188 protein-coding genes, 1 tRNA gene and 1 riboswitch (1 of these 190 cut by a window edge) are annotated in these 230,686 nt (G+C 43.0%); of the genes, 75 read left to right on the plus strand and 114 right to left on the minus strand.

Annotation, left to right across the window (positions count from 1 at the left end):
• Window positions 1-111: 111 nt before the first annotated feature.
• Window positions 112-183, minus strand: a tRNA-Glu gene (locus AC1XUD_RS12090).
• Window positions 184-439: 256 nt separating this feature from the next.
• On the opposite strand from AC1XUD_RS12090, the gene AC1XUD_RS12095 reads away from it, so the two are divergent.
• On the plus strand, window positions 440-2,920 hold the full coding sequence (locus tag AC1XUD_RS12095) for a M14 family zinc carboxypeptidase (RefSeq protein WP_483361263.1): 2,481 nt from the start codon (window positions 440-442) through the stop codon (window positions 2,918-2,920).
• 153 nt (window positions 2,921-3,073) lie between these two features.
• Here AC1XUD_RS12095 and aroQ read toward each other — a convergent pair whose 3' ends face one another.
• Complete coding sequence (gene aroQ / locus AC1XUD_RS12100) at window positions 3,074-3,499, minus strand: type II 3-dehydroquinate dehydratase (protein WP_483361264.1); 426 nt, start codon at window positions 3,497-3,499, stop codon at window positions 3,074-3,076.
• A gap of 98 nt (window positions 3,500-3,597) precedes the next feature.
• Here aroQ and xerD point away from each other — a divergent pair, with 98 nt between their 5' ends.
• Entirely contained in the window at window positions 3,598-4,512 is a 915-nt protein-coding gene (gene xerD, locus AC1XUD_RS12105) for a site-specific tyrosine recombinase XerD (protein WP_483361524.1), read from the plus strand.
• A gap of 279 nt (window positions 4,513-4,791) precedes the next feature.
• Here the strand turns inward: xerD and AC1XUD_RS12110 are convergent, their stop codons facing one another.
• Window positions 4,792-5,298: a SixA phosphatase family protein gene (locus tag AC1XUD_RS12110; RefSeq protein WP_483361265.1), complete on the minus strand. Its 507-nt coding sequence runs from the start codon at window positions 5,296-5,298 to the stop codon at window positions 4,792-4,794.
• Between the two features lie 253 nt (window positions 5,299-5,551).
• On the opposite strand from AC1XUD_RS12110, the gene sppA reads away from it, so the two are divergent.
• Together sppA and AC1XUD_RS12120 are read left to right on the plus strand one after the other, a co-directional pair.
• Window positions 5,552-7,315 carry a signal peptide peptidase SppA gene (gene sppA, locus AC1XUD_RS12115; protein WP_483361266.1) on the plus strand — a complete coding sequence of 588 codons (1,764 nt, stop codon included), beginning with the start codon at window positions 5,552-5,554 and terminating at the stop codon, window positions 7,313-7,315.
• Between the two features lie 453 nt (window positions 7,316-7,768).
• Window positions 7,769-8,128 (plus strand): hypothetical protein, encoded by a 360-nt coding sequence (locus tag AC1XUD_RS12120; RefSeq protein WP_483361267.1) that lies wholly within the window; start codon window positions 7,769-7,771, stop codon window positions 8,126-8,128.
• A gap of 72 nt (window positions 8,129-8,200) precedes the next feature.
• On the opposite strand, the gene AC1XUD_RS12125 is transcribed toward AC1XUD_RS12120, so the two are convergent.
• From AC1XUD_RS12125 to metH, 4 genes are all read right to left on the minus strand, one after another.
• Window positions 8,201-9,118: a YihY/virulence factor BrkB family protein gene (locus AC1XUD_RS12125; protein ID WP_483361268.1), complete on the minus strand. Its 918-nt coding sequence runs from the start codon at window positions 9,116-9,118 to the stop codon at window positions 8,201-8,203.
• Window positions 9,119-9,234: 116 nt separating this feature from the next.
• The gene (locus AC1XUD_RS12130; protein WP_483361269.1) at window positions 9,235-10,473 is read right to left on the minus strand and encodes a NupC/NupG family nucleoside CNT transporter; all 1,239 of its coding nucleotides are present in this window, start codon (window positions 10,471-10,473) and stop codon (window positions 9,235-9,237) included.
• A 277-nt stretch (window positions 10,474-10,750) separates the two neighbouring features.
• Window positions 10,751-11,227: a hypothetical protein gene (locus AC1XUD_RS12135; RefSeq protein WP_483361270.1), complete on the minus strand. Its 477-nt coding sequence runs from the start codon at window positions 11,225-11,227 to the stop codon at window positions 10,751-10,753.
• A gap of 191 nt (window positions 11,228-11,418) precedes the next feature.
• On the minus strand, window positions 11,419-15,240 hold the full coding sequence (gene metH, locus AC1XUD_RS12140; RefSeq protein WP_483361271.1) for a methionine synthase: 3,822 nt from the start codon (window positions 15,238-15,240) through the stop codon (window positions 11,419-11,421).
• Between the two features lie 199 nt (window positions 15,241-15,439).
• On the opposite strand from metH, the gene AC1XUD_RS12145 reads away from it, so the two are divergent.
• From AC1XUD_RS12145 to AC1XUD_RS12160, 4 genes are all read left to right on the plus strand, one after another.
• On the plus strand, window positions 15,440-15,919 hold the full coding sequence (locus tag AC1XUD_RS12145) for an Lrp/AsnC family transcriptional regulator (RefSeq protein ID WP_483361272.1): 480 nt from the start codon (window positions 15,440-15,442) through the stop codon (window positions 15,917-15,919).
• 330 nt (window positions 15,920-16,249) lie between these two features.
• Entirely contained in the window at window positions 16,250-16,864 is a 615-nt protein-coding gene (locus AC1XUD_RS12150) for an RNA polymerase sigma factor (protein ID WP_483361273.1), read from the plus strand.
• Entirely contained in the window at window positions 16,854-18,371 is a 1,518-nt protein-coding gene (locus tag AC1XUD_RS12155) for a hypothetical protein (RefSeq protein WP_483361274.1), read from the plus strand. Before AC1XUD_RS12150 ends, AC1XUD_RS12155 begins: the two co-directional genes overlap by 11 nt.
• Window positions 18,372-18,469: 98 nt before the next feature.
• The gene (locus AC1XUD_RS12160; RefSeq protein WP_483361275.1) at window positions 18,470-19,360 is read left to right on the plus strand and encodes a Ppx/GppA phosphatase family protein; all 891 of its coding nucleotides are present in this window, start codon (window positions 18,470-18,472) and stop codon (window positions 19,358-19,360) included.
• A gap of 29 nt (window positions 19,361-19,389) precedes the next feature.
• Here AC1XUD_RS12160 and AC1XUD_RS12165 read toward each other — a convergent pair whose 3' ends face one another.
• The 6 genes from AC1XUD_RS12165 to metE all read right to left on the minus strand — a co-directional run bounded on the left by AC1XUD_RS12165 (window position 19,390) and on the right by metE (window position 26,625).
• Window positions 19,390-19,752: an SxtJ family membrane protein gene (locus AC1XUD_RS12165; RefSeq protein ID WP_483361276.1), complete on the minus strand. Its 363-nt coding sequence runs from the start codon at window positions 19,750-19,752 to the stop codon at window positions 19,390-19,392.
• A gap of 63 nt (window positions 19,753-19,815) precedes the next feature.
• Window positions 19,816-19,965 (minus strand): DUF5989 family protein, encoded by a 150-nt coding sequence (locus AC1XUD_RS12170; RefSeq protein ID WP_483361277.1) that lies wholly within the window; start codon window positions 19,963-19,965, stop codon window positions 19,816-19,818.
• 72 nt (window positions 19,966-20,037) lie between these two features.
• The gene (locus tag AC1XUD_RS12175) at window positions 20,038-21,159 is read right to left on the minus strand and encodes an SGNH/GDSL hydrolase family protein (RefSeq protein WP_483361278.1); all 1,122 of its coding nucleotides are present in this window, start codon (window positions 21,157-21,159) and stop codon (window positions 20,038-20,040) included.
• Between the two features lie 30 nt (window positions 21,160-21,189).
• Window positions 21,190-23,052 (minus strand): carbamoyltransferase family protein, encoded by a 1,863-nt coding sequence (locus tag AC1XUD_RS12180; protein WP_483361279.1) that lies wholly within the window; start codon window positions 23,050-23,052, stop codon window positions 21,190-21,192.
• A gap of 373 nt (window positions 23,053-23,425) precedes the next feature.
• Window positions 23,426-23,812, minus strand: a complete 387-nt coding sequence (locus AC1XUD_RS12185; protein WP_483361280.1) for an acyl-CoA thioesterase — start codon at window positions 23,810-23,812, stop codon at window positions 23,426-23,428.
• Between the two features lie 491 nt (window positions 23,813-24,303).
• Entirely contained in the window at window positions 24,304-26,625 is a 2,322-nt protein-coding gene (gene metE / locus AC1XUD_RS12190; RefSeq protein ID WP_483361281.1) for a 5-methyltetrahydropteroyltriglutamate--homocysteine S-methyltransferase, read from the minus strand.
• 250 nt (window positions 26,626-26,875) lie between these two features.
• Window positions 26,876-27,088: riboswitch (cobalamin riboswitch) on the minus strand.
• Between the two features lie 298 nt (window positions 27,089-27,386).
• On the opposite strand from metE, the gene AC1XUD_RS12195 reads away from it, so the two are divergent.
• The 5 genes from AC1XUD_RS12195 (at window position 27,387) to AC1XUD_RS12215 (ending at window position 34,750) form a co-directional block, all read left to right on the plus strand.
• On the plus strand, window positions 27,387-28,613 hold the full coding sequence (locus AC1XUD_RS12195; RefSeq protein ID WP_483361282.1) for an acyltransferase family protein: 1,227 nt from the start codon (window positions 27,387-27,389) through the stop codon (window positions 28,611-28,613).
• Window positions 28,614-28,897: 284 nt separating this feature from the next.
• The gene (fumC, locus tag AC1XUD_RS12200) at window positions 28,898-30,298 is read left to right on the plus strand and encodes a class II fumarate hydratase (RefSeq protein WP_483361283.1); all 1,401 of its coding nucleotides are present in this window, start codon (window positions 28,898-28,900) and stop codon (window positions 30,296-30,298) included.
• Between the two features lie 149 nt (window positions 30,299-30,447).
• Window positions 30,448-32,805, plus strand: a complete 2,358-nt coding sequence (locus AC1XUD_RS12205; protein WP_483361284.1) for a glycoside hydrolase family 95 protein — start codon at window positions 30,448-30,450, stop codon at window positions 32,803-32,805.
• A gap of 152 nt (window positions 32,806-32,957) precedes the next feature.
• Window positions 32,958-33,473, plus strand: coding sequence for a hypothetical protein (locus AC1XUD_RS12210; protein ID WP_483361285.1), 516 nt, complete (start codon window positions 32,958-32,960; stop codon window positions 33,471-33,473).
• A gap of 188 nt (window positions 33,474-33,661) precedes the next feature.
• Window positions 33,662-34,750 carry an SGNH/GDSL hydrolase family protein gene (locus tag AC1XUD_RS12215; RefSeq protein WP_483361286.1) on the plus strand — a complete coding sequence of 363 codons (1,089 nt, stop codon included), beginning with the start codon at window positions 33,662-33,664 and terminating at the stop codon, window positions 34,748-34,750.
• 255 nt (window positions 34,751-35,005) lie between these two features.
• Here AC1XUD_RS12215 and AC1XUD_RS12220 read toward each other — a convergent pair whose 3' ends face one another.
• Entirely contained in the window at window positions 35,006-35,515 is a 510-nt protein-coding gene (locus AC1XUD_RS12220) for a hypothetical protein (RefSeq protein ID WP_483361287.1), read from the minus strand.
• A 12-nt stretch (window positions 35,516-35,527) separates the two neighbouring features.
• Entirely contained in the window at window positions 35,528-38,482 is a 2,955-nt protein-coding gene (locus tag AC1XUD_RS12225) for a TonB-dependent receptor (protein ID WP_483361288.1), read from the minus strand.
• Between the two features lie 708 nt (window positions 38,483-39,190).
• Here AC1XUD_RS12225 and AC1XUD_RS12230 point away from each other — a divergent pair.
• From AC1XUD_RS12230 to AC1XUD_RS12260, 7 genes are all read left to right on the plus strand, one after another.
• Window positions 39,191-40,126, plus strand: coding sequence for a D-2-hydroxyacid dehydrogenase (locus tag AC1XUD_RS12230; protein ID WP_483361289.1), 936 nt, complete (start codon window positions 39,191-39,193; stop codon window positions 40,124-40,126).
• Window positions 40,098-41,372 carry a galactokinase gene (galK, locus tag AC1XUD_RS12235; RefSeq protein WP_483361290.1) on the plus strand — a complete coding sequence of 425 codons (1,275 nt, stop codon included), beginning with the start codon at window positions 40,098-40,100 and terminating at the stop codon, window positions 41,370-41,372. The genes AC1XUD_RS12230 and galK overlap by 29 nt, the downstream gene beginning before the upstream one ends.
• A 135-nt stretch (window positions 41,373-41,507) precedes the next feature.
• On the plus strand, window positions 41,508-42,659 hold the full coding sequence (locus tag AC1XUD_RS12240; protein WP_483361291.1) for an aldose epimerase family protein: 1,152 nt from the start codon (window positions 41,508-41,510) through the stop codon (window positions 42,657-42,659).
• A gap of 117 nt (window positions 42,660-42,776) precedes the next feature.
• A complete protein-coding gene (locus AC1XUD_RS12245; RefSeq protein ID WP_483361292.1) occupies window positions 42,777-43,400 on the plus strand; it encodes a hypothetical protein in 624 nt (207 codons plus the stop codon).
• A gap of 138 nt (window positions 43,401-43,538) precedes the next feature.
• Window positions 43,539-44,159 carry a PspC domain-containing protein gene (locus tag AC1XUD_RS12250; RefSeq protein WP_483361293.1) on the plus strand — a complete coding sequence of 207 codons (621 nt, stop codon included), beginning with the start codon at window positions 43,539-43,541 and terminating at the stop codon, window positions 44,157-44,159.
• Window positions 44,160-44,235: 76 nt separating this feature from the next.
• A complete protein-coding gene (locus tag AC1XUD_RS12255; protein ID WP_483361294.1) occupies window positions 44,236-44,421 on the plus strand; it encodes a LiaI-LiaF-like domain-containing protein in 186 nt (61 codons plus the stop codon).
• Between the two features lie 27 nt (window positions 44,422-44,448).
• Window positions 44,449-45,489 carry a LiaF transmembrane domain-containing protein gene (locus tag AC1XUD_RS12260; RefSeq protein WP_483361295.1) on the plus strand — a complete coding sequence of 347 codons (1,041 nt, stop codon included), beginning with the start codon at window positions 44,449-44,451 and terminating at the stop codon, window positions 45,487-45,489.
• A gap of 299 nt (window positions 45,490-45,788) precedes the next feature.
• Here the strand turns inward: AC1XUD_RS12260 and AC1XUD_RS12265 are convergent, their stop codons facing one another.
• Together AC1XUD_RS12265 and AC1XUD_RS12270 are read right to left on the minus strand one after the other, a co-directional pair.
• A complete protein-coding gene (locus AC1XUD_RS12265; RefSeq protein ID WP_483361296.1) occupies window positions 45,789-48,200 on the minus strand; it encodes an FtsX-like permease family protein in 2,412 nt (803 codons plus the stop codon).
• Window positions 48,201-48,543: 343 nt separating this feature from the next.
• A complete protein-coding gene (locus AC1XUD_RS12270; RefSeq protein ID WP_483361297.1) occupies window positions 48,544-49,590 on the minus strand; it encodes a DUF4097 family beta strand repeat-containing protein in 1,047 nt (348 codons plus the stop codon).
• Between the two features lie 679 nt (window positions 49,591-50,269).
• On the opposite strand from AC1XUD_RS12270, the gene AC1XUD_RS12275 reads away from it, so the two are divergent.
• The 5 genes from AC1XUD_RS12275 to AC1XUD_RS12295 all read left to right on the plus strand — a co-directional run bounded on the left by AC1XUD_RS12275 (window position 50,270) and on the right by AC1XUD_RS12295 (window position 53,912).
• Entirely contained in the window at window positions 50,270-51,772 is a 1,503-nt protein-coding gene (locus tag AC1XUD_RS12275; protein WP_483361298.1) for an HsdM family class I SAM-dependent methyltransferase, read from the plus strand.
• Between the two features lie 87 nt (window positions 51,773-51,859).
• Complete coding sequence (locus AC1XUD_RS12280; protein ID WP_483361299.1) at window positions 51,860-52,168, plus strand: hypothetical protein; 309 nt, start codon at window positions 51,860-51,862, stop codon at window positions 52,166-52,168.
• Window positions 52,169-52,240: 72 nt separating this feature from the next.
• Window positions 52,241-52,579, plus strand: a complete 339-nt coding sequence (locus AC1XUD_RS12285; RefSeq protein ID WP_483361300.1) for a DHCW motif cupin fold protein — start codon at window positions 52,241-52,243, stop codon at window positions 52,577-52,579.
• Window positions 52,580-52,758: 179 nt separating this feature from the next.
• Complete coding sequence (locus AC1XUD_RS12290) at window positions 52,759-53,172, plus strand: SRPBCC family protein (RefSeq protein ID WP_483361301.1); 414 nt, start codon at window positions 52,759-52,761, stop codon at window positions 53,170-53,172.
• A gap of 113 nt (window positions 53,173-53,285) precedes the next feature.
• Window positions 53,286-53,912: an L-2-amino-thiazoline-4-carboxylic acid hydrolase gene (locus AC1XUD_RS12295; RefSeq protein WP_483361302.1), complete on the plus strand. Its 627-nt coding sequence runs from the start codon at window positions 53,286-53,288 to the stop codon at window positions 53,910-53,912.
• A 13-nt stretch (window positions 53,913-53,925) separates the two neighbouring features.
• Here AC1XUD_RS12295 and AC1XUD_RS12300 read toward each other — a convergent pair whose 3' ends face one another.
• Window positions 53,926-54,264: a winged helix-turn-helix transcriptional regulator gene (locus AC1XUD_RS12300; protein WP_483361303.1), complete on the minus strand. Its 339-nt coding sequence runs from the start codon at window positions 54,262-54,264 to the stop codon at window positions 53,926-53,928.
• Between the two features lie 121 nt (window positions 54,265-54,385).
• On the opposite strand from AC1XUD_RS12300, the gene AC1XUD_RS12305 reads away from it, so the two are divergent.
• Window positions 54,386-54,784 carry a DoxX family protein gene (locus AC1XUD_RS12305; protein WP_483361304.1) on the plus strand — a complete coding sequence of 133 codons (399 nt, stop codon included), beginning with the start codon at window positions 54,386-54,388 and terminating at the stop codon, window positions 54,782-54,784.
• Window positions 54,785-54,860: 76 nt separating this feature from the next.
• Here AC1XUD_RS12305 and AC1XUD_RS12310 read toward each other — a convergent pair whose 3' ends face one another.
• From AC1XUD_RS12310 to AC1XUD_RS12320, 3 genes are all read right to left on the minus strand, one after another.
• Window positions 54,861-55,592 carry a DUF2490 domain-containing protein gene (locus tag AC1XUD_RS12310; protein WP_483361305.1) on the minus strand — a complete coding sequence of 244 codons (732 nt, stop codon included), beginning with the start codon at window positions 55,590-55,592 and terminating at the stop codon, window positions 54,861-54,863.
• A 14-nt stretch (window positions 55,593-55,606) separates the two neighbouring features.
• Window positions 55,607-56,782, minus strand: a complete 1,176-nt coding sequence (locus AC1XUD_RS12315; protein ID WP_483361306.1) for a chromate transporter — start codon at window positions 56,780-56,782, stop codon at window positions 55,607-55,609.
• A 224-nt stretch (window positions 56,783-57,006) separates the two neighbouring features.
• Window positions 57,007-57,852 carry a chromate resistance protein ChrB domain-containing protein gene (locus AC1XUD_RS12320; RefSeq protein WP_483361307.1) on the minus strand — a complete coding sequence of 282 codons (846 nt, stop codon included), beginning with the start codon at window positions 57,850-57,852 and terminating at the stop codon, window positions 57,007-57,009.
• A gap of 185 nt (window positions 57,853-58,037) precedes the next feature.
• Between AC1XUD_RS12320 and AC1XUD_RS12325 the strand changes: the two genes are divergently transcribed.
• Together AC1XUD_RS12325 and AC1XUD_RS12330 are read left to right on the plus strand one after the other, a co-directional pair.
• Entirely contained in the window at window positions 58,038-58,823 is a 786-nt protein-coding gene (locus AC1XUD_RS12325) for a phytanoyl-CoA dioxygenase family protein (RefSeq protein ID WP_483361308.1), read from the plus strand.
• A gap of 195 nt (window positions 58,824-59,018) precedes the next feature.
• A complete protein-coding gene (locus AC1XUD_RS12330; RefSeq protein WP_483361309.1) occupies window positions 59,019-59,231 on the plus strand; it encodes a hypothetical protein in 213 nt (70 codons plus the stop codon).
• A 9-nt stretch (window positions 59,232-59,240) separates the two neighbouring features.
• Here AC1XUD_RS12330 and AC1XUD_RS12335 read toward each other — a convergent pair whose 3' ends face one another.
• Together AC1XUD_RS12335 and AC1XUD_RS12340 are read right to left on the minus strand one after the other, a co-directional pair.
• Window positions 59,241-59,600 carry a hypothetical protein gene (locus tag AC1XUD_RS12335; RefSeq protein WP_483361310.1) on the minus strand — a complete coding sequence of 120 codons (360 nt, stop codon included), beginning with the start codon at window positions 59,598-59,600 and terminating at the stop codon, window positions 59,241-59,243.
• A gap of 148 nt (window positions 59,601-59,748) precedes the next feature.
• A complete protein-coding gene (locus AC1XUD_RS12340; protein WP_483361311.1) occupies window positions 59,749-61,167 on the minus strand; it encodes a GH1 family beta-glucosidase in 1,419 nt (472 codons plus the stop codon).
• A 119-nt stretch (window positions 61,168-61,286) separates the two neighbouring features.
• Here AC1XUD_RS12340 and AC1XUD_RS12345 point away from each other — a divergent pair, with 119 nt between their 5' ends.
• From AC1XUD_RS12345 to AC1XUD_RS12360, 4 genes are all read left to right on the plus strand, one after another.
• On the plus strand, window positions 61,287-62,594 hold the full coding sequence (locus AC1XUD_RS12345; protein ID WP_483361312.1) for a hypothetical protein: 1,308 nt from the start codon (window positions 61,287-61,289) through the stop codon (window positions 62,592-62,594).
• Complete coding sequence (locus tag AC1XUD_RS12350; protein WP_483361313.1) at window positions 62,594-63,088, plus strand: GNAT family N-acetyltransferase; 495 nt, start codon at window positions 62,594-62,596, stop codon at window positions 63,086-63,088. The genes AC1XUD_RS12345 and AC1XUD_RS12350 overlap by 1 nt, the downstream gene beginning before the upstream one ends.
• A gap of 80 nt (window positions 63,089-63,168) precedes the next feature.
• Window positions 63,169-64,311 (plus strand): carbohydrate-binding family 9-like protein, encoded by a 1,143-nt coding sequence (locus tag AC1XUD_RS12355; protein WP_483361314.1) that lies wholly within the window; start codon window positions 63,169-63,171, stop codon window positions 64,309-64,311.
• Window positions 64,308-65,237: a serine hydrolase gene (locus AC1XUD_RS12360; protein ID WP_483361315.1), complete on the plus strand. Its 930-nt coding sequence runs from the start codon at window positions 64,308-64,310 to the stop codon at window positions 65,235-65,237. The genes AC1XUD_RS12355 and AC1XUD_RS12360 overlap by 4 nt, the downstream gene beginning before the upstream one ends.
• Window positions 65,238-65,428: 191 nt before the next feature.
• Here the strand turns inward: AC1XUD_RS12360 and AC1XUD_RS12365 are convergent, their stop codons facing one another.
• The 4 genes from AC1XUD_RS12365 to AC1XUD_RS12380 form a co-directional block, all read right to left on the minus strand.
• The gene (locus AC1XUD_RS12365) at window positions 65,429-65,716 is read right to left on the minus strand and encodes a hypothetical protein (protein ID WP_483361316.1); all 288 of its coding nucleotides are present in this window, start codon (window positions 65,714-65,716) and stop codon (window positions 65,429-65,431) included.
• 121 nt (window positions 65,717-65,837) lie between these two features.
• The gene (locus AC1XUD_RS12370; protein ID WP_483361317.1) at window positions 65,838-68,216 is read right to left on the minus strand and encodes an ABC transporter permease; all 2,379 of its coding nucleotides are present in this window, start codon (window positions 68,214-68,216) and stop codon (window positions 65,838-65,840) included.
• Window positions 68,217-68,493: 277 nt separating this feature from the next.
• Window positions 68,494-70,896 (minus strand): ABC transporter permease, encoded by a 2,403-nt coding sequence (locus AC1XUD_RS12375; RefSeq protein ID WP_483361318.1) that lies wholly within the window; start codon window positions 70,894-70,896, stop codon window positions 68,494-68,496.
• Window positions 70,897-71,069: 173 nt separating this feature from the next.
• Entirely contained in the window at window positions 71,070-73,487 is a 2,418-nt protein-coding gene (locus AC1XUD_RS12380) for an ABC transporter permease (protein WP_483361319.1), read from the minus strand.
• Window positions 73,488-73,900: 413 nt separating this feature from the next.
• Between AC1XUD_RS12380 and AC1XUD_RS12385 the strand changes: the two genes are divergently transcribed.
• The 3 genes from AC1XUD_RS12385 (at window position 73,901) to AC1XUD_RS12395 (ending at window position 76,328) form a co-directional block, all read left to right on the plus strand.
• On the plus strand, window positions 73,901-74,824 hold the full coding sequence (locus AC1XUD_RS12385; protein ID WP_483361320.1) for a UbiA family prenyltransferase: 924 nt from the start codon (window positions 73,901-73,903) through the stop codon (window positions 74,822-74,824).
• Window positions 74,821-75,471 carry a class I SAM-dependent methyltransferase gene (locus AC1XUD_RS12390; RefSeq protein WP_483361321.1) on the plus strand — a complete coding sequence of 217 codons (651 nt, stop codon included), beginning with the start codon at window positions 74,821-74,823 and terminating at the stop codon, window positions 75,469-75,471. The genes AC1XUD_RS12385 and AC1XUD_RS12390 overlap by 4 nt, the downstream gene beginning before the upstream one ends.
• A 143-nt stretch (window positions 75,472-75,614) precedes the next feature.
• On the plus strand, window positions 75,615-76,328 hold the full coding sequence (locus AC1XUD_RS12395; RefSeq protein WP_483361322.1) for a hypothetical protein: 714 nt from the start codon (window positions 75,615-75,617) through the stop codon (window positions 76,326-76,328).
• Window positions 76,329-76,435: 107 nt separating this feature from the next.
• Here the strand turns inward: AC1XUD_RS12395 and AC1XUD_RS12400 are convergent, their stop codons facing one another.
• Window positions 76,436-76,861, minus strand: coding sequence for a hypothetical protein (locus AC1XUD_RS12400; RefSeq protein ID WP_483361323.1), 426 nt, complete (start codon window positions 76,859-76,861; stop codon window positions 76,436-76,438).
• A gap of 83 nt (window positions 76,862-76,944) precedes the next feature.
• The gene (locus AC1XUD_RS12405; RefSeq protein ID WP_483361324.1) at window positions 76,945-77,376 is read right to left on the minus strand and encodes a hypothetical protein; all 432 of its coding nucleotides are present in this window, start codon (window positions 77,374-77,376) and stop codon (window positions 76,945-76,947) included.
• Between the two features lie 179 nt (window positions 77,377-77,555).
• Here AC1XUD_RS12405 and AC1XUD_RS12410 point away from each other — a divergent pair, with 179 nt between their 5' ends.
• Complete coding sequence (locus AC1XUD_RS12410; protein ID WP_483361325.1) at window positions 77,556-79,667, plus strand: HRDC domain-containing protein; 2,112 nt, start codon at window positions 77,556-77,558, stop codon at window positions 79,665-79,667.
• Window positions 79,668-79,708: 41 nt separating this feature from the next.
• Here the strand turns inward: AC1XUD_RS12410 and AC1XUD_RS12415 are convergent, their stop codons facing one another.
• The 13 genes from AC1XUD_RS12415 to AC1XUD_RS12475 all read right to left on the minus strand — a co-directional run bounded on the left by AC1XUD_RS12415 (window position 79,709) and on the right by AC1XUD_RS12475 (window position 91,900).
• The gene (locus AC1XUD_RS12415; protein ID WP_483361326.1) at window positions 79,709-80,374 is read right to left on the minus strand and encodes a hypothetical protein; all 666 of its coding nucleotides are present in this window, start codon (window positions 80,372-80,374) and stop codon (window positions 79,709-79,711) included.
• A gap of 2 nt (window positions 80,375-80,376) precedes the next feature.
• A complete protein-coding gene (locus AC1XUD_RS12420; RefSeq protein WP_483361327.1) occupies window positions 80,377-81,138 on the minus strand; it encodes a hypothetical protein in 762 nt (253 codons plus the stop codon).
• A gap of 126 nt (window positions 81,139-81,264) precedes the next feature.
• Window positions 81,265-83,352, minus strand: coding sequence for a T9SS type B sorting domain-containing protein (locus AC1XUD_RS12425; RefSeq protein WP_483361328.1), 2,088 nt, complete (start codon window positions 83,350-83,352; stop codon window positions 81,265-81,267).
• Window positions 83,353-83,543: 191 nt separating this feature from the next.
• A complete protein-coding gene (locus tag AC1XUD_RS12430) occupies window positions 83,544-84,002 on the minus strand; it encodes a hypothetical protein (RefSeq protein WP_483361329.1) in 459 nt (152 codons plus the stop codon).
• A gap of 25 nt (window positions 84,003-84,027) precedes the next feature.
• Window positions 84,028-84,477, minus strand: a complete 450-nt coding sequence (locus AC1XUD_RS12435; protein WP_483361330.1) for a hypothetical protein — start codon at window positions 84,475-84,477, stop codon at window positions 84,028-84,030.
• Window positions 84,478-84,533: 56 nt separating this feature from the next.
• Window positions 84,534-85,076: an RNA polymerase sigma factor gene (locus AC1XUD_RS12440; protein WP_483361331.1), complete on the minus strand. Its 543-nt coding sequence runs from the start codon at window positions 85,074-85,076 to the stop codon at window positions 84,534-84,536.
• Between the two features lie 210 nt (window positions 85,077-85,286).
• Window positions 85,287-86,240, minus strand: a complete 954-nt coding sequence (locus AC1XUD_RS12445) for a transketolase family protein (RefSeq protein WP_483361332.1) — start codon at window positions 86,238-86,240, stop codon at window positions 85,287-85,289.
• 20 nt (window positions 86,241-86,260) lie between these two features.
• Window positions 86,261-86,833, minus strand: a complete 573-nt coding sequence (locus tag AC1XUD_RS12450; protein WP_483361333.1) for a hypothetical protein — start codon at window positions 86,831-86,833, stop codon at window positions 86,261-86,263.
• Window positions 86,827-87,807: an AAA family ATPase gene (locus AC1XUD_RS12455; protein WP_483361334.1), complete on the minus strand. Its 981-nt coding sequence runs from the start codon at window positions 87,805-87,807 to the stop codon at window positions 86,827-86,829. The genes AC1XUD_RS12450 and AC1XUD_RS12455 overlap by 7 nt, the downstream gene beginning before the upstream one ends.
• Before the next feature lie 81 nt (window positions 87,808-87,888).
• Window positions 87,889-88,746, minus strand: a complete 858-nt coding sequence (locus tag AC1XUD_RS12460; RefSeq protein ID WP_483361335.1) for a transketolase — start codon at window positions 88,744-88,746, stop codon at window positions 87,889-87,891.
• 96 nt (window positions 88,747-88,842) lie between these two features.
• The gene (bcp, locus tag AC1XUD_RS12465; protein ID WP_483361336.1) at window positions 88,843-89,301 is read right to left on the minus strand and encodes a thioredoxin-dependent thiol peroxidase; all 459 of its coding nucleotides are present in this window, start codon (window positions 89,299-89,301) and stop codon (window positions 88,843-88,845) included.
• Window position 89,302: 1 nt separating this feature from the next.
• On the minus strand, window positions 89,303-91,249 hold the full coding sequence (locus tag AC1XUD_RS12470; RefSeq protein ID WP_483361337.1) for a M23 family metallopeptidase: 1,947 nt from the start codon (window positions 91,247-91,249) through the stop codon (window positions 89,303-89,305).
• 39 nt (window positions 91,250-91,288) lie between these two features.
• A complete protein-coding gene (locus tag AC1XUD_RS12475) occupies window positions 91,289-91,900 on the minus strand; it encodes a fumarylacetoacetate hydrolase family protein (RefSeq protein WP_483361338.1) in 612 nt (203 codons plus the stop codon).
• Between the two features lie 272 nt (window positions 91,901-92,172).
• Here AC1XUD_RS12475 and AC1XUD_RS12480 point away from each other — a divergent pair, with 272 nt between their 5' ends.
• The 3 genes from AC1XUD_RS12480 to AC1XUD_RS12490 all read left to right on the plus strand — a co-directional run bounded on the left by AC1XUD_RS12480 (window position 92,173) and on the right by AC1XUD_RS12490 (window position 95,764).
• Window positions 92,173-92,811 carry a C40 family peptidase gene (locus tag AC1XUD_RS12480; protein WP_483361339.1) on the plus strand — a complete coding sequence of 213 codons (639 nt, stop codon included), beginning with the start codon at window positions 92,173-92,175 and terminating at the stop codon, window positions 92,809-92,811.
• A gap of 128 nt (window positions 92,812-92,939) precedes the next feature.
• Window positions 92,940-94,115: a hypothetical protein gene (locus AC1XUD_RS12485; protein WP_483361340.1), complete on the plus strand. Its 1,176-nt coding sequence runs from the start codon at window positions 92,940-92,942 to the stop codon at window positions 94,113-94,115.
• Entirely contained in the window at window positions 94,112-95,764 is a 1,653-nt protein-coding gene (locus AC1XUD_RS12490) for a hypothetical protein (RefSeq protein WP_483361525.1), read from the plus strand. Before AC1XUD_RS12485 ends, AC1XUD_RS12490 begins: the two co-directional genes overlap by 4 nt.
• A 180-nt stretch (window positions 95,765-95,944) precedes the next feature.
• Here AC1XUD_RS12490 and AC1XUD_RS12495 read toward each other — a convergent pair whose 3' ends face one another.
• Window positions 95,945-96,604, minus strand: a complete 660-nt coding sequence (locus AC1XUD_RS12495) for an HAD family hydrolase (protein ID WP_483361341.1) — start codon at window positions 96,602-96,604, stop codon at window positions 95,945-95,947.
• Between the two features lie 218 nt (window positions 96,605-96,822).
• On the opposite strand from AC1XUD_RS12495, the gene AC1XUD_RS12500 reads away from it, so the two are divergent.
• Both AC1XUD_RS12500 and AC1XUD_RS12505 read left to right on the plus strand, forming a co-directional pair.
• Window positions 96,823-97,278, plus strand: a complete 456-nt coding sequence (locus AC1XUD_RS12500; RefSeq protein WP_483361342.1) for a hypothetical protein — start codon at window positions 96,823-96,825, stop codon at window positions 97,276-97,278.
• A gap of 11 nt (window positions 97,279-97,289) precedes the next feature.
• On the plus strand, window positions 97,290-97,760 hold the full coding sequence (locus tag AC1XUD_RS12505; RefSeq protein ID WP_483361343.1) for a hypothetical protein: 471 nt from the start codon (window positions 97,290-97,292) through the stop codon (window positions 97,758-97,760).
• Window positions 97,761-97,783: 23 nt separating this feature from the next.
• Here the strand turns inward: AC1XUD_RS12505 and AC1XUD_RS12510 are convergent, their stop codons facing one another.
• The 3 genes from AC1XUD_RS12510 to AC1XUD_RS12520 form a co-directional block, all read right to left on the minus strand.
• Window positions 97,784-98,920: an MBL fold metallo-hydrolase gene (locus AC1XUD_RS12510; protein WP_483361344.1), complete on the minus strand. Its 1,137-nt coding sequence runs from the start codon at window positions 98,918-98,920 to the stop codon at window positions 97,784-97,786.
• A gap of 200 nt (window positions 98,921-99,120) precedes the next feature.
• Window positions 99,121-99,591 carry a Dps family protein gene (locus AC1XUD_RS12515; protein WP_483361345.1) on the minus strand — a complete coding sequence of 157 codons (471 nt, stop codon included), beginning with the start codon at window positions 99,589-99,591 and terminating at the stop codon, window positions 99,121-99,123.
• Between the two features lie 138 nt (window positions 99,592-99,729).
• Window positions 99,730-100,278, minus strand: a complete 549-nt coding sequence (locus AC1XUD_RS12520; RefSeq protein ID WP_483361346.1) for a YbhB/YbcL family Raf kinase inhibitor-like protein — start codon at window positions 100,276-100,278, stop codon at window positions 99,730-99,732.
• 196 nt (window positions 100,279-100,474) lie between these two features.
• On the opposite strand from AC1XUD_RS12520, the gene ispF reads away from it, so the two are divergent.
• Window positions 100,475-100,957, plus strand: a complete 483-nt coding sequence (ispF, locus tag AC1XUD_RS12525; protein ID WP_483361347.1) for a 2-C-methyl-D-erythritol 2,4-cyclodiphosphate synthase — start codon at window positions 100,475-100,477, stop codon at window positions 100,955-100,957.
• 230 nt (window positions 100,958-101,187) lie between these two features.
• Window positions 101,188-102,315 carry an amidohydrolase family protein gene (locus AC1XUD_RS12530; RefSeq protein ID WP_483361348.1) on the plus strand — a complete coding sequence of 376 codons (1,128 nt, stop codon included), beginning with the start codon at window positions 101,188-101,190 and terminating at the stop codon, window positions 102,313-102,315.
• Between the two features lie 218 nt (window positions 102,316-102,533).
• On the opposite strand, the gene AC1XUD_RS12535 is transcribed toward AC1XUD_RS12530, so the two are convergent.
• Entirely contained in the window at window positions 102,534-103,655 is a 1,122-nt protein-coding gene (locus AC1XUD_RS12535; protein WP_483361349.1) for a tetratricopeptide repeat protein, read from the minus strand.
• Between the two features lie 143 nt (window positions 103,656-103,798).
• On the opposite strand from AC1XUD_RS12535, the gene AC1XUD_RS12540 reads away from it, so the two are divergent.
• A complete protein-coding gene (locus tag AC1XUD_RS12540) occupies window positions 103,799-105,040 on the plus strand; it encodes a M16 family metallopeptidase (RefSeq protein WP_483361350.1) in 1,242 nt (413 codons plus the stop codon).
• Between the two features lie 5 nt (window positions 105,041-105,045).
• Here AC1XUD_RS12540 and AC1XUD_RS12545 read toward each other — a convergent pair whose 3' ends face one another.
• From AC1XUD_RS12545 to AC1XUD_RS12555, 3 genes are all read right to left on the minus strand, one after another.
• Window positions 105,046-105,963 (minus strand): glycoside hydrolase family protein, encoded by a 918-nt coding sequence (locus AC1XUD_RS12545; protein WP_483361351.1) that lies wholly within the window; start codon window positions 105,961-105,963, stop codon window positions 105,046-105,048.
• 114 nt (window positions 105,964-106,077) lie between these two features.
• On the minus strand, window positions 106,078-107,415 hold the full coding sequence (locus AC1XUD_RS12550) for a purple acid phosphatase family protein (RefSeq protein WP_483361352.1): 1,338 nt from the start codon (window positions 107,413-107,415) through the stop codon (window positions 106,078-106,080).
• 253 nt (window positions 107,416-107,668) lie between these two features.
• Window positions 107,669-108,961, minus strand: a complete 1,293-nt coding sequence (locus AC1XUD_RS12555; protein WP_483361353.1) for a M16 family metallopeptidase — start codon at window positions 108,959-108,961, stop codon at window positions 107,669-107,671.
• An 84-nt stretch (window positions 108,962-109,045) separates the two neighbouring features.
• On the opposite strand from AC1XUD_RS12555, the gene AC1XUD_RS12560 reads away from it, so the two are divergent.
• Window positions 109,046-110,041 carry a glycosyltransferase family 9 protein gene (locus tag AC1XUD_RS12560; RefSeq protein WP_483361354.1) on the plus strand — a complete coding sequence of 332 codons (996 nt, stop codon included), beginning with the start codon at window positions 109,046-109,048 and terminating at the stop codon, window positions 110,039-110,041.
• A gap of 125 nt (window positions 110,042-110,166) precedes the next feature.
• On the opposite strand, the gene AC1XUD_RS12565 is transcribed toward AC1XUD_RS12560, so the two are convergent.
• From AC1XUD_RS12565 to AC1XUD_RS12575, 3 genes are all read right to left on the minus strand, one after another.
• Complete coding sequence (locus AC1XUD_RS12565; RefSeq protein ID WP_483361355.1) at window positions 110,167-112,200, minus strand: T9SS type A sorting domain-containing protein; 2,034 nt, start codon at window positions 112,198-112,200, stop codon at window positions 110,167-110,169.
• 895 nt (window positions 112,201-113,095) lie between these two features.
• A complete protein-coding gene (locus AC1XUD_RS12570; protein ID WP_483361356.1) occupies window positions 113,096-114,499 on the minus strand; it encodes a tetratricopeptide repeat protein in 1,404 nt (467 codons plus the stop codon).
• Between the two features lie 149 nt (window positions 114,500-114,648).
• A complete protein-coding gene (locus tag AC1XUD_RS12575) occupies window positions 114,649-115,647 on the minus strand; it encodes an SDR family NAD(P)-dependent oxidoreductase (protein WP_483361357.1) in 999 nt (332 codons plus the stop codon).
• Window positions 115,648-116,073: 426 nt separating this feature from the next.
• Between AC1XUD_RS12575 and metG the strand changes: the two genes are divergently transcribed.
• On the plus strand, window positions 116,074-118,140 hold the full coding sequence (gene metG / locus AC1XUD_RS12580) for a methionine--tRNA ligase (RefSeq protein WP_483361358.1): 2,067 nt from the start codon (window positions 116,074-116,076) through the stop codon (window positions 118,138-118,140).
• 23 nt (window positions 118,141-118,163) lie between these two features.
• On the opposite strand, the gene AC1XUD_RS12585 is transcribed toward metG, so the two are convergent.
• The 4 genes from AC1XUD_RS12585 to AC1XUD_RS12600 all read right to left on the minus strand — a co-directional run bounded on the left by AC1XUD_RS12585 (window position 118,164) and on the right by AC1XUD_RS12600 (window position 120,643).
• Entirely contained in the window at window positions 118,164-118,877 is a 714-nt protein-coding gene (locus AC1XUD_RS12585; RefSeq protein ID WP_483361359.1) for an NAD(P)-dependent oxidoreductase, read from the minus strand.
• Between the two features lie 201 nt (window positions 118,878-119,078).
• Entirely contained in the window at window positions 119,079-119,414 is a 336-nt protein-coding gene (locus tag AC1XUD_RS12590; RefSeq protein ID WP_483361360.1) for a hypothetical protein, read from the minus strand.
• A gap of 270 nt (window positions 119,415-119,684) precedes the next feature.
• Window positions 119,685-120,107, minus strand: a complete 423-nt coding sequence (locus tag AC1XUD_RS12595; RefSeq protein WP_483361361.1) for an Hsp20/alpha crystallin family protein — start codon at window positions 120,105-120,107, stop codon at window positions 119,685-119,687.
• A gap of 260 nt (window positions 120,108-120,367) precedes the next feature.
• Complete coding sequence (locus AC1XUD_RS12600) at window positions 120,368-120,643, minus strand: Rdx family protein (RefSeq protein WP_483361362.1); 276 nt, start codon at window positions 120,641-120,643, stop codon at window positions 120,368-120,370.
• A 635-nt stretch (window positions 120,644-121,278) separates the two neighbouring features.
• Here AC1XUD_RS12600 and AC1XUD_RS12605 point away from each other — a divergent pair.
• The 4 genes from AC1XUD_RS12605 (at window position 121,279) to AC1XUD_RS12620 (ending at window position 124,839) form a co-directional block, all read left to right on the plus strand.
• Entirely contained in the window at window positions 121,279-121,665 is a 387-nt protein-coding gene (locus tag AC1XUD_RS12605) for a hypothetical protein (RefSeq protein WP_483361363.1), read from the plus strand.
• Between the two features lie 704 nt (window positions 121,666-122,369).
• Entirely contained in the window at window positions 122,370-123,227 is an 858-nt protein-coding gene (locus tag AC1XUD_RS12610) for a sensor histidine kinase (protein WP_483361364.1), read from the plus strand.
• A 184-nt stretch (window positions 123,228-123,411) separates the two neighbouring features.
• On the plus strand, window positions 123,412-124,068 hold the full coding sequence (locus AC1XUD_RS12615; protein WP_483361365.1) for a response regulator transcription factor: 657 nt from the start codon (window positions 123,412-123,414) through the stop codon (window positions 124,066-124,068).
• 90 nt (window positions 124,069-124,158) lie between these two features.
• Window positions 124,159-124,839, plus strand: a complete 681-nt coding sequence (locus tag AC1XUD_RS12620) for a type 1 glutamine amidotransferase domain-containing protein (RefSeq protein WP_483361366.1) — start codon at window positions 124,159-124,161, stop codon at window positions 124,837-124,839.
• 107 nt (window positions 124,840-124,946) lie between these two features.
• Here the strand turns inward: AC1XUD_RS12620 and rfbC are convergent, their stop codons facing one another.
• The gene (gene rfbC, locus AC1XUD_RS12625) at window positions 124,947-125,492 is read right to left on the minus strand and encodes a dTDP-4-dehydrorhamnose 3,5-epimerase (protein WP_483361367.1); all 546 of its coding nucleotides are present in this window, start codon (window positions 125,490-125,492) and stop codon (window positions 124,947-124,949) included.
• Between the two features lie 106 nt (window positions 125,493-125,598).
• On the opposite strand from rfbC, the gene pyrF reads away from it, so the two are divergent.
• From pyrF to AC1XUD_RS12645, 4 genes are all read left to right on the plus strand, one after another.
• Entirely contained in the window at window positions 125,599-126,423 is an 825-nt protein-coding gene (gene pyrF / locus AC1XUD_RS12630; RefSeq protein ID WP_483361368.1) for an orotidine-5'-phosphate decarboxylase, read from the plus strand.
• A 206-nt stretch (window positions 126,424-126,629) separates the two neighbouring features.
• The gene (lysA, locus tag AC1XUD_RS12635; protein ID WP_483361369.1) at window positions 126,630-127,859 is read left to right on the plus strand and encodes a diaminopimelate decarboxylase; all 1,230 of its coding nucleotides are present in this window, start codon (window positions 126,630-126,632) and stop codon (window positions 127,857-127,859) included.
• 245 nt (window positions 127,860-128,104) lie between these two features.
• A complete protein-coding gene (locus AC1XUD_RS12640; protein ID WP_483361370.1) occupies window positions 128,105-131,119 on the plus strand; it encodes a PSD1 and planctomycete cytochrome C domain-containing protein in 3,015 nt (1,004 codons plus the stop codon).
• 21 nt (window positions 131,120-131,140) lie between these two features.
• Entirely contained in the window at window positions 131,141-132,583 is a 1,443-nt protein-coding gene (locus AC1XUD_RS12645; protein ID WP_483361371.1) for a DUF1501 domain-containing protein, read from the plus strand.
• Between the two features lie 96 nt (window positions 132,584-132,679).
• On the opposite strand, the gene AC1XUD_RS12650 is transcribed toward AC1XUD_RS12645, so the two are convergent.
• The gene (locus AC1XUD_RS12650) at window positions 132,680-134,209 is read right to left on the minus strand and encodes a sulfatase family protein (RefSeq protein WP_483361372.1); all 1,530 of its coding nucleotides are present in this window, start codon (window positions 134,207-134,209) and stop codon (window positions 132,680-132,682) included.
• A 217-nt stretch (window positions 134,210-134,426) separates the two neighbouring features.
• On the opposite strand from AC1XUD_RS12650, the gene AC1XUD_RS12655 reads away from it, so the two are divergent.
• Both AC1XUD_RS12655 and AC1XUD_RS12660 read left to right on the plus strand, forming a co-directional pair.
• Window positions 134,427-135,455, plus strand: coding sequence for an endonuclease/exonuclease/phosphatase family protein (locus AC1XUD_RS12655; RefSeq protein WP_483361373.1), 1,029 nt, complete (start codon window positions 134,427-134,429; stop codon window positions 135,453-135,455).
• A 238-nt stretch (window positions 135,456-135,693) separates the two neighbouring features.
• On the plus strand, window positions 135,694-136,875 hold the full coding sequence (locus tag AC1XUD_RS12660) for an FG-GAP repeat domain-containing protein (RefSeq protein WP_483361374.1): 1,182 nt from the start codon (window positions 135,694-135,696) through the stop codon (window positions 136,873-136,875).
• Window positions 136,876-137,059: 184 nt separating this feature from the next.
• On the opposite strand, the gene AC1XUD_RS12665 is transcribed toward AC1XUD_RS12660, so the two are convergent.
• The 18 genes from AC1XUD_RS12665 to AC1XUD_RS12750 form a co-directional block, all read right to left on the minus strand.
• Window positions 137,060-138,658 carry an OmpA family protein gene (locus tag AC1XUD_RS12665; RefSeq protein ID WP_483361375.1) on the minus strand — a complete coding sequence of 533 codons (1,599 nt, stop codon included), beginning with the start codon at window positions 138,656-138,658 and terminating at the stop codon, window positions 137,060-137,062.
• 102 nt (window positions 138,659-138,760) lie between these two features.
• Window positions 138,761-140,482, minus strand: a complete 1,722-nt coding sequence (locus AC1XUD_RS12670; protein WP_483361526.1) for a GH39 family glycosyl hydrolase — start codon at window positions 140,480-140,482, stop codon at window positions 138,761-138,763.
• A gap of 27 nt (window positions 140,483-140,509) precedes the next feature.
• The gene (locus AC1XUD_RS12675) at window positions 140,510-140,713 is read right to left on the minus strand and encodes a hypothetical protein (protein WP_483361376.1); all 204 of its coding nucleotides are present in this window, start codon (window positions 140,711-140,713) and stop codon (window positions 140,510-140,512) included.
• Between the two features lie 582 nt (window positions 140,714-141,295).
• Window positions 141,296-142,447: a cellulase family glycosylhydrolase gene (locus tag AC1XUD_RS12680; protein WP_483361377.1), complete on the minus strand. Its 1,152-nt coding sequence runs from the start codon at window positions 142,445-142,447 to the stop codon at window positions 141,296-141,298.
• A gap of 46 nt (window positions 142,448-142,493) precedes the next feature.
• Window positions 142,494-143,549 (minus strand): family 43 glycosylhydrolase, encoded by a 1,056-nt coding sequence (locus AC1XUD_RS12685; protein WP_483361378.1) that lies wholly within the window; start codon window positions 143,547-143,549, stop codon window positions 142,494-142,496.
• Between the two features lie 58 nt (window positions 143,550-143,607).
• Entirely contained in the window at window positions 143,608-145,683 is a 2,076-nt protein-coding gene (locus AC1XUD_RS12690) for a CehA/McbA family metallohydrolase domain-containing protein (RefSeq protein WP_483361379.1), read from the minus strand.
• Window positions 145,684-145,787: 104 nt separating this feature from the next.
• Window positions 145,788-146,636 (minus strand): sugar phosphate isomerase/epimerase family protein, encoded by an 849-nt coding sequence (locus AC1XUD_RS12695; protein WP_483361380.1) that lies wholly within the window; start codon window positions 146,634-146,636, stop codon window positions 145,788-145,790.
• Window positions 146,637-146,773: 137 nt separating this feature from the next.
• A complete protein-coding gene (locus AC1XUD_RS12700; RefSeq protein ID WP_483361381.1) occupies window positions 146,774-147,892 on the minus strand; it encodes a Gfo/Idh/MocA family protein in 1,119 nt (372 codons plus the stop codon).
• Between the two features lie 197 nt (window positions 147,893-148,089).
• Window positions 148,090-148,812, minus strand: a complete 723-nt coding sequence (locus AC1XUD_RS12705; protein ID WP_483361382.1) for a ThuA domain-containing protein — start codon at window positions 148,810-148,812, stop codon at window positions 148,090-148,092.
• A gap of 165 nt (window positions 148,813-148,977) precedes the next feature.
• Window positions 148,978-152,496 carry a PVC-type heme-binding CxxCH protein gene (locus AC1XUD_RS12710; RefSeq protein ID WP_483361383.1) on the minus strand — a complete coding sequence of 1,173 codons (3,519 nt, stop codon included), beginning with the start codon at window positions 152,494-152,496 and terminating at the stop codon, window positions 148,978-148,980.
• A gap of 97 nt (window positions 152,497-152,593) precedes the next feature.
• Window positions 152,594-153,295: a DUF3823 domain-containing protein gene (locus AC1XUD_RS12715; RefSeq protein ID WP_483361384.1), complete on the minus strand. Its 702-nt coding sequence runs from the start codon at window positions 153,293-153,295 to the stop codon at window positions 152,594-152,596.
• A 24-nt stretch (window positions 153,296-153,319) separates the two neighbouring features.
• On the minus strand, window positions 153,320-155,242 hold the full coding sequence (locus tag AC1XUD_RS12720) for a RagB/SusD family nutrient uptake outer membrane protein (RefSeq protein WP_483361385.1): 1,923 nt from the start codon (window positions 155,240-155,242) through the stop codon (window positions 153,320-153,322).
• Between the two features lie 18 nt (window positions 155,243-155,260).
• Window positions 155,261-158,740 (minus strand): TonB-dependent receptor, encoded by a 3,480-nt coding sequence (locus AC1XUD_RS12725; protein WP_483361386.1) that lies wholly within the window; start codon window positions 158,738-158,740, stop codon window positions 155,261-155,263.
• A gap of 303 nt (window positions 158,741-159,043) precedes the next feature.
• Window positions 159,044-160,162, minus strand: coding sequence for a FecR family protein (locus AC1XUD_RS12730; protein WP_483361387.1), 1,119 nt, complete (start codon window positions 160,160-160,162; stop codon window positions 159,044-159,046).
• Between the two features lie 101 nt (window positions 160,163-160,263).
• The gene (locus AC1XUD_RS12735) at window positions 160,264-160,881 is read right to left on the minus strand and encodes an RNA polymerase sigma factor (RefSeq protein ID WP_483361388.1); all 618 of its coding nucleotides are present in this window, start codon (window positions 160,879-160,881) and stop codon (window positions 160,264-160,266) included.
• Between the two features lie 533 nt (window positions 160,882-161,414).
• The gene (locus AC1XUD_RS12740; protein WP_483361389.1) at window positions 161,415-162,488 is read right to left on the minus strand and encodes an aminotransferase class V-fold PLP-dependent enzyme; all 1,074 of its coding nucleotides are present in this window, start codon (window positions 162,486-162,488) and stop codon (window positions 161,415-161,417) included.
• Window positions 162,489-162,596: 108 nt separating this feature from the next.
• The gene (gene serA, locus AC1XUD_RS12745; RefSeq protein WP_483361390.1) at window positions 162,597-164,501 is read right to left on the minus strand and encodes a phosphoglycerate dehydrogenase; all 1,905 of its coding nucleotides are present in this window, start codon (window positions 164,499-164,501) and stop codon (window positions 162,597-162,599) included.
• Between the two features lie 169 nt (window positions 164,502-164,670).
• Window positions 164,671-165,651: a YheT family hydrolase gene (locus tag AC1XUD_RS12750; RefSeq protein ID WP_483361391.1), complete on the minus strand. Its 981-nt coding sequence runs from the start codon at window positions 165,649-165,651 to the stop codon at window positions 164,671-164,673.
• 244 nt (window positions 165,652-165,895) lie between these two features.
• Between AC1XUD_RS12750 and AC1XUD_RS12755 the strand changes: the two genes are divergently transcribed.
• The 3 genes from AC1XUD_RS12755 to AC1XUD_RS12765 all read left to right on the plus strand — a co-directional run bounded on the left by AC1XUD_RS12755 (window position 165,896) and on the right by AC1XUD_RS12765 (window position 167,319).
• Entirely contained in the window at window positions 165,896-166,087 is a 192-nt protein-coding gene (locus tag AC1XUD_RS12755; RefSeq protein ID WP_215237375.1) for a cold-shock protein, read from the plus strand.
• 421 nt (window positions 166,088-166,508) lie between these two features.
• Window positions 166,509-166,967, plus strand: coding sequence for an RDD family protein (locus tag AC1XUD_RS12760; protein ID WP_483361392.1), 459 nt, complete (start codon window positions 166,509-166,511; stop codon window positions 166,965-166,967).
• A complete protein-coding gene (locus AC1XUD_RS12765) occupies window positions 166,951-167,319 on the plus strand; it encodes a DUF2752 domain-containing protein (protein ID WP_483361393.1) in 369 nt (122 codons plus the stop codon). Before AC1XUD_RS12760 ends, AC1XUD_RS12765 begins: the two co-directional genes overlap by 17 nt.
• A 5-nt stretch (window positions 167,320-167,324) precedes the next feature.
• On the opposite strand, the gene AC1XUD_RS12770 is transcribed toward AC1XUD_RS12765, so the two are convergent.
• The 11 genes from AC1XUD_RS12770 to AC1XUD_RS12820 form a co-directional block, all read right to left on the minus strand.
• The gene (locus AC1XUD_RS12770) at window positions 167,325-167,927 is read right to left on the minus strand and encodes a hypothetical protein (RefSeq protein WP_483361394.1); all 603 of its coding nucleotides are present in this window, start codon (window positions 167,925-167,927) and stop codon (window positions 167,325-167,327) included.
• A gap of 296 nt (window positions 167,928-168,223) precedes the next feature.
• Entirely contained in the window at window positions 168,224-169,546 is a 1,323-nt protein-coding gene (locus AC1XUD_RS12775; RefSeq protein ID WP_483361395.1) for a DEAD/DEAH box helicase, read from the minus strand.
• A gap of 100 nt (window positions 169,547-169,646) precedes the next feature.
• Complete coding sequence (locus AC1XUD_RS12780; protein WP_483361396.1) at window positions 169,647-170,669, minus strand: aldo/keto reductase; 1,023 nt, start codon at window positions 170,667-170,669, stop codon at window positions 169,647-169,649.
• 158 nt (window positions 170,670-170,827) lie between these two features.
• On the minus strand, window positions 170,828-171,208 hold the full coding sequence (locus AC1XUD_RS12785; RefSeq protein ID WP_483361397.1) for a co-chaperone GroES: 381 nt from the start codon (window positions 171,206-171,208) through the stop codon (window positions 170,828-170,830).
• A gap of 155 nt (window positions 171,209-171,363) precedes the next feature.
• Window positions 171,364-172,833, minus strand: coding sequence for an MBOAT family O-acyltransferase (locus AC1XUD_RS12790; RefSeq protein ID WP_483361398.1), 1,470 nt, complete (start codon window positions 172,831-172,833; stop codon window positions 171,364-171,366).
• 89 nt (window positions 172,834-172,922) lie between these two features.
• Complete coding sequence (locus AC1XUD_RS12795) at window positions 172,923-174,617, minus strand: hypothetical protein (protein WP_483361399.1); 1,695 nt, start codon at window positions 174,615-174,617, stop codon at window positions 172,923-172,925.
• Complete coding sequence (locus AC1XUD_RS12800; protein WP_483361400.1) at window positions 174,607-175,974, minus strand: DUF6056 family protein; 1,368 nt, start codon at window positions 175,972-175,974, stop codon at window positions 174,607-174,609. Before AC1XUD_RS12800 ends, AC1XUD_RS12795 begins: the two co-directional genes overlap by 11 nt.
• 183 nt (window positions 175,975-176,157) lie before the next feature.
• Window positions 176,158-177,108, minus strand: a complete 951-nt coding sequence (locus tag AC1XUD_RS12805) for a glycosyltransferase family 2 protein (RefSeq protein ID WP_483361401.1) — start codon at window positions 177,106-177,108, stop codon at window positions 176,158-176,160.
• Between the two features lie 141 nt (window positions 177,109-177,249).
• Window positions 177,250-178,161 carry a DMT family transporter gene (locus tag AC1XUD_RS12810; protein ID WP_483361402.1) on the minus strand — a complete coding sequence of 304 codons (912 nt, stop codon included), beginning with the start codon at window positions 178,159-178,161 and terminating at the stop codon, window positions 177,250-177,252.
• Between the two features lie 4 nt (window positions 178,162-178,165).
• Complete coding sequence (locus AC1XUD_RS12815) at window positions 178,166-179,242, minus strand: LptF/LptG family permease (RefSeq protein ID WP_483361403.1); 1,077 nt, start codon at window positions 179,240-179,242, stop codon at window positions 178,166-178,168.
• Window positions 179,243-179,255: 13 nt separating this feature from the next.
• The gene (locus tag AC1XUD_RS12820; RefSeq protein WP_483361404.1) at window positions 179,256-179,918 is read right to left on the minus strand and encodes a metal-dependent transcriptional regulator; all 663 of its coding nucleotides are present in this window, start codon (window positions 179,916-179,918) and stop codon (window positions 179,256-179,258) included.
• A gap of 148 nt (window positions 179,919-180,066) precedes the next feature.
• Here AC1XUD_RS12820 and AC1XUD_RS12825 point away from each other — a divergent pair, with 148 nt between their 5' ends.
• Both AC1XUD_RS12825 and AC1XUD_RS12830 read left to right on the plus strand, forming a co-directional pair.
• Window positions 180,067-181,419 (plus strand): Nramp family divalent metal transporter, encoded by a 1,353-nt coding sequence (locus AC1XUD_RS12825; RefSeq protein ID WP_483361405.1) that lies wholly within the window; start codon window positions 180,067-180,069, stop codon window positions 181,417-181,419.
• An 88-nt stretch (window positions 181,420-181,507) separates the two neighbouring features.
• Window positions 181,508-183,454, plus strand: coding sequence for a KUP/HAK/KT family potassium transporter (locus AC1XUD_RS12830; RefSeq protein ID WP_483361406.1), 1,947 nt, complete (start codon window positions 181,508-181,510; stop codon window positions 183,452-183,454).
• A gap of 138 nt (window positions 183,455-183,592) precedes the next feature.
• On the opposite strand, the gene AC1XUD_RS12835 is transcribed toward AC1XUD_RS12830, so the two are convergent.
• From AC1XUD_RS12835 to AC1XUD_RS12865, 7 genes are all read right to left on the minus strand, one after another.
• The gene (locus AC1XUD_RS12835) at window positions 183,593-184,114 is read right to left on the minus strand and encodes a phosphoribosyltransferase family protein (protein ID WP_483361407.1); all 522 of its coding nucleotides are present in this window, start codon (window positions 184,112-184,114) and stop codon (window positions 183,593-183,595) included.
• 82 nt (window positions 184,115-184,196) lie between these two features.
• The gene (locus AC1XUD_RS12840) at window positions 184,197-184,916 is read right to left on the minus strand and encodes a glutamine amidotransferase-related protein (RefSeq protein ID WP_483361408.1); all 720 of its coding nucleotides are present in this window, start codon (window positions 184,914-184,916) and stop codon (window positions 184,197-184,199) included.
• Between the two features lie 127 nt (window positions 184,917-185,043).
• Window positions 185,044-186,432, minus strand: coding sequence for an aldehyde dehydrogenase family protein (locus AC1XUD_RS12845; protein ID WP_483361409.1), 1,389 nt, complete (start codon window positions 186,430-186,432; stop codon window positions 185,044-185,046).
• A 209-nt stretch (window positions 186,433-186,641) separates the two neighbouring features.
• Window positions 186,642-187,415, minus strand: coding sequence for a glucose 1-dehydrogenase (locus tag AC1XUD_RS12850; protein ID WP_483361410.1), 774 nt, complete (start codon window positions 187,413-187,415; stop codon window positions 186,642-186,644).
• Window positions 187,416-187,457: 42 nt separating this feature from the next.
• On the minus strand, window positions 187,458-188,819 hold the full coding sequence (locus tag AC1XUD_RS12855) for a glutamine synthetase family protein (RefSeq protein WP_483361411.1): 1,362 nt from the start codon (window positions 188,817-188,819) through the stop codon (window positions 187,458-187,460).
• Between the two features lie 26 nt (window positions 188,820-188,845).
• On the minus strand, window positions 188,846-189,469 hold the full coding sequence (locus AC1XUD_RS12860) for a DUF4230 domain-containing protein (RefSeq protein ID WP_483361412.1): 624 nt from the start codon (window positions 189,467-189,469) through the stop codon (window positions 188,846-188,848).
• A gap of 194 nt (window positions 189,470-189,663) precedes the next feature.
• Window positions 189,664-190,668, minus strand: a complete 1,005-nt coding sequence (locus tag AC1XUD_RS12865) for a bile acid:sodium symporter family protein (RefSeq protein ID WP_483361413.1) — start codon at window positions 190,666-190,668, stop codon at window positions 189,664-189,666.
• A gap of 226 nt (window positions 190,669-190,894) precedes the next feature.
• On the opposite strand from AC1XUD_RS12865, the gene AC1XUD_RS12870 reads away from it, so the two are divergent.
• On the plus strand, window positions 190,895-191,731 hold the full coding sequence (locus AC1XUD_RS12870) for a glycoside hydrolase family 16 protein (protein WP_483361414.1): 837 nt from the start codon (window positions 190,895-190,897) through the stop codon (window positions 191,729-191,731).
• 7 nt (window positions 191,732-191,738) lie between these two features.
• Here the strand turns inward: AC1XUD_RS12870 and galU are convergent, their stop codons facing one another.
• From galU to AC1XUD_RS12900, 6 genes are all read right to left on the minus strand, one after another.
• Window positions 191,739-192,605 (minus strand): UTP--glucose-1-phosphate uridylyltransferase GalU, encoded by an 867-nt coding sequence (galU, locus tag AC1XUD_RS12875; protein WP_483361415.1) that lies wholly within the window; start codon window positions 192,603-192,605, stop codon window positions 191,739-191,741.
• A gap of 208 nt (window positions 192,606-192,813) precedes the next feature.
• Window positions 192,814-193,809, minus strand: a complete 996-nt coding sequence (locus tag AC1XUD_RS12880) for a mevalonate kinase family protein (RefSeq protein WP_483361416.1) — start codon at window positions 193,807-193,809, stop codon at window positions 192,814-192,816.
• Between the two features lie 221 nt (window positions 193,810-194,030).
• Window positions 194,031-194,561 carry a YceI family protein gene (locus AC1XUD_RS12885; RefSeq protein WP_483361417.1) on the minus strand — a complete coding sequence of 177 codons (531 nt, stop codon included), beginning with the start codon at window positions 194,559-194,561 and terminating at the stop codon, window positions 194,031-194,033.
• A gap of 281 nt (window positions 194,562-194,842) precedes the next feature.
• Window positions 194,843-196,171, minus strand: coding sequence for a xylose isomerase (xylA, locus tag AC1XUD_RS12890; RefSeq protein WP_483361418.1), 1,329 nt, complete (start codon window positions 196,169-196,171; stop codon window positions 194,843-194,845).
• 222 nt (window positions 196,172-196,393) lie between these two features.
• Window positions 196,394-198,511 carry a peptidylprolyl isomerase gene (locus tag AC1XUD_RS12895; protein ID WP_483361419.1) on the minus strand — a complete coding sequence of 706 codons (2,118 nt, stop codon included), beginning with the start codon at window positions 198,509-198,511 and terminating at the stop codon, window positions 196,394-196,396.
• Between the two features lie 232 nt (window positions 198,512-198,743).
• A complete protein-coding gene (locus AC1XUD_RS12900) occupies window positions 198,744-199,172 on the minus strand; it encodes a hypothetical protein (RefSeq protein WP_483361420.1) in 429 nt (142 codons plus the stop codon).
• Window positions 199,173-199,384: 212 nt separating this feature from the next.
• On the opposite strand from AC1XUD_RS12900, the gene AC1XUD_RS12905 reads away from it, so the two are divergent.
• Window positions 199,385-199,687 carry an SCP2 sterol-binding domain-containing protein gene (locus AC1XUD_RS12905; RefSeq protein ID WP_483361421.1) on the plus strand — a complete coding sequence of 101 codons (303 nt, stop codon included), beginning with the start codon at window positions 199,385-199,387 and terminating at the stop codon, window positions 199,685-199,687.
• 115 nt (window positions 199,688-199,802) lie between these two features.
• Here AC1XUD_RS12905 and AC1XUD_RS12910 read toward each other — a convergent pair whose 3' ends face one another.
• Window positions 199,803-200,522: a pyridoxine 5'-phosphate synthase gene (locus tag AC1XUD_RS12910; protein ID WP_483361422.1), complete on the minus strand. Its 720-nt coding sequence runs from the start codon at window positions 200,520-200,522 to the stop codon at window positions 199,803-199,805.
• A 197-nt stretch (window positions 200,523-200,719) separates the two neighbouring features.
• Between AC1XUD_RS12910 and AC1XUD_RS12915 the strand changes: the two genes are divergently transcribed.
• A complete protein-coding gene (locus tag AC1XUD_RS12915; protein WP_483361423.1) occupies window positions 200,720-201,169 on the plus strand; it encodes a GatB/YqeY domain-containing protein in 450 nt (149 codons plus the stop codon).
• Window positions 201,166-201,774, plus strand: coding sequence for a CvpA family protein (locus tag AC1XUD_RS12920; RefSeq protein WP_483361424.1), 609 nt, complete (start codon window positions 201,166-201,168; stop codon window positions 201,772-201,774). Before AC1XUD_RS12915 ends, AC1XUD_RS12920 begins: the two co-directional genes overlap by 4 nt.
• A 179-nt stretch (window positions 201,775-201,953) precedes the next feature.
• Here the strand turns inward: AC1XUD_RS12920 and AC1XUD_RS12925 are convergent, their stop codons facing one another.
• The 11 genes from AC1XUD_RS12925 to AC1XUD_RS12975 all read right to left on the minus strand — a co-directional run bounded on the left by AC1XUD_RS12925 (window position 201,954) and on the right by AC1XUD_RS12975 (window position 217,064).
• The gene (locus AC1XUD_RS12925; protein WP_483361425.1) at window positions 201,954-202,472 is read right to left on the minus strand and encodes an RNA recognition motif domain-containing protein; all 519 of its coding nucleotides are present in this window, start codon (window positions 202,470-202,472) and stop codon (window positions 201,954-201,956) included.
• Between the two features lie 265 nt (window positions 202,473-202,737).
• Window positions 202,738-206,181 (minus strand): 3-keto-alpha-glucoside-1,2-lyase-like domain-containing protein, encoded by a 3,444-nt coding sequence (locus AC1XUD_RS12930; protein WP_483361426.1) that lies wholly within the window; start codon window positions 206,179-206,181, stop codon window positions 202,738-202,740.
• Window positions 206,182-206,260: 79 nt separating this feature from the next.
• Window positions 206,261-207,535, minus strand: a complete 1,275-nt coding sequence (locus AC1XUD_RS12935) for a Gfo/Idh/MocA family oxidoreductase (RefSeq protein WP_483361427.1) — start codon at window positions 207,533-207,535, stop codon at window positions 206,261-206,263.
• Between the two features lie 226 nt (window positions 207,536-207,761).
• Entirely contained in the window at window positions 207,762-209,321 is a 1,560-nt protein-coding gene (locus AC1XUD_RS12940) for an acyl-CoA carboxylase subunit beta (protein WP_483361428.1), read from the minus strand.
• A 221-nt stretch (window positions 209,322-209,542) separates the two neighbouring features.
• Window positions 209,543-210,073: a dihydrofolate reductase family protein gene (locus AC1XUD_RS12945; protein ID WP_483361429.1), complete on the minus strand. Its 531-nt coding sequence runs from the start codon at window positions 210,071-210,073 to the stop codon at window positions 209,543-209,545.
• Window positions 210,070-210,420, minus strand: a complete 351-nt coding sequence (locus tag AC1XUD_RS12950; RefSeq protein ID WP_483361430.1) for an MmcQ/YjbR family DNA-binding protein — start codon at window positions 210,418-210,420, stop codon at window positions 210,070-210,072. The genes AC1XUD_RS12945 and AC1XUD_RS12950 overlap by 4 nt, the downstream gene beginning before the upstream one ends.
• Window positions 210,421-210,518: 98 nt before the next feature.
• Complete coding sequence (locus AC1XUD_RS12955; RefSeq protein ID WP_483361431.1) at window positions 210,519-211,274, minus strand: HEAT repeat domain-containing protein; 756 nt, start codon at window positions 211,272-211,274, stop codon at window positions 210,519-210,521.
• Between the two features lie 102 nt (window positions 211,275-211,376).
• Complete coding sequence (locus tag AC1XUD_RS12960; RefSeq protein WP_483361432.1) at window positions 211,377-212,879, minus strand: ATP-binding cassette domain-containing protein; 1,503 nt, start codon at window positions 212,877-212,879, stop codon at window positions 211,377-211,379.
• Window positions 212,880-213,028: 149 nt separating this feature from the next.
• On the minus strand, window positions 213,029-213,580 hold the full coding sequence (locus tag AC1XUD_RS12965; protein WP_483361433.1) for a DJ-1/PfpI/YhbO family deglycase/protease: 552 nt from the start codon (window positions 213,578-213,580) through the stop codon (window positions 213,029-213,031).
• 202 nt (window positions 213,581-213,782) lie between these two features.
• Window positions 213,783-216,386, minus strand: a complete 2,604-nt coding sequence (clpB, locus tag AC1XUD_RS12970; RefSeq protein WP_483361434.1) for an ATP-dependent chaperone ClpB — start codon at window positions 216,384-216,386, stop codon at window positions 213,783-213,785.
• A 216-nt stretch (window positions 216,387-216,602) separates the two neighbouring features.
• The gene (locus tag AC1XUD_RS12975) at window positions 216,603-217,064 is read right to left on the minus strand and encodes a YciI family protein (RefSeq protein WP_483361435.1); all 462 of its coding nucleotides are present in this window, start codon (window positions 217,062-217,064) and stop codon (window positions 216,603-216,605) included.
• Window positions 217,065-217,205: 141 nt separating this feature from the next.
• Between AC1XUD_RS12975 and AC1XUD_RS12980 the strand changes: the two genes are divergently transcribed.
• The 3 genes from AC1XUD_RS12980 (at window position 217,206) to AC1XUD_RS12990 (ending at window position 220,457) form a co-directional block, all read left to right on the plus strand.
• A complete protein-coding gene (locus AC1XUD_RS12980) occupies window positions 217,206-218,468 on the plus strand; it encodes a T9SS type A sorting domain-containing protein (RefSeq protein ID WP_483361436.1) in 1,263 nt (420 codons plus the stop codon).
• 170 nt (window positions 218,469-218,638) lie between these two features.
• On the plus strand, window positions 218,639-219,235 hold the full coding sequence (locus AC1XUD_RS12985) for an RNA polymerase sigma factor (protein ID WP_483361437.1): 597 nt from the start codon (window positions 218,639-218,641) through the stop codon (window positions 219,233-219,235).
• Between the two features lie 106 nt (window positions 219,236-219,341).
• A complete protein-coding gene (locus AC1XUD_RS12990) occupies window positions 219,342-220,457 on the plus strand; it encodes a FecR family protein (protein ID WP_483361438.1) in 1,116 nt (371 codons plus the stop codon).
• 83 nt (window positions 220,458-220,540) lie between these two features.
• Here the strand turns inward: AC1XUD_RS12990 and AC1XUD_RS12995 are convergent, their stop codons facing one another.
• Entirely contained in the window at window positions 220,541-220,681 is a 141-nt protein-coding gene (locus AC1XUD_RS12995; protein ID WP_483361439.1) for a hypothetical protein, read from the minus strand.
• Window positions 220,682-220,708: 27 nt separating this feature from the next.
• Here AC1XUD_RS12995 and AC1XUD_RS13000 point away from each other — a divergent pair, with 27 nt between their 5' ends.
• From AC1XUD_RS13000 to AC1XUD_RS13030, 7 genes are all read left to right on the plus strand, one after another.
• Window positions 220,709-224,113 (plus strand): TonB-dependent receptor, encoded by a 3,405-nt coding sequence (locus tag AC1XUD_RS13000; RefSeq protein ID WP_483361440.1) that lies wholly within the window; start codon window positions 220,709-220,711, stop codon window positions 224,111-224,113.
• An 85-nt stretch (window positions 224,114-224,198) separates the two neighbouring features.
• Window positions 224,199-225,629: a RagB/SusD family nutrient uptake outer membrane protein gene (locus AC1XUD_RS13005; RefSeq protein ID WP_483361441.1), complete on the plus strand. Its 1,431-nt coding sequence runs from the start codon at window positions 224,199-224,201 to the stop codon at window positions 225,627-225,629.
• Window positions 225,630-225,656: 27 nt separating this feature from the next.
• Complete coding sequence (locus AC1XUD_RS13010; protein WP_483361442.1) at window positions 225,657-226,382, plus strand: SGNH/GDSL hydrolase family protein; 726 nt, start codon at window positions 225,657-225,659, stop codon at window positions 226,380-226,382.
• A 77-nt stretch (window positions 226,383-226,459) separates the two neighbouring features.
• Window positions 226,460-228,091, plus strand: a complete 1,632-nt coding sequence (locus tag AC1XUD_RS13015; protein WP_483361527.1) for an FAD-dependent oxidoreductase — start codon at window positions 226,460-226,462, stop codon at window positions 228,089-228,091.
• Between the two features lie 112 nt (window positions 228,092-228,203).
• Window positions 228,204-228,671, plus strand: coding sequence for a hypothetical protein (locus tag AC1XUD_RS13020; RefSeq protein ID WP_483361443.1), 468 nt, complete (start codon window positions 228,204-228,206; stop codon window positions 228,669-228,671).
• Between the two features lie 201 nt (window positions 228,672-228,872).
• Window positions 228,873-229,352, plus strand: coding sequence for a lipocalin-like domain-containing protein (locus AC1XUD_RS13025; RefSeq protein ID WP_483361444.1), 480 nt, complete (start codon window positions 228,873-228,875; stop codon window positions 229,350-229,352).
• 146 nt (window positions 229,353-229,498) lie between these two features.
• Window positions 229,499-230,686, plus strand: the 5' portion of a protein-coding gene (locus AC1XUD_RS13030) for an MFS transporter (protein WP_483361445.1). The gene runs 54 nt beyond the window's last position; only the first 1,188 of its 1,242 coding nucleotides appear in the window; it begins with the start codon at window positions 229,499-229,501; its stop codon lies off the right edge, out of view.

Genomic DNA, 230,686 nt, shown 5'->3' on the forward strand with positions numbered 1-230,686 from the left:
AAATCGCGATACTGGGCGATTCTTGGCGATAGGCAAGTAACAAAAAAACCGCCTCAATTAAAAATCGAGGCGGTTTTAACTAGTTTTTGAAAGTGCTCACGCACGGTTTTGTGACCCATAGGGGAATCGAACCCCTGTTTCAACCGTGAAAGGGTCGTGTCCTAACCGCTAGACGAATGGGCCGACTGGTCTCCTACTTCGTGCGCTTTTTCAACACTTTCTTTCACTTTTCGTTTCCATTCCCTGAAAACGTGGTGCAAATATGCAGGGTTGAATTTTTAAAAGCAAGTGCTGGTCAAAAATAAATTTAAATTATTTTTTAACATATCTGACAATAAACCACTTAGCTTCAAATATTTTTTGTGACATATTCTGATGTTCTTAAATTTTCTATCTTTTGTAGTTCAAAACTCCTTTCCATGTTAATTTTTTGTTCCTGATGTTGAGACACTACATTGCATTGTTTTTACTATTGATTATATCGCCCGTAATCGCACAAACCCAACAGCATGGTTCGGTGGCTGCTGATGGCAGTCGATTTTTCTTTCATCATGAGATTGTGGAATTTTTCCGATCCACTGCAAGCCAGAATCCTGATCGGATGAGACTCATTAACTATGGTACTACTAACGAGGGCCGCCCACTCATTGTGGCATTTATCTCGTCACCGGAAAACATTGCAAATCTTGAAAATATCAGGCTAAACCATTTAAAGAATATTGGCCTATCGAAAGGGACTGCCGGCAACGAGAATGTTCCACTTGCCTGGCTTAGCTATAACGTTCATGGAAACGAGGCGTCTTCGGCAAACACGAGCACGAAAGTCCTTTACGAACTCCTGAATCCCAACAATGCCTTTACGCAGGATCTCCTCAAAAATATGGTCATTATTATAGACCCGTGCAGCAATCCTGATGGCTACGACAGATATACAAACTGGTACACCCGGTTTCAAAATGCTGTGCCCGACGTCACGCCCTTCGCGATGGAACACGACGAGCCCTGGCCAGGAGGACGATTTAATCATTACCTTTTCGACCTGAACCGTGACTGGGCATGGCAAACGCAAAAGGAAACAAGAGCGAGAATTGAGCTTTATAATCAATGGATGCCTCATCTGCATGCGGATTTTCATGAAATGGGCTCGGGACGCAGCTATTATTTCCCGCCTGCTGCCAAGCCTTTCCATAAGGATGTCACGAGCTGGCAACGTCAGGTAAATGACCTGATAGGCGAATATTGTAGCAAGTATTTTGATAAGAATTACTGGACCTACTTCACCCGCACAGATTATGATCTTTTCTACCCAAGTTACGGAGACACCTGGCCAACATTCAACGGCGCGGTCGGGCTTACGTTCGAGCAGGCAGGCGGCGGTCGCGGGGGTTTGGGTATTATGCGTGAAAGCGAACATGACACATTGACGCTCAAAGCCCGGATGGCACATCACTTTACGACAAGTATGGCAACGCTGGAAGTAGTTCTTTCGCAAAAAGAAAGGCTCATTTCGGAGTTCACCAAGTTTTTCAAAGAGTCATCGGTAAACCCTCCAGGCCCTTTTAAAAGTTATGTTGTAAAAGTGGATGGCAATGAATCCAGAATCAAAACCTTTACAGAATATCTGACAAGACAGCAGATCCAGTTCGGCATAGCCGGGAAAAATTCCAGCTCAAAGGGCACAAATCTGATCACTCAGCTTGACGAAAACCTTAAAATAGACAGCAGCGACCTTGTTATCAGCGCGCACCAGCCCAAATCCAGTTTACTCCGCGTGCTATTCGAGCCACAACCCGTTTTAGAAGATTCTATTACATACGATGTAACAAGCTGGGGGCTTGGTTATGTGTTTGGAGTCAACGCTTTCGGAATAAAAGAAAAATTGTCGCCTCTAGCTTATAAGACCAATGCCCCGATCAATATTCCGCCGTCTGATAAACCATACGCCTATGTGTCCGGCTGGTCGTCCGTTCAGGACGCGGCATTCCTGGCTTCTCTTCAAAAAAAGAAGATTTTAGCGAGAACCTCAGCGGCTCCGTTCGTGATCAACAACATCCATTTTCCGGCAGGAAATCTGATTGTTACCAGAAAAGGGAACAGCATGGCTGATTTCGATAAATCTGTCGTTGATTTGGCAAATCAATATCAGGTTAAATTGACGCCGATATACTCGGGCAGGGCCAGTCAGGGAGCTGATTTGGGGGACGACAATATTACCACGCTGAACGCGAAAAAATATGCTGTTTTGGCTGGCGAAGGAATTTCGCCTACCGCGTTAGGCGAAATCTGGAATTTCTTCGAACAGGAGATCCATTATCCGCTTACGCTGGTTAATACTAATAAATTAGACAATATCCCCTTCAACAAAATAGATGTTTTAATACTTCCGGACGGCGATTACTCAAAAATCATAACCGAAAAAACGCTCGATTTGCTCCAGGAGTGGCTTCAATCCGGAGGGAAAATTATTTCGCTGGAAAACAGTACAGACATTTTCCTGAGCAAAGCAGGGTTCGGATTGACAAAAAAAATGTCCGACAAGAAAAAGGAGGAACCATTGAAAAAATATGGTGATCAGCTACGGTCAGAAGCCAGCAACTCGTCGCCGGGAAGTATGTTTCAGATTACTTTTGATGCCACCCATCCTCTCTCTTTCGGATGCAGCCAAAACTACTTTACCTTCGTGAGAGATTCTTATGAAAGGGAATATTTGAAGGACGGCTGGAATGTCGGGTATTTGCTCAAAAACAATTATAAAGCTGGTTTTGTTGGAGCAAATTTATCTCCGAAATTGAAAGATACATTGATAATGGGCGTACAACCAGTTGGGAAAGGCGAAATTGTATACCTGATGGACGACCCGCTATTTAGAGGTATGTTTTACAATGGTAAGATCCTGTTCAGCAATGCCATATTTCGTTAGCTTTTGATTTTGCCACAAGACTCGAAGGCACGAGGGTTTATAAATCTTAACCAGGCTTGACATACCTGAAATTTTAGGTCGAAAATTGATTAGCAACATATACATATGGCGAGGTTCAGGTGAGAACTTCGCCATATGCATTTTTTTAATCAATTACTTAATATCGAGAATATATCGAACTGCCAAATCATATCCTTTCAATCCCAATCCGCATATCATCCCTTTGCAACGACTTGTTAAAAAGCTATGATGTCTAAAAGATTCCCGGGCATGAATATTTGAGATATGCACCTCAACCGCAGGTGTTGTCACAGACGAAAGTGCATCTGCCAATGCTACGGAAGTATGTGTATATCCCCCGGCATTGATGATAATTCCATCGAAAGAAAAGCCCACCTCATGAATCTTGTCGATTAGTGCGCCTTCGTGATTGGATTGAAAATAATGTAGCGATACCTCGGGGAATCCACTTTTTAATATTTCAAAATAATCCTCAAAAGACTGGTTTCCATATACTCCGGGTTCGCGCTTTCCCAATAAATTAAGATTAGGGCCATTCAAAACAAGTATTTGTTTCATTCCGATATGTGTTCAAACAGGCTGAATTTTCTATAAAACTTAAAGATAAGGCAAATTACACATATCTTTCGACCACCAATGTGATATTCAAAGTGAGTATGTGGCAGAGCTTCATCAAGCATTTCAAAACCTATCTGTTGCTGGAAAGGTCATTTTCAGACAACTCTGTTCAGGCTTATGTGCGTGATATCGAAAAGCTTGCTGAATATATTGAATTACGCCACGACAACATCAGCCCTGTAAAAATCACAGAAGACCACCTCACAGAATTTCTACAATTTATTGCAGAATTAGGCTTGGCTGCACATTCCCAGGCACGCATACTCTCTGGAATCAAAGGCTTTTACAAATACCTGCTCATCGAAAATGAGATATCAGACGATCCCACCGAATTAATTGAAGCCCCTAAACTAAGCCGTAAACTCCCGGATGTATTGGCTTATCACGAGATTGAGATGATGCTGGAAACAATTGATCATTCTACGCCCGAGGGGACAAGAAACCGGGCAATTCTCGAAATCATGTACAGTTCAGGCTTGCGCGTATCAGAGCTTACAAACTTATTGATCACCAATTGCCATTTTGATACCGGTTTTCTTCAAATTTTAGGAAAGGGAAACAAGGTGAGACTGGTTCCGATTGGCTCAGAGGCGATTAAATATACTCGTATATATATGGATGAGATCCGCCGACACCAGGATGTAAAAAAAGACAATGAGGATATTGTTTTCCTGAATCGGCGTGGCAGCCAACTTTCCAGGGTGATGATATTTCTCATTATTAAAGATATAGCAGAAAAAGCGGGCATCCATAAAACAGTTAGCCCACACACTTTTCGCCATTCCTTTGCAACGCATCTAATAGAAGGCGGTGCCAGCCTAAGAGCCGTGCAAGAGATGTTAGGTCACGAATCCATCACCACAACTGAAATCTATACCCACCTGGATCGCAATTACTTACGACAAGTAATCACAGAATTTCACCCCCGATCACAAAAAAAGAGCTTCTCTTAAGAAAATAACGAGTTCCAAGCAATAACAAATGACCATTACGTGGCAATACCTGACAGCCATATTCACTTCTCACTTTTTTCCACCTCCTTCAAAAGCGAATCCAACTCAAGGGTGTCGCTATCTGCAGTTGCCCCTGGCAGCGCTCTTTTTAATTGCTTTGGTTTATTCCATGGTGCAGTCGTACGGCTCGACATGTCATATGATATATATGCGAAAAGCCCAACGAAGGCGATAAAAACTACTATAAATATTCTACGATTTCGACTTCTATTTTCCATCCTAATGCTCTCCTCTCACATCCCGAGGGGTAGTATAAGAAACAAACTTTCCCGTCTTTCCCGATACCTCGGACCATTTAAAACCCTCAAACTCAATAACCACTATCCCTGCCTTTTTAATTGAACCTATATTGGCTCCGGAAAGATACTCCGCAAAGTAAGAAATATCCGGATTATGGCCGAAAAGGATCACAGACTCCGCATATGCTGGAGCTTTATTTACAGCATCGAGATATCCCCTAAGCCCTGTATCGTACAAGTCCCGCAGTGGAACTATTTTGTCCTTGTCGAATTTTAGTTGTTCGGCCACGAGTTCAGCCGTCTTCCAAGCCCTGGCCGCCTGACTTGTAATATAGCTTTCAGGGCTGAATCCTTTCGAAAACAACCATCTGCCCATCACAGCAGACTCCATGAGCCCCTTTCCCACCAACTCCCGATCAAAATCTTTGACACCAAATCCGGCGTCTTCGGCTGTAGCATGTCGTACCAATATGAGTGATTTAATCATCTTTCGGGGCAGAGAATGGTCATGAATAAATTTAAATATGATTTGGCACTAAACCTAAACGTCAGTTATACAAAGTTATAATTTTACAACTCACGCCGTATCCATTTTTTGAATGTCGTTTCCAAAGTTAAAATTGACCGCTCAAAACCCCAAACTGACCCTTTGACAATAATTACGGCATTGACTGGGATAATTAATACTTAATTTTGTTTCTTGTTAGCACAACGCAATTACAATATATACCAATTAACCTATGTTACAGTTTCTCAAATATGTCCTTGCAACTTTTGTAGGGATTATCGTTTTCTTCTTCCTGTCCATCATCATACTGATAGGAATCGGAAGCGCTTTTTCATCAAGTGAAAAAGTCACCGTTAAAGAAAATTCGATACTAAAACTTGACCTCAACCAACCTATTCAAGAAGTTGGAGTCGAAAATCCATTTTCTGATTTGGGAGGACCTTTCAGTGGTAATGAAAATGTGGTAGGCCTGAAGGATATCAAAGATGCCCTCAAGGAAGCCAAAAATGACGACAATATTAAAGGAGTATATATAGAATCAGGAAACCCCCAAGCTGGCTGGGCAACGCTTGAAGAGATTCGTAATCAAATTCTTGACTTCAAAAAATCAGGAAAGTTTGTAGCAACTTACAGCGAAAGCTTTTCTGAGAAAGGATATTATCTGGCCTCTGCCGCCGACAAGATATATTTGAACCCTGCTGGCGGAATGGAGTGGAATGGGCTCTCAACCGAATACAGCTTTTTGAAGGGTACTTTTGACAAACTTGAAATTAAGCCTCTGGTATTTCGGGTGGGAGAATTTAAAAGTGCGATCGAAATGTTCTCGAGACAGGATATGAGCGAAGCGAGCAAAAAACAATCGATTGAGTTATTGAATGCGATCAACGGCAACTTTTTGAAAAATATATCGGCCTCACGCAAAATCCCTGTTGAAAAATTAAAAAGTCTGGCAGATTCCCTTGCTGTGGAAGATCCGAAAGCTGCGTTAAGCAACAATTTCGTAACGAACCTTGGTTATTGGGATGAGTTTGAAACAGCACTGAAAAAGCAGTTGAAACTGGATGAGAAAAAAGATATATCGTTTGTAGGCGTTGACAAATATCTGGAGGGCAATCTGAATACCGAGGGAGATGCCAACAAGCGCATTGCAGTTTTGGTTGCTCAAGGCGAAATCACATCGGGAGAAGGTTCTGACGAGACAATTGGATCTGAGAAATTCGTGAGCGAATTGAAGAAAGCGCGTGACAACGACAAAATTAAAGCGATCGTAATTCGTATCAACTCACCAGGTGGAAGTGCATTGGCTTCCGACGTAATGTGGAGAGAAATTCAGATAACTACTAAGAAAAAGCCGGTGATTGCATCTATGTCAGATGTGGCTGCTTCTGGCGGCTATTATATGGCAATGGGCTGCGACAAGATTGTGGCTCAGCCGAATACCATCACTGGTTCAATCGGAATTTTCGGCCTGATCTTTAATGTGAAAGACTTTATGAATAACAAACTGGGTGTCACTTTTGACGGTGTGGGCACAAACGCGCACGCCGACTGGCCGACCGCTACCCGTGAGATGACACAGTTTGAAAAGGATATGATTCAGAAAAGTGTGAATCAGGGATATGATACGTTTACTAAGAAGGCTGCCGCTGGCAGAAAAATGCCGGTTGAGAAGTTGCGTAGTCTTGCTCAGGGTCGTGTCTGGTCAGGAATTGAAGCGAAGGAACTTGGGCTTGTAGATGCGCTCGGGGGTGTAGATGATGCGATTAAACTAGCTGCAAGCGCAGCCAAATTGAAAGAAGGTGACTATCGCGTTCGCTATTTTCCTGAAAAGAAGAAGCCATTTGACGAGCTATTATCCAAATTGATGGACGATTCCAAAGAAGAAGCTATGACGGAAAACCTGGGTGCACTTGCACCATATGTGAAAACATATCAGAAAGTCATGAATATGGGCGGAGTTCAGGCAAGAATTCCTTTTGAGATGGATATTCGTTAAACCCTATTCGTATTCTTCCCCCAACGGGTTCGGATCTTGCATCCGAACCCGTTTTTTTATTCAAAATCTTAGATTCCGCTTACAAGATAGCACAACAATAGATGTTTTAATCTATAATATTGTACTTTTTATAGTTTACAGGAAAACCATCTAACAGGATCCAATCAAAGAATAATACAATAATATTCAATATCGGACACAAACTGGGTTTTGTTATATTTTCACCCAATGTTTGTACTTTTATCATAATGATATAACTATTCCAATATGGCGATACTATAAAAAAAAGAACTTTCTGATATTCAATCCTTTCCTATTGACAGTAATTCAACTATTTGCGACCTTTGAATTGTCAAAGCAACATTTATAACAACAAGTAGCATTGCAGTTAGTAGCTTTGTACGAAAATTAGAAAAATACAACATTACATATTAATTAACAGAACTTACAATCATGAAAAAAATCATTTTAGGCCTTGCACTTTTGATGGGAGTATCAATTGCAAACGTATCATTCGCTTCTGAAAAACTTGGAACTGATGCAAACATTGAAATCGCAACAGTAGGCGAATTGAAATTCAAATTGTCACTGGAAGATGTTAAAGAAAACTCTTCAGTGCTAATTAAGGATCTTGACGGAGAAATCCTTTACAGCGCAAACTTGCCAAAATCGGCTAACTACGCGAAGATTTTTGACTTCTCAACTTTGAAAGACGGTGGATATGTTTTCATTATCAATAATGGAAAAGAGAGAATTGAAAAACCATTCAATATCCAAACTCAAACTACCCGTGTAGTGTCTTCTACAAAGTAATCTGGGTTACTTCCAAAAACGGCTGGATCTTATTCAGCCGTTTTTTTTGTGCCTAATTTTTACAAAAACCCATCAAGCTTTTGAACCTTCCTCTTTCACCAACTCCCTGCGTTCGATGAGCACCGCATGTTTGCTGGGTGCAATAGCAACTCCATCGAGTTTCGCATATACTTTGGTAAACTCCGCTCCGAAATACAGAATAATAGAGGAATAGTATATCCAGGTCAACAGAATTACAATGGACGCCGAGGCCCCATATGTTGCTCCAAGATTCAGACTTCCCAAATAATATCCGATAATAAATTTCCCGATCAGAAAGAGGCAAGCCGTAAAGATCGCGCCAACTATGCATTCCTTCCATTTCAAATCTCCATCCGGAAGAACCTTAAATATTACAATGAAAAGTGCAGTGATTACCGCCAGGACCACCATCATATTCACTAAATAAAAAACTGCGACAGCCGCTTCGGAAAAGTATTCTTCAAGTTGGGAGCTCAAAAGTTGAACAATCGCGTTTACACCAAGCGAGACAACCAACAAAAATCCCAGGGCCAGAATCAGCGAAAAAGACAGCAGTCTGTTTTTAAGATATCTTAACCAACCCTTCTTAGGCTTTGCTTTGATCGACCATATATAATTGATAGAATCCTGCATTTCAGCGAAAACCCCAGTCGCACCAATTAGCAAAGTAACTATACCAATTACTGCCGCCACGCCGGTTTTATTGGATACTTGCGCATTTTGAATGATCTCCTTCAAAGATTCAGTCGCACTAGCTCCGACCAATGCCTGGATTTGCGAAAACAACTCCCCCTGAATCGTACTTTTTTCAACAAATAAGCTTAAAACGGAGATAATCACCAGCAACATAGGGGCTAACGAAAAGATCGTATAGTAGGACAGGGCTGCGCTTAACTTCATCCCATTGTCATTGAGAAATTCCGAAAAGCTTTCTGAAAGGAGTGAGAATATGGTCTTTATCAGTTTCATGACTTAGCGGTGTAGTTGCAAAATTTATAGAGGCGACGTTTGCCATTAGTAATGCCTTAGCACTTACTCACGGCAAATAGAAATTAAGAAATTAAATTGGTAGTGATTAGCTCTGGTCAGAGTAGCAGTCCAGCAAGGGTGGCCGACATATAAGACGCTAATGTACCCGCAATCAGGGCTTTGAATCCTATTCGAGCCAAATCAGCGCGTCGCGAAGGCGCTAACTCTCCAATCCCACCCACTTGGATCGCAATCGAGCTGAAATTCGCGAATCCACAAAGTGCAAAGCTGGTGATAACTATTGTTTTGTGATCCAAAGTATCTTTTAATTTAACAAGATCAAGATAGGCAACGAATTCATTGATCACCATTTTAGTACCCATAAGAGAGCCAGCTGCTTGTATATCCTTTGAAGGCACACCCATCGCCCATGCAAATACAGAGAATAATTTTCCAAGAATTAAATTAAAACTTAACTCAGGGAATGAAAAAATACCGCCAATTAGCCCCAGAAGATAGTCAAGTAAGGCAACAAGTGCGATAAAACCGATCAACATCGCCACTACATTAAAACCTACTTTTAGTCCCTCGCCCGCCCCGGCTGCTACTGCATCCAATAAATTGGCATGCGTTTTCTGAACTTCGAGCTTAACGGCTCCCTTAGTATTGGATTGTTCCGTTTCGGGAAACATGATTTTGGATATCACCAACGCGCCCGGTGCAGCCATCAAACTTGCCGCAATCAAATAGGGCGCTGGAACACCTAAAGAAATATATACAGCCATGACGCCTCCGGCAATACAAGCAAAACTTCCCGTCATAGAAGCCATCAGCTCCGATTTTGTCATATTTTTCAGATATGGCTTAATCATGATCTGGGCTTCCACTTGCCCAACAAAAGTACTTGCCACGTTGGAAACCGCTTCTGCGCCACTCACTCCCATCAACCAATATACCCCTTTCGCGATAATGGAGACTACGCGCTGCATGATGCCTAGATGATATAACATATTGACAATCACCGCAACAAAGATGATGGTTGGGATTACCTTGAAGAAAAACACAAAGTCATTCCCCGGACCGAACGCCCGTTCCATTGCGTCGTGACGAACAAGCGTGCCAAAAACAAAGTCAGCGCCCTTGTCAGAAAAGGAAAGTAATTTTTGAACTTTGGCTCCCAGCCACTGAAAAATAGCTTGCCCGGTTTCGGTCCGAAGGATAAAAACAGCTAATCCAAATTGCAAGGCCAGCCCAACACCAACAGTGCGCAAATTGATTGCTTTACGATTGTTAGACATCGCAACCGCGATACCTAAAATAAGTACTATTCCTATCAGTCCGGTAAACCTCTCCATAATAATCTGGTTGATGCGCATTTAACTTCGCTGCAAAATAACAAACAAATTATTTGCAATAGGTAAAATGCGCAAAATATAGGAATACTACCGGATACTTATAGAAATCATTATACGAAGGCCTCGATATGCTAATGATCAGAAAATGAGAAATCTATATTTGGACCAAGTGTCGAATATCAATGGCAGGTTGACGGATAAATTTCACCCCCATAAAAAAACAAAAGGTAAACCCTTTTATGGGAATACCTTTTTTGATCATAGCTAATAAACAATATTATAATACAGCCACAGTCGCCGTGTGCATTTGGTCTCTGTCCGCTTTTATCCAATTATTACCATTCTTCACAAAAACATCAATTTTTCGAACCTGCTTATGAGATTCACCCTGCTGCGTTTGATAAGTTATGTCTATCAAAGAATTTTTAACGGCCGTCTGACCGCCATCATATTTCCTTATGGTTACACTGTTAGGAACGTAATTGGCACTTTTAAATGAGCCTAGCCGCTTGTCAACATACTTACTTATTTCGTCGTAAGAAATAGTGCCATTTGCCTCATCAATGCTTTGAATGCTTTCTCCTCCCTCTAAGGCCGAAGAAGTCGTTGCGGTCGCTGCGCCTGACTTATCCTTTGAATTGGATATCTGTTGTCTGGTGCCCTGGTTCACGCCGTTCGCATTCGTCATAACTCTGATCTTAAACGCACATGCCAACAATATGAACAAAATAAAAACGGAGATTTTCCTTTCCATTATAACGATATTTTAGTCTAGTGATAATTGAACGTGACAAATTTGAAATTAAAAAAACACAAAAAATAGAGTACAAATACCCGATTTACATTGATACGTATATTTACGCATAAGTCACAGGAGAGCCAGAAATCAATAAAAAAGGAGGGTAGCCGAAACTACCCTCCTTTTTAACACACCATCACTCCTTGCTAATATCCAATTATTGGCGCTAACCAACGTTCCATTTCCTCAAGGCCCATACCCTTTCGGGCCGCATAATCAACAACCTGATCCTTATGAATTTTCCCAACAGGAAAATACCGGCTTTCAGGGTGCGAGAAGTACCATCCACTCACACTACTCGCCGGGTACATAGCATAGCTTTCAGTTAATGTGATACCAATATTCTCCGCGCCAAGGAGTTCAAATAACTTGCTTTTTTCAGTATGATCCGGACAAGCAGGATACCCCGGAGCAGGCCGGATTCCCATGTATGACTCCTTAATCAAATCCTCATTAGCCAATGATTCACCCGCTGCATATCCCCAGAACTCCTTTCTTACCCTCTCATGCATCAATTCCGCAAGCGCTTCAACCAAACGATCCGCCAGAGCTTTTACCATGATGCTGTTATAGTCGTCATTATCTTTTTCGAATTTGTCTAAAAGAGGTTCGATTCCGACACCAGCGGTTACTGCGAAACCTCCAATATAGTCGGTATGACCACTTTCAAGCGGCGCGATAAAGTCGGACAAACAATAATTAGGCAAATTTTTGGCTTTTACGGTTTGTTGTCTCAGGTGATGCAACACAGCCATATTATCGGCGATCAACTCACCTGCATCTGACTTTTCACTAAGACCTTTACTGATCTTATATTCAATATGTTGGTGTGAGCCGTGCCGTTCACATGAAACTTCTGTAACATTCTCCTCAAAATGATGCAATATCACATCGTCCTGAATCGAGTTGGCCGGCCAGAATCCGATTACTGCTTTCGCTTTCAACTCTTTGTCCCTGATGATTTCACCCAACAAGATCGCCGCGTCCTCATATAACTTCATTGCCTCGGCGCCGACCACCTTATCATCAAAAATTTGTGGGTATTTTCCGTGTAACTGCCAGGTTTGGAAGAACGGAGTCCAGTCGATATACTTCGCAATATCAGCCAAGTCATAGTCGTCGAAAACCCGCGTTCCCAAGAATTGTGGTTTAGTCGCTTTGAAATTTGTCCAGTCGATTGGCGCTTTATTTGCTCTAGCTTTTTCGATCGGCAAATGTTCTTTCGCACCACCTCTTTTCGAGTGGTCGTCTCTCAACTTGGCATATTCAGCCTTGATATCCACCAAAACCTGCTGCTGACTCTTATCACTTTGGATTAATTTCCCGGCAACGGGCACCGATCTTGACGCATCCAGAACGTGAATTACCGGACCGGAATAGCTCGGATCAATTTTTACAGCCGTATGGATTCGAGAAGTTGTGGCTCCGCCAATCAGTAACGGCGTAGTCATTTTCCTTCTTTCCATTTCCTTGGCAACACTTACCATTTCGTCGAGGGAAGGAGTTATCAATCCAGATAATCCGATGATATCTACATTGTGCTCCACGGCAGCGGCCAAAATCTTATCTAAAGGCACCATTACACCGAGGTCAATGATCTCGTAATTGTTACACCCCAAGACAACGCCAACAATATTTTTACCAATATCATGCACATCTCCTTTCACTGTTGCCAGTAATATCTTTCCGGCAGAGCTTGATTCAGACTTTTCAGCCTCAATATAAGGTTGTAGATATGCAACGGCCTTCTTCATCACCCTTGCTGATTTCACAACTTGAGGAAGAAACATTTTGCCTTCCCCAAATAAATCACCAACAATACTCATCCCATCCATCAATGGCCCTTCAATTACCTCAAGCGGTCTTTCGAACAGATGACGGCACTCTTCTACGTCCTCATCTATAAAGTCAGAAAGACCTTTTACCAATGCATGGGATATTCTTTCTTTTACAGGAAGCTCTCTCCATGACAAGTCCGGGCCTGACTGCGTTTTACCTTTGTCTTTTACAGTTTCAGCATATGCCACCAATCGTTCAGTCGAATCGGCCCTGCGATTAAGCAACACATCCTCAACCAGTTCCAATACATCTTTTGGTATCTCATCGTAAATACCAATTTGTCCGGCATTCACAATACCCATATCCAATCCAGCCTTGATGGCATGATAAAGAAAGGCTGTGTGAATGGCTTCGCGAACAGGCTCATTTCCCCGGAAACTGAATGATACGTTTGAAACACCACCGGAAACCTTTGCATATGGGAGGTTTTCTTTAATCCAACGAACCGCATTGATGAAATCGACAGCATAATTATTGTGCTCTTCCATCCCTGTCGCAACCGTCAGGATATTCGGATCGAATATGATATCTTCCGCCGGGAAGCCAACTTCATCCACCAGTATCCGGTATGCACGTTCACAAATTTCTTTACGACGCTCGAAATTGTCAGCCTGGCCTTTTTCATCAAATGCCATTACAACAGTTGCAGCACCGTATCGAAGAACCGTTTTGGCCGATTCTATAAATTTCTCTTTTCCTTCTTTTAATGAAATCGAGTTTACAATTGATTTTCCCTGAACACATTTCAAACCCGATTCAATCACTTCCCATTTCGAGGAGTCGATCATCAACGGAACTTTTGAAATATCCGGTTCAGCGGCAATCAGGTTCAAAAACGTTTTCATTGCCTCCACCCCATCGATCATCCCCTCATCAAGGTTGACGTCAATTACCTGGGCCCCACTTTCAACCTGCTCGCGGGCGATACTCAGGGCTTCATCATATTTACCTTCACGGATCAATCTTGCAAATTTCTTTGAGCCAGTCACATTACATCTCTCACCAATGTTGACAAAATTGGTAAGCTTTGTCACTTTCACTGGCTCAAGTCCTGAGAGTTTCATTACCGTTTCTCTTTCGGGAAGCAATCTCGGCTGGTGTTTCGCAGCTAAATCAGCGATCACCTTGATATGCGCGGGTGTGGTTCCGCAGCATCCACCGATGATATTAACAAGACTATCTTTTAAAAATCCATCAATTACCTCACCCATCTGTTCGGGCGACTCGTCATACTCACCCATTTCGTTGGGCAAACCTGCATTCGGGTGAGCAGACGTGAAGAATGGCGATTCGTTGGCGAGAATTTGAACATATGGCCTCATCAAATCTGCACCGAGGGCACAGTTTATACCAACTGAAAGCAAAGGCAAATGTGAAACGGAAGTCAAAAACGCTTCAGTAGTTTGGCCAGAAAGCGTGCGACCCGATGCATCAGTAATTGTACCAGATACCATAATCGGGAGCGATTCACCCTCTACATTCCTCCACGTCGCCAGTCTTTCAACTTTTCCGTTCCTGGCGTCCACAAAGAATTTATCAATTGCAAAAAGTGCGGCTTTTGCATTCAATGTATCAAATACAGTTTCAACCAGTAAAATATCGCTACCGCCGTCGGTAAGACCTTTAATCTGCTCGTAGTAAGCTTCAACCAACTGATCAAAACTTATCGCACGATAACCTGGATTGTTAACATCCGGAGACAAGGATGCTGTTCTGTTGGTTGGCCCCATTGATCCGGCTACGAATCTCGGTTTGTCAGGATTTTTGGCGGTATATTCATCGGCTACTTCTCTGGCAATACGAGCTGACTCATAGTTTAGCTCATATACCAATTCTTCCATTCCATAATCGGCCATCGCGATTGTAGTCCCCGAAAAGGTATTCGTCTCTGCTATATCCGCACCTGCTTCAAAATATGCTGCATGAATTTCCCGGATCACATCGGGACGGGTCAGCGACAATAAGTCATTATTGCCTTTAACGTCATGACCCCAGTCCTTAAATCTTTCTCCGTGATAATCGTAATCCTCCAGCTTATAACGCTGTATCATCGTCCCCATCGCACCATCAAGTACCAGAATGCGATTCTTAAGAACTTCCCGGATATTAACTTTTTGTGTAACTGTCATTATTTTCTACTGTATGTGCCATTTCAAAAACATACCTACACTTGATCGCGCAGGTATTCTCAATTTACAAATTTACCTTCAATAGATGATTTGTTCCAAAAAATTAAAAAAAACAGACAATAAATCTGGTCTTTTTTCCTGTTATAAACTAAACATCTATATACTTGTATGTTTTATAGTGAATAAAGATATTCTATCTATGTATAACCTTGACGAAACAGACGTAAAAATCCTGCATCTCCTACAACAGGATTCAACGTTAAAAACGCGGGAATTGTCCGAAAAACTCAATTTATCGTATACTCCTGTATATGAGCGCGTACGGAGATTGGAAAAAGAGGGAATTATAAAAAGTTATGTGGCGCTGGTAGACCGCGAAAAAGTAGGCAAAAAGCTGATGGCCTTTTGTAATATCGCGTTAAAGGAACACTCAAAAGTGATGGGAGAAAAGTTTGTGAAGGCTGTTTCGGCAATGTCGGAGGTGATGGAATGTTTTAATATTTCCGGCGATTACGATTTTTTACTTAAGGTAGTTGTAGAGGATATGTCTCAGTATCAGCAATTTCTGATGCAAAAACTTGGATCACTGGACAATATTGGGAGTACACACAGTTTATTTGTGATGGGTGAGATCAAGAACTCGACTCAGCTTGAAATGAGGTCGATCAAAAATAAATAAAGGGTCGAAAAATCCGACCCTGTATTCCAACTCACCCCTAACAAAATTTTCCTTCTATTATCTTGACCCGTCTTAATCACAGTTAGTGGTCGGGCAGTCAAGTATATGATTATGTCAACTGTTATATAGCGGTAACCATCCTTACTACACCCAATCTGTGCCTGCCGGTAACCTCTTATAATCCACAATACGCCTGCCTCGCAGCGTGTGTTGCAGGCAATGAAATTTTTTCAAAACAAAATTTTTCGAATCCATTGCAACACTTTCAATATTAAGCACGTATGATAAGCAGAAGGTAAACGTATCCCTGACAAACCTGAGACCCTAACTTTGTTATTTGGCAAAAAAATATCCTTTGATGAAAGCGACTTCAACTCGGTCGTTTCTGCATGCATGGCGGGCAATAACCAGGCACAGAGGTTTTTATATAAGCAGTATTTTGGCTATTCAAAAAGTATCTGTCTTCGGTATACCTCCACGACTGAGGAAGCCGAGGAAGTATTAAACGAAGGTTTTTTAAAAGTGTTTAACAATCTCAACAGATATGACGCTTCGCACCCGTTCAAGGCATGGCTAAGAACGATTATGGTCAACACTGCGATCAGCTATTATCGTAAGCACAAAAAACATAGCGAAGACGTATTTTCACTCGAAGATGCACCACAAGTAAGTTTTGACGACGATATTGTCGGTCAAATTACTGCTGATGAGATTCTTGGGTTAATCCAGGAGATAAAACCTGTTTACAAAAACGTTTTTTTAATGTATGTTGTAGATGGATATAATCATAGAGAAATTGCTGACATGCTGCAAATAAATGAGGCAACTGTAAGATCTCATTATGTAAGAGCCCGCGCTCGACTTCAGCATTTAATCAAACAAAATTACCCGAATCTCTTCCCGAGTGACTGGACTGTAAAGACATTTAAAGGCAATGAAAACTGATAAGTTTGGAGATACTATACGCCGAAAATTAGAGGGCATTTCCCCCGAGTTCCAAGAGAGCGACTGGGTTGGCATGCAGAATTACATGCGCGCTAATGTACCGTCCACTTTTTGGCAGCGATATGGTAATTGGATCGGATATGCGGCGGCAGCGACAGTAACCTCACTGATGGCTTTTGGCTATATCCACCAGCTTAATAAAAACACCGAGCTGGTGAGCGATGTGAAAGTATTAAAAACTCAGATTGAAGATGTTAGACGCATTGCGAACGCCGCTCCAACCAGAGACACAGTATATATTGTTCAAAAAGAGTTCGTCAACCAACCTACTTTTTCGCAGTTACCAGAACAAAGGTTAGAATTGGCTAAAACAATTGAGCAGCCCGAGGAGATCAGTGATTTGTCCGAAAAAAATATGGATGAGAATACTGGCACTTCCAACAATGAAATCGCTCGAAAATCGGGAAGCGGGACTTCCCACGATTTCGAACCCAATACGGTCAAGGGCCGAATTCAGAAAGAATCGATATCTGATAATGCTACTCGACAAGATATAACCCGACTCGCTGATTCAGGAGAGAAAGCACCTGATATAAGTTCGTCTTCAACAGAAAGTAGCAATACGCTTATTGCTCAGAATTCTTCACAAAGTTCCGCTGTAAAAATGGATTTCGAACAGTTGAACATGAGCGTTCCTGAGCCAGCCAATACTGCCTATAAAATGAATTATGCACTGCATAATCGCATAGCACCAAGGCAGGTGAAAAGAGCGCTACACATTCCGGAAACACGAGTTTCTTCCGAAGCCGTTCTTGCAAAGAATACGACAAAAACAGAATCTGGTCAAAAAGAGACTAGCGTAAAACAAACAGAAACAGTCATTCCGAAATTGCCGATCAAAACCCCTTACCGCTTTGGTGCAGGGATGCAATTTGAAAAAGGAAGTCGCGGTACAACCGTTCTTGGCGAAGTATTAGTTGGTAAAAAATTCTCCATCACTACAGGACTTACCTGGTTGAAAGTAAAATCGATGGAGTTTTATAACGAAAGGGTTTTCCGGGAAAAGAATAAGCAGGATTTCAAGAGAACCCACCCTGAGCAGGTTCCGCAACTGGTGCAGGTTTACAATATCAATGTCGAGCCTACAAGTGTACAAATACCTCTTACTGTTGCATTTAGAAATACCATCGCTCATAAAGTGGACTATTATGTGAGCGCAGGAACCAACATTACAATTAAATCCAACGAAAAATATTCATTCGACTGTGTTCCGATGGGCCCAGGTCCGGCAATAGGTTTTTTCAATAAGTCATTTGAAAACAGAAAGGAAATTTCACCCATCAATTCGGTTAACGTCGCTTTGGGAATTGAGAAATCATGGCATCCGATCGTGCTGCAGGCCGAAGGATATCTATACACATATTTTACTCCGTTGAGCCCGATGAACAACAAAACCGGACCCGGATTCAGATTAAAATTGCTCTATCAGATCGGCAAGAAATATTGAGCCAAAAGCGATAGAAATACGAATCACCTCAGGAATTAGAGTTTTTCATAAAGAAAAGCTCTAATTTTGTTTTTTTCCCATAGAGACTAGTCCACAATTTGAAATTTGCAGCAATAGATATCGGATCCAACGGAGCACGTATGCAGATCTCGTCCGTTTTAAACGACGAGGGTGTTGTCCGCTTCAAGAAAGTTGAATACGTACGTTTCCCACTCCGTCTCGGCCACGATGTCTTCACCCAAGGCAAAATATCCGCAGTTAGTGAAGACCGTATGATTAAGTTGATGTTGGCATATCAGCTATTAATGGAACTTCACGAGATCGATGATTACATGGCTTGCTCCACCTCCGCGATGCGTGAATCCGAAAATGGGACGCTGGTCCGTGATAATATAGAACAACGAACAGGGATTCATATCCAGATTATCGACGGTCAAAGGGAAGCTGAACTGGTTAACAACGTGGTTGTTCAGTCACTGGGAGAAGGGCAGTATATACACATCGACGTGGGTGGTGGTAGTACAGAACTCAACGTTTATAAAGATCGCAAAAAGATCATAGCGAAGTCCTTTAAACTAGGGTCCGTTCGTCTTTTGGAAGGAAAAGAATCCAAAAATTCATGGCAAAAAATTAAAGAATGGATCGAAGACAATGTCGACTATTCTATGCCGATCCAAGCCGTCGGAACGGGAGGAAACATTAATAAGCTATTTGATTTGTCTTCCAAACTGACAGAAAGCTCGAGTAGTCTGGAGGAAATCCAGAAGATGAGAGACTACATTGCTCAATTCACATTAGAGGAACGAATTAATAAACTACAGCTCAATCCCGACCGTGCTGATGTAATTGTCCCTGCTGGGGACATTTATACTTCGGCAATGCGCTGGGCTGGTGCAGAGATCATCCATGTGCCCGACGTGGGTTTAAAAGATGGCATGCTGCAGCTGCTATATGAGCGGGCTTGCCGCAAAAAAAAGGGCTTAAAATAAGCCCTTTTGATATATTCCTTAATGAAAACCTACCAAACCTGCTCCAAATCCTTTGAAGTGTATTTGTGATTACGTGTATGAAAAACGCTGTCTCCCGATTCCTTTTTCAATCCTAATGGATTCTTCTTTCCTATTTTTGCAATAATTGCCACTGGAAACAGCACGACAAAGAATACTGCAGAAAGAAGTATCTTCCCATTGATGGCGCCTAATACTTCGGCGATTTTATACCAGCCTTTTACGATAAGGTCACCGGCAACAGGAATAGCCAGACTAACGACACCTACCAGAGCCGCTGCAATCAGGAAATAATGGGATTTAAAAATAAAGTATAACACTACCAGACCGGTAACGATCACCAACTGGGCTTTAATTTTTTCGGATTCAGTCATCTTTTAAATCAATATAAAGCGAGCCTGGAATTAGCTTCCAGACTCGTTTCGCTTGTAAATTTTTTAAAACAAGGTGTAAATAAACGGAGCCACTGCCGAGCCACCACCTATGACGATCAAAACGCCTATCAAAAGTAAAACCAAAATAACAGGAGCCAGCCACCACTTCTTACGCTCCTTCATGAATGCCAGCAAGTCAGTCAAAAAATCCATAACTTTTATTATCTAAATGAATGTCAAAGATACTATATTAATTATCAACGGATTAAACGCAATCCGATTGTATTACTTTTTCTCCATAGCCTGATAAAGCCGGTCAGCGATCAGGTGATTGAGTGTCGCGCTGCCATGACCATCATTTTTGCCAACTACGCGCTCCTTTTCTGGAATTTTAGCGATGCCGTCGTTGAGCGTAATAACGCTTACTCCGTTGCTTTTCAGATAGTTTTCCACAGGTTTAGTATACCCCGCACTTTTGTCCAATTGGAATAAAAATGGAATAAACACGGTATACATTTTCGCCTTAGTACTGTCTTTGTAAGCAACAATTTCGGACATATCCCGAAGGTGTGCGTTTAACACCGTTGTGTCGGTGTATGCAGTTTGAACAAACTTTTCAAATGTACTGAAACCTGTGTGAGGTAATTGCCAGTAGATGAAGTTTGGTAGATAAAAATGCCTTACGATCGTCGCCGATATGCCTTTCAAATCTGCATATGGCTCCGCACCGGAAAGAGATAATCCCTTTTCACGCCCCACTCTTTCCACGTCATTTGGGAAATATTGCAGTACAATGATATCCGGCTTTACAGGAAACTCTTTTAAACGTTTAGCCTCGTCGCGTGTATCAGCCCCGGAAACTCCAAGATTATATACTTCAAATTTATCCTTCCCCAGCTTTTCTTCCAGTATATTAGAAAATCTATCGTTTACGTCTTCCAGTCCATGACCAGCAGCGAAAGAATCTCCTACGACCAAAACTTTGGTTTTCCCGGATTGCTTTTCAACTTCCTTATCATGATATCCCAGAGCATTTACAGGATTCCAGTATTTTTCCCACCAAATCTGCGACGCCTTTGAAAGAACACCTTCGTGGCTTTGCGGGACATACATAAATATGATTTCCAGGAAAATAAGCGTAACGATCAATGGAACTGTGATAGTGACAATGTTCGCCACCAATCCTTTTGCCTTTGATTTGACAACGCCATAATAGAATATCCGCAGGATTTCGATCACCAGCAGCAGCCAGAAGGCTACCTTGGTCAACCTTATATACCAACTATCGCTCTGTGGAAAACCGGGATAATCGAACTTAACATGATATCGTTCGGGATAAAAAAGGAAAACGAAGATGAGCGCCAGAAACACTAATCTTACAATACTGGAAACAATTTTTGACGCCATACTTAATTCGATTTTTAATTCACACAGATTTTAGTCCAAGACAAACTCTTCCTTCCAGTTGTCTTTTTCCATCCATTCCGGTTGTTTTTTCTTATCGAAAATGTAGTTACCTACCACCAGATAATCCATTTCAGTGCGCATAAAACAACGATAAGCATCATTTGGAGTGCAAACGATAGGCTCCCCACGAACATTGAAGCTGGTGTTTACTACAACCGCATATCCTGTCAGCTCCTTGAAAGCATTAATTAGCTCCCAATACTTCGGATTTGTCTCTTTGTGAACCGTTTGTATCCTCGCAGAATAATCAATATGCGTAATCGAAGGCAGATCGGACCTTTGGAAATACAGTTTTTCTCTTAAATCCAATGAACTATAATTTTCCGGTACCGGTAACCTTCTGCTCTCCGCAACCGGATGAACCAGCAACATATAAGGCGAAATGCCGTCGTAATCAAAATATTCAGCACTGTGTTCTGCCATAACAGACGGAGCAAAAGGTCTGAATGACTCTCTGTATTTAATTTTAAGATTCAGTTTTTTCTGCATTTCAGCGTTCCTTGGATCGCCCAAAATGCTTCTTCCTCCTAATGCACGAGGACCAAATTCCATTCGTCCCTGAATCCAGCCGACTACATTACCCTCAGCCAATAATTTCGCCGCGTCTTTCGACAAATCTTTGAAATTATCGTATTGAGTATAAACGGCTTTGTATTTTTTTGCAGTCAATTCAACTTCCAGATCAGAGAAAGTCGGGCCTAAATAAGACCCACGCATTGCATCGGCTGTCCAGGTTACTTTACGCTCCTGACCGAAGAATATATGATATGCTGCCTGAGCCGCACCCAAAGCGCCCCCGGCATCACCTGCAGCCGGTTGAATAAAGATATCTTTGAAAATACCCGCCTTCTGAAGTTTACCGTTTGACACGCAATTAAGCGCAACGCCACCGGCCATACACAGGTAGTCAGCACCCGTAATTTTTTTCGCCTCGCGAGCCATTCGAAGAACAGCCTCTTCTGTAATATTTTGGATAGCGAGCCCAAGATTACAGTGAATCGCCTCAAGCGCATCTTCAGGTTTTCTGGTTTTGAAACCAAATAATGCCTCCCATTTGTGCTCATTCACCATCTTTAGCCCTGTAGCATAATCAAAATATTCCTGATCGAGCCAAACAGAACCATCTTCCTTAAGTTCTACGAGTTCACTTAAAATAATATCCTCGTATTTTCTAATATCAGGTGAGGTAGGATCTCCATATGGAGCCAGCCCCATCAGCTTGTATTCCCCCGAATTCACGCGGAATCCAAGAAAATAGGTGAATGCAGAATATAGAAGTCCTAATGAGTGAGGAAAACGAAGTTCTTTCAGAATACTGATATCCTTTCCTTCCCCAAGGCATATTGAGGCTGTCGCCCACTCACCTACTCCGTCGATGGTCAATATCGCTGACTTTTCAAACGGAGACGGATAATACGCACTGGCAGCATGTGAAAGGTGATGTTCCGGAAAAAGCATTTTTACTTTTTTCTTCTTATCGTATCCCAGCTTCTCCAATTCCTCGTTGATCAGCCTTTTCAGAAACATTTTTTCCTTGATCCAAACAGGCATCGCCGTCAGGAACGACCGGATGCCTTTGGGTGCAAAAGCATAGTATGTTTCCAGTAGTCTTTCGAATTTGAGTAATGGTTTGTCATAAAAAACAATCGCATCTAACTCATTGATTGTCAGACCACCATATTCCAGGCAAAATTTTACAGCATTGGATGGAAAGCCAGGATCGTGTTTTTTCCTGGTAAATCGCTCTTCCTGAGCAGCGGCCACAATTTCACCATTATCAATTAATGCTGCGGCAGAATCGTGGTAAAAGGCAGATATACCTAAAATCTTCATTAATGGAAATTTATTTTTCAACGTGCCAAACTACTGCTTCGACACTTATCCAATTTTATTTTACAAGAAGCTGCGGTCCTAATCGTAGCTTCCCGATTTCTCATTTTTTGGAATGGCTTGCAAATATCCTAAACTAATTGTCAAATCACCTAACCAATTGGCAAATCGAGCAAATATTTTACTTATCGTACTGTCTGTCAGGCTCCGTCTCAATGTCAGTCGAAGCCGGTAATCAAAACAAGTTTTAGCAATTTTTAATGATACTGCGGGTGATTTTCTTCCGAGAGACGAGTTGATACGTAGATTTAGGGGTTTCGTTTCCTAGTTGGGGAGGATTTAATTATAGATTGCAGATTTCAATCTGGCGAAATCATCAGTAAATGATCTTGGTGGGCTTATGATCCTCGTCCAGCGCCACAAACGTAAACATTCCTGAAACTGCCTTTTCGCGTCCTTCATGGTACATCTGCTCAACAAATATGTCCACACGGACCTTCATGCTTGTATTGCCGACGTGTTCTACTTTTCCTACCAGTTCGATAATCGTCCCTGCAGGAATAGCGTGCGTGAAATCGATCCGATCGGAAGAAACAGTTACACATCTTAACCGGGAAAATCTGGTCGCGGCAATAAATGCAACCTCGTCCATCATAGACAATGCAGTTCCGCCGAAAAGTGTATCGTAATGATTGGTATTGTTGGGAAAAACGGTCTTAAATACCCTTGTTATGGATTCTTGTATTCTTTCTTCCAATGTCATAGTTAGAGTGATTAAAGCTTCGGTTAAAGTTATGATTTGTTTTAACACAAAATACCCAACTGAAACCAAATGGAATTTGATATTATCCCGCCGAATATAAGTTCGTCAGTTCGGGATTAAAACGCAATATCGCCCTTTTTTGCTTCAGGAAGGCTCTTTAAACAGGATTTCAGGAGCGCAACCCAATTTTCCGAATTTCTATTTTGATCCAAAATGAACACTTGCACATTTTTTCAGAGCTGGTAGTCAGATTCTCATATATTTTTTGGGCGAGAAACCTGATCATATGCCTAACGAAAATTCGAGTATACTATGTTGATGGATTGCTAAATGTGAACGAAGAAAGCAGTTCAATGAAAATATCCATTGGTCACCCGGTTCAGTTAATCCAGCTGCACGCGGCCTGATTCTTCTGGCCAAAGTTCAGTTCTTCCGATAAAAAAACTCCGGCAAAAATCGGTTTTGCCGGAGTGCAAACATCTATTTCTAATTTATATTTCGACTGTTATCGATTCTCTTAATTGATTCGCCGCTGAAATCATATTCCTTAACGCAGCTTCAGTTTCCGGCCATTTTCTGGTCTTCAGACCACAATCTGGATTTACCCAAAGGTTACGTGCAGGAATCACTTTTAAAGCACTTTCCAACAATGCCCTTATTTCCTCGACCGTTGGAACGCGTGGAGAGTGAATATCATATACCCCCGGCCCTATTTCGTTCGGGTAGTTGTAGTTGGCGAAAGCACCCAGCAACTCCATTTGCGATCTCGAGGTTTCAATCGTGATCACATCTGCATCCATCGCCGCGATGGAATCGATGATATCATTGAATTCGGAATAGCACATATGGGTATGAATCTGTGTCCGGTCGGCTACTCCGGCAGCGCTTAAGCGAAACGCGTCAACCGCCCACTTCAGATATGCCTTCCATTCCGATTTCCGTAATGGTAATCCCTCGCGGATCGCTGGCTCATCAATTTGAATCACTTTGATTCCCGCTTTTTCCAGATCAACGACTTCATCACGAATCGCAACAGCAATCTGGAATGTGGTATCTTTTCTTGGCTGATCGTCACGCACAAAAGACCATTGCAATATTGTGACCGGCCCGGTGAGCATTCCTTTTACCAATTTATCAGTGTTTGCCTGCGCAAAAGCAGACCAGCGAACGGTCATAGGTTTTAATCGCTCCACATCACCAAATATAATCGGCGGCTTCACGCAACGGCTACCATAACTTTGCACCCATCCATTTTGAGTAAATACAAAACCAGATAAGTTTTCGCCAAAATATTCAACCATATCATTGCGCTCAAACTCTCCGTGAACCAACACATCAATATCCAGATCTTCCTGCCAGCGAAGCGATTTCACAATCTCCTCCTCAATTCTGCTTTCATACTCACTTTGACCTAAAACCCCTTTTTTCAAACTGGCACGTAGCTGCCGCACTTCATCTGTCTGAGGAAAAGATCCGATGGTTGTTGAAGGAAAAAGCGGCAACTGAAGCTTTTCAAGCTGAATTTGCTGACGAACCGGAAACTCATGCTCTCTTTCAAAATCGCTCGGTTGAACTGACGCAACACGCGATTTTACAGCAGGTTTATGAATTAAAATGGAAGACTTCCGACTTTCGATTGCGTCCTGATTTGATATAAATAAATCATTGTTCAGATGACCTTTACCTGCCAATTTTGAAAGTGCTACCACCTCAGTCAGCTTCTGTTTCGCAAACGCCATCCAGTTTTTGATCTCCGGAGTAAGAACCGAAGAATCTTTTTCCAGATCAAGGTCATGAGGTGAATGCAGAAGAGATGATGATGGTGCTACTATTACTCGCTTTTCTCCCAAAACTCCAGCCGCAAGTTCGATATGCTGCAAAGATTTACGGAAGTTATTTTTCCAGATATTCCGGCCATCTACAACACCTACCGACAGCAGTTTGCCAGAATTGACAAAATCAGCATTTCTCAGAATGGCAGGTAACGTTTCCGGCCCACGAGTTACATCAATATGCAACGCCGCGACTGGCAAACCTACCGCCGTGGAAAGGTTATCGGCCAGCTCCCCAAAATAACTGGCTACCAATATCTTCAACTGGGGAACTGCCTCCTGAATTTGGGCATAACTGCTTTCCAAAGCCAGCTTTTCTCTGTCCGTCAAATCCAAAACCAGACATGGCTCATCCAACTGCACCCAAAGCGCGCCACGTTGCGAAAGCTCTTTCAGAATATCAATGTATACGGGAAGCAGGCTGTCCAACAGATCAATTCTGTCAAAACCTTCCTCTTTTTCTTTACCTAAAAGCAGATAAGTAACTGGTCCGATCAAAACCGGCTTGGTCAATACCCCTTTTTGCCGAGCGTCTTCAAATTCAAGGATAACCTTATCTGAATATCTCTTAAACGCTTGTCCCTGAACAAATTCAGGAACGATATAGTGGTAATTGGTATCAAACCATTTAGTCATTTCCATAGCCTTGATATCCAGCCCCTCCCGCTGAACACCGCGCGCCATTGCAAAGTAAAGATCCAGTTCGCGATTAGACTTACCATCAATCAACTGATGATATCTCTCTGGAATCGCACCCACCATCAGCGACATATCCAGCACCTGATCATATAACGAAAAATCGTTTGAAGGGATCAGATCAATTCCTTCCTGCTGCTGAAGCTCCCAATTGCGGTGACGAATCACACGCGCTGTTTCATATAACGCTTCTTTACTGATTTTGCCAGCCCAAAACTGTTCACTGGCTTTTTTCAACTCTCTCTGGCTCCCCACCCGTGGGTAACCCAAAATTTGTGATAACATAAGATTGTGTTTTAACTGATAAAAAATACAACCCTTGGAAACACCCAACCCGTCCTTTCTGAATTTTGAATTGGTGAATGCGTGCATGCACGCAAGACCACATCTTGTTCAAATAAGTACTATTAATGGACTGTCTTGCTCCCGAACTGAAGCGAGCCAGATAGCATGAATATATGCAAATAATATCCATGCGTTTTGACCAATAAAATTTGTAAAATCAATACTTGACATTACCCCGCTCGTGAGGGTGAGGCCATTGAGGATAGAGGCAAGTCTCCTGACTTGTACCATTTTTACCGCCCTTCTCGCTAAAAGCAATGGGACACGAGGGTAAAAACTTTGCCGGTATATGACGGCTAGGCACTTACAGTAGCACGACTGTCCGTGAGTTTCACACGGTTCCTTTTTAATTTCTGCTTTGGATGAGGGCTCCAAGCCAAAAACCACTACCCCGATTGACGGGTGTTCTCAAAGAACAGTACAAAGGTAACAGTCTACAAAGAGACTTGACTAACTAGATCTGATTTAAGTGGAGACGGGCAGAAAACTATTCCCAAAGAGATAGAATATCTTTTTTGAGGTAAAATATTCACCGAAAAAAATTGACCTGCTAATGACGAACACGCCAACTCGTCAGTCTCAACCCCGATATAGTTTTTTTTGAATCTACACCACCCTTGTAGTTCAGAGAATGGCTACGACAAAGAATTCAATTCATCAAACACACTACTTAAGGCCTCGTCTTCAACCTCAACCTGTCGATGAGCCGACCCCTATCCATGACACTGAATATCCTCTTTATTCTTTTACTCGTCACCTCCACTACAATCTGCATCTTACTGGTAAAGCTATTCAATTTGGATATCGCCTTACCGACAGGCAACCGCGTGGGATGCATTGATGGTTTGCGTGGCTACCTTGCCCTAATGGTTGCCGGGACACATTACTTCAATTTCTATTTCTGGACTTCCACCGGGGAATGGACGCGAAGATCAATATTCATTGATAATTTCGGAACAGTGGCGGTGGAAGTTTTTTTCATGATCACAGGATATCTGTTTGTAACAAAAATTTTGCAGCACGCAGAACGAAACAGGAGAATAAATTGGCGAGACTTCTACCTATCAAGATTTTTCAGAATATCACCTTTGTATTTTTTTGTACTTTCTGCTACGGTTATATTTACCATGCTCAAAAGCGACTGGCGTTTGCTGGTTTCAAAAAGAACCTTCTTGAAAGAACTTTCTGACTGTGTAGTATCTATTGGACCAACCATAAACGGGGATCCCCATGCAACTTTGATCACAGCCGGGGTTACATGGACATTAAGATATGAATGGGCTTTCTACCTGTCTCTACCGATTGTTTCACTCTTCATCAAATCAAGGACTGCGATCGTGTTAGTTATTTTAGGGATAATAAGTTATGCCTTAAAAATGGAGGTCCAGGGTTTCGGTGCAATATTTCTGATTCTTTTTATTCTCGGTGGAGTTATTGCTTCTTTAACCAAAAGATATCATCACATTCTCAAGCCTGTTATGGTCTCAAATCAAATGAGTATAGTGTCCACACTTTCATTTTTTATTGCATTACTATCTTTGAATCAAACCTTCAGACCGATCGGTGAGCTCTCGGTGATATTGTTTTTTCTTCCCATTGTGTTTGGCAATTCTCTTTTTGGATTATTGAGGCTGAGGTCTTCGCTCATACTCGGAGAAATAAGCTACAGCATATACCTCATCCACGGGATTATCTTTTACATTTTTTTCACCTATTTCTTTAATCCGGATACCATGAATGGCTATATGAACGGATTTGTTTATATGCCCCCATTAATGCTATTAGCTGTATTTATCGCCTTGTTTACATATAAGTTTATTGAACAGCCATTCATACGTATGGGTGCCCAGTTAAAAAGTCAGATTCCAAGGAACAGCAACAGTTTTACCACCGACAAATCAGCGAATGACCTTGTTCGGAAAGCCTAGAAAAGAACAAATTATTTTCCAGTTGCAAATCATTCGCTGGTTCCGAACGGATCCAGTTGTATGCAATTCATATCATATTTCCGGCAATCAATTTGGCGGATTAAACGCAATACTTCTGACACTTCATATGGAAGCCAAAGAAAAAATCAACCAATTTCCCTTAATTACTGCGTAATACATCTAAACATTTATCCAAAAAAATCACCAAAAACTCCCTGCCCAACCCTAACTTTACCGGTCAATCGGAATCATACCTTTTTACCTAATACAATACGTTCGTACAAATGGAATACCGTATAGAAAAAGACACAATGGGTGAAGTGCAGGTGCCTGCACATGTATATTGGGGTGCTCAAACACAACGCTCTATCCAGAATTTCCCTATCGCTCAGGACATCAACAAAATGCCGAAAGAGATTATCAAAGCTTTCGCATATCTGAAAAAAGCTGCAGCTATCACTAACTTCGAAGCCGGTATCTTGCCGCAGGAAAAAAGTGATTTGATCGGACGAGTTTGCGATGAGATATTAACAGATCAATTAGATGATCAATTTCCGCTCGTGGTTTGGCAAACCGGTTCTGGGACGCAGTCGAATATGAACTGTAACGAGGTGATCGCCTATCGTGGACATGTTTTGCAAGGTGGAGACCTGGCTGATAAGACCAAGTTTTTGCATCCAAACGATGACGTAAACAAGTCGCAATCTTCAAATGATACTTACCCGACTGCGATGCATATCGCGGCATATAAGATTTTGGTTGACGTAACCATTCCTGGTATCACCAGACTACGCGACACCCTTAAAGCAAAAGCCGAAGCATTCCGCAGTGTTGTAAAAATCGGACGTACGCACTTTATGGATGCTACCCCGTTAACTTTGGGACAGGAGTTTTCGGGATATGCATCTCAGCTTGACCATGGTTTGCGTGCCATTCATAATACATTAGCCCACCTTTCCGAACTTGCTTTGGGTGGAACTGCCGTTGGAACGGGTATCAATACGCCAACAGGGTATTCCGAAAATGTGGCAAAACACATTGCATTGCTAACAGGTTTGCCTTTCATTACTGCTGAAAATAAATTCGAAGCCTTGGCCGCCCACGACGCTATCGTAGAGGCGCATGGTGCTTTAAAAACGGTTGCGGTAAGTTTGATGAAAATCGGAAATGATATACGTATGCTGTCATCTGGTCCGCGCTCGGGAATTGGCGAAATTCATATCCCCGACAATGAACCAGGTAGCTCCATTATGCCCGGAAAAGTAAACCCAACGCAATGTGAAGCGATGACCATGGTTGCAGCTCAGGTGATGGGAAATGATGTTGCGATCGGTATTGGTGGCTCAAATGGTCACTTCGAATTGAACGTTTTCAAACCTTTAATGGCATACAACTTCCTGCATTCTGCACGTTTGATCGGCGATGTTTGCGTTTCTTTTAATGATAACTGCGCCATCGGCATCGAGCCTTTGCATGAAAATATCAAAAAACACGTGAACAATTCACTGATGCTGGTGACTGCTTTGAATACCAAAATCGGTTATTACAAAGCAGCTGAGATCGCTCAAACCGCTCATAAAAACGGGTCAACTTTAAAGGAAACTGCGGTAGGCCTGGGATATGTAACTCCTGAGGAATTCGACGAGTGGGTAAAACCAGAAGATATGGTTGGAGACAACAAATAGCATTAGGGCAGTCGGTTTTCGGCGATCGGCTTCGGTGTAAAAGCTTGAAGTCGATAGCTGAATGCCGACAGCCGAAGTCTTAAAGCCTCCCGTTTCGGCGTGGGGCTTTTTTGTTTTATTTTGCAACAGATATTCCAAAACCTTTAATTATGAAAAAACCTTTCAATACACTTTATCTGTTTTTCAGTGTTCTGCTAATCTTGCAAGCACCGCTGTTTGCTCAAAAATCAAATTTAAAATTATGGTATGACGCGCCCGCAACCGACTGGATGACTCAGGCTTTGCCCATCGGCAACGGATATATCGGTGTGATGTTTTTTGGAGATCCTGCTGAGGAACGATTGCAGTTTTCAGAAGGGACCTTATGGGCTGGTGGAAAAAATGCCAATCCTGACTACAACTTTGGTTTGAGGAAAGATGCCTATAAAAGTCTTCCGAAGGTACGGGAACTGCTGGCCCAGGGAAAGCTTGATGAAGCACACAAACTAGCCAATGCTGAGTTGACCGGAGCAATTCACGAAAAAAAGGGAAATACTCCCAGCAGTGATTTTGGCGCTCAGCAAACGATGGGAGATCTATATGTAAAAGTTTCTCATACAGGAGATATCGCCAATTACAAACGTGAACTGGATATCAGCAAAGCAGTTGGAACGGTCACGTATTCAGCGGGAAAAGATAAGTTTGAAAGAACATTTTTCGGCAATTATCCTTCTCGTGTGATGATCTATAAATTCACGTCGACGTCGGCCGAAACTTATACCATTCGTTTCGAAACCCCGCATAAAAAGGAGTACGAAAGCTTTGAAAAAAATCAATATACCTTCGGAGGGAGTTTGAAGGACAATCATCAGGAATTCGAAACAGCATATGGAATCAAAACAGACGGCAAAACAAGTTTTGAGAATGGCATTCTGACCGTCAAAAATGCTCATACCGTAACGTTGACCCATACCGCTGCAACTGATTATCTTCTAAAGTTCCCGACTTACAAAGGGAACGACTACAGGAAACTAAACGGCCAGGTATTGACTGCTGCTTCTGGAAAGGCATATGAGGCATTGCTCAGTGAGCATCAAAAGGATTATAAAAACCTTTTCGACCGTGTTTCTCTGAAACTGGGAGATGACGCCCCGTCTGATTTGCCAACCAATCAGCGTCAAATTCAATATTATAAAGGAGCACCGGATCCCGGTTTTGAAGAATTGTATTTTCAATATGGTCGTTACCTGATGATATCGGCTTCCCGTCCGGGCACGATGCTAATGAGCCTTCAGGGAAAATGGAATGATAGTACCAATCCACCCTGGGCGAACGATTATCATACCAACATCAACATCCAGATGATATACTGGCCAGCGGAAGTAGCCAATCTTTCGGAATGCTATATGCCCCTTTCTGACTTCACTCAATCGATTGTGGAACCTGGAAAATTGGCCGCAAAAGAGTTCTTCAATACAAAAGGCTGGACGGTCAACACGATGCTGAATGCATATGGATATACTTCTCCGGGTTGGGATTTCCCATGGGGATTCTTCCCTGGCGGTGCGGCTTGGTTTGCGCAGCATATGTGGGAGCACTTTGCTTTTACTCAAGACAAGATTTATTTGAAAAACACTGCATATCCGGTAATGAAAGAAGCTGCCATATTCTGGATGGATTATTTGTCTGACGATGGCAAAGGACATTTGGTATCATCGCCTTCGTATTCTCCCGAACAAGGCGGGATATCAACCGGTGCGACGATGGATCATGAAATTGCATGGGATATACTCACCAATACAATCGAAGCCGCCAAAGTTTTGAATATAGATGCTGACTTCGCTGCTCAGGCGCAAAAAATCAAAGACAAAATATTGCCTTTACAAATTGGAAAATGGGGACAATTGCAAGAGTGGAGAGAGGACGTGGACGATTCCACCAATCACCATCGCCACGTGTCACATTTATTTGCCCTGCACCCTGGAAAACAAATTTCTATAGCCAAAACGCCATCTGAAGCAGACGCCGCGAGAATCAGTTTGAATGCTCGTGGAGATGATGGAACAGGCTGGTCTTTGGCATGGAAAGTTAATTTCTGGGCGCGCTTGCATGACGGCAATCGGGCACATAAGTTATTCAAAACGGTAATGAGGCCTGTTGGAGATAAGGGTGAAAATATGATGGATGGCGGGGGATCGTATTCGAACCTTCTTTGTGCACACCCTCCTTTTCAGCTGGACGGTAATATGGGATCGACCGCCGGAGTTGTTGAAATGCTGTTACAGTCGCAAGCCGGAATGATCGAGTTGCTGCCTGCACTACCTGACACATGGAAATCCGGGGAAGTTAAAGGGTTGAAAGCCCGGGGAAATGTGACGGTCGATATGAAATGGAACGATGGAAAACTGGCTTCCGTAACTTTAACATCAGGAAGTACTCAAAAACAGGCTGTTAAATATGGCTCGATTTCAAAGGAGTTGAGTTTGATTAAGGGAAAACCAATGACCATTACGGAAGATCGGTTTTAGAGTTTAAACGCGGAGTTAAATGAGTTAAACGCGGAGTTTCGCGGAGTTTTTGTGCACTTTTTATGTCGTACTTCCGGAGCTCTTTACTATAAATCCAAGACTCTGAGAAACTCCGCGTCAAACTCTCCCAACTCTGCGTTTAGACAGAAAATATGAATATCAGAGAAGAACTTTTAGCGGATCAAAACCAATCCAAAGAGCGAGCTCTAAGGATAGCAGAGTATGCAATAGCATCCCCAAAAAACTTCTCGGAATTAATGGCTTGTTTCGTATCAGACGACGCCAGACTGACACAACGTGCTGCCTGGAGCGTGAGCTGGGCAGCCCGGAAAAGGCCTGATATCATAGAGCCACATATCGGAACGCTTGTTTCACAATTAAAAAGATCGGATGTGCACGCCGCAGTGATTCGCAACACGGTTCGAATTTTACAGGATATCAAGATTCCGGAAAAATATCACGGACAAGTAATGGAGGCCTGTTTTGATTATATTCAAGACCGAAAAACCCCAATCGCGATCAAGGCATTTTCGTTGACTATTCTTTTCAATTTGACCAAGACATATCCTGAAATCAAAAATGAACTTCGGATTATTATTGAAGAAAATATGGATTATGAAACAGCTGCTTTCCGATCCAGAGGCAAGAAAATACTCTCTAAAATTTAATCTGTAACGATCGTTCCGTAAAATTTTTATTTACGTTTTCTATTCTTAAGTAAATCCTGAATAGCGTTTGCGGCGTCAACAAAGTTATCCATTTTCATCATGCAGGCATTATATCTGCCTCAAAAATGACTTTCAACTTTCGAGTCGGCAATTGCAACTTAAACCTATAAATGATAACTCTGCGCCATATGAAGCAAATACTCTTTCTTCTATTTGCATTTACCTCGGCCACTGCGCAGCAAAAAGACCTGATCGATACGGTGATGATCCCTTTTTGGAATGGTAAAATAATGTATAATGAATCAGTCATGATGATCTCAAGAGGCGGCAAGCCTGCCGACGCGACTCTTCTATTTAAACCTAAGAAGATACTTTCTGTGAGAAACGCGGGGCTAAATATCGAATACCAGGAAGGAGTTGATTGGCAATATAAGGATGGAAGATTAACATTACTGCCAGACTCAAAGGCAATATATATGACGGATTCCATCTTAACTACCGCTAAAGGGAAGCACTCATTTCCTCGTAAAGGTGGTGGTGGAGTCCTTTTTTACGAAGGGTCATTCTTTCATGAAAGACAACTGTCCGTCACCTACCGGCATGCCAAAAACGTATGGAAAGGCGTTATTCCTGAATTTCAGGCTGAAATCTTACCTCATGCCGTCGAACTGTTAAGGAAAAAAAACTCCATCCATATTTTATTGTATGGCGATAGTATTGCAGCAGGGGCAAATGCCAGTGCAAAGTCGAAAGCCGAACCCAACTTACCCGATTGGGGAACATTGATTGCTGAGAAACTCAGGCGCTTCTATAATACGCCAATAAAATTTACAAATACTGCTGTGGGGGGAATGGATTCCAATTGGGGCGTCAAAAACGTTCAGGAAGAAGTGGTAGCCCACCAGCCCGACCTTGTCATTATAGCCTTCGGGATGAACGATGGAACCGGGAAAATGTCAGGCGAAAAGTTCAAGGAAAATATAGCCGGGATTATTAAAAAAGTGCGTGAGGAAAATAAAAAAGCTGAATTTATCCTTGTGTCCACCATGTTGCCCAACCCGGAATCTTTTTTTACCGGGACCCAGCCTGATTTCAACAAAGCACTTGCAGAATTAACCGGACCTGGCATAGCACTGGTAGATATGACAGAGGTTCACCGGGAGCTTTTGAAATATAAGTCTTACCAGGATATGACAGGAAATAATATCAACCACCCCAATGACTTCCTGATCAGGTGGTACGCACAGGAAATTGCCGGAATTTTACTGCCCGAATAAGGATTTGCCAATGCCGTGAAAACTAATCATTTTTCAAAAGTGGAAAAGTATACCACTAAGAAACCAGTGGCGCGGCAATCAGTTGATCGCTGACTTTAACAAGCTCATCTTGAATTACTTTTTGGTTTTACGTAATGATTTGTCCAAAGTAATTTACCTCAAAGCCGACAATCCTTTTCATTCTAGCCCTTTTAAAAAAATATGGTGCAGAAAAGCTTCCGCACCATATATCTTACATTCAAATACCAAAGAAAATTATTCTGCCTGAACAACCGGCACGGCATTAGCGCCTATATTGCCACTTGCGACAATTGCTGTTCCAGCCATCACTGCCACGCTTGCGTTATAGGTGTCTAGCTTATCATAAAAACCTGCTTCGTTAATTACAAAATATTTGCTGGTTGCGAACTCGCCTGTCGCCCCACTTACTATATCCAGCTTCTTCAATGGTGTCGCTGTAGCTCCGTCAACTTTCCCCGGGAATATGGAAGACTCATAGGTACTTCCATCGACTCCATTATACAGGCCCATTTGCACCATCGTCACAGAAGAGCTGTATTTATAGAACACCACCCGACCATATATATTTTTCGTGTCCACCGAAGACAAAGTATATGCCTTGTAAGTCGTTACAGTTCCACCGCCGGGAGCAGCCGACATATTGGGCTGATAGTTAGTCTGTTCACACGATACAAGTGCAGCACAGAAAATAAATAAAAGGCCAAATAAGGCTCCCGAGCTGATTTTTTTAAAATATCTTTTCATGTCCGGAGAAGATTAAAAGTTGAATGATACACGGCCATAGTAATAAGCACCGTTCGATCCCTGCTGATTGTTGTCGTACAGGTAAAAACCTTGATTTTCGGGACGAAGAATGTCAGGGTATTTATTGAATACGTTGCTTCCCCCAACTGACAATCTCAGGTTCTTGGTCAGGTCATATCCAACGCTCAGGTCAAAAATGCTTTGCGCTGAAAACGTTTGATCATAGAAGTTCCCATCGGCATCCGACGATACGGATCTGGAAGTAACTTTTCCGAAGTATGTTCCTCTGGCCATCGCGTGGAATTTGTTCACTTTGTAAGTTACCGAACCGATCAATTTCTGGCGAGGTGTTCCTGTTTCAAACTGGCCGATCACGTCACGGCTCAAGTATTTCGCAACAATCTGTTCTTCAGTCAGGTTTTCAACATTCAGGTCAAGTACCTTTCTGTTCACCACTGTGTTTTTACTGAAAATAGCGGCAAGACTGAAAATAAAGCTTTTGCCGAGGTCCATACTCAGGGTATAGTTACCCACAACTTCAAGGCCTTTTGAACTAACGTCAGCACCGTTTACGAAGAATTGAGCTTCTCCACCACCGATTACCTCATCATAGTTGTTACCAACCTCGGAAGCGTTGAAATAGCTGGTTCTGAAAATCCGGTCTTTTACGTCGATTTTATACGCATCCACTGTAAACTCAAGTCCATGAACAGGTTGGAAGGTCAATCCCAAACCAAAAGTGTTCGAACGTTCTTGTTTCAAACCTTGAATACCCAAAACTCTCGCAGCAGTACTGTTGGTCGGATAAGTTGTAACATCCAAAGGCTGTGGAATACCGTTTGCATCAGGTACGAATGCTGTTGCAGTATGCGTGTAATTCAACTCCTGAAGCGAAGGCGCACGGAACCCGGACGAGATCGATCCGCGTAGCGACAAAGTTTTAGTGATCGAATATCTCGCTGCCAATTTACCAATCGTTACGCCACCAAAATCTGAATAGTTTTCAACACGGAAAGCACCGGCAACCAAAAATCCTTTTGTCACTTCCAGCTCGGCATCCACATATCCAGCCATTGTAGTTCTGTATTCATTTCTCTCGTTTTTAGGCCCGAATCCGGCAAAACACTGGCAGCTGGAAGACAAATTTTTCACCACCACTTTTTGACCTGAATAAACTGAAACAGGATTTCCGTTTGCATCCACAATCGGTGTGCTATTGGCGTCTTCCAAAGGCTTGCCATCAGGGCCGACCAATAGTCCGTTTTGTCCAACTGTCAATATACCTGCGTCACCATAGCTATATGATTCTTCCTGCCCTTTCATAATCTGATAATTTTCGATACGCATTTCCGCACCGAACGCGATATTCAATCCGCCAAGCACATCTTTGAAATATCTTGAGAAATCAAGGTTCGTTGAGTTTTGGGTAAACTGGTGCGTTCCCAAATTCATATTCACAGGAGAATTGGATCCTAAGGAAGCGTTCATCGTGTTCACCATCCCGATTCGCATTCTGTTTCTTCCGAAAGTATTACTGAAATCAACATTAAACTCACCCAACTTACTCTTGATACCGGTTGTGTTAGAGATATCTGAAGTATTGGACGTCATCTGCGGGCGGAAACCGTTTGGATATAGCAAATAGTTGAAACGGTCTGTCTGTGAACCACGACGATAGTAGCACGAAAACCCTTTCAGCGATTTGTAAGAAGCACCTCCAAAACTGTACAAAGTTGTATTCGGGTTCAGGTTGAAACCCGCATTATAAAAAGTACTTCCGAGAGTGATAGCCGGCATACCAGCATATACTGCGAAATCAGCCTTCGTCAATCCACGAGATTGCATCAAACCAGTTTCTGTTGTCAAAGCAGCAATTTCCGTAGCATTCCCTGCTGCCTGAGCAGCGACCAGTTCCGGGTTTGTCACAACCGGATTACCGTTTTTATCAGTTCTTAAATTATTCAGATAGGTATTGTCAAAAAATCCCCAGTCGTTCACAAACGGACGTAAAGTTGGTTTTTTCTGAGTAACCTGTCCTGACACATTGAAATATCCTTTGTCACCTATCTTGAAACCATAATTGGCGTCAAACTGATAGTTGAACCCGTCCGGCTTACCTTTGTTCGTCAACTCACCCGCCTTTCCACCAGTATTGGTATATCCTCCGGCCGTGAAGCTACCAGTTAGCTTATCCGTTCCTTTTTTCAGGATAATGTTCACAACCCCGGCCACCGCATCGGAACCATATTGTGCCGCAGCACCATCTCGCAAAATTTCCACGCGGTCAATCGCAGCCGCAGGAATCGACATCATATCCACCGAGGTTGAGGGACTACCCACCGCAGTACCGGTAATCAAAAGCGCAGATGTATGTCTCCGTTTTCCATTTACCAAAACCAATATCTGGTTGGGAGCCATATTCCGAAGCTGAACCGGATCGACGTGTGAATCAAGGTCACCACCTTGAGACCTTACCGCATTGAAACTCGGAGCCACGTACGCAAGCATCTGCGCCAAATCCATCTGAGGCAAATCGCCCATCATATCTTTAATTGATATAACATCCACAGGAACAGGCGTTTCCAGACTCGTACGGCCAGTATTACGGCTACCGGTCACGATCAATTCCGTTAATTCTGTACCCGAATCTTCCAGCGGGATACTCAAAGAGGTTTCAGACCCAACCGAAACCTCTTTTGTCTTAAATCCAATAAAACTAAAAACCAGAACGTCGCTTGGAAGCACTTCTATGGCAAAAAGGCCATTGTTGTCGGTGATAGTACCTCTGTTGTTGCCACCTTTCACGATAATGTTGACCCCGGGAAATACCTCATTGGTCGACGCGGAATAAACCTTTCCTGTGACTTTTTTGCTTTGAGCTAAAACGGATAGCGGCAACATCAAAATCAACAGAAAAGCTGGAACAAGCCTGACGGCCAGGTTCCCCTTTGGTAATGTTCTTTGCATAGTACACGAATGTTTTAAGGAGTGAATTGGTAATCGGAAATTGCATTCAGCGGAAATGAAGATGGCGCGGCATGATACGGCATGGGCCATATGAAAGTTCTGAAGTTTTACGGCATAGGCAAATTATATTGGTTAAACATCGAGTAGTAAAACCAAATCTATTGAGATTTTTAAATAATGCAATACAATAAATTGCATATATCTAATATTGCAGAATAATTGATAAATTTTCTTGGAAATGTGTTGAATTTTGAAAAAAGCAGGTGGTTTTAAAAATTCTGAAGTAACTTTTTAATTTACTTTTTGTATACTTATTTATAGATTTTTTGATCGAAAAGGCTATTTCAGTTGTAATTTTCTCAGAATCCGCTTTCTGCAAAAAAGGGGGGGGGGGAAGTTGGACAGTCGATAATATCGAACTGACAACTGTGGGCCAGTGCACTTCACTTTTCGGCACGGACGTTTGAATGGGTGCAACTAAAAAATGAAGTTTCCCAAGACTGGCATTTGACTGTCTTGCTGAAAATATCTTTTTCAGCACGCACGACTCCATACTAAAGGCACAATATTTACTGTAAATCAACTAGAAGGTAGCCTTTCACAACAATTCCTTTTTAAATTCGTGATATAGCTTACTTGCGGACGGTGCCAATGGATGTTCATTCGTACATTTGATATATTAATCCTATAATCCTTATCAAACCAACAATGCTAGTATACTGCCATGCTACCCTTGATGACGCACTTCATCAAAGACTATCAGAGGAACTCCCAGCAACCTACACGGTTGTTTTTAAGGGCGACGATGATCAAACGAATAAACGGAATTTCAGGAACGCCGATCTTATACTGGGCAATCCACCTGTTTCCTGGTTTTCGGAACCGGTTCCCTCGCTCAAATTCTGGCAACTGGATTCTGCAGGATTCGATCAATATTCGGATATCAAGCTTGGAGAGGATGTGAAAGTGGCCAATATGGGTGACTGGTTTGCAAGGCCTTGTGCAGAGACGATTGTTGGCGGAGTACTTGCTTTATATAGAGGTATTGATCAGCTGACTTTGCTTAAGCAGAAACCTCAATGGGTAGGCTCAATTTTGCGTACGGATTTGAAAATTGTCTTTGGTCAGAATGTTGTCATTCTCGGTGCTGGCACAATCGGGCAAGCTGTAAATGATATCCTTAAAGGCTTAGGTTGCAAAATCAACATCTTGGCCAGAACATCGCCAATTGCCACATTGACCTCTCGTGAACAACTACTGGAAGAACTTCAATATACCGACCTGGTAATCAATACATTACCAGGCACCGCATATCATTTTGCCGACGAAGGATTTTTCAAAGCAATGAAACCGGGAAGTACTTATTCAAGTGTAGGTCGTGGCAGTACAACTGACGAAAGTGCTTTGATCGCAGCATTGCAGTCCGGACATTTGGATGGAGCAGTACTGGATGTTACGGAAGTAGAACCACTGCCTGATGACAGTCCGTTATGGTCGATGGAAAATGTGATATTGACTCAACACACCGGTGGCGGACATAAAAATGAGCATCTAGGTAAAGTAGATTTATTCCTAAATAACATTTTGGCTTTGGAGTCCGGCACCAAAATCGCTGATGAGGTTATTTTATCAAAAGGATATTAATAAACCTGATATTCTGGCAATTCCTGGAAATATAGCTTTAAAACAAAAATTGGACATTCTTAGTAGAGAAATGCATAGTTCAGAAATAAGTACCTTAAAAAGAATTCAGGATAAATATACCGAACAATTCGGAAGTGACTCAGCGGCAAGAACTTTCAGATCTCCTGGCCGGATCAATCTGATCGGCGAGCATACCGATTACAACAATGGCTTTGTACTTCCCGCAGCTGTTGACAAGGCTGTATATTTTGTGATCGCCCCAAGAAATGACAATAAAGTGATTCTCTATGCAGTGGATCTGGATGACACCTATGAGTTTCAAATCGATGATTTGACTAAACCCGAGGCAGACTGGACTCATTATCAACTGAGTATTCTAGATCAACTACAGAAACATAATCTGACAGCAGGAGGCTTTCAGGCGGTTTTTGGAGGCGATATTCCTGTGGGTGCAGGCCTTTCTTCTTCGGCAGCTTTGGAATGCTGCTTACTTTTTGCGCTGAACGAAATGAACGACCTGAAACTAGATCGTTTTGAAATTGTAAAAATGGCGCAGAAAGCTGAGAATGAATATGTTGGCGTTCAGTGTGGTATTATGGATCAATTTGCATCCGCTTTTGGAAAAGAAGAGTCCGTCATTCGCCTTGATTGTCGAAGCCTCGAATATGAGTACTTCCCATTCCCGATGAACGACTATTTGCTGGTGCTCTGCGATACAAAAGTGAAGCATTCTTTGGCAAATTCTGAATACAATACCCGCCGGTTAGAATGCGAAGAAGGAATTGGTATCCTGCAACAATTTTACGAAGGTGTTCAAAGTTTGCGGGATGTGAATCCACATATTATATATAAGCATAAAAGTAAATTTTCGGACGCGGTTTATCGTCGCTGCAAATTCATCACCGAGGAAATTGAGCGTGTACAAATAGCCTGCGATCATTTGACGGAAGGTGATATGGAGAGTTTTGGCAGAAAAATGTACGAAACACATGCAGGCCTTCAGCACGAATATGAGGTGAGCTGCCCGGAACTTGACTTTTTGGTAGAACAAACCAAGTGCAATGATTATGTACTCGGCGCACGCATGATGGGTGGTGGCTTTGGCGGTTGTACGATTAATCTGATTAAAGCGGAATCAGTTGACGAATTTGAATCAGGGATGCGGGCCGGGTACCTTGCCGAATATGGTATCGAATTGCCTTGCTATCGCGTAAGAATTACCAACGGAACGAGCGAAATATTCTGAAATTGGCGGCTGGCTTTCGGCAATAGGCTTTCGGTTTTGCAGAATACCCTCTCTGTCAGACAAGTGTTCACTTTATATGGAATTCTAAAAATAATCTATAACTGTGCAGGTGACCTTAACAAATACCCATACCAAATGAAAAAAACGACACTACTATTTTCAGTTTTAGCGGGGCTCTGGCTAACCAGCTGCTCAAAAAATCAAAACAAAGAGGGAGAAAAAATGATAAGTACAATTTCGAAAGAAACTTTTGGTCAATTGCCTGACGGACAGACAGCTGATTTGTATACTCTTACAAACGGCAATGGGATGACTGTCAATATTACCAACTATGGGGGGATCATCACAAAGCTGACCGCACCGGATAAAAACGGAAACTGGGAAGATGTTGTCCTGGGCTTTGATTCGCTTCAACCCTATCTGGCCGGACATCCGTTTTTCGGTGCTTTGGTTGGTCGTTATGGTAACCGTATCGCCAAAGGAAAGTTTAAACTCAACGGCCAGGAATATACTTTGCCTATCAATAACGGACCTAATGCACTTCATGGTGGCCTGAAAGGTTTTGATAAAGTATTGTGGAACGCAACTGAAATCAAGAAGGATTCTCTGGTTGGACTTGAGCTTACCTATACCAGTAAGGATGGTGAGGAGGGATATCCGGGAAATCTTGACGTAAAAGTCACTTACACGCTCAACAATGACAACGCATTGCTGATCAACTATGTAGCAACTACCGACAAGCCAACTGTTGTCAACCTTACCAACCACTCTTACTTCAACCTGACAGGTTTGAAAAAGGATATACTTGGACTCGAGGTAACGATTGCGTCAGATAGTCTGGTTCCGGTTGATGCAACATTGATACCGACCGGTAAATTGAGAGCCGTTGAAGGAACTCCGTTTGACTTCCGTAAACCGACCCTGATCAGTACTGGTATAAACAAAACAGAAGACGAGCAAATCAAAAATGGTGGCGGATATGACCATTGCTGGGTATTGGCAAGAGGAACGGACAAAGGAATGTTCCATTTCGCTACCGTTCGTGATCCCGAATCGGGCCGTGTGATGGAAGTTTCAACGACCGAACCTGCTGTTCAATTCTATACTGGTAACTTCCTGGATGGCAGCCTGAAAGGCAAAAATACGACATACGTGAAACGTTTTGGAATGTGTCTGGAAACAGAACATTACCCGGATTCTCCAAACCAGCCCCAGTTCCCAAGCACTGAACTTAAACCAGGAGAAACTTACAACACTTCGACGATGTATAAGTTTTCGGCGAAGTAAATACATTGAAAAATCAATACTGCCCCGGCTCGGTTATTCAATAATCGGTGTCGGGGTTTCTTTTTTAAGCAACATAAAAAGTACCTTTGTCTTCGAATTTGACCATCGAAGATAACAATGCTTACCAGAACCGTAAAAATCAGCAACGTAACTAATTTATCCGATGCCCGCTATTGTGCCGGAATGGGAGTTGAATTGCTGGGTTTTTCCATCGATATGGGTTCTCCGCACAATATTTCCCCTAAGAAATTTGCGGATATATGCTCCTGGCTGGCCGGAGTCAAATTGGTCGCAGAAACTTCTCTGACTGATGTGGCGGAAATCGTTGCCAGCCTTGCTGAATATCCAGTTCATGCCATTCAGGTTGAAGATCCTAATTTGTTGGCCCCATTGAAAGCTGAACTGGGACTGCCGACAATTTTGCGGATCAATACAGATCAATACGACGCCGGAGATACACAATCAATTCTGAACCGGTATGGTGCAGAGGCCGAATATTTCTTATTGGATAGCGATACCGAAAAAGATCTCTCCGAAGACTGGATTCAAACGTTGGGCCGGCTTTCTGAGGAGTATTCAATTCTGATCGGGTTCGGGCTGGATAATGAATATACTGTCAGTGCCATCACCGAGCTATTCCCGAAAATCGGTATCGCTCTAAGGGGTAGCGAAGAAATCAGACCAGGATATAAGGATTTCGGCAGTATGATGGATATACTTGAAACGCTGGAGGAGCTCTGAAAAGCTGCTTGATTTTGCCCCAAATTTAGTCTGACCTCATAAATAACCACTCAACCAGCCCAAAAACCACTAATAAATTTGCCGCTTGCAGTATCTTGCATTACCAACTACCTTTGATTACAAATAAACGCTAATCACATGGAAAAGAAATTGCACCGCATACCCGATCAAGCCGTTTTTGGTGGAGTAGCATCTGGACTTGCCCAATACTTTCAAATAGACGTGGTGATCGTCAGGGTTCTGATGGTGGTCATGTTATTACTTCCAATCCCTCCAAGTTTCGGCTGGACGGGGCTAATATACATTATCCTTTGGGCCGTTTTACCAATAGGGCCCGCGGTAAATATTCCTAATTCACATATTCCGGCAAACGACCCAAAGCCATTTGACCCGTTTGCCGACAAAAAGCGATCCGACCAGACCGTCATGATTCTGGGTGGAGCACTGGTAGTTTTCGGTGGTATCATGCTGATAGACGACTTGCCAGTTTGGTATCAGATCAAACATTATTTCTGGCCAATTGCATTGATTGCCGTGGGAGCATTTTTGATCCTGCGTCAGCGGGATAAGCAACATGAGAATCCGACTTCGGACACGCATACAACACCGCCCGTGGAGCCGATCACACCGATAAACCCTGATCCACAGCCATATACCCCTTTCAATACAGAAAATCCATCCACCACGCACTGGCCGGAAGATCCTGAAAACAAAAAAGGAGACGAGCCAGAAGATGACGGAGTAATCAAGGTTAATTGACTTAAAGTCACCGGATCTCGCCATCCGATCGACAAAAACTAATCCCTAACCGCTAAAAGCTAACTGCAAACCTGCCATGAACTTACGAAGAATCATCTGGGGTATTATCCTCATCTTAACAGGCTCTTTATTTTTGGTGGAAGAGCTCACCGGGTACGACTTTGGCCCTTACTTTCTGCCTATCATACTCATTACAACAGGATTACTATTGCTGCTGCGATCCGCACTACCAGCAAACACAACCGATCACTTGAATCAATAATCTTCCAAACATTAACTTTTTAACGCCATGAAAACATCAAGAGGTATTGTATGGGGTGGGCTGCTCGTGATATTCGGCTTATTATGGCTGCTCCGAAACCTGGACCTCGTTCATATTGACTGGGATCATCTTTTGCCTTACTGGCCGGTTCTGCTCATCATCGCCGGGCTCATCGTAGTTTTCACTGCGCGTGACAGAGGTGCTTCGGGCGGAGCGGTCGGATTACTGATAACGCTTGCAGTATTTGGTGCAATTGCGAATAAAACTGATCGGGCATTTGACCGCCACGGCGACGACTGGAATTGGAGTTGGAACGATCATAATGATCAAGATAACGAAGAAAACGACCAGGAATATCATAACGATGACAACAACGATCAGGATGAACACGATGAAGATTATGATTCGGACCGCGACGATGAATATGATAAGAAGCCTGTAAATGGCAACTACCATTATGATATGGAGCCGTTTATCAAAAAAGCGAAGTTGAATCTGGAAGGCGGAGCGGGAAGCTTCAAGTTGGAAGGAAGTACTGACAAACTTTTTGAAGCAAATACGCACTCCAATTTGGTGGGATTCATTGCCAACAAAACAATCAACAAGCTGGAGAACTCCGCGACTGTTACGTTGAAAATGGAAGACGGAAACGTCTCGATCAAGAACGGAAAGATATCCAACGAGGCTTCTATTCAGCTGAATGAAAGTCCGGTCTGGAGTGTGGACCTCGGAATCGGCGCTGGAAAGGGAGATTTCAATTTCAGCAACTATAAAGTTGAAAACCTGAAAGTAAGCACAGGAGTTGCCGATCTGGAAATTATGCTAGGAGACAAACTACCTCTGACAACCGTCAATATGGAAGCCGGAGTTGCATCCATCACACTTTCCATCCCAAAATCAGTCGGTTGTGAAGTAAAACTGGACGGTGCCATGAACGTTAAATCTTTTGATGATATTGAACGCGTAAGCAGCGGACTATATCGTTCACCGGGCTACGAAAACGCAGCGAAAAAAATCCAGATAAAGTTCGAAGGAGGACTTTCGAAGGTGAAGATTAAAAGGTATTAGAGGAGGAAGGAGCCGGGGTCGCGACCGACAAGGGACGAAGAGAGTGGCGGTGAGATTTTGGGTTAAAAGGTCAAAGGGGTTAAAAGTTACCGGAAGCGGCGTTTCCGGTAACTTTTAACCCCTTTTTTAACTTTTGAAATCTATTGATTCGAAAGGAGCAAAAAAGTAAACTGACTGGGCAGCTAACCCGTAGCCAAAGCCAGCAAACTACCACTCAATTAACCCCTAACCCTTTCACAATTAACCAAAAAGCTCATCGGCATTCCCTTCCTCCTTCCTCCATTCCTCCCTCTGCTCCCCTACTCCGACCTCAAAGCCTTCACCGGATCGTTCATTGCTGCTTTCAGAGACTCATATGCAGCGGTTACAATGGCGACTATGAGTGTGCTGAGAATGGCTATGATCATAATTCCAGCGCCGATCGGGATTTTATATTCGTAATCCTGAAGCCAGGTTTTCATCAAATACCAACCCAATGGTGCAGCAATAACGAATGCAATGACGATCAGTAACACGATCTCTTTTCCAAATATTCCGAGAATATTTCCCAAGCTTGCTCCCAACACTTTTCTGACTCCAATTTCCTTGGTTTTTTGAGATGCCATAAATCTGACCAAACCATATAGCCCCAGACAGCCAATGAAAATTGCCATCAAGGAAAAGACACGAATCAGCTTTAGCATGACATTCTCCATTTGGTAACTCTCGCCAATTTTATCATCCAAAAAAGCCTGCTCGTAGATATAATCCGGAAAATACTCATTCCAAAGCTTCTCAACCGATCTCATAGTCTGATGCAAATTATTGGAACTGAGTTTAATACCGCACTTGTAGTGAATGTCTTTAAAAGTAAATATCGCAACAGGCTCAATCGCTTCCTTAAACGACTTGTTATTCCAGTTTTTCAATACTCCATAAATCGGAGCAGATATATCCCACACTTTCAAATTCTTACCAACTGCATCTTGTGGCCTTTTGAGCCCCAACTTTTCCACTACTTTTTCATTGATAAGGTATCCCCTAATCGTGTCACTTTCAGGGATATTTTCTCCCGCAACGAGCGTCAATCCGAAGGTTTCGATATAATGGTTATCGCCATTTTTAGTATTCATCTGCCAGGTTTCATCTTTTTGTCTGGTGTCGAAGGCGAAGTTGGTTGTGTTGTTCGAAGAAGTCGTTGGCAAAAACAGACAGAAAGAAGCATCGCTCACTCCCGGAATTTCCATTAACCGTTGCCGAAATGTTTTCTGATTGATCTTCTCCGGTGTAGGTATCGGGATGCTTACCAAGCCCTTCGTTTCATACCCTACAGAGCTGGAAAGCATGTAGTCCACCTGATTATTCACCACCAGCGTGCAAATAACCAGAAGTTGGATCAGCATGAATTGGAACGCAATCAACCCTCTACGCAACGATATTCCACCTATATGCTGCGCATTGATTCCGCCTTTGAGGGCAATAACGGGTCTGAATCCTGCCAGGATAGTCCCTGGATAAGAACCTGCCAGAACTACTACCAATACAAATGTAAAAATCAGGAAACTCCATAGTATCGGATCCATCCAGTTGATAGCCTTTGGCCAAACGCCCGGTTGAGTGAGCCAATCGCCTATATGCGGCATCACGAGCGTCGCCATAGTCAATCCGATTGTCATCGCACCGGCGGTAATAAGAGCCGTTTCCAATATAAACTGCACAAAAACCTGGCTCTTTGTTCCGCCCACTGCCTTCCGCACGCCCACTTCTTTCGAACGCCTAAGTGCCTGTGCAGTAGCCATATTGATAAAATTAAAACAAGCTGTCACGATCAAAAACAAACCAATCGCCGACATGATCCATATCCACTTCATAGGCATTTGCCCATAATAACGCTCTGAATGGTGCATATCCTTGAACGGAACCAGCGAATGACGATAACTTTTGTAATCGCCGTCGCCATGGTATTTTTTGTTGAGCGCGTCCATTTGCTTTTGAGCCCCGTTCATGTTGAAATTCTGGGGTAAGCGCGTAAAACAGTAGGTACTCGAATTGACGCCACCCCAATGGTCCAGCCCACTACCACCATATTGGTAATCCTTATTGGCTGGTAAGGTTTCGAAAGAGGTATAAAACTCGAAAGGCAAATCGGTATTATCAGGAGGATCAGCAACTATTCCGACCACTTCCAGATTCAGCTTGTTTTCCAGCCGAATTATCCGGCCCATCGGGTTTCCGGAACCAAAGTATTTTTGGGCCATTTTCCGGCTGACCGCGATTTTATTAGGCTTGCTAAGGGCGGTTTTGGGATTCCCTACTTCCCACTTGACGTCGAAAATCGAAAAATACTCAGGCTGAACGAAGGCAAACATCGGACCTTCTTCAATAAACTTCTTTTGAACTTTGCCCGTGTTGTCGAGCGCAGACAAAAATGCATCATATTTTTCAATACACATACTGGATATTGCACTCGGAAATTCCGTCCGCATCGCCTTCCACATCGGCGCCGGAATACCTCGGGAATAATCTACGCCATCAAAATGAAACTCGGTCGTAACCTGAAAAATATGGTCTATGTTTTTATGAAAACGATCATGTGAAGTTTGGAACCTTACAAACCAGAATACAATAAGGGTGCAAGCGAGCCCAAGTCCGAGACCACATATATTTAGTAGTGCGTAAAGACGGTTGCGCTGAAGGTTACGCCAGGCTATTTTCAGGTAGTTCTTTATCATATTTACTCAGCAAATCTTGGTGACATAGTTGTTCCGAAACATGCCTTCTGCAAAAACTTTGCCTTATAATAAAACTCTGATTTCCAGTAATTTAATTAATCAAGCTGTTCACATTCGGACACGCTTGTTCAGCTTTGAACGGAATAATTTAAACGCAGAGTTATGGGAGTAGCTACGCAGAGTTCGCAGAAAATTCGTGTTATTTTTACCAAAAACCCTTGCTAATAAGTACAAAAAAGGGATACCCAAACCGGATATCCCAAAATATTAGGGGTAATTTTTAAATGCTGGGTATTGGCCACTACTGACAGCTAAAAGCTAACACCTAATGGCTAATAGCTCTTCACTGATTCACGTAAACGTTTCCGCTGCTGGCAGTCAACACCACCGGAATACCGCCACCATTGATTTTGCCTCTTACCCGGTCATTTTCAGCCTCGCCGTCAAAGTTCTTCAATTGAATTGAAACTTTGTTGCCTTTCAGGTTCAGGTCTGCACCTTTGTCAAGTGGCATATTAACGCGAACGCTTCCTGCAGAGGTTGACAAACGAAGGTAATCACCCAATTTAGTAACTGAAACATCAATACTACCGGCGCTTGTGCTGGCTTCCAGACTTCCTGAGATATTTGCCAAACGTACCGATCCGCCGGAAGTTCCGGTTGTGAATTTACCGGTGATATTCTCACCTTTTACGCTGCCGCCGCTAGTGTGCGCATCAACTACCCCATCCAGATTTTCGAGCGTCAGGCTTCCGCCAGAGGTATTCAAACGGATATTTCCTTTCAATGCGTTCGCTTTGATACTGCCTCCGCTTGTCGAAAGATTAATTTGTTCACTGCTATTAGCGACGGCGATGCTTCCGCCCGAAGTAACGCCGTTCACGTTTCCTTTCAAGTCATCTATCTTCAAACTTCCGCCGCTTGTTTTAAAATCCTGATCACCAGTAAGTGAAGCAATTTTAATACTACCACCGCTGGTCCTCAATTTAGTATTGATTTTTCGGGGAGAATATACCTTAAAGCCGATGGAAACGCTGCGTTTATTATCCCAATCAATACCTGGTTTTCTTTTGGCAGATGCAATCACCTTGCTTCCTTCTGTTTTGATCACGATATCGTAATCATCCAAACGGCTTTCAGTTTCTTCTTTGGAAAGTTCTTTTCCATTCCAGTTGTTAGGGCGAACGTACATCTCCACTTTTACCTCCGACGACTGACCGCCAGTAACTGCTATTGAGCCTCCCGAAGTTTCAACGTTTACCTCACTTAGGTTCGCAGCCGTAAAAGTTCTGGTAACGTAAGGCTTGAGCTCGTTGTCTTTGTCCTGCGCATATGCCGTCACAGACAGCAAAGCCACAAAAGTGTACAGAAGTAAATTTCTATTTCCCATGATATGTTGGTTGGTTTTGGTAATGATGTTAAAAGAAAAGTAAAAGTTGCATCCCGTCTAAAAAAATACTTCAGACACATTGTGTTTAAAGCCAAAATGATGCCAGAATACATATCTTGCTTATTTTCAGATATTTACATAATTTTATATTTGGCAATTCGTTCGGATTCGGACGGACGGGGGTTAAAATCGGACAGCAAAATTTGGCCTTGAGCAAGCGCATTTGAGTTATATAATTCAGACTCAAAAAAACAAATGCCCCGGATTCAAAGTAAACCTTGAAATCGAAGTTCGAATTAGTTATTTTCAAACATCAAAAGCACGCAATGACCGTCTACTTCGATTGATGATGCAATCAGTCCGAAATGAATCTTAGCCCAATTCATATATACAAAGAGTTACACTAATTGATAGAAAGGAGAATGTCTTAAATCGGATGGTGACAATTTTGCCATTTACACGTACAATGTCCTAACCAGTGAACGGAGGCGCATTTCTGAAGTGGGCAACTGCCAAATCCACAATCCAATGTTCTACTTAATCAAATGGTGGTTTATGCGATATTTCAAACGCTTCGATAAACATGCAGTCAATCCACTTTAGATACTTGGATAACGCTATGCAAATAAAATCTTAATGATATCAAAATTCGGACAGTTGCCCCAAAATATATTTTAAAATGGCAAAACATAAAACCCTGGGTCAAGTATTTACGCCGCATTGGATAATTATCCAAATACTCGACTTGGTTGGTTATAATGATGAAGCAATTTTAGACAAATATATTTTAGAACCCTCTTGTGGAAACGGTGCATTCCTTATCGAAATCGTTAACAGATATATTACTATTTGCCAGAACAATAATATCAGCACCAATGAAATAAAACGTCGTTTAGGAATATATATATATGCCGTTGAACTGGATAATGATGAATATGAAAAATCAATCCAAAATTTAACCTGTCTAGTAAATGAGAGGTTAGGAATATCAGAGCATGTTGACTGGAAAATATATAATCAGGACACGATAACATTCTACAAAGACCATCTGGAGCATTTCGATTTTATTGTAGGAAATCCCCCATATATAAGGACTCATAATCTGACCCAGAAAAAAAGGAACGTATTGAAGGAAGAGTTTCTATTCTCGAAAGGAACGATCGACATATATCTTTGTTTCTTCGAAATGGGTATTAAAATGCTAAAAATGAATGGAGTTCTTGGGTATATTACACCGAATAGTTATCTGCATAACTCATCCTATAAGTTATTCAGGGAATACTTAAAAATTGAGCGAATTGTAAAAACATTAGTCGATTTTAAGGCAAACAAAGTATTCAAGGGATATGCTACATATACGGCCATCACAATAATACAACTGGGCTTCGAAGAAAACTATTTTGAATATAAAGAGTTGACAAACGGCAGTATTGAGTCTGTTAATGATATTCATTTTGATTCCCTAAGCAATAATGACTGGTCATTTACAAATCATGATAACGAAAATTTCTTGACACAAATAAAAAGTGGAACAAACTTTGCTATAAGAGATTTCTTTGATGTTCAATATGGTTTTGCCACATTGCGGGATCGAATATTTATTTCCGAAACAATCAACTTTAACGATGAATTGGTGTATTTCAATGGCATTCCCGTCGAAAGGAAAATATTAAGAAAGATCGTCAAGGGATCTCGGTTCAAAAGATCAGTAAATAAAAACGAACAAATAATATTCCCATATGAACTGGACAACAAAAGATACATTGTTATCCCGGAGCAGAAATTAGCAAGCGAATATCCCCATGCGTATAATTACCTTTTGAGAAATAAAGCAGAACTTCAAAACAGGGACATTGAAAAGACCGCTAAATGGTATGAATTCGGAAGAAGCCAGGGGGTGCAAAATATTCACAACGAAAAAATTGTTCTGAGTACTTTGGTAAAAGACCGAATTGAGTTTCACAAGATACCTAGTGATGTACTAGTATATTCAGGTTTATATATTATTAAAAATAAAACAAATGTTGACTGGTCCATCATAGAAAATGTATTAGAATCACCTGACTTTAAAAAATACATTCAAATAACTGGCAAGGATTTCTCAGGCGGATACAAGTCGGTAACCTCTAAACAAATTAAAGAATATAAAATAACTATCGACAATCCCAACGGTCCAGTTTAACATCTAAAACAAGAAAAAGTTCGCTGCTAAAAACTGGGTTTGGAAATAAAAAGCAACACACTTAAAGACCTGTAAAACAATAAATTAATGACACCAGAAGAAATGCTCTATACTTCGATCGGACAAAATCTAAAAGACGCGGAGCAAAGCCAGATGTTCGGTAAGCCTTGTTTTAAAATCGGGAGAAAAGCGTTTATGTCCTTCTATCACAACGATATCGTATTCAAATTGACTGGCGATATGCATGAAGAAGCCTTGAGTTTGGATGGAACCAAAGCGTTCGATCCTTCCGGAAAAAATCGACCTATGAAAGAATGGGTTCAGGTGCCCTATCATTACAACGACTTATGGCCGAAGTATGCGGAAGCGGCGATAAAATATGTCAGGCAGATATGAGCCCTAATAATCTCATAACCAATTATATGACACATTGAGTGTCATTCTCAACTTTGATCGTCCATAAAATCCATGGCAAACATTCCCTTTCAAACAATCGACTGGACAGCTATTGAACCTGTCAGGAATGAAGGAGAAAGCGGAACCGCAACTTCGCAAACTATAGAATATGAAGGGCTTAGACTGCGTTCGGTAGAATTTTCAGGAGGATACCGGGCCGATCATTGGTGTCGAAAGGGCCATATTGTTTATTGTCTGGAAGGAGATTTTGACACAGAATTTGCAGATGGAGAAATAGTAAAGCTTACAAAGGGAATGGCGTTCATTGTTTCTGACAATCTGAGCTCCCATCGCTCTTTCACTGAAGCTGGAGTAAAACTTCTGATCATAGACGGGGATTTTTTAAAATAAGGAAATTCCACCAATACTATCCTTTGATATGCATGCTTTATAAAAAAACTATCGGAAGAATTGCAATATCAAAAAATTGCAGATATATTCGCAACCGATTGGTTTCACAAAATCGCATCAGCATAGTCATTCGATATCTAAATCTGTTAACTTAAATTCTTGAATAACTTAAAATTATCATGAGCCAGAAAATCACAGTATCAGCATCCATCAATTCAGCAAGAGACAAGGTTTGGGAATATTATACTGTACCTGAACACATTACAAAATGGAACTTTGCCTCCGATGACTGGCAATGCCCCAGCGCAGAAAATGATATGCAGGTGGGAGGAAAATACAGCGCGAGAATGGAGGCCAAGGACGGAAGTTTCGGTTTTGATTTCGAAGCGATTTACGACGAAATTATTGAGGGAAAATCATTCACCTACACGATGCCAGATGGCAGAAAAGTTGTGGTTGATTTTGAGAGCATCGGGGAGCAGACATTGGTAAATGTGGAGTTCGATGCCGAAACACAAAACTCTATTGAGATGCAACAAGGAGGATGGCAGACTATACTGAACAATTTTAAAAAATATGCCGAGTCGAAGTAGTGGCTTTATCCATTACGATAAATAGAAGAAGAAAAAAAAGACTTTCACCCTATTTCCGTTAATGAAGTTGGGAGCGCCGGTGTTGCCCATCGTAGAAGATTTGATTTTGTAAAATGAAAAACTATAAGAAATACTTTTCAAGCGCTATTAGGGAACATTATCCTGAAACCGCCGACGAAATAATTTCTCAAGTAAACTCGCATTATCAGCATATTTCAAAGGGTACCAAATTTGCCACCTCCTCCAAAAATCCCATTGATAGACGACTCGATTTTTGCTCGTACTTCCTGGCTTTAATTAAAACGCTTGACGAAAAAGGCGAATCGTTTGAGCTTATCAGGAATATTTGTCTGGAAGTGGTGAACGCATACGTACGGCCAAAAAATCAGTTGCAGGCCGCGTTGAAACGTATATTTCCTAATATGACCAACACCTGGCTTGGGCAAACTTTGATCCGATCTTTACAAAAAAGGGTACGAACCAATTCAAATCCCGAAGGTTTTATTGCTCATATCATAACTGCCAAGGATGTAACTTACGGACTTGGCTACGGCATCGACATTCTCGAATGCGGCATTTGTAAATTGTTTAAAAAGCATAATTATGAGAAGTATGCCTCCATTCTTTGCGAGGTAGACGAGATCACATCGGCACTGGCCGGGCTGAAACTGATCAGAACAGGAACAATAGCCAACGGTGCCGCAAAGTGTGACTTTAGATTTAAGAGACAAGAAAGATGAGCCGCAGAATACATTACCCTTCCATAATCTTTTTGCGATGCGCCAGTACCCAATAATGTAACTCTTCCATTACTTTTTCGAGCGATATACCGTGTTCGGTTATCGTATATTCAACTGTAGGCGGGAAAGTATCATATACGTCGCGCTTTACCAACTGGTTGGCTTCCAGGCTTTTCAATTCTTTCGAGAGCATTTTGTCGGTGATCCCCGGCACTTCTTTGGATATCTGTTTGAAACGCTTTTTACCAGAAGACAAGGAAAATAAAATTAGCAGTTTCCATCTGCCTTCGAGCGCTTCAAGCGCATCTTTAATCGACAATATGCTTTTGGGACAGCCACCAGTTGTCAACATTTCCGGTCTTTTTTAATGGTTTTCACGATACTATCCGATTGGAAAGCGCTATCCAGCAAGGAAGCGCTTTCGATTGGATAGCAAATGTAGATACTTTCGTGCTATTCAAAAAAACAGCAATATGTCGAACCCACAAAAGACCTCGAAAGCACTCAATATCTCTCTTTGGATCGCGCAGGGAGTGTTAGCGGCAACGCTTTTATTCGGAGGAACTATGAAATTATTTCAACCGATCGAAAAAGTATCGGCAATGTGGCCGTGGACTGGCCAAATCCCAATCGAATTGGTCAGATTCACAGGCATAATAGACTTCATCGGAGCAATCGGACTGATACTACCTGCTCTTCTTCGGATCAAACCAATCTTGACTTCAATAGCCGCATCAGGTGTAATTGTGCTCATGATATGCGCCAGTATTTTCCACATATCAAGAGGCGAAGCATCTCAAATCATGCCAAACATAATCTTCGCTATCATAGCGACTTTCATCGCCTTGGGAAGAAGAAAAAATACCAATTAGCTCAAATTGAAAAGCAAGGCACCTTCGTCCCTTTCTCCCTTCGTCCCTTTCCTCCCTTTTCCCTTTCCCCCCCGCCTCACTCCTTTCTAAGATCCAAATTATGAAACACAAAAACCCTTAACACATTGTTGCTATTGAAATGGTTTCCGGAAGGTAGCTGCTGAAACTGGTTCATATATCCTACCTGTAAATTCAACCCCTTAGTAAACTGGTATCCCAACCCTAAAAACAATCGATTTTGGTCAAACATATTGTAGGTGATCTGCTTTCCGGCATTGATATGAATTTCATCATTGAATGCAAAAAACAAGGTATTCGGTTCGATAAAATCCTTGTTCAAAGGCACCATCAGATTCAGAAGATACCGAAAACGGAAGTTGAAATTATATCCGTTCTGCAGTTCATCGTTGGCTATTTTATGGTTAAATCGCTCTTCGACACGAATCCATTGCTGAGTTTGAAGACGTTTTTGTCGGGTTGTCCATAGCGCCTGCTGCCAAAGTCGGTGCTCAGGCCGGATTGTTTCGAGTCCTTCAGGCGGAAAACTGCGCGCATATGCATACCCGGCCGTAAAACGGAAATGATCATTCAGGTAATAGGTAATTCCGGGACGAAAAATCTGTGTGGACCAACGCGCCATGAAATCTGTGCGCCGCGCATGTAAATCCAGCCATATACCCCACTTATTAGATAGCCTGGTTTGGTTGAAATATCCCAGCCAGAAGCCACTTTGTTTGTTGGTTTGTTTTTGAGAAAAGGCCGATTGGACACAAATAACAAAGAGGATCAGAAGTCCATATTTTTTCATAGAACAGCGGGAATTTAGAAATAAGTTTTGAGAAAAAATCCGGCAACAGCTGCTATCAGGATGATATAAGGTTCCTGAATTTTACGGATATAAATCAGTGCCAGAATAGTAAAAAGCGCAATAAGCGCTGACGGCCCATCAACGATCGACCTCTTCGCAATAACAAATACCGAACCCACCAAAGCCCCGACCACAGCAGCTGTTATACCATCCACAAAAGCCTTGATGCTGGTGTTTTTGGATATCTTTTTAAAATACGGGGCCGGCAAAACAGTGAAAACGTAACATGGCAAAAAGACGCCCAAAGCAGCCACCGCTGCACCTGAAAATCCCGACACCAGATATCCTATAAAGCCTACCGTTATCACGACAGGACCGGGCGTAATCATCGCCACAGCGACAGAATCAAGGAATTGCTGCTCATTAAGCCAGCCCATTTCGTTTACAACTCCGGCCTGCAAAAAAGGAATAATAGCCAGTCCGCTTCCGAAAACAAACGCTCCGGCCTTTGTAAAAAACCAAGCCAGTTGTATAAGCTTGTCGGGCTCATATTTCCAGAAACCAATTCCGGCGAGGAGAATTACTGACAACGAATCTGATCGTTTTTTGAACCATGCAGGCGGGGCTTTGACAGCCATGTATACCAAACCCAAGCAGATAAATAGCGAGACCTCTTCCTTTTCTGTCAGCGCGGTTACGACTGCCATCAGAAGAAAGAAAAGCCATAACAGCCACCTATCCGTTACCGCATTTATCTCCAATTTGCTGACTGACTTAATTGTCAGTTTGTAGCAACTCAATGTAATAATACCAATTACTGACGCGCCGACACCATAAAAAGCTGATTGCATCCACGACAACCCGCCGTAAACCTGATAGGCCATTCCGAGCAAAACGACCATCACAAACGACGGAAGTACAAAGGCTAAACCTGTTAACGTGGCCCCCCATACGCCATAATGCACATAGCCAAGGTATATACCAAGCTGGGCCGCCAGCGGCCCGGGTGCAAGCTGCGCCAGCGCAAGTCCTTCGCGGTATTCGTCCTCGCTGATCCATTGGCGTTCCTCTACCAGGTCGCGATGCATATATCCGATCAACGCTACTGGCCCGCCAAACCCCAGTGTTCCCAACTTAAAGAAATACCGAACAAGCGCACTCAGACTATATCCAGGACCCAAATTTTCCATAAGAAATTTATCATCAATTGACCTCCAAAATCAAGTCATCCTTTTGAAATTCCACGCGAAGCAATTAAGGAAAAGTCCATGATCGCAACGCACTGAAAGTCAATTACTTTGCGTACTTTACTTTAAATCTTCCCTGCTTAGCGTGTCACCTTTTTAAGAAGCGATTCAAAATTATCCATCGCTTAGCCCAAAAAATAGAACAGAAATGACGATTTGAACGGGAGTTACTTTTTGAGTAAATTTTTTCTGTAATCAGAAGGGTTTTGTCCGATATGGGCCTTAAAAATGCGGCTGAAGTGGCTTTGATCCGAAAAGCCGGTCAGGTATGCGATTTCGGAAAGGGTATGTTTTGAGTTGGCCAATAGATCAATGGCTTTTTCAATACGTAGTTTGCGGATATATTCGCCGAAGGAAAGGTTGCTGAAATATTTGGAAAATTCCCGGGACACATAGCTGGGATGAATCCGCAAGCCTTCTGATATCTCCTTTAAACTTAAACTCAAATTTGTATCGATCTGATCCTGAATAATCGACTTCAGTTCCTTTGCCCATTTCGGAGTTTTCAGCTTTTCAGAAGCCTTTTTATCCAGATATGTGCTAAAAACCTGAAGCAAGAGCTTTTCCGACGGACTTTGCGTATGTTTTTGTTTTTGCAAATGTTTGGCCCAACTATATAGAGCGTCATATATCACCATCGCTTTTTCGAGCAATTTCTGATCATCGGTGATATTATATGCCAATCCCGCAGATATGGCCCAAAGCCCCGACGCCTGAGCAGCGAGCGAATGATCGTCGGTATCTGCACCGCGAACAATGACCGCCATATCATGCAGAGCGTTATCTTTTAACTCATATTTTTCAAGAAAATAATCAAAAGTACACCGATCTTCATAATGCGTAAATTCCGTATCCTGAACATCGAAAGGAGTGGCATCTAATTCCAACGCTTTGCTTTTCACCTGATCAGCCGGCACAAAGAAAATCACCGCGGCCGGATCTATGAAGCGTTTTATCAGCCATGGACATGCTATCCGGTCAATTTTCGGTCTTTCACGGGTGATCCAGTTCATGGGTTATTGGTTCCTGTTTTCTGGTAGCTGGAAGGGTACCAAGTTTACGATTTTAGGTGATATCTAAAAGTATATATCAATTAAAATATATTTTAAAAGTTCGAAGTTTTGTTGAAATTCATAGAATTGAAATTAGAAATCGAACAGAGATTGTTTAAAATAATAAGGTATAAGCACGATCATTTATGCCGACATTATCAAAAGATCAAATACAAAATTTCATTACCGACGGATTTGTAAAAATTGAGCAAGCATTTCCTGTGGAAGTTGCCGATGAATGCCGCTCTATTTTATGGAAAGCCACGCAGTGCGATCCGCAAAACCCGAAATCCTGGACGCAGCCCGTTATTCGTATTGGTGATATAGGGCTTGACCCGTTTCGAGAAGCCGCTAATACTGAGACCTTACATACTGCTTTTGACCAATTGGTCGGAAAAAATAACTGGATACCCCGAATGACTTTGGGTTCATTTCCAATACGCTTCCCGAGCGATAAACCAGCAGCGGATACCGGCTGGCATGTCGATGCGAGCTTTCCGGGAGAAGATTTTGAAGATTATCTTAACTGGCGTATTAACATTCATTCAAAAGGCCGGGCTTTGTTGATGCTGTTCTTGTTTTCAGATGTTTTACAGCAAGACGCCCCAACTTTAATCAGAGCCGGATCTCATCGAGACGTTGCCAGAATTCTGGCTCCATATGGTGATACTGGATTATCTTTTTTTGAATTGGCAGAACATCTTGATAAAACATCTCATCGAAAAGAGGTGTCCGCTACGGGCAAGGCAGGCACCGTATATCTATGCCATCCCTTCCTGGCTCACGCTGCCCAGAATCACCACGGTTTCGCACCTAAATTTATGGCTCAACCACCATTATTTCTAATAAAGGATTTCAATATTCATCGTCCGGAAAGTGAGCTTTGTGTGGTGGAGAAGGCGGTTTTGGAGGGATTGAAGAACGGGCTTTAAAAGGTTATCATTTCTGTTTTGGCATCTAAGTCTATGGCATTTGACGAAATGAAAAAGAAGAAAAGATCTTGCTTGAAATAACCGCTGAATAGAATTTCCAGATCAACCCTGTTTCAATTCGAAAAAAATCTCCCCGACCCACCGTAGGAATGATTTTTATCTTTAAATTTCTGCCGATTAAACTTTATTTATCTGATGAAAACTTACCTTATTAACATTGCTGACACCAATTCGACCCAAGCTCTTGATGTGTTGAAAACCCTGGTTGACCAAAATTTGATTGAAATGAAAGAGTATAACGCGCCGGCGGTGGATGCCTCGGACGATCAGATAGATGAAATGATTGATGAGTCGGAGCTGGGTCCTTATTATACAGAGGAAGAAGCCAGAAGAATTTTAAAGATATAGCAGACGAATTTATTTCCGTTTGATATCAATAATCTCGATTTCGTCCATTTTTTGTGTGGTTGCCCAGCCACACTTGACTGCTGTTTTCTGTCCGGTTAGGTTGTATTTAATATCCACCTTGATGAAATCGTAGACGGTTTCAATCTTGCCCAACTCCTTTTCGATAAGCGAAAAAGAGTTTTCCGAAGGAGCAAAGGTTATCGTGGAATCGCCGCTGGCAACATTGAAGTGCCATGAACAGCCGTCTACCGCAAGCATATTCGTGTAAACGGCTTCGGCTTGTAGTGTTTTTCTCTGAATATCATCCCCTTCATCACTGCATGATGAAACAACGGCAAGCAGGGCGTATATGGCGAATAGAATTTTCATGGCTGGTAGAAGTTAGATTTTAGGGGTTAGATTTTAGCGATTAGCAAATGATTGATGTTTTCCGAACGCGTCTATGATTATAGCGTTATTTGATTTAAAGTTGTCTTAGACCTTCTTCATTCGATAACTGCCTGCCGAAAGCCGACCTCTAAAAGACTCCCTTTTGACCCTTTTGGTTGGAATGCACTTGATTTTTTCTTTTCAAAAATTTCTTAAACCACTTTCCCGATTGTTTAATAGTCCGGACCTGCGTTTGAAAATCGACATATACGATTCCAAATCTCGCGGCATATCCTTCCGACCATTCGAAATTATCCATAAAAGTCCAGACGAAATAGCCTTTAACGCGAACACCGTCCATTTTGGCCTGCAGAACCGCCGAGAGGTATTTCTTAAAAAACGCAGTTCGTTTTTTGTCTTTCACTTTCCCGTTTACCAACTGGTCGTCAAATGCCGCTCCGTTTTCTGTCACGATAATATCCCTTACCCCGTTGTAGTTATTGAATTGATGCAAAATATCATATAGTCCTCTTGGAGATATCTCCCAGCCCATGCCCGTCGACGGCTTTTTCCGCTCTTTTGCTGAAAGTTCTTTGAGCCATAACACAGGCACCAGATAGGAATGCTGAACCACCAGATTGAAATAATTCTGGATGCCAATAAAGTCAAAATCAAATTTGAGTTTCTCGTCGTCGCCTTCCCAGATATACTTCTGAATATTTAACAAAAAAGGAAAGGCATCATAAGGATAGCCCAAACCAAGGGCCGGTTCTATGAAAAGTCGGTTTACAACTGCGTCCGCACGTTTTGCCGCCCGGATATCCTTTGGTGTGTAAGAAGCTGGTTCAACAGCTGAGCAGGATAAAGCAGTACCGATATATGCACCAGGAACCCGCTCTCTGATGATCCTTCCCGCCTCAGCCTGGCACATCGCCAAATGATGAACCACCGGAAAAAAATTGTTTACGCCTCTCTTTCCAGGCGCGTGGATACCTCGGGTATACCCTAATCCGGCAGTAGCCAGCGGCTCGTTCATGACGATCCAGTTTGTGACACGATCCCCAAAAGCGGCAACGCACACCTCCGTATATCTCGCAAACCAATTTAGAATATCCCGGCTTTTCCAGCCCCCTTTTTCTTCCAGCGCCAGTGGTAAATCCCAATGATACAATGTAATCCATGGCTCTATTCCGAGCAATATACACTTGTCAATCAATCGGTTGTAAAAATCAACTCCTGCTTCATTAACGTCTCCTTCACCCGATGGCAAAATCCGGGACCAGGATATCGAAAACCTGAAATGCCTGAAGCCAAGCTTAATAACTGTCTGTAAATCTTCTTCGTATTTATGGTAAAAGTCACAGGCAATTTTCGCGTTATCACCGTTTTTTATCTTCCCTTTTTGAGCAGTAAACTTGTCCCATATACTTGGTCCGCGACCACCTTCTTTAACTGCCCCCTCGATCTGATAAGCGGCCGTGGCGGTTCCCCAAATGAAATCGTCCCCAAATTCACCTGTACCGGTAGACTTATTCAACTTTATATCAGGATTATACGAATGTGACACGGCAGGTCGGAAGTAAATGATACCCTAAAATAACGCGGTCTCGAGAATAATAACAAGAGTTCAGTTTCGGGCATATCAATAATTGCCGTATTTTCAAGCTGCCAATCTTGTTTTTGAATATGAGACTACTATCCTTCATCGCTTCCATATTGCTGTTAACTGCCTGTTCCCAACACGAAAAAACCAACGCTGTGGGCACCCGTCTGAAAGATATATCGATACAATATGTCAAACTCGGTCTTCGGATCGGACAGTATGATCATGATTTTGTGGATGCATATTACGGCCCGGACTCTTTAAAGCCGACCTCCGCCGTTCTGACAACTTTTCCAAAAGACAGCCTGATTAATGAAATCAGGACAATGCAGTCGCAACTGGACTCGATCACAACGGATACCAAGGACGAAAGCATCAAACGCCGTGCCGATTGGATTAAAAGCCAACTAACTGCATATGAGGAACGTGTTCGTATATTTTCAGGCGAGACCAGAGCGTTTGACGAAGAATCAAAAAGGTTATTTGACGCCGTAGCACCGAGCTACGATCAAGCTCATTTTGAGGAGATTATTAAAACTTTGGATAAAGTTTTACCAGGAGCGGGAAGCATCGAAAGTAGGTTTGAAAAGCTTTCAAAGCGGTTCCTGATTCCGGCCGATAAAATTGATACGGTTTTCCAGACGGCCATTGCTGAAGCCCGTAAAAGAACTTTGGCCCATTATGATCTACCAAAAAGCGAATCTTTTGAACTGGAATATGTAAAAGACAAACCCTGGTCGGGTTACAACTGGTATCAGGGTAAGTACAAAAGCAAAATTCAGATCAATATTAGCCAGCCGATCTTCATCGAACGAGCGATCGACCTTGCCTGTCATGAAGGATATCCGGGACACCATGTGTATAACACGTTGCTGGAGAAGAATTTATATAATGATAAGGGATATACCGAGATATCGCTTTACCCGCTTTTTAGTCCGCAGTCGCTGATTGCGGAAGGAAGTGCAAATTATGGTATATCCATGGCTTTTCCGGAAGACGAACAGGAGAATTATTGCAAAAGAATATTGATGCCGCTTGCAGGAATTGATACTACGGCTGCCGATCAATATTTCAGAGCTTTGGAATTAAAAACACGTCTTAATTATGCGAGAAATGAGGTGGCACGAAACGTGCTTAATGGCAAAATGGACGACAAGGAAGCGATAAAGTGGCTGATTAAATACACAATGCTCACGGAAACTGCGGCAGTCAATTCTTTAAACTTCATCAAGAAGTACCGTAGCTACGTGATCAATTACAACTTCGGGCAAGATTTAATCAAAAAACATATTCAGTCAAAATTGAATAGTAATTCAAAAGACGCCGATCGTTGGAGGGCATTTGAAGAATTACTCAGCAACGAATACAAAGCAAGCGATTTAAAAAACTAATGGAATTCGAAATCATTACTGCACAAACAGCCGAAGAATATAGAGCTGGTGAAATGTTGTTCAAAGAATACGTTGCATCCCTCGACTTTGATTTGACTTTTCAGAATATTGACGAAGAATGGAAAATATTGGACAAAATGTATGGCCCGCCAAAAGGTGCGCTTTTGTTGGTAAAATCTGAGGAAGAATATATCGGCGCAGTTGGATTAAGACAAATAGAAAATGAACATACTTGTGAAATCAAACGAATGTATATTCAACCGGATTACCAAGGAAAGGGTATTGGAAAAATGCTAATAACCAAGGTTCTTGACACTGCCCTTGTTTTGGGATATACCATCGCAAAATTGGACACATTGGCCGACAGGATGCCAAATGCCGTTAAACTGTATACTTCCTTCGGGTTCAAAAAAACGAACTCCTATAATTTTAATCCATTTGAAAGCGTGGCATATTTCGAGAAGAATCTGACCGAAAATTTTGGTATTAATTGAACAAAAAATGGGTTTTGATACAATTCTTATTGACTTTTATTAATTAACTTCAAGACCTGCTCAATAAAATGTCCTAAATCTTGAAAATATTAAATTTACTCAATCATAAGCCTAACTTTAAATGTGCCGGAAGAATACTCGTTGCTTTGCCCCTGACGATTTTTGCCGGACAACCCGCTTGTAATGCTCAAGCTCCCGCCGTTCCTAAACATTATATCTGCTACACTACGCCCCCTCTTAACATTGACGGAAAGCTAAACGAGAAATCCTGGAAGAAAGCCGAATGGACAGATCTGTTTCTGGATATCGAGGGTTTAAGAATGCCACTTCCATATCAGAAGACAAAGGCAAAAATGTTGTGGAATGAAAAATATCTTTATATCGGCACTGAAATTGAAGAGGAGCATATATGGGCTTATCAAGATAAAAAGGATCAGATTGTATTTCTCGAGAATGATTTTGAAGTGTTCATCGACCCGGATGGAGACACCCATAATTATTACGAACTAGAAATCAACGCCATTAATAATTCATTCGATTTGTTCTTGCCAAAGCCCTACCGAAATGGTGGAAAACCAAAACTGGATTGGGATATTGACGGCCTTAAATCGGCTATTAAGATTAACGGAACATTGAATAAAAACACAGATAAAGACAAAAAATGGACACTGGAAATAGCGATACCGTTCGCCTCACTTTCACTACAGGACGTTCCACCAAATATGCCTCAGGATGGTTCGATATGGCGTATCAACTTCTCAAGGGTAAACTGGCAGACTGAATTTGTGGATGGCAAATATGTTCGAAAAAAGAATCCGGAAACTGGTAAGAATATCCCTGAATATAATTGGGTCTGGTCGCCGCAGGGAGTAATCAATATGCACGTCCCTGAAAAATGGGGTTTTCTGCAATTTAGTAGCCTTCCCGTTGGAAAACGGGTAGTTGATTTTATCCTTCCCCAATCCGAAAAAATGAAAATTCTCGCTCGTGAGATATACGAAATGCAGCTCCAGCATCGACGTAAATACAAACGCTTTGCAGCAGACACGACACAGCTTTTCGCGGATGGGAAACCAGTTAGCATCGACGACCGCCATATGAGTGTGCAGATCAGCGATGAAAAACAACTGGTAACGGTTTGCAACGATAAGGAAAACTTAAAGGTGATCGTCGATCAGGAAGGAAAAACAACCGTAACCAGCATCTCAACTCCTTTTAAATGAAAACGAAATCAATCGCTATCCTTCTGATTTTCATAACACTGACAAGCTTCGCCCAGCCATATGCGCCCCGAAAAACGAAAGTCGACCAAGGCCTTACTGCCAAGCTAGAAAAGGCGATGGAAGGATTTCATGGAAAGGCCGGGGTATATGTCCGGAATTTGAAAACCAACAAAATTGCCCAGGTCAACGCCGACTCAATATACCCAACCGCCAGTATGGTGAAGGTGCCGATTATGTGTGGAATATTTGAGAAGATCAATAAGGGAGAAGTCAATTACCAGCAGGTTTTAACATATCGTGATTCGCTCAAATATGACAATGGAATTGTTGGTTCGTTCCGCGATAGCACTCAAATTCCTATCACAAAAATTATCCATTTAATGATCGCGCAGAGCGATAACACTGGAAGCTTGTGGCTGCAGGCAATGGCCGGAGGTGGCGCGACAATCAATCAATGGCTTGATAACAATGGTTTCCGCATAACGCGTGTGAATTCCCGGACGCCAGGCAGAAAGGAAAACCAGGCCAAATATGGCTGGGGACAGACTTCGCCCAAAGAAATGGCTGAACTTTTAGCAATGATCCATGACGGCAAAGCGATAAATCCGGATATCAGCGAACGTATGTATCGTTTTTTAGGAATGCAATATTGGGACAATGAAGCCATTTCACAGATTCCGCCTGATATCAAAATTGCGGCCAAAAGCGGAGCGGTGAACCAGGCGAAGTCGGAAGCCGTTGTGGTTCATGCTCCTCACGGAGACTATGTGTTTTGTATTACCACCAAAGAACAGGATGACCAGCGCTGGGAGAGAGATAATGAAGGATATCGCCTGATCCGCAATATCTCCCAAATCATCTGGGAACATTTCGAGCCAAAAAGCAAATGGCATCCGCTGGTTGGGAGTGAAAAGTGGTGGTATTGAGTAGTTTAAACGCAAGCGACGCAATGTACGCAGAAGTTACGATTCGAAACATTAAGCTATAAAAGGACCATAGGATATGCTCCTGGAAACCCCTGCCCTACACCCCCTAGGCTTTCCCCAAAACCCCAAAACAATAAGGCCTGACCAGCATATAAAACACTGATCAGGCCTTATCATTTGACAAGATTATTTCAAGCCAATTCCTTATACATCAAATCGCGGCTCTCCTTTTTCACGAAAGTGATCGGCACAAAATCGTCGGTGGGAGAACCGATGTAATATACCGTCCAGTCCGGGTCGTGGTGAGCCAGCATTTCGCTGATACAGTCTGCGCGATGCCCTTTCGGGTTCGTACAGTTTTCCCAATAAAAGAGCTCGACACGGTAATGCAGCTCCTGTTGTAAACCATTGATTGTTACTTGCACTTCTATGTCCTGCTTACCTGGTAAGTTTGGGATGGGGATAGCAATGTGGCTCATCTTAAGTTTAGGTTTATTGTTGAAAAGGAAGGATGGAGGAAAGGGAAGAAGGGACGATGGGAAAAGGGGCGATGAACTGATGGGTGACTTCGTCCTTTCTCCTTTCCTCCCTTCCTTATTCTCACTCCGATCGCAATGACTTTACCGGGTTTGTCAGCGCGGCCTTGATGGCTTGGAAGCTGACTGTGCACACCGTTATAGTGATCGCCAATATCGCTGAAAGTACAAAGACAATCCAGCTCAGTTCGATATGGTATTCATATTTTGTCAACCAATCGCTGAGGAAATATAGTGCGATTGGCGTGGCGATGATACAGGATATCGTCACCAGATATACAAATTCTTTGGAAAGCATTGCCCATATCTGAGACACACTTGCGCCAAGGGCTTTCCGGATACCTATTTCTTTGGTGCGTTGTTCAGCAGTATATGCGGCTAAGCCAAATAGGCCAAGGCAGGAAATGAAGATAGCCAGTACGGCAAAAATCCTGGCCAATTTTCCAATTCGCTCATCAGCACGGAACTTGGCGTCATACTCTTGATCTGCAAACTTGAAGTCAAAAGGAGTATCCTGATCGTATTTTCTAAAAACTGTTTCCACCTTTTTCAACGCCTGGTCAACCGGCATGCCTGGTTTCAGTTTGATATTAATCAGGTTCGCCCAATCGTAATCCAGTAAAAAAACTGTTGGATATGGCGGTGCATATGGAGACTCCATCACCATGTTTTTCGTCACTCCCACGACAATCCTGTCTTTTCCGTTGAACTTGATGATTTTGCCTATAATATCCTTGATACCCGTCAATTTTACACCGGCCTCATTTAATATAATAGCCGACGAATCGGTAGCAAAATCGCGGGAAAAGTCGCGGCCCTGAATGATTTTCCAACCAATCGTTTTTCCAAAATCATGGGTACAACCAATTGTTCCAAAAAGTGGAAGGGTAGTTGGATCCTTGCCTTCCCATTCGAAACCAATCTGATTTGACCATATACCCGTAGTCGGGCTGGATGATTCGCTCATTTCTGCAACAGCACCAGATTTGAGGAGGTCATCACGCAGTGGGAAATACTTCCCGTAATGGTTAGGAACCATATTGACCTGTAGCAGACCAGAGCGATCATATCCTACGGGACGATTTTTTGCATGCTGAATTTGTTGAAAGACGATGATCGTTCCGATGATCAAAGTAATCGAAACCGTAAACTGCGTAACCACCATCACTTTTCGTGGCACTGCTGCCCATTTGCCCGCTTTGAATGTACCTTTCAATACTTTGAGCGGATTGAAAGAAGATAGATAAAATGCAGGATAACTACCTGATATAAATCCGGTTAGCAAGGAGAACACTATAAGAATTGCCCAAAAACTGACATATTGATATGGGAACTTGACGTGTTTTCCAGCCAGATCGTTGAACGAGGGCAATGCCAGCAAAACGAAAAGAATAGCCAGCAATAAGGAGAAACAAACTACTAAAATAGACTCGCTCAAAAATTGTCCGATCAGCTGGCTGCGTAGCGAACCGACCGACTTTCTAACTCCTACTTCTTTGGCTCTCTTCTCAGAACGCGCTGTGCTCAGGTTCATAAAATTGATACAAGCCAGCATCAGAACAAAAATCCCGATGATACTGAAAAGCCACACAAACTGGATGGCTCCACCGACATTTATACCGTTTTTAAAATCGCTGTATAAATGCCATTTGCTCATAGGATGCAGGAAAACCTGGGGATTATCCGTTTTGCTGAAAGCATGAGGCTTTTCAACATCTCTGATTTTCCGTGAAACTTTGTTCATATCAGCTTTATCGGCGATTTGCGCGAAAAACTGAAAAGAGTGGTTTCCCCATTGATCCTGACTGTTACGAACCCACTCCTGGTCAGCCAGATAGTCCGACCATGGAATCATGATCATCACATCACTAAAATCGGATGACAGCGGAATATCTTCATATACACCCGTCACCTTCATATCATGTTTCGTATCAATTTTCACCGATTTATTGATCGGATCCTGATCACCAAACAGCGTTTTTGCAACGGATTCTGCCAGAATAATAGATCCTGGTTGCGTAAGCGCACTCGCATAGTTGCCCTTCAACATATTAAGCGAGAGCATTTCCGGCAGGTCAGGCTGTGTATAAAGTCCAGCCTTATTGATTTTCTTTTCCCCGTTTACGATCAAATGGGTATTCGTCCAGGAAGTCTGGGCAGTGAATTTAAAATCGGCTTTGTATTTGGTAGCAATTTCTCTGGATGTCGGCTGGGACATTGCGTTGCCTGAACCCGTTTCCCCGTTAAAGGTCTGGTTCATCATTGTTTTCGCTAGCCGATCGTAGTTTTTGTGGTATTTATTGAACGATAACTCATCCCAAACCCAGAGGCCTATGAGCATTGCCACGGCAATCCCCACTGCTAACCCTATGATGTTGATAAAGGAGTAAACCTTGCTTTTCCCGAGATTACGAAGAGCGATTTTAAGGTAATTTTTCAGCATGATTAGTGATAGAATTTACGTCGGCCTTACCAGCGCGATACCAATCCTATGCCAAAATCATAATTTATTCATTATCAGTAGAGTAATAGAACAAATACCTGCTAATATGTTCATTAGCGGACACCGCTGTTCCTTTTTGGACAGAGAGAATTTAGCTGAGGTGTTTGTTGGAGAATTCCTTATTTCTATCCAGACTTACCAAGTTTTGAAAACTTGGTAAGTCCCTAGCGTCGCCCCATTAACTGTCGGCGACTTCCTCCCTTTCGTCCATCCTCCCCTATTCCGTCCTAATAGCCTTAACAGGATTCATCAAAGCTGACTTGATACTTTGGAAACTTACCGTAAAAATGGCAATCCCCAGAGACGCCACACCGGCCAAGAGGAACACATACCATTTAATACTCGTATGATATGCGAAGTCTCGTAGCCACAGATCCATGGCATACCATGCAATCGGCGAGGCGATGACGATCGCGATGATAACCGGTTTGATGAAATCGATAGAAAGTAACGACACAATTCCCGCCACCGATGAGCCCAGCACTTTCCGGATACCAATTTCTTTGGTCCTCAATTCTGACATAAAAATTGACATACCAAGCAGTCCCAGGCAGGATATAAAAATAGCTATACCTGCAAAAATCCCGAACAAAGTCTGCTGCGTTTGCTCACGAGCATATAGCTGCCCGAATCGCTGATCCAGAAACTCATATTCGAAAATTGTCTCCGGGAAATTGGTTTTCCAAACCTGCTCGATATGCGCGACCGCCTGTTTGATATTTCCGCCTGAAATATGGGCAGAAGCCCAGCCGAGTCTGCCAGGTTGATAAAACATGGCAATTGGCGCGACTTTTTGATGCAATGACTCGAAATGATAATCCTTCGTAACTCCAATAATCTGCCCTCTGACATCACCATATCCAAACCTACTCCCAACCGCATCCTGAGGATTCTTCCATCCTAAACCTCTAACAGCAGTTTCATTGAGAATAAACGCCTCCGTTTTGTCAGTCGGAAAATCCTTTGAGAAGTTTCGGCCAGCCGCCATTTCGATTTCGTAAGCCGGAATAAAATCTTCATCCACAGATAACGACTTGATATTGATTTGTGCGGGCGCCATTGAGTCACCTTTCATAACATATGCCTCCCATGAGTCCAGTAAACGTCCAGGAGGGCGACGCGACGAGCGACCTACTTCGATTATATTACTGGACGACTTCAATTGCTGTTTAATACTTTCTGAATGACTGGCAGAATCATCCGGCATGAAGAACGTCACAACCTGGTCTTTCGAATATCCCAGCTTATAGTTTTGGATATAACGCATCTGACTGTAAACTCCTGCCGTACAGATGATAAGCACGACAGCAATGGTAAACTGCGCGATCACCAAAGTCTGGCGTAGCTTTCCATTTTTCATCGCGGACGAAATTTTCCCTTTCAAGATGCCGAGTGGGTGAAACGATGTCATGAAAAACGCCGGATAACTTCCCGCTAAAACACCCGTGACAATTGTTATTAAAATAATGATAAGTACAAAAACAGGGTCAGCTAATGCACTAAATGTGAGTTGTTTCTGAGTGAAATTATTTAAGTACGGAAGGCATATCATCACAATACCCAGCGCAAATAAGACTGATATCACAATTAGCAAAATAGATTCGCTTAGAAACTGACGGATCAACTGGGAACGCATCGCCCCGATCACCTTCCGCATTCCGACTTCCTTTGCCCGATTGGCAGACTTTGCAGTCGCCAGATTCATATAATTAATACAGGCGATCAGCAAAATAAAAATTGCGATTGCCGAAAACAGATATACATATTGGATATCACCGTTCGCTTCAATTTCTGAGTCCAGATGAGATTTCAGGTGGATATCCGTCAGCTTCATCAATTCCAGAATCGAATATGTAGATGCCTTCGGGTCTATATGCCGATTTTGAAATTCAGGAAAAGCCTTCGACAATTTCTGCGTATCGTAGTTTTTGGGTAACAACAAAAAAGTGGAAAATGAATTGTTTCCCCAGTTGGTTTTCAATCCTTCTGCACCATATATCCGTGGGTCGTTTAATGACGAGAAGGAAACCAGAAATTCCGGATGAAAATGAGATTGGGCTGGAAGCGGCTCAAAAACGCCCGTGACAGTATAGTCGAATTGATTATCCAGACGAACGATTTTACCCATCGGATTTTCTTTTCCAAAATATTTCTCAGCCATCGGCCGCGAAAACATGATCGAAAACGGATTTTCCAACGCCTTATCTGGATTTCCACTCAACACATTGAAAGTAAAAACTTTAAACAGATTTGCCTCCGCACAAAAAATATCCTCCTCATTGAAAACATGATCTCCATAACGAACCATCGCTCCATTATTAATCATGCGGACTACTTCTTCCACTTCCGGAAAATCCTGTTTGATCAATGGCCCAAACGGAGGAGCAAGGTGCCCCAAGCGCAAAGAAGTCGTTCCGTCTTTGGAAACAAAAGTTCTGGATACACGGTATATCCGATCCGCTTTTTCGTTGTAGCGGTCATATGCCAACTCATCCTTGACATATAGCGCCAATAACAAAAAGCACGCAAGACCCAGTGCGACTCCGACAATATTAATCATACTAAACACCTTGTGTTTAAGCAGATTGCGCAATGCGATTTTGATGTAGTTTTTTAACATGGGAAATAAGATTCGGGAGAAAGGATGAAGGGGGTGACGGTTTTCAAGATTTGCGTGTATTTTGATTTGGGGTTAAAGGTGAGGCGATTAACGGTTAACAAAGGGTTGGTTGGCGGATTCTTTTCTCTCGCCGTTAACCATTGACCTTTTCGCCCTTTAACCCCTTTCCACTATTACTCCATTCTAAGCGATTTCACCGGATTCATCAATGCAGCTTTTATTGACCTGAATGAAATTGTTAAAATGGCGATTACGAAGGATAGTAGTCCCGGCAGGATAAATAGCCAGGCTGTTACGTCAACTCTGTATTCAAAACTCTGGAGCCATTTGTCCATTCCGTAATAAGCAACCGGAATAGACAAAACGAATGCGATGGCCAGTAACTTGGCAAAGTCTTTGAACAAGAGTACGACAACACCAGCAACTGAGGCACCCAGAACTTTTCGTACGCCAATTTCTTTGGTACGTTGCTCTGCTGTAAAAGTGATCAGCCCGAATAGTCCAAGGCAGGCAACTAATATGGTCAGACCAGCAAAAACGCCTAAAATCTCTCCGGTTTTTTGCTCGGCTTTATAGGTGTCATTATATCGGTCGTTCAGAAATGAATATGAAAATGGAACTTCCGGTTTAAACTGATCATAGTTTGTTTTCATTTTGGCCACTAACTTGCTGATATCCTTTGTATTAGCCTTTACAATCATCGTACCCGCGTCATCTCCTAATATCATAACCAGTGGTGCAATTTTCTCATGAAGCGAACGGAAATGAAAATCCTTAACAATACCGATGATACGGTACGTCGACTTTACCCCGTCATTATCGCTCCGACTGATCGTATGTCCAACTGCCTTATCCTTCCAGCCCAGCATCTTGGCCGCGGTTTCGTTAATGATTGCGCCTGTTGAGTCGGTACCATAATCCGTTGAAAAATTCCGTCCCAAGGCCATCTTCATTCCCAAAGCTGGTATATATTCAGTATCGACATCATAGCGTAGCGTCTTGACAAGCTCCGTTGTTCTGTCGTCCGGATATACCGCATAATTATTGTTATAAGACGGCCCGGCGGGGAGATAACCTGATATACTTACACGTTCGACCCCTTCTGTGCGGATAAGTTCTTCCTTGAATGCATCTTTATTTTTACCTAGAGCCCATGCATCCGGCAAAACCAAAACCTGCTCTTTTTCGTAACCTAATTTCTTATTTTGAATATATCGAAGTTGGTTATATACCACCATCGTCCCGACCATCAGTGTGATAGATATGAAAAACTGTACGATCACCAATCCATTGCGAAGACCGATACTATTCCGATCTGAGGTAATCCTGCCTTTTAAAACAGCAACGGGCTTAAAAGAGGAAAGGAAAAACGCCGGATAACTTCCTGCAAGCACGCCTACAATTAAACCAAACGCCAATATAGTTGGGATTAGAGACGGCAAACTATCCAATTGCAAAGACAAATCTTTTCCGGAAAGCTCGTTGAAAAGTGGCAATGAAAACACACCAAACAACGTGGCCAAGATCAAAGCAATTGAAGTAATGAGTATTGATTCGATCAGAAATTGCCATACCAATTCACTTTTCTGTGAACCCATTACCTTACGCACTCCCACCTCACGAGCTCGCTTGGAGGCACCGGCAGTCGACAAATTCATGAAATTGATGCAGGCGATGATTAGCATTATTATTGCTACCGCCCCAAAAATATATACGTATTTGATGTCTCCATGCTGTCCGAGATCATATGCAAAATCGGACCTAAGATGGATATCCGTTAAAGGTTGCAGATACAATCCCAGGTTATTTCCCTGTTTCCTGAATTCGGCCATGGTGACGCCCATCGCCTTTTTCAATTGCGGGCTTAAATATTTGTCGATTGCCTGCGGGAGTTTTGCCTCAAGGGTCTTATAATCTGTTCCTTTCCGAAGCAGGAGATATGTAAAATATTCGGAGGTCATCCATGAGTCTGATTTTGCATCGTTGACGCCAGCCATGGAGCCGAAAATATTAAACCGGAATTGAGAATTGACAGGAATATTTTGAATCACGCCGACCACTTTATATGGCTTGTCGTCCCCCTTCAAATTCAGAACTTTACCAACCGCTTCCTGCTTTCCGAAGTATGTTTGGGCTAGTTTTTCGGTAATCACCACTGTATAAGGATCAGCCAATGCTGCGGTTGTTCCTGCTGAAAGCGGTAAAGTGAATACATTAAAAAAACTGGGATCGACAAAAGCAACGTCTTCTCCATCAAACCGAATTTGATTGATATCTACTGACGAAAACCACACCTGACGGAGACGAGCTGCATCTTCCACCTCAGGAAAATCAGATTTCAGCGCAGCAGCCACGGGCGGCATAACATGCGACTCGTTGATCTGTCCTCCCTGCATGGTTCCTTTGAAGAAGACCCTAACGATCCGATCTGCATTTTTGTTGAAAAGATCGAAACTCAGTTCGTCCAATACATATAAACTGATCAACATGCATGATGCCAGCCCTAGTGCCAGGCCAACAATATTGATAGCAGAAAAAGCGCGGTTACGCAGGAGATTCCGCCATGCAATTTTGAAATAATTTTTGATCATATCCTTCCGATTTTCGGTGAGAAAAATGGAAAGGACGCGGCTGGATTATTTCCCACCGCAACCTTTCCCATTCTATTTTATTTATGGCTAACAGATTGTCACAACAATGCATAAACCAGTACATTGCATAACATAGTTCCTTGCTTACAATATTAATACCAGGATTTCAAAAAACATATTATCAAACTACCAACCTATGTATAACAAACTCATAGTAAGCATGTTAAATAGAGAAATTCTTTTTAATCAGGTCATAAAAATTAAAAGCTAATTTCTAACAACTAAAAGCCCATGTCCGTTTTCGAACATTTTTGTACGGTTTCGGGCAATTCGTAATATCGGTAGTGCAGATTGACTGCCTTTTGTTTCGGGGAAATGGAAAACGCTAACTTTACAGATATTTCTTAACCCGGATGAATTCCAAAATCATTCATTTCATATTTTTTGCCAACTATTTTGTGGGCTTTCTGGCGCTGGCATTATCCTTTGAAACAGCCTTTCAAATGGGCATTCCATTTTGTTCAGGAACATATTACGGGCTTTTGTTTTGCGTTACGGTGTGGTATTACACCTATGCATACAGGGGTGCGTCCAATAACCCCGGGAGTACCAATCCAAGAACCCACTGGTATTACACGCATCGTTCGTTTATTGGCAAAAGTCAGGCTATAGTATTGTTCGTCAGTATATTATTGGGACTGTTACTGGTTCTGGAAAATTGGAGGGGTATAATAAGCCTGCCAATTTACTTCTGGCTGTTGTTTTTGATTCTCATTCTGTCTGCAGCATTTTACTATGGGCTGGTCCCCAGGTCGCTTTATAGTTTTAACTTGCGTAACACTGGCTGGCTTAAAGCTTTCGTAATCGGTTTTGTGTGGGCAGGATGCGTGAATATCCTGCCCGTCGCCATGGCCCATATTGAGCATGGCACGGATATAACACAGCCGGGCCTGATGCTTTGGCTCTTTGTAAAAAACTGGATGTTCTGTACAGTAAATGCAATCATGTTCGATATAAAAGACTATGAAGACGACAGCAATATCCAGCTCAAAACCTTTGTGGTGAGGTTTGGTCTATACAATACCATATACTTCGTTCTAACACCCCTATTGATGGTAGGGCTTACAGCACTTCTGATTTTCACTGACTATCGTCACTACCCCACCGTTTCTATTTTCTTAAATGCAATACCGTTCTTCTGCTTGCTCTTGGTGGCGTTTTCACTGAACACGCCTAAAAGAATTCTTTATTATCTGATCGTTATCGACGGTCTGCTGCTTGTAAAAGCAGTATGTGGCATTTCAGGAGCACTTTACATGCAGCACTTCCAGATATGACGACGCAAAACAATTATGATAACATTGCCTGGATATATGATGCGTTGAGTCGGCTTGTGTACGGAAACTCTATTCGACAGATTCAAATAGACCTACTGGACAGTATTCCTGCGAGGGCCAGAATTCTAGTTGTTGGTGGAGGAACCGGCTGGATATTGGAAGAAATTAGCAAGATTCATCCGTCGGGTTTAGAAGTTACCTATGTGGAGATTTCAAAAAATATGATCCAACTGGCCCGAAACCGGCACATTGCTGATAATGTCGTCGAATTTGTCCATCTCCCTATCGAAGATTTCCATCCTGATTCGAAGTTTGACGTCATATTTACCGCTTTTCTTTTTGACAATTTTGCTTTAACACGAATTCATACAATTCTCAGCCAACTAGACCTTCTGTTAAAACCAAAAGGTATCTGGCTCTTTGCCGATTTCAATACAAGCAAACCTACTTCGGATTTCTGGCAAAAATTCTTATTGAAATCGATGCTGCTATTTTTTCGGGCCATAAGCCATATAGAAGCACGAACTCTTGAACATACGGCTCCCCTCTTCCTTGCTCAAGGTTACATTGAGCTCCAGACATTTCACAGGTACCGACTATTTATTAAATCCATCGTATATCAGAAAAATAATCCGGCGAGTAGCTAAGGTTATTAAAATCCGGACCATTTCATATTTATTCAAATAAGCAGAAGTAAAATTATTGTGATTTATGGACTTTGTTGTATTTTTAAACGAGCACGTTTTGATCTCAAAATGTGGAGCATTGTTTTCGCGTGTTCGTATATTATATGAAAGTTTTCAACACAGCCCTAACACTTTTAACATTTATTGCTCTAGCAGGTTACTGCCAGGTTTCTAACCAGGGATTGTCGGTAAGAGTGAAATCTGGAACTCCGATTTCGAAGGCAGTTCCGGTCGAAAACAGATTCTTATATCCTCAATTCTTGCAATCCACGATTACTTTTAAAAACGGTGCGACGAATAATGCAAGGATGAATTACAATCTGGTTTTCGGAGAAATCCAATTTATTGCCGCGAATGGAGATACGATGTTATTAGCCGACCCTGAAATCGTCAGCGAAGTTTTGATTGGATATGACCTATATTATTTCCTCAAAGGAGAAGGCCACGTGAAGCAGGTGTTGTCAGACAACAACCTCATCCTCACAAAAAGAGAAATGCTGAGCTATTCAGGAACGGAAAAATATGCGTCTTACGGGCAATACTCCGCCACTGGGGCTATCACCACCTATTCTTCGTACAGCCCCGAAGTTGGTAATGCACAGCAATTGGCGAAAAACACGATGACCGTTCTTGTGAGAAGAGCAAAATTTTATTTCATAGATAAAAATCAAAAGTTTTATCCCGCGACCCGGTCCAGCCTTTTTCGCATATTTCCAAAAAACAAAAAGGCACTTAATAAGTACTTCGATCAAAACCCCATCAATTTTGACAATGAAACTCAATTGAAAGACCTTGTCAGCTTTTGTTCAAATTTTTGAGTTAAATATTTCATCTTGAGTAATATTTCCGTCGTTCCGTAACCTACCCGCTTTCTCAGCAGTTTGGCGATATTTTGGTATTCGGGTAATAAATCGGCGCGAGCTGACTAGTCAGTGATAACAACCTCCGTCTCGCCTTTTTTCAATTCTATATGGCAGCAGTTATGGCCTATTAAAAAGGATTTACTGATAACGACCTTTCCATTCTTTCTTCCGGTAAATCCGAATGCCTGACCATCCTTATTGGTGTCCTTCATATTACCATCGCCCAGCAACGGATAGGTACCATACTTTTGCTGGAGTGTTAGATCCTCGATAAACTTTGTCTCAATCTTTTTCCCCGTCGCCAGTTTGGTGATGTAATAGTCGTCCAGTTTATATGGATTTCCTGATTTATCCTTGATTTTGAGTGATATAGTTCTCAATTCAAATGTACAGCCTACAGGTTGAGAACAGTCATCGACTACCACCGCGTCGGTGTTATCGGAGCATGAAAAGGCAAACGAGATCAATATGGCTAATAGCTTTTTCATATGCTGAATTATAGTTTCAATTCTCGGTATTGGGTAAATTTGCTAACACAATACCATTGAATATCAATCAGTTTCGCGAGTTTTCACTTGGCAACAATTACCTTCGTTTCTCCCTTTTTCAATACAATATGGCAGCAATCGTGGCCGATCGTCAGTATTTTGGTCACTACTACTTTACCATTCTTTTTACCGGTAAACTCAAAATCCTGACCTGCTTTCGTAGTATTATCTATTTGGCCATCATCCAGAACAGGATACATCCCATACTTTTGCTGATACTCCAACTCAGCAACGCTATTCAGGACAATCTTTTGCCCGGTCGCTACCTTGGTGGTATAGTATTCATCCAAGCTATACGGATTCCCTTCCTGATCCTTAATTTCCAGAGCAATAGACATATATACTTCTGTGCAAATCTGGTTTTCAGCACAATCACCGGCGACAGGCTCGTCATTGCCGATTGTGCATGAAAATATGAGCGGAATAAGAATTAAAATGGCTAATAGCTGCTTCATAACGTGCTTATCGTTTTCGTTTTTTATAAGAGTCGCAAAACGTAAAATTGGTTGGAAAAAGAAGTGAGGTGAAATTTTTCCATTTCAACCTTAAAATATACCCTCTAACAAGATAACAAAGTGCTGACACTTAGCTTTTTTTGTAGCCTGATATTTCAGCCGCATTTGCCCGCTTCATCATGACGACTAATACACCTCTTCAAATTGCATCAGAATTTGTTCATCATACGAACAAAAACGTCTTCCTGACTGGTAAGGCCGGAACAGGAAAAACGACGTTCCTGCATAACCTAAAAAAGACGTTGCACAAACGGATGGCCATTGTAGCGCCGACCGGAGTAGCGGCCATTAATGCAGGTGGCGTCACTATCCATTCATTTTTTCAATTACCTTTTGGTCCGCATATACCCGGAAGTATCGCTGCGCCGGGAAGTGTGCATAAATATTCCAAAGAGAAAATCAACCTGGTCAAGGGCCTTGATTTACTGGTAATTGACGAAATCAGTATGGTGCGGGCTGATATGCTCGACGCTATTGATGAAGTTCTTAGAAAATACAAAGATCGGAGTCGATCCTTTGGAGGGGTTCAGTTATTAATGATCGGTGATTTGCATCAGCTGTCGCCGGTAATAAAGGAAGAAGAATGGAAGGCGCTTCGAAATCATTACGATACCGTGTATTTTTTTGGAAGCCAGGCACTACGGCTAACGCATCCTGTCAGAATTGAACTAACCCATATTTACCGACAAAGCGATACCACATTTATCGATTTATTGAACCGCGTTCGGGAGAACAAACTGGATACCGAAACACTGGATTTGCTCAACCAGCGCTATATCCCCAATTTCCGACCTGACGCAGACGAAGGATATATCACGCTGACGACGCACAAGGCGAGTGCTCAAAAAATCAATTCAGAAAAGCTCCAGAGCGTTCTCGGAAAAAGTAAGACCTTCGAGGCCATTGTCTCGGGCGACTTTCCGTACTTCTCCTACCCGACCGAACAGACTCTGGAGCTGAAAGTCTGGGCCCAGGTGATGTTTGTCAAAAACGATTCGTCACGAGAAAAGCTTTATTATAATGGGAAAATCGGGCAAATCACGAAGATTGGGACCGACACAATTTATGTACGATGCCAGGATGATGATACCGAACTCGAAGTAAAACAGGAAGAGTGGAAAAACGTGAAATATGTCCTGAATGCGGAAACGAAGGAAATAGACGAAGAAATCATTGGCAGTTTTACCCAGTTCCCGCTCAAACTGGCCTGGGCGATCACCATTCACAAAAGCCAGGGACTGACATTTGAAAAAGCCATTATTGACGCCAACGAATCCTTTGCACATGGACAGGTATATGTCGCATTGAGCAGGTGTAAAACACTGGAGGGCATGGTATTGAGTTCGAAAATTAACTCTGGAAGTGTCAAAACAGATGGCACTGTAGCGGCATATTCGAAGGACGCGGGAGACAATATTCCTGACGAACAACAACTTACAAAAGCAAAGATTGACTTTCAGCGCCTGCAACTCCTGGAACTTTTCGATTTCGGAGAAATAAAGAGGGCATTGTTTCAATTTAAAAAAGTGCTGGATGAGAATCAGACTATCATGAATCCAGCGGCTTTGGAAGTTCTGAAACCCATCAAAGAGCAAGCCGAGGTGGAGATATGCGCTGTTGCGGATAAATTCAGAATTCAACTGGAATCGTTATTTTCTGAAAACGTCTTACCCGACGAAGACGAAACGATCAAAGACAGGATTCAAAAAGCATCAGCGTATTTCCTCAGCAAAATCGATTCCATATTATATCCTGATATCAAAGACTTTGCGATTGAAACCGACAATTCCACTTTGAAAAAAACGGCCTTGCTTTTACTCGAAAACCTGCAGAAAGCAGTTTTCGTAAAACACGCCTGTATGTCGGCTTCTGTAAAATCATTTAACTCTCTTGAATATATGAGGGTGAAGGCCAATGCCGATATTGATTTCAAATCAAAAGCAGATGAGCCATTAACAACAGTGCCAGCGCAATTCCGAAAAGGCATGAAGAACGGGCACATTTTTGAAAATCTGAAAGCCTGGCGAAACGACATTGCGGCTGAAAACGACGTTTTGGATTACATGGTCTTACCGATGAAAACGATGCTGGAAATAGCAGAAACCGCGCCGGTGACGGTAAAAGATCTTGGTAAGATAAAAGGTATTGGCAAAACCAAACTGAATCAACATGGCGCGGTTATATTGAAAATCATTCGGGAGTCCAAGGCTAAGAATAGTAAGAAAAAATAACTACCTGGAATCAAATATGAACGCACTTTGTCGACATGATATCATTTCCGACCTGAGTAATCCAAAATTCCTCTCGAAGATATTTCCGACTTAATCGCTCTGTGTTTCCTCCCGTTTTTAGCTCCAAAGATGGTAAGCGTAATTCCACCTCCCAGACCCACCAAGCCACCTACTATTTGAGGAGTCCCCCTCTCACTATCATCAAATGCAGTATTAACCAACCCTGATACATACAAAACCGCTCCTACGTGAATAGCCGCAATTCCGGCAACAATTGAAGTAATAGCATTGGATTTATATTTCGACTTTGCCAATATCAGTTGGTCATCTGACCACCCCGCAATTTCCCTCTGAAAGGGAGTCTTCGGAACTGCTCTGTAGTACTTTCTAGCCTGAGAAGATTCTTGATTGGCCATCCAGAGACTAAAATCATCCACATCCCCGTTGCCATACAGGATTTTCAAAATCATATATTTTGGCATCAAATTTTCGGTCAAAGTATCTCCGGAAACGCCCTTATATTTGATTTCTTGCAGACCTACCTCGGTAATTTTAACCCGGAGAGTATCCTTTTTCACGGTATATATTTGGTCCGCTCCTCGCTGCTGCGCGTAAAGAGAATCAGCAATGGCTACCACAATGAATAATCCCCCCACAAAAGTCTGGAATATCCATTGGAACATAAGATTTCGTTTATGTTCTTTCATTTTTAGAATTGATAGATGAGAGAGACGGAAGCACTTCGGGTATTTGAGTTAAAAGAAGGACGAAACCTCAACTGTCCTACCGACAGCTTCCTTACCGCCAGCTCTTCTTCAACCATAGTCGCTTTTTTCCTGTATTTCTTGGCCTTCACTCCATTCGCGATTGTAATCGGAATTCCGGCCCCTAATCCACCGATAAGCATAATCTGCCCGATTTGCCTTTTATCGTAGTCATCGGTATAGTAGCCATAAACGCCGTCATTCCCCCTGCTGCTGCTAATCAGAGCAATACCTATAATTGAAAATGTTAGTCCCATCGAACCTGAAACAATCGACGTTACCTTTCTCGCATGGGCCTTCGAGTTATAAAAACCGAGCGCCCCTTTTAACTCGGTTGGGCTCCAGTCTGATAGTCTGGTTGTGAAATCAGGAAAAAGCCAGGGACTGGAAGGGTAATAGATCATCGCTTCCGGATTCCTGCTATTAGGCCTGACCGCAGCAATATGAAAAGCTTCCGTGTCCCCGTTGCCGTATACCACACGCGCAATGTCGCTTTTGAGTATATGAAAAACAGGTCCATCCGGATCGTTCGCCTTTTTGTACTGGAACGAATTGTCGGTCACAACCTGTATTTTGCATTCGATTCGGGTACTGTCCTTTTTTACAATTAAGTCATTTCCTCTAACCTGCGCATAGGCTGATTGGTATATCATTGCAAAAAGGAGCAAGATACCAACAAGGAAGATTTGTCGGGTTTGAAAATTCATGTTGCTGGCTAATAGTGAAAAAATTGATTCAGTAGATCTATTTTGTCACATAAGTAACTGGAAATAGATTTATACTTAAAAGTGATGTTACACTGGGAAATCTATGGATACGGGTATCACCTATGCCTACCGTATGATCAACACAGTTCTATTAAACGAAAGCTCTTCCCCTGATTTGCTTTCTATTACAAGACTATATGGATATGTCCCAGCAGGAACGGTCTTATCTCCCGATATACCATTCCAATCAAACTGTTCTGCTGAAATATTTTCTTTCGTGAAAATGACTTGTCCCCACCGATTATATACTATGAATTTCTTGATCGTCAGGTCCGTTAAGTTTCGGGACGCTACCTTAAATGTTTCATTTTTCCCATCCGTATTGGGTGTAAATGCGTCGGGGATATATATCGGGCAGTTTTCCTGTAAAACGAAAGAACGGGTTTCAGTCCAGCACTCTTTTTGATCGGATTGACGGATAGCCTTTACAGTAAGTGTGTAAGAACCTTCCGCCAAATCAGAAAATGAAGGAATGGTGCCGAAGTTCTGCCCATCCAGGCTATATACCAAATCAGTTCTCAGCGAGCGGCTTTGGGCCTCTACTCTTCCATTCGGATGCCCACACACCGGACCCGAAATCTTCAAGTCTTCCAGATCAATCGGGGGTGCAGAATTATCTGGTATATCAAAAGCCTGACTCACAACGCAGGATGCATCGTCCTGAATATAGGCCGTGTAAGTCCCACTTGGCAGGTTGTCGAATACGGCACTATCCTGAAAAGTGTTTCCGTCCAGACTATATTGCAGCTTCCCCACGGCTTTGGCAAATATATTTGCGGTACCGTCGCTGGCTCCGCATCCAGTCTCAGTGATTTCAATATCCGTGATTGCAGGCATGGATACACGTGTAATATCTACCGTCGCTGTCGAAGAACAGCCCTCGACGACGAAGCAGGATATCTCATAAATGCCGGCTGACAAATTTGCAAACATCCCTGAGCTTTGCTTCGGTCCATTATTCAGAGTATATGAGACTGATAAATTTCCGTTGGTCGTCACGCTCAAACTTCCATTTTGTTTACCACAAGATTCGGGAGTAATCTTTAAATCATTGTTTAAATCGGGAGGAGCTGCATTATTCACCTCTGCGCTAGTGAAAGCAGTGCATCCATTTTTGTCTTTCACTGTAATATTATATGCCCCTGCTGAAAGCTTCGAAAAGGCATTGGAAGTTTGAAAATTGACACCATCAAGGCTGTACATTGTCGGCGCGTTCGCCACTGCAATAAAGGCTTCGATTTGAATTGAACCATCTTTGTTCGTGCAATTTTCAGGAGTTCCGGACACTGAATTGATTACCGGATTATCAGAACCGACCGTTGCTTCCGTAGTCGCCTCACAACCATTTTCATCTCTGGCCACAATTTTATATCCTCCTGCCGCTACCTCAAAAACATTCGAAGATTGAAAATTGCCCCGGTCCATACTGTACTCAACCTTTCCTATATTGCCCGAGACAGCGACCTCGATTCTCCCGTTAATCCCCAGGCAAGGCATATTTGTTACCGTGGGCTTCAATGCCATATTTCCTATTTTTATCTCAACAGGCAAGGCCGGACTTTCGGTGTTATATAAGGTTTGGGTTACATAAAATGTGGTTGTTTGAGTGATATCTGGCGAGAATTCATTGCCCCGTTTCAGGAGTTTTTGCTTATTTATATCGGCATACCAGCGAATATCTTTCCCTGTTACTTTCAGGTTGATGGGCTGGCCAGCGCAATAATTATTGGGTGATTTGAAAACGAGCCGGTACATCTCAAAAGTGCCTGGGCTGGAATCACCGCAGTTGCCGGCCTTATAGGTGCCACTGAGTTTTTCCTCAATAGGGTCATATGCAAGTACCACCTCACTAGCCAAACACCAGTACCCTCCGGGAGGATTGATCTGATCCAGAAATTTAGTCTCGTCAAATTTCAGAATATTGTTTACAAAGGTTCCCTCAATCTGCTGTTTGGAGTAGGCATTGCTCCCATCAGCCACTTGTCGGCTATACCCGCCAATTACCGTCCCCGACTGCGTAAGAACAAAGCTATATGGCCAGTAACGGCTGGTGCCATCCTCTTTTTGAACACCCTGCCATATGCCAGAAATATCCTGCCCCAGTGACATGATTGAACAAAACAATAACGCCGTTGAGAGTAAACTTTTTATCATGAAAGCGTATGTAACTTGATATATAACAAGTTACGACTTTCTCATACCTTCTCAAAAAAACGATAGCCTCAGGCTCTTTGGCCATATCTATTTCCATCAACCGATATCCACATTGAACAGCCGTGCTGGAAATAAAAAACCCGTCGCAAATAACTCTGCAACGGGTAAGAAATATGTAATAAGCCGATTTACTAATTTGGATTGTGTTCTCTTCTTTGTTTCAACCGCTGAATGAGCATATCGTTGAATGTCTTTTCAGCCTTATACAACTCCACAACCTGATTTGCCGAAATAACTTTGAGAAATTTGGTTTGATATTCCTTCTCGAGATCCAGGTCTTTTTGTTTCAATTCCTGCACTTCCTTCAAGTTCCCTAAAACTTGTTCATCCGTCTGACCTTCTGCTTTTTTTTCGTTGATAATCCTGCGCTGCGCACGATGTATTTCTCTTCGTTTTTGGGAATACTCATTATATACCGGCCAAAAGTCCTTGGACTGTTCCGTTGTCAGATTCAGTCGGTTGGTAATGATCGCCACTTTTGCATCCTGAATCCGCTTAATTTCTTCGTCCGATCTGCCCTGTGCCTGAACGCTTACAGTCACTGTCAGCATCAGAATCAGGCCATAAAGAACGTTCGTTAACTTTTTCATTTGTAATAATCTCATTTTCGTTAGGTCATATTTTATCCAAACCTCCAGGCGTGGATTCCATAATTTGTTGTTGCAAAAACTCGTCATCCATTCCATCCAGATAAAACATCACTGTCGAATCGGTCTCGAATGCTTTTTGCACCACCTTTTGTTCACTCAAATCATAATAGCTAATATTCTGATCTTCAAGATATTCCATAATCGAAGCATCACTTACCTCCGCCAATGGCTCCTTACCCAATGTCCCCTGACGCTCAGGAACGGTAATCCATACAAGTACCAAAATCAAGACCATCGCCGAAGCTGCCAAACTCCCCCATTGCCACGACCATATCCGTTGTTTTTGACTATGCAGTTCAGACCCGGAAGTAATCCTTGACTGAATAACCTGCGGCAGTTTTTCGAAATATCCGTCCGGCACAGAAAAAGGCGTTTCCTTTTTCAAATCTTCGAGCCGTATCCGATTCTTGTCCATATTTTTTGTGACTTTCCCTTTTTACAAAATGTTTGACATTCGCTGATACGAAAAGTTTAATCGGTATCGTTTAAAAAATCTTCTATTTTCTTGGTAGCCCAGTGATAAGATGCTTTCAGTGCACCAACTGACGTTCCGGTGATCTCCGAAATCTCCTCGTATGGCAGATCTTCGTAATATTTCAGGTTGAATACAAGCCGCTGCTTTTCCGGCAATTTCAGCAAAGCCTTCTGAAGTTTCAGCTGAATAATATCACCCGAAAGCTCCGGATCTGATTCCAGTTTATCGCTCAGCTCACCTTCCACATCGTGGATAGGGATAAAAAACCGCTTTCTCTTTTTGTTAAGAAAATTGATGGCCTCGTTGCTCGCCACGCGATACAGCCATGTGTATAGTTTGGAATCTCCCCGGAAACTGTCCAATGCGTTCCAGGCTTTTATAAAGACATCCTGCGTGATATCGTTTGCATCGTCATGATCAACGACCATCTTCCGGACGAGCCAATAGATTTTCTGCTGATATTTACGCACCAGCTGATTAAACGCATTCCGGCGCGTTTCAGGATTTGCAAAAAGGCTTAATAACTCTTCGTCCGACATTTAATCATTGATTACCCGCCGGCATCGCCTCAGGTACTAAATCTGCTAATTGATCTCAAAAAAACAATCCTGAGAGTTTAATCAACATCAATATTAGCGGTTTTATTACAATAGGTCAAATAAAAATTTAAGTCATACAACAGTGCTCCTGGAAGCCTGTTATATGACTTAGAATTTTCTGAATCCGTTCGGGATAACTCCCGTCAGATATTATTTTCTTGCGATTGCACGTTTAGCGGCAGCCACGATAGAGTCAGCCGTTAAGCCATATTTCTCCATTAATTGGGCTGGCGTTCCACTCTCACCAAAGCTGTCATCCACAGCCACATATTCCTGAGGAGCCAAAAGCTTTTTAACCAACACCTGTGCAACGCTATCGCCAAGGCCACCGATACGGTTATGCTCTTCAGCGGTTACAACACAGCCTGTTTTTTCAATAGATTTAAGAATTGCTTCTTCATCCAAAGGCTTGATGGTGTGGATATTGATAATTTCAGCATTGATACCCTCCGCTTCCAATTTCTCGCCCGCCTGAATTGCTTCCCATACCATATGCCCAGTTGCAACAATCGTCACATCAGTACCTTCGTTCACCATCCATGCTTTTCCGATTTCAAATTTCTGATCAGGATCAGTGAAAACCGGAATGACAGGACGTCCGAAACGTAGGTACACCGGTCCTTCGTAATCAGCGATTGCGATGGTAGCGGCCTTTGTTTGGTTGTAATCACACGGGTTGATCACGGTCATTCCAGGCAACATTTTCATCATACCGATATCTTCGAGGATCTGGTGCGTTGCACCATCTTCTCCCAAAGTCAAACCTGCGTGAGATGCACAGATTTTTACATTTTTACCTGAATATGCTACACTCTGACGGATCTGGTCATATACACGCCCAGTTGCAAAGTTTGCGAAAGTAGTAGCGAAAGGAATTTTGCCCCCCAAAGTAAGACCAGCCGAAATACCGATCATATTTGCCTCCGAAATACCACACTGAACGAAACGCTCAGGGTTTTCTTTGATAAAGGGTTCCAGTTTTAGTGAACCGACAAGGTCAGCACATAGCGCCACCACGCCTTCATTTTGTTGTCCCAGAATATGCATTCCTGCACCAAAGCCAGAACGGGTATCTTTTTTCTCTGTGAAAGTGTATTTTTTCATTATATGATATTTTCTAATTCTTAATTAACTGCTGCTATTTGTTGTAATTTCTTCAAAAAATAAGTCGCACTCGGGCAGTTTGGATGATTGGCTGCGTTAAGGATGGAAAAACCGTTACTTACCATTATCCTAGCAAAAACTTTTTTATCACCAATCCCCCTGCCTAGATACTGCTGACGCAATTCTCTTAATTTTTCAAAAGGAGCATCTTCTTGCTCAGGATGTTCAAATTGAAAATCATTTGAATTGAAAATTGTATTCAGAGTTTTTGAATCTGCAAGAAACCATGCCTCAATACACCGAACAGCCACAACCTTTGCAATATCGTCAGCTGTGATAATCTTATCTTTCGCGGTTGAGATATCATCACAATCATCTAAATCTCGTAAAACTAAAATTATGTCTGCACTCTTATCTCTGAGAATCTGGACATTACTTTCTATCTTATCTTTTGAAAGATTGTCTTTACTGCCGGCAACTATGACCTCATGAACGAACTCTAAATTATTGTCTTTGAAGTATTGTTGGAAGTTTTCAGATTTTAAAATTATTCGTTCTGTGTATCCTTCAACAATAAATCCAATTTTCACCACGGCATCCCACCTCCCAAGGCACCCGAAAACCAAGCATCGTCCGTGGCTAAACCATGCAGGTTCATTCCCTGAATTTGCTTAATTTTTGTTTCTCCATTGACTTTATCCACCAGAATGATCTCATCTGGTGTCAGGGTTTCAACTAATGATTGAGAATGAGTGTTAAGCCAAATGTAATGACCCTTTTCTTCACAAGCTGCTCTAAAAAGATTAACCAATTCTTTGATTACAAATGGATTGAGTCCATTCTCTGGCTCTTCAATGCATAAGAATTGGGGTTCATCTGATTGATAAACTGCTGTTAGTAAGCAAAGAATATTAAACGTACCATCGGAAATTAGATCTTTTCTGAAAGGTCGTTTGATTCCTTTCTCATAAACAAGCAATGTATCAGTACCACTTAATTCACTTGATTGAATTTCCACCTTTTCAAAACCCGGAATTAGCAATTGCAGATATTCGGTTATCTCTTCGCTTTTTTCGTCGTCTTCAAGAACCCGATTCAAGACATTTTCTAAATTGGAGCAGTCTAATGAAAGGCTCAAATCATCCTTAAAATTCAATTTCAGATTTTTCCTGTTTCCAATGAATATTCTTGAAAATTTTGTCACGAAAAACACATCACCTTCGAGTAAAGATTTGTCCATAATCTCCTCTACACCCCAACCCTTTGAAACCGACCCGTTCCCGCTAAAATCATAAACTGTCGAATACGGATAATGAGACTCGATATCCAAGTTTATCTCTATTTTCTCACTTACATGCTTATTTGATAAGAGATCCTCCTTACTACCGAAAACACGATGAAACTGTCCCGGAACCGAAACTCTAGCCATACCAAACTCCAAAGCCTCAAAAATATTCGATTTCCCTACACCATTTGCCCCTACGAAAACTGTAAAGGGATTTGGTTCGACGATTTCGAGATCGACGAGAGACTTGAAATTCTTGATATGAAGACTTTTAATTTTCAATATAATGCCTAATTCAACTTCTACAGAATCTCATTGTTATCTGAGGCAAGTTCTAAAAGCTAACCCCTAAAAGCTACTAGCTTAATAGTCTCCCAAAGTCTCCTCCAACTGGCCCAACGCAGCTGCCAATTGTTCGTCGTTTGGCGCAACACCGTGCCATTTGTGACTGCCCATCATGAAATCGACGCCGAAGCCCATTCCAGTGTGAAGCAATACCATGATCGGACGACCGTGACCTAATCTGCTTTTCGCTTCATATAGTCCCTTCACAATTGAAGCCATATCATTTCCTTCTTCGATAGAAATGACTTCCCAGCCAAATGCTTCGTACTTTTTGCCAAGATCGCGGTTGTTCATAACCTTCAAAGTAGGTCCGTCGATTTGCTGGCCGTTTAAATCTATGAATGCAATCAGGTTGTCAACTTCGTGGTGAGGAGCAAACGTTGCTGCTTCCCAAACCTGTCCTTCCTGCTGCTCGCCATCGCCCATCAGAACGAAAACGGTTTTGTTATCCTTGTTCAATTTTTTAGCAAGCGCCGCTCCGATCGCTACAGACATTCCTTGCCCCAAAGAACCAGAAGCAATACGAATTCCTTCCAAATGCTCATGGGTAGTCGGGTGACCTTGCAATCTTGAATTCAGCTTTCTGAAAGTAGCCAGTTCCGACACCGGGAAATATCCTTTACGTGCCAAAACGCTGTACCAAACCGGTGAAATGTGTCCGTTTGAAAGAAAGAACATATCTTCTCCCGTTCCGTCCATATCGAAAACGACTTTGCCATTTTCTTCATTCAGCTTCATTTGCTCGAAATAAAGCGCTACCAATAAATCTGTACAGCCTAAAGAACCGCCCGGGTGTCCCGATTGGCAACCATGCACCATGCGAACGATATCCCTGCGTACTTGCGATGCTACCTTTTCTAATTGTTCAATTTCCATTTGTTATTATTATTGGTTGGTCACGCAAGCAATTCTATATACCCGGCTTGCGAAGTGTAAAATTCGTACTTACTATAATGTTACTATGACTGATTATTACTCAGTTTTATGAAGAATTTGATCCGTGTGATGTCCCGAGTTCACCTTTTGAATTATTTCCTCAATGACGCCTTTTTCGTTGATAATAAAAGTGGTACGCAAAACACCCATATATTCTCTTCCGAACAATTTCTTTTCGCCCCATACACCATATGCCTCCACTATTTTATGATCAGGATCTGCAACCAGTGAAAAAGGCAGGTTGTGTTTTTTAATAAATCTGGCGTGCGATTTTTCATTATCCACACTCACTCCCAGCACCATATATCCTTTGGCAAGCAAACTGTGATAGTTGTCTCTCAAATTGCAGGCTTGTGTGGTGCAAGTCGGCGTATTGTCTTTCGGATAAAAATAGAGAACTACCTTTTTCCCTTTAAATTCTGACAGGCGTATCTCTTTTCCATCCTGGTCTTTCGCAATAAATTCGGGTGCCTTATCACCAGCTTGCAGCGTCATATTATTTTTTCCTTCGTTTTTTGGGGGTAACCTTCTTTTCTACAATATCGGTGCGCAAGATAGTATTATTTCCCGCCCGATCTACCACTTCTACGACCAACTCCCCCTCAAAAGGTATACTATTGTCCAGCTTTTCTGACCAAATATACCCTCTTTTATAATCATAATTTAACAATACCCACTGACCGTTTACGCGGGCACTGAATTTGTCAATCCCTGACATGTAGTCACTTATAAAACCAGTGATCCGTGTCGGGCTGTTTTCCGTCAGCCGAACTTTCGGCCCAACAGTATCCGTTTGCATGTAGAATGTTCCAAGCTCCCTTGCCCTGAACCGTATTTGATTATTATCCCATGCTCCGCCGGTAAAAATATACTCCCCGTTTGCATATCTGTACATGTGCGATCTTTCCTTAACAAGAGGCAACTTATCGGGTGTAAAAGTCAAATTAACATAGTCTTTTAAAGCCACTGCTGGGTCATTGACGGTCAGCGAGGTAAAACTTGTTTTACCCGTCACATACAGCGTATCAAATAAACTGGAGCTATCCGTTTCGATTGACCATTTGTCTGCGACGAAACTTTGTGGGATTTCCGGAACCAGCAGTTTTCGCAAATAAGTCTTTGTCGTTACAGTTCCGATCCGCACAGAATCTGGTATAAAACTCCTTAAATCAGACACAAAAACGGCCTCTCCACCCTGATATCCCAATGTCTTTACTTTAATTTCTTTACCAGATGCATAAAAAGTGGCGGTAGGATCCGGGTCGTAAAAACCCGCAGCCTTTACCTTATATATGTTTTCAAGAATATCAGCGCGCACGATTCCGGGATTCTGCTTTTTATCGGAAGCGAAGTTGTTTGCGATGTTTGCTTCCCCCTTAATATCAAAAATAAGTTCACTATAATTCTCATAAGAATCTGATATTCTGATTTTTACCCGATGAGTTAATGTATCATTGATAAATAATTTACCCTGATATGCATTGGTTCGGTAGAGATCAAATTTGTTGCCATCTGGCACATAACATCTCAAAAAGCGTTGCCCTGTTTCCTGTTCCTTTTCATAGTCGATCAGGTTATTATAGTCGCGGGTGGCGGCGATCGGGAAAATTTCCATGTTATATGAGAAAACTTCCTGGCCATCCATTCTGATCTCAATACATTGGAGACCATATCTGAAACCCGTGCCAGTCATTTGATCAAAAGCTTTCAGATCGATCCCGATCATTCCGGTCGCGGTTAATGTGTCCGGCAATCTCCAGGTGCCATCTTTCAGCCGAACCGGCTCATATTGTCTGCGTGCAAAAAAGCCATTCACTCTGGCGTTCAGATCCATCGGCCTTACCGCGATGCTCACAAATTTTGGAGGAGTAACGTCCTTTATTTCACTAAAACCAAAAAACAATGGGTTAACATAATTGTCTTTCGAATCCCTGATTTCGAAGTGTAAATGTGGCCCTGCCGATCCGCCCGTATTACCCGAAAGTGCGATAAGCTGGCCTTTTTTATAACTGAATTTTTCCGGTTCAGGGAAAAGATCAAGTTCAGATTGTTGCGATTTATATTGCTCTGCTCTGACATACTCGCCCAAAGCCCCCGTGAATTTCTGCAAATGACCATATACGGTGGTTTGGCCATTGGGATGACGAAGGAAGATCACATTTCCATATCCACCTCGCTGCACAGCCACCTTCAACACATATCCGTCTGCAGCAGCATACACCGGCAATCCTTCCACCTGTTGGGTACGAATATCCAATCCGGCATGAAAGTGATTGCTACGTAAATCGCCCAAACCTCCGGCCAGCGAGTTTGACAGCCCCGGACGGATCGGAAATTGGTAATACCCTTTCGGATAAGACTGTTTTTGAGCCATTAACGAGCCCAAAGAAATAGAGAAAACAAGTACAGCCAGACGAACCTTCAACCAAAAATCAATATACATGCAAGCGGAATATCACTTTAATGTCCTCCACGGACCAATCTATTTAACAGTCAAATTAAGCAGCTCTTTACCTTCCAGAAAGCCAGTCAGTTTATCGCCAATCTGCACAGGCCCAACACCTTTTGGTGTTCCCGTAAAAATCAAATCACCTGTTTTCAAGGTGAAGAACTGAGACACGAATGAAATCAGGTAATTCACGCGATATAGCATCATTGAACTATTGCCTGACTGGCGGGTTTCGCCATTGATAGTCAAACTGAAATTCAGATTTTGAATATCCTCGTAATCGCTGATATTCACAAAATCCGAAACCGGTGCAGAACCGTTGAAGGCTTTTGCAAGCTCCCACGGAAGACCTTTTGATTTCAACGTCGATTGAAGATCACGGGCGGTAAAGTCAATTCCGAGCGCGATTTCGCTATAATATTTGTGGGCAAACTGCTCCTGAATATTCTTCCCAACTTTGTTGATCTTTACTACAAGCTCCACTTCGTGGTGGATATCTTTGGAAAAATCGGGATAAAAGAAGTCCTCACCGGGCTTCAGAAGCGCGGTATCGGGCTTTAAAAATATAACGGGGGCATCAGGACGCTCATTATTAAGCTCTTCTATGTGTTCGGTGTAATTACGGCCTACACAAATAATTTTCATTGGACAGCGAAATCAAGATAAATAAATACCAAAACTGGTTTGAAATTAGTCAACAAAGCTACTTACATCGAGGGGAGCTACATAACTTTTGTGCTGATTTTTAATTATTTCCGGTGGCAGGAATTATTTTTATAGCTCTTTCCCTTCCCCATTCAACATTTTTTCGGAGATGTGTCGTTATTTGCAGTGATAAGTAATATCAGTTTTCGCATGAATAAGGTTTGGCATATGCCTGTTGTGCAAAGTTCAAGACTTAACCGTTTCGCCGCCAGATGTATAAACAACTCCTTTCAAAATTATTGCTAACTCTCACACTTTCAGCAGTTATATTCTCCTGCGACACGCTAAAAAAGAAGCCATCATCGTCTTCAAGATATAACTCTCCGAACCGAAAGCCTTCTGGAAACAAATATGCCTCTTCCAAACCAGGCACCAGATCGGCTTCCAAAACGACGTCGAGCCGCCCGCCTGCATCCAAACCAAAAACCCTGTATACCAAGCCAACAGTACCTTACCGTGAAGAAGTTGGCAGAGTAATTGACCGCGCCAGAGATTATACCGGAACTCCTTACAGATCAGGCGGTAATGACCGAAATGGAATTGATTGCTCGGGGCTTATATGCTCCGTGTATTCAGAAATTGGTGTTAAAGTGCCGCGCATTTCATGGCAGCAATCAGAGTTTGGAAGTGAAGTAAACGGCATCAAGGACATTCAACCAGGCGACTGGGTGTTTTTTGTACCTGAAGCCGGAAAAGAAGGATATGTGTCGCACGCCGGAATCGTGACGGACGTTCGAAATGATCAGGAAATCATATTCATTCACGCGTCAACCTCAAAAGGCGTACGAGAGGATAACCTGTTTTCCACCTATTTCAAAAGCAGATTCGTGAAGGCCATGCGCCCTTTTTAAATTTTCCCCATATTTTTACATGAATATTGACCTGTATCCTGCTTATAGGTATGACGATTTCAAGCCCAAAAGTTCCTACTCAACGTTGTATATGAAACTCAATTCAGTTCCCATCAAAATATCAATCGATGCTTAACGCGGGAGCCAGGGAACTCAAAGTTCCAATCTACGTTTATGCCACCATTCTGTCGTCCTTGTCCATCATTTTGGGACTTATCTGGGATATTTGCTGGCATATCAGTATCGGTCGTGATGGACTGTTTTCGGCACCTCACCTGCTCATTTATGCGGGAGCCGTAATTGCAGGCGTATTTTCAGGATATGAAGTATTACGAAAGTCATTTTGGGGTAGTATTGCTGAAAAGGAGGCCAGCGTCAAAATCTGGGGCATTTTTTACAGTTCTCTCGGTGCTTTGTTTTGCATATGGGGTGCATTTATGATGCTCACGTCCGCGCCTTTCGACGATTGGTGGCATAACACATATGGACTTGACGTAACAATCCTGTCGCCCCCGCATACCGTTCTGGCATTGGGTATTATCAGCGTTCAGTTTGGTGCCATGATTTGTGTTGTTGCTTTTAAAAACAGATTGATATCCGAGGCAGCTCCTGATAACAGAAAACGCCTTAGTTCCCTGCTTTTTATCCTTTTTGCCATTGCATCGGGTATACTGTTGACAATGTGGTTCACCTTGCTTTCCGAACAACTCGGCCGCATGCAGTCTCACGGATCCGAGTTCTATATATACGGAGGAACCGCTTTCCCTTTCCTGTTACTATGTATGGGCCGGGCATTTGATCAGAAATGGACGATCACAGCAGTTACTTCGGTTTATACAATCATTATGCTGGTAACTCTTTGGGTAATTCCTTTGTTTCCGGCAGAGCCTAAATTGGGTCCGATTTATAACCATATTGATCATTATCAAGGTTTCATTTTCCCGCTTCTGATTGTCATTCCTGCAATAGCAGTGGACTACCTGCGCTTTCGATATAAACATCTGAATGACTGGAAATTATCGCTTCTTTTAGCGACAGCCTACCTGCTTATATTCTTTTTCGTTCAATGGAATATGGGAGCATTTCTAATGGAATCGCCATATGCCCGTAACTGGTTTTTTGGAAGTACATCATGGTATTTTGGCAACGATCCAGATTGGGAATTCAGATATAAATTCGCTCCATGGATGCTGGAATCCACTCCCGAGCTCATAAAGGGCCTTCTGATCGCCTGGGTATTATGCATATTGTCAACACGTCTGGGTCTGAAATGGGGCAACTGGATGAAAAAAATTCAGAGATGAGAAGTTTCCTGACAGCTATCCTATTAATATTACTTTCACAGCTTGCGGAGGCGCACGTGGGAAGCGCGGGCGTGCAGATGCAGGGACAGGCTGGGCCTTATACCATTATGGTTTCAGCACAACCGCCTGATGTTATACCAGGCACCGCTAATGTCACTGTTTTTATAGAAAATGGAAAGGCTACCCGGGTTTCAGCACGTCCTATTTATTTCAGAAACGGAGATAAAGGCGCTCCCGATCCCGAAGCGCTTCAAAAAGTGGAAGGATCGTCAGAGCAATTCAACGGAATTGTCTGGCTGATGACACCAGGGTCTTCCAGTATTCAAATTGAAATAGACGGATCACTCGGAAAAGGAATGATGATCGTTCCGGTGGCGGCAGTTTCGACTGCTCAGAAATCAATGCCACCACAATTAGGAATCGGGTTGGGTATTGTCGGCCTTCTGCTTTTTATATTGATTATCACAACCATTGGCGCAAGTGTCAGCGACGGACTTTTGAAACAGGGAGAACAGCTTTCTCCAAAAGCTAAAAAGAAACGCTGGGTCAATATGGGTGTAGCCAGTGCGATATGCATTCTTATTTTATATGGAGGAAGCAGCTGGTGGGATAGCTGGGCAGCCAATTACCGGCAACATTTATACAAACCTTTAACGGGAACAACAGCAATATTGTCAGAAGGTACAGACCGAAAATTTCAGATTAAAATCGATACAGTTCAATGGAATGAAAACCGTCGCGGGAGCATGCTGAGTACGCTAATTCCAGACGACGGGAAACTGATGCATTCCTTTTTAATACGTATTCCTGAATTGGATGCCTTTGCCCATATTCACCCGGAAAGAAAGGACAGTACAACTTTCGAAGCGAAACTTCCCCAACTTCCGGCCGGAAAGTATGTGGTATATTCCGATATCCTGAGATATTCTGGTTTTCCTGAAACGATTACAGATACATTGACTATACCTGAGTTTCAGAAATCAAGCCCTCTGATTGAAACAGCAGAAGACGACAACTATATCACCACCGAACCCATCAACGCCGGTATAAGGGGATTCCCGACAGACAATGTGGTGATATGCGGCAAGCCAGGAACCAAAACAGTATTCAAAGACAAATCTTACGCAATTTGGGAAGGGAAATCTGACAAACCCATGATTGCAGGCCAGCCATATCAGCTCGCTTTCGAAATATTCAATCCCGATGGAAGTGTCTGTTTGCCAGAGCCATACCTTGGAATGCTTGGCCATGTTGCTTTGCTCAAATCGGATGGTTCGGTTTATATTCATTTACATCCTAATGGTACCTCGCCGATGGCCGCGGCCCAGACTTTCAAAAAACGACTGGCTGACACGTCCAATATTTACCGGATCGAGAATACGATCGCTTTCCGCGACAGCGTCGACAATTACCTCGCAAAACTCAACGCTCTGCATGTGCTAGATCGCGAGCAGCAGCTGATGACCGAAATGGGTATGTACGATGCCAAGCCTGACGGAACCATGTCAATGGAACATGGAAACCGGCTCACATTTCCATATGCTTTCCCTAGAGCAGGTAAGTATCGGATTTTCCTTCAAATCAAACGCAATGGTGTTGTACAAACAGGTGCCTTTGATGTGAATGTGAAAGACCAGGAGGTGTTGTAGTTTATATAAAATGATTTGCTACGCTTTCAGGGTTTGCCCTGTGCGCGGCTTATGGTTTGCTATAATAATATCCAATTCGTAGTTATAGCAAGTCCCGACAACTGATATGATTATAGCAGTATCAGTGGATATAGTAAACAGAACCGCAACGTGGTGACATAACCTTATCCCGCACCCGGATTATTTAAAAAGCGCCTGAACCTTATCGAAAGTCATTTCCTGATAATCAGGAATGTAGAAATCGCATACAGGCAGCTCCTCGATGGTATGTGAACTCAAAACACCCACAACACGCATACCCGCATTTTTTGCAGCCGATATCCCCGAAAATGAGTCTTCAAAAACAACACATTGGTTGGGACTTATACCCAAAATAGAAGCAGACTTAAGATATACTTCCGGATCAGGCTTATGTTTGGTCACATTTTCGCTGGCCAAAAGAGAACCGAAATGAGATGCAATTCCTACTTTTCCAAGTATCAGATCCATATTAGCTCTTGGCGCAGAAGTTCCGACGCCTAGTTTCACAGAGTTATTTTTCAAATCGAGAAGGAAGGGAACGAAACCCGCGATCGGGTCAACATAAGGCTCGTATATTTTCCGGAAAAGACTTTCCTTTTCGTCTTCCAGTTCAAGTAGTTCTGCTCCGGAGATAGGTCGTTCCAGGAAATGACTCAGAATATAACTGTTACTTTTACCGAACATATACCGTGCAAAATCGTCGTCCGTTGGTGAAAGGTTTCTTGAAGCAAAAAACTCCCTGAAAGCGACTGAGTGGTAAGGATTGGTATGGCAAATCACACCATCCATGTCAAAAATTACTGCGATCTCTTTATCCATACCGTAAATTTAGAGAAGTAGCTCCTATTTTTAAAAGATTTAGAAGCCATATGCCCAAACGACATTGTCATAGAATTATTTCTAAAAATTTACCGAATGGACTGAGTTAAGATTTTTTATCACTAGCGATTGATTTATATTTATACTTTATTAGCATCAAATATTCATCAATATCCTCTTCGTAAACGAAATAGAAAAACTTCACTATAACTTCACTTATGACTGAAAAGGATCAATTGTCAAAATTTGACAACAGTGTCACATCAGTATCCACTGGAAAGCTTTCTGCAGTTGAGATTTATGACAAGTTTGGCGCAATTGCATACGGAATAATCTTGCAGATTATCCCCCAGCCACAGCTCGCTCAGGAAATCCTTGCCGATGTTTTTTCGTCGCCATTGCTATTAACTTGTAATAGCTATCCTTTCTCTTACGCGGCATGCGTCATAAAGCTTGCAAGAGCGAAGGCGGTGGATGCCAAACGAAGGTTGATGACACTGTCTTCACCAGACTCTACCTCAGCGGGTGTCGTGGAGGTTACCCCTCAGCAGGTTTTTGAGCTTGCATTCTGTAATGGTTATTCGCCGGACGAGGTTGCTGACAAACTTTCTATTTCTAAATTGGAGGTATTGAAAGCTTTACATAACTTTTTTAAAACTCAGCGTAGCGCTTAACATATAGAGCAGTGGAACTTAATGAAATAATTTCGAGTGGAATTTTAGAAGCGCAATACCTTGGTCTCAACACACCGGAAGACCAGAAAAAGGTTATTGAATTGGCGGAAAATGATGCTGAACTGAGTGAATATCTCTCCCATTTGGGAAATACCATTGAAAAACATTTTCAAACAGTGGCGGTTCCTCCGCCGCCGGTGATAAGAAAGCAGATTCTGCGAAGAACCTCTCGTTCTGAGATTCAGAAAGCCAGAAAAAACCGGAACGGAGAAGAAACTGGCACGAGAGGACCTCAATATCTTGATATAGAGGTAAATGACACCTATATTAAAGTACATAAATACTGGCGACCCGCATTTATAATAGTATTCGCTCTTTCCAAAATATTTCTGATTCTGGGACTGTACTATTATTTCAAATCGTCGAGTCTGGAAAAACAGCTGGAGCATCTCACACCTACTGTGAACGTAACCGACCATTAAGAATGGTCGGCTTATAGCCTCTTCTACTCCAATTGCAGCTCCCACCAGTTTTGGTTTGGAAAGCTCTGTCCTAAAATTACCTGTTCTCCTATTCTCGGAGTTGTGAGTTTCACCCGCATTTCCTGCGCCTTTCTTGAAACCCTGAGCGGCGGTTCGTTCCAGGCATGAAGAGCCAGTGCAAACTTACCCCAGTGAACCGGCCAAAGTACTTTCCCTCCCAGATCGATTGCCGCCTGAACGGTCTGTTCCGGCATCATATGGATATAAGGCCACATTTCATTGTATTGCCCACATTCCAAAATCACCAAATCGAACGGACCAAACTTCGCCCCTATTTCTGCAAAATGCTTTTCATATCCTGAGTCGCCCCCGAGATATACCTTATAATCAGGCATTTCTAATACATATGAAGCCCATAGGGCTTTTCCCCTTGTGAAATTGCGTCCCGAGAAATGGCGGGCCGGTGTTGCGGTCAGTTTCAAACCTCTTGCAAATTCCACTCCTTCCCACCAGTCCAGCTCGGTAATATGATCCGGTGAAATACCCCAACGCTCCAAATGTGCACCTACTCCTAGGGGCACGATAAAACGGGTCGAAGTTCCGGCAAGCGATTTCAGCGTTTCGTAATCCATATGATCGTAGTGATCGTGTGAAAGAAATACAAAATCTATATGAGGCATATCTTTCAAATGATATACGTTGGTGCCGGGAAACGCTTTGGTTCCGGCAAATTGCACGGGAGAAGTACGTTCCGAGAAGACAGGATCCATTAATATATTTCTGCCTGATGCCTGAATCAGATAAGATGAATGTCCGAAATAGGTAAAAGTCGGTTTTTCCGAAGGTTGATTTTTCAAGTTCGTGATGACAGACGGGAGCGGGGAAGAGGGTTCCGCATTTGCATCTTTACCAAAAAAGAACATTGCCATCATTTTGAAAAAAGACGATCCTTCGCCGCTGACGGGCGTATTAGTCAGATTTTGAAAGCTGCCATCTTTATAATTTGGTGATTTCTTTATTCTTTCGAGGCGGGCACCTGAGGGTTCTTCTCCAAAGGTGTCTAACTTAAGAAACAAAAAAACCGCCACTGCCAGCACAGCGACGATAGATAACAGGGTCAGCGTCATTTTTCTAAGTATCTTTTTTAGTTTGCGATTCATGTATCCGTCAAGAAAAAATTCGGCGAATTTAATTATAATTTCCTTTGGCAATATTGGTTTTAGCGTTTGGCAACTGGCCTCGGCAAGGCATTGTTCAGCAATCAATAGAGACACAGACCTTGGTTATCCATGCTTAATATCAAAAAAAGGATATGAGAAGATAATATTCTCACATCCTTTTCATATTCTTCTTTCTTCCTCTATTTCAAAAATGCACGAAGCATCCAGGCCATTTTTTCATGCTCCCGAAGCAAGCCTGTTACATAGTCGCTTGACCCAAGATCTTTATATTTATCAGCAAATTCTGTCACCAAATTTCTTAATATACGGATGATCGTTTCGTGATCATCCAGTAAGTTTTTCAGCTGAACTTTTTCATCCGTAGTATATGCCGGCTCGAGGAGATCAGTCAATTTCAAGATATCTTCCAGACGCGCCTCAGAATAGTGCCCAATAGCCCGGATTCGCTCAGCTATATCATCTAAAATGACTTGCAATTGCTCATATTGACCTTCAAACAATTTGTGAAGCTCGAAAAAATTCATTCCCCCGATATTCCAGTGATAATTTCTGGTTTTAGTATATAAAACAAATTCATTAGCCAGCAGTTTATTCAAATGAAAAGCTACTTCCTGCGTATTCTCATCCGATATTCCAATATTAGTCTTCATAAATATTATCGATTTTATTTAAAAGGTGTGAGAAAAAAGCGTTTCAAAATACCATTTGGAATGGGGGCTCAATATAAATTCTAAAATCTGCTTTCCAGTCGATTGGCTGTTAAAATCAAGTTAAATTTGAGCATCGGACTATCTTTTGTAGTACATAACCAGAGAAGCCTTCCCCAAAGTGTGTCCGTTCAGATTAAATCCTACCAATGCTGGATTCGTGTTTTTGTCCGGACCTAACTTATCCGTGTCCAGCGCGTGAACGGTGATGGTATATTTGTGAAAACCGTGGCCAACCGGAGGACATGGCCCTCCATAACCATTTGCTCCAAAATCGGTAAGACTTTGAATCGCACCGGCGGGAGCAAGAGCTTTTGAAACATCGCCGGCACCGGCTTTCAATTCTGTGGTAGCAGCAGGAATATCAAAAATGAGCCAATGCCAGAATCCGCTACCAGTTGGAGCATCTTCATCATAAACAGTTACGGCGAAACTTTTAGTCCCTTCGGGAGCGCCATACCACGAAAGTTGAGGAGATACATTTTCTCCGGTGCATCCAAAACCATTAAAAACTTCTTTGTTAGTAGCCTGACCTCCAATTGAAGTGCTTTTAAGTGTAAAAGTTTGGCCGAAAGATGTGGAAGAGAAAACGGCCAATGCGCAAAATGCAGAGAGTATCAATTTCTTCATAGTAATTAAAAATATCGAATTGGTTACTCACGAAACAACGGTTTTCATATCCTTTCAGGTTCCGCCGTCAGGCACCTAAAAATAAGGCAAGGGGATTATTCCTGTCCTTTTCAGGAGTCTATCGGTTAAAAATATTGATTGTCTTTTCCGATTTCAATTCCCAACTTGCGATCTGATCCAATTTTTATTCTGAGTTATGTTTCCGTATCGAATAGGGCAAGGTTATGACGTTCATCAACTTATAGAAGGGAGGCCTTTCTGGCTTGGCGGTATTTTGATTCCGCACAGCCACGGAGCGAAAGGGCACTCAGATGCCGACGTGGTTTGTCATGTCCTTTGTGATGCGCTATTAGGGGCAGCAAATATGAGAAATATTGGATATCATTTTTCCGACAAAGATCCTCAGTGGAAAGGAGTTGACAGCAAATTATTGCTTTCAAAAGTATTGGAAATGATTCGGGAAAAAGGATTCGAAGTCGGCAACGTGGATGTTACGGTCATTTTGCAAAACCCAAAACTGAATCCACATATACCAGCCATGAAAAGCTGTCTTTCCGAAGTGATGAAAGTAAGCGAAGAAGATATCTCGATCAAAGCAACCACATCCGAACATTTAGGCTTTGTTGGCCGGGAAGAAGGAATAGCAGCGCAGTGTGTGGCCTTGATTTACAGGGTTTAGCATTTAGCTTCGGTCCGTCGCACGGTAGCTTTTAGCTTTTAGCTTTTAGCTTTTAGCTTTTAGCTTTTAGCTTTTAGCTTTTAGGAGAACAAAAAATAGATAGATAATATACTCATTATTAGTACCTTAAAAATATTTTTTTTCACGTTTTAAATTTATTTCCCGAAGTTATCTTTTTCCCTAACACCTAATAGCTAACCGCTAAAAGCTATCTAACCCCTAAAAGCTAAATGAGATACCTGCTCCTATTCACCTTATTATTCACATTGAATTTCTGTTTCGCTCAGCAAGTCAAGCCATCTGAAGAGCCACTTGGTTTTGAGGAATACGATCCTATTAGTACTTTGAAAGTGGAGGAACATAAGCTTCGAAGGGCCAAGTTTCCATTTATTGACGTGCATAATCACCAATATCAGATGCAGTCTCAGGATCTTAAACTTCTCATCACGCAAATGGATAGCCTTAATATGGGCATCATGGTGAATTTAAGCGGAAGAGGTTGGTATGAAAACTGGGACGAAGGAACAGCTAACTTGAAGGGTTCGCTGGAGAATGTCAGCAGAACAAAAACAAACCGGATTGCCATTTTCACCAATTTACAATTTAAAGGTTTTGGTGAAAAAGACTGGACCCAAAAGGCCGTGAAACAGCTGGAAGACGATGTTAAAATGGGGGCAAAGGGTTTGAAGATATACAAGAGCCTTGGTTTCAGTGGAATTAAAGATGACAAGGGAAACCGTGTTGCGGTAAACGACCCGCGGTTGCAGCCGGTTTGGCAAAAATGTGGAGATCTAGGTATTCCGGTATTGATTCATACGGCCGATGTGCCATCTTTCTGGGATCCGATGGACAGATATAACGAACGGTGGCTCGAACTGAAAACCCATCCCGGACGTCGCCGCGGAGCAAATGACCCGGTCCCATTTGACTCACTAATTGCCGAGCAACATGCCATTTTCAGAAACAACCCGAAGACGACTTTTATCAACGCTCATATGGGTTGGTATCCTAACAATCTGAAAAAACTGGATAGCTTGATGACTGTCTTCCCTAATATGTATGTGGAAATCGGTGCTGTAATCGCCGAGCTGGGTCGCCAGCCAAGAGCAGCCAAAAAGTTCTTCGACAAATATCAGGATCGGGTATTATTCGGGAAAGACAGCTGGGTGCCGTCCGAATACGCCACCTATTTCAGAGTTTTGGAAACGGAAGACGAATATTTTCCATATCATAAGAAATACCACGCTTTCTGGCGAATGTACGGAATGGGCCTTTCCGACGATGTCCTGAAAAAGCTGTACTATAAAAACGCGCTGAGAATTATTCCAGGGTTAGATAAGAGTCTTTTTCCAAAATAAAAAATGGTAAGGATTGAGGGGTTAAATAGCTAAGGGTCAACGGTTCGCAACCTTAACCTTTACTCCTCTGTAAGACCATCGACGATTGATCATTCCGTTAACAATTTGGTTTTTGAAGGCTAGAACAGATTTCAAACATTTCAAAGTATCGGCAGACTGGCGATACTTTGACCTGTAAACCTTTTACCCCTCGACCCTCTCCCCAAACCCCTCTGCCCTTACCCTTTGAACCCCTTGGCCTCTCTGATCAGAGCATTGTATTCCGCCTTGTCCAGGCATTTTTTGTAATATTCTTTGGCTTGGGATTTGTTTCCTTTTCTGGAGGCAATTCTGGCCAAACCGGCATATGCCATAGGTATATATTCGTCTGTATATTGGTCATCATGAGGCAGTTTTAGTGCTGCCAGGTACAGTTTTTCTGCATTCGCATCATCCTTTTGATTTTTTTCAACGATCATCGCATTGAAAGTCTGAGCGGCAGCGGGAAAAAAGCCAGCCTGAATTCTTTGCAAAAAAGGCAACTTCTTCTCTGCTTCTGCATACTTTCCGGCCAAAACCAGCGACTCGATATACTTCATCAAATGCACCGGGTTGCGAGGATATTCGTCCACCAGCTTATCCATATAGACAACGGCCTTTTCCGGTTTGTCTTCGTATTTCAAATACAAATGCGAAAGGTAAAAAAGCGACTCGGCTTTTGTAATAGTGCCCAGCTTGGTTCCGGTTTCTATCTGTTTTAAACCAACCGATTTATCGCCATTCTTGAAAAAAATCATTAGTGGTTTCACCATAGGATGCAACCGGGGGTATATTTCAACATAGTAGTTGTACATTCCCGAGGTGAAGTAAAATTCCGGATTTTTATCCATCAATTTCATCCCTTCCAAAAAAGCATTATATGCCTTTTTGCCTTCTCCCGCCGCATTGAGCATTTCTCCTTTGAAATTGTACATCATAGCGAGATACCCGCGGGCCACCATCACATAAAACACCGCTTCGGGGTCTTTGCTGTCTTTTCCGAACTTTTTGTCCACTGCAGCAAGACACAAGTTCAGTTTGTTAACATACTCTTTTATCTTAGCCGGGTTGTCCTTGATCGGCATATATTTCCAGAACAAAATGAACGAATCCATGATGTGGATAACAGGATGGCCGGGATATTTCCCTTCGATCTGGTCAATGATTTTTTCGGCCTCCGAAAACTCATAGTTGTAAATTTTATCAAGACCACCCTGAATCGTCTTGATGGCTGCGGGATCGTTCAGGAGCTGCGCTTTTGCATCCGGATCGTTACAACAAAAGAGAAAAACGAAGAGACAAACTAATTTATTAACTCGCATAAAAGGCTCTACAAAAAATAAAGAGGTTTGGTTGAACCAAACCGGAACGTTAGCTTTGTTAATAACCCTAAATATTACTTTGAGGTTTCGGGAGACACAAAATATCATTAAATTTTGATTAAAAAAATTTACTTCTTCTATATATGATTCGATACGAGCAGTTTACGTTAAACAACGGACTTCAGGTTTTTGTACATGAGGACTTTTCAACTCCTATGGCCGCCGTCAATATACTATATAATGTTGGCTCCCGGGACGAAGATGAAGAGCGGACCGGATTCGCTCACTTGTTTGAACACCTGATGTTTGGCGGCTCGAAAAACATTCCTGATTACGACATTCCTGTTCAAAAGGTGGGGGGAGAAAATAACGCTTTTACTTCACCTGATATCACTAATTACTATATCACGCTTCCTGCTAACAATATCGAAACAGCTTTTTGGCTGGAATCTGATCGTATGTTCAGCTTATCTTTTGATCCAAATGTGTTGGAAGTACAACGAAAAGTGGTGATAGAAGAATTTAAACAACGGTATCTAAATCAGCCATATGGCGATATCTGGCTCAAATTGAGGCCACTAGTTTACGAAAAACATCCGTACAAATGGGCGACCATCGGCAAGGATATCGGACATATTGAACGTGCTACGATGGATGACGTTCAGGCTTTCTTTTTTAAATTCTACAGACCGAATAACGCCGTGATGGTCGTGGCCGGGGCAGTAAAAACGGAACAAATAAAACAACTGGCTGACAAGTGGTTTGCAGGAATTCCGGCTGGCGAGAAATATATCAGAAATTTACCAAAAGAACCGGTTCAGACCGCTGCGAGGCATTTGGAAACAAGTGCTGCCGTTCCGCTCAATTCATTAATCAAGGTATTTCACATGCCGGGAAGATATGAAGATGGATATTATCCCGCAGATCTTTTGGGCGACATCCTCGGCAGGGGTAAATCATCGCGACTATATCACGCGCTTTTGAAAGAGCAACCATTTTTCAACAGCATCAGTGCAAGCGTGACTTCTTCGTTGGATCCAGGACTGTTAGTGATCAAAGGTAACCTGAACCCCGGTGTAAAATTGGAAGAAGCGGACGATGCCGTAAAGGCGATTCTGGACGACGTTTTCAAAAACGGTACCACCGAAGAGGAAATTGAAAAAGTTAAAAACCAGACCGAGGCAACTTTGGCTTTCTCGGAAGTTGAACTGCTGAATCGCGCAATGAATCTTGCATTTGCGGCCAATGCGGGAAATGCAGAATGGGCAAACGACGACGCGGCCATTATTCAGAATTTGACCACAGACCATATCCATCAAGCTGCCAAAAATGTGTTGAGACCAGAAAATGCTTCGACTTTGTATTATCGCGCGGAGGAAGCTTAAAGCATTCACTTTTCTTTCGAAAAATATACCCTAATCTCCGGATGCATCGTATACAGCCGGAATCGCTCCCCATCGTTGACTACAATACCGCTGGAAGTATTGTTACCGACGATGGGATTCTTTTTATATTTCTGCCAATGGATCAGGTCACTGGATACCGCGACGTTCGTTGACCACTCGCGCCAGTCTTTAAATGCGGTTGCATGATAATAGGCATAATATAACCCCTTATATTGTATGATTTGATTGAATGCTACACCAAATTGATCGTATGTTTCCGGCCCGGATTTTAACACAGGTTCGTCCTGAATATTCGTCCAGGTTTTCAAATCCGTTGAAGTTGCAGCCCATATTGCAGCGTCATTTCTTTCATAGAACAAATACCATTTGCCTTTTTCCCGCCAAACCGTTGGTGTACCATAAGGTCCTTTGTCAATCGGATTTCCGTCTTTCTTTCTGATGTCTAACGCGCCACGATCCGACCAGTGGATTTTGTCTTCCGAAGTGAGCATATGAGCGATATCGTCTTTGCTTTCTGCAAACATATAGTAGGTACTGTCCGCTTTTTCTACAAACATATCCTCGATCCAGAGCGTTGTATGGATCGGATTTTTAGAATATCGTTCCCAATTCAGACCATCGTTCGAGATAGCCAGGCCCAGGTATTTAATCTCATTTCCAGTATTTTTGGTATAACCGGTATACCACATATACCACTTGTCAGCCTCTTTCAGAATAAATCCTCTCTCCCGGATTTTCTCATCCCAAACCGTCGAATCGCCTGTTCCTTTAAAAATTGGATTCTTTTCGTGGGCTCCAAAATCAACTAATTCAGACGGAAACGGTAATTCCGTCGCCTCTCTCTTTTCTGCAGTACAGCACAGAAGCAATATTATCAATGAAAGAAATAAGCTGTTTTTCATATGGAGCTATTGGTTTTTAGCGGTTAGTTGCGGTTCGCCGCCCGATTTGTTTCTTCAATTTTGTATGCGAAGCTGGTACTCAATCTCACATTCACTCATTGTTCTATTTTTGACTCATTGACCTCTCCTCTCCGCCACCGCAGGTACCTTATCAACTAGCTTATTGATCTTCCCTTTCTGTTTGATCAGCTCAAATTCATCATATAGTTCACCTGTCGCGGTATATGTTTCGAAATTTAAATGATCTCCATTTACTTTTACGACGTGATATAATTGCGTGTAAATAGCGGTTCGATCCATCCAGTCTTTTTTATCGGAGTCTGAATCCGTCATTTTTGGCCCACTGACCGAGACGACATACATCGTTCCGGAACGCTCCCCTTTCTTGTTCATTGGAATTTTCTCCATTCCCCGCGCATATGAATGATCATGTCCCTGCAAAACCAAATCAACCTTATACTTGTCAAAAATTGGCTTGAAAGTTTCTCTCATCCGTTTGTTATCTCGGGTTGATTTTGGTGAAAAAATAGGATGGTGAAAAGTCACGCAAGTCCATTTATTAGGATTGTTAGCCAATATCTTTTCCATCCAGAGTTTCTGGTTTTCCAGAAATTCGTCAGATTCCTCTGCCAGGTCAGAGTTGAGTGAAATGAAACGCATATCCTGAATATCAGAATAATAGGTAGTCTCCTCCAAACCCTCAGGACCGTTTTCGGGTAAATTAAACTGCGGGCGCCAGAACACGGAGGTCAACGTTTTCCCGTTTGGCCCATCATAATGATCATGATTACCGGGCGATGGAAATCCCGGAATCATACTATGAATAAACCCACCCGCCTGAAACCAGTCGCCCCACTCAACATCCCGATTGGCTCTATTTATAAGGTCGCCCGCGTACATCATTAACACCGCATCCGGAGCGCGCGCATATGCGTCACGGGCCACTCTCGACCACAAGGAACTGATATTGGTCTGAACATCACCAAAATAAATGAATGAAAAGTTCTGCCGGGTTTTGCTTGCCGTGTTAAAATGAATCCATTCGCTCCAATTCTCTCCCTGTCCCACCCGATAAGCATATTTGGTATCAGGCTTTAGATCCGAAAATATGACCGAATGATAAATCGCCGACGTATTCTCAAAAATCAATTTCTCTGACTTTGCTTTTATTTTTTTAGCCTGATCTACAAACCGGGGGTCAGCACTTGCCAATGCTATTTCCGCGAAACTCTCGTTCACAATTTCACTTGTCCGCCAGTTTATAGCCATTGAAGTGGAAGGATCTCCGGTCACATTCAGAATAATCCTATCCGGCTTTTCAGTGGGAAGATATTTGCCGTCCTTAATCTGTCCAGATACCAATCCATTGAATATCAACAAAATGGCTATCGCAAGACAGAAAACATCGAAATAACGGATACATTTTAAAATCATCAGTTCAAAAAAATTCATCTGGTAATGATATTCTTTATACCCTAATGAGGTTCGAAAGGACTACTTTGAGTTGGAAGGGAGGAAAGGACGAAGGGAGCAAGGCGGCTTGAACGCAGACCACGAGTGATTTGGGAAAACGGGTGAAGTGTTAAATGGTCAATGGGTAAGCTATGGATATCTAAATCCCATTTGGACTATCTAATAATTAAAGTCGTGCAGGAAAGACACCTCCCCTTGTCCCTTTCTCCATCCTCCCTTTCCTCCTTAACCTTCAATCTTCCGGAACAAAAGTCAGATAGCTGAAATTGTCTTCCTGGAACATCTCTTGTGCGAGATCCTGAAGTTGTGCAGATGTGATTTGGTTTATCTCGGTAAAAATTTCAGGAAGTGAGTCCACGCGACCGGTGTCCAGCAGGCTTTTAGCCATCATAAGCATAAAACTCATATTGCTCTCTTCCGACATTGCCAGTTGGCCCATCAACTGCACTTTGGTTTGGTGTAACTGCAAGGTAGTCAAAGGAGTCTCACGTACTTTCCTTAACTCTTTGTTGATGAGCGATATACTTTTTGAGAGTTGTTTCGGTTCTGTTCCGAAGAACACGCCCAAAAAGCCGGTGTCTATGTATGGCGTATAATTGGCTTCAATCGAATATACAAATCCATACTTCTCGCGCAAGGAGAGGTTGAATCTGGAATTCATCCCCGGACCTCCAAGCAAGTTCACTAACATAAAAAATGGTAGTCTTTTATCGTCCAGCAAACCATATGCAGGTTGACCCATTGCGCATTGCGCCTGGGTTATCGCCCGTTCCTTCTGCTCTCTGACGGGTATATATTGTGCAGGAGCAGTCCGAATACGGGACGTTCTTTGGTGTGGTATATCTCCGATATATTTCTCAGCAACACGGATCACTTTTGAAAATGGCAATCGGCTAACCGATGAAACCACAATCCTTTCCGTATCTATATTTTGACCGATGAATTCCAGCAAATGCGGCTTGTCGAATGAATTTACCGTTTCGGCCGTACCTAATATATTGTTTCCCAACGCATGGCCGGGATAAACCAATTGGTCAAAGTCATCCTGAATCGCATCTTCTGGCGAATCAACATACATCGACATTTCTTCCAGAATCACATTCCTTTCCTTTTCAATCTGCTTCTGCGGGAATACCGAATGAAACGTGATATCAGCCAGCAGATCCATTGCCTTGTCGAAATGCTCGTCCAGAACTGATGCGTGAAAACATATCTTTTCCTTAGTGGTATATGCATTCAGCTCTCCGCCCACATTCTCCAACCGGTTGATGACATGAAACGAACTGCGCTTTTCCGTGCCTTTGAAAGCCATATGCTCCCAAAAATGCGCGAGCCCTTGCTGGTGGCCCAGCTCATCCCTGCTACCAATATCCAACATGATACCGCAGTGTGCAATCTGGGTATAGGGAACCTGTTTGTGCGCAATCCGGATACCATTTGAAAGGGTATGAAGTTGATATTCTTCATTCAGTAATACTGGGGAGGCTTTTGGGTTAACCCTTTTAGATATGGCGTTTTTCTTCATTCGTTTTTAACACAAAATAGTCACCAATAATTTACGGTGAATTCTACAAAATTACAGACTTTTGCCTGAAACACCGTTATCATTATGATCCCAAAGCGTATTCTGATTATTCAAACAGCTTTTATCGGAGACGTTATTTTGGCGACCGGCCTGCTGGAATCTATCCATAAAGCACTTCCTGAGGCCCAAATCGACTTTTTGTTACGAAAAGGAAACGAAGGTCTTTTAGAGAATCATCCTTATCTCAACGAGGTGTTGATATGGCATAAAAAAGAAGGAAAATTTAAGAGTCTCCGAAATTTACTGAGAAGAATACGCGCCAAAAAGTACGACTGGGTCGTCAATCTTCAGCGTTTTGGATCAACCGGTTTGCTGACAGCACTTTCCGGCGCGCCAGTAAAAGCTGGGTTTGACAAAAACCCCTTTTCATTCGCTTTTTCTCACACTGCCAAACATCAGGTGGGCGACGGTACGCATGAAATTGATCGAAATCTCCTTCTAGTCAAACCATTAATTGCGGTAGAAAGGCATATGCCCAGGCTCTACCCGGCCGCCACCGACGTTGCCGGTGTTGAGCAATATCAGAAAAAACCCTATATATGCATTGCGCCATCTTCGGTTTGGTTTACGAAACAATATCCTGTTGATCAATGGGTTAAATTGATCGATCGACTAAATTCCGAATTCAAAATATACCTATTAGGTGCACCATCCGATCAGGCACTGGCCGACAATATTGCAGAAGCTTCAGAATTTAAGGGAGATATCGAAAACCTTTGTGGCAAATTGAGCTTTCTGCAATCGGCAGCCTTGATGCAAAATTCAGCAATGAACTATGTCAACGACTCTGCTCCTATGCATATCAGTTCGGCCATGAATGCGCCTGTCACAGCTGTTTTCTGCTCTACTGTCCCCGAATTTGGCTTTGGCCCGTTATCGACCCGTTCGCATATTGTTGAAGTTCAGGAAAAACTCAGTTGTCGTCCCTGTGGGCTGCATGGGTACAAAAAATGCCCCGAAGGGCATTTCAAATGTGCATATGATATCAAAACCGAGCAATTACTGGCGGTTCTTAACTAGTGTTTTTTTGGGCATTAGCGAGCTTTACGGGCATTTGATATTATTCTTTTACTGAGACCTGCTGAAAATGGGACGACCTGAAAGCAAGCCGTCCCATTCACGGACGATCACAGACAAAGCCTGGGCTACTGCTTCACGATTTTATATTGATATTTGTTGGTCTCTGTTTCGATCAGCACATGATAAATTCCGGTTTTAAGCTGGTTTAGATCATACCCAACCATTCCTTCGGCATAACTCAGGCCAGTTGTTTCGAGGACGATGCTTCCGCCACTATTCACAACCTTGAGCTGCAAGGTGCCAGTTCCGCCTTCAGTAATACGGAAGGTCGACAAGCCTCTTGTCGGATTCGGAAACACTGCGATATCCCTATCCGGTGCATTTTTGATACTGATCATGTTAGTCATCGCATAACTTCCGTCTTTGTCAACCTGCTTCAAACGATAATAAACCGTACCGTAACCAAAGTGGATATCTGTAAAATGATAGTCATTTCGCTCAGCCAAAACAGCAGCTGCCGAAACCCGTCCAACTTCCGAGAATCTTTTGGCATCGAAGGACCGTTCAACGGCAAAGTAGTCATTGTTGGTTTCTGTTGATGTAAGCCAATGAAGCACATTTCCTTCGCTGGAGCGTTGCCCCTCGAAGCTCAGAATCTTAACTGGGAGGGAAGTCCCCGGAGGAGCATCTGATAATCCAAATCCTGAAAATCCGGTATCAAAGGTTGCCGTAAAAGCATAGTCACCATTGTATCGCGTTACTGTGACCGGCACAGCCTGGGACTCATCACCTACGGCTATGCCTCCTTCGCTCTTACCCATTGAAGTAACGTTATCTTGAAAATCTGCAAGCTCAGCACTGGTGTAGTAAAGTGTAATCTCGTAGCTGCCGGCCGGATTCGGGTTAGAGGGCGTCACTTTCAGTGTCTTGTTGGTGATATTGTAACCTCCCTGCCATTCAGAGGTGCCATCGCCCGCGCGGTCAATCTCCACCGACGTACATCCATAGTTATGACTAGTCAGGTTCTTTATCTTAGCGAGTATAGCATTGGTCGCAGGATCATAGAAATACGCTGTTGCGTTTGGGCCCAAATACTTTTGATCGGGGGTCAGAGTAGTTTCCGTCGCGATTTCCTTAGAATAAGTCACTCCGATAATTTTTACATTATCAATTAACCAGTTGGCACTTGTATATCCGATACATCTGAATCTCAGTTTCATATTCTGGTTCACATACTCACCCCCAATGGACAAATCGACATGAAATGGAACCGCATCGCTTCCTGCCGAGTAAAGTTCTTGCACGTTGACCCAATCTGTGCCTGTCCAAACGTCGACAAAAGCCCGACCTGTAATCCGTTCTTCATCAAGGCGTAATCTTTCGTCAAAGCTCAGACGCACTGCCGAATAATCACTTGCATCAAAAGAAGGGGTTTCCACGGTTTCTTCTACTGCAGGATACGGTCCGACGTCGCTTCCCAGATACTGAAAGTATAGATAGTTGGTTTCAAACCCATCTGCGCCGCTATTTACCTGCCATTGTGCGACGCCCGAAACAGAAGGCACAAATGTCCAATCAGTGGGAGTAATAGTAGGAAAGGTTTCGGAAATGATAGTTGTCTCTACATTTTCCGATGCACCGTCATTGTCAATAATTGTGATGTTATGAAAACCGCCAAAGTCGGGCTCTGCATCTCCATTGGTTTCAATAGAAAAGTCCAGGGTTAATACCTCGTCAGTATCCTCTTCGGCGTCATCGAATATTCTGATTGTAAATTCCTTTGAAAGGTCGCCTGGAGCGAAGGTGACCTCAGCAGGCAGAATCTCAAAGTCAGCTCCTTCGGTAGCCATAGGATAGTCATCCTGATAATAGAATGATTGATACATCGAAACCTTGACCGGCTGAGTCGACGCCTCCGTCATGTTTACGGTAATGGTATATTCCGAATATTTGATGCACTCCGTTGGCGCTTGGCCCGGGATTGTTGCATCACCCTCATTGACTGACGAGGGTATGCCGGTTACATTCACGATTGGAACAATAGAATATCTCGTTGATTTGCCTGGCCCGGACAGGGACGAGGAATAAACAACATTCCCCTGAATGGTGGTGACCAGGAGGGTCACTGCACACCACAAAAATGGTAGCCAATTTTTCATATGATGTTGAGTTTTAATTAATACTAACACGGAAAGTGAATATCTTCCGTAATATAATGAAGTTATTCTATCGATATCTAAATGCTGTTCAAGCGGTTACATCCATTACCCCATTTCAATGTCACCGCTTGAACAGATAGACTTCTCTCAGAAGAACCGGGGGCCACTTCAACAATAAAATTCCGGCTGTCAAACGGCATGATTCAATAAAATGTCACGAGTAGCGAATGGCTTGTAGTGGCCAAATGCGTTGAAGGGAACCAGTATAATCTGGCAAAAAAGTCAATACAGATATTTTTGATATTATGAATCAGGAACTGTGAAAAGTTCCTGCGTTTTTTCTCGGATTTCTCTCGCCTCAACGCCGGGAATTTGAACTCGAAGCGTCGATAACAGCCCACCAATCAGTCCAAATATGCAAGACACTTAGGGGCGTTGGCCAGCCGATTTAATTTAAGTCAGCTGCCACAACCATAATTTCTGTGTTACCGTAATAAGCCAAAATGCCTGTTAACCAGGAGCAAGTTTCTCGCTCCATCTTGTAATACCAATTCCACTTTTGGTGGAGGCGAAGAAGCAATAAGATAAAATGTGTTTAAAATTGGGAGTTTGCTTTCATGAAATAATTTTCCAGCTCTAGAATATTCCTCATGATTACAGCGAGTGGATTGCCGATCAACAGGTGTATACTTACACTATATTTCTCAAGTCCGCATTTTTCGCAGTTGATCCGTTAGTCCAATTCTTACCTAGGCAACTAGTCTAGACACTTGCCGGGGAATTGAGCTTGGAATTCAAATAATAATATTTGAACTGATTTTCCATTTCAATAATGCCAGTTTTACTTCTATTTAAGCATCATATCACGGTCAATCAAAAGCCCAATTCAATCCCATTATTTCTCTCTGTATTGTTCAATAATTCTGTACAAGGCTTTCTGCTTTTCCAGTTCAGGGAAAAAGTCAAATAGCTGAACATAAGCCTCATAGTCTAAAGTCAAGGCTGTTTCCAGATTGATCAATGCTTCGCGGTATTCGCCAGCATGTATCTGATACACCGCAATTCGGTAATACAAATCAGCTTCCTCCGGGATTTCCTCAATTGCAGCTGTTATAAGATCGCATGCTCTTGCGTAATTTCCCTGTTCAAAAAGCACAAATGACCATTTAAGCCACACGTCCGCATTGCCTGGTTCCAGTTCCGCAGCCTTTTCAAAAGCTTCAAATGCTGATATTACATTTCCAACCTTGAATTCCGTTTCAGCCAAAGCCAACCAATAGTCAGAATTCAGTTCCGTAATCTGGATCGCCTTTCTGATAAAACCAACTGCTTCATACCAACGTCCAAGCTCACTAAAACATATACCTAAACCGTACCAGCCATCGTCCCATTGGGCATCCAGTTTAACGGTTTTCCGGTAATACTTGATAGCGGTTTCAAACTCACCCAACTTCTCATATGCCACCGCCAAATTACAACTGATATCGGGCTGGTCGTCCTTTAATTCATACGCTTTGAGGTAGTTATCTTTCGCCTCTTCATATCTTTCAAGGTTCATGAAAGAATTCCCAAGCTGGAAATAACCAAATACAAAGTCCTCTTTGATCAGCGTGGCATATTCGAATGCGTGAATGGACTCTTCAAACCGATCCAGTTTGCCATATGCCAAACCGAGATTAAACCAGGCATGATGAGAAAATGGCGATTGATCAACCAATTCATTATAATATTCCAGATGATTTTCCAGTTGCCCGAGCATTTCGAGGCAGTTGGCCAGTTCATCAAGTGCAATTTCATTTTCGAGGTTATTCCAAAGCGAGCGTTTGTAATTCACAACCGCGTCTTCCAGCTTGCCCCAGTTTTGATAAGTCTGTCCAAGTTGAAAATAGATCTCATCTTTGTCTTCAACTCTGTGAAGCAAATTTTCCAGCAACTCAATCGCCTCCTCAAACTCGCCCATCATGTTGGCGATGGCCACCTGCATATAGGAGATTTCAATGTCACCGGGATGAAATAATGATGCTCGTTCGAGCATTTCCTGAGCCTGTTCATGTTCACCCCTGTTGGCATGTAACTGAACTTTACTCAAAAGCAGATCAAGAGAATATGGATAATCAATAAGCCCTCTGTCGCACGCCTCATTGGCTTTATCCCAATCTCCCTTTTCAATATAATGGCCTGTTACCCTTTCATAAGTCTCTAAATCAAAAAACTCCGGCTCACTGGTTTTCAGCATTCGCTCGAACCGTTGCAATGCCTCCTTCAAATAATCCTTTTTTTCCCCGAAATTTTTCTCCATACAAATCAGTAGGTTAGAAATTAGAACTAACGAACCACACCTAAAACCATCATCAGACGCAAGCAGTTCCAAACTGACACAGAGTATCCTGGTTCCTAATGGTTTTGTAATTATTTAATGAAAGAAAGTTAAAAATAATTCTCGTTTTATCAAATTCGCGCCATCAAACTTTCACTTACCCTGGCGACCGTTTTTTCCACCGGTTGAAAATTAAATGATAGCGCAGTTTTTATTTTTGAGTTATCGTATCTGACCGTCCGCTCTGCCGAGCGAGCTGTCTCCTTGGTAATCAATGGTTTAGAGCCCATCAACCAAGTCCTGACCGCTTCCACGCGCCAAATGATACCGGCCACTATCTTCCCCACTTTTATAGAAGGCCTCTTCTTTCCCATCTTGTCAGCGACCATAAAAAAAAGATCCTGGTAAGAGATACTTGTTGAACAAAGCAAAAATCGTTCTGCTGTAATATTGGAAAAAATCAATTTGAATATCACCTCCGCCACGTCAATTACATCGACCACATTGGCCGTTCCTCCGGTATAAAATGGACTCTCATTATATATGTATCTGAAAATCTGCGTACTACTTTTACTCCAGTCTCCTTCACCTAATATAAGCGTCGGATTCACAATCACGGCATCCAAGCCTTCGGCTATTCCACGCCAGACTTCCAACTCTGCCAAATGCTTGGTTTTTGCATATTCCGAATTTTCCGGTGAGTCTTCCCAGCGATGGGCTTCATTGAGCACTGTATCCTTCCCTGGCGTGCTTAACCGTGGGTCTGGCCGGCCAATGGCTGCAATACTGCTAACAAAACACAGTTTCTTTGTTTCATATTTAAGACAACTATTGACAACATTCGCAGTTCCTTCCTGATTTACCTTATACATCGTATCCCTGTCGCGTGGCACAAAGGAAACGACTGCGGCAGCATGAACAACATAATCCATTCCCTCCACCGCCTTCTCCAAACTGCTGATATCAAGAATATCTCCTTCGACCCAATGCAGTTGCTTGGCAACATCTGCCAACAACGACTGATCGGCACCTGCCCGGTATAGCACAAAAACCTGGTGATTATCTGCCAGAAATCTTCTTGCTGTTGCACTTCCCACCAAACCTGTCGCTCCTGTGATTAGGATTTTCATACTAGAATAAAGAATACGAGCCAAAGTTCGGTGGAAATGGTGGAATTATAAAATCGGTGAATGCTGGATCAGCATGAACGCTTCGGATACGTTCAAGTTAAACGCAGAGTTATCGGAGGAATGCGCAGAGTTACACAGTGAAAAGTAGAAACTCTGCGTCACTCCGCGCATTACTCTCCCGAACTATGCGTTCAACTACACTTTACGCAGCGAAAAGCAAAAACTCCGTGTAACTCCGCCCCAAACTCTCCCGAACTCCGCGTTCAACTATACTTTACGCAGCGAAAAGTAAAAACTCCGTGTAACTCCGCGCCAAACTCTGGCGAACTCTGCGTTTAACTACACTTTTTACTAATTTTGCACTTCAATTAAGTTATAAGCTTTGGCAGATCGCCATTTAGAAGCAAAACCTTTTCATCTCTTCCAATGCCAATTACCGATCCTAAAAGATATACAGTAACCGCAGCGCTGATTTACGCAAACGGACCCATCCATATCGGCCATCTTGCCGGGTGCTATATCCCGGCGGATATATATGTTCGTTATCTACGTTCGCGTGGAAAAGAAGTTGCGTTTGTAAGCGGAACGGATGAGCATGGAGTACCTATTACTATCCGTGCCAAAAAAGAGGGTTTGACACCACAGCAGGTGGTCGACAAATATTACGCTCAGATCGACAAAGCGTTTAAGGATCTCGGTATTTCATTTGATATCTATTCGCGGACGAGCAAAAAGGTTCATCACGAAACTTCGCAGGAAATCTTTAAAGACCTGTACGATAAAAACGTGTTCGTGGAAGAAACGACTGAGCAATATTATGACGAAACCGCCCAGCAGTTTCTGGCCGACCGGTATATCGTTGGAACTTGCCCTGTTTGCCAAAATCCGAATGCATATGGAGATCAGTGCGAACGTTGTGGCTCAACTTTAAGTCCTTTGGAATTAAAAGATCCGAGGTCTACCCTCTCAGGTGCAAGCCCGGTGTTGAAAGCTACCAAAAACTGGTATTTGCCTTTGGACGAAATGCAGCCGGACATAGCGCAGTATGTAAACAGCCATCCCGAGTGGAAAACTAACGTGTTTGGTCAATGCCAGTCGTGGTTAAAAGACGGATTGAAACCACGCGCTATGACGCGTGATCTGGATTGGGGGATCAGTGTACCTCTGCCTGATACTGATGGTAAAGTTTTATATGTTTGGTTTGAGGCTCCAATTGGTTATATATCTGCAACCAAAGACTGGCTGACTCAACAAAATGGCACCGATCACGGTTGGGAAAAATGGTGGAAAAAAAGCGAACCGGAAGAGACCAAGTTGGTACACTTTATCGGAAAGGATAACATTGTATTCCATTGCATCATTTTTCCGGCGATGCTAATGGCCGAAGGAAACTATATCCTTGCCGACAACGTACCAGCGAATGAGTTCATGAATCTGGAGGGGGATAAAATTTCGACCTCGAGAAACTGGGCTGTATGGTTGCATGAATATCTGGAAGAACTTCCTAACAAACAGGATGTACTTCGATATGTACTCGCAGCAAACGCCCCTGAAACCAAAGACAGTGAATTTACCTGGAAGGATTTCCAGACCAGAAACAACAGTGAGCTGGTTGGGATATACGGTAATTTCATAAACCGTGCCGTTGTTCTGACGCACAAATTCTGTGAGGGTAAGGTACCGGCTCGGGGTGAATTACTGGATATAGATGATCAGGCATTGTCGGAGTTGGCAAGCTTCCCTGCTAAAATTGCGGAATCGATGGAAAACTACCGTTTCCGGGAAGCACTGGCACTGATCATGGACCTGGCCAGAACAGGGAACAAATACCTTGCTGAAACGCAACCTTGGCATGTAATCAAAACAGATCCGGAACGTGTGAATACGATCCTGAATATTGCCCTTCAAATATCGGCGTCGCTAGCTATCGTGTCTGAACCCGTGTTGCCGTTTACCGCAGCGAAGATTTTCGATCAGTTTGGTATGAGCAATATCAATTGGGAAGTTGCCGGAAGTCCAGATCTTTTATCCGCGGGTACTGTTATAAAAGAAGCAAGTCTGCTATTTGAAAAAATCGAGGATTCGGTGATTGAGAAGCAGGTTCAGAAACTTCATGACGCAAAACGACTGAATGAATTGGAAAGCAAAAAAGTGACGGAAGCAAAACCAGAGATTCAATACGACGATTTCTCGAAAATGGATATACGTATTGCTCAGATACTGGAAGCGGAAATGGTTCCTAAAAGTAAGAAGTTATTGAAACTAAAACTTGAGGTAGGGCTGGAACAGCGCATAGTGCTAAGCGGGATTTCTGAACATTTCAAACCGGAGGATATCATCGGAAAACAAGTATTGTATCTGGCCAATTTGGCTCCGCGCAAAATGATGGGTATGGAAAGCCACGGCATGATCCTGATGGCCGAAGACCGGGACGGAAGCTTGTCATTTGTTCAGCCCGGAAAAGAGATTTGGAACGGCGCAACAGTCAATTAATGTCCGTGAAACAAACAGATAGCTCACCCATTGAATAACAGGTGAGCTATTTTTATCCTTTTTGTAAAATTATTTAGGAAAAAAATAACGGGCATCTTGTATACGTACAAGTCTTTCATCAATTCTTGCACAATAAAACGAGCCACATCCTGACGGCTGATTGTGAGACCGGGTTTCGGTACATTGTTAAGGCTTACCCGAACCTCCCTTTCTTTACCTGAATTAGTCAATCCAACTGGCCTTACGATCGTATATATCAGATCTGATTGAGCAAATATCTTCTCCTGGCGCTCATGATCTTTATAAGTCACTCCGATATTGCTATGATCAACTAACCATCTGAACCAAAATGGTACAAGGCCTCTAGAGTCACCCACACCAATCGCAGATAGCACAATAACACGCTCTATACCGAACTGCGGGGCAAGTTTGACAATATTGCTTGCAGTCTGGGAGAGAAAATCAGTTGGCGTCACGATCGGCGACCAGGGAAAATCTGATTTGCGGGAGATATTTAAAGTACTCAAAACCGCACTACAACCCTCCATCGCAGCCGATAAAGCTTTTTCGTCAGTTGGTGTTCCTTTAAATATCCTCAGCTTTCCATGTTTCGGTAAAAACGTGCCGGAATCTCTAACCAAGACATTTACTTCATAACCTGCCACTAACACTTGTTGTAGCAGGTGCGAACCTGTCCGGCCAGTAGCACCCAAGATTAGTACTCGGTTTGATAGCATTGGTTTGTGATTTAAGTAAACTCACCAATATCCAAAGTTCTACCTCACTATACAAGCAAAGGCTCAGAATACGAGGCGAATCCGTCATATCTGAACCAACAAAAAGCAACTAATGACTTAACTTATGAGTATCAAGATGTTAGCCAAAATCGGATCGAATATCCTGGACTAACCAAGCCTTACCTATCGAATAATTTCTACCTACTGAAATTCCTCTTTTACCTTTTCAAAAACGAAGTACACTTTGGAAGCCAATGAGTTACATTCATTTTCCGAGAAGTGATAAATCGTATTGCTCACTTCATTAAGAACTGTCCTGCCTTCTTCATCCATACCCACGCCCCTCTGCTTGATCAGACTTTGAATAGCCTCCCAGTCGTTGACTGTATTGTCCGAAAAGTACCTGGGCTCAATAATATTGAAATAAGCGGCCTTTGCAATCAGCCGTTCCTTTAGTTTCCCTGAATTGGTCGCAACTTTGAGCTCCTCTACCAATTTTGACAACTCAATGTAGGCAAAGATGTTTGACTTTTTCATAACGCCGAGTAAGATATTGTGGGTTAGCATCGCGATACCGAACGTACATACTTGTACAAATAGTTACACGAACGCTAGTATAAATTTACATTCAATTAATCCTTAAAAGCAAAGTGGCAAATCAACATTCTTCTATAATTTATAGAAAAATTAGACAAAGTACCATATACTAGTTGTATTCACTTTGTTTTGACCGATGAAACTAAAAAGCCCTTCGGTAATCCGTCGGGCTTCCATGTAAAACTACTAAAACTCTTGAAAATACTTATGTTACCATTTGTTTATATTTACCTTTCTCCGGTAATCTCCCTGTTCATTTTTATATGGTAAATGCAGTATCACTTGTCTCAATGTCTCATCGTAACGTGCAGTAATTGTTTCGGTATCTACACCTTCAGGGATCACGATTGTGTTTATAAATCGAATCGACCTCCACTGTTCGTTGTCTGGAATTGACTCCTGAGAAAAAATGGGTAGAAAATGAAAAAGTTTGAGAAACTTTTTGCCCTGTTTCCCTTCTACAACTTCCAGTTCAAGATCTTCAACATCGATCCCCGGAACTCTTAAAAAGACGTCAAAGCCTTCTTCACCTTTTTCCAATTGAATGGCTGGCTCACTCATTCCACCATTCACTGTATTAATGAAATCGATATTCATCAACATTTCCTGAGGTATTTTTAGTTTGCTTGTCATGGCCATCGTCCTTTAAGATTCAAATTTTATCTTAATAAACGTAAAACAGTGTGCCAAAGATTTCCGCACTATTTATTTTTTATGACTATCAACATTTATTAACATTTTAAATACCTCCACTACAATAACTCACCCAAAAAGCCTGCCATTATTACAGACCCGCATACCCGGGCACGACAAAAAGTCCGAAACGAGCAAATTCCAAAAACCTGTTTTATGAACTCATCCCGCTGATCTTCAGAATATTGTGACCGAGATCATTAACGATCATTGTGACCCAGGCTTCGTTCAGGATCTACAATATCCCTGATCATCTTTTTGAGCTCCTTTGGTTCAGGAAAACGCCCCTCTCGTTTTCGATCCCATATCACTAGTTCGTCAAGCGTAATGATATATCGACCAGCGACTTCCGAAGGTACCAGCGCGACCGAATTCAGGTCATCCGTAAATGTTGTCAACAATTCCTGCGCCATCCAGGCTGACCTAAGCAACCAGCCGCATTTCGGGCAATATTCAATATTGATTTTCGGCTTCATATATTATTTAATCGCAGAGTTGCGAGAGTTTCCCTTGAGTTACGCAGCTAAATTAATTCAATGCAAGTTATTTAAAACGTTCAACAACAACGGCAATTTCCTTGCAATAAAGGCATCAAAGCCCTCGGTGCAACTCCGCGTAAACCACTAGGCGTGCCCCTCCCATCCCTCTGCGCTTAAACAAAAAAAGCCGCCTCGAAACGAAGCGGCTTTTCTGGTAAACCTAACCCTAAATCTTATCTAACCTCTAACTGATGCATAACAAAATTAACTGACCAGCTTTCCGTATTTTAGAGTGAAAAACCCTGATTTTAAAAACAGGTAAAGGGAAGATTCCTATATGGTAAGATACCGTGCAGGCCTGCGTAAGATTACTTGCTTAGACAACCCTAAACATATTTCCGCATCCAAAAAGCCGTAGAAATGAATATTTGGGCATCCATAATTTTAAAAAATCCGGGAGCTCGATGATCAATTTCCCCATCGCTACTATGCGGCTCGAAATACGAAATTGTACTATAACGTCCTGTCACTGACCGTTAACTCAATTCGCTCTACAAACCTTGCTTATTGAAGCACCGCCTTCTACTTTTACTGAAAAGTATATTTCTTAAACTCAAAAAAACCCTAATACCATGTCAAAATTTACAGGAGAAGAGGGCAACCTAATCTCGACAACTCGTGCGAAAGAACTGACTCAACCTCACAAAAAAAAACAAAAAGAATTTGTAGGACGTGGTGAGAATTTTGTTCAGGCAGAATTCTTTGGTATAAAAAAATTTAAAAGGTTAATTGATAAATTCGGCGACAAATGTGCTGGCTTTCGCGTATACTATGGTACACAGTTGGAAGATCACGACGGAGATGAGCCGGTTTTTGGTAAAGGAAGATCTACTTCCCGGTTAGTAATTGTTCCCGTTGGCGCCGATGGCACAGATTTACTAGCGGGCGGTGGTTTAGGAATAAAAGACGAACAAGACAGCGCGATGTCTGGCGGTCCAATCTGCCCTCGTCATTGTTAAGACTATAAAATAACGGCACATGATTGATAGCTACATCGCTTACTTTCAAAAACAACCTATAGCTTGCTTACCTGTTTTCTTAAATCTTGTGCCGCTGTTTTTAATTTTTCAAAGAAAAGCATTTTTGAATTCCACTTTTTACGTACTGACAGTATACTTAATATTTAAGCTATGTATTGATCTGACGATGTTTGATTTCGCAGCTAAAAGGAGGAGCACAATACTCTTGTACAATCTTAATATCCCAATCAGCTACATCCTGATAAGTGCTGTTTACTATTTCAACATCGATTCAATAAGGATAAAAAGGGCTATCCTCATCAGTATGCCGATGTTCGTCTCTTTTGTAGTTTGGGAAATATTAAAAGTGAATCCCGCGATCGGAAATCTTTCCCAGCATAACATGGTTTCACTCTCGTCAACGATGGAGAGTTTGTTGGTTATACTTTGGATTCTGCTTTATTTTCATGAAACGATCCGGAATTTGAAAATACCAAACTTACTGACCTATCCTTTTTTTTGGATTTGTTCAGGATTTTTATTGTATTACTCAAACCTACTTTTCATCGCCCCGGTAATTCACTTTGAAGCCAGATGGGAGGACTACATTAACATAGGACTTCTGCTATACATACCCTATATTTTTGAAAGTATTTGCTTAATACTTATCTCCGTTGGAGTTTACCACTATCACCTAAAAATTGATGCAAAACATTGAGGAATTGAAACTTGCGCTACTAATTGCATCTTTGGCAATGCTTATGATGGCATTTTTTGTGATCTCATTTGTGATGTATTACCAGAAAAGGAAATTTGAGGAAGAGAAGAAACTGAGTGCAATTGAGAAGAATTACAACCGTATGCTCCTGGATACGGCTCTTAATTCGGAAGAGACTGAGCGCAGGCGAATTGCCCAGGATTTGCATGACGATATAGGAACCATGCTATCGCTTACCAAGCTGAGTTTGAACCAGCTTAGCAAATCGATTTCAGAGCATGGCTTCAAAGAAGACCAGATCATGCGCAAGTCGCAATCGCTGGTGGAAGAGACTATTTTGCATGTAAGAAGGATAACCCGCGACCTTGTGCCTACCACACTGGAACGTTTTGGCCTTACGGAAGCCATTACTGAGTTTATCAACCGATTGGAAGAAAATAATCAGCTGACTATATCTTTCAACTCCAATGCGGACGACTACCCCCGGCAGGGACAAAAAATCGAGCTGACGTTGTACAGGATCATGCAGGAGCTTGTCAATAATGCCATTAAGCATGCCCGATGCAGTAAAATTGAGATTGTACTGGAAGTTAACCAACGTAATATCAGCCTGCGCGTAACCGACAACGGCATAGGGTTCGACCCTGATCAAATAAAGGACAACAACCTGGCCGGTCTTGGATTGTTGGGTATAGAAAGCCGGTTAGCCATTGTAAATGGCAACGTAAATTACCTGAAACCTGTCCAGGGGGGCTCGACGGCCATCGCTCAAATCCCCGTTTCTCCAGTCGCTGACAGTAAACCTGAACCTCTTCACCCCTTTCGTAAAGAACGGATAGTGTAATTATCCGAAATCACTTAAATTGCATATCCAGTGTGTATTTAACCGCAATGGACGCGATAGAGTACGCAATGAACGCAAGATCCAACGATTTTAACATTCTCTTATTCGCTCATTCTCTCATTCGTCTCCTAAGACCTTGGCTCATTCAACAATTCACTCATTCACTTATTCACCGATTGCACCCATGGCCACACTAAAGTTAGGAATCGCCGACGATCACGAACTTTTTCGAAAAGGGTTCATATCCATGTTGAGTGGCATACCCGATTTTGAGTTTGTTCTTGAGGCTGCCAACGGTCAGGAATTGCTGGATTTGCTTCCTGCCAATACCCCGGATATCATATTAATGGATCTCCAGATGCCTGTCATGGACGGTATTCAGGCCACCGAACTTGCCTTCGAACGCTTCCCGGATATCAAAGTAATCGTGGTGTCGATGTATAACGAAGATCGTTTCGTGATCCATATGCTGGAAAAAGGAGTTCAGGGATATCTGCTGAAAGATACCAGTCCGGATGAGGTTGAAAAAGCCATCAGGCGCGTGGCCGAAGAAGGGTTTTACTACAATGACTTCGTTTCCAAGGCAATGCATCGCAAGATGGTAAACAGACAAGCGAATAAACACCCGTTTTTCCCGAATGCCACGAACGTTGCGCTCTCTGCGCGAGAGCAGGAAGTTTTGCAGCTCATATGCGATGGCTTGTCAACCGCCGAAATCGGGGAAAAACTATTCATCAGCGTCCGGACAGTGGAAGGTCACCGACTGAGAGTTCTGGAAAAAACCGGCACGAAAACCACCGCAGCCGCCGTCGCCTTTGCTTATAAAAACCATTTGATATAGTCCGGAAAAAAGGTAAGTTGCCAGGAAAAGAGCTATTAGCGGTTAGCTTTTAGCAAAACTAACCACTAACAGCTAATCGCTAAAAGCTCTATGAAAGCGCTCATCATCTGCACTAACCACGACATCTACCCTACCAAAACTAACAAAACAGGGCTTTGGCTGAGTGAGTTGACTCATTTTTATAGTGTAATGGCGCGGCACCGGATATTTATGGATATTGTAAGTCCCTTGGGTGGAGAAATTCCGATTGATGAACGGAGCATGGATCTGAAAGACGAGATCAATGCAAAACTTTGGAAGGATGATATCTTTCAGAATCAAATCAAAAATTCGTTAACACCTGCTCAGGTGAATGCCCTTGATTACCGCCTGATATACTACGCTGGTGGACATGGCGCAATGTGGGATTTTGAAAATAACACGGAACTCCAGACCATCACAAAGGATATTTACGAACGGGGTGGGATCGTGTCAGCAGTTTGCCACGGTGTGTGCGGACTGCTGAATGTGAAATTATCCGACGGCTCATATCTCATCACGGATAAATATCTGACTGGTTTCACCAATATGGAAGAGACATTTGCAAGCCTGGTCAGTGAAGTACCTTTCTATCTGGAAGACAAGTTGAAGGAAAGGCAGGCGCATTTCACCAAATCATTAATCCCTTTTATGGAGTATATCGAGATGGATGAACGGCTTATTACAGGCCAAAATCCGAATTCTGCAAAAAAAGTGGCTACGAAAGCAGTGGAGGAATTATTTGAAAAGTAAAAAGGCGAAACACCTGAATGCCTCGCCTTTTCATAATTTATTTACCATTAGCAGTTAAGAATATTTAGCCCTAAGTCCCTTAAATTCTAAATGGTTTACTCGATACGCTACAAGTTCTGACTCTCAAAAAGAGACTTCAGAGTTGGTAGTATAATATCTTTTTCAGAAACGATCGGATTCGAAATTCCCCAGTCAATATTCAGGTCTGGATCATTCCAAAGTATACCGGATTCAGCCCCTTTGTTATAAATGTTCGTGCATTTGTAGCTGAATACGGAGTCTTCCAACGCCACAAAGCCGTGCGCAAAACCCTCAGGAACATATGCCATATTATTGGTATCACTTCTCAGTTCAAAAATCTCATGCTTCCCAAACGTAGGAGATTCCGGACGGATATCCACCGCAACGTCCAAAACTCTTCCGGAAATAACCCTTACCAGCTTGCCTTGCGCAAAAGGTGCTTTCTGAAAATGCAGCCCGCGAACGACCCCCTTTACAGAAAACGACTGATTGTCCTGGACAAAATTGGTAGGTAGTCCGAGTTGCTCAAAAAGTTGCGTATTGTAAGACTCAAAAAACAGGCCTCTTTCATCTTTAAAAATTCTTGGAAATATTTCAACCAACCCTGGTATGGACGTTTCTCGAATCTGCATACGTGTTTATTTAGGTACTATTACTTAGGTTTGATACTTTATATAGTCACAAATTTATGAATGTATTGGCATACGTTGTAATTTCGCCGTAATTTTTACAGACATCATGACGTACGAGGAATTATTTGGCCACATCAAGAAGAAACAATCTTACCTGTGTGTAGGCCTGGATACCGATATTAAAAAGATTCCTGCACACCTTTTAAAGGAGCAGGATCCCATATTTGAGTTCAATAAACAGATCATAGACGCCACAGCCGACTATTGTGTTTCTTATAAACCGAACATCGCTTTTTACGAAGCATTGGGCGCGCGTGGATGGGAAAGTTTGCAGAAAACACTCGAATACATCCCCAAAAGCCACTTTAGTATAGCCGATGCCAAACGTGGTGATATAGGAAATACGTCAGGACTTTATGCGAGAACATTCTTCGATGCCGCTTCGTCCGGGCTTGATTTCGACTCGGTAACAGTTGCGCCTTATATGGGAGCAGATTCTGTAACTCCGTTTCTTGAATTTGATGGGAAATGGGTGATTTTGCTAGCGCTTACATCTAATCCAGGCAGCGCAGATTTCGAACTTTTGGATACTCCGCAAGGGAAACTATACGAAAGAGTGTTGCAAACTTCCCAACAATGGGCAGGAGCTGAGCGAATGATGTATGTTGTCGGGGCGACGCAGACCCAAGACCTGGCACATATCAGAACCATCGTCCCCGACCATTTTCTACTGGTACCAGGAGTTGGAGCACAAGGTGGAAACCTCGAAGAAGTATCAAAGTTCGGAATGAATAAATCATGTGGACTGCTTGTAAATGCTTCCAGAAGCATCATATATGCCGGTAACGGCATCGATTTCGCACACAAAGCGACGGAAGAAGCCAGAAGCTTACAGCAGGAAATGGCGGTTCATCTGGAAAAGTACCTTTAAGGGGTTAGGGGTTAGGGGTTAGGGGTTAGGGGTTAGGGGTTAGAAGAAAATCAGGGCCATGGTCGCTATACTGCTCCATACCGGAATACTTTCAACAAAAAATACCATTAATGAATTGATAATCAAATATTTAATAAATAGTTTAAAATAAACAAGCTACCAGTAAAACTAAAAGCTAATAGCTACACGCTAACAGCTAACAAAACATGGATCTGAACGACAATAACCAATATAACATACAGGGCATCACACCCGAAAATTTGATTTCAACTTACGGAAGCCCACTTTACGTCTATGACGCCGGAACGATTCGCCGGAAAGTCGCTGAACTGCAGGAGGCATTTTCGGGTGTTAATATGAAGATCAAATATGCCTGTAAAGCAAATACAAATCTTTCTATTTTACGCCTTATGCGTGAGATTGGCGTTGAACTGGATGTCGTTTCTCCAGGCGAGTTCGAAATGGGTCGTTTGGCAGGATATGCCGCCAATCAAGTAACTTTTACGCCAAGTGGTGTCCCTTTTCATGAAGTTCAGGAGGCGGTGGAAGCTGGTGCGCTGGTGAATGTTGATAGTATTCCTTTACTGGAATGGTTCGGGCAAACTTATGGCAATACCAAGCCTTGTCTTATCCGTATCAAACCCAATGTGGCAGCAGGCGGAAATGCTAAAATTATGACAGCACATGCCGATTCAAAATTCGGAATTTCGGTTCTTCTGATTGACGATATTCTCGAAGTTGTCAAAAAATATGATATCAAAGTCATTGGTCTTCACCAACATACGGGTTCTGACATCAAAGATGCAGAGCCATTTATCAAAGTTGCCGATATCCTTTTTGATGTGGCCAAAAAATTCCCCGATCTTCAGATTGTCGATCTTGGCGGCGGCTTTAAAGTCTCATACAAACCTGGCGACGAGATCACAGATATGCATTTGCTGGGAAACAAAATTTCCGCACGCTTCAAAAAGTTCTGCAGCGAATATGGACGCGAACTTCAACTCTGGTTTGAACCAGGTAAATTTTTGGTAAGCGAATCCGGATTTTTATTGACTACGACTACGGTTGTAAAAGAAGATCCAGCCAGAAACTTTGTACATATCGATTCAGGTTTGAATCATTTGATTCGCCCGATGATGTACGGATCTTATCACCATATACTGAATACTTCTAACCCAACGGGCGATTTAAAGCACTATAACGTAGTGGGTTATATTTGCGAAACGGACACTTTTGCAAGCGACAGGGAATTAAACGAGGTAAAAAAAGGAGATATTCTGGCATTCCTGAATGCTGGCGCATATGGCCTGACGATGAGTTCCAACTATAATGCAAGACTACGCCCTGCAGAAGTCTTGATCGATCATGGAAATGCGAAGTTGATCCGCAGAAGAGAAACACTGGCGGATCTTCTAGCAACACAGGAAGGAATTTAAAACGACGGTCGACGGGCGGTCGCCTAAAAGAAATCGGTTGGGTAGCATTCACTACTCAGCCGATTTTTTTTGTTTTTGAAGACATATTCTCATATTTATTTGGTTAAGAGAACATTGCCTAATTCCCGCTACTATTTGACGGTCGGCAAATAGTATATTAGGAGATTGAAGTAGTATTACTCTTTGTATATTATTGCTAAGGCATAATGAATTTTCGGATGTGGTGCCACCTTTCTTCTAGTGATATGCTTGGATTCTTTTCAAATAAGGCGCGATACGCACGGATCTTCATCTGGTTACTTTTTTGTGCTCAAAGCTGGTTCTTCGGCGGGTGCAAAAAAGGTTACAAATCTTCAATAGCATTTTCAAAAAACGAAAAAGTTAATTTCAATTTTGAGGTACGGCCCATTTTGGTTCAGAAGTGTTATTTATGCCATGGTCCGGATATAAAAAGCAGAAAAGCGAATCTTCGGCTGGATACTTTCGAAGGTGCCACAGCCAAGTTGAAAGGAGGCTATAAGGCAATCGTTCCGGGAGATGCCGAGGCAAGTAAACTGGTGAGTCGGATTTTCTCTGAAGATCCTGATCTGATCATGCCCACGCCGGAATCCCATCTTACATTATCCTCCGAAGAAAAGGATATCCTCAAAAAATGGATTACACAAGGTGCTCAATACGAAAAACATTGGGCTTTTGTTAAGCCAAAAGCTGAGATTTCCGACGAATCCATCTCCGGCCAGATTGACCAATACCTGAATTTGCAGCTCGAACAAAAAGACCTTCGTCCTGCTCCCAAAGCTGACAAGAGCAGTCTTATAAGAAGGGTATCCTATTTGCTCACCGGCCTACCTCCTACTGCTACCGAAATAGCTCAATTTCAGGCTGATAACAGCGACGGAGCTTACGAAAAAATGGTCGATTATTATTTGAATTCAAAAGGATATGGCGAGGTGTGGGCAAGACATTGGATGGATATTGTACGATTTGCCGAAACAAAAGGTCATGAATTTGACTACTCTATTCAGGGTGCATGGAGGTATCGCGATTATTTAATTCGGGCTTTCAATGCAGACATCCCTTACAATCAACTGATTAAAGAACAACTGGCCGGAGATTTGTTGTCTAATTTTCGGAGAGATCCGGTTTCGGGTAGCAACGAATCGATAATTGGTACCGCTTTTTTTAATTTAGGAGAAGGAGTTCACAGTCCGGTAGATGTGAGAAAAGACGAAGCAGACCGGATTGACAATGTAATTGATGTGACAACAAAAGCTTTTCAGGGATTGACCGTAGCCTGCTCACGTTGTCACGACCACAAATTCGACCCCATCAGTACTGAAGATTATTATGGACTTTTCGGCATATTTGAAAGTACCCGATATTCCCCGCTCGCGGCTGAAAAATCGGCGGCGAGAGAACGGGATGAGAATGAATTAAAGGGACTGAGAAAATATATTGTTAACCATATAGCCGACGAATGGATTAAACAATCTGCGGAGGTATCCGCATCAGAAAAAACAGTGATTGATAAGCCCTCAGAAAATGCTGCTCCATATGTTGTGCTTGGAGATTTCAGAGGCAAAGCGTTAGATGGGTGGAGAAGTGATGGTTCTGCTTTCGGTACTTCAACAACTTTGGGTCAGCCTGTTTTTAAAGACAATACTATTATCGCACTTGAAGACGGCAAAGCATCAAGCCGATTATACGGAACCGGCAAATTCGGCGCACTACGCTCGCCTGGTTTTATAATTGACAGAGATTTCATAGGTGTAAAAGCGCTTGGAAAACACTCCACTATCCGTGTGATAGTCGACAATTTTCAACTTATCCAATGGCCGATTTATGACAACCTTGATCAGGAAATATCCACTGATCAATGGCGAAATTTTACTTTTAATGTTGGAAGGTGGAAGGGACATAATGCCTATATCGAAGTGATGCCGGGCCGATATGATCAACATGTATATCGCCTGGCACCAGAAGAGTTCGTAGAAGTACAATATGCTATTGCGTTCGATGGAAAATGGCCTGATATACCGCCGCCGGTATATTATCCTCCCAATTCGTTGTCAAAATCGTTGAATTTGTGGAAGGAAGGCAAATATACTCCTGCTGATATACAACTTATTAACCACTCGCTTCGAAAGAAGAGAATAGCAGGCCGTATCTCCGGACTTACCTCTTTGCTTGAAAAAGAATCCCGCCTGATGAAAGCCACAGTGGATTCCGTTTTCTTCGATGGAGTAGCCGACGGAACCGCCATCAACAGTCCTGTTTTCGTGAGAGGAGATTATAAACTCACTTCTAAAAATAAGGTTCCACGTAAATTCTTGTCTGCTCTGACAAATCAGCAAGCTGGATTTAAATCAGCCGGAAGTGGCCGTCTGGAACTTGCTGAAGCGATCACCCATCCCGACAATCCCTTGACATCGAGGGTCATGGTGAACCGTATATGGTATTATCTATTTGGACGGGGAATCGTGGAAACGGTCGACAATTTTGGCTTGCAAGGTAAATTACCTTCCAATCCTGCGCTTCTGGACTTTCTTGCTGTCGAATATCAGCGAAATGGCTGGTCGACCAGAAAACTAATGAAGGCGATTTTGATGACAGATACTTTCCAGCGATCTGTTCAAACTCAAGACCCTAATCTGGAAAAAGACCCAGAAAATATTTATTTGGCCAGCTACCCCAAAAGGCGCTTGGAAGCGGAGATGATTCGCGACGGGATGCTGGCTACGGCGGGAAACTTGAATACCACAATGTTCGGGCCATCCGTCCCTGTATATATCTCATCGTTTATGAATGGCCGGGGAAAACCTTCCAGATCCGGACCACTCGATGGTGACGGACGTCGAAGCATATATCAGGAAATTCGCCGGAATTTTCTCGACCCAACGATGACAACGTTTGACCGACCTATTCCCTTCACCACTTTCGGCAGTCGGAATGTAACAACCGTTCCCGCCCAATCGCTGGTGCTGATGAACGATCCGTTTGTAATTCATGAAGCTGAGCTATTGGCTAAAAAAGTGACAACATTAAAATCGCTCGATTTCGACAAGAAAGTTAACTGGATATATGTTCGGGCATTTGCGCGCCCTGCATCTAAAAAGGAGCTGGAAAATGCTCAGATCTTTATGACTAAGATGGCTAAACTAAATAAAGCCAATCCTAAGTTAGCAATGAATGACGTGGGTGTTTGGCAGAACTACTGTCACACGATTTTTAATCTGAAAGAGTTTATTTATCTGATGTAATTGGTCAAAACAAGCTGATATATGGGAGCAACTAGCCATCGAAACCATGCATGCATCACACGCCGGGAGATGCTCGAACTTTGCCGCGGAGGTTTTGGTGCTATGGCATTTATGGGCCTTTTCGGTGGGCTAACCGGGTGTTCGACGTCAGCCAAAAACCAGACAGATCCCAAGGGGAAACTTCCTGATTTTGTCCCAAAAGCAAAAAATGTTATTTTCCTCTATATGGACGGCGGGGTTTCGCAGGTCGATTCGTTCGATCCCAAACCTCGTCTTGCAGCGGAGCACGGCGAGGATCCGAACAAGAAATTTTCGGTAGACAGCACGCAATTCGGAAATGTGGGAAAAATCCTGAAAAGTCCCTGGGCGTTTAAGCAATATGGCGAGAGTGGAATGCATGTAAGCGACCTCTTTCCTCATATCGCAACCTGTGTCGACGACCTCGCTCTGATCAGATCGATGACATCAGAGTTTCCGGAACATACCAGTGCCAATTTCTTTCTGCATACCGGCAACGGTCAGCAAGGAAGGCCAAGCATGGGTTCGTGGGTGACTTACGGGCTGGGAAGTGAGAATAGTAATTTGCCTGGATATGTTGTCCTGGACGGTGGTTTGATACCTCCCGGCGGCTTAGACAACTTCAAAAACGGCTTTTTGCCTGCTTCGTTTCAAGCTTCTTTGATGCGTAGCCAAAACGAACCTATTGCCAATATCCGTCCAAGTGAGACGCTAAAAAACCTTCAATCTGAAAAACTCGACTTTATAAGAGAAGTCGATAGTAAACTTGTTGAAACGAGCGGGCATTCTGATCAGGTTGAAGCGGCGATCCGTAATTACGAATTAGCTTACAGAATGCAGTCTTCCGTCCCCGAACTTTCGAATTTTGCGGGTGAGTCGAAACTGACAAAGGCACTTTATGGACTTTATTCCGATGATCCACACACCAGAAATTACGGTTCCCAATGCCTTATGGCCAGAAGACTGGTAGAACGTGGCGTACGTTTCATAGAGCTGACATGTCCACAAATTGGTAGTAACGACCGCTGGGATCAGCATAGTGATCTTAAAAATGGTCACGAATCCAATGCACACGCCGTCGACCAGCCTATTGCCGGTTTGCTGAAAGATTTAAAGATAAGAGGTTTACTCGATGAAACGCTTGTGGTATGGACTGGCGAATTCGGGAGGACACCTTTTGCGCAAGGTACGGACGGACGAGATCATAATCCTTCCGCATTTAGCATGTGGATGGCAGGAGCTGGAGTAAAAGGAGGTACCATTTTTGGAACCACCGACGACTACGGTTACAGGGTAGTTGACAAGAAGGTAACAATCCACGATTTACATGCAACCATGCTCCATTTGATGGGAATCGATCATACGCAACTCACTTTTCCATTTAGCGGCCGAAATTTCCGGCTGACCGATGTGCATGGAAACGTAATAAAAGAGGTATTGTCTTAAGGCTTCAATAGCCTTGCCAGGTTTTCCAGACCTGGTAAGTCGAGCTGGCTTTTTCACTTACTTACCAAGTTTTGAAAACCTGGTAAGTCTCTCAATCTATCGCGTTTGACTGGCATTTTTGACCTTTTCCAATTCTTCCGCCATTGCTTTCACCTTGTCGGGGTATTGGTCTGACAAATCTGCTTTTTCACCTGGATCCCGTGCAAGGTCATATAGCTGTGGTTTAGGATTGTTAGCAGTTTCAGTTCCGGTCAATACATTCACGGCTACGCCGGCTTTAGGTTCAATATATTTCCAATTCCCTTTGGTGATAGACAACGCTCCACCTTGTTTGATCAGATATTCCCGTTGCTTCGCGGGCTTACCAAACAGGGCATCGAAATTGTTAAAACTATCTGGCGCCTCGCCCTTTTTCAAGGATTGCTGAAAAAATGCCGCAAACGACGCCAGCAAGTCTATCTGGCAGGTCAGAGCATCGGTTTTAGATCCAGCCTTGATCATTTTCGGCCATCTAGCCAGAAACGGAACGCGGGTGCCACCTTCGAATGCGCTATATTTCCCGCCGCGAAATGGTCCAGCCGGCTTATGCCCCGCCGCCAGCTCAACTGCACGATCAGCATATCCGTCATCCAACACAGGGCCATTATCACTTGAAAAAATTACCAGGGTATTCTCGGCAATTTTCAAATCGTCGAGCTTTCTCAATATCTCGCCTATCGTCCAATCCATTTGTAAAATCACGTCACCACGCAGTCCCATGCCGCTTTTTCCCTTAAACTGAGTACTCGGCATACGCGGTACATGGATATCGTTGAGCGAAAAATAAAGGAAGAAAGGTTCTTTGGCATTCGCTTCTATGAACGACTCCGCCTTAGTCAAAAACACATGTGCGATCTCCTCGTCCGTCCAGCGCGCCTGTTTACCCCCTTTCATATAACCGATCCGGCCGATACCGTTTACTATCGTATTATTGTGGCCATGGTTAGGCGAAGCGGGAAGTTTGAGCAATTCCGGATGTTCTGCGCCCGTAGGTTCATCTCCAATCTTTTTTTTATAATCCACCTCAATCGGATCTGCGGCGTCCAGACCAACCACTTGCTGATTTTCCATAAAGACCGTCGGCACACGATCTGAAGTAGCGGGGAAGTAATACGCATAATCAAAACCAACATCGTTCGGGCCTTTCTGCACGGGTTTGTTCCAGTTAATTGTTTCACCGTTACCCAGTCCCAAATGCCATTTCCCCACCGCCCCCGTCGCATATCCAGCATTTTTGAAAACTTTCGGAAGCGTTATTTTATCCGTTGGTATGATCAGCGAAGCGTCGCCTGGAAGCACACCCGTTCCTTTTTTCCTCCATGGATATTCACCGGTCATCAGCCCAAAACGCGAGGGCGTGCAGGTTGCCGATGTAGTATGTGCATTCGTAAAATTGACCCCCTCTTTCGCCAGCCTGTCGATATTTGGCGTGCTGATTTTTACCGCGCCATTTGCACTGATATCACCAAACCCAACATCATCGGCATATATATAGATTACATTGGGTTTCTGCTCTGCTCTTTGAGCGAATAATTGTGAATGATATAGCGTCAGGAAGGTAAGAATGATAGCTTTTAACGAATCCATTGGTTTGTCAATAGTTGAGTTATTGTATTTTAAATCTAGTGAATATATGTGTCAAAATGTATCAAAGGCCATAATTGAAGTAAATCTCCTGTCCAAAAATAGTTTGAGAGGAGCGCGAGCACATCTCCGCATTTACCATTAAATAGATTAGCAAAACTTAATATAAGTTAACCCTTTCTTTTTCAGAACTTTATATACACACTCTTGCCCAACACTTATGGAAACACTCAAATTCTTGCTTTGGAATGTAGAATGGATGAACGATCTGTTCGATACTGCCGGAAATTTCCATCCGGATGCGCATGTCCCGGTTCATAATCCTGAGACGACTGTCAAAGAACGCCGGGAACACCTGAGCGGTGTTATTAACGAACTTTCACCCGACTTAATCGTGGTAGTGGAAGGCCCCAACCGGGAACAGGAACTGCAATTATTTTTCGATAGCGACGTCGCCGGCACCTGGGAAGTCAAACTTCAACCTACCTCCGGCTCCTCGCAATGTATCGGTTGTGCGGTCAGAACAGATCTCAATCGTTTCGACCCGACAACGCCTGTAAGATTTTTCAACACGGAGCAAATGACTGAGTTTAAGCCATTCGAGTTTGCGAATGAGAACGACGGGATTGTGGAAAAATATCGTTTTGAACGTTCTCCGCTATATGTTGAGTTGAAAACGTTAAACGGAGAAATTTTCCGGGTGATGGGTCTTCATTTGAAAAGTAAAGGAATTTTTGACGCATATGAATGGAGTAAATGGTGGGCCGTCGCGGACGGAAATCGAAAAAAAATATTGGCCCAAACCCGGCAGATTCGTCGCGCTTTTCTTGACAAATATTTGGGAGATGTCACAACTCAAAAAATTCCGTTAATCGTTTGCGGTGATATCAACGACGGCCCGGGTATGGATGCGAGTGAAAAGAGACTTTTAGGAAGCGGAGTAGAACAGTTGATGGGGAATGTCTGGAAGCCGTTTCTTTGTCTCGGAAACAGTCTTTTTGATACCTTATCCGTCAAAAATCAGGAGAATCTGAATTTTTCACCCATATATACCACCAGTTTCAAAGATCCGATTTTCAACAATGTTTGGCAAAAAGAATGGATTGATCACATTCTATATAGTTTCAACAGAGCTGATTGGGTCGTAAATGCGAAGGTGAATATCGAAATGCCCGACGGACAAAAGATCTATAACAAATACAAACATGCCTCTGACCATATGCCGGTTTCGGTGGATGTGGTTCTCTGAATGTGACTGTTATCAAGGCGTACTTACTGGAGCTGGGTTTAAGAAACTGACAAGCTTTCGTAATGTTTCTAAATGGCTTAACGGTTTTAAATGAAGGTATTTGAACATTAAGAAGTTACGAATTGATAAGGGTTGATGTATTCCAAACATGACTAGCTTCCCTTCATAGTAAATTTTGGAATATCAACGCTTTGACCGATTAAAGCATGTCTAATATTTCGCTGTTAAAGGATATCCTATGAACAGAATATTTCGCCCAATTCTCGTGACCGCGCTAGTCGCCGGACTATCGCTAAATTACAACCAATGCCCGGCTCAAACTATAAAAAACGGCTTTAAAAAGACAGTTTTATCAACTGATTTTTTATCCGAAGGCGTGGCTGCAGCGGATTTGAACAAAGACAAAAAGATAGATATCATCGCCGGATACAACTGGTTTGAAGCACCCGACTGGAAGAAGCATGAGTTTGCTACAACCCGTGTTTTCGATCCGAAAAAGGAGTATAGTAATTCATTTCTGAACCTGGGAATGGATGTCAACCTTGACGGCTCGGACGATGTTGTCGTGATCGACTTTCCCGGACTTCCGGGTTTTTGGTTTGAAAATCCCGGCAAGACGAAGAACGGCTGGAAGAAGCATATGATTGCAAACTCAGTCGGCATTACGAACGAGTCTCCCGGGTTTATTGATGTGGATGGGGATGGCAGACTGGATATTTTGTGTGGAGATAAAGAGAAAAAACAGATCATCTGGATCAAAGCGCCTGTTACAAAAGGAGATACAACCTGGCAACGTTTCGCGCTTTCAGCTGAAAATGTTCCTGGAACAGAAGATTTCTCGCACGGGATTGGCTACGGCGATATCAATATGGACGGGAAAAAGGATGTTGTGGTTCGGGAAGGATGGTTTGAAGGAACCAAAAATCTGGACAAAGGCGACTGGAAATTTCATCCGGCAAATCTAGGTGCGGCATGCTCCCATATGCAGGTGATGGATGTGAACAGAGATGGCAAAAACGATGTGATCAGCGCCTCTGCGCACGCATTGGGGATCTGGTGGTATGAACAAATAAAGGCCAGCGACGGCTCGATTAATTTCGTAACGCATTTGATCAGTGAAAAAACAGCGCAAACACATTCATCTGTAATGGTCGACCTGAACGGTGACGGCAACAACGAATATATCACCGGAAAACGGTTTCTGGCGCACCACGGTCGGGACCCAGGCGATGCAGCTGCTGCCTATCTGCTTTGGTATGAAATCACGCCGGGTATTGCTCCATATTTCAAAGAGCATATCATTGACGACGACTCCGGCGCAGGACTAAATATCACGGTAAAAGATATGAACGGCGATAAAAAGCCCGATATCGTGATATCGAATAAGAAAGGCGTGTTTTTGTTTGAAAATAAACTTTGACAGGTTTTTTTTGGGAGGAAAGGGAGGATGGACGATGGGAGTGCAATGTTCTCAATTCTTTCAAGAATGGGTATTGACCGAAATAATGCCTGTCAGCCTGAGCTTATCGAAGGCCGAGCCGCGACATCAGATTACACAGAAACAACATTTCAACAAGGCAAAAAAGGAGCAACTTTAACCTCAGTTAACGATCCAAAAACAAAATCTCGACCCGCCTGCTTCTGACTTTACTTTCTTCTGAATCGGTTGGGGTGGCAGAGGTGTCGCTGCCTTTTCCGATGTAAAATATCTGAGCAGAATTTACTCCTTTCTCTCTCAGATAGTTACTCACCACAGCCGCGCGGTTTTCTGATAAAAGTCGGTTCAAATCTTTCCTACCCACAGGATCAGTGTACCCAACAACGTGAATTTTCACGTCTTTTCTAGTTCTGAGATAGCCAGCAACAGAATCCAGAGTCTGCACTGCATCCGGCCTCAATATATAGCTGCTTTGGTCGAAATACAGAGTTTTCGACGGCGGACTGGGAGACTCACTAACTTTTGCGACGGCGGACGGAGGCAACTCTTTCTTCTCCGGTTGTTTTCTTTCAGGTACAACAACTGGTGGTGTAACCTTTTTCTCCCGCTCGACCTTAGTAACGACGGGAGGGGGTGGCGTTTCTTTCTTCTCAGGCTCCTTCGCTTTCTCAGGAACGACAGGCGGACTAATTTTCTTCCCAGGCTCTTCAATTTTCACAACAGGTGCCGTTGCAATATCCTTCTTCGCTGGTTCGATGGGCTTTTCAACAGGAGTCGTTGGCACTTCTTTTTTCTCGGTCTCCTTTTTGGATGATTTTTCAACAAGTTTTTCAACCTTATCCTTTTTCTTAAAATCAAAATATTTTAAAGTGATCCCCGTGCCCACTGTAAATCTTTCCTCTCTAATCGTTTTCCCATCTTTTCCCGTCATTGTAATTTGATATTCGCCAGGCATTGACGCCGAGTTCAAGCTATGCGGCATGGCCTTACCAGGAAGCTTCACAAATCTGGTGTAGCGTTGATTGCTCAAATTTCGAACTTCTGTGGTTATCGCAGGATTAGTGGGCACGTTAACATAACTCTCAACGATCTGATTTACAGACTTCAACAACCTGAAACGAAAGAGTAATTCCTGACCACGGAGTTTGACTTTATACATATTCCCGCTAAAAAAATCATAGCCTTCCGCGTAAACGCCGGCACCCATGGTATCGTCCTGATTAAGCCAAAGCACACTCGCTTTGCCTTTCCCGGTTTCAATACACTTCATCTGGCCCGTCAGTGCGGATGTAATACAAATCCTGGCCGTGATCACCTCGCCATTCGCTGCGTCTACCGCCTCGAAGTATACCTTTCCCATCGCAGGATCACAGGCAATAGAGTCGGGAACGACCGTCGAATCCTTTAGATAGCTTTTGGTAAGTATCTGTTCTGAATCCAGCAGAATCATCGGGATCGTCAACTCGAATTTCTGACCTGGTTTATCCTTATCGATGATGTTCACAGGAATATTTCGGGTGCGATATCCCTGAGCCCGAAACACCAGATTGCGAAGTCCAGTTGGCACCTGAAGGTTAAATATAGCAGACTCCTCACTCTCAGCAGCTCCGGGTTGGCTGTTGGCAGATCCGGTCGCTACCAGTTTCAAATCCTTGCCCGTGTTGATATCCCACATTTTTCCGGTAACCGACACCGTATCCGCTTTTACAGCATGATTCGGTGGTGAGACGCCCCAGGAAAAGAGGAAGAGCAAAACTGAAAACATAATGTGTTAGCGCGATGATGGAATGTGAATGGCCTGTTTGCTACATACTTTATTTATCAAAGGATGCTTACAGATTATACGCCCAATATCGCGAATTGTTATTTACCAATTCATTTTAAACAAAGAAACCGCCTGTCGCGGAAGCGGGAAATCGAGTTCAATCTGATCATTTTTCACCGTAACCCAGCGGGGAGAGCCGAATGTTTTCAATTGCCCAGCATCTTCCAAAACCGTAATTTGCTCAGCAGTAGGAGCTTTCGGCGAGCCCATACTTTTCCATACTTCGTATGAATTGCTGTGTTTTTGGTCAATCCGATATTCCTGAACTAATATTCTTTTTGCCTTTAAACCATTCATTTTGAGCTTAACGGGCGAATCGGGCGACATCAGGTTATCGTCATGATAATTCCACACCATCACAGCTGCCTCATTCGCGTCTTTTGTCGCATATGCATTGATATCGGGAAGTCCACGTACACTTTCGTCTCTCACTTTGGTAAAGTTATATGCGAGATTCTGCTTCACCTCCACTCTTTTCCCCTGCATCATTCCAAACATCCGGAACACATTTAAAACCGGTTTGTCCACGCCATTGGTTGCCAAATCCCGAAATCCACGAAACCAGGCCTGATCCTCGAATTCAAACGCCCAGGTTACAGCACCCAGCAAATTGACGCCCCTCGCTTCGGCCAGTTCATGTTTCCGTGCAAAAGAGGCAGCGGTGTAACTGGAATACATGGTTCCGTTTCGGTATGCGTTTTGCGGATTGAGGTCTTCTGAGCAAGCAGCGCAGCCTTCAGGATCAGATTCACCAATTATGATTGGCAAATGTTTCAGCGTCGGATATGTTGCCAGTATTTCAAAACCCTTGTCAATGTCACGTAGTTGTGCTCCCATATCCATTCTAACATGACCTTCCACAACTTTCGGCGAACCTTTGGCATGAAACGATATGAAGTCAATCGGCGAACCTGTCTTGCCTGTTACATAGTTTTTGCCGCTTACAACATGGTCTAAAAAGGTCTTGTAAAATTTGGCAGAGACATCCCAGTTCGGTCCCGTCACTTCTGGTCCACCCATTTTTGCGGTGGGCAAAGCGCGTTTTACCGCATCAGCTGAATAATCATATAGTTTGATATACTCATCAACGGTGCCTTTCCAGTAGCTTATATTTGGCTCGTTCCATAGTTCCCAATACCATTTTTCCACTTCTGCCTTGCCATATCTGGCCACCGAATGTTTCACCCACTGATATACCAGTTCGGCAAATTTGCTGTAGTCTTTCGGCGGATAAGCCCAGCCGGTATAGATATCGTTATAGTTGTCGCCTGGTTTCCAATGATGGCGATAGGGCACAGGATGTGTCGACATAGCCTCGGGCATAAACCCGATCTGAGCCAGTGGGTGCATGCCTCTGTCGATGTAAGTATCAAATATCTTGTCGACGATCTTCCAGTCGTATATTGGTTTCCCGTCTTTGTCTTCGGTATATACATTCGTGGAACCCCATTTCAAAGCCGCTTCGCCATCGCCCGTCACGAACATGCTGTGCGCACGCACATACACAGGGACTTTGCTAAGCTGAGATATTTCTGTCAGCAGCTTTTTCCCGTCTTTCATATAGGTATAGTTCGGCTCATCATATCCAAACCATGCCCATATGGGTTTTGCGTCCCCTTTTTCTTTAGCAAAATCAATCTCAATCTTGACTTGAGCCCAAGAATTGGAGATCTCCAAGAATAATAACAGCACTAACAACGAGATAGATTTAACCAATCGAAAGAGCAAATTATTTATGGATGAAGGCAAAGCATTAATGAACATCATTTCCAATTGGATTTTAAATTTCACTTAAATATTTGTTTTCATATCAATCAATTCTCTTCCCAAAGCATGCTGATTATTCTCAATGATTCTAAAAAAACCTTTTTCTACATCGACTGCTATCCTATTATTAAAATGTTCACTCGCGATAGAAGCACACAGATCACACCATACTAAATAATAGGCCTGTGATTTTCCAGATACCCTAATTGTTGTATCTTTTTTTTCCAAATGGAATGTGATTGAGAGGATTATTAATATTGTTGTCACGTAACTCCATTATTTTCTTATCGAGTACAACGTACTTATTAGGATTAAGAAACATCAGTATTTTAGAAATAAATGCGAAACCAGAAAATTCTGGCATACCTAAAGCCCTAATTGAAATAGCACTGTAACTGCTATTTTGAACATATCTTCTAAACCTCTCGAGTTGTTGATTTGTAACATTCTGTCGAAATAACGTCACCCTTCGGTCTCTATAACCGATCCGTGCATATCCCCAATATAGCACGTTAGAGAGACCATTTTTTATTTCCATCAAATCATTTGACGAAAGTCTTGTCAGAATGTAATTTTCCAAATTTCGATAATTATTGAAATGAATCTCATGATCTTCATTAAAATCGTACAAAATCGAAGGAAAATCATATCCGTTCATAAAATTTGTTAGCCGTTCCATGTGTTTATTTTTAAATTGATCTTAATGATTTGAATTGCAATATCTTTTAGCTGTTTGAAATATTTAACACTAAAAATGCCGTGAGTTAGAAAAAATACTAACTCACGGCATTTTAAATTTGCTTTCGGTGACTACCGACCCGTCAATTTCTTGATCAAATCAACTTCAGCCTGTCGATATGGTGTTCCGTCTTTTCTGAAAATATCGTGAAACCATAAGTCCGGTTCTTTGGTATAAGTTTTCTTCCAGCTGTCCCATGGATATATCGTTTGCGACTTACCGTCAACAAGTCCCCAGTTGATGGCTGCTACGTTGTACTTTTTCGCAATGGGCAGTGAAGTTTCGAAAAAGCTTCCGTTTCCTCTTGACATATACTCGGTGCATATCAACGGGCGGTCATACTGTTGCAATTGCACAATACGTTTCTCAAAATCTTTTGCATCGTTATAATTATGGAAAGAAACCACGTCAGATTCCTCGATACTAGCCTTCTCAATCGGTTTCAAAGTTTCCGGAGTTGCCCAGTCGCCTGCCCAGACGCCTGCAGTCAATGGTTGCGAGGGATTTACCGAACGCGCCAATGCGAACGATTTTTTCATTAACGGCAACACATAATCCACTTTGTTCGGCAGCTCCACTTTTCCATATGAGCTGTCGTTGGTATTGTCCGGCTCGTTCCAGATATCCCATGCCAATATCCGGTCGTCATTTGCAAATTTGCCGACGGTACCCGTGACATATCGGGCGAGGCGAGGATATTGGGTCGAGTCTTTCAGAGCATTGAAGCCCGGGCTTTGAACCCAACCCGAGTTGTGAACGCCTGGCTTCGGTGCGCGTTGCTTTCCCAATTTTGGAAACGGATCCCAGCAAGAATCAAATAATACGAATACCGGCTTGATATTATGCTTGGCCGCGATACCCAAAAACACATCCAATCTGTTAAAAAAACCGGTTGAATCCTGTTCATACAACAAGTCGTGCAGATATACGCGCATGGTATTCATGCCAATATTTTGCGCCCAGCCAAGTTCTCTGTTAATAGTCGCTGTATCAAACGACTCCGCCTGAAACATTTCCAGCTGATTTATCGCCGTGCTTGGCAGGAAATCCGCGCCAACGACCCAGCCTTGTTTTCCATACCATTCTTTGGCATGTTCCTTGGTCCATATTTCCCGGCCCGCCACGGTGGCCACGGCTTCTTCTTTCTTTTCCTCCTTTTTGGCACAACTAAAAATGGCCGTAGCAGCCATCAAAGCAATCATTGTGTTTTTAAATAACTTCATTCGGTTATTGGTTTATAAATCTGATAATCATTTTATTCTTTCAATTTCACTTAAAAACCGGTGCGTTCTGGATATTCATATTGGGCACCTCGTTTTTAATCTCCGGCCAATCGTTTTTCCAGGTTACTTTATCAATCATCAGCATTCTGCGATTGGCACCGGTCGGTACTTTGGCATTGTTAACGAACATCGCATGATATAGTATCCAGTCGTCACCATTGTCATCCGTCACAATTCGCGAGTTATGTCCTGGCCCGGCAATTTCGTCGGTGCGGTGGATCAACACTGTACCTGTTCCTCGAGTCGTTAGAGGCTGTCCTGTTTTATCCATATAAGGGCCGAAAAGGCGTTCTGATCGGCCCACTCTCACTTGATATCGGCTTTTCTCCGCATCACAACAATTCTCCTTCGATCCGAAAAAATAGTAATAACCATTTCTTTTATGAATCATAACCGCCTCAAAATCACCGGCTGCAATTTTCGTTTTTTTCGAAATATCTTTTACAGATTTCCCATCTTCCGAGAGTTCGGTGCCATATGTACCCTGCGTGTCAGAGTCCGAATAACTGCCCCAAAAGATATATTTCTTGCCTTCGTTTTCTATATAATATGGATCAATAGAATTCGGCACATTTACCTCGCTACTCAAAAAAAGCTTTCCCAAATCCGTGAAAGGCCCTTCCGGTTTGTCGGAAATAGCCAGCCCAACGCCCGGATCTTTATCTCCCCAAGTTGAGAAAGCATAATAAAGATGATATTTACCATTGACCGCAACTATATCAGGCGCCCATATCCCGCCCTCTTTCCATGATGGTTTCTGAGTAAAAGCTTCGCCTACATATTGCCATTGCACAAGATTCCTGGATTTGACAATCGGAACCTTGCGTGGCCCCTTGCCATCACCCCAGTTGTCCATCGTGCCATATGCATAAAACCAGCCGTCGGAAGCCTTGATTACCGTCGGATCAGCGAGAATTGGCTCAAAAACAGGGTTTTTATACTTCCCCGAGTCTGCTTCCGCTACTGACGTGTCATGGATCGGGTTTGAGTTGCACGCTCCTGAGCCAGCTAAAATCAATGCGTATATTAGAAGTTGTTTCATTTTTAATTTCAAAGTGTTTTTTATACCGAAATCCTTCCCGCTCCGAACCGATTTCCCCCTACTCCAACCAAACAATCTGCGTAAAAGCTCCGTTAACGGCTACATCCCAGGCTTCCAATCTTACCCATTTTCTACCCTTCATATTTTTAGTAAAATGAAAAGACTTCTGACCGAAGCCACTCGTTTCTGACATATCGATCACGTCGTGGAAAACCTCTTTCCCATCACCTGAAACCAGTTCGATTCGGTTGAGTGGGAATGTCCATTTGATATTCACATCAATATCTATATTGCCTTTTGCATCTATTTTGGCAGTCTCTCCGGCTCCTATTTTATTCACCGAGAATGCAGGCAACAAAACTTCTCCGGTCGAGACGAAAAATTTGCCGTTTCTCATCACGTCCAGAACAGGTTGCCATCCATCTTCAAATTTAGGGAGCTGATCCAATTGCAGATAATTCACGTTCAAATGGCCATATAACTCATAGTTCGGTTCAATCCTAAACAGATCGGCCTCGGCGATCACGTTCTTTTTCTGCCCCCAATTGGCCATATCGTCCATCAATTCAAGAACCCTTTTTCCTAATCGGGGTTGAGACAAATCGGCGGGCATCGCCTTCCAGGCCGCTCCCATGAACTGGTCGGATTTATAAAACTCTTCATCTTTGTACTTGTCGGGATATCCTGTTGAACCTTTGGTGCGCGCATGAGCAGTCCATGCCAGGCCTTTTTCCAGCTGCAGCAGTTTCAGCATTTCCTCCTTGTTTCCAATGCGATATATCTTTCCATATACCGGATGATTTTCCACAAACGGCTGGTCTTTTTCTCGGCTCATCAGCCAGTATACCGGTTTTGGGAAAATATTCATCCAATGACCTCCCATAAAATTATTGGGCTCCTCACCTGGCAAAAGCAGAAAATTTCCATCGGAAAGTCGCTGACATTCGCTAAACATAGTTTGCATTTCCGGCCAGCGTTTCGCTTCCGGCCCTCGCGGACTACCCGGCCCATGAAATTCACCCAAATGCACGATATTAACTCCCGTATTTCTTAAAGCTTTTACAAAACCGGGCATTTCTGGCATTGGTTTCCTCGTCAATACATCATCAACATGTTCCTGATGGAAGTGGCTGGACATGGTGTAATATCCTGGAAGTGCCTCATATTTGTCGCCGTGCGTAAATGCCTTCACATCGTCCAAAACTTTTGCATCCTTTTCATCGCTCAGAAGGCAGAAAAAGTTGAATCGCTGCATGGTTTTGGGAGGGGCATTAAACCACGGAACCCAACGGCGATCCCCCAAAAGATCATGACGCAGACCGATCCCAAAGCCAGGAATCAGATTTCGATAATTTTCGCCATACCAGATATGTTCGAGATTATAGCAGTTATCTAAAGGGTAAAAAAACTGATGCGGCGCGGGAAAAACAGCCAGACTTCCTTCCTGCCCTTCACCTATGATGGTGCGGTATTTCACGGCCATCGTGCTCGCCGAATCTTTTGAAAACGAATCCTTATTCCGGACAAACCCTTCTGTGTCAGACCAAAATAGCTTCTTCCAGGCTTTACTTTTGCTCACCAAACCGGCATCATATAATACCGCCACCGAGTCAACCTGAGTGGTTAGAACTGCGGCCACGTTCATGAGCGGCAACCCGTTGTAAAGAGTGATATTAATTGAACCTGAAAAGATATCCGCCTTTGCTCCGGATACGATAATTTCTGTATGTGAACCTGTGGTAACGACTTTCACGCCGCTTTTATCCAACTTAACAGTGTAGCTTTTGGATGGCAGATACGCAGTTTTGTCGAAAAAGATATTCCAACCATTTTGAGACACCAAATCTCTTTTGCCAATGGTTAATATCACGGCTGCATCCAGTCCGCTTGCTATTGTTTTTAAATCATTTGCTTTCCCAATTTGCAGCTGGTTTAGCAATGGCTGTTCCTTCCGCAAATCAATTGATACCTTCCCGTATTTGTTTTCGCCAACCGGCCATTGGATATTTAACTGATCACCGGAATTTGTGATCTGAACACCTTTTTGTTTGTCAAAGCCAGTTAAGTCAACCGGAATTTGTGCGAAACTTCTGGCGGAACATATCAATAAAAAACAAAGAACGAGGAATCTCATATGTTGATTAGGTTTGGAAATTAATACCGCTTCGGCTTGCCAGTTGCCGGCTTTGACTTACCAGGTTTTGAAAACCTGGCAAGTCTTTGTAGATCAGCAAGTTTTTACGAAAGCAGTTGTTTATAAAACGCGAGGCCTTCGCTCGCCAACTCGTCAGAGCTATTCGCCAAAGGCCTCCATATACTTGCTGCACGTGCCAGTTCTTCCGATGGTTGCCCGAAAGTTTCAATCACGACCGCACCGCTATATCCTATTTCTTTCAATGCATCTCGGATTCCCTCCCATTCCAAATGCCCGGTTCCGGGCGTTCCACGATCGCTCTCATTTCCCTGTACATGACAAAGCATATCCACTCCAATTTTCCGGATCGAAGCAGGGATATCCTTTTCCTCAATATTCGAATGAAAGGTATCTAAGACGATCTGCAAATTTCGATGCCCTACTTCATTAACAATAGACAGCGCCTGATCTACTGTATTGACCATATCGGTTTCAAAACGATTGAGTGGTTCGAGACCCAAGGTCACGCCATAGTCGGAAGCGATTTTACTTACTTCGGAAAGCGTTTCAACACACCACGCTCTTTCCTGTTTCTTTTGCTCTACAGAAACCAACCGTGTTTTTCCCACCGCAGAATATAGCGGCCCGCCAAATATCGGGCTAGCCATCTCACCAGCGATTTTGATGCAATCGATGATATATTGCTTGCCAATATTCCTGAAATCGGGATTCGTGCTTGATATATCTCTTTCCGGCCCAAACGCACCACTTATAGTTATTTTTAGATCAAGATCAGCAGCTACATTCCGAATGAGTTTCCAATCGATAATCGATGTGTCTTCCACGGCGATCTCTGCGATATCAAATCCCATCGTTTTTATTTTGGTCAGGAGGTCAATATTTTTCGTTGAAAAGGGTGATGCCCAGATGAATGTACTTGCTCCGAATAGCATGGACGTTTAATAAGTGAATGTGAGAATTAGTGAATGAGTGGATAGGAAAATAACCCTCCCTATTGCAACTATCTTACGGTTTAGTCAGACTTACCAGATTTTAAAAACCTGGCAAGTCTTAGGCTAGCTGATAGATATTATTCGGCGAAGCTTGGAACTTCTATTCTTATTCCGCCTTTCATGGCTGATTCGTGGGCGCAGATTCCTGCGCAGGTATAGTTGGCTGCCAATGCCGCGTCTACCGCTGAATCCCTTCCTTCGACGATCGCCGCTACGAATTCCTGAACCAAATGAGGGTGAGAACCGCCGTGTCCAGCTCCTTGCAGGAACGAGACGTGGTTTGGATCGTCTATTTTTTCTCTTTTTGTGAAATGTTTGATTGGGTCGATCAACAGTTCGTCGGTGTCCGGAACATTAATCCGCTTCGCATTTTCGCCCCCGTCAAATATCACATGTTCCTCATCCTGAAGCTGTTCCCATTCGAACGACATCTTCGTTCCATATACATCATAACTTTCGCGGTACTGACGGACTACATCAAATAACGACCGCGTTGCTTCGGCCACCACGTCCGAATCCTTCAGTTTAAAAGTCGCCGTCTCCACTGCAAATGGCGATCCATATCTGCTTGCCAAATCGTCGCTCAAGCGGCCCGACCCGTGACAAACCACAGATTCTGCTATGGTATTATTGATCTTTAAAAGCGGTGAAATCGCGTGGGTTCCGTTCAACATCGGCGGATATCCTTTCCAATATTCATCCCAACCCTCCATGCTCATATCCTGGATATGCGATCCTCTCACAAACTGAATCCGGCCGAGTTCTCCCGTTTGGGCTAACTTCAAACCATATAAAAACTCACGGGTATAAAGGGCAGTTTCCATCATCATATACACCTTCCCCGACTTGCGTTTGGCAGCCACAATCGCCTCACAATCTTCTTTTGTCATTGCCATCGGGATGGTACAGGCTGTGTGCTTGCCTGCATTTAGAGAGGCAAGGGTCATACGCGCGTGGTCGGGAACAGGCGTTACAACGTGAATCGCGTCCACATCTTCGCGCTTGGGTATATCATCAAAGTGTTCAAAAACCAGATTAGGGTCCAGGTTAAATTTAGCAGATAATTCATCGCGTGTGGCTTTGCTTCTGGTACATATCCCCACCGCTTTTATATTCGGATGACTTTGATAAATCGGAATAAACTCTTTGCCAAAACCCATTCCTACGATCACAACTGTAATTTGCTTCTGACTCATGTTCTTTAATTTTAACTTTAATAAATGTTTTTATTTTTTTGATTTTACTTGAAATATGTTTTCGCGTTGCAAACGCCTAACCATGGAAAACCGAAGGTTCGCCGCAGCGATTGTAAATCGGTTTCAGCGGGTTTTAGCACAAATCGCACGGTACTTCGCTTCGAACTCCCAACACTACTCTGCGTTAACCTTACTCATTACTTCCCAGCCGCCCACTTAACCGAGTTTCTTAATATCGTTTTATACGGTTCAATGGTATGCGACGCCTGGTCGTGGCCGAGCGCAATTCCTACAATCCGGCCCTTAGGATATTTAACGACGAACAAGTTGGTAAATACGTCCGGAGAGGTTGTGGCTTTTGCGGTAGCCAATATCTCAATGGGAGTTCCCGACGGATCCTGTTTGTAATAATAGAGCTCGTCGTCGAGCGTAAATGTTGCCGGAACACCCTTGGTAATCGGATGTTTTTGGGTGATCGTTACTTCGAAATTGCCATATTTATTATGTCCTTTCGAACCGCCTCCCACCAGCTTCTGGTTGTATTCCGGCCAGTCGGCCCAGTTATACCACAGCGCTGGATGCGCGAGAATCAATCCTTTTCCACTATCCACAAAAGCGAAAATGGCCTTTCTGGTAGCATCGTCTTTTATCGGTTGATTATTGGCCAAAAACAGCACGTCGATTGCGGGCAACTTGCTCAATATTGTGGTTGGATCGGAGGTATATTCAACCGTGGCTAATCCGTCAGTTTGGAGCGTAGCCACATCTTCACCTTTGTACCATTTATCAAAGTCATGAGACGAACCGCCACCTACCATCAACACCCGGATAGGCTTTTTTACATTGGGGATATTTGCATAACAAGTGATTGTAAATAGTGTCAACAGGATGAGTATTGAGCGAAATTTTAGATTGTTCATGTTTTAGTTTTTAGGTATTAGTGATTAGCTTTTAGTTTTTAAACGCAGAGCAAAATTGAGTTTAACCGGAGTTTCGCTGAGTTTTCCCTTCATCCCTTCCCCCCTTTCGTCCCTTTCCCCCCTCCTCCTTTCCTCCCTCCTCCTTTCCTCCCTACTTCCCCTCCCCTATTTCACCCTTAAAATCCCATTCATCCCCCGCCAGTGTCCCGGGAAGGTACACACGAAGGGATAGTCGCCGGGAGTAGATGGAACTGTGAAAACCAGTGATACTGTTTCACCTGAGTTTACGAGTTTGGTTGAGAAAAGTACTTCCGGCAGGTTTGGCACATAGTATTTTTCGGCCGCTTTTGGGTCTGTCAACATCGCGTCGGCCGCTTTTCCTACTCTTTGCAATGATCCTGGTTTCAGAATGAGCATATTATGTTGCATACCATCCGTATTTTCAAAATTGATGACCACTTTCTCACCTGCTTTTGCTGTAATCAGTTTGTTGGAAAACTGCATCATATCCAACACCACCGACTGATCAATTGCTCTAGCGCCCTCAACCGCTTGAACGACCGTTTTAGCTTCCGGCACTTTTGAGCTTGCCGATGGTACTTTCAGTTCCAATGTCAGTTTTTGAAAATTTCCGTCGAAACCGAACTTTCCGTCATAGTTCCCAATCTTGTCTGAACCCTCGACATCTTCTCCAGTTCTTAGAATATTGTCCAGCGGATTCATAAAAAGCATATGCGCCTGTCCTGTTCCCGCTTCTTTTCCGTCCACCAAAATATATATTCTTCCGTCTTTTTGCAGACCAGCTTCCAGTTCGAATTTCTCTGGCAGAGCTTCTGTTGTCTGTGCTTGGTAAGTTTGTCCATGCTGTCTTACGGCCATCACAACTTTTCCATCCTGAATATAAAGACCATATCCTCCCTTTTCTCCGCCTTGTCCGACGATAAACCCTTTCGCAGCTCGTTCTTTTGGTTTGCTCACGCTTGTACGAATGATGATCTCCTTATTCGAAACGTCCGGCGAAAATTGCATCGCCATTCTCCGACCAAGTGGATATACTTCTGATTTTAAAGAAGTTATTATACTTTCGCTTAATTTGGATTTCAAAGAAGCAGTAGAAGCCGCAGCTTCAAAACCTAGCTGGTGCTTTACCGCTGCCGCCATCAGCGCGCGAGATATCCACTGATCTTTTATATTCTCTTCCTTCACGGAAGCTGTATATATTTCCTTTCCGATTAGGTCAGAATTGGGGAAATCCGCCAAAGCCAGAATGACTGTCAAACGAGTATTGAGATTAGGATCGCTCAGGAGGCTTTTCAGCAATTGAAAGCTTGCTTCGGTTTTTGGCAGCACGCCGGCCGCAGCTTTGCGGACTCCTGCCGCAGGATGTGAAAGTGCATTTTCTGCTACTTTTAGTGCTTCCGGATTTTTGCCCTCCAATACTCCCATTCCTTTTAAAGTCCATAGCGCATTAATCGCCGGTCCGCCAAGGCCGATTTCGTCAACCGACTTATTATCAATAATCTTATATAAACCCGGCAATGCGGATGTATTTTTAGCTTCAACCAAAAGTCGTTGTGCAGTCATCCGCCAGAACATATTGTCGCTCTGCAAAGCCAGAAGAAGGCCGGGGATATCATTTTTCGACAATTTGAATGACTCCGATTTCTTTCCTTTTTCATATGCCACGCGGTAAATGCGGCCATGATTGATATCGCGAAATGAGCTTTGGAATGCATTTCCTTGTCCATGGGGCTGTTCTGTAAATGGAAGGATAAATTCGGAAGGTGATTGAGCAGGAACGAATACATTATGCTGAATGATGAAGTTGTTCCAATCTGCCACCCAGACATTGCCATCCGGACCAACTTCAGCCTGAACCGGGCCAAACCATTCATCAGAACTTGCCATCAAATTCCAGCCATCTTTTTCCTTAAATCCAGCGCCATCAGGCTCAAGAATGGCTTCATGAACCAGTCTGATTGTCGGCTCGCTTACGAACGCTATTCTATTCCAGTATTTCTTCGGGTAATTCCTGGCGGTGTAAAAACGGTGCCCTGCCGCTGAAGTGAATCCCCCTACAACATCCACCTGTCTTAAATTCGGTGTCATCGAGTGGGCGTCATAGTGACCGTCTATTTTTTGAACAGACTGAATCGAGTTATCTCCGTCTAAGGCACGCAGCATATGACGGGATGGAATTGAATAAAATGCGCTGTGGGTATTGTTTGCCGTGGAAAGGAACACGTTGTTATCTTCAGTAAAGCCCAATCCCCAGGTATTGTTGGAGCTTGCACCCAGATATTCAAAATCCGAACCGTCGGGATTAAATTGATATACCCCTTGCCCGAAAGTCAGGAACTTGCCATTGACCATTCCATTGAAACCCGCATATCCGTTTACTCCCCATATCTTGTTGTCAAAACCATATTGCAGGTTAGACGGGCCGGCGTGGGTATCGTTTTTACCCCAACCGGTCATAATTACCTGACGGACATCCGCTACATCATCTCCATTCGTATCTTTCAAAAACAGAAAGTCAGGAGCCATGGAGACGATAACGCCGTCGTTGCTAAATACCATACTGGTCGGGATATTCAGCTTGTCGGCGAAAACGGTGAATTTATCCGCTTTTCCATCGCCATTGGTATCTTCACAAATCTTGATGCGATCGTTGGCCGCACCGTCTGTTTCTTTGAAGGTATTCGGATAATCGACTGATTCGACGATCCAGAGACGGCCTCTTTCATCCCACGCCATGGCGATTGGATTGGTGATATCCGGCTCAGCTGCAAACAGTTCTGCTTTAAAACCGGGAGGCGTCTGCGTCAGTTTCATGGACTCCGAAGGAGATAGCGATTCCTGTATTTTTGGAACCACATGACGGGCAGTGAAGCGGGCGATGGTATCTGCATTGTAAATATCAACCTTCGGTAATTTGAGGCCTGCGATTTGCTGATTTACTTTATCGCCAATTGCCCATAATACGCCATTTCGGACCATATTCAGGAAACCGATGTTGGTCCAGGTTTTATCTTCATGTCCATATGCAGTGTAAAAAACCCGGCCTTTTCCTTCATTTCGAACCCATGTATAGGGTTCATGAACCTCACCATCAATGCGCTCGCCCAAAACCTGGTTGTCGGGATTCAGGTTTTTAAGTACATAGGTTTCATCCCATGTTACAAATTCCGGTATACCCTTCATCACCGGATGATCCGGTTTAAGGATGATATTCTTGAAAGTTCCGGTTTTGTGAGATTCAAATTGTCCGCCGATGGTGTTGATATACCACTCCGAATTGCGGAAACAGCCAGAAGCCGAATGCAAAGGAATCAGACCTTTTCCGCTTTCAACAAAAGCGCGCATGGCACTTTCCTGAGCGGGAGGTAGCGAATCATGATTGGCATATATAATCAGCCCGTCGAATTTGCTGAGATTTTCTGTATTGATGTCGTTCAAATCGGCGGTATAGGTCATATTGACACCGCTTTCGAATAGCTTGATGGCCAGCCACGGGGCATATTTGCCTGAGTCGTGGTGTTTGCTGTTATGGCCTAAAAATAAGACCTCCGCCCTTCTCGGCCCAGTCGGAGAATTAACTGCATTTTGGTTAATAGACTTCTTATCACGTGCACAAGAAGCAAAAAATAACGCTGCTAAAATTAATAAGTGAATTTTTCTCATTTAGACAAAAAGGGTCAGGATTGGTAATTTTTGACATCACCAGAAAGGAAAGCGATAATGAAGGCAGAGACGGTGTCCCTGCCTTTCCTTACTAAACTTAGAGTTTAACTTTTTCTACCGTTGAGAATAGCATATCTTCTATTCCCTTGATTTTCACTCCAACTCTGGCAAAGACGTAATCCTGCGTTGGGGTCAACGGAGCCACATCTGTGGTTAAAGTGATGTTGGAAATATCCTTTATTTCATCACCATTTTGAGTAGCTGTTGCGATGTTGGTAGCGCGGGAAACGAACCCGGTTTTATTGACAAAAAGCGTAACGCTTTCCACCTCTCTGGCATCCACCCCTTTCAGAATCTGCTCCAGTTTGGCAGATACTGAAACTCTGCTTTCACCACCGCTAAAAGTCGCCGATTGGAAAATATAATACGGCATTACCTCAACATCAACTGTTTTGCTTCCTGCGAGACTCACATATATCGTGTCCTTTTGAGCGGCGCTGGTCTGAATGGTTTGGAACGGCCCTCTTCCCTGAGGAAATACCATTTTATATTCACCATTGAACAATACGGAAGAATATGCTCCTGACTGATCAATCGGTGCGTTAATGGCCGCCAGTTTACCAAACCCAGGTTGCCATAACTGCAACCGAACCTGATTATATTCAACTCCAATGGGTTGACCCTGATATACTACCCGACCGGATAAGACCGACTTCGGCTCTGCATAGTTGTCCTTCTCGCAAGACGATAAAAGCCCAACCGATGCCAACATTATTAAAAATTGAAACCTTGATTTCATAGTATCGTTTGATTGAACTGTCTGTTATTGATTAGGATTTCTTTTAATCAGCGGATTGTTGTTGATCACATCGTCCGGGATATAGGAATAGTAATTTCCCAAACGGAAATTATCTGACCCGGTTACGCGACTTAGTTTCGTAATCTTATAAATCCATTTTCCATCATTCGGAGAACCCGGCTCATAGATTTTGTAAGGCCACAGGCCCCAGGGTTGGGTGCTTCTTTTGGTTGCTTTGCCCAAATCCTTTGAAATCTCACCGGCAGAAATTGCATTGCCATCCATAATTTGGTGCGCGATCCGCCATCTTTTGATATCGTCCAGATAATGACCTTCAAACGCAAATTCCACACGACGCTCGTGAACAACCCGGTCGAAAGTAATTTCTGCCGGAGTCAATGGCTTTACCAAACCCGCTCTTGCCCTTACTTCGTTCATATAACCCGCTGCATCGGTAAGATTTCCTAGCTCAAAAGAAGCCTCAGCGGCATTCAGCAGAATTTCCGCATAACGATACCGAACATTCCAAACTTCACTTTGCACCCCGCGCTGGCCTGAGCCGACAACCGGATCCTGGTATTTGCGGACATAAAAACCAGTCTGAGCGGTAAACTCAAAGCCATCGATAGGACCGTCAAAACCAACTACTTGTTCTGGAACTGTTTTTCCCGGCAACACTTTCTGAGCTCCGCGGTCTGAACCGGAAATAATACTTCCATCTGCCAGCTGATATCCTGCCCAAATATCCACTGTTCTTCCTTTGAATGCCGTTCCGGGGAGCAATATCGTTCCGGAAAGACGTGCATCACGACCTGCGAAAATGTCTGCCTGCCGCGTGTAGTATATCGGTTTTCCCGCAGCGTCGGTAGTTGGAATCGGAGCGAAAGTATTGTCCAGTTTTTCAAATGCTTCGACCAGATTCAAAGACGGATTGATTCGTCCACCTTCTTCTTCCTCTGCGCCATAACGCGGTTGGTTAGCACCTGTGAAATAATGAACTTTACCACTCTTTAACTTAAAATCGTCGACAAAAATCACCTCAGAATTGTTGGCTTTGTCGTAAAATATGCTCGAAAAGTTTTCAGACAAATCTGGCTTTTTGTTGTACAACGCATATCCCCCGGCACTTCCACTGATGATTTCTTTGGCTGCTGTCAAAGACTTATTATAGTAGGCATCAGCCATGCTTGCAGGGATACCAACCTCACCACCAGCCAAAGCTACCTGCGGAGTTGTTGTACCATGTTTGGCGATTGATCCGGCATATAGAGCAGCCCGCGATTCCATTGCCAAAGCAGCTCCTTTTGTAGCGCGCGATTTCTCTGATACAGATACAGGAAGAAAATCTTTAATCGCCTCAGCTTCACTAATTACAAAATCATATACCTCCGATTCCTTTGCGCGAGGATGGCGCAAATAAGACGGATCACCGCTGAAATCATAGGTTAATGGCTCCAGAATAAGAGGAACGCCTCCCATGATTTTCACCAGTTCGAAGTAATAGGAAGCACGTAGGAATCTTGCTTCTGCCAGAAAGCGAGCTTTAACGTCATCCTTTAAAATAGTTGCGGCTTCGCATTTTTGAATGAACAAGTTCAGCTCACGGATATAGGTAAAGTCCCATAACACCCCCCAGTTTTCGTTGTCTGCGTTATTCACTTTCCAGAATCGGTAATCCAGATCACCATCCTGGAAATAACGATATCTCCCCGCTTCTGACCAGAATGCTTCGTTATACCCCGCAAGGGAAGCCCAATCTTTAACGGTGCCTATATCGTAATACCTGTTATAAAGATTTCCCAAAACAGATAAAACCATAGTTTCGTCAGTCCAGACCTGCTCCTCGGTCAGGATGCTGGTTGGTGGACGATCCAGAAAAGAATCGTCGTTACATCCCATGGTTGAAGAAAGTATTGCAAGGGTCGCTATATAAAATATCTTTTTCATCTTAATACAATTTCAGGTTCAGATTGACAAACTAATACCAACGTTAACAAACTTATTCTGAGGATATTGCAATCCATTTCCATCAGATATTTCGGGATCCACGCCGAACTCCTTCAGGTTGTCGATCGAGAACAGGTTGTATGCGTTGATATAAAATCTTGCACGCTGCATTTTCAATTTCGTCAAAACGCTCTTCGGCAATGAATATCCTATTTCCAAAGTTCTGGCTCTCAGGTATTTCACGTTATGCAACCAGAAAGTAGAGTTCTTGTTATAGTTGCTGTGGCCACCGTCATTATAGCGCAATGCCGGATATTTGCCCGGTATCCACTCGCTATTCAAATCAAACGGATCGGCGCGGTGCCATCTGTCAAGAAAAATGCTGTTCAAGGCACCTTCGTTCTGATATGCCCAACGCTGCTCCCAGTTTTGATTCCATGAATACATGCCACCTCCCGAGAAATCGGCATTGAAAGAAATTCCTTTCCAGCTTACAGCCAGATTGAGACCAAAATTGATATTTGGTTGTCCTGATTCCGTATATCCGATCGGTCTTTCATCTGCGCCATCGATCACATTATCGCCATTGATATCCTTGTAAATCAGGTCACCCGGTAGCAATGTGCGGTTGCCTTGTCCATCTATATTAACCGGGTATTCCGCAATTTGTTCCTGCGACTGGAATTGTCCGATTGTCTCATATCCCCAGAAAATGTTGTTGTATCGCTGCTCACCAGAGTTCCGGTAACGGTCAAGGGAATTGTTGAATATCGGCTTATAAGACGATAAGAATTTACTGCGCGAGAATGAAAAATTTCCACCAATAGAGTAGCTGATTTCACCCGATGCAGCCTTGCCATTATATGCAAGCGAGCCCTCCCAACCTTGCTGCTGGTCGCTGTTTACGTTTTCGTCTGGCAGGCTATATCCAACTTCACTTGGAATAAGGATGTCATATTTACGACCCAACAATCCCGTCCTAACACGTTTGAAGTAGTCGAAAGTACCTGAAACTTTTGTTCCAAACAGTGAAAAGTCAGCCCCGATATCCAGAATCTTACTTTTGAACCAGGATATATTGTTTACAATCTGCCCCTTATCTCTGGATGTTACAATGGCAGTTCCACTCAGAATCGCATTTCCCTGATTGTAGTTATACCCAGGCAAGTATGCATATGGGCTTAGATTGTTAATGTTATCATCTCCCAAAACCCCGTAAGATGCCCTGAATTTAAGATCATCCAGTCCGCTGCGCTCTCCAATCCAGTTCTTCAAAAACTGTTCTTCCGTTATTCTCCATCCGGCGGAAGCAGACGGGAAGAAGCCAACGCGGCGATCTGGCGCAAATTTCCAGGATGCATCCCGACGTCCCGACATTTCGAAGTAATATTTGCCTGCGTAGTCATAAGTAAAGCGACCGATATACCCTATACGTGCCTCCTGATCGTCGCGGTCATTATAGGCGTCAGCCGTTGCAAAGTATATAAGCGGTAACACGTTCGTGGAAGGAACGGAGTGAATCCATTGCTCCTGATCGCGCTGTTCCTGACGCTCTGCCACAAAGGTTGCTCCGACGTTGTGCTTGCCAAAAGTATTATTGTAGCTCGCCTGAGCCTGGTAGATATTGCGCATGATTTTACGAGTTCCGCGCTCCCGCCAAGGGTTGGTACTTCCGCCAGTTACCGTATATGTATCGTCCGTAGCGTTATAAGTATATGCTTTATAGGTATACTCGTGGCCGTTCAGTACCCTATCGGCTATATAGTAAGAATACATACCCTTGACCATCAAACCTTTAACACCCGGAATTTTATATTCTGCCTGCATATTAGTCTGAAGTACTCTCCAGATTTCGGTGGCATATCCTCCCAGCTTTTTGTTATTATAAGCCCAGTTGGTTTCGTTGTGTTTAATATCATTAAGGTACTCCGGATTGTCGTTTGCATATGGCCTCTCAAATGGACGGTTTCTCATAATTGCAAACCGGGGTAGCCAATAGTCATCGCCACCAGGAATACCAGGATTGTCTCTTGTTTCGATACGACCGTTGATCTGAACACCAACTTTCAGATTATCAGTAATTTGGGCATCAACATTACTTTGAATATTGGTTCTTTTGAACGTAAACTCACGACCCAGCACAGAGTTCTGGAAAAGGTGAGTTGCAGATATGTAGTAGGAGATCTTGTCCGACCCGCCCGTCATATTCAGGTTAAATGAATGGAGCGGCGAGTTTTTCTTAACGATAAAATCTTTCCAGTTAAATGTCTGATAACCAGGCTCAGTTCCAGCTTTATATTTCTCTAATTCCGCGGGTGTTATGGCCGTTGTACCATATTGATTCATATCTGCTTCTGCTTTTCCGAGCATCCATTGGTAAGAGTCATTTACAACATTCGGGAATCTCGACCAGTTTTGCCAGCCGGTATATGCGTCCAGATTGATGGTATTTTTGGTGCCGTTTTTACCTCTTTTAGTTGTAACAACAACAACTCCGTTTGCCGCACGAACACCATATATGGCTGCGGACGCATCTTTCAGGATGGTAATACTTTCGATATCGTTTGGCGCAATGTTGTTAAACTGGCCTGCATCCTGTTGAATTCCGTCAATAACATATAGCGGATTTCCCATATTACGGATCTGGATGTTAGCACTCGCACCCGGACGACCGTCCGGCATACGGAACGTTACTCCCGCGATCTTGCCTGCCAAACCCGAACTCACGGTTGAACCGCCGTGAACACGGTCGAGATCTTTGCTCGTTACGGTTGCGATGGCACCAGTGAGTGACTCTTTCTTTTGAGTACCATAGCCCACAACCACTACTTCCTCCAACGCTTTATCATCTACTTTCAAGATCACGTCCAGTGTTGAGCGTGATTCGGGTAATATAACTTCCTGATTAACAAAACCCACGAATGAAAAAACGAGCAATGTTTCGCCATCCGGAACTTCGAGCGAGAAAACACCACTACCGTCTGTTTGAGTGCCCTTCGTCGTTCCTTTAAGAACAACGCTCACTCCTGGAAGCGGCAATCCTGCCTCATCCTTTACGGTTCCTTTCAGTGTCCGATCGGCAGACGAATTCGACTCCAGCTTAGCTTCCGGCGAATTCAATACATTGACCGGAGTCTGATCGGGCGTGATAATAATGAGATCGTCATTCACTTTATAGCCTAATTGCAAGGGCCGGAGCAACTGATCCAGTACCGATGACAATTGCGCATTATTAACCTTTACAGTTGCTTTTCGTTCCGATTGAATCAGACGGGAGCTGAATACAAATTTGACATTAGTTTGCTTCTCCAATAGCTGAAGAATTTTCTTAACGTTCTGGCTTTGAACGTCTAGCGAAACCTTTTGCTGCAGAACTGCCTGCGCTCGTCCATCGACGGCCAGGGTTGCTCCGGCAAAAAAGCATATCACAAAACATTGGATTATTGAAATACGCATAACAGTGAGGAGAAAATCATTTCTTCGTCGAACTTTTTTCATATTTTTGAATGGATTTGTTGTTTAACGCGATTACTCAACAATACTTTCCCGTGCGATCACATTCCGTGATTGCGAGGTAACTGAACTTACTTTCGGGGATTCCAGGGTCAGTCATGCTGCAACATGGCTGATTTTTTTTGAGGTGTAGAGGCTTTTCTATTTCATAGGCAAAGTCGTCTTTTTGTTAAATGGTGTATAATGTAAAACAGGCTGTTGATGTTCGTTTGTCATTGATGGTCAGTAATAGTCAGTTGTCGTCATCTATATGTAAATCGAAAGCCGACTGCCGAAAGCAGAAGTTGTTTACTGACAGCCCGAACTTGTTATGGTTACAATATTTCCATTGATCTCATACTCAGCATCAATGGCCGCGCATATTACTGCAAGCTTTTGATTGAAAGACTGCCCTACCAGCGTAGCTGTCAGCGGACAATTCTGTAACAGCTTGGCATCATATTGAATTTTCACGTTATATGAATCCTCCAGTGATTTGAAAACTTCCGGGACAGCCGTTTCATCGAAGACAAAAAGTTGTCTGGAAATATCCATATCGAACGAGTTGTTTTCTATTCTCTCAATCGGTGGAATCGGTTTTCCTGTTTTACGGGAAACAGTCACCTGCTGATCAGGATAAAGTATAACCGCCTTTTTCTCCGCATTTTCCAACTCCTTGTCATTGTTCAGGTCGCCTGTCACCCGGAACACCGATACTTTACCTGTCTTCACTTCGACCTTCACGTCCTTGCTATTCTCATTCCCGTCAACCACAAAACTGGTCCCGAGCACTTTGGCAGCAATTCCGTAAGAATAAACCAGGAAGGGGTGTTTCGGATCTTTAACGATCTCAAAAAATGCCCGGCCGGAAAGTCTGATCTCCCTTTTCTTACTTTGCTTGTTAAACAAACACTCCAGTCTGGCTCCCGGCTCCAATACTACCGAGCTCCCGTCAGGCAACAGTACCATTTCCGGCCTGTCCAAATCGTTAACTTTTTCCCAGTATCCTTCTGTTTCCGCTTTCTGCTCGGTCAACGCGACTGCACGAGTCAGACTTTTGTTCTGGTAAACTATGTAACCCACACTTCCGATCCCTAATATGATCGTCACCGAAGCCGCAACCCGCAATTTACTCCAGAGGCTAACTTCTTGACCTTTGCTCACCTCCTTTGGCTCTTCCTCCTCAATTCTATTTTGTACCTCTTTCCACATGCTTTCACTTTGTTCTCTGGTCGGCATGTTCTTTCCGGTATCTTCTGCCAGCAAAAGGATATATTCTTTCGCCGACTCCATAGTTCCTGCTTTTTCGGGATGTTCTTTCAGAAACGCTCGCCAGAAGGTTTCACGCTCTTCATTGGGTTGCAACACCCAGTCTATAAAATCATCATTCCGAATCAGTTCAGTAAGCGAATAAGGGTCGAATTTCATTGAGAATTGCTAGTGGTTATAAATGCCCTTCATATACCAAGAGTGTCAAAAGATGTTTTTGACCTCTTTAAAATGAAATTTTTTTAAAGAAAATTTATACGTCAATATAAAGTAGTGAAAATCAGCAGGAACGAGGAAAGCATATGTCCGAAGTCACGCATGGACACAAGGGCTTTGTAAATAAAGTTTCTTACCGACTTCTCATTGACACCCATTAGCTGGGCGATTTCCGGAAAGCTGAACTCATCAAAATATCGAAGCGTGATCGCCTCCACCTGCCTTTCGGGAAGTTCATCAAGCAGCTGCTTGATCCTCATGCTCCGCGATTCCCGGGATTCTTTTTCAATCAGCGTAGTTTCTGTATCAGCAAAGGAGAATTGAAATATATCATCTTCCGAAACCTCTGACAATTCATCGGATCCGGGATAACGGTTCAAAGCCGTGTGGATTCTGCGGCGTAACGCTCGATATAGATAGAACTTAATTGAGGTAATATCGCTGGAAAGATTGGTTCGAAGACGCCATATATCAATAAAGACCTCTTGCACAGCATCTTCGACGACGGATGTGTTCCTGGTCAGTTTGCAGCCGTAGTTGTATAGCGTTCCGTGGTATTTTTCAAAAATAGAGGTAAAGGCATATTGATCGCTCTGCCTGAGCGAAGCCCATAGCACCTGATCGTTTTCCCATTTTCCTGTCTTTTGCACGTTGTCTATCATTCGCTATTTTCACAATAAGAGCAAAGGCCCGAAATTATACTATTAATACCATTATTTGTTAATGATTTTACATTTTATGGCAATATTGGTCAGGATTCTGGTCTTGAGTTGAAACGCAGAGTTTGGGGAGTATCACGCGGAGTGACGCAGGTTAAGCAAAAAAAATTAGTGAAATCCCTGTAGAATGTCCTAAAATATCAGGTAGTGCGAACCCTTATTAAATTCGATAATATTGTCATCCCTTCGGGATTTATTTTCTGTCTTCCTCCTTCTTTCTATAATCATTTCATCCCTTCGGGATTTATTTTCTGCCCTCCTCCTTCTTTCTATAATCATGTCATCCCCTCGGGATTTTGTCGGCAAATAATACCAACGATGACTTAATTGCTGTTCTCAAAAGCCTGAAAGGCTGACATTATTATAGAAGTTACAAATCATCAATATTCAAAAAACCCCGAAGGGGTGATATTGCTAACCAAAAAAGCGCAGAACCGGATGATTCCACGCTTATATTCTTTTTGGCGTTCGGTCTGTTAGATTTCTCCCAAAGCCTTGATCAATTCCTCAGTCTTTTCCAGCGAAGTAGCCGGGAAGTTAGCGATGCGCAGCTGTGAGTTTTTGAATTCACCATATCCGCTGCCAACTACTATACCTTTCTCTTTTACTTTCTTGATGATGTCTGCCGCCGGTAGTTCGGTATTTGCAACGATCACCGTTTGCGAGCGGTGCTGTTTCACTTTTACAAACGGCGAATACCCCTTGTTCTTCTCTATGAACTTATAAAGCAACTGAGCCTTTTGTTCCGTTTCCTTACGAATTACATCCACTCCGATTTTGTTAAAATCTTCCGCTATTTTGCCCAACAGGTATATACTCATAACATTAGGTGTTGCCGGAGTTTCGTTATTCTTTGCGTTTTTCCAAAGGGTCAACAAGTCATTATGGGCTCCAATTGAATACTGTTTTCTGATACTCTCCGCTTTGGCCAGACATTTTTCACTTACTATCCAAACTCCAAGACCGGCTGGTAAACCGAAAGCCTTTTGAACCGAAAAGAAAGCATTGTCTATCAGGGAGTAATCCAGTTCTGGATATGGAGCAGAAGACACCATATCGACGGCAATAAATTTATCCGGATTTTTGGTCTTTAATTTGTGAATATCAGCCACCGGCATCTGCACGCCAGAGCTTGTTTCATTATGCGTTACACAGATCAGCTCGGCATATTCCGGCACTTCGATCTCGTTAAACGAAAATCCTTCTCCAAGTGGTTTCTCGATTTTATGCGCGAACTTATTCAGCGCATTCGAGTAGTCATAAAACTTTTTTGAAAATGACCCGTTAACCAGGTGAAAGCTTTCCAGCTCCACGCAACTGAACAATATCCGCTCCCAGACTTCTGACGCGGATCCCAAAAATAGAATAGCATGACTATCCGGCACGTTGAGCAATATCCTCAACTGATCAACTGTAAATTTGTGAAGATCACGATACTGTTGGCTACGATGGGAAATCGAGCCTAGTTGATTTTCAACAAATGTTTGCAGATGTTGTTCAAAAGAGGGATACAACTGCGCCGGACCTGGAGTGAAATAAGTAAATGACATTTAGTTAAAATGGGTTATTTAACTGGTTGAGTATAAAATAAAAGGTTTGATTGCGTTAGGTATATTTCCGTCTACAATCAAACCCGTTAACATGCATCGTTAATAATATCAGTATAGCATCCTGAAACGAATCGTACCATCCAGTTCCTTCGCTTCCTGGATAAACTCCTCCGTATAATCTTTTGCTACGTCAACAATTACATATCCGATATGCTCATTTGTTTTGAGGTATTGGCCGGTAATATTGATATTATTTTTTGCAAAAATCTGATTCAATTTGGCCAAAACACCCGGCACATTCGCGTGGATATGCAGCAATCTGTGCGAATCTTTCAACTTCGGCAACTGAACCTCAGGGAAATTGACGCTGCCATATGAGCTACCATTGTTCATATATTCCAACAATTTGGAAGGAACAAAATGCCCGATGTTTTCCTGCGCTTCTTCTGTGCTTCCGCCCACGTGCGGCGTTAATATCACATTATTCAGCCCAATCAACTCGCTCACAAATGGTTCGCTGTTCGTTTTTGGCTCTTTCGGGAATACGTCAACACCGGCTCCGGCTACTTTTCCACTTTTAACAGCATCGGCCAATGCCTTGATATCGACCACGTGGCCACGAGACAAATTCAGGAATATTACTCCGTCTTTCATCAACGCAAATTCACGCGCACCAATCATATTGGTATTTTCCTTTCTACCGTCAACGTGTAAACTGATCACATCCGAAATTGCCAAAAGCTCTTCGAGGCTGTTGACCTTCTTTGCGTTTCCTATTGAAAGTTTCTCAACTGCATCATAAAAAAGTACCTCCATACCCAACGCCTCCGCAACCACAGAAAGCTGAGTACCAATACTTCCGTATCCCACCATTCCCAGTTTTTTACCACGAACTTCGAAACTGCCGTTGGCAGATTTGTCCCAAATCCCCTGATGCATTTGATTTGTTTTGGTGAGCGTGTTTCTGATGAGCATAATCATCTCACCGACAGCCAATTCCACAACAGACCTGGTATTACTATATGGTGCATTGAACACCGCAACTCCTCGTTTGGTCGCTTCTTCCAGATCAATCTGGTTTGTTCCAATACAAAACGCGCCTATTGCCATCAGACGATTGGCGTTGTCCAAGACCTTTTTTGTAATGGTAGTTTTCGAACGAATACCGATAATCGATACATCTTTGATTTTTTCACAAAGCTCTTCCTCGTCCATGGCGCCTTTCACCAGCTCCACATTGAAACCCTGCTGCTCGAAAGCCCTCAATGCAACCGGATGTACGTTTTCAAGAAGCAAAACCTTGATCCTGCTTTTTGGATAGGACTGGCTTCGGCTCAGCTTATTATCATATAAAAAGTCATCGAAAGATGTAGCGATATGGTCTGCAACTGAGGTCACCTTTTCACGTTCCACGTTTTCCGTGAAAGCGTAAAACTTGTTGGCCAACCCTGCTTCCTTCAATTGATAGTCAGTGTATCCGTCGCCAATCGCATATACGTCGCCATCCAGATTCAGTTGGGTAAGCAATTTGATCTTACCGCCATCCGTCGACAGTACGTTAGTCTCATCTATTCCGATAATATTACCCTCGTCGTCAAACCTGAACTCATTAGCATATACATGGTCTTCCAATATGCCCAGCTCCGTTGCAACCGGAACGATGAATTCTTTGAAACCGCTTGATACGATATATATATTGGCTGAATTTTCAGTCAAAAATTCTTTATTTCTTAAAAACGAATCTGAAACCTGTGAGCGAAGAAACACTACCAAATCTTCAATATGAGAACGGTTTGCGCTTAACAATGCAATTCTCTGCTGAAGGCCTTCGGCAAACGACATCTCTCCATTCATTCCTTTGTCGGTAAGACTACGAATTTGCGATACGACTTGAGCCTGATTTGGATTACCGGCTAATGCAATGACAGCGAGTTCATCCAAGCCTTCAACTTTGGTGAACGTACTATCGAAATCAATAATAATATACGGGGAAGTAAGAGTTTGTGTCGGCATGCAGCTACTGATAACTGAGTAAGTTTCTTTAAAAATAATATCCGTTCAGATGTTCAAAAAGTATCCCTTTTTAAAAGAAGGCACAAAGTTACTAATCTGAATTCTCTCACCCTAACAAAAAGTGATTCACTTGAGTTTTAGTGAACAGCCTTCACCGGGGAGAATAACACTATTGAAGGAACTCCAGCGCCCTTTCCTCTGACCAATATGCGTTCCCATTTAACTTAGCCGGTCGAAAACCGCAATGCCCGCCCTGGCAAGGCGTTTCAAAAAAGATGGATGGGTTGTTAGCCAACTCCTCTTCAGGCATACTCCCGAACGGTATCATTGGGTCATTTTTAGAATTGATGACCAGCGTCGGCACCTGGATATCCTTCACAAAATAGCGTGAACTACATTCTCTATAATAGTGATCGGCATTACGAAATCCGTGAATCGGCGCTGTAAACAGATCGTCGAAGTCGTAAAGTGTTTTTACATTTTTGAGTCCGGACAAATCTATTTTGTCCGAAAAGTGCGGAGCCTTTTCCTGCACTTTTGTGATCAGCGATTTCATGAATCGTTTCATGTATACATAATTGCGTGGGCGGGTTATTTCGAGACTACTCGCCCGGAGATCCAGCGGCGCGCAAAACGTAACAGCTTTGCGGATTATTTTGGCGGTATTTTTTCGCCTTTCGCCCAGATACTTAAGTGTGAGATTGCCGCCGAGACTAAAACCGATCAGACTTATATTTGTGTATCCTTTATTAATTGCGTGGCGAATTACGGCATCTAAATCGTCCGTAGCTCCGCTATGATAAAAACGATAGTTGCGATTCATTTCACCGCTGCACCCGCGGAAGTTCCAGGCAAGGCAATCAAACCCTGAACTTGACATCAAATCGCACATACCTAATATATACTGACTTTTACTACTACCCTCTAACCCATGCGAAAGAATAACCAGCGGAGCCCTCTGCCCCATCCTCTTACCCTCATGCTCATCCACCCAATCCAGATCCAGAAAATCATCGTCGGCCAATTGTACCCTTTCTCGCCGGAATTTTACACCTTTCACTTTCCGGAACAGTGAAGGATAAATAGTCTGGAGGTGACCATCGGGCAACCAATATGGCGGAGTATACAAATTTATTTTATTGGGTGACATAGAATAATGTAAACTTGCGTAAGAATTTTACAAATATAATATATCAGATACCAATCCTTATCATTTTGACGATAGTGAACGAGGGAATATAATTTAGCGCAGATTTTAAGTTTCTGTTTACGTAAATTACTGTATACGAAAAAGATATCTACTTAGTCGAATTCTAGCTGTTTTTAAAGTTCGTCCTTGCATATCCTCAAAATCTGCCTACATTTGCGATCCAATACTTATACAATAAATACTAATGGCAGAAGGTACTGTAAAATTTTTCAACGATTCGAAAGGATTTGGTTTCATTCAACCAGCAAATGGTGAGAAGGACATTTTCGTACACGTTTCAGGTCTTCAGGATGAAATCCGGGAGAACGACAAGGTTTCTTATGATGTGGAAAACGGAAGAAAAGGTTTAAATGCGGTTAACGTTCGCGTTATCTAATTTATATCGGAACATCATATTTTTCAGGAGGCTGCCCTTATCGGACGGCCTCTTCTTTTTTGTCATTATCTTAAAATATGGCGAGCATTTCCGCTCACCTGGAGGTAAAATAAAATACTTCTGAAAAACCATCAACGAGATAAGATCCTCTTTGCCTTCATCCATAAATTGCTCGATGTATTTGTCTGCATTTAGCACGACTTGCTGGGCCTCCAGCGGGTTGCTGAGATAGTATCTCTCCTGAATACCATTTCGCTCCAAAAATAAAAAGAACTGCCTTTTTCTATGTAAAATTAGTACCGCTCGTTATACCGAAAAATAATTATTCGGCTAAATAACCTTCTGACATTGGAATTGAGCATTCTTTCTACTTACTTGACTACTATTCAATCTCGGTATTTCACTACTTAAACCATCTCCAATGCAGAATGTTATTTTCGCCGGTGTTGGCAACAGACTTGTTGCCCAAATAATTGATGCGCTTCTCCTTGGCTTTGTGATGTCCATCCTTCTTGTTCCGATTTTCGGCATCGGGTTCTTTTCTTCCTACAGTCGTGACATGACCGATGAAGGTGCCTTCGCGGCACTGGCTGGCCTGGCAATCCTACCAATTATCTTGATCGGCGTAGCTGCACCGGTAATATATGAAGCATTTATGCTCAGCTCTGCCAAGCAAGCTACTGTTGGCAAAATGATCATGAAAATAAAGGTAGTAGATGAACAAGGTCAAAGGCTCACTTTTGGTGCAGCGATTGGAAGATCGCTCATTAAATATGTGAGTTCCAATGTATGTATACTTCTTTGGTTATGGCCCCTTTTTAACAACACCGAACAGGCATTGCATGACCTTATTGTGAAAGATTATGTTATCCGCGAATAATTTTCGGGTCATACGCGCTGTGACACTAATAATCCTGGCAGCCGTTACGACCTTATTTTATTTTTCCAATAATTCATTATGGCCCATTCCATGCCTGTTTCGTATTATAACAGGGTGGGATTGCTGGGGATGCGGTGGTCAACACGCATTCCACGAGTTGCTCCATGGACATTGGGCTACGGCTTTTAAGCTAAATGCGCTGGTATTTCCGGTGGTAATAATATTCGGATATATACTTATGGTTGAAGTTTTTACGACCACTCCATCTTATCAAATTTTCCGGAAAAAAAATATCCAAATAACAGCGCTGGTGCTATTATTTGGATATACCTTTTTGAGAAATATTATTTAAGATCTTTAAACCTCATCATCCTTTTTCGAATCGATAGCGTAATGCTTATTGCTGTCGTCGGCAACGGACCATTTGTAAATGACCTCCTGAAAACGCAGGTCGCGAACCACCGGCTCAATATCTTTCAAGAATGCCTGTTGATTCTTTTTGGGCTCAAACATGCTCCCTGTGATCACCAGAATCTCCTTTGATGCTCCTGAGAGCTCGATATCAATATTCTGTTGTTTTAAAACTTCCTGTTTTGATTCGACATATGCTTTTCTTAAAGTTGGAAAGCCTTTTTGTTGCGCTTGTATCATCAAGCCTTTGAATTTCTGAGATTCCGCCTTTATGGATTTGTCTTTATTGTGACTGGCTTGCTGATATAACGTAGTGTTGGCCTTGAACCAGGCTAACCGGGAGGCGATATCGGGCCGTGTAATGTCACTACGCAAATCCTGCTGAACATCGCTTATCGCATTTTCAAGAAACAGGTTCACATTTTTGTTAGATACTTCATCGGTTTCTGAAGGTCGGATATAGTACCAGATTATCCCAGCCGTCCCGCAGGCCAATATCAGGTATAAGAAGTATTGAAATATATGTCGTCCTCTTGATTTCGTTTCCATCTGAGTGCTTGTTTGTTTTCTTTTAACAAGTAATCAAACACCGTGCCAGAGAGGGCAGAATGCTTTGCGGAAGGCTAATATCTCTAAAAAGGGTTAACGGTCAACAGGTTAACGAGGCTGCTTCCCGAAGTTCGTGTGTTGTTCTTTTATACTTTGCTATTAATCGTGGTGGCAAATGCAGCCTTAAATTTATACAATGTGTTTGAATTCATGGCGCCGTTACCCCTTCACTTTTTCCCCAAAAACACTTTGCCAACCTTTCCTCCCTTTCGTCCCTCCTCCGTACCCCCTTCTTCCTATTTGGCAATTTCTATCTTATATTTCTTCCCCTTCATTTTCTCCTCTCGGATATTGGCAAGTAACGCTTTCACTTTTGATTTGTTCACTGCCGCAAATGAAGCGGTATCTTTTACTTCTATTAATCCTAAGTCCTGTTTTTCAAGTTTTCCCTTTTGTAAAAGGAAACCGACGATATCCATTTTGCTCAACTTGCTTTTCTTGCCACCACTGATATATATCGTCACCATATTGGGTGTGGGCGGTGGAGTGGATTTGGATGGCAAATTCAGAATCCTGGGCTTGGGACTGATATAATCGGGCAACCTCTCCGTATCGCTTGCCAGAATGTAGGCAGTTCCTTCTGCGTGCATTCGAGCAGTACGACCATTTCGGTGGGTAAACTCGTCGCCTTTCATAGGTAGCTCAAAATGGATAACATGTTTAACGCCAGGAATATCCAATCCTCTCGCTGCCAAATCTGTGGCAGCAATATAGTAAACCGAACCATTTCGGAAACGGATCAATGTACGTTCGCGATCTTCCTGCTCTAATTTGCCATGGAAAAACGCGCAATCAATTCCTTCATCTTTCAATGCCAGACTGATCAGTTCAGCAGAATCTCTTTGGTTACAGAATATCATCGTCGATTCCGCGCCTAACACACCCAGCAACCGGATCAACGCATCCATTTTCTTCCCCGATTCGAAAAGTACCTGAACTAAAGTCAATCCAGTCGTTTGATTCTGATTGGTTATGAAATCGATCTCGACCGGATTTTTCACTTTTATAAAAGGCGGGATTTTAGGCCCGGCAGTAGCAGAAACCAATATCCGCTTTTTGATATTCCGAAGATTGTTAGAAATCTCCGTCATCTCTTCCTGAAACCCGAGTTCCAGCGATTTATCAAACTCATCCAAAACCAGCGTTGATATAATCCTGTAAGAAAATGACTGGCGATGCATATGATCCAGAAGTCGCCCCGGTGTCCCTATTAAAAGTGCAGGTGGCTCTGTCAAACTTCTGATTTCCGTTTGCATGTCATGACCTCCATAACAGCACGTAACCTTAAAACCAGTGGCCATTTTCCGCCACACCTGTTCAATTTGCAAAGCCAGCTCACGCGTGGGCACAATGACCAAACATTGAACCTGATCAACCTCCTTCGACAAAAGCGAGGCAATGGGCAAAAGAAACGCAAGTGTTTTACCCGAGCCCGTGGGGGCAAGTAACAATACTTCCGGGTTTTCCTGAATGGCAACATTAGCTTGCTCCTGCATTTCATTTAACGCAGTAATCCCCAGTCCCGAAAGGATGGACGAAATATTTTCCTGATTTGACATGCGGCAAAGGTAAGGGGTTGTATATTGGAAACCGACATAATGCAAAAAACCTCCGATCCTTTTGATAACCGGAGGTTTAAAAACTCAAATATTATTGCGATTACTGCGGCAATCGATCTCTGCCCTGTCGCTTCAACATCCATGCAGGATATTCCTCAGTCAGCGCGCTCACTGCTTCCAGTTTTGCAAGGTCATCATCGGTGAGCACCAATTCGGTTGCTGCTATATTGTCAACCAATTGCTCAGGTCGTTTCGCTCCTATAATCAAACTCGTTACCGGTTTTTGGTGTAAGACCCAAGCCAATGCTACGCGAGCAACGGAAACTCCGTGCGCCTCGGCAATCGGCTCCATTACTTCGATGATATCATATGCACGCTCCTTATCAATTGGAGGAAAATCAAATTGATCGCGGCGATTGTCCCCTTTTGTCTCGTTCTTTCTTGTAAACTTTCCTGACAAAAAACCTCCTGCAAGCGGGCTCCATGGCATCAGTGCCAGATTCTGATCTTTCATCAGCGGAACTAATTCACGCTCCAGATCACGACCGCCGATGGAATAATAATGCTGACAGGCTACGAATTTTGTCCAGCCGTTTTTCTCAGCAATCCCATTGGCCTTCATGATCTGCCATGCTGCATGGTTACTAATACCCAGGTATCGAACCTTTCCTGATCGCACCAGATCCTCCAACCCGCGCATTGTTTCTTCCAAAGAAGTAAACTCATCGACGCCGTGAATATAGAGTAGGTCGATATGATCCGTCCCCAAACGCACCAGGCTTTCGTTTACCGAATCCATCATATGCAATCGGGATAGACCAATTTGATTGGCACCCGCCGCCATCCGGCCTCTTACTTTGGTAGCGATAAAAACATCGCTTCTTTTGATGCCCAACTCTTTGATTGCACCACCCAACATTTCTTCCGATTTGCCGTAAGAATATACATTGGCAGTATCATAAAAGTTAATACCTTTCTCCCACGCCGTTTTAATCAGCTCTGTTGCGTCGTCCTGTTGTAGTTTTCCAATTGCTTCCCAATATCCATCTCCTCCAAAAGTCATGGTACCGAAACAGAGTTCCGAAACCAACACACCGGTATTACCAAGAAATTTGTACTTCATGTGTATGCAGAATAAGGTAAAAAATGAAAATTAAAACGCTATGGACGCGATGGTTTTCGCAAGGGGCACTATGAAACAACAAACGAATGGCCTCCCCGACCAACTCGCGAAAACACAAGATAGGAATTCAACTCTCCCCATTGCGTCCTACGGAACATTTATTCAAACAGATCCTCGAACCTGTCCAACATCAGAATAGACGACTGCGGGACGATCACATATTTTTCGCCATCGTATTCCAATTCAATGGCGTTACGCTGGAGATAAATTGCCAGATCACCTTCCTTGGCCTGTAATGGCATATACTTCACTTTCTCTTCTGATTCCTTCCACGGCTCATCCTCAGCAGAAGATGGAATAGGATATCCGGGACCAACCTTGATGACATATCCGCTCTGAACCTGTTCTTTTTCCGTAACGGTTGGTGGCAAAAACAGCCCACTATTGGTTCGCTCATTTGGATTTTTGGGGCGGATCAAAACGCGATCACCTACCACAATAAGACTTCTTAATCGATTGTCAGATGTAACTTCGTACATAGTAATTTAATGAATTCGGCTGACAGCTGTCAGCTGTCGAAAGGAATTTTAATGTAATCAATTTATACTCTTTGTTTCCGCTCGATTTCAGTAGAGAAAGACACATCTCCCAATCAACGGTGCACTTCTTAACACAAAAAACAGTTGAAACGTTTTTAAAACTGGAAGTAAATAAACTGATTCTCATTAACCACGCCAAGGAAATAGGTCAGAAAAGCGGTTATTGAAAAAAGCACTACAAAAAAGGTTGTGTTTTGGGTAGGAATTTTCTGCCAGAATCGCTCCTTCACCATTAAAAAAATAATCAGAAAAACACAGAAGTACATTTCCAGGTTACTGAATGGGGAATGCAGCGGTTGATTCAGGGATAGCGTAAAAATCTTGCCGATTATCTCAAAAGCACGGCTCACCGGCGCAGTTGAATTCCTGAAGAAAATCCATGCAAATGTGACGAGTAAAAAGGTCACTACTACGTTCAAATATTTGGTGAATGCATTCTGAGGAAAGGAAATCCCGGCAGCTTTCAACCACTTGTCGCGTAGGGAAGCTGTGATCTGATATGTACCGTGAAGACCGCCCCATATCACGAAATTCCAGGTAGGCCCATGCCATAAACCACTGACCATGAAGACGATAAACTGGTTGAAATATTTACGGTATTCTCCTTTCCGGTTTCCGCCCAAGGGTATATACAAGTAGTCCCTGAACCAAGTCGATAGAGAGATATGCCACCTTCCCCAAAATTCCGATATGGATTTTGATTCATATGGAGAGCGAAAATTGTCCATTAGGGTAAAGCCCATCACCCTGGCCGAACCGATGGCAATGTCCGAATAACCGGAAAAGTCACAATATATCTGAAAGGCATAAAATATTGTAGCCACGGCCAATGTCAGCCCGTTATGACTTGAATGGATATCATATGCGCTATCCACAACGACCGTCAGGCGATCTGCAATGACCATTTTCTTGAAAAACCCGAAAGCCATTTGCATTAAGCCAGCCTTCACTTGTTCAAAATCATATTTGAAATACGTATGAAATTGAAAAAGCATATTCTGCGGTCGCTCAATTGGTCCGGCCACGAGCTGCGGATAAAACATCACATACAGGGCATATATCCCAAAATTGGTTTCCGGTTTTTGATTGCCACGATATACTTCAATTGTGTAGCTCATTGCCTGAAAGGTGTGAAACGAAAGACCGATTGGCAATATCACCTTACCAGCTCCATTGACCATCCATTCGGCTATTTGTTGCGGGATCAGCCTTTCCAAAGGCGGAACTATACTTCTTAAACCACCTAAATGAAATAGCTGGTTGATCGAATCGCCTAAAAAGTCGTAATATTTAAAAAAGGCAAGAATACCAATATTGGAAATCAGGCTAATGACAAGCAAAAGCTTTCTTTGCTTCTGATTTTTAGCCTGAGCAATCCATATCCCCGCGTAATAGTCAATGACGATGGTGGCAAACAGTATCAGTATAAAAACTGGCTTGAACACCATATAAAAGTAGCAACTAGCTCCCAACAGGAGCATCCAGCGACCACGCCACGACAGGCTGAAATACGCCAGCGTGATGACAATGAAAAAAACTAAAAATTGTATCGAATTAAAAAGCATTATATCAGATATACTCGCTGTTTACTATTTAAGTCAGAAGAAAGTGGCATCCCGTTTGTCATTGAAATGACTGACATACTTCAACCGATTCATTCAATCACCACCGTTTGGCCGCTACGGTCAATAGAAGATCCATTACCAGAAACTGTCCAAATCCCGATCGCATACTCCCCTGCTCTGATTGTGCCCTTCGGGCATGACGCCGTTGAATCATCCTCCATCACAAAAAACAGATATTTATTTTCCTGAGACTCTAATACGATATACCTCACTGTCGCCGGATCCGTATTTGTTATTGGTTTCACGATAAGAATGTCGCTGAAATCGTGAATCTGCACCTTTGCCGAAACAGGTAATCCGGTCAGGGATATATTAGTTTCACCTTTGGCAATCAGCGGTTCGGGGTAGGAATAAATATCCAAACCATCTGCTTTTCTCAAAGTGGTTTCCAGCATATTCTCGAAAGCGCTGTTTTTAGTCGCCCCCAAACCTACTCCATTTGTCTTTTGATTAAAAGCAAAAGCTGTCCGAGTCATTTTTATATACTTGATCACCGGCATGTAGTTGACAAAGGTAGACAGCCATACCCCAATTGAAACCACCAGTGAAAACAGGAAATAGGGAAGTTGGTATCTGGCTACAAATACCTGAATAACAACGATATAAGCGACAGAAGTCATCACAGACGGATACATTTTATAGGTACTGCCGAGGATAATATGAGGATCAAATCTCGTGCGGAACACGACAACGAGCAGCATACTGATCATGACATACATAAATGTTCCGAGCCAAAAGGCGTTCCAGCGATTGTCGGCATTTTGAATAAAAGGCAATTTCCGAAATTTGTTTTTAATCAATACCGGTATTCGACTTCCCCAAAACGGCGACGACGATAAAATACCGATAAACCAAATGATAAAAACCGCGAACAAAACAAAGCCAGTCGCCATTGGGATGAGCGCCCGTTTTGCAAACACAGCATGCGGAAAGATGTCAAAATCACCACCCAGCATTACGAAGAAAGCGAGAAATGTTTTGAAGGGATATTGGGCTATATATGCAAATGCTTTGTCGTTCCCCTGAACAAAGTCCTGCCCATGAAAATATAAAAATATCGCGATGACGGCCGCTATTGTCCATATCACAGTTTCCTTCCAGCGCTCCTGAAACAGCAGCATGACGATTGCAGATGGCCATACCATCATGCCGTTGCCCATACTAAATGTGTCGAGATAGGCGATTGAAATGGCGATGATAAAAAACCGGGAGCTGTGTTTCGACAAAAAGTAAAAACTGGCCGCAGAAAGCATAATCACCATTTGGTACTGCATAGACATGATCGTCATGAAGATACCGTTGTATGACTGGAAATTAAAGATAAAGAAAGCAACAGGAGCCAGCATATACCATTTCCCACCTTGACGAAGATATCCGCGAGCGATGAAACTGAACAAAAACAGCAAACTTAGATTGCCACAAAAAGATAAAACCCTGAAATTCAGATGACCTGAGAAAAGATATTGGATCAGGACGATCAGTCGGGCTGTGAGAACACGGTGTTCATTATTCGGCAGAATGATTGCTTTCCATTTGTCGACCCAATTAGAACTTCCCAGAAAATTGATCAGAAAATAAGGTATGTTCTCAACATCATCAAACCATGGGATATTGATACTATATTTTACTGAAACCCAGTAAAAAACAACGATCACCACCAGCGGCAGCAGGCCAACAATTTGATAGAATTTGAGATTTTTACTGTTTTCCAATTTACTTAACATGCTGCTCAATCACATAAACCGTATCTTTTCCATAATAACCGGCCAGACATTTATTCCACCAGTGTGTTTTGTCAGTTTTGATATCATCGACAAATAAAGTCTGCGGCTTGACGCTAAGCGCCGGCAAATAGACAACCCTTTCTCTGGACGTTTTAAGAAGGTTATAACGTTCATAATTCTCTTTATCAAATGCGGCCGCGCGACCTTTCAGTATATCAGAATACAAGACTTTGACATTATTACTTTGATAAAAAGATAAAGTCACCGAAAGTACAGCGATTCCGCAAATCAGGGCAAAACGGCCTTTCGGCAGAGTGAGAACGTATCCATATTTCGAATTGAAATAATGAAAGATAACTCCGGAAACATAAAACCAGCCAATCAGGAAAAAGAAATAAACGCAATTGATAACTCGTGGAGTTGGTTCGATTCCGACGCCATAATAAGACGGAAATAATTGGGCTGATTCGACGCCGATGAAAAGCAATACCGCAAACCAAACCGGAATGGAGAAATAGTTGCGGGCACCCTTCGATAGCCTGGAAAGCACAACCAGCCAGAGGATTGTAAAGAATAACAAAGGGGTCGTGAAAACCCAGTCATATACAAGTATACCCAGTTTTTGGAAAGACGAAACCAAAGAAAATGTGAAGTTTCCTCCTAATGGGTTACCACCGATTCGAGCCGCATTGCCTGGTGATGCAAAAAAGATATAGCACGAAATGACCGCAGTGGCCAGCATTGCAATCATAAATCCATCGAAACGGCGATGAAAAACGATCATATAAAAACACCAGGCCAGGATCAGCAGCATGATTACGATCAGGTTCGTTTCGCTGCAACCGATGATGGCGAATATCAAAAAACCACTCAGAATAGAGCCAAACCATTTGGCTGGCTGAGTATCCTGGCGATACCAACGCAAAATGAGCACTATCCAAAGGAGCGTGAGGATATTAGGAATAGTATAAGTCACAAAGGCCGCCATCCAATAAAACGCCTCGACTATACTCGCCATTTTAATAACGAACATAAAGAAGATGATCCCCGCAAAACCAAGATGTGCCAATTTGGAAAGTGTCGGCGTCAGATGGCGGAACAAGTTATAAAGCGCGAAAATAAAAGCACTTAACAGCAAGATAGGCAACACTTTAAACCCAATAACCGAATGAAAAAGCAAAGGATTGGAGTGATTCAGGAATATTCCAAAATACCGACCGGTCCAGCCTGAGTAGTAGAAGTTCATAGCCTCTAACCAGCTGTATTTAAAAACTGTATCAATATAGCAATAATCGTCCGCTATGGAAGGGTGATTATAGTATGACAAAACCAAAAGTGGCGCAAGCACCACTGCCATGAGCAACAGGTTTATCCAATTTCCAAGTATTCTATATTTTTTATAAATCTGATTCATTAATTGGTATTCAAATTAATTTGTTTGGTTGTGAAATATCCATTGGGTGGTTTTAGACCATCCTCGGCGGGGCCAGTTGCCTTCCCTATTCACTTGCAATATGCGATCTTAAACCATCAACGATCGTCAATGGTCAGTAATCTTCTCAATAATATACCTCGGGCGGCCTTTCACTTCCTCGTATATCTTGCCAATATATTCTCCTATGAGCCCCAGTGCCATCATATTAGAGCCGCTAAAGAAAGTTATTGGGAGCATGGTCGAAGTCCAGCCGGGAACGGTATACCCAAACAGATACGAGAAAAGGATATAGCCAACAATGGCCATCGCTATCAAAAAGTTGAGAAAGCCAAAGTAAAGCACCAGACGCATCGGGAAAGTCGAAAACGACGTAATACCGTTCCAGGCAAAAAGCATCATTTTACCCAATGGATATTTGGATTCACCGGCCAGCCTCTCTTTACGGCTATAAAAAACCTTTTCGTTTTTAAACCCAATTAGTGGTACAACCCCTCGCAGGAAAAGATTGATTTCGCGAAAACTGCCCAATTCCTGCAACACCCGACGGTCCATGAGCCGGAAATCAGCATGGTTGAACACTACCGGCACCCCCATTTTTTGCATGATCACATAAAAGCTTTCAGCAGAAATACGCTTGAACCAGCTATCCGAAGTACGATCAGAACGAACGCCATATACTACGCTTGCACCCTCGCGGTACTTCTCGATCATGCCAGTAATGGCGTGAATATCATCCTGTAAATCGGCGTCGATTGTTACGAAGCAGTCAAAATGATCAACATTGCTTTCCAAACCGGCCATGATTGCACTCTGGTGGCCAAAATTTCTGGAGAGCTTAACTCCGATTATATTTTCATCTGTGGCAGACAGTTCATCAATTATTTCCCACGTCCGGTCCCGACTTCCGTCGTTGACCAGGCAAATTTTACTATCCTGAGAAATAATCCCTTTTGACTTGATATCATCATAGTAAGTGCGAAGTGTGGTATAAGTTAATTTCAGAACCGCTTCCTCATTGTAGCATGGAATAACCAGTAACAGGCGGGGAGAATTCATTTATGGTTTGGTTTGTTTAATGGCAAAAATAGCAGATATACCTTATTGATTTGAGTTTTAGGAAAACTGAATGGCTTAATAAATGAGTTTGAGGGGCGCCAGAATGAAACATGTTAACGAATTTTGAATATACGTAAATATTCAATCCCGCACCTTATTTCTTTGATAGTAAAGGGCTTGATTCAAAAACGGATACAGTATTACGGCCAGCAGGATCATCACCATTCCCCAATAAAACCCTTCCGTCATTTTCTCTTTTTCTCCAAAAATGAGTACCGCCAGTATAATTCCGTAGACCGGCTCAAGGTTGATCGTCAGGTTTATGAGATATGCTGAAAACTCTTTCATCAGCTGCACGGCCATGGAACTGGCGTAAACTGTGCAGACCAAAGCCAGAAACAATATCCATATCCAATCGTCAGGTTTTGGCAGAAAACCGGAAGAAGGCAACCAATGCAACTGCTCTGCGACAAAATTGGCGATGAGCGAAAAGCAACTCGCACCCACCATTTCATAAAAAGTGATGGCAAAAGCATCGTTACGTTGTACCAGCTTGCTATTGGCAACCGTGAAAATTGCAGCAAGTAAGGCTGACATCAGAGCTAGAGTCAGTCCAAGTGCGTGGTCAAACTCAAATTTGAAAACCATGTACAAACCCGCAAACGCCAATATCCCCAAACCCACCTCCAGCATTCGTATCGGTTTGCGATGTACCAAAGGCTCGATCAAACTAGTCCAGAGCGATGTAGTAGCCATCCCGGCGAGGCACACTGACGCGGTACTTACACGTGCAGATGCGAAAAACAGAATCCAGTGAGAGGATAAAATAATGCCGATCAACAGCATTTTTATCATATCCCGTTGGGATACAGCGAATGATTTTTTTCGAACCAACAATACCACGGCGAGGCCGATAGCCGCAAAGAAAGTTCTGTAAAAAACCAGTACAATTGGCGAAATGGAGACGAAAAGGCCCACAATCGCGGTGAATCCCCATATTAATACCAAAAAATGAAGATGAAGATATGAGCGTAGCTTGCCTGCCTGTATCATCGGACTATCTCGGTAAAGTTTTATAAAGAATGACCCCGATGCACGAGAACACGATATTGGGCAACCAAACTGCAAACAAGGTGTTGATAGTTCCCGCTTCAGCGACACCTTTCGACAAAAGGAAAAAGAGGATATATATAAAGGCCAGCATAAATCCGAGGGCGATTTGCCAACCTACGCCTCTCCGGCTTTTACGAGCCGAAACGATTACACCAATTGCGGTCAAAATCATGATGGCAAAAGGCTGGGTAAAACGTATGTATTTCTCGATCAGATATACCTCCAGACCGTCAGCCCCGCGACTTTTAAGTAGGTCAATATAGTTGTTAAGCTCTGATAATGTAAAAGTTTCGTACAGGTTATAATCGCTTTCAAAATCCTTGGGCGACAAATTAATCGTCGTATCGCGATCTTTTGGAAAGGTGATTTTCTCCCCTAAACTATCGAGCGTTCTGATCTGGATATTCTGTAAAAGCCATTTTTTCTTTTCCGGTTGCCAGACGATCTTATCTGCAGATAACTTTTGCAGGAGTTTATTTCCTTTGATCGTCTCCATGGTAAACTTGTTGCCGGTCTTGCTAGAGGTATTATAGCTTTCCAGATAGGCGTATACATCGTCCGAGATCGTTATATGTACATTGCGCCCGCTAAAAGAAAATTCGTTCTTCACATATTTCTTCTCAAAGTCATTTCGCACCTTATTGGCGATGGGCAGCACCCAACCCACCTGTATAAAAGTGACTGTACCCAATATCATCGCTCCGACCATATAGGGAAGCAACATCCGCACAAAACTGATCCCGCTGCTCAGCATGGCTATAATCTCGGTACGGGCCGCGATACGGGACGTAAAGAAAACCGTCGCGATAAATACCATCAACGGACTGATATAGTTGATCCAGTAAGGGATGAGATTCAGATAATAATCGAAAATGATCGCTTTGATCGGCGCCTTCTTTTCCAAAAAATCGTCCACTTTTTCTGTATAGTCGATCATACAGATAATCAGTACGATTACAAACGCTACAAAAAAATATGTGATCAGGAAGTTTTTGATCAGGTAACGATCTAATATTTTCATGGGCTGGCGGGTCTCAACAACGTTGGACCAGTAAATTTTTTGAGACTTCCATACTGATAAACAACGTCTGATCGCCGTTCACCTGTACAGAGGCCGATTTATCGTATTCATTAACTTCTTTCACTTCCAGCACACACCCAAGGGTTATTCCGGAGCGATCCAGATGCTGAAGAAATGACGGAGCATGGTCAAGAACCCCCATCATCAACACTTTTTCGCCCATATTAACATCAATCAAAGCTCGATAATCAGGATCCTGAAGGTTTCCCTTCGAATCGGGAATGGGATCTCCATGAGGGTCGAATCGAGGATGACTTAAGAATGCATCCAGCTTTTCTACCAATATATCTGATTGAATATGTTCCAATTCCTCTGCAATATCATGCACCTCGTCCCATCCAAATCCCAGTTTCTCAACCAAAAAAACCTCCCATAACCGATGTTTCCGGATAACACTTATAGCTACCTTTTCTCCTGATTCTGTGAGTGTTACACCTTGATATTTTTTATAATTGATCAACCCTTTATCGGCCAGCTTACGTAGCATATCCGTAACAGAGGCGGCCCTGGTCGACGTACTTTCGGCCAGCGCATTAGTACTTACTTCCTGGGCATCTCGACCGGAAAGCGCATGAATAATTTTGAGGTAATTTTCTTCTGTGAACGAATTCTGCATAGTCAATATAAAGGCACTTAGCCTAATAACGGCAAAAGTACAATTTACAATCAAGAATTAAAAAAATTTAGACTAACCTAAAAATATATTTTAACTTTTATTATCTTTGGTTTCAGTAAATCGAATTCAAGAATACACACATATCAAAATGTCAAACCATATCATTTCGAATAAAACGATTGATGCAAATTTGAACCCGGAACATCACCGGATCAATTCACTTCCTGAAGTACATTCCAGTATTAGTATTCCTGAGGGGGCCGGGTTTTGGAAAAAAATGATGGCGTTTACGGGGCCAGGACTCATGGTGGCCGTTGGGTATATCGACCCGGGTAACTGGGCGACCGATATAGAAGGAGGATCCCGATTTGGATATACTTTACTTTCTGTTATCCTGATCTCCAACCTGTTTGCAATGCTATTACAGCATCTGGCCTTGAAATTGGGTATTGCTACGGGCCGCGATCTTGCTCAAGCTTGTCGTGATCAATATTCGAAACCTACTTCACTTATTCTTTGGGGATTATCAGAGATCGCGATCGCTGCTACCGATCTGGCTGAGGTGATAGGCTCGGCAATAGCGCTTAATCTTTTATTCCATATTCCTCTACCAGTTGGTGTTGTCCTGACCGCCTTCGATGTTCTGATCGTATTATATTTCCAGCAAAAGGGATTTCGGATTATTGAAAGTATTGTGGCCGGTCTTATGGGTACGATATTACTTTGCTTTATATATGAAATGTTCGTCTCCCATCCATCTGTATCTGCGATTGTCGGTGGTCTTTTACCAAAACCGGAAATCGTTACTAATCCGAGTATGCTTTATATTGCCATCGGAATTTTAGGCGCGACAGTGATGCCGCATAATTTATATCTGCATTCAAGTATAGTCCAGACCAGGGCTTTTAAACGTACTGATGCCGGCAAAAAAGACGCCATCAAATTTGCCACCATTGACTCGACAGTCTCTTTAGGTATCGCATTCTTTATCAACGCTTCCATATTGATTCTGGCGGCTGCCGCTTTCCATAAAAACGGCCATTTTGAAATTGCTGATATTACCGACGCATATCATTTACTCGACCCCGTTCTGGGTGTCGGACTAGCGAGTACTTTTTTTGCATTGGCTTTGCTGGCTTCCGGTCAAAGTTCTACACTTACAGGGACACTGGCCGGCCAGATTGTGATGGAGGGCTTTTTAAACATACGTCTAAAACCGTGGCTGAGAAGACTCATTACCAGAGGTATAGCCATATTACCTGCCCTTGTTGTGTCCTATGTGTATGGAGAAAGAGGCACGGCGGAACTATTGGTTCTAAGTCAGGTTATTCTGTCTTTACAGCTCAGTTTTGCGGTTGTGCCACTGGTTCTTTTTACTTCCAACAAAAAACTGATGGGGAGATTTGTCAATTCAAAAACTATTCAAATAATAAGCTGGGCAATTTCAATCGTCATAATTTGCCTGAACGGTTACTTGCTTTCCAATACTTTATTCAATTGACGGGCAGTAAATAAATTAAAATTGCGCTTTCATTTACGGACTTTGCTTTGGGTTTCCTAACTTTCGCCGGTTATCACCTAAAAGGCCTATGGAATCGAAAAATTTAGATAAAGTCTCCGTTGCCGGATTGCTTGTTGCGTTCGGCATTATTTATGGAGATATCGGGACCTCCCCACTATATGTTATGCAAGCCATCATAGGCGCGGAAAAAGTTTCGGAAGAGATTATTTTCGGCGCGTTGTCCTGCATAATCTGGACCCTGACATTACAAACAACCATCAAATATGTTACGATCATCCTACGCGCGGACAACCGTGGTGAGGGAGGGATCTTTGCACTATTTGCCCTGGTTCGTAAACATGCCAAATGGCTTACCATTCCTGCCATCATCGGAGGAAGTACGCTCCTTGCCGATGGCATTATCACACCACCCATCTCCATTTCATCAGCAGTAGAAGGACTTGAACTTATATATCCGCATATCCAGATTATACCGATAGTTCTCACTATCATCACTTTGATGTTCCTGATCCAGGCGTTTGGAACTAAGGTGGTAGGAAGGGCTTTCGGTCCTGTTATGTTTGCGTGGTTTATTATGCTCGCTTTACTGGGTGTTAATCAGATCATGCAGCACTATGAAATTTTGAAGGCTTTTAACCCGATGTATGGGTACAGACTCCTTTCTGAACATCCAGGAGGCTTCTGGATGCTTGGAGCTGTATTTTTGTGCACCACAGGGGCCGAGGCACTTTACTCCGATCTGGGTCACTGCGGCCGCGGGAACATTCGTGTCAGCTGGGTTTTGGTAAAAACTTGTCTGGTGCTAAACTACCTGGGACAAGGTGCGTGGCTATTAACGCAGACCGGAACGCTACTTGGAGGAAGAAAACCTTTCTACGAAATTATGCCCGACTGGTGGTTGCTTCCAGGGGTTGCCGTGGCAACATTGGCGGCTGTAATCGCGAGCCAGGCGTTGATAACTGGTTCATTTACACTTATATCCGAAGCAATCCGTCTGAACTTCTGGCCGAAAGTCCGATTGGTCTACCCAAGTGATCAGAAGGGTCAATTATATGTACCAAGTATCAACTGGTTGTTATGGCTTGGCTGCTCAGTGGTGGTTCTTTACTTTAAAGAATCGGCGAACATGGAAGCTGCGTATGGTTTGGCTATCACGTTGACGATGATCATGACCACGATCCTTGCTTCTTATTACCTGTATATCCGTAAGGTCAACATTTATTTTGTAATCCTTTTCATGCTAGTATATCTGGCGATTGAAGGCGCATTTTTGGGAGCGAACCTGTTGAAATTCTCGCACGGTGGCTGGTTCACCTTGCTTATCGCCGCAATTGTTGCGTCTCTGATGTTGGTTTGGCTAAAGGCATTCTATATCAAATTGAGGTTGACCGAATATACCAAACTGGAAAAATTCATTCCGGCCTTGCACGAACTCAGCCGGGATATCAGTATTCCAAAATATTCTACCCACCTCGTTTTCATGACCAATGCTTCCCGGGCAAATGAAATTGAGACGAAAGTGATTTATTCTATTTTTCAAAAACGGCCGAAGCGGGCAGATGTGTACTGGTTCATTCACGTTGATACGACGGATGATCCGTACACTATGGAATACAAAGTATTGTCTGACGATGACGATGATGATAACGTAATCAAAATCAACTTCCGGCTTGGTTTCCGGATTGAACAACGTATCAATCTATTCTTTAGGAAAGTGGTAGAAGATATGGTGATGAACAAAGAAGTGGATATTACGAGCCGGTATGAGTCATTGAACCGCCAGAATATTACCGGAGATTTCCGTTTTGTTGTATTGGAGCGATTCCTGTCATTTGAAAATGATCTCCCGCTTCTGGAGCAAATGGTGATGAAAACCTACTTCTTCGTGAAAGATTTCACCACCCCGGAAGACAAATGGTTTGGTTTGGATAGCAGTTCTGTAAAAATCGAGAAAGTACCACTGATTATCCGTCCGGTGGAGAATATCAAGCTGAGACGCGTTTACAGTAACTAGATTAATAGCGTAAGATTATTAGAAGTATATCCTGCTGCTTAATGTGGCGGGATATTTTTTTGGTCGAGCAATGAAACAAAGAAACCTCGCCGACTCCAGATAGAGTCAGCAAGGTTGAACCTTGAATAATTGTATTTTCTATTCCAAATAAACCCCTTCATCCTCAGCATTGCTCAGGATTACTTCCACATGCTCACTAATGGTAGTACTCAATGAATAGCCTATGTAATCGGCGTGGATCGGGAATAAATGGTGGCTACGATTAACGATGACCGCCACCTGTACTTTTTTCATTCTTACTTTTAAAAATGGTTCCAGCGCAAAGGCAAGCGTCCGGCCAGTATTGAGTACGTCGTCGGCAATAATCACGACCTGATTTTCAAAATTGGCAACTTCTTTATCAAACCTGATTGCACTTTGATGGTGAATCTGCTTGTCAAACATCAGCTCCAACAACTCAACCTTTAATGGGGATATATCTGTTAATTCAGCGGTAAGTCTTTTTGCAAACTCATACCCCTCACCGGCAATGCCCGCCAATATGATGCTCTTTTCCTGAAAGTTATGCTCGTATATCTCGAAGGCAATCCTTCTTATTTTTTGACTCGTCTGAAGTGCTGTTAAAATTTGCCGCCGCGCTATCGTGCTGTTGCTACTCATAAATGACAATAATTTATCGATCTTAAACCGAAATTAAGCATTCCTGCACATTTCTGGTAATGATTTGTAAATTCTTAATGTGTTAAACTGTCCTCGATTTAACGTCTTCAATATAATTTTTGACCCAGCCAGCAAAAAGCAGTTCGTCCGTCGGCAATTCCAAACTCGCAATACCAGTTTTCACTTTCTCCTTCCCCATACGATCTATACGCAGTTCCATGAGCGCTTTGTCATATGCTTTCGGAAATTCCGGATGCGCCTGTATTCCCAATATCCGCTCTCCAACCGTTATCATGGCATTTGGACAATATGCACTTTTCGCCAAAACACGACTATTGGGCGGTAAATCAATGACCTGATCCTGGCACATCATTAACAAATTAAAAGATGGTTTGAATGGATTCATCCAGGGAAGCGGCTTCAATACCTGAAATTCATGTACACCTACGCACCAACCGATGTCAGCTTTTCGAACACGCCCACCCATTGCTTCGCCCAACATTTGGTGACCAAAACATACCCCGATATAAATCTGTTGCGACGCCGCAACTTTTCGAACAAAGTCTTTCAACTTCAATATCCAATCCTCGTTGTCATAAACCGAGAACTTGGAGCCTGTGCATATATAGACATCGCATTCTTCCACCGACTCGGGGAAATCATTGTTGCAAACGTCATAAAATTTAAATTCCCAATCCGGAGCGACCTGTAAAAACAGAGCCGGAAACATTTCACGATAGTCTCCGGCGATATGTAACAGCTCTTCACGGACATGGTCACATTCTAACAGCCCGACTTTCATATACTGGTCCTTTTTAAATATTTAACCGCGGCGTCAAAGGAGTATTCGCAGAGTTACGCAGCGAAAGAAAACTCCGCGTAACTTTGCGATAAACTCTGAACACTCAGCGTTTAAACAGCAATCAACACTACATCAACTTTAAATGATATGATTTTGGTCTTGTTAATGCCTCATAACCGATAGCAGAGAGTGTACACCCACGCCCTGAATTTTTAACGCCAGTCCAGGCCAAAGCAGGATCCAGATAATCGCAGCGGTTCATAAACCATGTTCCGGTCTCCACCTGTTCGCCAATCAGAAGTGCAGCGTCTACATCGGATGTCCATATAGAAGCGGTCAGTCCATACTGGCTATCATTCATCAAACGGATCGCTTCGTCATCGCTTTCAACAGGCATAATGCCTACGACCGGCGCGAATGTTTCTTCCGTCATAATGCTCATATTATGGTTCACATTTACCAAAACCTGAGGCGCCAAATAGGGTGTACCTGATTTGTGGTGCGGAAAATGATCCGTTTTTATCAAAGCCTCCGCTCCGTTTGCTATCGCCTCGTCGATCTGATTTTGGGCAAAAGCCGCAGCCGAACTCCTGACCATCGGCCCTAAAGTCGTATTCTGGTCCAAAGGATCGCCCAGAGTATAGGTATTCGTTTGGTCTACAAAACCCTTTACAAAATCATCATAAACATCTTTGTGGACATATATCCGCTCAATTCCACAACACGACTGACCCGAATTGAAAAATGAACCATCCACCAGGTTTTCAATGGCATTATCCAGATTTGCATCGGAGCGAACGTAAGCAGGATCCTTCCCGCCCAATTCCAACCCACCGATGATAAAACGCTCATTAATCGCTTTCTGAACCGCATGACCGCCTTCTACTGATCCTGTAAAAGCCACATAGTCAACCCTCTGATCACCAATAATACCGGCTACCTGATCATGACTCAAATGTAAATACTGGAAAACTCCCTCTGGCAAACCGGCATATTCAAAAGCGGCAGCATATCGCTCTGCGCACAAAGGTGTCTGTTGCGCATGCTTCAAAATCACTGCATTTCCCGCCATAATCGCCGGAATCACTGAATTTACTGAGGTCAGATATGGATAATTCCAGGGCGCTACAACAAAAACAACACCGAGCGGGTCTCTCCGGATAAAGCGCCTGAAGCCTGGAATTTCTTCGACTTCCACATCAGCAAGTGCCTGAGCAGCAGCCGATATCATAAAATTGGCGCGCTCCTGAAAACCTTTTCGAATTTCGTTGGCAGTATATCTGATCGGGCGCCCCATCTGCCATGTCAACTCCTCTCCGATCTCGTCTGCATGATCCAAAAAGTATTCCACCGCACGTCGGCAAACGATCTCCCTTTCAACCAACGATGTTTTCTTCCACAAACTTTGCGCTTCTACTGCTTTATCCAAAGCATTTTCAACCATCGCCTGATCGGCCAACTCCCTCTCTACATATACTGACCCGTCAATCGGGCTTATTGTTTTCTGTACAGCCATTTTCTTTTATAAAGTAATTGGTATGTCGCCACTAGGTTCTAACGTTTAAACGCGGAGTTCGCAAGAGGTTGACGCAGAGTTATGGGGAGTTTTTTCGAAAGCTTCGCGATATGCAAAACCAATTCTCCGCCTAACTCAGCGCCGACCTCTGGGCGTGACCCTCCCAAAGCTTGGCGTAAACCTTCTTGATAAATACTAAAGTGATATAATTATAGAGGCGTAACGTATGCTGAAGTAATACCTCCGTCTACTAAAAAGTCAGTTCCAGTCACATATGAAGACTCGTCGGAAGCAAGGAACAAAGCAGCATATGCCATCTCTTTTGCTTCGCCGAAACGGCCCATCGGAATATGTACCAGACGGCGTTGTTTCTTTTCTTCCGTATTTAAAAACTTCATCAAAAGTTCAGTTCTCAACGGTCCCGGACAAAGTGCATTGACACGAATATTCTCGCGCGCATGAATCACTGCCAACTCACGAGTCAGCGCTAAAACGGCACCTTTACTGGCTGTATATGCAACCTGTGGTGTCGCCGCACCCAAAATAGCTACAAAAGAAGCAGTATTGATAATTGACCCACCGCCCGCTCTCTTCAACGCCGGAATCGCATATTTACATCCCAAAAACACCCCTTTGGCATTGATATTCATCGTCAGATCCCATATCGCTTCCTCAGTCGTTTCCGCATTGTCATCGTCGCTGTGCATGATACCTGCGTTGAAAAATGCAATATTCAATTTTCCGAATTTCTCTTCCGCCAGCGCGACTGCTGCTTCACAATCTGCTGCTTTCGATACATCAGACACCAGGAAAAATGCTTCGCCACCTTCGGCAGTGATCAGGTCTGCTGTCTCTTTTCCTCCTTCCGCATTCACATCTGTCACGATGATTTTAGCACCTTCTTTGGCAAACAATATCGCGGTTTCACGGCCAATCCCGCCGCTTCCGCCAGTAATAAGAGCTACTTTATCTTTTAAGCGCATTTGATATAGGTTTATTAATTTTTCAAAAAGTACGGCAAACTATCAGATTCTTTCAAAGTATCGTTTTCTTTCCCAATCGGTTACGGTTTTGTCATAATCCTTTTGTTCCGATTTGAAGAAATGGGTATAGTGTTCCACCACGTCAGTACCGAAGGTTTTTTTAGCAAACTCACTGTTTTCGAACAAGGTAATCGCCTCGGCTAGTGTATAAGGCACGCGAGGTAAATGTGCAGCTGCATAAATATCACCCACGAAAATTTCCGGCGGTTCGATCTTGTTTTCAATCCCTGCCAGCCCTGAGGCAAGAGAGGCCGCAAAAGCCAGATATGGATTGCAGTCGGCTCCAGGAATCCTGCACTCTATACGCAAGCTCGCGCCACTGCCCACTACCCGAAAGCCAGCGGTACGGTTGTCGTAACTCCAGGCTAATCTCGTTGGTGCCCAGGAGCCGTCCACGAATCGCTTGTATGAATTGACAGTTGGTGCGTAAAAAGGCATAACATCAGGGGTATATTTAATCCATCCACCCAGGAACCATCTAAACAAGTCGGATCCTTTTACCGGACCAAATTGCTGGTCGCCGGCAAACGCATTTTTCCCATCCTTCCACAAACTCATATGAATATGGCTGCTTGAACCGGCCTGATCCGTCGCAAATTTAGCCATAAACGTGACTGAAAGCCCCATGGCATCTGCCACTTCTTTCATACACTGTTTATATATCACGTGGTTGTCGGCCATCGGCAAAACCTCCGCATATTTTACATTCAATTCATGCTGGCCCAAACCCCACTCGCCTTTTGAAGTCTCGACCGCTATGCCTGAATTTTTCAAATGTCGACGGACAACAGAAGTAAATTTCTCATTTCGTGTCCCTTGCAGAATGTGATAATCTTCGAGGTAATATCCCGCAGGTGTAAGGTCCTGATAGTGTTTTTGAAAAGCTTCCTTGTAGCTGTTTTCCAAAAGGTAATATTCCAATTCGGAAGCGGCAAAACACTTCAGGTCGTCGCCTTCCAGTATTTCCAATTGTTTTCTCAGAATGGAACGCGGAGCTACGCTCTCTGTGGTATGAGTTTTCTCGTTAAACAAATCACAAATGACGATAGCCGTTTTCTCAAGCCAGTCTGCAACACGCAATGTCGAAAGATCCGGAACCATATGAAAATCACCGTATCCCAGTTCCCAGTTGGCATATTTATAACCCGGAACCGGCTCCATTTCCATATCCGTTGTCAGCAAATAATCACAACCATGCGTTCCGCTTTTGGCAACTGAATCAAGAAAATATTCTGCATCCACCCTTTTCCCCATCAACCTGCCGTAGTGGTCCGTAAACGCGACGACGATGGTTTCAATCTGGTTATCTTCAATCAGTTGAGAGAGTCTTTCAAGGGTTAGCATAGGCTGTAATATGTACGGGTTATGTATTATCGCAATTTGTCAATATCTGCAGTCATCGGGAATTTCAGCAATACCTTTTTGCCCGAAGCCTTTTCTAACATTGGGGTCAATATCTTACGTGCATTTTCACGGGTTTGATCCAATATACCCATATCCAATGCCGAACGCTCTATTTGCTTTTCAGCTTGTTTATAGGCCTCCTCCACTAATTTCGCCTCTTCTGTAAACGCATACTCGGTATTGTAAACCTTTGACTTACTGTGATCTATTTTAAAAACGCAAAGCTCCGGGTCTGGTAAATGAACTACCAGCGTCTCTTGCTCAGTGGTAATATCGGCAATTACGACTTTCGTGAGGTCGATACAGCCAATGGCCTCTCCCTGGACGATCAATACTGCTTTTGCATTGGGCAGCCAGGTTTTTACAATTTCCTGCTCGACGACGTCTTTGAAGTTATATTTCACTAATTCGAGTTTACCCATCGCTGTTATTTCCTGCAATACCACCGTATGGGTCGTCTCGATCTGGTCCTCGCCAGCAAACCACTTCGGCAGCCAGTTACCTGACGTAAAACTGTTGTAAACGCTTTTCAGCCCAACCAGCAAAAGACAAAACACAGCAAATCGTATGACCCAGGAAAGCAATTTCATCGTTTAATGTGTGAATGAGTGAACGAGTGGATGAGCCGGGGTCGCGAAAGATGAATCGGGTGGCTCAAACGGTCATTTTGCATAGTTTTCAAATCTTTTAATCCTTCCATTTGATGTGACTATCACCTCCTATTTTACGCACCATTAAATTGTACAAAACACCAAGACTTAATTATTCTAAACTCCTCTATGGTTCAACCATTTTTACTTAGAACATCCGCTTTTCGGGCAAGGCGCTGGGCGATAATACTAGCTACGATCAGCTGCAATGCATGATATAGCATGATGGGCAGCAGCATTACACCTGCCTGAGCGCCGGAGAACAAAACCTTCGACATCACCGCGCCCTGGACCAACGACTTTTTAGAACCGCAAAACACTGCTGTGATTTCATCTTCACGGCTGAAACTCAAAAAACGGCATATGTAAGTTAGCATGAAAAAAATTCCGAAAAACAACATCAGCATACCCAGGCCTAAAAAAAGTATATCGCTGAGCGACAAATTGTCAAACAGATGTTCTCCAAACGACTCGCAGAACGAGGTATATACGATGAGTAATATGGTCGACTGGTCCAGATACTTGATGTATTTTTTGTTCCTTTCAGCCCAATTTCCCCATTTCTTGTTCAAAACCAACCCCAAAGTCACTGGAAGTAATACTTGTAAAGAAAGTTTTCCGACTACTGATATCAGATCATAATTCGTAGCAGAACCTTCAAGCACAAAACTCATCCAAAACGGTGTAATGAAAACGCCGATCAGGCTTGATATGCTTGCGTTAAAAATTGCTGCCGGGATATTGCCCCTGGCGATAGAGACCATTACCACGGACGACGATACAGTCGATGGAAGCGCGCTGAGAAAGAAAATGGCAAGCCACAGCATATATCGTTCCTCGCCTACTGCCAGCGGACGAAATGCAAATATGATCAGGGGAAAAAGAATAAAAGTTGCAATGTGAATCAGTACGTGGAGCCGCCAGTTGGATAAACCTGTTTTGAACTTCTGAGGATCCAATCGTAATCCGTAAAAGAAGAAAACCAGTGAAACACCATAAGTTGAAATCTCGTTGAGAGGAATGGCGCTGCTTTTCATGCCGGGGTATGGCCACAAATATGCCAGAAAAATCATCGACAACAACGCTAACAGAAACCCGTCCAAACCTGCTTTTTTGAGAACCTCAAATATTCTGCTCATTCCATATTAAATGTACCTGAGGCTAATTTAGGTGAAACTGTTTTAAATTTTGGCTAAAATGGATCGAAAGATGTTTAAACGCCCAGTTCCTTTGAAAATATGCCGAATTCGCAGTATAATAAACAACTCCTTGAAACTCAGCGCTGGACTCTTTACACTCTGCGTTTAATCTCTTTTTGGTAGAACGAGCCGGATATGAGCTTATAACAAAACAAACGAAATGCATATGATCAGAATAGCTTCAATCGGTATAATTTTTACTTTTTTACTGCTGTTTACACAGTCAGTTCAAGCGCAATGGAAACTGGTTTGGGCGGACGAGTTCGACAAAGATGGCGCGCCTAACCCGCAGAATTGGAAACCGGAAATCGGTTTTGTGAGAAATCATGAAGATCAATGGTTCCAGGGACAAAATGCGTTTTGTAAAGATGGAATGCTCATTATTGAAGCCCGAAAAGAGGCGGTGAAAAATCCGGGATATAAAGTAGGAAGCAATGAATGGAGAGAGAGTCGAGAATATTCGAAATACACCTCAGCAAGTATAATCACCTCTGGATTGCAAAGCTGGCTCTATGGTAGGTTCGAAATGAGGGGCAGAATTGATACTCGCTTAGGCATGTGGCCAGCTTTCTGGACCTTGGGCACCGACGGTGAATGGCCTGAAAATGGCGAAATTGATATCATGGAATTTTACAGGGGTACGATTCTCGCCAACGCAGTCTGGGGTTCTACGGAAAGATGGAAAGGAATATGGAGCACCGTAAAAAAACCGATCAGCGATTTTAAAGATCCCGAATGGTCAAGCAAATTCCATATCTGGCGGATGGACTGGGACGAGAAATTCATAAGATTATATGTTGATGACCTCCTGATGAACGAGATTGATTTGTCCAAAACGAAGAATGCCAACCCTCCTCACCGAAACCCCTTTCATCAACCACAATATGTTTTATTGGGACTCGCCATCGGTGGGGATAACGGAGGAGATCCCTCTTCGACCCCTTTTCCAGCCAAATTTGAAGTGGATTATGTCAGGGTTTACCAACAAGATAGCAAACCCTGACAAGCCCTTATTTTTCAGCCAATATATCAAGAAGGAATTTGCGGAAAGGTTCTGCAAATTCTTTTCTTTTTAAGGCAAATTCGACTGTCGTTTTTAAATAATCGAGCTTATCGCCGATATCGTGTCGCTTGCCTTCGATATGGTGGGCAAAGATATTCTCACGTTTCAAAAGTAGTAACAACGAGTCTGTTAGCTGAATTTCGTTGTTTTTCCCTTTTGGCGTTTGTTCTATCGTCTCAAAAATCTGAGGCGTAAGGATATATCGTCCTGCAATGGCAAGGTTTGATGGAGCCAGCTCAATCGCAGGTTTTTCTACCAAAGTATTCAGGTTCAGAATAATATCACTCATCGCTGTCCCTCCCACAATGCCATATCTATTCACTTTATTGGTCGGCACTTCCTCAACCGCGATGACAGATCCGCCATATTGTTCATAGGTGTCCATCAATTGCTGTGTTACGGGAATTACCGAATCCATGATAGTATCGCCCAGTAATACCGCAAATGGCTCATTGCCGACATGATGCCTGGCGTAATAAATTGCATCTCCGAGTCCATTCGCCTCCTTTTGTCTTACGAAATGCACGTTGGCCATATCGGCCAGCCTGCGCATTTCATTGAACCACATCAAGTCCTCTTTTTCTTCGAGTCGACTTTCCAACTCCACGTTTCTGTCGAAGTGGTCTTCTATGGCGCGTTTCCCTTTTCCGGAAATGATTAGAATATCCTCAATACCTGAGTCCACCGCCTCCTGCACCACATATTGAATCGTCGGGATATCAATAATTGGAAGCATTTCCTTCGGCATTGACTTAGTAGCAGGCAAAAATCGGGTCCCAAGGCCCGCAGCGGGTATAACGGCTTTACGAATCATGTTTTGTTGGCTTTTAGCAGTTAGCTATTGGCTTTTAGCTCCGGGCTATTAGCTGCTAGACGGCTGCCTATGAATAAGTTAATTTTGAGCTTCTAGTTGTTAGCTTTTATTTTTTTAATATCGCTAAAGTCTGCTTCTTTAATTAATGAAATATTACCAGAGATCCCGCCTTCGCGATAACTAACTGCTAACTCCTAAAAGCTAACAGCTACACCACAAACGGCTTAATTACTCTTGCTCTGTATTTTTTCAATTCCACAAAGAGTTGGTTCAGCATATCATCGTCGCGGTATATCCCGATGATCGTTCCTCCTGAGCCCGCGAACTTTGCTGATGCGCCACATGCTCTGGCCGCGTTGATCAGTTTTTTATTGGACTCAGGCACGTTGTAAATCTTGCAACGAAGGTCAAAATTCTCGTTCATCAGACTGTGCAAATCGTCTGCTCGACCTTCCATTAAAGCTTTGTGGCCATCCTCCGCCTTTTGAGCGATTTGACCCATTACCTTGATCACCTCCTCCTCTCCACGATCAAACCGCGCGCGGACATCGCTATGCACTTTCCCTGAAACTTTGCTCAGGTTAGTGTTATAGGCTACATATAGTTTTGGCAAAAGGCGTGGATCAATCCGCTTATAATCGCCATATCCCCGCGCCTGGATTAAGGATTTGTCGAAATCCATATATACACATCCTTCATAACACTGGATCACACGATCCTGCAGGCCGGCAGCGATACCCAGCTCCTCGGTTTCGCTTACCATGACCAGTTGTGGCAATATCTCAATCGGAATTTCAACCTTGTAAAATTGCATCAAAGCTCGAAACAAGGCCACCAATATCGCGCTGGAGCCAGACATGCCTACTTGCCGTGGGATAGAAGACCGATAGCGCACCGTAAAGCTTTTATTCTGAAGCTTTATGCCATTTTCCTCACAATAGTCTGCAAACTTTTTGATACCCGCCTTAATCAACGGAATACCTCCATTATACCCCAGCATCGTTACCGAGTCGCGCAAATGGAATATGCTTTTAAAAGTGTTGTCGTCCTGAGGTTGTGGCTCGATATGCAGCTCTGGCGACTCGTAAAGTGAAATCGATGCACCGAAATTACGAACCGATATGGCAATTGTCTTGCCAAAAAAGCCATCGGAAGGATTACCTAATAGCCCCGCTCGCGCGTAGGCACGTGTTTCAATTATCAATGTGAAGCTTTTTTTTGTCTAAGGTAATAACAATCTGACGACGCAAAAGAATTTTACCCCTTAAAAAGCCTGCCAATTTGCGTAAAAAAACAATGGAGCACACACCCATCGTCTTAAGAGGTATATGCTCCATTGAACAAAGCAATCGATATCTCGGGAATTAATAGTCAGAATCAACCATCATCTAAATGACCTGACTCACTCCCTCAGCCTGGAATAAATTATTGCTTAACGATCTGAATATTGGCGATCAGCTTCACTTCATCTCCTACTACTACACCACCTGCCTCAGTAACAGCACTCCACGTAAGACCAAATTCTTTTCTGTTCAGCTTGCCAGTCAACTCAAAACCAGACTTGTTGTTGCCATACGGATCGGTAGTGTTTCCGCCATATTCCACTTTCAACTCAAATGGTTTTGTGATATCCTTAACTGTAAGATCACCTTTCAATGAATAATCCTCGTCACCTTTTTTAGCAAGCACACCAGTGAAAGAAAGTTTTGGGAAATTCTCTGCATCGAAGAAATCTCCTGATTTCAAGTGGCCGTCACGTTGCTCCTGATTGGTATCAATGCTTTCTGTATCAGCAGAAAAAGTAACAGTGGCACCATCGAAATCATCGCCTTCACTTACCACAGATCCCTCAAATTTCTTAAATGAACCTGTAACTGTAGAAATCACAAGGTGTTTAACTTTAAACTGAACTTCTGAATGCGTTGGGTCGATAACCCATGTTGTTTGCGTTGCCATTTTATATCTGAGTTTAATTTATGTATTTACATTTAATGTATATACATGTAAATTTGAAAGAAAGTTTCAAGGGTGAAAAAATATTTCAGAAAATCTGTAAAAATTTAATACCCACTACTAAATCCCGGCATTCTCCCCAACACGCATAGAAGGCAATTGCCAGATAATGAACACATTAATAAAATTAAAACTTAATGCCTTCATATTTGTGGTATAAATAAAATAAAAATGGCTGCCCCAATATAAATCAGAACAGCCACTTTTCATTTTGTTTATATTGATCAGATATATCTGTTGATCAAATTCTCCAGATACTCCTGACGGCCTGAAATTGTTGCAGGCTCGCCATTCGCCGCCGCAAGATCGAAAAGATCAGCAAGGCCTAGTTTTCCATTTTCGTAGTCAGATCCTTTACCTGAGTCGAAACTTGCGTAACGCTCTTTTCTGATTTTGTCAAACTCTCCGTTGGTTCTGATTTTGTCAGCGATCACCAAAGCCCGCGCAACTGTATCAATACCCCCGATATGCGCATGGAACACGTCCGCCACATCTGTTGAATTTCTACGTCTCTTCGCATCAAAGTTGATACCACCGCCTTTCAGGCCACCTGCTTCGAGAATAACCAGCAATGATTTTGTCCACTCTGCGATATCAATCGGGAATTGATCTGTATCCCATCCGTTTTGATAATCACCTCGGTTGGCGTCAATTGAACCCAGTATACCAGCGTCCGCAGCCACCTGCAATTCATGCTCGAAAGTATGACCCGCCAAAGTAGCGTGGTTTACTTCAAGGTTCAACGCGAAGTCGTTCAACAGGTCGTGCTGGCGAAGGAAACCTATTACAGTCGCCGCGTCGTAATCATATTGATGTTTGGTCGGCTCGCAAGGTTTTGGCTCAATGAAGAATTTACCTGTGAAACCGTTCGCTCTCGCGTAAGCAACAGATATTTTCAGCATTTGTGCGAAATGCTCCTGCTCACGTTTCATATCTGTATTGAGAAGCGTCATATACCCTTCTCTTCCTCCCCAGAATACGTAGTTTTCACCACCCAATGCAATCGTTGCGTCCAGAGCCATTTTAACCTGAGCACCAGCATGCGCAACCACGTTGAAATCAGGGTTGGTTGACGCCCCGTTCATATATCTGTGATGACCAAAAAGGTTGGCAGTTCCCCAAAGTAATTTAACACCTGAGTCAGCCTGCTTTTGCTTTAAATATGCAGTCAGTGCCTGCAATCTGCCTTCGTTGGATTTCACATCATCCGTATAATCCACAACGTCTATGTCGTGGAAGCAATAATATGGAAGTCCCAATTTTGTAATCAATTCAAAAGCAGCATCTGCTTTGTCCTTAGCGCGGTCCACTGCATCCGGTTTTTTATCCCATGGATAAAACAAAGTAGGTCCTCCAAACGGGTCAAGACCTGATCCGCAGAATGTATGCCAGTAAGCCACCGCAAAGCGCAGGTGTTCTTTCATTGTCTTACCGCCAATTATTCTGTTTTCATCGTACCAGCGATATGCAAGAGGGTTGTCAGACTCCGCACCTTCAAACTTTATTTGGCCAATACCTTTAAAATACTCCTGTTCTCCTAATAAAATACTCATTTGACTAATTTTTAAATAGTTCTATACTCTGAAAAAATCCCGGAAATGCTCGCTGCGAACAGCGCTAAAAACACACGTTATTTCGTACAAAAATTATTAAGTGTAAGATTGACAATTTTTACTGCAATATTATTTCTTTTTTTTCAAATACTGATCTTAAAAAGAAAAAGAGGAGTGAAAATATTCACCCCTCTCTATAAGTATTGCTGCTATGTTTTCTAATCAGAAGAACTTCGCTCTGCTGTCTTTGATCTTCGCGTTTTCCCTAATCACCTCATTTACCAAATATGAGCTGCGGCTTTCCTGAGCCTGCGTCAACTGCGTTTTGTATTGTGTAAAATCTGCGATTTTAGGAGCATCAATTTTTGCAAGAAGCTCCATAATGAATACGCCGTTTTCTCCGGTGAATGGACCAGTTTTCTGACCAACTTTCAAACCAAATGCTTTTCCTAATGCAATCGGGTCAAAACCTGCGCTTGTCAGGAAGCCGGTTGCCAAAGAGATATCAGCAGCGGACTCAACTAAAGCACCTGCGCCATATTTCGCTGCAATGGCCTCAAGAGCTCCGGAAGCACCTTTCAGTTTCGCCTCGATTTGCTCTGCCTTAATCTGGTTACGAACTTTTGTAGTCAATTCGTCGCGGAAGTCATCCACCTTCACGTTATCAGCATCTGATTTGCCAACCAATACTGCAACTATATATTGTTCTTCAGTTTCAAAAACCGGCGAAACCGAATTCAATTTCGAATCGTCTTTGAACGCCCAACGCACGATATCTCTTCCATTCTGGATTGCGTTAACATTTGTTGCGCTTTCAGGGATTCTGTTTGCTGTAGCCAAAACCAAAGCCTTGTTTTTCTTAACCGCCTCGTCAAACTGTTCTTTGCTCTTAACTGAATTTACAAATTCGTCAGCTTTACGATATGCTTCGTCTCTTGTACTTTGGCTAGGAGCTATTGTCTTTCCAATCGCCGCGATACGATATAGCGTATTTGATTTGGTTGCAGTTACCTTGATGATATGGTACCCAAACTGGCTTTCTACCAGACGTGGGATCAGACCTGTAGAAGTTGCCGAAAACACAGCTTCTTCAAATGGTTTTACCATTGCACCATTGTTCTGGAAGTAATTCAGGTCACCGCCTCTTTGAGCAGAACCTGGATCAGCACTTGAAGTTGCAGCCAATGCTTCGAAATTAGCACCCGCTTTAATCTGAGCCAAAATTCCCTCTGCCTTCACTTTCGCAGCAGCCTTCGCCGAATCCGACTGGTTTTCTGCGCGAATCAAAATATGACTGGCTCTTGCAGACGACACGCTGTCCTGACGAGTTCCGTCATATTTGTAAATGAAGTAAGTATCTCCTTCACGGTATGGACCGTAAACACCACCCGGAACGAAAGTCTTCACAGCTTCTTTCAACTGATCAGACATATTCGCAAGCGACATATTGATCGGCAAGGCAATATCAGAGTTCATTTTTGCAAAAGCTGAGTCATTCTGTGCAGTTGCAAGGCCTCTTGCCAATTCTTTGATTTCAGTATATAGCGCCGCGCTATCATCCTTTGCCGGCTGAACCGGGAAAGTAACGTACTCAATGGAACGTGTATCAGTTCCTTTATATTCTTCTCTGTGTGCGCTCAAATACGATTCAAGCTGTGAATCTGTCACCTTGATCGTTGTATCTACGATCGAGAAAAATGGAACGTAAAGATATTTGACATTCGCTTTTGTGGTCTGAGCGATGTATTCTTTCTCAGCCTGCGCTTTTGGAGTATAATTTGAAAGGCGAAGCAAGTTTTCATATTTTGAACGAATACGTTCTTCTTTCAGACTCTTTTCAAACGTTACCCATGATTTCTGCTGTTCGATTGGTAAAGTTTTCAGGTTTTTCAAATAGCTAACCACTGCGTTCTTATCGAAACGACCTGTTGTAGGATCTGAAAACGCCTGTTGAATGGATGGGCTGATATGATTTCCCTGAACCATATCCATCAGTTCCTGATCTGTAACTGTCAGACCAAGTTTGTCGAATTGTTTTTTGTAAGCGATATCAACGATAAATTGATTCCACGCCTGGTCCCGAAGAGAACCTAATTCATTTTCACTCAGGCTTCTTCCGCTTTGTGCTTCGTAATTCTGACGAAAGGCATCCACACGACTCTGAAAATCCTTGATATCAATTTTCTTGCCTGCAATCTCCCCCACAGTCTGGTTATTGCTGCCTCCTAACATGGAATTCGGCCCCATAAGGTCACCTCCTACCATAAAAAGCATCAAGCTTATCGCGATTACCGTTACTGCAATTCCGGACTTTTCTCTGATTTTGTTAATTAAAGCCATTTTCCATTTTCAAATTTGACCCGCAAAATAAAATCTTTTCTTGTTGGAATGCAAGGAGACATTTCATTTTAGCCACAGGTTTTTAAAGTTAGTCGAGTTTATGAGCAAATTGTTGATAGTCAATCTGTCAATTGCGAGGCTCCGATCAAATCCGGATTTTCATCCATAGCAGTTCGTTTACACATATCAGTTCGGACTTGAAATGCTGGAAATACTACCGAAGCAAGGGTAGTTAATACAAATATTTGCGGTTTAACGTGTACAGGATTGCCATCAGAATACTGGACAGCACACCGGCGAAAGCATTAATTACCCCAAACCATCCGCCAATTAAAAACAGTGGTGCCAGAAATGCTAAGACCATACCAATCAGATATAAATGGTATCCCTTCTTTTGAAGATTCCAGATCAGATAGGCGGCGTACATAGCGATTGACTCGAAGATGATCATGATGATGGCGCCATTTCGGATATTGTTTGGCGTGGTTTCCGAAATTGTTGCCTCAAAAACCGTAGCTACCATCTTTTTTTCCTCTTCAGTTTGTGAACGCTGAGTGACAGAGGTTTTTAACTTTCCGAAGTCTTCTCTCATGTTTTCGGCGGCAATTTCCGGGCTCCACAACTTTTCAGATTGCATCCACAAACCTGACACGGAACTCATGAAAGTTAAAAAACAGAGTATGGTCAAAAAAAGTGGGCGAACTGGCGCTTCAGACATAGTGATTTACATTAATATAGTATCAAAAAAGAGGGCAAAATTTGTGCATTTAGCTGAAAACACCAAAGGCATTTGAATTTTATTGTCAGCAACTTACATTTGTAAGGATCAACCCATAAAAAATTACAACTAATCCATTTTAAATAACAATAATAATGAGTTTGCAAATTCTTACAGATCGTGTTACCGAAATGTTGGGCACAGATGCCGGTTTAGAGGCCACGGTTAAATTCCTAACTGATGAAGGGGTTGTGTTCATCGATAGCACCATCGTTCCCAATACCGTCACGAACATTGACGGCGAGGCTGACTGTACGCTGGAGGTTTCTGTAAAGAACGCGTTGAAATTGATGGACGGCGACATGAATGCCATGATGGCGTTGATGACCGGCAAACTAAAAATCGATGGTGATATGGCAGTAGCGATGAATATCGCTCAGAAGTTTGGGGGGAAATAATTGTTAGCAATGAATCCGACTTATCTCTGAAAACATCGGCTTTCGGCTACCGAACAAGGTAGAACTATTTTCCACGGTGCAACGCCGACCGCCGGAAGCCGATGTTATAATACAACTACAATTTCAATTCCCGCAAATACATCTGAATAGTATTCTCAAGACCGAGATATAAAGCATCCGAGATAAGCGCATGGCCAATTGAAACCTCATCAAGCCACGGTATCATTTGTTTGAAAAAGTGCAGGTTATCCAAACTCAAATCATGACCGGCATTCAAACCCAATCCGATTTCCCGTGCTTTCTCTGCTGCTTTCACAAAAGGAATTACAGCTTTTTGACGGTTTTCAAAATAATGAGCTGCATATGGTTCGGTGTATAATTCAACTCTATCCGCACCACATTGCTTTGCTCCCTCCACCATGTCCGGATTGGGATCCACAAAGACGGACACTCTTATTCCGGCACCTTTAAATATCTTTACAAGCTCTGTGAGCTCTTTCGCGTTTTTGATTGTGTCCCAACCAGCGTTTGAGGTAATCGCGTTTAAGGCATCCGGAACCAACGTTACCTGGTCAGGGATTGTAGCCAATACCAAATCGACAAACTTTTTTTCAGAAGGATTTCCCTCAATATTAAATTCAGTTGTGACTTCCGCTTTTAGATCAAACACATCCTGATAGCGGATATGCCTTTCGTCAGGCCGCGGATGCACCGTGATACCCTCGGCTCCAAAGCGTTCACAGTCAAGGGCTACTTTCAACACGTTAGGATTATCTCCGCCTCGCGAATTTCGGAGTGTAGCGATCTTGTTAATGTTAACGCTTAATCTGGTCATGGGCACAAGTCAATGAGTGAATGTTTCAATTGGTGAATGAAAGAACGGAGGCTGGTCAGAAACTATACTTCGCAGCTTCTATCTTAATAATGATTCCTGTAACTTTGTTGGCTTGGATACAAATTTAACATTCGCAGGTTCCAAAAACAGCCATTCAGTTATTTAATTTCAGTAATTCAATCATTAATTTATATTTCATGTCATTAAAAAGTCAGGTCGAAGCAGGCATCAAAGATGCAATGCGCGCAAAAGATCAGGATACATTGAGAGCGTTACGCGCCATCAAATCTTTGATACTATTGGAAGAAACAAAAGGCGGAGCAGCCGCCGAACTTTCAGCCGACGATGAGTTGAAATTGCTTACGAAAGCAGCCAAACAAAGACGTGAGTCCGCTGATATTTATAAAACCCAAAACCGTGAAGATCTGCTGGTTAAAGAGGAAGCAGAGCTTGCTGTGATTGAGCAATTTCTCCCAAAACAATTGACAGAAGACGAGATCAAATCCAAACTTCAGGAAATCATTACCCGTGTTGGTGCGTCTGCGCCATCTGATATGGGTAAGGTAATGGGAGTTGCTACCAAAGAATTGGCCGGACAAGCCGACGGAAAAGTAGTTTCTGCATTGGTAAAGAGTTTGCTCGCATGAAGTTATTGGATGTCGTCATCCTTCTTCCTCTGCTTTGGGGGGCATTACATGGTTACCGTAAAGGTTTATTGATCGAGATCATCGGCATCGCCGGTATGGTGGTGGCGATGGTCCTGGGTTTCAAATTTCTGGGGTTGGGAATGGATATCCTGACCCCCTATTTCAGTGATTCTTCGGCAAAAAAAATCTTGCCCTATATCGGTTTCTCCGCGATATTCTTCCCGACAATCTTCCTGCTGAACCAGTTTGGTTATATGATACGTCGGTCTCTGCGATATTCAATTCTGGGCACATTTGATCGTTTTGCGGGTGCAATGGTTGGAATATTAACGTGGGTTTTCGGAATCAGCGTTTTTTTCTGGTTGGTGAACATGATCGGAATCCAGATTCCCGAACACCGAACCAAGGATACGTACCTATACCCTATCGTTGTGCCAGTCGCACCCAATATCATTACCAAGGCATTACAATTTATGCCAAAAGGGACCGATCTGATTAAAGAATGGAAAAGGGAATATATTGACGAGAAGGATGAATCGGATGCGGCGAGTGATTCGACGGGGAAGGGAAGAAGTATGAAAAACCTTCTGATAGACAGATTCTAAGGCGTTAGATTGCCAAAAGGTGCGAACGTCCGCCACGCCTAACCTTCTTTTTTCGCAAAAGGTCAAAGCTCTGAATAGTCTGCGACCAAATATCCTTGTATTGCCTATGACCTGATACAAAAAAAGGTGCCCAAAGCGGGACACCATTTCTCTTATATCATTAGAGTATCAATTTATTATCAATACCAGTCGTCGTCGCCACCGCGGTTTTTACGTGAGTCAGTTTTTCTGGAGCTGCCTCCTTTTTGACCAGGTCTGCCTGAATTTCTGTCCCGGCCAAAATCTTTAGATTTTCCTCCGCCGAAACTCGATGAGCTGGATGGTCTGTCGCTGTTTCTAAATGTTCTTTGAGCACCAGCGGTAGATGAAGATGACGATTGAGCAGGGGTATCCTCCTTTTTGCTGGTATACCGGTCAACCCGGGGAGCTGGTGAATCTGGTCTGGAAGGACGGGCATCCTTTTTCTGAGATTCATTCACAACCAATGGACGTCCATACATGTCAGCTCCGTTGAGAGATTTAATGGCAAGCTGACCTTCTTCCTCGTTTGGCATTTCCACAAAACCGAAGCCTTTGCTTTGACGCGTTATCTTATCAGTTATGATTTTTACAGAGCTAACCTCTCCGTATTTTTCAAATGCTTCCCGCAGCTCACTTTCCTTCAATTTGAAGGAAAGACTCCCTACAAAAATGTCCATACAAAACGCCTTTTTTGATTGTTTTAGATTTATGAGTGTAAAGATATTTATTTAAGCTGGTATGCTACAACACTGTTTTTCATAAATGTTGAGATATAGACGATTTTTTTTGATTTGTTTTACCCAATATCGGCAGAATTCGCTTTTTCGTCTCTAAAATCTATAATTTGCTGAATGGCGTTAGCTCATATTGCATGTTCGACCCAAAAAAAGGGTGAAGTCCAATATGCAGACTCCACCCTTTTCCCAAACCTTTCTTTCTTTCCTATTTTTTCTTCTTCGATTTTTTGCCTGTCGGTTCGACTACTGTTGTCGCAGGAACTTTGGTAAGATCAAGAACCCGGATATTCCTGAATTTCAGAGAATCTCCATGGCCCAGATATCCGATATGCCCACTGGTTCTTTGCAGACCTGGGTGCTCACGGTGATCAGCCGTTCCGTTTTTACTAGCTTCCGCCAAGTCCCCGTCCAGAATGACCGTTCCATTAAGCGTAACCTTAATCTTTGACCCTTTAAGGTATACTTCCTCCTGGTTCCACTCGCCAACAGGCTTTAGAAATCCGCGTTTGGCAGGAATGATACCATATGCTGAGCCGTGATATTGATATTCTTTCAGGTCTTTATATTTCTCAGCATCGTTGTCCAAAATCTGGATTTCAGTACCAACATAAGCTCCATCACCTTCCAACGGCGTTCTAATACCCAAACCGTTATTTGCTCCCGGCGTCAATTGAAATTCAAAACGATATACAAAATCGCTGTATTCGTCTTTTGTATACAAGTTTCCTTTGCCACCACGTGCCGGATCAATTGCCAGAGTACCGTCCTCTATGAAATAGTCGGTTTTGTTACCCACCCATTCAAAAGTATTTGTACCGTCAAAAAGGATTTTATAACCCTCTTTAGCTTCTTCTTCGGTCAGCTTGTAAGGTTCCGGTCTCGGAATTTCACGAACGTAGATATCACGGTAATATATTGTATTTCCGTGTGCCTGAAGCTCAATTTGCTCTTTTGGGAAAATCGGCAATTTGCGGTCCCAGTAGTTTTCAAGCGTTACGTTATTGACCACATTTACGCCATTCAAATCCACAGAAACGCGGTCGCCCACCATGGTGATATGGAAAGTGTTCCATTCTCCAATCGCATTATCTGCGACTTTTGAAGGCTTGCTTTCGTATTGCTGATTATTGTAAAGTCCGCCTGAGCCGACCTGTGCGCCAACCTCTACGCGTGAAGTATCCCAAATCTGAACTTGCGGCGTTCCTCTCAGATATATTCCGGCATCACCTTTTTTCTCAATTTTCCAGTCTACATACATTTCGAAATCGCCATACTGTTTTACAGTGCAGAGGTTGTCACCATGGCCTGAGAATATCAGGCTTCCGTCTTTTGCATACCAATCCTTTTTTGCAGCTTCGTCTGCTTTTTTCTGTTGGGCAGCCAGCGTATCGGCACTCATCTGACTTCTTTTGATCGGATTTTGTACCAATCCTTTCCAGCCAGTCAAATCTTTTCCGTTGAACAAGTTCACAAAACCTGCGTCCTTTGGCATTTCGGCCAGTTGTTTCGTCACCGCCTGCTTCTGATATTCACTGTCCTGACCTGTGAAAGTGGAAGAGGCTTTGGTTAAGATATCGCGAACCTCGGCACCATAGAAATCCTTATTGGCCAATCCTATCGTAATAGCTGTTTGAGACGCAGTTTGCTGAACCGCCGGATCATCCAGATACTTGCCAGCAAATATCAATGCATTGAAAGTTCTGTATCTCGACAACTCTTTCAAGATCAAATTTTTCTGTTCACTTGTTTTGGCCAGGGCCATTGCTTCGCGTAACTGAATTACTTTGTTTGCAGGCGTTTCAGAAGATTTAACCGTTGCTGCAACATAGCCGTTAATGGCCGAATTCAATTCCGAAGCATCAGAAGTTTTGCTTGCAATGGAAAGTAATTCCGAAGATGCAGACTCATCGTTCCACATACCTAATGATTCGATCGCTACTTTTTTAGTTGCAGCATCGCCATTGTTATAAGCATAAGAAACCGCAGCAAGCGACTTTTTACCACCAATCGATGCCAGGACTGGCAGGTATCTTGGTTGAGCAGATGCGGGAGAAACGGTCATTTGTTTCAAAACAACGTCGCTTTGAGAAGAAGTAGTGCCGGCACTTTTCACAACCGCACCAATCGCACTCTGAACAGAGCCAATTTCGCTCTCTTCCGAACCGGAATTCAATAACTGATATAATAACGGCAGATCTTTTTCAGCAGAAATTGACCTTAAAGAAGCATATGCTGCCTTCCTTACTTCAGGATTAGCGCTTTTCAAAAGCGGGGTCACGACCGATAATTTGGTATCCGCATTTCTGGCAGCCAAAACTTCGATAGCAGCAGGTTGTGCAGTGGCCGGAAGTTTAGGCAAAGCGATTGCCAACTGATCCACAACTTCGTTTCCTTTGATCGTCAGCAACGAACTTTTGATGACCTCAACTTCTGCTGGAGTCGCTGTTTTAAGAGCGGCAATTAGCGCCGGAACACTTTTCGCTCCTCCAATTTTTCCTGCTGACCATATGGCTGCGGACTTTACTCTTGTATCTTTCGCACTTAGCAACTTTAGAATTGTCGGTAAAGCATCTGCCGATTCAGCGTGTCCAAGCATTGTGACAATCTCAGCCTGAGCCTCAGGAGTTGTCTTTTTTAAAGCAGCGAGCCAAGGAGCGGTACCGTTTGCCATTGTATATTTTTGCCCCAATTTCAGAGCCGCAGCGCGATATTCGGGATCAGTGCTTGACATTGCATTTACCAGAACCGGTACGCTTTCCCTCTTTTTAATATCGGAATATACCTTCAATGCAGAAGAGCGGGTCGAAGTCTGTGTCGGGGCAGGGGTATTTTTGATCAACTCAAGTGCCGATTTAGTCGCCAGTTCTTCGGATCCGTTTTGCCCCAAACGAGCAAGATATTTTACATAAACCGCAGTTGCATCTGCTTCGTCATATCCGAAAGCTGCTTTTTGAGCGGCTTTAGAAAGAATAGCTTGAGACGAGGGCACACCTATTTCCGCCAGCGCAAAAAGACTTACTTTTCTCAATTGGATATCGTCGGCTACGGCTGTTTTCTCAATTTTGGAGGCAGCATCAGCATATCTGGAATTTCCTAATGCCTCGATAATAGCCATTTTAGCATATCCGTTTGCAGTCGAAAGTGCCTGATCAAGAGCAGCACCAGCTGCTGAGGAGCCATTACGTGCAAGCGCACGGGCAGCAGGACCAGCCAATTTTTCGTCTGGCAAATAACTTTTGAGGATATCGATGGATTCATCCTTGCCAACGGTTTGTAGTTGATAAATCAGAAAAACCTTATTGTCTGTATCCGTTATTTTCGAAAGCGCTTCTCCATATGCTTCGGCGGCCATTTTTCTCCAGGCCTCCCTGCCTGATTTTGTCGCCGCATACGTAAACCCGCCTATTGCATATTGTCTCTTTGCGTTGTCGCCTTTGCCAGCAGGTACAAGTCCCGTCGCGATTTCAACCAGGCCTGACTTACCCAATGAGGCAATCGTTTCCATACTGGTGTTCAGTTTGGCCGAATTATCTGCCGGCAGTTGAGCAAGCAGCTCTGTAATTTTCGGAGAAGCGTTTCCTCCCGTTTGTGCCCGCGCCTGGCCCGAAAGAGCAAGTAGGGCTATAAATGAATAAAAATATTTTTTCATGTTTTGTGTGCTGAAAGTCAAAGCTTTTAGCCGTTTCTTGTTATAAAATTTGAAAAGATTTAATAAATGAATGAGCTATTTACATAGTCCACGGGCCACGCATCGGCTGGTCTATCAACCGGTTTGCGCCTTCATCATCAATAAATTCTTGTTTTACAGGATCAAATTTCAAAGACCGACCCAAGCGGAGCGAGGCAAGTCCCATGTTAACAAGCGTACAGGAGCGATGACCGTTTTCTTCGTTCAGCGCAAATTTTTTCCTGTTTTTTACCGCATCCACGAAGTCGGTAACCTGTGGCTCCGGATCAGGGAAAGCAGCTAGTTTTTTCTCAAGATTTGGAATATCGGAGCGGAATCCTGGATATAGTTTTCCTTTGGGTCCTTCGATATAGGCCACGTTTTCGTCTTTTCCTTCACCATCCAACACGATCTGACATCCGTCGGCATAGGTATAAGTAATCCGGCGCCAGGTTCCAACGGCCTCCGTATGTTGCTGAGGCGCATCAACTTCCACACTCACCGGACTGGTATCGTCTTTGCCCAGGAAATATTGAATCGGATCCAGGTAATGCTGCCCCATATCTCCAAGGCCTCCGCCATCGTAATCCCAATATCCACGGAAGGTTTGATGAACGCGGTGCGCGCTATATGGTTTATACGGAGCTGGTCCTAGCCACATGTCGTAGTCTAGCTCGGCCGGTACCGTTTCGGGCGCATTGTTTGTTTTTCCAACCCAGTAAAATTTCCAGTCAAAGCCCGTATGTTTACTAACGGTCACTTTTAATGGCCAGCCCAGAAGTCCGCTTTGAACCAATTTCTTAATCGGTTTTACGGTAGTTTTCATTCCATAAAAGTTGGCATCAAATCTGAACCAGGTATTCAATCTGAATATCCGACCATGTTGCTGAACAGCTTCAACCAGTCGTTTCCCTTCTCCAATCGTACGGGTCATCGGTTTTTCACACCAAACATCCTTTCCTGCGCGCGCTGCATCCGCTGCGATGATACCATGCCAATGTGGAGGCGTAGCTACGTGAACGATATCTACCTCAGGCAATTGAATCAGTTCACGGTAGTCGGAGAAGGTTTTTACACCTTTGTCTACCATTTCAACAGCAGTTTGCAAATGTTTTTTGTCCACATCGCAAAGCGCCACGACTTTCGTGCCTGCATATGGGATGTGCCCGCGACCCATGCTTCCGGTGCCTATGATGGCTTTTGTGAGGGTATCGCTTGGAGCGAGGAAGCCTTTTCCCAGCACATGCCGGGGAACGATCGAAATTGTGGCCAGTGTGGCAAGGGATCCTTTGATGAATTTTCTCCTTGACTCAGATGCGCCTTCCTTTGTTATCATTGATTAAGGTTATGGTTAGGAAACTATCTTTTTTGAAAATGCAGTTAAATTATCACTAAAATGCCGAAATATCAATGAGTGCACGAGAACATGTTAGTTTTTAGCAATCAGGTGTTAGCTTTTAGCCCGCCATATTGTAGTTCAATTCTTTAATAAGAATATCTGGAATTCAATATTTTTGGAACTCTTAAAAATGACATGTGTCTTTCCCTAACTCCTGACAGCTTCACAGCGGAATATTCCCGTGCTTCTTCCTCGGCAGTACGGCTACTTTGTTTTCCAGCATTTCAAAAGCTCGGATCAGTTTTTCTCTTGTTTGTGAAGGGTATATCACTTCATCGATATATCCGCGGTGTGCGGCTCGGTATGGATTGGTGAACTTGTTGGTATATTCTTCAATCTTTTCCTGCAATTTTTCCTGCGGAAACTCTGCTTCCGAAATCTCCCTTTTGAAAATAATTTCGGCCGCTCCGCTCGCGCCCATCACAGCGATTTCGGCTGTGGGCCACGCGTAATTCATATCTGCGCCAATGTGTTTTGAATTCATCACATCATATGCGCCGCCATATGCTTTTCGGGTAATGACGGTGATCCGCGGCACGGTTGCCTCACAAAAGGCATATAGTAATTTGGCTCCGTTGGTAATGATTCCATTCCATTCCTGGTCGGTGCCGGGAAGGAAGCCTGGTACATCCTCCAGAACCAGCAGCGGAATATTAAAACAGTCGCAAAACCGCACAAAACGGGCCGCTTTCTGGCTTGCATGATTGTCGAGAACGCCAGCGAGAACGGCGGGCTGATTAGCCACAATACCTACGCTCCGCCCGGCAATTCGCGAAAAACCAACGACGATATTCTCGGCATAATATTGGTGTGCTTCGAAAAAGCTGTTTTCGTCAACGATATGGTGAATAACTTCACGGATATCATAAGGCTGGTTTGGGTTGTCAGGAATGATGTCGTCGAGCTTTAAACGTTGCTCATTTTTTGGTTCATATGGAAGGCGGAAAGATTCGTCTTCACAGTTTTGAGGAATATAGCTCAGTAATTTTTTAATGCCTTTAATGCATTCTATTTCATTTCTGGAGACAAAATGTGTCACTCCGGATTTGGTAGCATGGGTCATGGCCCCGCCTAATTCCTCGGAAGTTACGTCTTCGTGGGTTACAGTTTTTACAACATTTGGCCCTGTTACAAACATATAACTGGTGTTTTCCACCATGAAAATAAAGTCGGTAATTGCGGGAGAATAAACGGCTCCACCAGCGCATGGCCCCATGATGGCTGAAATTTGCGGAATTACGCCCGATGCAAGTGTATTCTTATAAAAGATATCTGCATACCCGGCAAGCGACAAAACTCCTTCCTGGATTCGCGCACCTCCAGAGTCATTCAAACCGATGATCGGTGCGCCATTTTTCATGGCCAGATCCATCAGTTTACATATCTTCTCTGCATGCGTTTCAGACAGAGAACCGCCGAAAACGGTAAAATCCTGCGCATAAACATATACCAGTCGTCCGTCGATTTTTCCATAGCCGGTTATCACGCCATCGCCCAAAAAGTGTTGTTTGTCCAAACCAAAATCACGGCTCCGGTGCATAACGAAACGGCCAATTTCTTCAAAAGAATCTTTGTCAACCAGCAACGTGACACGTTCTCGAGCGGTCAGTTTTCCTTTTTTATGCTGTGCTGCAATCCTGTTTTCTCCTCCTCCAAGTGCCGCTTCCGCGTTTTTTTCGTCAAGTTTTTTTCTTTTTGAATCAATGACCGGTTTGTATTCCATGAACTTGAAGCGGTGAATATGAATGAGCTTTGATATGAATTATAAATATAGGTGCATTTTGGGAAGAAAGGAAAGAAGGAGAAAGGGATGAAAGGACGAAAGGGGCGAACGGTTCGACTATATTTGTAAAAGAGCGAACTGAGCTAATTGCAACTTAGTTTAAGCTACGATTGGCGGAAATATGGAAATTGGTATAAAACAGGTTTTTTAAGACAAACGAATTAACGGATATAGTGCAATTGTACCAACCCCTTTTCAAAAGACTTTGAACTTATCAATTTCAAGGAAGATTCGGGTCTGTCGTCGTTAAACAGGCGAATGCCGGACCCCAGGAAAGTCGGGATAAGCGATATAACGAATTCATCTATCAGATTGTCTTTCATCAATATATTCACGATTTCTGCCCCGCCATCGATGAACATATTTCTCCCGTTTTTGTTTTTCAGATTTGTTACCAACTCTTTCAAATCCCCAGTGTAAAAGTGGATATTTCCAATCGAAGGTCGAGGTGTTCGGGTGACAATATAGCTTTCTTTATCTGTATGCGGGAAGTCGAATCCCATATCTAAGACCTTGTCATAAGTTTTTCGACCCAAAATCACGGCATCAATGGTTTCGATGAATTCGTGATATCCGTAATCCTCGTTTTCTTTTTCTACAGCGTCTAAAAATGAGAGATCGCCGTCGTTTTTGGCAATGTATCCGTCTACGCTCATGGCGATATACAACACCACTTTTCTGTTACTCTTCATGGCTTACGTGAGATATATTTTTCTTTGTTCAACTCGTTATCTATAACAATTGCGGCCAGATTTTTCGGGGCCACTTCGCAATAAGCAGCAACCATGGCACCTTTTACTATATCAGTTGTGGCTAAATTTAAATCGATGGTCGTCCAGCCATGTTTCCCCCAACTGCCGGAAACGGGAATTGTGCAGAAAGGATAGCTTTTAACAAATGAATGTTGGTCCATTTCCGATAATTTAAGGACTATGCGATGTTCGTTCTGGTCATAGGTTACGAAAATCTTACCCTTGATTCTGAATGAAGTTTTTTCAAAATGCGGCATTTCAACCACTTCAGGAAATGAAAGCGCCATGTTTCGAAAGGTTTCGATATCCACCATTTGGTTTGAGCGGCCGAGTGTGAGTGGCTAAATTAGTGAATATAGTTGATCTACGATCAAGCTAATTGCAGCTAGAAATTTCCAGAAATATACCTTCTCGCTTCTTCCTGAGTCAACGCAGAAAAATTACGATATCGATGATGTACATCAATGATTTCTTCAATTGCTGCCGTCGCCAGGCTCTTGTTTTCCCACGTCTTTATTTCCGCGATGACGGTTGCAAGGCAGCCTTTTTTATATGCAATCTGTCCGAGGACATGGATGAGTGTACTTTGTACGCGTCTGGTTTTGTCAAACTGAAGTTCTTTGAGTAATGGCAAAATATCCTGAGGATACTTTCGACCACGCAGCTCAATCCCATGACAAATTTCCCGTCGAATTTCTTTATCGGGATGGTGCAGATATTCGCTGGCAAAGGCGAGAACGGGTTTGGGATTTACCTCACCCATTTTTTTGATGGAACCTATGACCGCGTTTCGTGGGGAATGATGAATGTCGAACAGGCTGGTATCAAAAAATTCTTTCACGCTGGCAAAGTCAGTTTTCCCGATTTCTCCTGCTGCATTGATAGCGGTCTGCCGGACTTTGAAATCTGATACCCTGATGAAAACACGTAGAATATCAACAATCGCGTCTAGAAGCTGTCGATCGCTTTTGTAGATCTTTCCAATGGCCAGGTAAGCAGCTTTTCGAATATAGCCGTCTTCGTCAGAGAAGTACGCCATCGTTTTGACCAATATTCCGGTTTTAATTTCGCTGGAAATATCAGCCGTGATCTGCCTTGCTTTTTCGTCGCGAGCTGCCTTGTTTAAATCATAAAAAGCCATTTTTGAAAAGTGCATTAAACTATTCCGAGATTATTATCGCCTTACAAACGCTGAACCAATACGAACCGACGGTCGCCGCGATTACACATCGGTTCCAGCCAGTCAGCTTTTATCAACAACATTACCTTTTTCAAGTTTGATAAAGTGCGTGACGCAGGAAGGAATTTCATTTGGATAGTGAGATACATATATCAAAGTACGCTCACCTGTGTCGCAGATGATATCAACAACTGATTTGAAATATTCGATCGATTGCGAATCCAGTCCCTGACAAGGTTCGTCCAATATCAACACTGGCGGGTTTTTTACCAAGGCTCTCGCAAGCAATACCAACCGTTGATGCCCTTTCGACAGCTGTGCAAAATCCTTTTCCATGAGATGGCCGACATGCAGCAAATCCGCTACCTCATGCACTCGCGCAATTTGCTCTTCATTTAGCTTTTTGAAAAATACTCCTGTCGCATCAAAAAATCCCGAAGCTATAGTTTTAAAGACTGGCGTATTTCTTGGAAAATATAGATGCAGCTCTGGCGAAACGTGGCCGATTTTTTGCTTGATATCCCATATTGATGCACCGACGCCACCTCTTTTTTGGTCAAAAAGATCGTAATCATTTGCAAAACGCTGAGGATTATCAGCCGTGAGAATACTCAGCAAAGTAGATTTCCCCGAACCGTTTGCGCCGGAAAGTGCCCATTTTTCTCCCTTTTTAATTTTCCAGTCAACACCATTCAAAATCTGATCGCTGCCATATTTAATTTTAATATTTCGGAGATCGACCGCTGTTGAAAAGTCGGTAAAATTTGGCTTTCCAAAGTCTTTCAGCTTTTCAGGATCCGGGCGCGGATAATGAGCCTGATCATCAGGATGCGCGCTGAAATCCTGTTTGGCGTCTACGCCTTTGATATGGCCTCCTTCCAGCTCGAGAACATGCGTGATGAAATCAGGTATCTCCGTAGTTGTTGTCGCCATAATAATCGTAACCCCTTCGTCAGCAAGGTGTTGCAATGAACTGCGCAATACCTCGCGACTTTGGGCGTCAAGCCCGGCAAATGCATTGTCCAGCAACAAAACTTTCGGATGTTTGAGCAGTGACTTCGCAAGTAGCATCCTTCTTGTTTCACCATTTGAAAGGGTAACGAAAGGATGATCGAGCAAATGCTCAATAGACAATAGCTGACTGATTCTGGCCAGCGATGCAGTATCCACCGACGATGGAGCCAGGGTAACTGATTTTTCATCAACAGTTCCTACCGGTCGAAGCTGATCTGTTAAAATGGCTCGCACGGATGGCGCTCTGTCAGCCTCATAGGTATGGAAACGTTGCTGGTAATATTCCGCGCCCGCACTTACAATTCTGTTAAAAGAATAGTCGTTGGCTACCAATTCCACTGACTGGCGCACGGGTCCTTCCCAACCATATACGAGTTTCCCCTTCCAAACAGGCCATTTTCCTGCCACGGCTTCCAATAAACTGGTTTTACCCGACCCATTGGCACCTACAATGGCCCAATGTTGACCTGGCAGAATATCCCAATCTATATCAGAAAGAATTATAGAATCGTACTTGCGGAGATATACACTTTGAAAGGAAATAAGAGACATATGAACAGGAACTGCGGACCTCAGCGGGCACCCTTTGGATATTTCAAAAACAAATATTAAAAGAAATGAAGAGAGTTATAAGCAAAAAGGCATCTCTTTTGGAAATGCCTTTCAGAAATATTATGCTGACAACCTAAAATTCCAAACTGCTATTGATATACCGCCAACCTGAATTCTTTCAACAGCTGTTCGATAAAAGAACTGATTGAATCCGTGTTCTGCGCAGTGATCAGACCGTTATCAGTCACCACTTTTTGATCAATCCATATCGCCCCGGCGTTTTCCAAGTCCACTCGGATTGAAGGATATGAGGTCAGTTTTCGGCCTATTATCACATTGGCATCGATTAGTAATTGAGGAGCATGGCCGATGGCAGCCACGGGTTTTCCTGCATCAAAGAAATGTCTCACAAAAGGCACAATATCGGCATCGTGCCTGAGCGTATCGGTACTCATAAGCCCACCAGGTAAAATCAATGCGTCGTAATATTCTGGTCTGGCCATATTCACAGGAACGTCTACGCGTTGCTCGGCCCCCCATTCAATTTTGTTCCACGCCTTAGCCTGATTTTTGTTCGGAGAGATGACGTGTAAAGTAGCTCCGTGACTGGTCACCGCCTCGGCCAGGCACGAAAGCTCAATTTGTTCAAAACCATCGGAAACCAGAGCGGCTATTTTGGTTTCATTTGATGCATTTTCCATTGTTGAATTCGTTTTAAGTTGCGGCAAAGTTTTATGATATTATTTGCTGCAAAAATCATACTCGTGCCTTACATGCCAATGGGTGACATTTTAATGAATAGACGGGGAAATTTAATCCACGGTTTGTACTAATAGGCACATAAACAAAACGAGCAACCCGGATATGGCTGCTCGTTTGCTTGTATCAATTATTGGATTTTGATTATATCTCGAGATGGCCGACGTTCTCGAATACTAGCTCATTCTGACCGTTAACCTCCATCATAATCACGGCGTCTTTCGCGATTTTTCCACTTAATATACCTTTGGATAATTCATTCAGAATCTTACGCTGCAATACTCTTTTCAGAGGTCTTGCTCCAAAGGCAGGGTCGAAGCCTTCTTCTCCCAATTTGGTCAAAGCCTCGTCGGTTGCGTCCAGCGTGATACCTTGTTCCTCCAACAGTTTCTGAATTCCTTTGAACTGAATATCGACAATCTTGCGAATGTTTTTCATTGAAAGTGGTTCAAAAAGAACGATTTCATCGATACGGTTCAGAAACTCCGGTCTTACCGAAGCTTTCAAAAGATCCAAAACAGCCTGTTTCGCTTCTTCCACTATCAGCGGGCGGTTCCAGCCCTCGTCCTCGGCAAATTTCTCCTGAATGATATGGCTACCGATATTGGAAGTCATAATAATAATCGAATTTTTGAAATTGGCCACACGACCTTTGTTGTCAGTCAGACGGCCTTCGTCAAGGACCTGCAATAGTATATTCCAAACATCTGGATGCGCTTTTTCAATCTCATCCAGCAAGATGACACTATATGGTTTTCTTCTTACCGCCTCGGTCAACTGTCCGCCTTCGTCGTAGCCCACATATCCCGGAGGCGCTCCAACAAGACGGCTTACTGCATGGCGTTCCTGATATTCACTCATATCAATCCGAACCATTGCAGTTTCGTCATTGAAGAGATATTCCGCCAGCGTTTTAGCAAGTTCTGTTTTACCAACTCCCGTTGGCCCAAGAAACAGAAAACTTCCGATTGGACGTTTGGCATCCTGCAAACCGGCACGGCTGCGTCGAACTGCGTCTGAAACTACTTCAATCGCCTCATTCTGACCTGCCACTCTCTGGTGTAAATGATCTTCGAGATAAAGCAGTTTTTCACGGTCGCTCTGGAGCATTTTGCTTACCGGAATACCGGTCCACTTGGCCACAACTTCGGCAATATCTTCCGGAGTAATTTCCTCCTTCATCAAGTTTCCTTCATGCTCAGACTTCTTCAATTCTTCCAGTTTGGCCTGCATTTCAGGAATCCGGCCATATCTGATCTCAGCTACCTTACCAAAATCTCCGGATCTTTCCGCTTGCTCTGCTTCTACTCTGAGTTGCTCGGTTTGTTCTTTAAGCGAACGGATCTCATTGACCTTCCCTTTTTCGAGCTCCCATTGTGCTTTGATCGAATTTCTTTGTTCGCTCAGTTCGGCAATTTCTTTGTTGAGAACCGTTTCTTTTTCCTTGTTATTCTCTCTCCTGATCGCCTCTCGCTCAATTTCAAGCTGCATAATCCGGCGGTTCAGCTCGTCCAATTCTTCCGGTACGCTGTCCATTTCCAAACGTAGTTTAGAAGCCGCCTCATCCATTAAGTCGATGGCTTTATCCGGCAGGAAACGATCGCTGATATACCGATTTGAAAGCTCAACAGCCGCTATTACTGCATCATCCTGAATCCTTACACCATGGTGCAACTCGTACTTTTCTTTAATACCTCTCAAAATACTAATCGCATCGGGCACGCTCGGCTCGTCCACTATTACTGCCTGGAATCTCCTTTCAAGGGCCTTGTCTTTTTCGACGTATTTTTGATATTCTTTCAAAGTGGTCGCTCCTATCGCATGCAACTCACCTCGGGCCAATGCCGGTTTAAGCAAATTGGCCGCGTCCATGGCGCTGTCTCCCCCACCCCCTGCTCCAATCAAAGTATGCATTTCATCAATAAAAAGGACAATTTCTCCCTCAGAATCAGTTACTTCCTTAATTACCGATTTTAGCCGTTCTTCAAACTCTCCTTTGTATTTAGCGCCGGCGATCAAAAGCCCCATATCCAGAGATACGATCGTTTTAGACTTGAGATTTTCAGGTACGTCGCCTTGTACAATTCTTTGCGCCAAACCTTCGACAATGGCTGTTTTACCAACGCCGGGTTCTCCCAGCAACAATGGATTGTTCTTTGTACGTCTGCTCAAAATCTGGAGCACACGCCTTATTTCTTCATCCCGACCAATTACCGGATCAATTTTACCGGCTTTGGCCAATTCATTCAAATTTTTACTGTACCGCTCCAGAGACCGGTAAGTAGCTTCTGCGTTTTGATCTTTCACGGGATTATTTTTTCCTCTTAGTTCTTTGATTGCGTTAATTAATGCCTGCTCGTTAAATCCGGCTTCCTTCAACATTTTAGCGGTACTATCTTTCCCCGCAACGATCCCCAAAAGGAACAACTCAATGCTCACAAACTCGTCTCCGAATTCTTTCAGATAGTTCTGGGCTTTGCCCATAGCTGCGGCGAGGTCGTTACCTATATAAGGCTGCCCTCCGCTTACTTTTGGATATCCCTGAATAAGCGTTTCCAGCTTTTGCTCCAACGTTTTTTCGCTGATATTCAGTTTGCTTAGTATAAACTGGAAAGTATTCGGATCTTCTTCGAGTATCGACTTTACAACGTGCCCCGTTTCGATGGCCTGTTGCTGGTTTCCCTGCGCCATCTGGGCGGCATGCTGGATCACCTCCTGCGCCTTAATTGTATATTGGTTTAAATTCATCGTCTTAATATTGTTCGTTGAGAATTATTGATTTTAGAACTAACCGTAAAAAAGACGTACCCGTAAGCTCATTCGGAAATTTTGGCATTAAATCAACGAAAATCATGATTTTAATGACAAAAGGGCATAGTCTGGTAGTGTTTCAGGCAAAACGATAGTAAGAGAGCAAAGGCTTTAAAAGCTTTTTTATGAACACTAAGAGCTAATCGCTAACAACTAAAAGCTTTTTTTCTGAATTTTCTTATGGATGTCCGCCGTTGCATTTAGCGATGCCGAGCCATACCATATATAAAATTCAGGTTCGAGAAGGTGGGCTTTAATTGCAGGATCCGTGTCTACCAGTGTTTTGGCTTCGTCAATCGATTCTGCGTTCAGAATGAAAATTCCCCTGTACTTATCATTTTTGAAAAAAGGTCCTGCTACTGCCAGTTTGCCGTCGTCAACTAGCCTGCCCATATTGCTCATATGCCCTGCAAACAGACTATCACTTACTGGTTTCTGTAAACTGGTTTCGCTTCCCGTTTTTAGAAGTACCATCACATACTTTTTCATACCATAATCGTCCGCATGTAATTTTTTAGCTAACAGCGAGTCGTATTCAACATTCTGGGCTTTCACGCCACCAGATATCAAAGTTAAACAGGAAAAAAAAGCACCAAATAAGAGCATTCGTTTCATGATTTCTGATCGATTATGAGTTCTTAATTGAGGTGAAATTTAGGTCGTTACGTTTTTCAACAGGAGAGTCATAAGCAATACAACACAAAAACGTAAAAGCTTATGAATTGTCTTATGCGATCGATAAGGACATTGTTTTTTATGGCAACTTTTACAATCCCCACCTATGCGCAAATTACATATTTTGAACAGGATTTTAATGGGTCTGGACCATTTGTGAATTCAAATCCCGGATCTGGGGAGTTTAGTAATATTATCCAAAATATGCCATCAACTTCGTATATCGTATTTCAAAATGGGGCAATGGAAATGATTCGCACGCAGAATGGCAATGGCGGATCTGTAAGTGCCGTAAGGTCGGTTCCATTTTCTCCCAATCCCGAAACCTTATATATCCAAATAACGCTAACTGTAAAAAACGTAACGGAAGCTGGGAATCCGGCAGCTTACTTCTATATAGGAGAAAACTTTTTTTCTTCTCAATTCCCAAGTAACGCCGCCCTATTTTCGCGACCGAATATTAAATTCGATCCTTCGGGGTTTGCTATACGTGATGTAAATTCCAACAGTAACAGCAGTACATTCTCCTTGAATACGCCTGTCACACTTACCTGGGTGTTAAACAATTCCCAATCTTCAACTGTGTATAAGATGCCGGAATCGGCAGCTGTGGCTAACAATGTCCTCGGTGCCCAGCGATATGATCTATGGGTGAACGGCGTTCAGATGGTAAATGAAGGGACGTCCTACGCCCCCTTTTCTGTTGCCAAATTGTCAAACATGCAAATTCGTTTTTTGGAGGGCGTAGGAACGATCAGCATCGATAACATCCGAATCCGGGACATTGATGGCGTATTACCCGTTCGTTTCAAAAGTTTCACCGCTCAGTTGGTTGAAAAGGATACCGAGCTGTTTTGGAAGGCGGAAGAATCGGAAGATTTTCACCGTTTTATTGTTCAGAGAAGCCGGGATAATATCCTTTTTGAATCGGTTGGTGAGGTTGCAATCCCCTCCAATTCAGATGGAGAATATCGGTTCAGGGATACAAGTGTTCCGTTGGGAATCAGCTATTATCGGGTTGTCCAGTCGGATAATAAAGGTCAGGAGGTTGCGCAGTCTATGGTACGGGATGTCGTCAACAACAGTTCGGAAAAATCTGCGGGTATTTGGCCAAATCCTTCGGACGGTTCTGTCATTCACGTTGTCAACATTTCAGAATCCGCAAGCGATCTTAAACTGTTAAATTTTCAGGGATCGGAAATTAAAATGGATATGAAACGACTGGATAAAAATCGCGTTGATTTAACTCCTGGATCGCATTTGCTTCCGGGTCTATACCTGCTGACGTATATGGATGAAGGCAAACATAAGACGCTCAAGTTCATGGTCGGTGACCTCAGGTAGACAAATGGCGTGTCGGCTTATTTGTTGGCATTTTAGAGCGCCTTTACATTCCCTTATAGAAGTTATTTGTAATATGAATATGAAAAGATATTATGAGAATTTAATTACACAAAATGACTTGTGTTTACCTTTGATTTTTTTGTTATTTGGCGTTTAGAAACAATTTGCGCATGAAAATTTCTGGTTTAACGGAGGAAGAGTCTATCTGGCTCAAATTTCTGGATGGCGACATTCAGGCATTTGAATGCCTGATGAATTCCAATTTCCGAAGCCTTTTTCACTATGGTTGCAAGTTTTCAAAAAATGAAGAATTCGTTAAAGATTCCATCCAAGATCTTTTCCTGACACTATGGGAAAAAAGGGCTGGCCTCAGTTCCGACATTCCGGCAAAGGCATATCTCATGGCTTCGCTTCGTCGCATGATGCACCGCAGCGCCAACATTCAAAAGAGACTTTACGGGGAGACTTTTGACGACGCGTCAGATGATTTTGAAGTAGAATTTTCGGTCGAACAAAGGTATATCGAACTGGAATCCAATCACTTACGTTCCATTCGCATTCAGCAACATCTTAATGAACTCCCCAAACGTCAGAGAGAGGTGGTATATCTGAAATATTTTCAGGAAATGGACCGCTCTCATATCGCCGAGGTTATGGGGATATCTCCTCAAACGGTTTCCAATTTGATGCAAATTGCGCTCGGCCATCTTAAGAAGCATTTCAAAGTTGAATTGCTCACCATCCTGCTTCTTCACTTTATGATATAACTTATTTAAAATAAGCTAGTTATATCATTACTTAAAAAAAATTCCAATTTTTTCTGGTATGCTCACCACCCGATTGTCTATCGGTAGGTATATGCTTGATTAATTCATGAATAAATATAAAAATTTTAGGGTTCAGGATTTCGTCTGGGATGATAGCTTCCGACAGTGGGTTTTACATCCCACGAGAGAGACTGACAGAATGTGGTCTGGGTGGCTTGCAGAAAATGAGGATGTACTATCAATTGCGAATCAAGCGAAAGATATTGTATTGGCAATGGTTGTAAACGAACCTGAAATATCCGATCAGGAAATCAAGCGGAATGTTAAGACAGTAATAGGAAAACTGACATTGACACCAGCAGAGGAGCGAACAGAAAAAAGGAAAATAAATGTCTGGTTAAGGATGGCAGCGGCCGTTGCGTTGATTAGTATGCTGGGTTGGTGGGGTAGTAAAATGATCGTGAGAACAAGGCCTCTTCCAGGTGAAACACAGGTTGCTTCGTCTGATATAGCATTTGGTGCTGATATGACTGAGGTTTACAATAACAAACCGGTCGCACAGATCGTGTCTCTCGAAGATGGGAGTAAGATTACACTCAGGCCCGGGGGATTATTGAAATATAAAAAAGGTTTTTCAAAGGGCGAAAGAAGAGAAGTATATCTAACAGGCGAGGCTTTTTTTGATGTGGCGAAGAATCCGCAACAGCCGTTTTTCGTATATGCCCGTGAGCTCGTGACAAAAGTGTTAGGTACCAGTTTCAATATTGATGCCCGGGTCGACTCTGACAATGTAACCGTTGCAGTCAGGACTGGCAAGGTTTCCGTTTTTGCAGCCTCTGACCTGGAGGTTAAGGAGAAAATAACCAGCAAAGAGTTGGACGGCATTATTCTCACACCCAATCAAAAAATTACATTTCAGAGAGATAAAATCAGGCTCGTGAGGTCCATCGTGGAACAGCCCGAGATCATATTACCAAAAACGCAAGTTCCTCGATTTGATTTTGAAGAAACGCCTGTGAGCGAGGTATTTGCTACAATTGCCAAAGCCTATGGAATCGAAATCATATATGACGAAGAGCTTTTCGGCGGCTGTCCATTAACGGCCAGACTGGACACCGAAAACCTGCATGACAAACTAACCATTATCTGCAAAGCCGTCGAAGCAAATTACGAAATCCTCGACGGGCAGATTATCATTCACGGAAAAGGATGCAAGAATTAAAGTTGTGATTCGCAGCCAGCCACTTACAATTGCCAATAAAAACTCACACCTAACTACTAAAAGCTAACAGCCATAAATCATGTTCAACCAAACCCAGTATAACCCGGAAAAATAGAAAGAAGTCCTGAAAAGAAGAGCCGGCGATGTTCCCGCATCACCGGCTCAGAAAGAATCCCGTTGGTTGTCGCCATTACCTCCGAAGGAGGCAGGGATAGTTTTGCCATTTTGTAATTAACAAAACACTCAAATTTATGAAAAAACCGATACAATACCGCCAGGTATTACTTTGGACTATGAGAATAACCGCCAGTCAGCTTATTTTAATCTTGCTTTTCATTGGAACGGTCTATGGTCGGGAAGGTGCTGCGCAATCGCTTCTAGGTCAGAAAATTTCGCTTACTGCCCGAGAGAGTGAAATCAAGAAGGTCCTCAGCCAAGTGGAAAAGCAGATCGATGTCAAGTTTGTATTCAGTTCAAAACTGATCAAATCAGCCCGAAAAGTTAATGTGGCCGTTCAGGATAAGCCATTATATGAGGTTTTAGATCAGATATTAACGCCACTTCAGCTGGAATACGAGGTATCAGGGAAGATTATTATTATCAAAAGAAGTGAGGCGTTGCCTGACGAATTGACACCGAACGGAAAGGCTTCACCAAGGAAATCTGTGACCGGAAAGGTTCAGGATGAATCGTCGAATGGCCTGCCCGGCGTGAGCGTTGTGTTGAAAGGAACTCAGACAGGAACTACGACTGATATTTCGGGTGAGTTCTCTATAGAAATTCCGGACGATCAGTTGGCAAATGCTACGTTGGTATTCAGTTTCGTTGGTTATAAAACACAGGAGATCAAAATAGGTAACCAATCAAATCTGACTGTAAGGTTTGAAGTTTCAGAACAGGCTTTAAATGAGATCGTTGTGGTGGGATATGGTCAGGTTAAGAAAAGTGATCTTACTGGTTCGGTAACGACGATTGCAGTTGATGAAATGAAAAAAGTGGCTGTTACATCAATGGATCAGGCACTTCAGGGACGGGCTGCGGGTGTGCAAATCACCCAAAATTCCGCTGCTCCAGGTGCGTCGACCACCATTCGTATCAGAGGGGGAAACTCTATTCAGGGCGACAATGAGCCTTTATATGTAATTGATGGAATACCATTTAAAAACGACGCTTCCAACACTGGATCCAGTTTCAATGTGTTGAGTACACTCAATCCGAGTGATATTGAATCGATGACGATTCTTAAAGATGCTTCATCGACAGCGATATATGGATCAAGAGGAGCAAACGGCGTGGTTATCATCACGACCAAGAGAGGCAGAGCCGGCAAATCGACGATCAATTTTGATGCATATTATGGCTTTCAACAGGTGCGTCGTAAATATCCGGTGCTTAATGGCAGCGAATATGCCGCTTTTGTAAACGAGGCTAATACAAATGAAGGCCGTGCGGCAGTCTATACTGACGAGCAGGTGAAGGCATTTGGCAAAGGAACCGACTGGCAGGATGAAATATATCGCTCTGCACCGATGTATAACTATCAACTTTCGATGAGTGGCGGCGATGAAAAGACGCAATATGCGATTTCCGGAGGTTATTATAAGCAGAACGGAATCGTAACTAATTCGGATTTTGACCGTTATTCTTTCCGGATCAATCTCGACAGAAAGCTCTCCTCGAAAATAAAAGTAGGCAACAGTTTGACTGTCAACCGTACTTTTTCAAATCAGTCCCGCACCGACGGACAGCTGGGAAGTGCCGGGTTGGTGACCATGGCGGCCTTGCAATTTCCGCCGATTGTTCCAGTCAGAAATCCTGACGGAACCTACGTCATCAATGACCCTGCCTTGAATTTCACGGCCGACAATCCGGCAGCTTTAGCGAACGACAGCAAAAATCAAAACACTGCATACCGGGTTTTCGGAAATGTTTTTGGAGAATATCAGATCATCGACGGGTTGACTTTCAAGTTGGTGCTGGGTATCGATGGTATCTTTCAAAAACAGGATAGTTATCTGCCAAGAAGTGTAGGAAGCGGTTTGGCGCAAGGAGGTGTGGCCTCGATCAGCAACGGGCAATCTCTAACCTGGTTGAATGAAAATCTTTTGACATATACCAAAGCATTTAACAAAAACCACAGTTTGACGGCGCTGGTAGGATATACCCAACAGGCCAATCGCTCGACAAGCAGTTATGCAGCTTCCCGGAATTTTGTGAATGATAATCTGAATACCGGAAGCCTCGGCTCAGGATCTGTGGCGTTGGTACCTTCATCAGGCATCGGAACCTGGGGGTTGGAATCCTACCTGGGACGTGTCAACTACACTTTAATGGAAAAGTATTTGTTTACTGCATCTTTCAGAGCCGACGGTTCTTCGCGTTTTGGAGCCAACAAGCGATATGGCTTTTTCCCTTCCATGGCAGTTGCGTGGCGAATGTCCGACGAAAACTTCATCAAGAATGTTGAAGCGATCAGTGAGTTAAAACTTCGGGCGACGATTGGGTCAACCGGTAATCAGGATGGGATTGGAAACTATCCGGCCTATTCACTTTTGGGAACTCAAAACTACGTTTTTGGAAATGTTGTGTCGACAGGAATCGGACCCAACCAAATTGCCAACCCGGATTTATCCTGGGAAACAACGACCCAATCGGATATCGGTTTTGATCTGGGGTTATTCAACAATCGTATCAACGTAACGGCTGATGCTTATTTGAAAAGAACCAAAGACTTGCTTTTGGCCGTGACTGTGCCAAGTTCTTCCGGCTTTTCGAGTGGAATAAAAAATCTGGGCAAGGTGGAAAACAGAGGACTGGAGCTGAGTATAAGTTCCCACAATATCGACAAAGCGTTCAAATGGACAACAGATTTCAATTTTTCAATGAACCGCAATAAGGTACTGGATATCGGAGGAGCACCGCGGATTTTTGCAGGAGATGTGGCCAATATAGCTCAAAATGTCAATTCCGGAATTATTCAGGTCGGTCGGCCCTTGGGGTCATTTTATGGGTATGTCACGGACGGAATATACCAAAGTACGGACGAGCTGGCGGCTGTAACCGATGCAAGTGCCAGAAAACCGGGCGATCGCAGGTATAAGGATATCAATGGCGATAAAAAAATCGATGATAATGACAGAACGATCATAGGTCGTGCACAGCCGAAATTTATCGGAGGGATCAATAACTCATTCTCTTATAAGGGTTTTGATCTTACTGTTTTCTTCCAGGGAGTATATGGAAATCAAATCCTGAACGCCAACCGTTTTGAGCTGGAATATCTGAATGGAACGACCAATCAGGATCGTGATATGCTAAATCGCTGGACGCCAACGAATACCAATACGGATATCCCGAGAGCATCCACAACCCGCCCTGCAAACAGAATTTCGACACGCCAGATCGAAGATGGATCGTATCTGAGATTGAAAAATGTGCAGTTGGCATATACCCTGCCAGCCAGTGTGTCAAAATCAATCCATATCCAGAATATCAAATTTTACGTTACCGCGCAGAATTTCCTGACATGGACAAAATACTCAGGATATGACCCCGAGGTGAATCGTTTTGGACAGGACAGCCGCAGTCAGGGTTTTGACTACGCCAGTTATCCGGCGGCGAAAACTTTGATTTTTGGTCTCAACCTGAGTTTGTAACAACTGTTTAACATTTCTGAATCGAAAAATTTGCCAATTCTATTAATCCTTAAAAAGGATATAATGGTGTTAAATAATCAAAAATATGAGAAAACTTATTCTAGCCGGCCTCACTGTTTTTGCAGTTTCGTCGTGCAATGTTTTGGAGCAAACCCCAGAGTCGAATTTCACGCCTACGAATTTTTACAAAAACGCGGATGATGCAAAAGCCGCGGTTAGCGCGACATACGACTTGATGAATACCGCCGAAATGTATAATCAGGTTATGTGGATTTTGCAGGATCAGGCGACAGACGACAGCGAATGGGGAGGCGGAAGATCCACCGCCAACCAGGCCAAAAACGATTTGGATAAATATACTTTTACGCCTGCAACCAGCACTTTTCAATCCATTTGGACGGCAGCATATAAGGCTATTAACCGAACCAATGCGGTGGTGGGGCGTGTGCCTGCCATATCAATGGATGAAACACTCAGAAACCGGCTGGTAGCGGAGGCAAAATTCATGAGAGGTTTCTATTATTTTACCTTGGTAAGATTATTCGGAGACGTTCCGCTGGTGTTGACCGAAACTACTTCTTTGAATGATTTGCAGGCCCCAAGAGCGGCAGCCAATGATGTGTATTCTCAAATCATTGCTGATTTTACAGAAGCCGCAGCGACTTTGCCAGCAACCTATACAGGCGCTGACGCGGGTCGGGCAACGAAAGGTGCCGCTTTGGCATTTCTATCAAAAGTTTATCTCACAAGAGGAGAATGGGCTAGCGCATCTCAAAAAGCAAAAGAGGTAATGGATTTAGGCGTTTATTCGCTTTGGGCCAACTATGCCGATGCATTTGCGATTGCCAATAAGAACGGGAAAGAAGCTGTTTTTGAAGTTCAGGCACTTGGCGGAGGATTCGGCGAGGGTAGTTTTATGCAGGGATACATGCGTCCGAATTTCGACCGGGTTAATAACACGGCGGGTTTCGGCGACGATCCCGTGACCAAAAATTTATACGAAACCTACACCGCTCAGGACCTGAGAAGGGATGTGAATATCAAGCTATATTCTGCAACTACAACACCCGCTGCGCCTGCGAGCGTAGATTATCCTGCCTATGTTTACAAATATCGTGATCCGTCCGCGACTGCAAACGGTGAAGGAAATAACAACTTCCCGATCATTCGTTATGCGGATGTTTTACTGATGTATGCAGAAGCTTTGAACGAACAAGGTGCCGGAAACGTGGAAGCATTTGCCGCTATAAACAAGGTCAGAACGAGGGCAGGACTGGCCGAGTTGCCTGTTTCCACAAGTCAAAGTGCGTTCAGGGATGCTGTTTTGCTGGAAAGAAGGCTGGAACTTGCTTTCGAAGGGCATCGCTGGTATGATTTGGTCAGAACGAAAAGACTGGTGGAAGCCATCAAGGCGCAAAATCCAACGATCGTTATTAGTGAGAAGAATTACCTGTATCCAATTCCGCAGACTGAGCGTGACGTCAATCCGAATCTTACTCAGAATGAAGGGTTTTAAGCTTTCTTAAATTCAAAATCGAATCGAATGCAGAGACGTGAATTTTTAGGCGTAGCGACGCTTGTCCCTCCGTTAGTTTTAACATATGGACAGGCGTCGTCCGCCATTTTGCAAGATACGTTCATCGTGAATTCAGGAATTGGCGGGAATAACACCGTGGACTTGCTGGCCCGGATAAATAAGGATTGCCTGGCTCACGAGCCGGATATGACCATTTTGATGATTGGCACGAACGATATGAACAGTCGCAAGTATATCCCGCTTCCCGAATATGAAAAGAATATGAGAACAATCATTGAAAAGATTCTTGGGGTTAAAAGCCGGATATTGCTGATGACGATTCTTCCGGTTTATGAGCCATACTTATATACCCGTCATCCACAAACATTCTACGGAGAAGAAGGACATAAGGGCCGGAAGGAAAAGGTGAACGATACCATCAAAAAGCTGGCTGTTGAATACAAGCTCGAGATGTTGGATATGCACCATATTTTCGAAAAAGTCGGGAACATTGGCGTAGATCCCTTTAGTCTGATTCAGAATATGGCTAATTCTAAAAAAGAAGACGGCGTTCATCCGACACCCGACGGATATCGAACCATGGCTGTCGCGATATACCAGAAATTGCTGAGCCTGGATATGCCATATCAAAAGCTGGTTTGTTTTGGCGATAGTATAACTTTTGGAGGTGGGAAGTATACCAACAGCTATCCCGGGTTTTTAAAAGAGCTGCTGGGGTATGAGGGCCCTTAGGTCCATTACTTTATGAGTTAAATCTATTCTTGAACCTTTAATTATTATCTTGAATGAATAGAATTGGAAGAATTTTGATGATGATATGCCTTTTCGGATGCGCGAATTTATCTCGGGCAGAAAAACTGAAAAAGGAAAATTATAGTGCGGACGTCATCATATATGGCGGCACGTCTGCAGCGGTCACCGCTGCGGTGCAGGTTATTAAACAAGGTAAAACGGTTCTGGTAGTTTCGCCGGATATCCATTTGGGTGGACTGTCGGCTGGCGGTCTGGGTTTTACAGATACAGGTGACAAATCAGTAATCGGCGGGCTGGCGCGTGAATTCTACCATCGGGTTTATATGCATTACGATTCTCCCGAGGCATGGAAATGGCAGAAAAAGAGTGAATATGGTAACAAAGGCCAGGGTACTCCCGCAATGGATGGAAACGAAAGAACGATGTGGATTTTCGAACCACATGTCGCCGAAACGATTTTTGAGGAGTTTGTAAAAGAAAACAATGTCAAGATCTACAGAAACGAATGGCTGGACCGCGAAAAAGGAGTTTTGAAAAAGGACGGTAATATCGTTACAATCACAACCCTTTCCGGCAAATCATTTAGCGGGAAGATGTTTATTGATGCCACTTACGAGGGAGATTTGATGGCGGCGGCTGGTGTGAAATACCACGTAGGTCGTGAGGCAAATAGCGTATATGGTGAGCAATGGAACGGCATCCAGGCAGAGGTGTTCCAGCACGGCCATTATTTCAAGAAAAACGTAAGCCCGTATAAAGTGGAAGGCGACCCGAAAAGTGGTTTACTTCCATACATAACGGATGAGAAAATCGGCAAAAATGGCGATGGAGATCACAAAATTCAGGCATATTGCTTCCGTATGTGCCTATCCGCAAACGCTGATAACCGCATACCGTTCGCCAAACCAGCCGGATACAAGGCATCGAATTATGAATTGCTGGCGAGGGTTTATAAGGCAGGATGGACCGAAACGTTCGATAAATACGATCCGATTCCAAATAAAAAAACAGACACTAATAACCACGGACCTTTCAGTACTGACTTCATTGGACAGAATTACGACTATCCGGAAGCGACATATGCTCGTAGAAAACAGATCATCAAAGAGCACGAATTGTATCAGAAAGGCCTAATGTATTATCTGACAAACGACCCGGCCGTGCCTGCAGATGTTCGTGCCAAAATGAGTGAATATGGTTTGCCAAAGGACGAGTTTAAAGACAATGGAGGCTGGCCGCATCAGATCTACGTTCGTGAGGCGAGAAGAATGATCGGGGTGGATGTAATGACGGAGGGCCATACTCTGGGAACCAAGCCTGTAAAAAATTCGGTTGGGATGGGCTCATATTCGCTGGACGCGCACAATGCACAACGTTACGTAAAAGCGGATGGATATGTTCAGAATGAAGGAGATATCGGTGTTCATCCCAAAACGCCATATGCCATTTCCTATGAATCCATTGTCCCAAAAAAGGCTGAATGTCAGAATCTGCTGGTGCCGGTTTGTCTGTCAAGCTCTCATATCGCATATGGTTCGATCAGAATGGAACCTGTTTTTATGATATTGGGTCAAAGCGCAGCGTCGGCAGCGGTGCAGGCGATTGACGGCAAAAAAGCGGTACAAGATGTAGATTACGGTCAGCTGAAGGTGCAATTGTTGAAGGATAAACAGAGATTGGAATTGTAGAACCCAAGCTTCAAATGAGTCAGGTTGAGCATGATGCAATATCACCCAAGGTGACTTATATGCTGATAAGTAGTCTATAGTTTTCTATTCAACTACTTATCTACAAACAATCATGAAATCAAATTTTTTAAAAGGACTGTTGCCAGTCTTGCTGCTAGCATTTTCTCTTTCGTTCGTGTCATGTGGCGATGACAAAAACGATAATCCTTCGCCGCAGGATTTGGCAACAAAGGTTGAAAGTTCATGGATTCTAAAAAAGTTTTCAGTTGACGCCCTGGGAGAAACAACGGATTATCTTTCAGAGGCAGATTCGACAGGAACACCCAATTGTCTGGCTACCATGGTTTCTACTTTCAAATCAGGAGGCAAAATTGATGTTACTGCTGAAAACGGCTGTGATGCTGACGACAATATAGTATCACCAACTGATACATGGGAGGTTGTGGGCAACAAAATCAGACTTAAAGACGAAGATGGGTTGACACAGGAATTTGACTTGGTTGTAGACGAAAAGGAAATGAAATGGTCTCTTGAGGCTGAGGCATTGGGTGTTAACATGAAAACAAACATCGTTTCATAAAAAAATAGGCTTACTCCTTTCCAATTTAACAGCGTGATAAGGGGATCGGAATCAATTCTGGTCCCTTTTATTATGGCAGTGGCAGATATTCTCAACAACCGTTTACTCAATACTTTATCCGTAAACTAACAACGCGTTTACAACTGATTTTCAAACGGCTATTTTTGGCAGATATTACTCACATATCTCAAAACAATAGTCATGAAAAAACTTCTTTCAAAACATCTGACCCGGTCATTTTTTTTCCTTTTTCTTGCTTTAGGTGCAGTCTCTTGTAGTAATGACGATGATGATCCGACACCATCCAACCCTACCGGAGTCGAAGGCTCGTGGAATATCAGTGCACTGACTGTAGCTCCTGCATACGACGGCATTTCAGATATTTTAACCGCTTTTATAGCACTTGCTGGAAACGATTGTATAAAACGGATTACATTTATTTTCAAAGGAGACGGAACAATTGACGGAACGGTTCCAACCGATTGTGTTAGTGCTGATGATGATATAGTTCCAGGCTCCGGCAAGTGGAAAGTCGTTGGCGATAAAATTCAGTTGACAGACGACGACGGCTCTGTTGAGGAATACGATTTGTCCGTTAACGCTTCTGAAATGAAATGGTCTTATGATGAAGTCGAAGCGGGAGTTTCTTATAAATACACGATTACTTTTAAAAGAAAGTAAAGAACCAGCAACTTTTGAAGTTTTTAACCTCATCGTTAAAGCTCAAAAATCTCTTTATATTTTATAATTCAGAGTACTATGGCCGGATTTATATCCGGCTATTTTTTTAGTTTTGTGTTCCTAAATCTAACTCTTATCTATTTATAATGACAATTGGCTCCGCTCCGCGTTCGAATTTTTCACATCTCTTCAGTGCCCCGGTTATCGTTGCTGCCCTTGGCTACTTTGTAGACATTTATGACTTGCTTCTTTTTGGCATCGTTCGTATTCCGAGTCTCATCTCATTGGGACTTTCGGAAGAGGACATTTCTGTTGTAGGTGCTAGTATATTGAACTGGCAAATGGGCGGTTTGCTTATCGGTGGTATCCTTTGGGGCGTTTTGGGGGATAAGAAGGGACGTTTGTCTGTTCTTTTCGGATCCATTATTACCTATTCTTTGGCAAACATTGCCTGCGGATTTGTACAGGATCCAATGACTTACAAGATTTTGCGGTTTATTGCCGGAGTAGGTTTGGCAGGGGAGTTAGGTGCAGGGATTACGCTGGTTTCCGAAATACTACCCAAGCATTTACGCGCTATCGGTACTTCCCTCGTGGCTGGAATCGGATTGCTGGGAGCTGTTGTTGCCTATTTCACGGTTCAATTTTTCAACTGGCGCTACGCGTATTTCATCGGCGGCGGTCTCGGTATATCATTGTTGTTACTTCGAATAGGGGTTTTTGAGTCAGGTATATTCGCTGACCTGAAACATCAAAAGCATATTCAGAAAGGTAATTTCTTCTCTCTCTTTACAAGCGGGGAACGGCTTTCAAGATATTTGAAATGTATCGGGATGGGTCTTCCTACCTGGTTTGTGATCGGTATTCTGGCAACTTTCAGCAATGAATTCGGCCGTGCTTTGGGTATTCAGGAGCCGGTTAGCCCTGGTCTGGCGATCATGTGGTGCTATGTAGGTTTATCCGTAGGAGATTTAGGTAGCGGATTCCTGAGTCATTGGCTCGAATCCCGCAAAAAGGCGGTGTTTTTACTGATGTCTTTCACATTGATCTGCAGCGTGATATACCTTTATGCGGGTATATCTTCGATAAAACAGCTTTACTTTGTTGCCGGTTTGCTTGGGTTTGGTATCGGATACTGGGCAATGTTCGTTACTATAGGTGCTGAACAATTTGGTACCAATTTGAGAGCGACCGCGGCAACAACAGTCCCGAATATGGTAAGAGGAACGGTGATATTGATGACCACCTTATTTGGCACATTTAAAGAGTCATTTTCGGTCATTAATGCGGGTGCTTTGGTTGGCCTTTTGTGCTTTGCCATCGGTTTCTTTTCG

Source organism: Dyadobacter sp. HNCC25DJ184 (assembly GCF_056895215.1).

Bases quoted from the DNA above. Each gene is read 5' to 3' on its own strand.
- AC1XUD_RS13025 (WP_483361444.1), top strand. From the start codon at position 228,873: ATGAAAAAACTTCTTTCAAAACATCTGACCCGGTCATTTTTTTTCCTT.
- AC1XUD_RS12980 (WP_483361436.1), top strand. From the start codon at position 217,206: ATGGCAACTTTTACAATCCCCACCTATGCGCAAATTACATATTTTGAA.
- AC1XUD_RS12590 (WP_483361360.1), bottom strand. From the start codon at position 119,414: ATGAAAAAGTCAAACATCTTTGCCTACATTGAGTTGTCAAAATTGGTA.
- AC1XUD_RS12785 (WP_483361397.1), bottom strand. From the start codon at position 171,208: ATGTACGAAGTTACATCTGACAATCGATTAAGAAGTCTTATTGTGGTA.
- AC1XUD_RS12560 (WP_483361354.1), top strand. From the start codon at position 109,046: ATGATCCCAAAGCGTATTCTGATTATTCAAACAGCTTTTATCGGAGAC.
- AC1XUD_RS12665 (WP_483361375.1), bottom strand. From the start codon at position 138,658: ATGTTTTCAGTTTTGCTCTTCCTCTTTTCCTGGGGCGTCTCACCACCG.
- AC1XUD_RS12800 (WP_483361400.1), bottom strand. From the start codon at position 175,974: ATGGCAGTGGTGCTTGCGCCACTTTTGGTTTTGTCATACTATAATCAC.
- AC1XUD_RS12480 (WP_483361339.1), top strand. From the start codon at position 92,173: ATGTATAAACAACTCCTTTCAAAATTATTGCTAACTCTCACACTTTCA.
- AC1XUD_RS12820 (WP_483361404.1), bottom strand. From the start codon at position 179,918: ATGCAGAATTCGTTCACAGAAGAAAATTACCTCAAAATTATTCATGCG.
- AC1XUD_RS12910 (WP_483361422.1), bottom strand. From the start codon at position 200,522: ATGACCAGATTAAGCGTTAACATTAACAAGATCGCTACACTCCGAAAT.
- AC1XUD_RS12375 (WP_483361318.1), bottom strand. From the start codon at position 70,896: ATGTTAAAAAACTACATCAAAATCGCATTGCGCAATCTGCTTAAACAC.
- AC1XUD_RS12695 (WP_483361380.1), bottom strand. From the start codon at position 146,636: ATGCTATTCGGAGCAAGTACATTCATCTGGGCATCACCCTTTTCAACG.
- AC1XUD_RS12500 (WP_483361342.1), top strand. From the start codon at position 96,823: ATGACTGAAAAGGATCAATTGTCAAAATTTGACAACAGTGTCACATCA.
- AC1XUD_RS12230 (WP_483361289.1), top strand. From the start codon at position 39,191: ATGCTAGTATACTGCCATGCTACCCTTGATGACGCACTTCATCAAAGA.
- AC1XUD_RS12205 (WP_483361284.1), top strand. From the start codon at position 30,448: ATGAAAAAACCTTTCAATACACTTTATCTGTTTTTCAGTGTTCTGCTA.
- AC1XUD_RS12990 (WP_483361438.1), top strand. From the start codon at position 219,342: ATGAATAAATATAAAAATTTTAGGGTTCAGGATTTCGTCTGGGATGAT.
- AC1XUD_RS12740 (WP_483361389.1), bottom strand. From the start codon at position 162,488: ATGTCATTTACTTATTTCACTCCAGGTCCGGCGCAGTTGTATCCCTCT.
- AC1XUD_RS12670 (WP_483361526.1), bottom strand. From the start codon at position 140,482: ATGTTCATTAATGCTTTGCCTTCATCCATAAATAATTTGCTCTTTCGA.
- AC1XUD_RS12185 (WP_483361280.1), bottom strand. From the start codon at position 23,812: ATGACATTGGAAGAAAGAATACAAGAATCCATAACAAGGGTATTTAAG.
- AC1XUD_RS12270 (WP_483361297.1), bottom strand. From the start codon at position 49,590: ATGGGAAATAGAAATTTACTTCTGTACACTTTTGTGGCTTTGCTGTCT.
- AC1XUD_RS12860 (WP_483361412.1), bottom strand. From the start codon at position 189,469: ATGAAATTGCTTTCCTGGGTCATACGATTTGCTGTGTTTTGTCTTTTG.
- AC1XUD_RS12725 (WP_483361386.1), bottom strand. From the start codon at position 158,740: ATGAAAAAAGTTCGACGAAGAAATGATTTTCTCCTCACTGTTATGCGT.
- fumC (WP_483361283.1), top strand. From the start codon at position 28,898: ATGGAATACCGTATAGAAAAAGACACAATGGGTGAAGTGCAGGTGCCT.
- pyrF (WP_483361368.1), top strand. From the start codon at position 125,599: ATGACGTACGAGGAATTATTTGGCCACATCAAGAAGAAACAATCTTAC.
- AC1XUD_RS12425 (WP_483361328.1), bottom strand. From the start codon at position 83,352: ATGATAAAAAGTTTACTCTCAACGGCGTTATTGTTTTGTTCAATCATG.
- AC1XUD_RS12780 (WP_483361396.1), bottom strand. From the start codon at position 170,669: ATGAAGTACAAATTTCTTGGTAATACCGGTGTGTTGGTTTCGGAACTC.
- metG (WP_483361358.1), top strand. From the start codon at position 116,074: ATGCCAATTACCGATCCTAAAAGATATACAGTAACCGCAGCGCTGATT.
- AC1XUD_RS12440 (WP_483361331.1), bottom strand. From the start codon at position 85,076: ATGTCGGACGAAGAGTTATTAAGCCTTTTTGCAAATCCTGAAACGCGC.
- AC1XUD_RS12710 (WP_483361383.1), bottom strand. From the start codon at position 152,496: ATGAGAAAAATTCACTTATTAATTTTAGCAGCGTTATTTTTTGCTTCT.
- AC1XUD_RS12135 (WP_483361270.1), bottom strand. From the start codon at position 11,227: ATGGAAAGGAAAATCTCCGTTTTTATTTTGTTCATATTGTTGGCATGT.
- clpB (WP_483361434.1), bottom strand. From the start codon at position 216,386: ATGAATTTAAACCAATATACAATTAAGGCGCAGGAGGTGATCCAGCAT.
- xerD (WP_483361524.1), top strand. From the start codon at position 3,598: ATGTGGCAGAGCTTCATCAAGCATTTCAAAACCTATCTGTTGCTGGAA.
- AC1XUD_RS12110 (WP_483361265.1), bottom strand. From the start codon at position 5,298: ATGATTAAATCACTCATATTGGTACGACATGCTACAGCCGAAGACGCC.
- AC1XUD_RS12790 (WP_483361398.1), bottom strand. From the start codon at position 172,833: ATGCTTTTTAATTCGATACAATTTTTAGTTTTTTTCATTGTCATCACG.
- AC1XUD_RS12410 (WP_483361325.1), top strand. From the start codon at position 77,556: ATGACGACTAATACACCTCTTCAAATTGCATCAGAATTTGTTCATCAT.
- AC1XUD_RS12600 (WP_483361362.1), bottom strand. From the start codon at position 120,643: ATGAAGCCGAAAATCAATATTGAATATTGCCCGAAATGCGGCTGGTTG.
- sppA (WP_483361266.1), top strand. From the start codon at position 5,552: ATGTTACAGTTTCTCAAATATGTCCTTGCAACTTTTGTAGGGATTATC.
- AC1XUD_RS12995 (WP_483361439.1), bottom strand. From the start codon at position 220,681: ATGGCAAAACTATCCCTGCCTCCTTCGGAGGTAATGGCGACAACCAAC.
- AC1XUD_RS12120 (WP_483361267.1), top strand. From the start codon at position 7,769: ATGAAAAAAATCATTTTAGGCCTTGCACTTTTGATGGGAGTATCAATT.
- AC1XUD_RS12520 (WP_483361346.1), bottom strand. From the start codon at position 100,278: ATGAAGAAATTGATACTCTCTGCATTTTGCGCATTGGCCGTTTTCTCT.
- metH (WP_483361271.1), bottom strand. From the start codon at position 15,240: ATGACAGTTACACAAAAAGTTAATATCCGGGAAGTTCTTAAGAATCGC.
- AC1XUD_RS12795 (WP_483361399.1), bottom strand. From the start codon at position 174,617: ATGTTAAGTAAATTGGAAAACAGTAAAAATCTCAAATTCTATCAAATT.
- AC1XUD_RS12955 (WP_483361431.1), bottom strand. From the start codon at position 211,274: ATGGCTTTTTATGATTTAAACAAGGCAGCTCGCGACGAAAAAGCAAGG.
- AC1XUD_RS12210 (WP_483361285.1), top strand. From the start codon at position 32,958: ATGAATATCAGAGAAGAACTTTTAGCGGATCAAAACCAATCCAAAGAG.
- AC1XUD_RS12620 (WP_483361366.1), top strand. From the start codon at position 124,159: ATGAAAGCGCTCATCATCTGCACTAACCACGACATCTACCCTACCAAA.
- AC1XUD_RS12900 (WP_483361420.1), bottom strand. From the start codon at position 199,172: ATGAGTTCCGTGTCAGGTTTGTGGATGCAATCTGAAAAGTTGTGGAGC.
- AC1XUD_RS12640 (WP_483361370.1), top strand. From the start codon at position 128,105: ATGCTTGGATTCTTTTCAAATAAGGCGCGATACGCACGGATCTTCATC.
- AC1XUD_RS12540 (WP_483361350.1), top strand. From the start codon at position 103,799: ATGATTCGATACGAGCAGTTTACGTTAAACAACGGACTTCAGGTTTTT.
- AC1XUD_RS12265 (WP_483361296.1), bottom strand. From the start codon at position 48,200: ATGATAAAGAACTACCTGAAAATAGCCTGGCGTAACCTTCAGCGCAAC.
- AC1XUD_RS12550 (WP_483361352.1), bottom strand. From the start codon at position 107,415: ATGAATTTTTTTGAACTGATGATTTTAAAATGTATCCGTTATTTCGAT.
- AC1XUD_RS12180 (WP_483361279.1), bottom strand. From the start codon at position 23,052: ATGAAGATTTTAGGTATATCTGCCTTTTACCACGATTCTGCCGCAGCA.
- AC1XUD_RS12195 (WP_483361282.1), top strand. From the start codon at position 27,387: ATGAGCCGACCCCTATCCATGACACTGAATATCCTCTTTATTCTTTTA.
- AC1XUD_RS12925 (WP_483361425.1), bottom strand. From the start codon at position 202,472: ATGGACATTTTTGTAGGGAGTCTTTCCTTCAAATTGAAGGAAAGTGAG.
- AC1XUD_RS12935 (WP_483361427.1), bottom strand. From the start codon at position 207,535: ATGATAACAAAGGAAGGCGCATCTGAGTCAAGGAGAAAATTCATCAAA.
- AC1XUD_RS12835 (WP_483361407.1), bottom strand. From the start codon at position 184,114: ATGAGTAGCAACAGCACGATAGCGCGGCGGCAAATTTTAACAGCACTT.
- AC1XUD_RS12460 (WP_483361335.1), bottom strand. From the start codon at position 88,746: ATGGAAATTGAACAATTAGAAAAGGTAGCATCGCAAGTACGCAGGGAT.
- AC1XUD_RS12445 (WP_483361332.1), bottom strand. From the start codon at position 86,240: ATGAAAAAATACACTTTCACAGAGAAAAAAGATACCCGTTCTGGCTTT.
- AC1XUD_RS12815 (WP_483361403.1), bottom strand. From the start codon at position 179,242: ATGAAAATATTAGATCGTTACCTGATCAAAAACTTCCTGATCACATAT.
- AC1XUD_RS12770 (WP_483361394.1), bottom strand. From the start codon at position 167,927: ATGGAAACGAAATCAAGAGGACGACATATATTTCAATACTTCTTATAC.
- AC1XUD_RS12705 (WP_483361382.1), bottom strand. From the start codon at position 148,812: ATGAACAATCTAAAATTTCGCTCAATACTCATCCTGTTGACACTATTT.
- AC1XUD_RS13020 (WP_483361443.1), top strand. From the start codon at position 228,204: ATGAAATCAAATTTTTTAAAAGGACTGTTGCCAGTCTTGCTGCTAGCA.
- AC1XUD_RS12405 (WP_483361324.1), bottom strand. From the start codon at position 77,376: ATGAAGCAGCTATTAGCCATTTTAATTCTTATTCCGCTCATATTTTCA.
- AC1XUD_RS12735 (WP_483361388.1), bottom strand. From the start codon at position 160,881: ATGATAGACAACGTGCAAAAGACAGGAAAATGGGAAAACGATCAGGTG.
- AC1XUD_RS12095 (WP_483361263.1), top strand. From the start codon at position 440: ATGTTGAGACACTACATTGCATTGTTTTTACTATTGATTATATCGCCC.
- AC1XUD_RS12330 (WP_483361309.1), top strand. From the start codon at position 59,019: ATGAAAACTTACCTTATTAACATTGCTGACACCAATTCGACCCAAGCT.
- AC1XUD_RS12240 (WP_483361291.1), top strand. From the start codon at position 41,508: ATGAAAAAAACGACACTACTATTTTCAGTTTTAGCGGGGCTCTGGCTA.
- AC1XUD_RS12700 (WP_483361381.1), bottom strand. From the start codon at position 147,892: ATGAGTCAGAAGCAAATTACAGTTGTGATCGTAGGAATGGGTTTTGGC.
- AC1XUD_RS12870 (WP_483361414.1), top strand. From the start codon at position 190,895: ATGATCAGAATAGCTTCAATCGGTATAATTTTTACTTTTTTACTGCTG.
- xylA (WP_483361418.1), bottom strand. From the start codon at position 196,171: ATGAGTATTTTATTAGGAGAACAGGAGTATTTTAAAGGTATTGGCCAA.
- AC1XUD_RS12155 (WP_483361274.1), top strand. From the start codon at position 16,854: ATGAAAACTGATAAGTTTGGAGATACTATACGCCGAAAATTAGAGGGC.
- AC1XUD_RS12605 (WP_483361363.1), top strand. From the start codon at position 121,279: ATGTCAAAATTTACAGGAGAAGAGGGCAACCTAATCTCGACAACTCGT.
- AC1XUD_RS12985 (WP_483361437.1), top strand. From the start codon at position 218,639: ATGAAAATTTCTGGTTTAACGGAGGAAGAGTCTATCTGGCTCAAATTT.
- AC1XUD_RS12760 (WP_483361392.1), top strand. From the start codon at position 166,509: ATGCAGAATGTTATTTTCGCCGGTGTTGGCAACAGACTTGTTGCCCAA.
- AC1XUD_RS12360 (WP_483361315.1), top strand. From the start codon at position 64,308: ATGAAAACGAAATCAATCGCTATCCTTCTGATTTTCATAACACTGACA.
- AC1XUD_RS12555 (WP_483361353.1), bottom strand. From the start codon at position 108,961: ATGAAGAAAAACGCCATATCTAAAAGGGTTAACCCAAAAGCCTCCCCA.
- metE (WP_483361281.1), bottom strand. From the start codon at position 26,625: ATGTTATCACAAATTTTGGGTTACCCACGGGTGGGGAGCCAGAGAGAG.
- AC1XUD_RS12260 (WP_483361295.1), top strand. From the start codon at position 44,449: ATGAAAACATCAAGAGGTATTGTATGGGGTGGGCTGCTCGTGATATTC.
- AC1XUD_RS12420 (WP_483361327.1), bottom strand. From the start codon at position 81,138: ATGAATTTTCAAACCCGACAAATCTTCCTTGTTGGTATCTTGCTCCTT.
- AC1XUD_RS12485 (WP_483361340.1), top strand. From the start codon at position 92,940: ATGCTTAACGCGGGAGCCAGGGAACTCAAAGTTCCAATCTACGTTTAT.
- AC1XUD_RS12965 (WP_483361433.1), bottom strand. From the start codon at position 213,580: ATGGAAAATGCATCAAATGAAACCAAAATAGCCGCTCTGGTTTCCGAT.
- bcp (WP_483361336.1), bottom strand. From the start codon at position 89,301: ATGACGCTGCAAGCTGGTGATAAGGCACCCGAATTTATTGCGAAAGAC.
- AC1XUD_RS12280 (WP_483361299.1), top strand. From the start codon at position 51,860: ATGACACCAGAAGAAATGCTCTATACTTCGATCGGACAAAATCTAAAA.
- AC1XUD_RS12335 (WP_483361310.1), bottom strand. From the start codon at position 59,600: ATGAAAATTCTATTCGCCATATACGCCCTGCTTGCCGTTGTTTCATCA.
- ispF (WP_483361347.1), top strand. From the start codon at position 100,475: ATGTTTCCGTATCGAATAGGGCAAGGTTATGACGTTCATCAACTTATA.
- AC1XUD_RS12585 (WP_483361359.1), bottom strand. From the start codon at position 118,877: ATGCTATCAAACCGAGTACTAATCTTGGGTGCTACTGGCCGGACAGGT.
- AC1XUD_RS12895 (WP_483361419.1), bottom strand. From the start codon at position 198,511: ATGGCTTTAATTAACAAAATCAGAGAAAAGTCCGGAATTGCAGTAACG.
- AC1XUD_RS12415 (WP_483361326.1), bottom strand. From the start codon at position 80,374: ATGAAAGAACATAAACGAAATCTTATGTTCCAATGGATATTCCAGACT.
- AC1XUD_RS12315 (WP_483361306.1), bottom strand. From the start codon at position 56,782: ATGGAAAATTTGGGTCCTGGATATAGTCTGAGTGCGCTTGTTCGGTAT.
- AC1XUD_RS12595 (WP_483361361.1), bottom strand. From the start codon at position 120,107: ATGACAAGCAAACTAAAAATACCTCAGGAAATGTTGATGAATATCGAT.
- AC1XUD_RS12430 (WP_483361329.1), bottom strand. From the start codon at position 84,002: ATGAAAAAGTTAACGAACGTTCTTTATGGCCTGATTCTGATGCTGACA.
- AC1XUD_RS12950 (WP_483361430.1), bottom strand. From the start codon at position 210,420: ATGGCGCTTTCATTTCCTGAAGTGGTTGAAATGCCGCATTTTGAAAAA.
- AC1XUD_RS12245 (WP_483361292.1), top strand. From the start codon at position 42,777: ATGCTTACCAGAACCGTAAAAATCAGCAACGTAACTAATTTATCCGAT.
- AC1XUD_RS12395 (WP_483361322.1), top strand. From the start codon at position 75,615: ATGAAAGTTTTCAACACAGCCCTAACACTTTTAACATTTATTGCTCTA.
- AC1XUD_RS12850 (WP_483361410.1), bottom strand. From the start codon at position 187,415: ATGCGCTTAAAAGATAAAGTAGCTCTTATTACTGGCGGAAGCGGCGGG.
- AC1XUD_RS12765 (WP_483361393.1), top strand. From the start codon at position 166,951: ATGTTATCCGCGAATAATTTTCGGGTCATACGCGCTGTGACACTAATA.
- AC1XUD_RS12775 (WP_483361395.1), bottom strand. From the start codon at position 169,546: ATGTCAAATCAGGAAAATATTTCGTCCATCCTTTCGGGACTGGGGATT.
- AC1XUD_RS12650 (WP_483361372.1), bottom strand. From the start codon at position 134,209: ATGGATTCGTTAAAAGCTATCATTCTTACCTTCCTGACGCTATATCAT.
- AC1XUD_RS12920 (WP_483361424.1), top strand. From the start codon at position 201,166: ATGAAGTTATTGGATGTCGTCATCCTTCTTCCTCTGCTTTGGGGGGCA.
- serA (WP_483361390.1), bottom strand. From the start codon at position 164,501: ATGCCGACACAAACTCTTACTTCCCCGTATATTATTATTGATTTCGAT.
- AC1XUD_RS12400 (WP_483361323.1), bottom strand. From the start codon at position 76,861: ATGAAAAAGCTATTAGCCATATTGATCTCGTTTGCCTTTTCATGCTCC.
- AC1XUD_RS12310 (WP_483361305.1), bottom strand. From the start codon at position 55,592: ATGAAAAAATATGGACTTCTGATCCTCTTTGTTATTTGTGTCCAATCG.
- AC1XUD_RS12690 (WP_483361379.1), bottom strand. From the start codon at position 145,683: ATGAGATTCCTCGTTCTTTGTTTTTTATTGATATGTTCCGCCAGAAGT.
- AC1XUD_RS12175 (WP_483361278.1), bottom strand. From the start codon at position 21,159: ATGGCGTCAAAAATTGTTTCCAGTATTGTAAGATTAGTGTTTCTGGCG.
- AC1XUD_RS12685 (WP_483361378.1), bottom strand. From the start codon at position 143,549: ATGAAACAACTTCTAATATACGCATTGATTTTAGCTGGCTCAGGAGCG.
- AC1XUD_RS12495 (WP_483361341.1), bottom strand. From the start codon at position 96,604: ATGGATAAAGAGATCGCAGTAATTTTTGACATGGATGGTGTGATTTGC.
- AC1XUD_RS12545 (WP_483361351.1), bottom strand. From the start codon at position 105,963: ATGAAAAACAGCTTATTTCTTTCATTGATAATATTGCTTCTGTGCTGT.
- AC1XUD_RS12370 (WP_483361317.1), bottom strand. From the start codon at position 68,216: ATGCTGAAAAATTACCTTAAAATCGCTCTTCGTAATCTCGGGAAAAGC.
- AC1XUD_RS12960 (WP_483361432.1), bottom strand. From the start codon at position 212,879: ATGTCTCTTATTTCCTTTCAAAGTGTATATCTCCGCAAGTACGATTCT.
- AC1XUD_RS12645 (WP_483361371.1), top strand. From the start codon at position 131,141: ATGGGAGCAACTAGCCATCGAAACCATGCATGCATCACACGCCGGGAG.
- AC1XUD_RS12165 (WP_483361276.1), bottom strand. From the start codon at position 19,752: ATGACTGAATCCGAAAAAATTAAAGCCCAGTTGGTGATCGTTACCGGT.
- AC1XUD_RS12255 (WP_483361294.1), top strand. From the start codon at position 44,236: ATGAACTTACGAAGAATCATCTGGGGTATTATCCTCATCTTAACAGGC.
- AC1XUD_RS12305 (WP_483361304.1), top strand. From the start codon at position 54,386: ATGTCGAACCCACAAAAGACCTCGAAAGCACTCAATATCTCTCTTTGG.
- AC1XUD_RS12350 (WP_483361313.1), top strand. From the start codon at position 62,594: ATGGAATTCGAAATCATTACTGCACAAACAGCCGAAGAATATAGAGCT.
- AC1XUD_RS13005 (WP_483361441.1), top strand. From the start codon at position 224,199: ATGAGAAAACTTATTCTAGCCGGCCTCACTGTTTTTGCAGTTTCGTCG.
- AC1XUD_RS12215 (WP_483361286.1), top strand. From the start codon at position 33,662: ATGAAGCAAATACTCTTTCTTCTATTTGCATTTACCTCGGCCACTGCG.
- AC1XUD_RS12125 (WP_483361268.1), bottom strand. From the start codon at position 9,118: ATGAAACTGATAAAGACCATATTCTCACTCCTTTCAGAAAGCTTTTCG.
- AC1XUD_RS13000 (WP_483361440.1), top strand. From the start codon at position 220,709: ATGAAAAAACCGATACAATACCGCCAGGTATTACTTTGGACTATGAGA.
- AC1XUD_RS12300 (WP_483361303.1), bottom strand. From the start codon at position 54,264: ATGTTGACAACTGGTGGCTGTCCCAAAAGCATATTGTCGATTAAAGAT.
- AC1XUD_RS12940 (WP_483361428.1), bottom strand. From the start codon at position 209,321: ATGGAATACAAACCGGTCATTGATTCAAAAAGAAAAAAACTTGACGAA.
- AC1XUD_RS12915 (WP_483361423.1), top strand. From the start codon at position 200,720: ATGTCATTAAAAAGTCAGGTCGAAGCAGGCATCAAAGATGCAATGCGC.
- AC1XUD_RS12830 (WP_483361406.1), top strand. From the start codon at position 181,508: ATGGAATCGAAAAATTTAGATAAAGTCTCCGTTGCCGGATTGCTTGTT.
- AC1XUD_RS12145 (WP_483361272.1), top strand. From the start codon at position 15,440: ATGTATAACCTTGACGAAACAGACGTAAAAATCCTGCATCTCCTACAA.
- AC1XUD_RS13015 (WP_483361527.1), top strand. From the start codon at position 226,460: ATGATGATATGCCTTTTCGGATGCGCGAATTTATCTCGGGCAGAAAAA.
- AC1XUD_RS12905 (WP_483361421.1), top strand. From the start codon at position 199,385: ATGAGTTTGCAAATTCTTACAGATCGTGTTACCGAAATGTTGGGCACA.
- AC1XUD_RS12565 (WP_483361355.1), bottom strand. From the start codon at position 112,200: ATGAAAAATTGGCTACCATTTTTGTGGTGTGCAGTGACCCTCCTGGTC.
- AC1XUD_RS12575 (WP_483361357.1), bottom strand. From the start codon at position 115,647: ATGAAAATCCTAATCACAGGAGCGACAGGTTTGGTGGGAAGTGCAACA.
- AC1XUD_RS12435 (WP_483361330.1), bottom strand. From the start codon at position 84,477: ATGGACAAGAATCGGATACGGCTCGAAGATTTGAAAAAGGAAACGCCT.
- AC1XUD_RS12285 (WP_483361300.1), top strand. From the start codon at position 52,241: ATGGCAAACATTCCCTTTCAAACAATCGACTGGACAGCTATTGAACCT.
- AC1XUD_RS12290 (WP_483361301.1), top strand. From the start codon at position 52,759: ATGAGCCAGAAAATCACAGTATCAGCATCCATCAATTCAGCAAGAGAC.
- AC1XUD_RS12535 (WP_483361349.1), bottom strand. From the start codon at position 103,655: ATGCGAGTTAATAAATTAGTTTGTCTCTTCGTTTTTCTCTTTTGTTGT.
- AC1XUD_RS12660 (WP_483361374.1), top strand. From the start codon at position 135,694: ATGAACAGAATATTTCGCCCAATTCTCGTGACCGCGCTAGTCGCCGGA.
- AC1XUD_RS12390 (WP_483361321.1), top strand. From the start codon at position 74,821: ATGACGACGCAAAACAATTATGATAACATTGCCTGGATATATGATGCG.
- AC1XUD_RS12755 (WP_215237375.1), top strand. From the start codon at position 165,896: ATGGCAGAAGGTACTGTAAAATTTTTCAACGATTCGAAAGGATTTGGT.
- AC1XUD_RS12385 (WP_483361320.1), top strand. From the start codon at position 73,901: ATGAATTCCAAAATCATTCATTTCATATTTTTTGCCAACTATTTTGTG.
- AC1XUD_RS12530 (WP_483361348.1), top strand. From the start codon at position 101,188: ATGAGATACCTGCTCCTATTCACCTTATTATTCACATTGAATTTCTGT.
- AC1XUD_RS12840 (WP_483361408.1), bottom strand. From the start codon at position 184,916: ATGAAAGTCGGGCTGTTAGAATGTGACCATGTCCGTGAAGAGCTGTTA.
- AC1XUD_RS12490 (WP_483361525.1), top strand. From the start codon at position 94,112: ATGAGAAGTTTCCTGACAGCTATCCTATTAATATTACTTTCACAGCTT.
- AC1XUD_RS12130 (WP_483361269.1), bottom strand. From the start codon at position 10,473: ATGGAGAGGTTTACCGGACTGATAGGAATAGTACTTATTTTAGGTATC.
- AC1XUD_RS12930 (WP_483361426.1), bottom strand. From the start codon at position 206,181: ATGAAAAAATATTTTTATTCATTTATAGCCCTACTTGCTCTTTCGGGC.
- AC1XUD_RS12805 (WP_483361401.1), bottom strand. From the start codon at position 177,108: ATGAATTCTCCCCGCCTGTTACTGGTTATTCCATGCTACAATGAGGAA.
- AC1XUD_RS12865 (WP_483361413.1), bottom strand. From the start codon at position 190,668: ATGAGCAGAATATTTGAGGTTCTCAAAAAAGCAGGTTTGGACGGGTTT.
- AC1XUD_RS12720 (WP_483361385.1), bottom strand. From the start codon at position 155,242: ATGAAAAAGATATTTTATATAGCGACCCTTGCAATACTTTCTTCAACC.
- AC1XUD_RS12825 (WP_483361405.1), top strand. From the start codon at position 180,067: ATGTCAAACCATATCATTTCGAATAAAACGATTGATGCAAATTTGAAC.
- AC1XUD_RS12365 (WP_483361316.1), bottom strand. From the start codon at position 65,716: ATGAGCCACATTGCTATCCCCATCCCAAACTTACCAGGTAAGCAGGAC.
- AC1XUD_RS12810 (WP_483361402.1), bottom strand. From the start codon at position 178,161: ATGATACAGGCAGGCAAGCTACGCTCATATCTTCATCTTCATTTTTTG.
- AC1XUD_RS12975 (WP_483361435.1), bottom strand. From the start codon at position 217,064: ATGAAACGAATGCTCTTATTTGGTGCTTTTTTTTCCTGTTTAACTTTG.
- AC1XUD_RS12325 (WP_483361308.1), top strand. From the start codon at position 58,038: ATGCCGACATTATCAAAAGATCAAATACAAAATTTCATTACCGACGGA.
- AC1XUD_RS12380 (WP_483361319.1), bottom strand. From the start codon at position 73,487: ATGATCAAAAATTATTTCAAAATTGCATGGCGGAATCTCCTGCGTAAC.
- AC1XUD_RS12170 (WP_483361277.1), bottom strand. From the start codon at position 19,965: ATGGATTTTTTGACTGACTTGCTGGCATTCATGAAGGAGCGTAAGAAG.
- AC1XUD_RS12715 (WP_483361384.1), bottom strand. From the start codon at position 153,295: ATGAAATCAAGGTTTCAATTTTTAATAATGTTGGCATCGGTTGGGCTT.
- AC1XUD_RS12610 (WP_483361364.1), top strand. From the start codon at position 122,370: ATGCAAAACATTGAGGAATTGAAACTTGCGCTACTAATTGCATCTTTG.
- AC1XUD_RS12515 (WP_483361345.1), bottom strand. From the start codon at position 99,591: ATGAAGACTAATATTGGAATATCGGATGAGAATACGCAGGAAGTAGCT.
- AC1XUD_RS12655 (WP_483361373.1), top strand. From the start codon at position 134,427: ATGGAAACACTCAAATTCTTGCTTTGGAATGTAGAATGGATGAACGAT.
- galK (WP_483361290.1), top strand. From the start codon at position 40,098: ATGAGGTTATTTTATCAAAAGGATATTAATAAACCTGATATTCTGGCA.
- AC1XUD_RS12680 (WP_483361377.1), bottom strand. From the start codon at position 142,447: ATGAAGTTATTTAAAAACACAATGATTGCTTTGATGGCTGCTACGGCC.
- rfbC (WP_483361367.1), bottom strand. From the start codon at position 125,492: ATGCAGATTCGAGAAACGTCCATACCAGGGTTGGTTGAAATATTTCCA.
- AC1XUD_RS12345 (WP_483361312.1), top strand. From the start codon at position 61,287: ATGAGACTACTATCCTTCATCGCTTCCATATTGCTGTTAACTGCCTGT.
- AC1XUD_RS12750 (WP_483361391.1), bottom strand. From the start codon at position 165,651: ATGTCACCCAATAAAATAAATTTGTATACTCCGCCATATTGGTTGCCC.
- AC1XUD_RS12730 (WP_483361387.1), bottom strand. From the start codon at position 160,162: ATGAAATTCGACCCTTATTCGCTTACTGAACTGATTCGGAATGATGAT.
- AC1XUD_RS12855 (WP_483361411.1), bottom strand. From the start codon at position 188,819: ATGCTAACCCTTGAAAGACTCTCTCAACTGATTGAAGATAACCAGATT.
- AC1XUD_RS12570 (WP_483361356.1), bottom strand. From the start codon at position 114,499: ATGGAGAAAAATTTCGGGGAAAAAAAGGATTATTTGAAGGAGGCATTG.
- AC1XUD_RS12885 (WP_483361417.1), bottom strand. From the start codon at position 194,561: ATGGCAACGCAAACAACATGGGTTATCGACCCAACGCATTCAGAAGTT.
- AC1XUD_RS12845 (WP_483361409.1), bottom strand. From the start codon at position 186,432: ATGGCTGTACAGAAAACAATAAGCCCGATTGACGGGTCAGTATATGTA.
- AC1XUD_RS12295 (WP_483361302.1), top strand. From the start codon at position 53,286: ATGAAAAACTATAAGAAATACTTTTCAAGCGCTATTAGGGAACATTAT.
- aroQ (WP_483361264.1), bottom strand. From the start codon at position 3,499: ATGAAACAAATACTTGTTTTGAATGGCCCTAATCTTAATTTATTGGGA.
- AC1XUD_RS12320 (WP_483361307.1), bottom strand. From the start codon at position 57,852: ATGAACTGGATCACCCGTGAAAGACCGAAAATTGACCGGATAGCATGT.
- AC1XUD_RS12220 (WP_483361287.1), bottom strand. From the start codon at position 35,515: ATGAAAAGATATTTTAAAAAAATCAGCTCGGGAGCCTTATTTGGCCTT.
- AC1XUD_RS12510 (WP_483361344.1), bottom strand. From the start codon at position 98,920: ATGAATCGCAAACTAAAAAAGATACTTAGAAAAATGACGCTGACCCTG.
- AC1XUD_RS12250 (WP_483361293.1), top strand. From the start codon at position 43,539: ATGGAAAAGAAATTGCACCGCATACCCGATCAAGCCGTTTTTGGTGGA.
- galU (WP_483361415.1), bottom strand. From the start codon at position 192,605: ATGATTCGTAAAGCCGTTATACCCGCTGCGGGCCTTGGGACCCGATTT.
- lysA (WP_483361369.1), top strand. From the start codon at position 126,630: ATGGATCTGAACGACAATAACCAATATAACATACAGGGCATCACACCC.
- AC1XUD_RS12225 (WP_483361288.1), bottom strand. From the start codon at position 38,482: ATGCAAAGAACATTACCAAAGGGGAACCTGGCCGTCAGGCTTGTTCCA.
- AC1XUD_RS12275 (WP_483361298.1), top strand. From the start codon at position 50,270: ATGGCAAAACATAAAACCCTGGGTCAAGTATTTACGCCGCATTGGATA.
- AC1XUD_RS12470 (WP_483361337.1), bottom strand. From the start codon at position 91,249: ATGTATATTGATTTTTGGTTGAAGGTTCGTCTGGCTGTACTTGTTTTC.
- AC1XUD_RS12945 (WP_483361429.1), bottom strand. From the start codon at position 210,073: ATGAAGAGTAACAGAAAAGTGGTGTTGTATATCGCCATGAGCGTAGAC.
- AC1XUD_RS13010 (WP_483361442.1), top strand. From the start codon at position 225,657: ATGCAGAGACGTGAATTTTTAGGCGTAGCGACGCTTGTCCCTCCGTTA.
- AC1XUD_RS12615 (WP_483361365.1), top strand. From the start codon at position 123,412: ATGGCCACACTAAAGTTAGGAATCGCCGACGATCACGAACTTTTTCGA.
- AC1XUD_RS12475 (WP_483361338.1), bottom strand. From the start codon at position 91,900: ATGAAAATTATTTGTGTAGGCCGTAATTACACCGAACACATAGAAGAG.